Genomic DNA, 228,408 nt, shown 5'->3' on the forward strand with positions numbered 1-228,408 from the left:
CCTCCGGGGAGACCTTGAGGAACGTACGACCGTCGGCTTCGAAGGTGGAGACACCCTCGGAGGTCACCAGACGATACGGCGTGGTGTCCTCTCCCAGGGGGAGCAGATCGGAGTACGCAAACTCTGGCATTACGGCCATTCCTCACTCGGCAGACAGCGGCTGCCCTCCCTTGGGCAGCGCACCCACCAGAGTAGAACGCCGTGCGGACACCGGAGCTGTGAGGTAAGGCTCAGTTCGCCATCCGTGCGGGGGTGCGGGGTGGGGGCGACACGGCGAGGGCGGGGCGGGGGCTAGTCGCGATCTATCGCGTTTGGGTACGCTGGGCCGGTGGACCTCGAAAAGCACCCCCAGCAGCCCGTAGCCCCGGCGGAGCCGGCCGGTATCCGCGCCTCCGACGCGGACCGCGACCGGATCGCGGACATCCTGCGCGAGGCCATGGCCGAGGGCCGGCTCACCGCCGAGGAACACGCCGAGCGGGTCGACGCGGTCTACCGTGCCAAGACCGTCGGTGAGCTCGAACCACTGGTACGGGATCTGCCCGCCCCGTCGGGCTCCTCCCGCCCGGCCGCCGCGCCCGGCGCGCACGGCCAGGAGGGTCCGACGGGCCCCGCCGAGAACCTGGTGGCGATCTTCAGCAGCTCCACCCGAAGGGGCCGTTGGCGGGTCGGCGGCCGCACGAACGCCTTCGCGCTCTTCGGCAGTGTGGAGATCGACCTGACCGAGGCGCTTTTCGGCCAGAGACTCACGGTGGTCAACGCGACCTCCATCTTCGGAAGTGTCGAGATCAAGGTCCCCGAGAACATCTCGCTGCGCGGCAGCGGAACGGGCGTCTTCGGTAATTTCGAAGTCCGCACGCTGGAATCCGCCGACCCCGAGGCGCCAGTGGTCGTCGTCAATGGCTATTCGGTGTTCGGCAGCGTCGAGGCGAAGCCCAAACGCGGGAAGTTCATCGCGGATCTCCAGGACCGGCTGCGTAAATACCTCGGCTAGGTCCTGTCCTGTCGATCTTCGTGGATCAGCCCGGGGCGTCTGGTGCGGTGCATCGCTGGGCGGAGGATCGTCCTCGTACCGGACGTACTCGGGCGACTGACGACAACGCGGCGAGGTGTCGTGCCAGGCGTTCCGGGCCCGCGAAGATCGGCAGGACAGGGCCTGGGAGCGAAGTGGTCCGTCCGTCCCCCCGAACTCCTTCGAAAACAAGCCAAATGCCTGACCGATCGCGATTTCGCGGCCCGGAACCGGGGCCACGCAGTGCATAGGCGCACGCACAGCGGGTAGGGACTGCTGCATCGTCTCTCGCTCGCGAAGCCGTAAGCCGTCGTCAGGAGTAGACCGTGCTGCAACTGCCGCATCACCCCCTGCAGGTCGCCGCCGTCCCTCCCCAGCGCATCGCCGCTCGGGAGGACCAGGCCGGCCCCTGGCACTCGGAGGCGGTGTGCCGCCGGGACGAGGCCGGGCTGTTCTTCGCCCCGTCGAAGGAGCCGACTGCTGCCAGACTCGCGCGCGAGGAGTCCGCGAAGCGGGTCTGCGCGCGCTGTCCGGTGATGGTCGAATGCCAGGAACACGCCCTCATACAGCCGGAACCGTACGGGGTGTGGGGCGGCCTCACCGCCGCCGAACGCCGTGTGGTGCTCGCCCGTCGCAGACGGCGAGAGATGGAGCTCAAGGCATCATCCGCATCCTCCGGCGCGACGGGCCGCATCGCAGCGGCGGGCTGACCGGCGGGCACACGGCGCTCCGGTGGGGCCGGAATGCCGGCGCGCGTGAGTGCCTGAGCATCGGGAGCTGAACCGGACCGAACCGGTCTTTTCTCGCCGCCCGTGTGCGTCCGTACGGGTCCGTGCGCGTCCGTACGCGCGAAGAGGCGCCCCCACCGCACACGGGGGCGCCTCTTCGCGTTCCTCTCCCCGGACTCCGGGGTGGGGGCTACTTCGCGCGGTCGAAGTCGATCGCGCTGTAGGCGCGCAGCTTCGACAGCCGGTGCGTCGAGTCGATCTTCCGGATGGTGCCGGACTTGGACCGCATGACGATCGACTCGGTGGTCGCCGTCTCGGCGCGGTACCGCACACCACGCATCAGTTCACCGTCCGTGATGCCGGTCGCGACGAAGAAGACGTTGTCGCCGCTGACCAGGTCGTCGGTGGACAGCACCCGGTCCAGGTCGTGCCCGGCGTCCAGCGCACGCTGCCGCTCGGCCTCGTCCTTCGGCCAGAGCTTGCCCTGGATCACGCCGCCGAGGCACTTTATGGCGCAGGCCGAGATGATGCCCTCGGGGGTGCCGCCGATGCCCATCAGCAGGTCGACGCCGGTCCCTTCGCGGGCGGCCATGATCGAGCCCGCGACATCGCCGTCGGAGATGAACTTGATCCGGGCGCCGGTCTCGCGGATCTCCTTGACGATGCCGTCGTGACGGGGGCGGTCGAGGACGACGACGGTGACGTCCTCGGGCGTGGAGTTCTTGGCCTTCGCGACACGCCGGATGTTCACGGAGACGGGTGCGTTGATGTCGACGAAGTCGGCGGCCTCGGGGCCGGTGACCAGCTTGTCCATGTAGAAGACCGCGGACGGGTCGAACATGGCGCCTCGGTCGGCGGCGGCCAGCACGGCGATCGCGTTCGGCATGCCCTTGGCGTTCAGGGTCGTACCGTCGATCGGGTCGACGGCGATGTCGACCTCGGGGCCGGTGCCGTCACCGACGCGCTCGCCGTTGAACAGCATGGGAGCTTCGTCCTTCTCGCCCTCGCCGATGACGACGACGCCGTTCATCGAGACGGTGGAGACGAGGGTCCGCATGGCCTTCACGGCGGCGCCGTCGGCGCCGATCTTGTCGCCACGGCCCACCCAGCGCCCGGCCGCCATGGCGGCGGCCTCGGTGACCCGGACCAGTTCCAGGGCGAGGTTGCGGTCGGGGGCCTCCGGGGAGACCTCGAGCTGAGACGGCAGATGATGCTCGGACATCGGAGCGCACCTTTCTGTACGACGACGACCGGAAGAGGGTGCTGTGACTCTATCGTCAGGTCGACAAAATGAGCAGACCGGGTCACTTATGAGCGGGCTGCCCCGGGGTCGGGCCGACCGGGCCTAATGCGACGATGGACCCGTGGCTAGCAAGCGAGGCAAGCAGACGGTGCGGGACATGTTCCTGTCGATGGCGGTGATCTCTGCCGCGGCAGGCGTTGTTTACATCTTCGTTCCGCACGACGAGAACGCCAACCCGGTCAAGGCGGTCGACTACCGGGTGGAGCTTCTGACGGCGCGGCGCGCGGCACCGTACCCGGTGGCCGCCCCGGACGGACTGGCCAAGGAGTGGAAGCCGACCTCGGTCAGTTACGACAGCAAGGCCGGCGACAGCTGGCACCTGGGCTTCCTCGACCCGGAGGGCAAGTACGTCGCGGTGGAGCAGTCCACTTCCCCGGCGAAGAAGTACGTGACCGAGGTCAGCCATGACGCCCGGGACACCGGGCGTACGCAGCAGGTCGCGGGCGAGACGTGGCAGCACTGGAAGGGCGACAAGTACGACGCCCTCGTGCGCCAGGACAAGGGCGCGACCACGGTGGTCACGGGCTCCGCCTCGACGGAGCGGCTGGCGGAGATGGCGGCCGCACTCAAGTCGTCCTGACGCCGAACGCGCGCCTACGGATCCGGCCCTGGAGCAGCACACATGCTGCTCCAGGGCCGGATCCGTACGGAGGGGGCGATCAGACGGTCGTGACGACCTCGTCGTAGGCGAGGCGCGGCAGGCGCGGGAACCAGGCGTCCTCGCCCGGCTTGCCGATGTTGACGACCATCAGCACCTTGTGGTCGCCGTCCAGGAACTCCTTCTCGACACCCGCGGCGTCGTAGCCGGTCATCGGGCCCGCGGCCAGACCGGCGGCGCGGACGCCGATGATGAAGTACGCGGCCTGCAGCGCGCCGTTGAGCGCGGCGGACGACTCGCGGACCGGGCGCTCGGAGAAGAAGGCGTCCTTGGCCTGCGGGAAGTGCGGCATCAGGGCCGGGAGCTCCTCGTGGAACTCGTTGTCGGCGACCAGGATGGCGACCAGCGGGGCGGTCGAGGTCTTCGGCCGGTTGCCCTCGGCCATGTGCTTGACGAGGCGCTCGCGGCCCTCGTCGGAGCGGACCAGGATCACGCGCAGCGGCGACTGGTTGAACGCGGTCGGGCCGTACTTGACCAGGTCGTAGATCGCCTGGACCTGCTCCTCGCTCACCGGCTCGTCGGTGAAGGTGTTGGCGGTGCGGGCCTCGCGGAAGAGGAGATCCTGGGCGGCGGGGTCGAGAACGAGCGACATGGTGCGTATTACCTTCCGGGCGTGCAGGGGGGATCAAGCAACGCCGATCACCGTAACGGAGAGGTACGTTAACTTTCAACTAAAATTGGTGCGGAGTGATCCGTTCCACAGGCCGTTCCACAGGCCCTGTTGCGCCGACGCGCACCCGGCCGGCCCGGGCCGCCGCCACGGGCACCCCGCTCCGGCCGGACGCGTCCAGGGCTGTCTCAGCCGTTGCCGCTGTCGTTGCCGGCTGTTCGTTCGCCGCCGTTCTCCGCGGGCCCCGCCAGGGCCGCGTCCAGCCGTGCCCGCGCGCCTTCGAGCCAGTGCCGGCACACCTTCGCCAGTTCCTCGCCCCGCTCCCACAGTGCGAGGGACTCCTCCAGCGTCGTACCGCCTGCTTCCAGGCGGCGTACCACCTCGATCAGCTCGTCCCGGGCCTGCTCGTAGCCGAGCGTGCCCGTGGCTCCGGCCGCCGTGGTCCCGTCGTCCGTCATGCGCTCCACCCTACGTTCCGCCCCGCCAGGAGCCTTCGGCCTCGTCCGTCATCACCTTCGAGGGCTCCCGCCCCCGAACCCCCGCTCATTCGCTCACCCGCACCGCGAACTCGCCCCCCGATACCCGCGCCCGGAGCACATCGCCCACCGACCCGGCGTCGGCCGGAGCCCGGACCACATGGCCGTCCGCCCGCTGCAGCACCGCGTATCCGCGCTCCAGCGTCGCCGCGGGGGACAACGCGACCACCCGTGCCCGGGTGTGGGCGAGCTCCGAGTCCGCCCGGTCCAGCAGATGCCCCAGCACCCGCCGCCCCCGCCCGATCAGCGCGTCGATCTCCGAGGCCCGCTCGTCCACCATCCGCCGGGGGTGCTCCATCGACGGCCTGCCCAGCGCGTGCGCCAGCCCCCGCTCCTCCCGGTCCAGCAGCCCCCGTACCGTCCGCAGCGCACGGTCCCGCAGCTGCTGCACCCGGTCCAGCTCCTCGCCCACGTCGGGCACGATCTTCTTCGCCGCGTCCGTCGGCGTGGAGGCGCGCAGGTCAGCGACCAGGTCGAGCAGCGGGGAGTCGGGCTCATGGCCGATCGCCGACACCACCGGCGTACGGCACGCGGCGACCGTACGGATCAGCTGCTCGTCCGAGAACGGCAGCAGGTCCTCCACGCTGCCGCCACCCCGCGCCACGACGATCACGTCGACGTCCGGGAGGTCGTCCAGCTCCTTCACGGCCTGCACCACCTGATTCACCGCGTGCACCCCCTGCACCGCGGTGTTGCGCACCTCGAACCGCACCGCGGGCCACCGCCGCCGCGCGTTCTCCAGGACATCGCGCTCGGCCGCCGAGGCCCGCCCGCAGACCAGCCCGATCAGCTGCGGCAGGAACGGCAGCGGCTTCTTCCGGTCGAGCGCGAAGAGCCCCTCCGAGGCCAGCGACTTCTTCAGCCGCTCAAGGCGGACCAGCAGCTCACCGATCCCGACCGGCCGTATCTCCGTGGCCCGCAGGGACAGCTGACCGCGGGGCGCGTACCACTCGGGCTTGGCAAGGACGACGACCCGCGCCCCCTCCGTCACCACGTCCGCGATCCGGTCGAAGACCTGGCGGAAGCACGTCACGCTCACCGAGATGTCCTGCGACGGGTCGCGCAGCGTCAGGAACACCACGCCCGCGCCCGGCCGCCGCGACAACTGGGTGATCTGCCCCTCGACCCACACCGCCCCGAGCCGGTCGATCCACCCGCCGATGAGCCGCGAGACATCACCGACGGGCAGCGGAGCTTCCGCGGACGTTTGGAGAGCCATGCGAGCGAGCGTATCCGCCCCCACCGACAATCAGCCGTCGCCGGAGACAGCGGTCACTCGCGGCCGACCACGGCAGCCATTCCCAGCCGACGACAACAGCCCCCCGCCGACGACAACAGTCACCCCCCATGGGCGGGACACGCCCCCTCAGGCCGCGCGTCGCCCCAATTGCAACGCCAGCACCACCAGCCCCACCCCCAGCCAGCACACCCCCACCACCTGGGCGCTCGTGGTCGCCTCCACGATCACCGCGATCAGCACCCCCGCACCCACCACCGGCACCACCACATGCCGCCACCAGCTCGGCGGCCCCTCCATCCGGCGTACGGCGAACCAGCCGACCACCGACGCGTGCAGCAGCACGAACGCCGTCAGCGCACCGATGTCGACGACCGACACCAGACGGTCGAGACCGTCGGCGCGCCGGGCCGCCCACACCGCCGCCACCAGCGTCACCACCGCGGCCAGCAGGATCGCCACCCGCGGCACCCCGGACCGCGGATCGACCTTCGACAGCAGCGCGGGCAGCCGCCGCTCCCTGGCCATCGCGAACAGCAGCCGCCCCGCGGCCGCCTGCCCGGCCAGCGCCGCGAAGGCCGCCCCGATCGCCTTGCTGACCGCCACCAGATCGTGCAGCCAGGTCCCCACCGCGGAGTCCACCGTGTAGTAGAACGCCGAGCCCTGCGTCGCCGGATCGGCGGCCAGCTCCGCCGACGTCATCGGCTCCAGCAGCGCCGCCAGATACCCCTGCGCCACGAACAGCACACCCGCGAGCACCAGACAGAACAGCACCGCCCGCGCCACCTTCGACGAGCCCCCCGTCACCTCCTCCGCGAACGAGGCGATCGCGTCGAAGCCCAGATACGACAGCACGGCCACCGATACCGCCCCCAGCACCGCCGACAGGGAGAAACCGGAATCACCCGTGAGCGGAGTCAGCCAGCCGCGCTGCGCCCCGTCCCGCACGAGAACCACCACCGCAGACACCAGGAACACCAGCAGCACCACGATCTCCATCGCGAGCACCGCGAAGCCGACCCGGGCGGCGGTCCGCACGCCCCAGAGATTGAGGAGCGTGGTGACCACGACCGCCAGCGCCGTCCACACCCACTGCGACACCGACGGCACCAGCGCGTTCAGCGCGATTCCCGAGAAGAGATACGCGACTGCCGGGATCAGCAGATAGTCGAGCATCGCCATCCACCCGGCGATGAACCCCGGCCCCTCGCCGAGCCCCCTGCGCGCGTACGCGAAGACCGAGCCCGCCAGCGGGGCGACGCGCACCATCTGGGCGTAACTGAAGGCCGTGAACGCCATCACCACGGTCGCCGCGACATAGACCAGCGCGACCGCACCGCCCGATTTCGCGTCGAGCGTGCCGAACACGCCGACGGGCGCCATCGGCGCGATGAAGAGGAGCCCGTAGACCACCAGATCCCGGAAGCCGAGAGTCCGCCGCAGCCTGCCCGCCTCCTGGTGTGCTCCCCTCACCTCCGTGCCCCCGCCGCTGCCCCCGTTGCCGCTGCCGGTCCCCGCCATGAGCCCTCCGTCGATCGCGTACGGATCAGTCTCGCGACCCCGCCGATCTTCCGCGCGCACGACGCGGCCTTACGATGGGCGCATGACTGCTACGACACCCCGCCGCGTCCTGCTCGCCGCTCCCCGTGGCTACTGCGCGGGCGTGGACCGTGCCGTGATCGCCGTGGAGAAGGCCCTGGAGCAGTACGGCTCCCCGGTCTACGTGCGCCACGAGATCGTCCACAACAAGTACGTCGTACAGACCCTGGAGAAGAAGGGCGCGATCTTCGTCGAGGAGACGGCGGAGGTGCCCGAGGGATCGATCGTGATGTTCTCCGCGCACGGCGTCGCGCCGACCGTGCACAAGGAGGCGGCCGAGCGGAAGCTCGCCACGATCGACGCGACGTGCCCCCTGGTCACCAAGGTCCACAAGGAAGCCGTTCGCTTCGCGCAGGAGGACTTCGACATCCTCCTGATCGGCCACGAGGGCCACGAGGAGGTCATCGGCACCTCCGGCGAGGCCCCCGAGCACATCACGCTGGTCGACGGCCCCGAGGACGTCGCGGGTGTCGAGGTGCGCGACCCGTCGAAGGTGGTCTGGCTCTCCCAGACCACACTCTCCGTCGACGAGACGATGGAGACGGTCGGCGCGCTCAAGGAGAAGTTCCCGCTCCTGATCTCGCCGCCCAGCGACGACATCTGCTACGCCACGCAGAACCGCCAGATCGCCGTGAAGCAGATGGGTGCGGACGCCGACCTCGTGATCGTCGTCGGCTCCAAGAACTCCTCCAACTCGGTCCGCCTGGTCGAGGTCGCCCTCGGCGCCGGTGCCGGTGACGCCCATTTGGTCGACTTCGCGGACGAGATCGACGAGGCCTGGCTGGAGGGTGTCTCCACGGTCGGCGTCACCTCGGGCGCATCCGTTCCCGAGGTCCTGGTCGACGGCGTCCTGGCATGGCTCTCGGAGCGCGGTTTTGAGGACGTGGAGATCGTGAAGGCGGCCGAGGAGTCCATCACGTTCTCGCTGCCCAAGGAGCTCCGCCGCGACCTGCGCGCCGAGGCCGCGGCACTCGCCGGGGAGTGACGGCTTCGCGCCGACGGCCTCCCGCTCCGGGAAGTGGGCCGGGCCACCTGCCCGTACCGTGGATTGCATGCAGATCTTCGGCGTGGACATCGGCGGATCCGGGATCAAGGGCGCTCCCGTTGACCTGGACCGCGGAGACCTGGCGCAGGAGCGCCACAAAGTACTGACACCGCACCCGGCCACGCCCAAGGACGTGGCCGGGTGCGTGGCCGAGGTGGTCGGTCATTTCGACTGGTCGGGTCCGGTGGGCATCACCTTCCCGGGCGTCGTCACCAGCGGTTGCACCCGTACCGCGGCCAATGTCGACAAGGGCTGGATCGACGCGGACGCCCGCGGACTGCTCGGCGACAGGCTGGGCCTCCCCGTCACGGTTCTGAACGACGCCGACGCGGCCGGCATCGCGGAGATGACGTTCGGCGCGGGCCGCGGCCGCATGGGGACGGTCATCGTGCTGACGCTCGGTACGGGGATCGGCAGTGCCCTCTTCATCGACGGCAAGCTCGTCCCCAATACCGAGCTGGGCCACCTGGAGCTGAACGGCCACGATGCCGAGACGCATGCCTCCACCAAGGCCAAGGAGGACGAGCAACTGAGCTGGCACCACTGGGCGCACCGGCTGCAGAAGTACCTCGCCCACGTGGAGATGCTGTTCTCGCCCGAACTCTTCATCATCGGCGGCGGAGTCAGCCGCAAGGCCGACAAGTTCCTCCCATTGATCGAGCACGTACGGGCCGAGATGGTGCCGGCGGAGCTGCAGAACAACGCCGGCATCGTGGGAGCGGCGATGGCGGCGATGGCGGCGGCGGACAAGGTGTAGGACGGTGTGGCCCGTCCCGGCCGCCCCCGCTCAGCGCTGCGGGCGACGGGGCGGCTGCGCGTCCCGGGCCGTCTGGGCGGCGAGCAGCATCCGGCGCTGACGTTGCCGCTGCCGCATCAGCCGTACCTTACGCACGGTCGCGATGAGCCCGGCGATGAGCGTCCCGCCGTACAGCCACCCGGCGTGTACGGCGAGCGCGGTGACGAGCGCCATGGTCTGACCGGCGAATCCGCCGGGGCCACCGGAGATCGGAATGACCCCGACGGCGAACGCGATCGGCACGATGATCGGGGCGGTGACCAGGTCCGCGGGCCGCACCCACAGCGCGGTCAGCGCGCTGACCGGCAGGAACAGCACACCGAACACGGCCGATGAACCGTCGAGCAGCAGCTCGTCGAGGCACGCCAGTACGAACATGGAGGCGGCGGCGAAGAGCCCCGCACCGATGCCCGTCAGCCGGGGATTCGGCAGCCTGCGCAGCGCGAGAACGGCGGGCGGCACCGGCCGGGACCGGCCCTCCGACTTCGCGTCCATCACCCGATAGACGGCGGCGGCTTCATCGATGGTGCCTTGCGGGGACAGCGGGGCCTGCTGAGACTGCCTGCGCTGCGGGGGACGTGTCCTGTGCTGCTCCACCGGGACAACGTAGGTCGCAAGGCGGGAGAAAACGGGTGTGGGACACGCGCTTTGGGTGACCTTGGGGGTGAGTTCGATGCCACACGGCCGAACGCCGACCGAAACGGTGCCTGGATCGGTGCCGGGGCGGTGCCCGGAGCCGGAGCCCGAGCGGACCCGTTGGTACCCGGTTGCGCCCGCCCGTAAACTGGAGAATCGGCCCACCCGGGCCGACGCGTCTCCGCCCGTTCCACCATCTCTCCACCCCTCCTCCCCACTCCTCAGGAAGTCGCCAACGTGTCGCTCACGATCGGAATCGTCGGCCTGCCGAATGTCGGCAAGTCGACCCTGTTCAACGCCCTGACCAAGAACGACGTGCTGGCGGCCAACTACCCGTTCGCCACGATCGAGCCGAACGTGGGCGTCGTCGGCGTCCCGGACGCCCGCCTGAACAAGCTGGCGGAGATCTTCGGCTCGCAGCGCCTGCTCCCCGCGACGGTCGACTTCGTCGACATCGCCGGCATCGTGCGAGGCGCTTCGGAGGGTGAGGGCCTGGGCAACAAGTTCCTCGCGAACATCCGCGAGTCCGATGCGATCTGCCAGGTCATCCGTGCCTTCAAGGACGAGAACGTCGTGCACGTCGACGGCAAGGTCTCGCCCAAGGACGACATCGAGACGATCAACACCGAGCTGATCCTCGCCGACCTCCAGTCCGTCGAGAAGGCCGTCCCGCGCCTCACGAAGGAGTCCCGCCTCCAGAAGGAGAAGGTCGCGGTCCTCGCCGCGGTCGAGGAGGCCCAGAAGATCCTCGAGTCCGGTCAGACCCTCTTCTCCGCAGGAATCACCGCGGGCACGGAGAAGGGCAAGCTCCTCCACGAGCTGCACCTCCTCACCACCAAGCCCTTCCTCTACGTCTTCAACGTCGACGAGGACGAGCTGGTCGACGAGGACTTCAAGAACGAGCAGCGCTCCCTGGTCGCCCCCGCCGAGGCGATCTTCCTCAACGCCAAGATCGAGTCCGAGCTGATCGAGCTCGACGACGACGAGGCCCTCGAGCTCCTCCAGTCCATGGGCCAGGAAGAGCCCGGCCTCGCCACCCTCGGCCGCGTCGGCTTCGACACCCTGGGCCTGCAGACCTACCTCACCGCAGGACCGAAGGAAGCCCGAGCCTGGACGATCAAGAAGGGCGCCACGGCCCCCGAGGCGGCCGGTGTCATCCACACCGACTTCCAGAAGGGCTTCATCAAGGCGGAGATCGTCTCCTTCGAGGACCTGGTCGAAACAGGCTCGGTCGTCGAGGCCCGCGCCAAGGGCAAGGCCCGCATGGAGGGCAAGGACTACGTGATGCAGGACGGCGACGTGGTGGAGTTCCGCTTCAACGTGTGAGCAAGACTTCAGAGGCTCCCTGACCTGCGACGACGCAAGTCAGGGAGCCTTGCTGTCCGCAGCAGTCCGCGCGATGCTGCGACCAGTGGGTCTCGGCGCCGACCATCGGATGCGCTTCTGCCATTCCGAGGGGGCGACGTCCATGCCCGTCACCATTGTTCAAGAATGCGGATCGGTAGCTGCTGCCAGGATGGCGGAGGTGGCGAGTACGCACGCGAAGTCGGCTACTGCGGCCTCGTCCGAGCGTGCGAGCACACCGGCTAGCGAGGGCAGCGGGCGATCCTCGGAAGCCGTGACGAGCCGAGGAGCCGATCAAGTGCCGGCACGCCCTCGTGATGGAGCGATGGGCCATGAGAACCAGGCAAAAGTCGGCGCAGGGCACGGGTTGCGACATCGGTCAGTTTTGCTCCGATCTCCGGCCCGAGCGAGAGGTCGAGACTTCCGGCCAGATGCACTTGTCGATCGTCCCACTCATCGATGTGCTCGGTGAGGAAGTCCACAACCACGGATTGCCGCCGACCCAGAAGGAGCAACTCGCAGGCCTGCACGACGTCGCGAAGATCGAAGATGAGCCGGGCGGTTATCCATGAAGGTCCGAGGTCGGGTTCCTCACAGCTGATGACGAGCTCGTCGGCGTCGGGACTTTCGGCGGCGACACCCAGTTGGAGGCCGCCGCGTTTCAGGAAGTCCTCAACCGCCCGCTGTTCGTGCTTATCGTGAACGACTAGGGGCCACCAGGGAATCGCAGCCCATGTGCCATGGTTCATCTTATCTTCTTCGAAGGGTGTGAAGACTTGAGAGCGCTTCAGAAGGTGCTTGCTGAAGGTGGCAAGGCAACCGTCCTGGAAGTGCTCGTCCGCTGTGCGCTCGCGTAGCAAGTCGTACTCGATGGCGCTAATGCTTTCGATGGCTAGTGCAATGTCCTTCAACTGCTCTTCGATGATCTCCGCCGCCCGTACAAAGACTGCACGGGAGTTATGGCCCGCTGGTGCCAGATCGACGTACTGAGCGAGGGCCCGCTGAGCTGCCTTGCACTGGACGAGATCGCCACCAAGCTGAACCAAGTGGCGGGCCTTGAGTGTGCTCCACGGGCGAGTGGACATCCAGTGTTCCCATGCACGGTCGCCCCCACTGCGCTCGCCGAGCATCATTGCCGTGACGGTGCCGACTCGAAGATCCGGCTCGGCCTTCAGCTTCTCCCAAGGGTCGGGATAAGTGACCAGTGGGAGGGACGGCAGCGAGGAGTGCGCGCTCAGGACACGGGTGTCCGCGGTGTCCCAAAGCTCGCTGAGTTCCCGCTCCACGCGCGGACGAGGCATCGTACGGCTTCGCTGGGCAGCCCAGTATTCGCTCAGCAGCATGTACGTACTCTCTGGCGTCCAGGGAAAGAGTCCCAGACCTCCGAGGAATGGAACGCTGCTGGCCAGCCCGTCTGTTTCGCATCCGAATTGGACCTCGGCGATGAGTTCGGAGAGTTCGTCAGTGTTGGGGCACGGAGTGGCGAAGACCCCGCTGGCGGAGAGCATGCCGCTGATGGTCGTCGTGCTTTTGCCCTGGGCGAGTTGGACGGCGATTCGCGCCACCAGCAGGGAGCGGATGAGCGCCGGATCGCCGAACTCGGGGCGGAGCTGGTCTTGGGCGAGTGCGGAGACATCCCTCAAGTGCCCGAGCAGTTCGTGATGAATCTCGCGGAACCATTCCTCCCGCTTTACCGAGAGCGTCGGTTTCTCTGTGGGCGGGCGCCACTTGTTGTGGAACAGTGCGATGTCGTGCCCCAGGCCGCTGGCTCGTTGCTGGGGCAGTGGCATTCCTTGTGATTTGAGTTGACCGTGCACGTACTTGTACAGGGAGCTCATGTCCAGCGGGTCCGGCACTCCAGCTATGCCATTGGCAATCGCTTTGACGAGTTCGCCGGTGAACGCTGTAAGTGGGGCATCCGGGGGAGCCATAGCCGCTTGCGTCGCTGCTGAGGCGGTCATGACGTAGGTGCCTTCGATGGTGGTCCCGTCCGCGACCTCATCGGTGCTCCCCATGAACCCCTCCAGCGCAGCACCGCTGTAGCAACAGTCCAGGATCACGACCTTGTTGGCAGCCGTGCTGTCCAACACTTCGGCACGGAGGTCGTCGAAGGCCACGGACCCGTACTGTTTCCTGCCCCGTTCTGAGTTGCGCACGGCGAGACGGAGGGAGCCATCGGATAGCCGCATACCGTGGCCGGCGAAGTACACCACCAGGGTGTCCGACGCTTCACTCGCCGCCCGGTGTACGGGGTCGAGCGCGCTGTTGATGTCAGTGGGGTTGAGTACCGTCGTGCAATGTCTGTCCGGAAGGCCCCCATCGAGTGGGGACCTGAAGAGCTTGGCCAGCTCGGTGAGGTTGTTGCGCACCGCCGGCAAGGGCGGGAAGTGTTGGTATTCGTCCACCCCGATCAGCACTACACGGGTTCCGTCAGGATCAGGCAGGCGCATCACCGATCTTCGGAGACGGAGGGCGCCGACGCCTGGCTCGTGCCGATGGTCGCTGGCGCTACTTCGGGAGGTGCGGATGTCAGCAGGGCCGCGACGCGACGCAGGGTGTCCTCTGATGTGTCGTGGACTGTCACGGTCATTCCGTCGCGGCCGATGACGACCGGCCCGGGTGGCGATGGGCGGGCTGTTCGCCAGGCAACCACGATGTTCACCAACAGGCTCGCGGCGGCAAGACCGTTGCTGACGAACATGTTGATGGTCTCTCCCGCGTTCATGCGGCCAGAAGCGCTAACAGGCAGTGCCAGCTCGACCTGTGCGTGGCGCCGGAGTTCACGATCCTGCCGGAGCCAGTAGTACAGATCGTGGGCCGCCGTGTCGTCGCCTTGTGTATCGACGGTGATCTGCAGCTCCATGCCGTCTCCCCCTATCGCCTACGGTGCTCGATGCTCATGGCAGGGAACGGATGCACCTTCGTGACTCCTGCCCCAGCTTCCAATCTGGGTGGAAGGATACGTCTCCCAACGGGCTTGGCTCCTCGCGAAGTTCGTCGACCATGCACATCGGTGACCCCCACTTGGCTGCGGCTGATCGGTCAGCTGTCGAGAGCAGGGATCCGCTGGCCGGCGATGGCCTCCCTCAGGAGGCTCTGTGTGCTGGGGTGGCGTCGGTACACCGCGTCGATCTCACGCGATGCGGCCTCGTGGTCGTAGGGCAGCGCGAGCTGACGGGCGACGCCGTACCGGAGCGCGTCCGCGACGTCTTTGCCTATCTCGGCCGTCCGTAGACCCTCGACGATGCCGGTCGAGGCATCGACGAGCACCATGTACGCGGTGAAGGGCTCACCTTGCTGCCCGGGCACGCCGACAGTGCGGTCGCGTTGGCGGTATGCCTCCCATGGCGAGTCGCCCCAACCGAGAGCCCCCTTCGGGGCGCCGGGGCGGGCCGGGGCGTCGAAGCGGTAGCACCACATCAAATGTCTGTCCCCGACGGTGACCGCGACCGTCGCTGAGCCGGTCGTGAAGGCGGCCAGCTCGTCCGACGTGAGGCCGTCGAACGAATGGATGATCTCGACGTAGTTCGCGCTGAGTACCAGGTTGGCAGCGGACTTCGGCCAGTTGACCTGCATCGGGTAGGGCTCACCGACGACCAGCGAGTACGACATGGTGCTTCCTCTCTTGCCGGCCTCGAACCAGAGCTGTTTCATCTGCCAACTATTTCAGAGGAGTTGAGCTGCAGCAGACACAATCGCGACAACAGTGCCCGCGGTGCCGTGGCCGCGCGTCGGCTTGGGCGGGGGAGGTCAGGAGCGGGACCAGCCGTTGGCGAAGTCGCATTGGAGGTCCGTCCAGCGGCGAAGCTCGGCGGGGGTGTAAGAGGGGTGGTCGTGGAGGTGGGTCAGGGCGTTGACCCACTGGTCCCAGAGGCCGCCGGGCAGGGTGAAGCGGTCGGCGTGGTGGGTGCCGAGGTGGGCGTCGAGGCGCAGGAGGGCGCCGAGCGCGGCTGGCTGGTCGTAGCGGAGGTCGGTGCGGGGGAGGTAGTGGTCCAGGTACGAGGCGAGGATCTCGGCGTCCGCGTGGGTGCCGAAGCGGGCCAGGGCGAAGCAGTAGGCGCTGCCGGAGAAGCAGAACTCGCTGGCCAGGAGCAGGTCGCCGATGCGTTCGCGGAACGTGGCGCGCCGGCCTACGCCGATCAGCCAGGCGGCAGTGAGGCGTGAGCGCCACTCGTAGCCGAGGAGGGCTTCCAGCTCGGCGTCGGTGATCGTGGCTGCGTCGTCGATGAGGTGACGGGTGAAGCGTTCGGCGTGTGGCCACCCGGGCCGCAGGACGCGACCGCTTTTGAGCTGTAGGTAGCGCGCGTGCTCCGATTCCTTCCTCGTCACGTAGCGCTCGATCACGTAGCCGTAGCCGATCTCCTCGGGGTGCTGGGACGGCATCGGTCACCTCTCCGGGTACAGGTCGGTACGGTCGATCCAGGTGGGAGCGACGAAGATGTTGTCGCCGACGGGGGCTTCGGAGGCTTCCAGCAGGGACCAGGTGCAGGACTCTTCGACCAGGTGCCCCCAGGACGCACTCCAGTCGAGTTCCCAGTCCAGGCCAGTGCCGGAAACGCCGTATGTGCCGCCGGCGTCCACCCGCCAGAACTGGGAGTAGAGGATCACCTGGGCGTGGTCGGCCAGGTCGTTGATGATCTCGGCGAAGTGGGTCGAGAGCCAGCCGGGGGCGTCATCCGCAGCGGTCGCTCGTAGGCGTGCGGTGAGCGGCGGGACGACAGGGCTGCGTGCGCCGAGTTCGGTCAGGGCCCAGCGGATGCCGACGGGCTCGCTCCAGTCCGGTGGCGTCGCTCGTTCCAGGCAGGCGCTGTAGGCGCGGCGCAGGGGCTCGACCGCGCCGTCGATCTCCAGGCTCGCCAGGGCCATCGCCGCCCATTCCCGGACGGTGAGGTTGTTGCTGCCCAGGAGGACGGTCAGAGCGGGGCCGCAGCGTGGGTCCGCCACCTCTTCGAAGACCTCAATGGCGGTCAGCTGACCGAAGCCGCCGAGGGAGGGCAGACCATCGATGATGGCGGGGATGGCGTCGGAGCCGATGCCGATCAGTTCCGCGCGGGCGTCGTACGACGGGCCGGTCGAGTCATCGAGCTGCTGGATGAGTCTCTCGATGTGGGCGGTCATGGGTGGTCCCGGCGCCAGGAAGTGGGGAGCCACCAGCAGAGCACCGAGCTGTCGTCGGGCCAGGGGGCACGGTCCTCGGCTGCCCAGTCCTCGAAGGAGTCGCGTGTCAGGTCGATGGGGCGCCAGGCGGGGTCGAGCGGCTCGTCCTCGGCCGGAGGGCGGACGTACCGCCGGCCGTGCTGGTCGCAGGCGCCGAAGTCCTGGTAGTTCCGCTGGGCCTCGATCAGGGAGACCTTGTTCGCTCCGCCGCCCATGGTCGGCCAGCGGAACTGGACCCCGTCGTCCTCCCAGAAGCAGACGGGGCAGATCTCGTACGAGCCGGGCATTGCGTCCAGCACGCGGTGTCCGCAGCATGGGCAGGGGTAGGAGTCGCTCACCTGCGCAGTCTCGTTGCAGGTCCCGCCCGGGTGCCATGGATTTCTCGACCTCCGCCTGCCCGGCCAGTCCGCAGCCAGTCCGCAGGACACCCATAAACGGCCGTCGGGAGCCAACGCATGCCAACCAGCAAATCCCAGGTCAGAGCCGTGGAGAGGGCTCCGCCGCAGGTCAGAATCATGCGGTAGACATTCCGCTTCAACGTGTAGTGGGCGCGATACAATACGTCACTGATCTGGCAAAAAAGCAGGTCAGAAGGGGCCCGGCTCTTCTGAGTCGGGCCCCTGGGTTTTCCCCCGTTCGATCCATCAGGTCACGAGGTGGGTGAAGTAAGATTCAATCTACGTAAGAATCTATCTACGTTAATTGTCTCCAGGGGTGCGTCGTGGAGTTTCAAGGTCGGGCCGGAGATCTTGAGCTGCTGGCTGAGCAGTACCGGACAGTGGCAGAGGCGGTTGGAGCCACTCGGGGGCGGGCTGTGATCATGACGGGCCGGCGCCGAGTAGGGAAGTCGCGACTGGTCCAGGAGTTCTGCGACCGCTCGGGAGCGCCGTACGTGGTGTTTCAGGCCACCCGTGGGCGCAACCCTGTGACGGAGCGCGCCGACTTTGCCGCGACGCTCGCGCAGTCGCTACTGCCTGGGGCGGAGCTGGTCGCCGGCCTCCAGGCGCAGGACTGGAACCAGGCCCTGCGCTCTCTGGCGCTCGCGGTACCCGATGACTCGCCCAGCATCGCGGTGATCGACGAGGTGCCCTGGCTGGTCGAGCAGGATCAGGAATTCGAGGGCGCACTCCAGACTGTCTGGGACCGTCACTTGTCCTCCAGGCCCGTGCTTCTGCTGCTGGTTGGCAGCGATACATCGGTGATGGAGGCACTGCAGTCGTACGGACGCCCGTTCTTCGGTCGGGCAGCGAAAATGACCGTCCACCCCCTGAACCTGGCTGACGTACAGGCCATGACCGAACTCGACGCCGCAGGGGCCGTCGACGCCCAGTTGATCACTGGGGGATTCCCCGAGATCGTGCAGTCGTGGCGGCCGGGAATGGGGCGTACAGCCTTCTTGCAGGCGTCGGTCGCCAATCCTCTCTCGCCCCTGCTGGTGGCCGGCGAGCTGTCCCTGCTGGGCGAATTCCCCGAGGCTTCGCACTCACGGGCCGTGCTGGAAGCGGTTGGCAGCGGTGAGCGCACGTTCAGTGCAATCGCAGCCCAGGCCGGCGGCGCCAGCGCTCTGCCGTCCGGTACGCTCTCCCCGCTGCTGGCCATGCTGCAGGCCAAGCGAGTCCTGGCTGCTGATCTCCCCCTGTCGGTCAAGCCGGACAGCAAGAACAAGCGCTACCGCATCGCCGACCCGTATCTGCGGTTCTGGCTGGCGTTCCTGGCACGCGCGATCCCACTCATCGAGCGAGGCCGCGGTGACTTGGCACTGGAACGCATCGAGCGGTCATGGACCAGTTGGCGCGGGCGGGCGGTCGAGCCACTGATCCGCGAGTCCTTGCTGCGTCTGATGCCCAATGATGAGTGGCCCGAGACCGAGGCCATCGGCGGTTGGTGGAACCGTCAGAACAACCCCGAGATCGACCTCATCGGTGCAGACCGCGAGCCGGTGGCCCGGCAGGTGTCCTTCGTCGGGTCGGTCAAGTGGCTGGAGACCCAGCCCTTCGGCCGTCATGAGTACGACGCCTTGGTGCGCGACATGCTCGCCGTCCCCGGTACCGCCCCGGATACTCCACTGGTTGCGGTCTCCCGCTGTGGGGTGACCGATGATCTGCCGCTCACCACGCACTGGGGGCCGGAGGACCTCGTACGGGCGTGGCAGCCCCGATAGCCGCGAAGTCCGGGATCTCTCACGTCGTGAATGATCCGGCGGAGCCCCGCACACGAGCATCGTCAGCAATGCGCTCCGATTCACACCTTGCGAGATGAGCGCAGCGACGAGGTCTACCTCGGCCGGATCGGCCCCACTGCCTCGACACCCGTATCTTGAGGACCGTCGGTACCAGAACGCGCCCTCCATGCGCTCTGGTCACGGCCGGGATCTGAGGTACAAACCCAGGTCTGCCTCCCGCGCCCCCGGTCCCGTGGAAGCGGAGACCGGACGCCCGCAACTCGCGCGGTCAGTTCCTGGTCGCCATGACCCGTGCCCGCGGCCTCCTTCTTGGGGGGTGCGCGTCTGCCCGGGAGGGGGCACACTCGGTGTCGATCCGTCGGCAGGCCGTGGCGTGGCGGGGCGATGCCCGCGGCAGTCCCGGCCGTGGTGGTGGCTACGGCGTGGGGATGATGCCTCCGTCCAGCGCGCCGTGGCGGATGCGCCGTGTCAGGGCGAGCTGTTCGCGCAGCCGCCCCTGCTGTCGACTCGGCCTGCCCCACCAGCTCGTCGAGCAGGCGACGCGTGTCCAGCGCCGCGGGCGGTCGCTCCCGCGCCAGCGCCACGTACAGCCTGGAGTCGAGGGGACATCCGTCGTTCTCCAGGATCTCTCCGTACGGGACCGAGCAGGAGAAGTCGGGATCGTCCGGGGTCGCGTGGGGGGACCGCAGCCATGCGTGAAACCGGCCGATGATGCGCTCCCTGTCCGCCGGGCCGAGCACACGCGTCTGGCGCGGAGCCTGCGTACCGAGTCGGCTTGCGTCGATGAAGAGGACGGAATCGCTTTCGCCGACGGCTACGTGGCGAGATTTGTCGCGGGCGAGCAGCCAGAGATGCACGGGGACGGTTGTGTGGGCGAAGAGATTGGCCGGTAGTGCGACGACGGCGAGCAGCGCGCCTCCGACCAGCATCCCCGGAGACATTGGATGTGACGCAGGTCATAGCCGTCGTGGTGCGTCGGTCGTACCGGGCGCGGCCGACGGCGGCTTCGTGGCTGCCCACAGGGGGGGCGGTTGCTCACCTGCGCAATCTTGTCGACGGCTTGGCCGGTGCGGCTTGGATTTCTGTGCCTCGGCACGGTCTGCGCGAGTCCGCAGGCAGTCCGCAAGACGCTCGTAAATGCCCGTCGGAAGCCAACGCCTCCCAACGGGGAATTGCCTGGTCAGGGCCGCGATCGATGCTCCGCAGCAGGTCAGATCCAGCCCCGATATGTTCCGCTTCAACGTGTGAGCGGATGAAATAACGCGACGTTGACGGCCTGGCAAACATGCGGGTCAGATGGGGTCCGGCTCTTCCGAGCCGGGCCCCTGGTTTTTTTCCCGTGCTGGGATGCTGCTGAGAGGGGATGCCGCCTCCACTCCCATGGCAGATGGTCTGCCGCTCACCGCGCACTGGGGGCCCGAGGACCTTGTACGGGCGTGGCAGCCCCGATAGCCGACGGAGCAGCGACGTTCCCCTTCTCGTGCCGTGAGAGATGAGCACACCGGCGAGGTCCGCCTCGGCCGGAAACGAGGCTGTCGCCGAGTGGCATCTTGCGCGAGCATCCCTCCAGCTCGGGCCCGAGGTCGGTGATCCGGACCCGCTGGGCGGCGCGGCAATGCGAGGTGATCACACGAGAGTACGTCGATCGGCGGGTCAGGAAGGTGCGCCGGCCAGGACTTCCACCTTGCCGGTGTCGAGGGAGTAGTAGGCGCCGACCACGGCAAGGGCGCCCTTTCCTACGAGTGGGGCCAGGTCCTGGTTGGAACGCAGGTCGGCCGCGGTCAGTTCGACCTGGGCGCGGGCCATGGTCTCGACCGGGTCGGCGCCGCCTTCGCGGACTGCCTGCTCGTACGCCGGCCGCAGGGCCCTGGCGATCGCCTCCAGGTTGCCGGGCAGCGGTTTGCCGTCACGGATGGATTTGTGGGCTGCCTCGACGGCGCCGCAGCGCTGATGCCCGAGGACCACGATGAGCGGAGTGCCACTCGTCATGGGCCCGTACTCCACGGACCCCGTGACCACCGGACCGACCGCCTCCCCGCCGGTGCGCATCACGTAGAGGTCACCCAGTCCGGTGTCGAAGAGGAGTTCCGGCGGCACCCGGGAGTCGATGCACGAGAGGACCGCTCCGAAAGGTTCCTGTTTCCGGGCTACGAACTCGCGCCGGTTCGGATCCCGGTCGGGATGTCGAAGGTCTCCGCTCACCCAGCGCTTGTTGCCGTCCATCAGTCTCGCGAACGCCTCGGCGGGTGTGGCCGGCCGTGCTTCCGGCGAAGTGCTGGTCGCCATCGGGGTGGCGCTCGTCGATGAGCACCCCGCCAGTGCGGCCGAGGCGACCATGAGTCCGCCGGCTAGCAGAGTTCTGCGATCCGGACGTTTCGCTCTGTCCATTTCGGTGGTTCCCCTCAGTCCGCTGAGACGCGTCCGTACGTCTTGGGCAAGGCGATTGTTCAGCGCGGTGCGGGAGCCCGACCACAGGCGCGAGCGGGCGCGGGCCGCTTTGCCACCGACGGCCCACAGAACCGGCTCGGGCGGCGGCACGAGCAGCACCACAGCGCTGACCGGGCGATCACGCGGGTCTCAGGGGGCGTCTCTGTCAGGAGACGGCCCCCTCCCCGCTTCCGCGCCGGGTCTGCCGGCACCGCGCCGGGTGTGGTCGTTGCCGGAAACCGGTCAGGTGGGTGCTGGTTTCCGGGGGGCGCGCGTGGTGGGAGAGGCGGCGGATTCGGGTCCCCCCGGCGTGCTGATCGACCCGCCCCCGTGCGCTCGTCCGTTCAGGTGGCGGGCAGTCAGGGCGCTTGTGTCGTATTCCATTTCTATGGGTCACTGGAGTAACCGAACCGGTGGGCCGCCCATCCCTCTCCGGGGGAGCGCGGAACCGTTCTGTTCGCCGACCGTCCACGCATGACGGACCTCGGCATCGTTTGCTCCGGACGGCCGCGATGGGCGCCCCTGTAGAGGACTTGGATCCGACCAGTCGTCCCTGCCGAACAGCGGCAGGGGCTGGTGCGGCAGCCCCCGGCCTCTGCAAGTGAGCGGTGCGCGAACCAACCGCGCACACCGAGTACCTCGCCATCGAGGCCATGAGCGCAGTCGTCGGCCACGGCGTCCGGGGCCGGCGGCCCGCGACATGGCTCATCACGGCTCCATGCACCCTGCGCGGCGACGGCCGCTGACGGTGCCTTCCCCCCCAGCAGGCACCTTTCGGAAGTCGCCCCGCGTGCGCCCGGCGGCGCACCCGCGGGACCGGCCGAGCAGGAGGCGCGCGAGGTCAGCCGGGGTCGGACAGCGGCCCAGTGGTCCAAGTCGTGGCCACGGGTCTTGATCCGGACCCAGTTGGGAGTCAACTCCCGCATTCGGGAGTCCAGTTCACACACACGGAGGACGACCATGCCAATCAGTCCGAACCAGGGCTCCACCGGTGGCGGCACCACCGTCACCATCACGGGCACCAACCTCACAGGCACCACCGCTGTGCACTTCGGCACCCACCCGGCCACCGCCGTCACCAACGTCTCGCCCACCCAGGTCACCGCTGTCTCGCCGTCCGGCTCCGGCACGGTCGGTGTGACGGTGACCACCCCGGGCGGAACCAGCAACCCGCTTCCCTTCTTCTACGTCGGCGCCCCGTTCAAATCCGGTCTGAGCGTGGACTCGGGCCCCACCGCAGGCGGCAACACCATCGTCATCAGCGGCACCGGTCTGTCCACCGCCACGGGGGTGTCCTTCGGCGCCAATACCGTCACGCCGACGGTGCTGTCGGACAGCCAGATCAGTGTCGTCGTGCCCGCGGGTGCGGCAGCCGGGCCGGTGAGCGTCAGTGTGACGACCGCCGGAGGCACCAACAACGGTCTGTCGTACACGTACATCGACGCCCCGACCATCGCCGCGATCACTCCGACTTCCGGATCGACGTCCGGCGGAACGGCGGTGACCATCACGGGCACCAACCTGACCTCGACGAGCCAGGTCACGTTCGCCGGGGTGCCGGCACCGTTCTCGGTCGTCAACTCGACGACGGTGTCCACCGTTACGCCGCCCGGCGCCGTCGGTGCGGTCGACGTCGGTCTCTCCAACCCTGCGGGCACAGCCACGGACGTCGGCGCCTTCACGTACGTGACGGGCCCCGGCATCTGATCCGCCCCGGCTGCGGCACCGACTGCCGACGCGGAACAGCGCGCGGCGCCGATACCGCTCCGGATGCATGACGTCCGCCCCGGTCCGGGACATGCTGTGCCCGGCCGGGCGGACAACCCACTCGGCACCACTCGCTCAGCGCCGCCCGGCCAGGAGGTCCGGGCGGCGCCCCGACCACCACGTTCCGATCTCCGTATCCCGTCCACGACGCCCCGATCACACCCCACAGATCAAATCACCCGACAGGAGAACGGCTTTGGAAATTTCCGGCAGCTCGATGCCCCGAGCTACGCAACCGTCGACGGCCGCGGCGGCCCCCGTAATCACGGTGAGCAGCCCTTTGTCGGGGGGCGCCGGAACGGTCGTCACGCTGACCGGAACCGGCTTCACCGGCGCGACCGCGGTCACCTTCGGCGGTACTACCTCCGCTTCGTTCACCGTGGTGTCCGCGACCCAGATCACCGCGGTCGCCCCGGCCGGCACAGGCACCGTCCAGATCACGGTGACCACGCCCGATGGAACCAGCAACGGCGTTGGCTTCACTTACACGATTGCGACGCCCGCGATCATTTCCGTCGCCCCCAACCAGGGGTCGGTCGAGGGCGGGAACACGGTCACCTTGACCGGAACCGGCTTCACCGGCGCCACCTCGGTTCGCTTCGGTACCCTGGCCGCCGCGTTCATCGGCATCTCCGCGACGCAGGCCACCGCGGTCGCCCCCGCCGCGCCCCCCGGCACGGTCGACGTCACGATCACCACTCCGGGCGGCACCAGCGCCGGAATCCCCTATACGTATGTCGCCGCTCCGGTTCTGGGCAGCCTGACTCCGGCCCAGGGGCCGCTCGTGGGTGGGAACACCACCACCTTGTCCGGGACCGGCTTCACCGGAACGACGTCCGTCCACTTCGGTGCGAACGCGGCGACTTCGTTCGCCGTCGTCTCGCCGACTCAGCTGACTGCGGTTGTCCCCACCGGCGGCCCGGGCCCGGTTGTCGTCACGGTCACCACGCCTGGTGGTACCAGCGGCCAAGCCATCCCCTACTACTATCTCGGCGCACCGGTTCTCACCAGTGTCATCCCCGGGTCCGGTCAGGTGGGCGGTAGCAATGCCGTGACGTTGACCGGGGCGAATCTCCTCCAGGCCACGGCGGTTCGCTTCGGCCTGACGGCGGCCACCGCCTACACCATTGTCTCGGCCACGGAGATCAGAGCGACGGTGCCGCCCGGTGTCAGCGGCACCGTCCCGGTCACCGTCACCACGCCCGGCGGCACGAGCAACAGTGTGGCCTACCTGTATCTGAGTGCCCCGGTAGTCGCTGGTCTGGTACCCAACCAGGGGGCATCGGCAGGCGGGAACACGGTGACTGTCACCGGCTCAGCACTGACGTATACCACCGCAGTGCTGTTCGGGAGCGTGCCCGCCGGCTTCACCGTGGTCTCCGACACCCAGTTGACGACCACGGCGCCGCCCGGCGCGATGGGCGCGGTCACCGTCAGAGTTGTCACCCCTGGTGGCACCAGTGTCGGCGTTCCTTACACCCGAGTCGGCTCACCCGGCATCTGAGCGGTCCGGTCGGCCCGGCGAACCGGTCGGCGGGTATCCCGAGAGGACCCGGACCATGGACAATCGCGGCCATGAGCGAAGAGTCGATACGTAACTACCTGGCCTCCGTCGAGAGCCGGCTGGCGGCCGACGGCTGCGCGCCCCGCTGGGAGGACTGGGCCGGAGTTCCGGTGCTCGTCGGGCGGCGGGCCGACTTCCGGATGCGGTGGGCGGCCACCAACCTGCATCTGTTCACCGTGGCCGCCGCCGTGCCCGAGATCACCGTGCCGGTCATCGACACGTTCACCACGCAGGTGCTCGCGTACGCCAAGAAGAACAAGGGCGGTCTGCCCGTCGGGATGCAGACCGGCGTCGCTTCCTTCCCCGTTCTGGTCAGCGACCGGATCGATCCGGCCGCGATGGCGTGGGCGGAGGAGAAGCAGCGCAATCAGTTCGCCTGCTTCGCGCGGCCGGTCGTCGTCGACAGTGCGCAGGGCTACGTGGGCATGTACCGGGGGAAGCCGGCCCTGGGGCGGGCCTACGCCTCGCACCTGATCGAGAAGGGTGCCCGCTACTTCCAGCCGCAGGGCTGAACCGGCGGGTAACGGGGCGCTGTTGTCAGTGTCCGTGGGGTGCGGTCGGGTAACGGGGTGGGAGCGGGGGCCGGAGAACGATGGCACCAAGGCCGACCCGGGCGAGGTGTCCGGACGGATCAGCGTCTCGCATCTGTCGTTCCGCTACGGACAGGACGGGCCGCTCGTCCTGGACGACGTCTGCCTCACCTATGAACGGCTTCGCGCGGAGATCGAGGGTCTCTTCGCCCGGCTGGGCGCACCTCAGCTGTCCTGACAGGGTCACGCAATTTCCGGGAACGCCCCCCGCAGAGCCGGAATGGGATGCCATGATCGTCCGCGCGTGACCACATCCGGCCCTCCGGCCGACTGACGACTCACGGAGAACTCATGGACCAGCGTCCGGCCGGACTGTCCGGCTTCAACTGGTGGCTGCCCAGCGTGTATGCGGCGGCCATCGTCCTCACCGGGGCCTTCGGCTCGGGCAAGGCGACGGGAGTCGTCGCGGTGGTGGGCGGCATCCTGCTCGGCCTCTACTACGGCTTCGGGAGCAGGTTCCGCGCCCGAAGCTGACCTCCGGTACGCCTTCCTACGGCTGCGCGACCCTCAACTCCCGTACCCCCGCAGGCTTCTGCGCGTCCTCGGACTCGACCGTCAGTCGCACCTGCCGGGCCACCGCTCCCGCCCGGTACGGCTGCCAGTGGGTGCCGTCGGACGAGGTTTCCAGGCGGTACGAGGAGGGGTGCACGTCGGCCCACTCCGGTTCGATCGAGGTCACCGGGGCCGTGCGGCCCAAGTCCACCGTCAGCGCGCCCGTCGCGCCGTCCGGGGACCAGGTCGTGGCCGGGCTGCCGTCCACCGCGGCGGCCGCGTACAGGCCGGGGGTCTCGGAGGTCGCCGTCGCCGGGCGGCAGCGGGCCGCGTCCGTCGTCCGGGCGAGGTCGGGGCGGCGGGTGGCGAGGGCGAGTGTGCCGGTGAGGAGGCGGGGGCCGGTGGGGGTGTGGACGGTGAAGGGGGCGCCGGAGGTCAGCCGGACCGTCGTCGTCAGGGGGCCGATCGCGATGTCGTACGTACGGCCCCGGTAGCGCAGTCCCGCCAGTGTGACGCCCCTGCCCAGCTGCGGTGGCAGCAACGGATCGAGGCGCACCCCGTCCTCCCGCAGCCGAAGGCCCGTCAGCCCGTGCGTGAAGACCTGGAGGAATCCGCCCTTCCCGGTGAGGAAGTCCTGCGCGGGAGTCCCCGACAAGGGGTCCTGTGCGCCCGCCTTCGCGCCCCGGGCCTCACTGAAGAGGGCGTACGGGCCGCGCATGAACGGGCGTACGGCGCGCTGGAGATAGGTGTACGTCGCGCAGCCGGCCTCCCCGATCACGGCCGCGTCGATCGCATGGACCGAGTCCGTCATGGCCGGTCCGTCCGGATCGGTGCGCTCGGCGTAGTAGTCGAGCGTGGCCGCCCGGGCACCCGGCTCCATCGGCCATTCGAGCGGGTAGATCAGCAGCACCGTGTCGGCCTGCTTGATCGTCGAGCCGTTGTAGCCCGCGTACTGGAGGAAGATTTTCCGCTTCGGGTCGTACGGGATGCGCAGGCCGTCCGCGACCCGCGTCCACTCGGCCGGCGCGGCATGCCCGAGCAACCGCGCCGCGCGGGTGGCGTTGCGCAGTGCGGTGGCCGCGACCGCGTTGGTGAAGCCCCCGTCGGTGACGCCGTTGCTGTACTCGTCGGGGCCCGCGACGTCCTTCACCGAGTAGCTGCCGTCCGCGTCGGCGGTGGCTCGAGAGGCCCAGAAGTCGGCGATCCCCTGAAGCAGCGGCCATCCGTGGCCGGCCAGCCAGTCGCGGTCCCCGGTCGCCAGGTAGTACTGCCAGACAGCGAGCGAGACATCGCCCTGGAGGTGGATCTGGGTGAGGCAGTGCGGCGGGTCCCAGCTCTGGCACTCGGACCACAGATCACCCTTGCTCGCGCTCGTCCACGGGTAGAACAGGCCTCGGAATCCCAGCTTCCGAGCGTTGGCGCGGGCGGCTGTGCGCGTGCGGTAGCGGTACTCGACGACCGAACGGGCCAGTTCGGGGCGGGTGGCGAGCAGCCCCGGGTACATCCAGATCTCGGCGTCCCAGAACACCAAGCCCGCATAGTTGTCGCTGGTCAGACCGGCCGGAGCGATGCTGTCGCGGGAGCCGGTACGGGTGGACGCGAGCAGGCCGTACTGCGCCGACCTCAACCATTTCTGCAGTTCGGGACTGTCCGGTACGGAGATGTCGGCCGCCCAGGCCCGCTCCCAGATGGCTGCGTTCCTGGCGAGGACGGCCGGCCAGCCGCGCTCGGCCGCGCGCCGCGATGCCTCGCGGGCGGTGGTGCGTGGGGCGGACGAGGTGAGCGCGGTGTCCACTCCCACGTACTTCTCGAAGGTGTACGTGCGCCCGGCGCGCACCCGGGGCGCGCTGCGGACCTGGTTCGCGTCGGCTACCTGCGGCTCCGATCCGCCGGTGCGCAGCGTCTGGACGATCGCGCCCGCCGTCCCGGTGCCCTGCGTGCGGAAGGTTCCGTCGGCGTTCAGCGTGATCCGGCGTGCGCCCCGCGGGTCGAGGCGGCCGGTGACGGTCGCGGTGCCGCTCCAGTGCGGTGTCATGCGCAGCCGTACGGCGCCGGTGTGCACGTCGGACCGGTCCGCGAGCACCTCGTACGTCAGGTCGGTCGCGCGCCCGTCGGCCGTGGTCCAGCGCAGCGACGTACGCACCAGGCCGCAGCGCAGGAATACGGTTTGGCGGTAGCGCGAGATCCGGCCCGGGGGAGTGCCGGAGCCGTAGGTCTCGTTGCCGACGCGTACGTCGAGCGTCGTCCAGCTCGGCAGTGCGGCGATCACCTCGCGGCCTTCGGCAAGGTCCTTGTCGCGCCCGAACAGGCCGGAGACGAAGGCGCCGTCGTAGCGCGGAGTGAACAGCGGCCAGCCGGTCCTCCTGTCCGACGCGGCGTATCCGGCGCCTGCGGCGGGCACTCGGTGGGCCAGATATCCGTTGCCGACATAGGGGGCGTATCCGTCGGCCCCGCCGAACCGGGTGGAGGTCGGAGCCCAGGCGGGGTCGGTGTCCCCGCCGCAGGATGCGGCGGCGGGCGGGAGCAGAGCGGCCGCGTAGGAGAGGGGTGGCAGCGGCGCGATCAGGGCGCCCGCGACCAGGGACGTCAGGGACGCGAGGAGACAGACGCGCGAGAGGCTCACCGTACGAAGGTATGGACGCGCGTGCCGAGCGGCGGTGCACGGCGCGCGGCGGGCGGGTGAACGGGCGGGCGGGGGCGGCGATGCCCTCGGCGAGGGTGGGTGCGGGCACGCCGGCCGGGGTACCCGGTTCTCTCCGGGGCCAGGCGGCAGGTCATGCATGAGGTCGCGATGAATCATCACTTCGAGTGAAACTCAGGCCTGTGCTTGCGGTGCACAACCGACGGTTGTCAGGCTGTTGCAGACTGTCAACCTGTTGGGAGTGGCCTGTGACTTTCGGTGAGCAGCCCGCCTATCTGCGTGTTGCAAGCGATCTGAGAGAGAAGATCGTCAACGGTTCGCTGCCGCCGCATACTCGCCTGCCCTCGCAGGCGCGTATCCGTGAGGAGTACGGAGTCTCGGACACCGTCGCCCTGGAGGCACGCAAGGTGCTGATGGCCGAGGGTCTGGTCGAGGGGCGCTCCGGATCGGGTACGTATGTGCGCGAGCGCCCGGTCCCGCGCCGGATCGCCCGCTCCGGCTATCGGTCGGGGGCCGGGGCCAGTCCGTTCCGTCAGGAGCAGACGGCGGAGGGGGTGTGCGGGACGTGGGAGTCCCGCAGCGAGCAGGAGGGTGCGAGCGGCGAGATCGCCGAGCGCCTCGGCATCGAACCGGGCGACCGGGTGATGCGTACGCGATACACCTTTCGGGAGGCCGGGGAGCCGATGATGCTCTCCACCTCCTGGGAGCCGCTCGCCGTGACGGGGCGTACGCCGGTGATGCTGCCGGAGGAGGGCCCGTTGGGCGGCTGCGGAGTGGTCGAGCGGATGGCCGCGATCGATGTCGTCGTGGACAATGTGGCCGAGCAGGTCGGCGCGCGGCCGGGGCTGGCGGAGGAGCTCCTGGCGCTCGGCGGTGTTCCGGGCCATGTGGTGATGGTGATCGAGCGGACGTATTACGCGTCGGGTCGCCCGGTCGAGACGGCGGACGTGGTGGTGCCCGCCGATCGCTTCCGGATCGCCTACCACCTTCCGGTCCGGTGACCGACAGCCGCAGGGCGTGGTCCGGCGCCCGTGACGACAGGTCGACCCCCTGCCGGGCCCCGTGATCGATGGGCTGTCGCCCGACCGTCATGACTTGTCATGTCCCGCTCCCAAGGGGGGCGCATCCAGCCGGGTGCGCCCTCTTTTCATGGCCGGATCGGTATCTCTTTGTGTAATTACGTATTCGTTGTGTGAAGGTCAGGCGTAGGCTCGCGCATATGCGTACTGCGGTTTCCTGGGGATCCTTAGAGACGTACATGCCGTTCGAGGGAGGGGCGCAATGCTCGGGAGGGGCGCGATGACCGACAGCGGTGCCGAGCTCCCTTGGCTGGTGATACGGGAGGACGACAACGGCAATCGCTACCGCGTCGGCAGATATGCCACGCAGGGCGAGGCCCGGAAGATCGCCGACAAACTCGATACCCATGGTCACAAGCAGCTCTACTGGGTGGAGCGCATCGGGCAGAGCGCCCGGCCGTAGGGCGCCGGGCCGCGTCCGTCCGGCAGGACAGGGCCTAGAGTCCTGCCTGACGTGGGTTCCAGACGGCGAAGGCGGAGTGATGTCGGTCCTGATCGACACGGTGGCGTGGGTGCGTGTGGAGCGCGGCAGGATTCTCTGCGCACGGCCACGGGGGAAGGACGTCTTCTACATCCCGGGCGGCAAGCGGGAGGGCGCGGAAAGCGATCTCGAAACCCTGCTCCGCGAGATCAAGGAGGAGCTGACGGTGCTCCTCGAACCGCGCACCGCGGTGCACGTGGGTACGTACGAGGCCGGGGCGCCCGATCTGCCGAGCGGCGCTGTGGTGCGCATGAGCTGCTACACGGCGGACTACGAGGGGACGTTGGCGGTGAGCAGCGAGATCGAGGAGATGGCCTGGTTCTCGTACGCGGACCGTCCACTGGTTCCACCGATTGATCAGCTGCTCTTCGACGACCTCAAGGCAGCGGGCGAGTTGAACTGAGCCGGGCCTGACCGTCGTTGTGCCGCGCTGAGGCGTGTCCGTCCGGGGTGCCGCGCTCACGGGGCGCTCCCTCCGGGCCGGGCGCTGCCCGCGCGGGCGGCTGCGGCGCGCGCCGATGGCCCCGTGCGCCCCTCTCTCTGTGTACATCTGTTCGTGTGCGCACCCGTACACCCGTACGCTCCACGTGTCGACCGCGGTGGTAGTTTGCTCCGAATGTCGGGTATGTGCTGATTGACCCCCGTAAAACAGGACACTCTCCGTTGCTGGTCTTGGGAAGTGGTCGGCGTGATCGACACCGAAGGCGATTGCGCCGAGTGGACCTTTCCGGCTGTGCCGGGCGCGGTGCGTTCCGCGCGGCATGCCGTCCATGAGGCGTTGCGCGGCTGGGGGCTCGACGACGCCGTCGGGGACGTGACGGTTCTGCTGGTCAGCGAGTTGGTCACCAATTCCATGCAGTACACGACGGGCCCCATCGGCGTGCGGCTGCAGCGCCCTCATCTCAACGGCGACGCCCCCGCCGCCCACCCCGGACTGCTCGTGGAAGTCTCCGATCCGCTTCCGGATCCGCCCACCGAACGCAGTGCCGGACCGGATGACGAGGGTGGCAGAGGACTGCAGCTGGTGGCCTGTTCCGCACGCCGCTGGGGTACCCGACGGGGAAAGAGCGGCAAGACGGTGTGGTTCGAGCTGTCCCTGCCTGGTTAGGAGTGGGGTGGGGACGCACAGCGATCACCGGAGGTCGGTCCGGAGGCCAGTGCCCCTCCGGGCAAGCTTTGCCCCGTCGCGCCGCCCAGCACGCACGCACCGGACGACGCTCCTCGCGGGGCAAACATTGCCGGTCACGGCACTGGGCAGAACATGGCCGAAAGGGACTGAGACCGTGCTGTGATCGTGAACGCCGTGTCGGTTGGGACCATAGTGCTGAATACTGCGGGCAGGACCGGTCCGGTGTGTGAGCTGGAGGGGACGGTCGCGTGAGCGAAATACCTGGGACAGCGGGCGACATTGTGTGGCAGAGCAGCCCGCCTGGCTCGATCTACGACTACATCAGGGTCGCCTCCTTCTCGATCGGCCCCGATGGCCTGATCGAGCAGTGGAGCCGCCGGGCCGCCGGCCTCTTCGGCATTGCCGCGGACAAAGCGGTGGGCATGGATCCGGTCGACGCGTTCATGCCTGCCGAACTGCGTACGGACGGGCACCGCCGGATCGGCGAGATCCTCGACGGCAAGGAGTGGACGGGCCTCGTCCCCTTCCGGATACCGGGTGACGATCCGGTGCACGGGCTCGCCGAGATCTATGTGATGCCGAGCGAGACCGGGACCGGGGAACGGGCCGCGCTCTGCATCGTCGTGGACGTCCGCGCGCTGCGCCACATCGAGACGGACCTCGCCGCGTCGCAGGCGATATTCGGTCAATCTCCCTTCGGTTTCGTGCTGTTCGGTATGGACCTCACGGTCATCCGCGCCAACGAGCGCTTCGCCACTGTCTTCGGCGGAAGGGCCGCCGACCACCGCGGCCGTACGGTCGACGACTATCTCTCCCGCTCCGAGGCGGACCGGCTCACCGTCACGCTGAAGCGCGTCCTGGAGACCGGCTCGTCCGTCACCGACCTCCAGCTCATCGGCACCGCGCCCGGTGACACCGAGAGCCGCCACTGGTCGATGAACCTCTACCGCGTGCACAGCGGATCGGGCCGGCCCATCGGCATCGCCGGACTGGCCACCGATGTGACCCGACGGCACATCGCCGCCCGCGAGGCCGCCAGCGCCCGCCGCAACCTCGCGCTGCTCAACGAGGCCAGTGCCCGCATCGGCAACTCCCTCGACCTGGAGACCACGGCCCGCGAACTCCTCGACGTCGCGGTGCCCGGCTTCTGCGACGTCGCCTCCGTCGACCTCTACCAGGGGCTGCTCACCGGCGACGACGCGCCGCCCGGCCGCTGGGACTCGCTCCGGCAGGAGTCCGTCGGCGGCTCCGCCGAACTGCGCCGCGTCGCCCTCGCCAGCGCCGTGTCGGACGGCCTGCCCGCCGCCGTCACCGCGACCGCCACGGACGCCGCCGCGTCCGGCACGTGCGGCGGCGAGCCCGCGCTCGGCGCCGTACACCGCTTCTCGTACAACTCGCCCTGTGCCATCGCCCTGCGCACCGGCCGTGTCGAGGATGTGCCCAGCGACGACCGGGGCTTCGTCCAGTCCACGCTCGCCGTACCGATGGTGGCCCACGACGCGGTGGTCGGCCTCGTCCAGTTCGCCCGCACCAAGGGCAGCGAACCCTTCGGCGAGCGGGACCGCGCCCTGGCCACCGAACTCGCCGCCCGAGCCGCGGTCTGCATCGACAACGCCCGCCTCTACCGGCGCGAACACGAACGCGCCCTGATTCTCCAGCGCAGCCTCCTGCCACCCGGCGACCCCGTTGCCGCGGGCCTCGACATCGCCTGCCGCTACCTCCCCGGCAACACGGCCACCGAGGTCGGCGGCGACTGGTTCGACGTGATCGAACTCCCTGGCCACCGCACCGCCCTCGTCGTCGGCGACGTCATGGGCCGCGGACTGCGCGCCGCTGTGGCCATGGGCCAACTGCGCACCGCCGTACGGACCCTGGCCCTGCTCGACCTGGAACCCGCCGAGGTGCTCTCCGCGCTCGACGAGGTCGCCCGCGGGCTCGGCACACCCGGCGGCGGCACCTCCCCCGCCTCCGACGGCTCGGGCGGCGGCACCCAGTGGCCCTCGCGGGCCGCCCACAAGTCCCGCGAGGCGGACCACTCCGAGGTGTACCTGGCGACCTGCGTGTACGCGGTCTACGACCCGGTCACCCGGCGGTGCACCTTCGCCAACGCCGGTCATCTCCCCCCGACCGTCGTCGAGCCCGGCGAACCGGCCATGCTGCTCGACGTCCCGCCCGGGATGCCGCTCGGCGTCGGCGGCGAACCCTTCGAGGAGGTCGAGGTCGAACTGAAGGAGGGAGCCCTGCTCGCCCTCTACACCGACGGCCTCGTCGAGTCCCGCGACCATCCGCTCGACGAGGGACTGGACGCCCTGCGCGGCGCGCTCGTCGAACCGGACCGGCCGCTCGAAGACGTCTGCGACCACGTGCTGAACACCCTCGACACCCGGCACGGCGAGGACGACATCGCCCTGCTCATGGCCCGCATCCGGGGGCTGCCGGTGGACGCCGTCGGGGACTGGCGGCTGCCCCGCGAACCCCGCTCCGTCGGACGCGCCCGCGAACTGGCCCGTGGCCAGCTGCTGGCCTGGGACCTCGACGAGCTGGTGGACACCGCCGAACTACTGGTCAGCGAACTGGTCACCAACGCCCTGCGTTACGGGGACGGCGAGATCCGGCTCAGGCTGCTGCGCGACCGTACGCTCGTCTGCGAGGTATGGGACGCGGGCCTCGTCCAGCCGCGGCGACGGCGGGCGCGCGACACCGATGAGGGCGGGCGCGGGCTCCAACTGGTCGGCCTGCTGAGCGTGGGCTGGGGATCCAGGCGGACACCGCGCGGCAAGACCGTCTGGTTCGAACTGGCGCTGCCCGACGGGGAGCCGGCCGCCGAGCCCACGGTCGAGCAGTTGCTGAGCATGTTCTGAGCGGTTCGGGAGGCCGCCGCCGGGGGCTCTGCCCGCCCTGAAGCCGCCGCGGCGGCGCAACACCACCCGGTGGGACCGGTGCACACCTGCACCGCGTGCGGGGCATTGCGTCTCCTCGCCCGGACAGCGAGCTCCGGCTACGGAGTCGGCGGCTGAGGCGGCCCGCCCGATCCGGACGTGCCCCGTCCCCAGCCGGTCGCACCGGGCGTGGTGCGGGTCGTGGTCCGCTTCCTGCGCCGGGTGTGCGCATAGCCGGCGACCGCTGCCGTCCCGCCGGCGACGACCACCGGAAGAATCAGGTCCCCGGCACTCGTCCCGCGGGAACTCCCGGGGCGGCGGTCGTCGTACAGCCGGTCGAGTGCCGGCGCGACCTGGTCCTTGCGCTCGCCGAGCGCCCCCACCCGGTCGGTGACCTGCCCGTCCCGGGGCAGGGTGACGGGAGCGTCGGCGCGAGCGGTCAGCGCGGCGGGCAGGGCCGGCCAGCACACCGCCAACAGCACGGTGAGAAGGGCCCGGCCCGGTATCGGTATCCGGGTACGGCTCACGAGCGGCATCACGTTTGTGAGGCTATGTCCACCCTCGGTGACCCGCGACCCGGCGAGCGGGCACTTCGACCTGGAGCCGCTGCACTCCGGCGACGGTCACCACCTCTCGCTCCTCGACGACCCGCGCGAGCTCACCCGGCCCCGCGGCGCCCCGCTGTCGATCGCCGCCCACCAGCGACAGGACAGGACCCGGGCGGCGTACCGGAAGGGCTGGAACCGACCTTCCCCCGGGCACGCCGCCACGGGGCCGATCAGATGGAGAAGCGCTCCTTGGCGAGCAGCGGACGCACCTTCGACTGGAATCCGCCGGTCCGGAACGGCCGTTGCAGCAGGCCGGGGCGGATCGCCTGGGCCAGCGCCGCCGCGATCATGCCCTGGTCGAGGGCGAGCATGTAGTCACTGACCCGGCCGGTGCCGACGTTGACGGAGTCCCGGAACCCGTATCCGGCGTGGTAGGCGCCGAAGTCGCGGTCGAGCGCACGCAGGTTGGCGACCGCCTCGTCCGGCGCGTAGGGCAGGGCGAGGAAGGAGGCGTGCGGGGTGACCACACCGTTGGTGAACGCCGAGGCGGGCGGCAGCGGCGCGCCGTCCTTGGTGTACGTCCGGTCGGTGTTGGAGGCGTATCCGTCGACCTGCATGCCGATCGCGTCGACGCCGTACTCCTGGTACCCGCCCTCGGGGACGTTGGCGGGGGAGAAGCCCCAGTACCCGTACTCCGCTTCCTTCATGCCGTGCTCGATCTGGCTGCGGACGTAGCGCCGGTGCGTGAGGCCCCAGGACCGCGGCGACCACTCCGGTTCCGGCACGAACAGCGGCACCATCAGCGCCTCGAACATCGAACCGCCCCAGGTGGGCACGATCTTCCGGCCGCGGTGCGTGTAGTGCCCCTGCCAGACCCGTACACCGTCCATGGCGACGTAACCGCCCCCGGGGTGCTGCTCCTGCTCGTGCTCGGGGAGCATCGTGCGCAGCATGTGCCAGTAGTGGTCGGAGGGCAGCGAGCCGTCCGCGATGCCGAGGTAACTGGCCATGCGCGGCTCGGTGTTGAGTGCCCCGTAGTGGTGGCCGGTGGGCTCCTCGGTGTCGGTCCAGAATCCGCCGCGCAGCTGGCCGGGGCCGGCGACGGGGTCGGCCGGGTCGTACGGCGTGTAGTAGTAGGACCAGTCGGCGGTGGCCAGGATGCGGGCGACGCGTGGGCGAAGCGCCGGTGAGGCGTCGGCGGCGATCCGCAGACCGGTGACCAGCCAGGCGTTGTCGACGGAGGAGAGGAACGGGCGCACCGGGTCGCCGGTGCCGGGCCACTGGGTCAGGACCGAACCGTCGTGTGCGTCGTACCAGTTGAGCCAGAAGCCGTGATGGCGCTCCAGCTTCTCGACGGCCCGGACGGTGTGCTCCAGCCTGCGTTCCATCGTGGTGTCACTGATCACGCCGAGCCCGGCCGCGGCGACCGTCGACCAGAGGCCGCAGCCGATGTTGGTGGGCGAGGTCTGGCGCGACTGGACGGGGGCACCGGGGCCGCTGACGTCGATCTTGTCGGTGGCGAGACCGAAGTCGGTCGTCATCGCCTCGATCGAGCGGTACGTATCGCGGAACCAGCGCATGAGCAGTGGTGTGCCCGAGCCATGCGCGGGCTGCGTGGACTGTGCGGCGCCTGCGGAAGGCACGGCTACGGCTCCGAGGGACAGGGCGGCAGCCCCTGTTCCCGCGGCGGTGAGAAATGTGCGACGGTCCATCAGAACCTCTCGAAGAAGAGCCACCGACTGTGGGCGGTGGGCGGGTTTCGTTCGTCGGTCGTGACTGAGAGGGGCTCGCAGAAGCGAGCGTGCGTGCCAGGCGTCGCGAGCCGGGCGCCCATTTTGCGAGCCCCTCTGAAGGCGCGGGGCGCCGTGCTGCGTACGGCACCCGCGTGGGCGCCGCACGCAGGCGGGGCTGGATACGTGCGGCGCCCACGCGGGCGAAGGGCCTGTCCGGCGGATCAGGGCCGGACAGAGCCCGGCTGTACGGGAACCTGCGTCCGTCAGGTATCGCCGGTTCCCGTACGGGCGGGAGCGGTCAGGTCGCTCCCGGTCGGGGGGCCGACATCAGTCGGCGATGCGCGGCAGCGCGCGCGTGCGGCCCATCTCGCCCAGCCAGACGGCGGACGGCTTGGGCAGGCGCTCGAAGGTCTCCGGGTCCCAGCCGATCAGGCCGAAGGTGGGCTTGTAGGAGCCCCACTCGTAGTTGTCGAGCGCGCTCCAGGCCAGGTAGCCCTGGATGTTCAGGCCGTCCTGGAGCGCGGACGCGACCTCGTTCAGCGCGCCGGTGTAGTAGTCGACGCGGCGACTGTCCTCGTCGGTCGCGATGCCGTTCTCGGTCACGATCAGCGGCACGTCGTTGCCGAGGACCTCGGCGGTGTGACGCAGTGCGTGGCCGACCGCGGAGGGGTAGTACTCCCACTGCGTGAGGGTGCGCTCGACGCCGTCGGCCGTGGGTATGGGGCCCTCGGGGCCGATCTCGGTCCGGGTGTAGGACTGCACGCCGATCCAGTCGTCGCCGCGGGCGGCCTCGATGAAGACGTCCTCGCGGGGGTACCGGTAGGCCGCGGTGACCTCCTCGGCGCCGGGCCGGGCCTGGTAGACCTGGTTGGCGATGGTCCAGCCGACCTGGATGCCGGCGTCGATCGCCCGGACCTCCTTGACGGCCGCGTGGTGCGCGGCGATGACGGCCTGGGTCGTCTCGTCGTCGGGGGTCGGCAGACCGGCGGGCGGGAAGCTGTTGTCGCCGCGCTTGGCCTGGCCGGCCATGACCGCGATCATGTTCGGCTCGTTGATCGTGCAGACGTGGCTGACGCCCTCGGCGATCACCGGTGCGCAGGCGGCGACGTAGCGGGCGAAGAGCTCGGTCGCGCCGTCGGCGGTCCAGCCGCCGCGCGCCTCGAACCACTGCGGCACGGTGAAGTGGTGCAGCGTGATCATGGGGCGCAGGCCGCGCTCGACGGCGCCCTCGACCATGCGGCGGTAGTGCGCGAGCTCGGCGCGTGAGAAGCGGCCCTCGGCCGGCTCGATGCGGGCCCACTCGATGGAGAACCGGTAGTCGGTGAAGCCGAGACCGGCCAGCGTGTCCATGTCCTCGTGCCAGCGGTGGTAGCTGTCGCAGGCGTCCAGGCTCGGCTCCTGGATGTGGGTGCCCGCGGCGTGCTCCTTGACCCACCAGTCGCTGTTGGTGTTGTTGCCCTCGATCTGGTGGGCGGCCGTGGAGGCGCCCCACAGGAAGCCTTCGGGGAACGGAACCTGGGTGTGAGTCATCGCAAACTGTCCTTCTGGTGCGTGAAAGGGGTGTGGCCGGCGGGGGTGTGGGGTGCGGCCTCGTACGTTTCGGGTGGGGCGGCCGGGCGGGTTACTTCATGCCCGCCGTGGCGATGCCCTGGGTGAAGTGCCGCTGGAGCGCGATGAAGACGACCAGTACCGGCAGCACGATCAGGAAGGACCCGGCCATCAGCATGCCGTTGGATCCGCCCGCCTTGTTGGGGTCGGTGGCGAAGGTGGCCAGCGCGACCGGAAGGGTGTACTTGTCGGGGTCGTTGGTCGCGATGAGCGGCCAGACGAAGTTGTTCCAGGAGCCCAGGAACGTGAAGATCGAGAGCGTCGCCAGCGCGGGCTTCACCAGCGGCATGACGATCCGCCAGAAGATGTACCACTCGCCGGCGCCGTCCATCCGGGCGGCTTCCAGCAGCTCGTCCGGGATCGACTGCATGAACTGCCGCATCAGGAAGACGCCGAAGGCTCCGGCGGCGAACGGCAGCACCAGACCCGCGTACGAGTCGATCAGGTGCAACTTGCTCATCAGCACGAACAGCGGCAGCAGCATCAGGTTGCCGGGCACCATCAGGGCGCCGAGGACCAGGCCGAAGATCTTGTTGCGTCCGGCGAAGTTCAGCTTGGCCAGGGCGTACCCGAGCATCGAGCAGAACACCAGGTTCGAGACGGTGACCAGCAGCGCGACGATCACCGAGTTCATGAAGTACAGCGGCAGATCGAGCTTGTCGAGCAGGTTCCGGAAGTTCTCGAGCGTCCACTCGGTCGGGATCCACACCGGCGGGCTCGCGGTCAGCTCCTGCGGCGTCTTGAAGGCCGAGAGGGCCATCCACAGGAACGGCGCCGACATGATCAGCAGACCGAGGGAGAGCAGGACGTAGACGAGGACGCGCTTCGGGTTGCGGGCCTTCTTCGCGCCGGGCCGCGGCGCGTCCTGGGGCTTCTTCGCCGGCGCCGTCGAGACGGCGCCCGGTGCACTGGTGGCGCTCATTTCGTGTTGTCCTTCAGCAGTCGGAGCTGCAGCACCGTGATGCCCATGATCACTACGAAGAGGACATACGCCATGGCACTCGCATAGCCCATGTGGAAGAAGTTGAAGCCCTCGCGGTACATGTTCAGCGAGACGGTGAGCGTGGAGTCCGAGGGACCGCCCTGGGTCATCACGAACGGCTCCTCGAAGACATTGAGATAGCCGATGGTGGTGATCACCGTGGCGTAGAGCAGCGTGGGCCGCAGCAGGGGCACCGTGATGCCCTTGAACTCCTGCCAGACCCCGGCGCCGTCCAGGCGCGCGGCTTCCCGCACTTCGGTGGGAATGGCCTGCAGACCGGCGATGAAGAGCACCATGACCGTGCCGAGGTTGCGCCAGACCGCCATCGCGATCATCGAGGGCATGGCGAGCTTCTCGGAGCCCAGGAAGTCGGGCGAGGTGAGGCCCACTTCGGAGAAGAGCCCCGCGATGAGCCCGTCGCTCGGGTCGAGCACGAACCGCCAGACCACGGCGACCGCGACGATGGTCGTGACCACCGGTGCGTAGAAGCCGACGCGGAAGAAGGTCCGCGCCCGGTCGATGCCGTTGTTCAGCAGTACGGCGACGACCAGCCCGAGGAAGATCGTCAGCGGGACGCCGATCACCACGAAGTACGCCGTGTTGAACAGCGACTTGAGGAACTTGTCGTCGCTGAAGAGATTGACGTAGTTCTCGAAGCCGACGAAGTTCGCGTCCAGCGGGTGCGTGACATTGCGCAGCCCGAAGTCGGTGAAGCTCATCGCCAGCGTCGCGATGATCGGGAACGCCATGAAGACGAGGAAGAGGACGAGGAAGGGAGTGGAGAACAGCCAGCCGGCCAGGTTCTGCACGCCCATCGACGCCTTCTTGCCACCCCGGCGGCCTGCGGGCCCGGTGGCCGGGGACTCGGCGGTCCCCGGCCCGGCCTGCACCGTGGCCGACTCCGCGGCCTTTGAGGTCATGGTGCGCATGACTCCTACTTCACGAGGCCTTCGATTTCGGACTGGGCCGTCTTGAGCGCGTCCTCGGCGGACGCCTTGCCCTGGGTGACCTTGGCGATGGCCTGGTCGACCTTGTCGGTGATCTCGGTCCAGTTGGACAGGGACGGGGAGGCCTTGGCCGTGTCCATCTGCTTCTTGAAGACCTGGAGGTCGGCGTCGGCGGCGAGTTCGCCGGATGTCCAGGCGGCGGTGTTGGCCGGCAGGTCCTTGGTGCGCTTGTACCAGTCGGCCTGGCCCTTGGTGTCCGTCAGGTACTTGATGAACTCGGTGGCGGCGGCCTTGTGCTTGCTGTCCTTGGAGACGACCAGGGAGGAACCGCCCGCCATGGAGACGGAGGCCTTGTCGGCGGGCACATTGGCCACCGCCCACTTGCCCTTGATCTGCGGCTGGCCCTCGTTCAGCAGGGTGACGTGCCAGGGGCCGCCGAAGAACATCGGGACGCGGCCGTTGCCGAAGTCCTTCACCACGTCGTAGCCGGGCTGTACGGACTTGTTGGAGAGCCCCTTGTCGAAGTACGAGCCGTACTCCTTGAGCGCCTTGACGGCCTCGGGGCTGTCGATGACGACCTCGCCCTTGTCGTTGACGATCTCGCCGCCGGCCGAGTACAGGAAGGAGTAGAAGTTCTGCACCGTGTCCAGGCCGCTCGGCTGGATGGACAGGCCCCACTTGGTTCCGGCCTTCTTCTGGTAGGCCGAGGCGAGGTCCTGCATCTCCTTCCAGTTGGTCGGAGCCTTGGTGACGCCGGCCTTCTCGGCCAGGTCGGTGCGGTAGTAGAGGACGCGGGTGTCGACGTACCACGGCACGCCGTACGCCTTCCCGTCCACCTCGCCCTGCTGCCAGCCGGAGTGGAAGAAGTCCTTCTCGTTGAACGTCTTGGTGTCGACCGGCTCCAGAACGCCGAGATCGGCGAACTCGCCCAGGTAGCTGCCGCCCATCTGCGCCACGTCCGGCAGGGTGCCGGCGGCGGCCGCGGAGACCAGCTTCTGGTGGGCGACGTCCCAGCCGACCGGGGTCACCTTCACGGTCACGTTCGGGTTGGCCTTGGTGTACTCCTTGGCCACATCCGTGAGCTTCTCGCCCTCGGCCCCCATGGCCCAGACGGTGAGCGTCTGCTTCTTGTCCGCGGCGACGCTGTCGCCATCGGAACTGCCGCACGCGGTGACACCGAAGGTGAGCGAGGCTGCTACTGCGATACCGACGGAGGCGGTTCTGGCGGTGCGGGGCATGGAGGGCTCCTCCTCGAGCAATCCGAATGTATGCGCTGCCTGTAAGCGCATACATCACTCTGCGACAGGCGTTCGGGAATCCGCAAGAGGGTGCTAGGTCACACTCGTGCAACGTGCTGGACATCTGAATGTTCAACTTGGCACGGTAAGCGCGAAGTTTGAGGAATTGGGAATGATGTGACCGATTTCGCGTAGTTGATCCGCGTGGTCGGTGGTCGGTGGTCGGTGGTCGGTGGTCTGTAGGGCATGGGCGGGGCGCCGCGCGGGCGATATTGTCGTGATCATGGCTTCCTTCGCACACGATTTCCCCTTCGATCCGGCTTACGGGCGCACGCTCGACGACCTGCTGCGCATCCCTGCGCCCGCCGCCCCGGACGACTTCGACGCCTTCTGGCGGGCCAGGTACGAGAAGGCCCGCGAGGTCGCCACGGAGCCGGAGCTCGGCCCGCTGGAGGAGGAGCGCGACGGCGTACGGATTCACGGGGTGACCTTCACCTCGGTGGGCGGGGTCCGGCTCGGGGGCTGGGTCGCGCTGCCCGCCGAGGGGGCCGCGCAGTACGGCTTCGTCATCGGGCACGGCTACGGCGGACGGTCGGAGCCGGGCCCGGATGTGCCGCTGCCGTTGCCCCGGGCGGCGGCGATCCTGCCGTGCGTACGGGGCATGGGGGCGCGGGGATCGCACCCCGGCGTCCCGGACGTGTCCGCCGCGCACGTACTCCACGGCATCGAGTCGCGCGACACCTACGTCATCGGCGACTGCGTGGCGGACCTGTGGTGCGCGGCGTCGGCGCTGCACGAACTGGTACCGGAACTGGCTCCGGGGGCGGGCGCCCCGCTGCTCGGATACCTCGGGGAGAGCTTCGGCGGCGGGCTCGGCGCGCTGGCCCTGCCCTGGGACGACCGGTTCGGGGCCGGACAGCTGACGGTACCGACCTTCGGCAACCATCCGCTGCGGCTCACCCTGCCGAGTGCCGGGAGCGGGGAGGCGGTGCGGGGCCACCACCGGGAGCACCCGGAGGTCACCGAGGTGCTGCGGTACTTCGATGCCGCCACGGCCGCGACGCGGCTGGAGCTGCCCACGCTGGTGGCCGCGGCGCTGTTCGACCCCTCGGTGCCGCCGCCGGGGCAGTTCGCCGTGCACAACGCGCTGGCGGGTGAGCGCGAGCTCCAGGTGCTGAGTGCGGGGCACTTCGAGTACAAGGGGCTGGCGGCGGAGACGGCGGAGCTGCGGGCGGCCCGACGACGGTTCTTCGGGGCGCGGCTGGGGCGGTGAGGCGGGTTCGGGCGGGCAGGCGCCGGGGGGTCCGGAAGGCTCTGAGCGCCTGCCGGCCCGTCAGCCGCAGCCGCAGCTCGCTCGGTGGATCAGGGATACCGGGAGCATCAGCGAGACCGGATCACGTCCGCTGTCGCCCAGCCGCTGTACCAGCAACTCGACTGCCTGCTCGCCGAGTTGGCGGATCGGCTGGCGTACGGTCGTCAGTGACGGGCGCACGATCCGGCTGAGTGGAATCCCGTCGAAGCCGGTCACCGCGATGTCCTCGGGCACCCGCACCCCGCGCCGCTCCAGCGCGCGCAGCGCGCCCACCGCCATCTGGTCGTTGGCGAACAGCACGCCCTCCGGGCGTTCGCCGCCCCGGTCGAGCAGCGCCTCCGCGGCCCGCGCGCCCTCGGCCTGCGTCATCGGCTCGGCCCGCAGGTCGGGCTCGTCCGGCACCGGCAGTCCGGCGTCGCGGCATGCCTCCTGGAAGCCCAGGAACCGCGCCTCGGCGTCCGGCGAGTCGGCTTCGCCCCCGACGAACGCGAGTCTGCGCAGCCCGTGGTCCTCGATCAGATGGCGGGCCAGTTCGCGCTCCCCGTCGGCGTTCGCGACGACGATGTGGTCGAGGTGGTCGATCTCGCGCGGTCCGGCGAGCATCACCACCGGAAGCCGGCGCGATATCACTTCGAGGTCCTCGGTCGGCACGGTCCGCGCCAGCACCGCGAAGCCGTCGACCCGTCCCGCGACCTTCGCCACGCTCTCCGGTCCGCCCTCCAGCGAGGCGGCGATCAGCAGTGCGTAGCCGTGCCGGCGTGCCGCCCGCTCCATGCCGCGGATGATCTGGTCGGAGTAGAGCATCACCGCGTCGTCGGCGTCGCTGTCGGCCTCCGCGTCGGCCTCGGCGTCGGGATCGGCCATGTCGGGGAAGCAGAGGCCGAGCACGCCGGTGGTCCTGCTGGCCAGGCCCCGGGCGTTCCCGCTGGGTACGTAGCCGAGCTGCCGGGCGGCTTCGAGGACCCGCTCACGGGTCTGGGCGCGCACCGAATCGGGGGTGCGGTAGACCCGCGAGACCGTGGCAATGGAGACGCCCGACCGCTCGGCGACGTCGTACACCGTTGGGGCGCTCACTCGACCGACCGTCCGCTTCTTCTTCCGTACCGAAGCACCTGCTGTTGCATGTACCGACCCTCTTTTGAAAGCGCATTCACCCTAGATCGCGGGTTGCGTGGCGGGCAAGACAGCCGGAAAAGCAGACAGGCAACCATGCAAGATGGCCTGTGCATCTTTTACGTTCCGGGGCATGCCGGAACCGACCGGAGCCACGCCCGCCGACCCGCACGCGGTGCGGCGGCTGCGCACCACGTCGTCGGACAGCCCGTTCACGCCCACGCAGCGCTCGGTGCCTGCCCGACCGGACCGTGAGGGCCCCGCCACCATCGCCTCGCGGGCCCGCGCCTCGGCGAGACGGACACCACCGAGGCGATCGTCAAGCTGCTCGGCCGACCACACTCACGCCCGGCCCGACGTCCGGCCTCACGACCGGTCCCCGCGGCGGCCGATCTTGTTTCCCAGCCACACCAGCGGGTCGTACTTGCGGTCCACGGCCCGTTCCTTCAGCGGGATCAGCGCGTTGTCGGTGATCCTTATGTGCTCGGGGCACACCTCCGTACAGCACTTCGTGATGTTGCAGTACCCCAGCCCGTGCTCCTCCTGCGCCGTCGCCTTCCGGTCGAGTCCCGACTCGGCGGCGGCGTCCAGGGGGTGCATGTCCAGCTCGGCGATCCGCATCAGGAAGCGCGGTCCTGCGAACGCCTCCTTGTTCTCCTCGTGGTCGCGCACCACGTGGCAGGTGTCCTGGCACAGGAAGCACTCGATGCACTTGCGGAACTCCTGCGAGCGGTCCACGTCGACCTGCTGCATCCGGTAGTCGCCCGCCTTCACCCCCTTCGGGGGTACGAAGGCGGGCACTTCCCGTGCCTTGGCGTAGTTGAACGTCACGTCCGTCACCAGATCGCGGACGACCGGGAAGGCCCGCAGCGGGGTGACGGTGATCGTCTCCTCGCGGCCGAACACCGACATCCGCGTCATGCACATCAGCCGGGGCCTGCCGTTGATCTCCGCGCTGCACGAACCGCACTTTCCCGCCTTGCAGTTCCAGCGCACCGCGAGATCGCCCGCCTGGGTCGACTGGATCCGGTGGATGATGTCGAGGACGACCTCGCCGTCGTTCACCTCGACCTCGAAGTCCGCCAGACCACCGCCGTCCGGGTCCCCGCGCCACACCCTGAACCGCGCGTTGTAGCCGCTCACTTGTCCAGCTCCTCTTCGGCCAGGTACTTGACCAGCTCCTCCTTCTCGAAGAGGGAGAGCAGATCCGGACGGATGGGTTCGGTCGTCTTCCGCACGAGTGCGATTGGGCCGCCCGACGCGCCTTCGGCGTCCTCGTCGGCCAGCCGGCACAGCAGATTGGCCGGGCGCCAGGAACGTTCCATCGTCGGGCAGTCCTCGCGGGTGTGGCCGCCCCGGCTCTCCGTGCGCTCCAGTGCGGCACGGGCGACGCACTCGCTGACCAGCAGCATGTTCCGCAGATCCAGGGCGAGGTGCCAGCCCGGGTTGAACTGCCGGTGCCCCTCGACGGCGGCGCGCCGTGCCCGTACCCGCAGCGTGGCCAGCTTCTCCAGGGCCTGTTCCATCTCGGGCGCCCGCCGGATGATGCCGACCAGGTCGTTCATCGTCTGCTGGAGTTCCTGGTGGAGGGTGTACGGATTCTCCACGGGCTCCTCGGCCGTGACCGGCCTCTCGGCCGCCCCCGGCTCCCCGGCGCCGAACGGACGCAGGGCCTCCGCCGCCGCCGCGTCGATCTGCTCCTCGGCCACCGCCGGCGGAGTACTGATGGCGTTCGCGTACTCGGCGGCGTGCAGCCCGGCCCGCCGCCCGAAGACCAGCAGGTCGGAGAGGGAGTTCCCGCCCAGCCGGTTGGAGCCGTGCATGCCGCCCGCGACCTCGCCCGCCGCGTACAGACCGGGCACGGCCGCGGCGGCCGCGGTGTCGGAGTCGACGGCGATCCCGCCCATCACGTAGTGACAGGTCGGGCCGACCTCCATCGCCTCCGCCGTGATGTCGACGTCCGCCAGCTCCTTGAACTGGTGGTACATCGAGGGCAGCCGACGCCGGATCGTCTCCGCGGGCATCCGGGTCGACACGTCCAGGAACACCCCGCCGTGCGGCGAGCCCCGGCCCGCCTTCACCTCGGAGTTGATGGCCCGGGCGACCTCGTCGCGTGGCAGCAGCTCGGGCGGGCGGCGGTTGTGGTCCGGGTCCTCGTACCAGCGGTCGCCCTCCTCCTGAGACTGCGCGTACTTCTCCTTGAACACATCGGGGACGTAGTCGAACATGAACCGCTTGCCCTCGGAGTTGCGCAGCACTCCGCCGTCCCCGCGCACCGACTCGGTGACGAGGATGCCTTTCACGGACGGCGGCCAGACCATGCCGGTCGGATGGAACTGCACGAACTCCATGTTCAGCAGCGGTGCGCCGGCCAGCAGGGCGAGGGCGTGGCCGTCGCCGGTGTACTCCCAGGAGTTCGACGTCACCTTGAACGACTTGCCGATGCCGCCGGTGGCGAGGACGACCGCGGGCGCTTCCAGCACGAAGAAGCGGCCGGACTCGCGCTCGTAGCAGAAGGTCCCGCTGACCCGCTCGCCGTCCTTCAGCACGCGGGTCACCGTGCACTCCTGGAAGACCTTCAACCGGGCTTCGTGGTCGCCGTGTTCGCGGTGGTCCTCCTGTTGCAGCGAGACGATCTTCTGCTGGAGGGTGCGGATCAGTTCGAGGCCGGTACGGTCCCCGACGTGTGCCAGTCTCGGGTACTCATGGCCGCCGAAGTTGCGCTGGGAGATCTTCCCCTCGGGCGTACGGTCGAAGAGCGCGCCCCAGGTCTCCAGCTCCCAGACCCGGTCGGGCGCCTCCTTGGCGTGCAGCTCCGCCATCCGCCACTGATTGAGGAACTTCCCGCCGCGCATGGTGTCGCGGAAGTGCACCTGCCAGTTGTCCCCGGAGTTCACATTGCCCATGGAGGCGGCGATTCCGCCCTCCGCCATGACCGTGTGTGCCTTGCCGAAGAGCGATTTGCAGATGACCGCGGTACGGGCCCCGCGCTCCCGCGCCTCGATGGCGGCGCGCAGCCCGGCGCCACCGGCACCGACCACGACGACGTCCCACTGCTGCCGTTCGAGCTCAGTCATTCAGAAAAACCTCGGATCGTCGAAGGCGCCGGAGGCGACGAGAAAGACGTAGAAGTCGGCGAGCGCCACGCTGATCAGCGAGGCCCAGGCGAGCAGCATGTGCCGGGCGTTCAGCCGGCCCACCCAGCCCCACAGCCGGTAGCGCACGGGGTGCTTGGAGAAGTGCCGCAGCCGGCCGCCGATGATGTGCCGGCAGGAGTGGCAGGACAGCGTGTACGCCCAGATCAGGGTGATGTTGGCCAGGAAGATCAGCGAGCCGAGGCCCATGTGGCCCCAGTCGTAGTGCTCGTCGCGGAAGGAGAGCACGGTGTCGTACGTGAGGATCCCGGCGACCGGCACCGCGGCGTAGAAGAAGTACCGGTGGAGGTTCTGCATGATCAGCGGGAAGCGGGTCTCGCCGGTGTACGTGGTGTGCGGCTCGGCGACCGCGCAGGCCGGGGGCGACGCCCAGAAGCCCCGGTAATAGGCCTTGCGGTAGTAGTAGCAGGTCAGCCGGAAGCCCAGCGGGAAGATCAGGATCAGCAGCGAGGGGGAGAGTCCCCACCAGCTGCCGAAGAGTTCCCAGTTCGGGCCGTGCCGCATGGGGGCGCAGTTCTCCGCCAGGCAGGGGGAGTAGAACGGCGACACATAGGGGGCGGCGTAGTAGTCGGCGTTCGAGAAGGCCCGCCACGTCGAGTAGACGATGAAGGCGAGGAGCCCACCGGCGGTCGCCGCGGGCGCCAGCCACCAGCGGTCGGTGCGCAGGTGGCGGGCGGCGATGGCGGCCCGGGAGGCGTGGTGGACGCCTGCCGCGCCCTTCGGGTGAGGTGGTTCCGTACCTGTTCCTGTTTCCGTACCGGTGGCCAAGGAACTCTCCTAGGGGGCGTGCCGGCCCCGGACGCCCAGACCTTCGTCGTCCGAGTCCGTCCACAGGGTGGCGTCGTACGGCGTTTCGCTGATCGTGATGACGCCGTCGACGGGGCCGGCGCGGTCGGCGGCTTCGAGCGGCGCCGGCCCGGCTTCCGTCGCGCGCAGCCGCGCGAGACTCCGCTCCAGCCGGCCGACGGTGCGGACCAGGTCGTCGAGGCAGTGCTGAACGACCGTCAATTCCTCATGCAGTGACATGACTTGCTCTCACTTCCGCAGTCGCGGGTGGTCATGTTCATGCGCCTGAGAGTGTCGCGCGTCACACCTCCGTTGGGAAGGGTGCGGGGCCTTCCGGTCTCCCGGGGTCGCTCCGCCGCGCGGGTGAGGTTCGGGAGGTGCTGCGCCGTGTCTGCGCCGCCTCTCGCGCGAGGGCGCTTTCAGTGGAGGGGCGGAATCAGTGTGATCAACTGCAAATGCCACCAAAAAGCACAATCCGGACCGCCCCGGTGCGGGTGGACCGGGCCGGCCTCGGAGGTATCAGCCATGTCCCACGTCGGCGTCCCGCGGGGGACGGCCCGAAAGCGCCGCTCGCTCGCGCTCCTCACGACGGGTGTGCTGACGCTCCCCGTGCTGGCCGGCTGCACCTCCGACGACGGCGGCACCACTGCGGCCGCAGCCCCTCAGGACATCGCGGTCGCGGCCCGGAACACGGTCGCGGCGGGCGGAACGGCCACCTGGGCGATCGATACCGTGCCCGCCACCCTCAACGCCTTCCAGGCCGACGCCGACGGCTCCACCACCCGCATCACCGGCGCGCTGCTGCCGACGCTCTTCCCGCTGGACGCCCAGGGCAGGCCCCAGCTCGACCCGGACTATCTGAAGTCCGCGAAGGTGGTCGAGCGCGAGCCCAGGCAGGTGGTGCTCTACCGGCTCAACCCACAGGCGGTGTGGAGCGACGGCCGGGCGATCGACGCGTCGGACTTCGTCGCCCAGTGGCGGGCGCTGAACGGCAAGCACTCGGCGTACTGGACCGCCCGCAACGCCGGCTACGAGCGGATCGAGAAGATCGAGCGCGGCGCCGACGCGCAGGAGGTACGGGTCACCTTCGCCAAGCCGTACGCGGACTGGCGCTCGCTCTTCTCCCCGCTGTACCCGAAGGAGGTGACCGGCACTCCGGGCGCCTTCAACGACGGGGCGCGGACCACCCTCAAGGCCACCGCGGGACCGTTCCGGCTGCGCGGCGTGGACCCGAAGACCGGCGAGGTCACCCTGGAGCGCAATCCGCGCTGGTGGGGGCGGTCGGCCAAGCTCGACACGCTGGTCTTCCGGGCCGTCGAACCGCAGGACCGAACGCAGGCGCTGACCGAGGGGAAGGTCGACGTCGCGGACATCGACGCCGCGGCGGCGCACCGCATCGTGCAGGCGGGCCGGGACAAGGGCGGGAACGGGCAACCGCTCGCCCAGGGCCCCGGCTCCGGGACCGGCCCGGCCGCCGCGCTGCGCTCCTGGGCCGAGGCGCACGGCTCGGACGAGAAGGCGGCGGCGGCCGCGCAGGCGGCCAGGGAGAAGAACCGGGCAGCCGCCGAGGCGTACGCGGCCGAGCAGGGCAAGCTGCGTACGTACGTGGTCCGCAAGTCGCTGGCGCCCGCCTACACCCAGCTCGCGCTGAACGGCGAGTCCGGGCCGCTCGCCGACGAGCGGGTGCGCCGGGCGGTCGCCCGGGCCCTGAACCGCCAGGAGCTCGTCGACACCGTACTCAAACCCCTCGGCCTGCCCGCCACACCGCTCGGCAGCCACGTGGCCCTGGCCGGGCAGCCGGCGTACAAGGACAGCAGCGGCGCACTCGGCGGGCACGACACCGACGAGGCGCGGGCGCTGCTGGCCGACGCGGGCTGGACGCGGGAGGGCGCGGTCAAGAAGCCGGACGGCACCAAGGCGGGCAGCGAGGCCGGGAAGAAGGGCGCGAAGGACAAGGACGCCGCCGCCGGGAAGGACGACAAGGCGGCCACGCCCGAGAAGCCGGGCAAGCCCGACGACGACAAGCCGGTCACCGGCACCGACAGCGGGAGCAAGCCCGACGACAACAAGCCCGGTGACCGCAATGGCTCGCGCAACGGCCCCCGGATCCTCGCCCCCGCCTCCGCCGCCGCGTTCCACAGCGCCGCCCTGCTGCGCCAGGCCGGGCGCCTGGCCCGGACCGGCACCTCCGAGGACGCCCCCGCCGAGGTCGCCGGCCAGGGCAAGCGGCCGGGCGGCGCCACCGGTGCGTACGCCCCCGCGGGCACAGCGGCCCCCGCCCAGGCCCCCGACGCGCGACGCGGCCCGCTCGGCAAGGACGGCAAGACGCTGACCCTGCGCTTCGTCCTGCCGTCCGGTCCCGGCTCGGAGCCGCTGCGTGCCGTCGGGAGCAAGATCTCGGCGATGCTCGATTCGATCGGCATCGGTACGTCGATCACCAAGGTCGCCGACGACAGCTACTTCAAGGACCACATCGCCTCCGGCGACTACGACCTGGCCCTGTACTCCTGGCCCGCCACCGCCTACCCGGCGACCGACGACCGCCCGATCTTCGCCAAGCCGGTACCCGCCACCGACGGCTCGCTGCTGGTCGAGCAGAACTACACCCGGGTCGGTACGGACCACATCGACCAGCTCTTCGACCAGGCGGCCGCGGAGCTCGACGAAGGGGCCGCCCGGGATCTGATGAAGCAGGCGGACGCCCGGATCTGGGCCGCCGCCGGATCGATTCCGCTTTACCAGCGCCCGCAGCTCGTGGCGACGAACAGGAAGCTGGCGAACGTCGGCGCCTTCGGCTTCGGGGCACCCCGCTACCAGGACATCGGCATCAAGAAGCCGCAGTCCGCCGGAGCCCCGGCGGGCAAGAAGAAGTAGCAGGTCAGAACGGCACCGGAAGCTCAGAACTGGCTCAAGTCCCTTGCCCGCCGGACTTCCCGGCGGGCAAGGTCGGGTACCACCAGGACCCGAGCCGATTGCCCCCCAAAAGCCCCCCACGGGACCTTGCGGAGCCCCACGGATCCCTCCACGGATCCCTCCGCATCCCCCTTTTTCCCGCCTTCGGCAGCCCTTTTTCACACCCTTCGCAGCCACCCTGCGCAGTCCGGATATCGAGGCCGGTACCGAGGTAAGGACTACCGAATTCCGGTTGAAGAGTGGTTGAAGAGCGGTCTCGCGGATCGGGCCGGGAAGCCCCGGACGCGCCAGCCCCGTACCATGGTGGGTAGCCGTGGCGCGTCCGCCCGGCGGGCGTACGAGGACCCGAGAGCGACTGAGACGCCTGATCCCACGATCCGAGAGAAGCGCAAGCCACCCAATGCCCACGCGCCACGACATCCGTAACGTAGCCATCGTCGCCCACGTCGACCACGGCAAGACCACGCTGGTCGACGCCATGCTGAGGCAGGCCGGCGCCTTCGCCGCGCACGCCGCCGAGAACCTCGACGAACGCATGATGGACTCGAACGACCTGGAGCGTGAGAAGGGCATCACGATCCTCGCCAAGAACACGGCGGTGAAGTATCACCCCAAGGACGGCGGGGACCCGATCACGATCAACATCATCGACACCCCCGGCCACGCCGACTTCGGCGGCGAGGTCGAGCGCGGTCTGTCGATGGTGGACGCGGTCGTGCTGCTCGTCGACGCCTCCGAAGGCCCGCTCCCGCAGACCCGCTTCGTGCTGCGCAAGGCGCTCGCCGCGAAGATGCCGGTCATCCTCTGCATCAACAAGACGGACCGCCCCGACTCCCGGATCGCCGAGGTCGTCGACGAGACGTACGACCTGTTCCTGGACCTGGACGCGGACGAGGACCAGATCGAGTTCCCGATCGTCTACGCCTGCGCCCGTGACGGCGTCGCCTCGCTGACCAAGCCGGAGGACGGCACCGTCCCGGCCGACAGCGAGAACCTGGAGCCGTTCTTCAGCACGATCCTGGCGCACGTCCCGGCCCCCGAGTACGACGACGAGGCCCCGCTGCAGGCCCACGTCACCAACCTGGACGCCGACAACTTCCTCGGCCGTATCGCGCTCTGCCGCGTCGAGCAGGGCGAGCTGCGCAAGGGCCAGTCCGTCACCTGGATCAAGCGCGACGGCACGATGTCCAACGTCCGCATCACCGAGCTGCTGATGACCGAGGCGCTCACCCGCAAGCCGGCCGAGAAGGCGGGCCCGGGCGACATCTGCGCCATCGCCGGTATCCCGGACATCATGATCGGCGAGACCCTGGCCGACCCCGAGAACCCGATCGCACTGCCGCTGATCACGGTCGACGAGCCGGCCATCTCGATGACCATCGGTACGAACACCTCGCCGCTCGTCGGCAAGGGCGGCAAGGGCCACAAGGTCACCGCCCGCCAGGTGAAGGACCGCCTCGACCGCGAGCTGATCGGTAACGTCTCGCTCCGCGTCCTGGACACCGAGCGCCCCGACGCCTGGGAGGTCCAGGGCCGCGGTGAGCTCGCGCTGGCCATCCTCGTCGAGCAGATGCGCCGTGAGGGCTTCGAGCTCACGGTCGGCAAGCCGGAGGTCGTCACCAAGCAGGTCGACGGCAAGACGCACGAGCCGATCGAGCGCATGACGATCGACTCCCCCGAGGAGCACCTCGGTGCCATCACCCAGCTGATGGCGACCCGCAAGGGCCGCATGGAGACCATGACGAACCACGGTTCGGGCTGGGTCCGCATGGAGTGGATCGTCCCGTCCCGCGGTCTCATCGGCTTCCGTACGGAGTTCCTGACGCAGACCCGCGGTACGGGCATCGCGCACTCCATCTTCGAGGGCCACGAGCCGTGGTTCGGCGAGCTGCGCACCCGTCACAACGGCTCGCTGGTCGCCGACCGCGCGGGCTCCGTGACGCCGTTCGCGATGGTCAACCTCCAGGAGCGCGGTGTCATCTTCACCGAGGCCGGCACCGAGGTCTACGAGGGCATGATCATCGGCGAGAACTCCCGCGCCGACGACATGGACGTGAACATCACCAAGGAGAAGAAGCTCACCAACATGCGTGCGGCTTCCGCGGACACCACGGAGAACGTGGTGCCGGCCCGCAAGCTCTCGCTGGAGCAGTCCCTGGAGTTCTGCCGCGAGGACGAGTGCATCGAGGTGACCCCGGAGACGGTCCGCATCCGCAAGGTCGTCCTGGACCAGAAGGAGCGCGGCCGCGCCGCTTCGCGCGCCAAGCGCTGACCCGCGCACCCGCGCCTGTCACCTGAGGCCCGGCCTCCCGCACACCGTGCGGGAGGCCGGGCCTTTGTGGTGATGATCCGTCCGAAATCAGCGGTTCATGCCCGTTCGGACAGGCATGCGTGTGCTGTTGGGAACGTTCACCTGGCTCCATATTTGTGATCGCAACGTTTCTCATGTGGCGCGCAGATAGCTCAAGCATTCCTCAAATCACTGGCGTTGCAGCCCCGTTGAGGTCCATTCTGGTCCTGCCGCACCGAACGGTGGGGGGTGGAGATTGCAATGCGAATGATTGTTGATTCGCGGAAGCGATCGCTTTTGGCGCAGGGGGAGACGGTGTTCGCCGTGCCGTCTGCGCAGGACGAAATGGGGAATCGTGAAGAAGATGCGCATCGCTTCGGCGGCCGCCGGGACCGCACTTGTCGCCTCGGCTCTGGTAGCTGTGCCGGCGACCACGGCAAGCGCCGGGCAGTTGATCTGCGATCCGGGCAGTCGCTCGGTCAGCTGGGTCACCACGAGTCACAGCCGCGTGCTCACGCACGAGCCGAAGGGGCTGGAGAAGGAGTACTCGGGCGGCAAGAAGACGTACAGCCGCACCGTCACCCACGAGAAGACGCTGACCGCCACCTGGGCAGTCAACGGCGGAGCGTCCGCGGGCTTCTCGGTGGGCAAGGTGCTGGCGAGCCTCGACGCGAATGTCGAGGGCAGCTATACGCACGCCAAGGGTCACACCACGACCAAGAGCATCACCGTGACGGATCAGCTCACGAAGAAGGGCCGGTACTGGTTCTACGCGGGTAGGCTCCAGGCGTCGGGGTACTGGCAGGGATACCGGTGCGACCGGGGCACCAAGTGGATCAAGCAGGCGCACGGCACGGCGAAGACTTACGGCGCACTGGTCGAGGGGGCCACTCGCTGCGGTGAGAAGGTGAGCAGGAAGAGCATCGCCGCCCTGGTGCAGAAGAAGTACTGCTGACCTCACCGGCAGGTCGGTGGAGCAGGTGCCCCGCCGTCCGCGCGCACGCGGACGGCGGGGCGCTTGCGTGCTTCCGTGGCTGGTTACGTGAGCGGGCCGCGCCTCGGATGCGCAACCCGAATTTATGAGCTGAGCGTCCGGTTATCGGGCGTCGCTCTCCGGAACATGTATTAACGGTCCGTTTCGGGGGTGTCTGTCTGGGATCGCTTTGTCCGTATTTCGGGTCTACGCGTGCGATTGATGTTGTCAAAACGAGACCCTTTAAGTGTGGTTTACAGCCCGGCCGTACTTAATAGTTGGCTCGATGAGCTCGGGTCAATGGGTCACGCACTGTGGGGAGTGCCGACTCACGAGCACACTCGGGTACTTGGGTGTCATTGCCGTCAGGGGTGTCGGCGAACGGCCAAGGCCCTTCTTGTAGATCAGTGGACTCATGAGGAGGAAACCCATGCGTGGTGCCAAGAGCGCCAAGTGGGTCGCGGGAGCGGCAATCATCGCCCTGGCTGCGACCGCTTGCGGTGGCGGGGGCGGCGACAAGAAGGACAACGCCGGCAAGGGGGGCGGTGGCACGTTCCGTATGGGCATCACCGAGCCGGTCTCCATCGACCCGGTGAACGCCCAGGAGTCCGAGGGCATGGTCGTCGCCCGGTCACTCTTCACCCAGCTGTACGACGTGTCCACGGACGGCAAGCTCATCCCGAAGCTCGCCGAGTCCGGCACGTCCGAGGACGGCAAGTCCTGGACGTTCAAGATCAAGGCCGGCACGAAGTTCACCAACGGTGAGGTCGTCGACGCCGAGTCGTTCATCCGCGGCTGGACCCGTGTCGCCGCCAAGGCCTCGGCCTCCGACGTCTCGTACCACATGTCCGGCATCAAGGGCTACGACGACCTGAAGGGCGGCAAGACCGACAAGTTCGCCGGTCTGTCCGCTCCGGACGCCAACACCCTCAAGGTCGAGCTGACCGAGCCGGACTTCGAGTTCGACAAGAAGACCGCCCACGCGGCCTTCAGCCCGGTCCCGAAGGTCGCCGGCGCCGGTGACAACAAGTCGTTCAACGACGCCCCGATCGGCAACGGCCCCTTCAAGATGCAGGGCTCCTGGCAGCACAACGGGTCGATCACCATCGTCCGCAACGACGACTACGGTCTGACCAAGGCCAAGCTGGACAAGGTCGAGTTCAAGATCCTGAACCCGGCCAACGGTGCCCAGCTCGAGTACACGGGCTTCCAGTCGGGCCAGTTCGACTACGCCCGTATGCCCACCCCGCAGCTCCCGGTCGCCAAGGCCAAGTACGAGCCGCAGGGCCAGTGGTACTCGGCCGAGTTCTCCGGCATCAACTACCTGGTCGCGTTCAACCAGAGCAAGCCGCTGGACAACGCCGACGCGCGCAAGGCGATCTCGTACGCGATCGACCGCGAGGCCATCGCCAAGTCCGTCTTCCAGGGCATGATGAAGCCGGCCACCGCGTTCCTTCCGCCGTCCTTCGCCGACACCTACCAGGCCGATGTCTGCACCTCCTGCATCAAGCAGGACAAGGCCAAGGCCAAGGAGCTCGCCGCGAAGGGTGGCCTGAAGCCGGGTACGACCATCAACTTCGGCTACAACACCGGCGCCGGCCACGAGGAGTGGGTGCAGGCCGTCGCGGCTCAGCTGAAGGACGTCCTCGGCCTCAACGTCAAGCTGGACGGCAAGCCGTTCAAGGAGGCCCTGGCCGCCCAGCAGGAGAAGAGCGCCAGCGGTCTGTGGCGTTCGGCGTGGACCGCCGACTACCCGACCGCGGACAACTTCCTCTCCCCGCTGCTGAGCACCGCCGGCATCGGTGAGGACAAGGCGACCGGCAAGGCGCAGGGCGACAACCGTGGCCGCCACTCGAACCCGGCGTTCGACAAGCTGCTCGACCAGGCCCGCTCCGAGAAGGACGCCACCAAGCGTGCCGACCTGTACAAGCAGGCCGAGAAGATCGCCATCGACACCGACCAGGGTGTCATTCCGCTGTGGCAGCGCAGTGGGTACCGTCTGGTGAACAACAAGAAGTTCAACAACATCAAGATGGACTTCTTCGAGGACCCGACTCTCGCAGAGATCTCTGCCAAGTAAGAGCCTCCTGCAGTAGGTAGGCGAAGGCCGTGGAGTCGGAGTAACTTCTTCGGTTTCACGGCCTTCGCTCCGTCCCGGGCGCACCCCCTACCAGCGCCCGGCAGCGGCCGCTCTCCCGATCGGATGACGCCGCCCACCCCACGCTCAGTATGTGAAGGAGGCATCGTGGGCAGATATGTGATCCGCCGGCTCGGGCAGATGGTCGTCGTCCTCTTCGGTGCGACCGTTGTTCTCTTCTGCTGCCTGTTCATCCTGCCAGGCGACCCCGTGGGTTCGCTCGGTGGTGACAAGGCTCGCGACCCGGCCGTCGTGGCCGAACTCCGGGAGCGCTACGGTCTCAACGACCCGCTGCCGGTGCAGTACGGCCACTTCGTCCAGAACCTGGCCAAGGGCGACCTCGGTGAGGACTTCACCCAGCGCCGCCCGGTGACCGAGATCCTGAAGCCGAAGCTCGCGAACACCGCCGAGCTGGCTGTCACGGCCATCCTCATCGACATCGCGATCGGCGTCTTCGCCGGTCTGATTGCCGCGTTGTTCAGATATTCGTTCTGGGACGTGTTGATCACTCTGCTGACCACGTTGGCCGTCGGATTCCCATCCTTCATCATCGGTATGGTGCTGCAGAAGTTCTTCGTGGTGGACCTCCAGTGGTTCCCGCTGATCTCGGACGGCTCCCTCAACTCCCTGATCCTGCCCGCCTTCACACTGGCGATCCTCGACGCGGCACTGGTGGCGAGACTCATGCGCGGCACCATGCTCGAGGTGCTGCGGGCCGACTACGTCAAGACGGCCGTCGCCAAGGGTCTGCCCCGGCGGACGGTGCTCGTCAAGCATGTGATGCGCAACTCGATCATCCCGGTCGTCACCTACCTGGGCATCTCCTTCGGCGGCCTGCTCGGTGGTGCGCTCATCACCGAGGCGATCTTCAACTGGGACGGCATCGGGCTGGCGCTGGTCCAGGCGGTTCAGCAGCAGAACAACCCGATCATCATCGGCGTGGTGACCTTCGGTGTCGCCGTGTTCGTTCTGCTCAACCTGATCGTCGACCTCTTGTACGCGGTTCTCGACCCGCGCATCCGTCTCGCCTGATACCAGGCAGCCCGTTCTAGGAGTCACACCCATGACTGAGCTCACCAAGAGCGCAGCGGAGGCGGGGACCGCTCAGAAGGCGGCCGCTCCGGCCGAGGCCGAGCCGGCGATCGCTCGCGTCACCCAGTGGGGCGAGATCCGCCACCGCTTCATGGCCAACAAGCTGGCCGTGATCGGCCTGGTGCTGGTCGGCCTGCTGTTCCTGACCGCCGCTTTGGCACCACTGCTCGCGCCGTACGACCCGCTGGCGCAGGACCTCAACAACACTCTGCAGTCGCCGGGCGGCGGGCACCTGCTCGGCACCGACGCGCTCGGCCGCGACCAGCTGTCGCGCATCATCTACGGCGCCCGCATCGCCGTGGTGATCGGTCTCGCCTCGATCTTCCTGGCGTGCCTGATCGGCCTCATCATCGGCTCCCTCGCCGGGTACTTCGGCAAGGCCACCGACTCGGTGCTGATGCGCATCGCGGACGTCTTCTTCGCCTTCCCGCTGCTGATCGGCGCCATCGTCATCATCATCGCGATGGGCCGCGGCGTCGCCCCGGTGATCATCTCGCTGGGAGTCTTCTCCTGGCCGACGGTCTCCCGACTGCTGCGCAGCTCGATCCTGTCGGTCCGCGAGGCCGACTACGTGCTCGCCGCCCGCGCTCTGGGCGCCAGCACCTCGCGGATCATCCTCCGGCACATCATTCCCAACTCCATCGCCGCGGTGATGGCGTACGCCGCCTTCAGTGTCGGCAGTGCGATCGTGGCGGAGGCGTCGCTGTCCTTCCTGGGCGTCGGTGTCAGTCCCGAAGTCGCCGAGTGGGGCAACATGCTGGCCTCGGCCCGCGATTTCCTCGGTGTCAAGGACTACCTGTGGGTCTACCCGTCGATCGCCGTGGTCCTCACGGTCCTTGGTTTCGTTTTCGTCGGCGACGGGCTGCGTGACGCCCTTGACCCGAAGCTGCGCTGAGAGGGCGGCACCACTACATGACTACTTCACACGTCACCGCGGAAGTGCCCAACCAGCGCTCCGGCGACACCGAGACCCCGGTGCTCGAAGTGCGCGACCTGCACGTCGAGTTCAAGACCCGCGAGGGCATCGTCAAGGCCGTCAACGGCGTCAACTACGACGTCAGGGCCGGTGAGACGCTCGCCGTGCTCGGCGAGTCCGGCTCAGGCAAGTCCGTGACCGCACAGGCGATCATGGGCATCCTCGACTCGCCCCCCGGGCGGGTCGCCAAGGGCGAGATCCTCTTCAAGGGGCAGGACATCCTCCAGCTCCCGGAGAGCGAGCGGCGCAAGCTGCGCGGCCCGAAGATGGCGATGATCTTCCAGGACGCGCTCTCCGCGCTGAACCCGGTCTACTCGGTCGGCAACCAGCTGGGCGAGATGTTCCGGGTCCACCAGGGCATGTCCAAGAAGGACGCCAAGGCCAAGGCCATCGAGCTGATGGAACGGGTGAAGATCCCGGCCGCCAAGAGCCGGGTCAACGACTACCCGCACCAGTTCTCCGGCGGCATGCGCCAGCGCATCATGATCGCCATGGCGCTGGCCCTGGAGCCCGACCTGATCATCGCGGACGAGCCCACCACGGCGCTCGACGTGACGGTCCAGGCACAGGTCATGGACCTGCTGGCGGACCTCCAGCGCGAGTACAACATGGGTCTGATCCTGATCACCCACGACCTCGGCGTCGTCGCCGACGTCGCGGACAAGATCGCGGTCATGTACGCGGGCCGGATCGTCGAGCAGTCCCCGATCCACGAGCTGTACAAGCGCCCCGCGCACCCGTACACCCGAGGCCTGCTCGACTCGATCCCGCGGCTCGACCAGAAGGGCCACGAGCTCTTCGCGATCAAGGGTCTGCCGCCCAACCTGCTGAAGGCGCCCTCCGGTTGCGCCTTCAACCCGCGCTGCCCCAAGGCGCAGGACATCTGCCGCACCGACGTCCCGGCCCTGCTGCCGGTGACCGAGGCGGACGGCACCGAGCTGGTCGGCCGCGGCAGCGCCTGCCACTTCTGGAAGGAGCAGATCCATGGCTGAGCCCAGCAAGAAGGACGCCGCCGTGGACGACGCCCTCCCCAACGTCACCGAGGTGGAGACGGTCGACGCCGCCACGGAGGCGGAGGCCGTGGCCGCCCTCGACGCGAAGGTGGACCGCGGCGAGCCGATCCTGCAGGTGCGCAACCTGGTCAAGCACTTCCCGCTGACCCAGGGCATCCTGTTCAAGAAGCAGATCGGCGCCGTCAAGGCCGTCGACGGGATCTCCTTCGACCTGTACCAGGGCGAGACGCTCGGCATCGTGGGTGAGTCCGGCTGTGGCAAGTCCACGGTCGCCAAGCTCCTGATGCTCCTGGAGACCGCCACCTCCGGCGAGGTCTTCTACAAGGGCCAGGACATCACCAAGCTGTCCGGCAAGGCCCTCAAGGCCGTCCGTCGCAACATCCAGATGGTGTTCCAGGACCCGTACACCTCGCTCAACCCCCGTATGACGGTGGGCGACATCATCGGCGAGACGTACGAGATCCACCCCGAGGTGGCGCCGAAGGGCGACCGCCGCAGCAGGGTCCAGGAGCTGCTGGACGTCGTCGGGCTCAACCCGGAGTACATCAACCGGTACCCGCACCAGTTCTCCGGCGGTCAGCGCCAGCGCATCGGCATCGCCCGCGGCCTCGCGCTCAACCCGGAGATCATCATCTGCGACGAGCCGGTCTCCGCGCTCGACGTGTCGGTGCAGGCCCAGGTCATCAACCTGATGGAGAGACTCCAGGACGAGTTCAACCTCTCCTACCTCTTCATCGCGCACGACCTGTCCATCGTCCGGCACATCTCCGACCGGGTCGGTGTCATGTACCTCGGCAAGATGGCCGAGATCGGTACGGACACGGAGATCTACGACCACCCGACGCACCCCTACACCCAGGCGCTGCTGTCGGCGGTCCCGGTCCCCGACCCGGAGGCCCGCGAGGGCCGCGAGCGGATCATCCTCACCGGTGAGGTCCCCTCGCCGGCGAACCCGCCGTCGGGCTGCCGCTTCCGTACGCGGTGCTGGAAGGCCCAGGACAAGTGCTCCACGGAGCTGCCGCTGCTGGCGGTCCCCGAGCGCTTCAGGGGTTCGGACACACCGGCCGCGCACGAGTCGGCATGCCACTTCGCCGAGGAGAAGGACGTCGTCGGCGCGGCGTGACGATGTTCGGCCGGACATGAGCCGGAAGGCCCGGAACCGTTTCGGTTCCGGGCCTTCCGTCGTTCGCGGACTGTCATCCTCCGCGATTATGACAGTCCGTCGTGCTCGGTGCCCGCTGGGCTACCGGTACTGAATACCCCACAGGTTGCTGTTCTTCTTGACCGGCGCCACGTTGTTGCTCTTCTTCCAGACCTGCTGCTTCTTGCAGGTGCCGCCGCTCGAGACCCATCTGTACTTGGTGACGCTGAAGCCCTTCGCCTCGTGCTGCATCATGAGGCGGCCCATGGTCTTGCCCTTCTTCTTCTGGACCGTCGCCGAGTAGGACCAGGTGTCGGACTTCGACCACGACTTGCCGAGGGAAACGCTGAACGAGGACGATGCCTTGGCGAAGATCACGCCCGCCTCCGCGCCGACGGTCGCCGTGCCCGTCGCGGTCCAGGTGCCCGTCCTGTTCTTGGTGTAGCCGAGCGTCACACCCGGCTTGCCCCAGTCGCTGTGGATGTTGGTGTTCACCCAGACGGTCTTCTTGTCGCCGATGGTGTAGAAGGCCGGGGCGTCACAGATGGGGCCCGCGGAGGCGGGTGAGGCGGTCGCGCCGACGACGCCGACGCCGAGCAGGGCGGTGGAAACAAGGGTGGCTATGGCACGCTTCACGCGGTTTCTCCAGGTTGATTGCGGTTCGGTGTGCTGTAGGCCATAGCTTCCCCTCAACTCGCTTGTGTTGTAGGTGATTTGAGCGACCTTTGAGCTTCATGTTTCGAATGTGGGGCGGCGTGTACGCGAGCGGTGGTGACGGTGAGCGGAGCCGATCGGTCCGGTGTCTTTCCGCGCATTCGGGAGCAAGGGTGGGGCCTCGGTGGTCCGTCCGGAGGTGGCCGTCGTGTCGTGGGCGAGTCCGGCTGCCTGACGGTCCCTTCGATGTTTCCTATCGGAAATGCACACGTATGGCCGTAGTTAGTGGGCGTTTTTATTGTTTCGGGGGAATATTGGGCTTTAAGCGTGATGAAGACTCAGAGGAGGCACTCCATGCGCGGAGCCACACAGGCCAAGTGGGCCGCATGTGCGGTGGCCGTCGTCCTGGCGGCGACGGCATGCGGCGGCGGGGGCAGCAGCGGTGGTGGCGGTGGTGGCGGTGGGGTCAACGGAATCGTGAGTTCCTCCTGGGGCGACCCGCAGAACCCGTTGGAGCCCGCGAACACCAACGAGGTGCAGGGCGGCAAGGTCCTCGACATGGTCTTCCGGGGACTCAAGAGGTACGACCCGAAGACCGGCGCGGCCATGAACATGCTCGCCGAGAAGATCGACACCAAGGACAACCAGAACTTCACGATCACCGTGAAGGACGGCTGGACCTTCAGCAACGGCGAGAAGGTCACCGCGAAGTCGTTCGTGGACGCCTGGAATTACGGTGCCCTGCTGAAGAACAATCAGAAGAACGCGTACTTCTTCGGTTACATCGACGGATACGACAAGGTCCACCCGGCGACCGGCAGCGCTTCCGCGAACACGCTCTCCGGCCTCAGGCTCGTCAACGACAGGACCTTCGCGGTCAAGCTGACGCAGAAGTTCTCGCTGTGGCCCGACACCCTCGGCTACCCGGCCTTCGCCCCGCTGCCCACGACCTTCTTCACCGACCACGCCGCCTGGGTGTCCAAGCCGATCGGCAACGGCCCGTACACCATTGCCAAGTACACCAAGGGCTCGTCGATGAACCTGCGCAAGTGGGACCAGTACCCCGGGGCCGACAAGGCGCAGAACGGCGGCATCGACCTCAAGGTCTACACCGACAACAACACCGCCTACACCGACCTGACGGCCGGCAACCTCGACCTCGTCGACGACGTACCCGCCTCGCAGCTGAAGAACGTCAAGGCGGACCTCGGCGACCGGTACATCAACACCCCGGCCGGCATCATCCAGACCATCGCCTTCCCCTTCTACGACAAGAGGTGGGACACCCCCGGCGGCATCAAGGTGCGTCAGGGCCTTTCGATGGCGATCAACCGCGATCAGATCACCAGTCAGATCTTCCAGAAGACCCGCACCCCCGCCTCCGACTGGACCTCTCCGGTCCTCGGCGCGGCCGGCGGCTTCAAGAAGGGGCTGTGCGGCGCGCCCTGCGAGTACAACGCGGCGAACGCCAAGAAGCTGATCCAGGAGGGCGGCGGCATCCCCGGCGGCCAGCTCCAGGTCTCGTACAACGCGGACACCGGCTCCCACAAGGAGTGGGTCGACGCCGTCTGCAACAGCATCAACAAGGTGATGGGCAACAACAAGGCGTGCGTCGGCGGCCCGGTCGGCACCTTCGCCGACTTCCGCAGCCAGGTCTCCCAGCAGAAGCTGACCGGCGCCTGGCGGGCCGGCTGGCAGATGGACTACCCGCTGATCCAGAACTTCCTGCAGCCGGTGTACTACACCGACGCCTCGTCCAACGACGGCAAGTGGAGCAGCAGGAAGTTCGACGACCTCGTCAACAAGGCCAACGCCGAGTCCGACAAGGCCAAGGCCGTCTCGACCTTCCAGGACGCGGAGAAGGTCCTGGTCGAGCAGATGCCCGTCATCCCGCTCTGGTACCAGAACGGCAGTGCCGGTTATTCGGACCGGGTGTCCAATGTGTCGCTGAACCAGTTCAGTGTCCCGGTGTACGAGCAGATCAAGGTCAAGTGACCCGTTGAGGCCGGGTGGCCGGTGCCAGGAACGAACGCACCGGCCACCCGGCTTCCTCGTCCCCTCGACGTGTCACTTCCCAGCCCGAGCCTCCGCCCCCGCGACCCCCGGAGCCCTTCATGGGACGTTATGTGATCCGGCGGCTGCTGCAGATGATCCCGGTCTTCTTCGGCGCCACGCTGTTGATCTTCCTCATGGTGAACGTGATGGGCGACCCCATCGCGGGCCTCTGCGGCGAACGCCAGTGCGACCCGGCGACCGCAGCCCGACTCCGCTCGGAATTCGGCCTCGACAAGCCGGTCTGGCAGCAATACGCCACCTACATGGGCAACGTCTTCACCGGCGACTTCGGCACCGCGTTCAACGGGCAGAAGGTCACCGAGCTGATGGGCAGCGCCTTCCCCGTCACCATCCGGCTCACCGTCGTCGCGATCGTCTTCGAAGTCGTCATCGGCATCAGCCTCGGCGTCGTCACCGGTCTGCGCCGCGGCCGCCCCGTCGACACCACCGTGCTCATCCTCACCCTGGTCGTCATCTCCGTCCCGACCTTCGTCACCGGTCTGCTGCTTCAGCTCCTCCTCGGAGTGGAGTGGGGCGTCATCAAACCGTCCGTCTCCCCTCAGGCGCCGTTCAACGAGCTCCTCATCCCGGGACTCGTCCTCGCGTCGGTCTCCCTGGCGTACGTCACCCGGCTCACCCGGACCTCGATCGCCGAGAACGCCCGCGCCGACTACGTCCGTACCGCCGTCGCCAAGGGACTGCCCAGGCGCCGCGTCGTCATCCGGCATCTGCTGCGCAACTCGCTGATCCCCGTCGTCACCTTCATCGGTACGGACGTGGGCGCTCTGATGGGCGGGGCGATCGTCACGGAGCGGATCTTCAACATCCATGGCGTCGGCTACCAGCTCTACCAGGGCATCCTGCGCCAGAACTCGCAGACCGTCGTCGGGTTCGTCACCGTTCTCGTCCTCGTGTTCCTGGCGGCGAACCTGATCGTCGACCTGCTGTACGCCGTACTCGACCCGAGGATCCGCTATGCCTGAGCAGACACCGGACGAGGTGATCGCACCGGCCGGAGCGGGAGGCACAATGGACCTTGCCCTGGAGGAGGGCGCCACCCTCGAAAAGACGCCGGGCGGCCCCGAGGGCACCGGCCCCGCCGAGAAGCCGCGCAGTCTGTGGTCCGACGCCTGGCGGGACCTGCGCCGCAACCCGGTCTTCGTCATCTCCGCCCTGATCATCCTCTTCCTGGTGATCATCTCGATCTGGCCGTCGCTGATCGCCGACCAGGACCCCCTGAACTGCAACCTGGGCAAGGCCCAGGAGGGCTCCCAGCCCGGCCACCCCTTCGGCTTCGACGGACAGGGCTGCGACGTCTACACCCGTACCGTCTACGGCGCCAGGAACTCCGTCACCGTCGGCGTCTGCGCCACCCTGGGCGTCAGCCTGCTCGGCGGCTTCCTCGGCGGCCTGGCCGGATTCTTCGGCGGCTGGTGGGACTCCGTGCTCTCCCGCCTCACCGATGTCTTCTTCGGTATCCCTGTCGTCCTCGGCGGCCTGGTCTTCCTCTCCGTCGTCACCAGCTCCACCGTCTGGCCGGTGATCGGCTTCATCGTGCTGCTGGGCTGGCCGCAGATCGCCCGCATCGCCCGGGGCTCCGTGATCACCGCCAAACAGAACGACTACGTACAGGCGGCACGCGCGCTCGGCGCCTCCAACACGCGGATGATGCTGCGCCACATCACCCCGAACGCCGTCGCGCCGGTGATCGTCGTCGCGACCATCGCGCTCGGTACGTACATCTCGCTGGAGGCGACCCTCTCGTTCCTCGGCGTCGGCCTGAAACCGCCGGCCGTCTCCTGGGGCATCGACATCTCCGCCGCGTCCCAGTACATCCGCAACGCCCCGCACATGCTGCTCTGGCCCGCCGGAGCGCTGGCGATCACCGTGCTCGCGTTCATCATGCTCGGCGACGCGGTGCGCGACGCCCTCGACCCCAAGCTGCGCTGAGGAGCCCGCCGCGATGTTGCTCGAAGTGCGCGATCTGCACGTGGAGTTCCACACCCGCGACGGGGTGGCCAAAGCCGTCAACGGGGTCAACTACTCGGTGGCCGAGGGCGAGACGCTGGCCGTCCTCGGTGAATCCGGCTCCGGCAAGTCGGTCACCGCACAGGCCGTCATGGGCATCCTCGACATGCCCCCCGGGAAGATCAGCGGCGGCGAGATCCTCTTCAAGGACCGCGACCTGCTGAAGATGAAGAAGGACGAGCGCCGGAAGATCCGCGGCCAGGAGATGGCCATGATCTTCCAGGACGCCCTCTCCTCCCTCAACCCCGTGCTCAGCGTGGGGGAGCAGCTCGGCGAGATGTTCGTCGTCCACCGCGGAATGTCCCACAAGGACGCCAGGCTGAAGGCCGTCGAACTGATGGACCGGGTCCGCATCCCGGCCGCGAAGGAACGCGTCGGGAACTATCCGCACCAGTTCTCCGGCGGCATGCGCCAGCGCATCATGATCGCCATGGCGATGGCGCTGGAACCCTCGCTGATCATCGCCGACGAACCCACCACGGCCCTCGACGTGACCGTCCAGGCCCAGGTGATGGATCTGCTCGCCGAGCTCCGGCGCGAACTGAACATGGGCCTGATCCTGATCACCCACGACCTCGGCGTGGTCGCGGACGTCGCCGACTACATCGCCGTGATGTACGCGGGCCGGATCGTCGAGACCGCCCCCGTCCACGACATCTACCGGGCACCCGCCCACCCGTACACCAAGGGCCTGCTCCAGTCGATCCCGCGCCTGGACCAGAAGGGCCAGGAGCTGTACGCGATCAAGGGCCTGCCGCCGAACCTGCTGCACATCCCGCCCGGCTGCGCCTTCCATCCGCGCTGCCCGATGGCCCAGGAGATCTGCCGGGGCGAGGTACCGCCGCTGTTCGAGGTGGCCGCGAACCGCGAGAGCGCCTGCTACTTCTGGAAGGAGACGCTCGATGCACGCTGAACCGGGGAGCACCCGCGCGGGCGGCGAACCCATTCTGGAGGTATGCGATCTCGTCAAGCACTACCCGCTGACCCAGGGCATCCTGATCAAGAAGCAGATCGGCGCCGTCAAGGCGGTCGACGGGGTCTCCTTCGATCTGGCGGCGGGCGAGACGCTCGGCATCGTGGGGGAGTCGGGCTGCGGCAAGTCGACCTTGGCCAGGATGCTGGTCCATCTGGAACAGCCGACGGCCGGCGCGATCACGTACAAGGGCGAGGACATCACCAAGCTGTCGGGGCGCGCCCTGAAGGCCGTGCGCCGCAACATCCAGATGGTGTTCCAGGACCCGTACACCTCCCTCAACCCCCGGATGACCGTCGGCGACATCATCGGGGAGCCGTACGAGATCCACCCCGAGGTGGCGCCGAAGGGCGACCGGCGCCGCAAGGTCCAGGACCTGCTGGACGTGGTCGGGCTCAACCCGGAGTACCTCAATCGCTATCCGCACCAGTTCTCCGGCGGCCAGCGCCAGCGCATCGGCATCGCCCGCGGGCTGGCCCTGAACCCCGAGATCATCGTCGCCGACGAACCCGTCTCCGCCCTCGACGTCTCCGTGCAGGCGCAGGTCGTCAACCTGCTGGACCGGCTCCAGGCGGAGTTCGGACTGAGTTACGTCTTCATCGCGCACGACCTGTCGATCGTCCGGCACATCTCCGATCGGGTCGGCGTGATGTATCTGGGCCGGATCGTCGAGATCGGCACCGACGAGCAGATCTACGACCACCCCACGCATCCGTACACCCAGGCACTGCTGTCCGCCGTCCCGGTGCCGGACCCGATGGCGCGCGAGCACCGGGAGCGGATCATCCTGCACGGCGACGTCCCGTCGCCCGCCAACCCGCCCTCCGGCTGCCGCTTCCGCACCCGCTGCTGGAAGGCGCAGGAGCGGTGCGAACTCGAGGTGCCGCTGCTGGCGGTTCCGGTGGTCTTCCGGCTGACGGACACCCCGGCCGAGCACGACTCGGCCTGCCACTTCGCGGAGGAGAAGCAGGTGGTGCCGCCGGAGGGGCTGCTGGAGACGCCGGTGGAGCCGCCGGAGGGGGCCGACGCGGCTCAGGAGGAGGGCGAGGCGGACTCCTCGGGCGCTGCGAGGCAGCAGGACGGGCCGTCGCCGTCAGGGAGCAGCCGGGCCGTCTGAGAGCCTGTCGGACGCGTTGACGCGTGGGCAACTCGGCCGTCCCACCTGCGACATACGAACGCGCCACGATGGTCGTCGTACGGCCGTGCGGGTGCCGTGAACCGGCCGGGGTAGTCAAGTCCCCCCGGCCGGTTGCCCGTTCAGGCACCATCCGGGCGACCCTCTTGTCCGGCGGGTGGGGACCGGGGGAGTATCGCTCGCGTGATACTCACGCGCGGAGCAAGGATCACCGGCGCTGTTCTCTGCGCCCTGCTCGCGGTGATCGTCGCGGGCTGGCTCGTACGGGATCTCCAGGCCGTCGACGATCCGGGGCGGTTGTGGAAGTACTGGGCGGGCTACTACGAGATGCGACCGAGCGTGCCGGCCACCACCTCGGCCGACGACGTGATGCTGCTCGTGGCGTATGTGGTCGCCGCCGTCGCGGCCCTGCGGTCCTCGGTGGCCGGAACCGTGCTGGTCGCCACCGGAGTGGTCACCCTCGCCGTGCGGCTCCCCGGACTCTGGAACATCGGTGAGTCCCGGATGGACGCCGCGTACTCCGACGACCTCCGCACGCGCGCCCTCGTCTGTGCTTTCGCGACCCTCGCGGCGGGCATCGCGCTGATCATCACCGCGGGGGCCGGACGCAGGCCGCCGCGCGACTTCTCCGAGGCCACCCCGGGCCGCCCGGGCCAGGGCGCCGGTGTGACCGCCTTTCTGCTGCTGGGCGCCGCCGGAGCCGTCGTGATCGCCTGGGAGATCCGCCAGGCCGTGCGGTTCCCCGAGATCTACCCCGACTGGTACCTGGGCGGGAACCGGGCGCTCCAGGCGCTGACCGACCCTCCGCCGGGCTGGAGCAGTGCGCTCGTCGCGCTGCTCTGTCTGTACGCGGGGACGAGCGCGCTCTGCCGCGCCGTGCACGCGCGGCCGTTCGGCATGATCGCGGCCGGTGCGCTGCTGTCCGCCGGCGTGCTGGGAGTGGCCCGCGCCGTGCACTACGACTTCCTCGATCACTTCGGCGATCTGCCGGTCGAGGAGCAACTCACCGTACTGACCTGGTTCTTCGAAGTCATCGCCGGCGCGGTGGTGCTCATCGTGCTGGCCCGGCGGGGCACCGCGGACGCCCCCGCCCAGCCCCACCAGGGCTATGGGCAGGGGTACGGCTATCCGCAGCCCGGCGGCTTCGGCCCGCCGCCACCTTCCCAGCCGCCGCCGGGCTGGTGACGGACGCGGCAGTCGGTCCGACGACTGCCGCCCGCCGGTCAACGCCTGCCGGGGCGTCCCGATCGGATCACCCGCGCAGCCCCAACGACCGCTTCAGGAAGTCCACCTGGAGCAGCAGCAGGTTCTCCGCCACCTGCTCCTGCGGCGTCATGTGCGTCACCCCGCTGAGCGGCAGAACCTCGTGCGGGCGCCCCGCCGAGAGCAGCGCCGACGACAGCCTGAGCGAGTGCGCGACCACCACGTTGTCGTCCGCCAGACCATGGATGATCATCATCGGCCGGACCTGGTCCGCGGCCTCGGAGAGCCCTTCGTCGGTCAGCACCGAGTTGCGCGCGTACACCTCCGGCTGCTTCGCCGGGTCGCCGAGGTAGCGCTCGGTGTAGTGGGTGTCGTACAGCCGCTGGTCGGTCACCGGAGCGCCCACCACCGCCGCGTGGAAGACATCCGGCCGCCGCAGCACGGCCAGCGCCGCCAGATATCCGCCGAACGACCAGCCGCGGATGGCCACCTTGCCGAGATCCAGCGGGAACCGCCCGGCCAGCGCGTGCAGCGCCTCGATCTGGTCGTCCACGGTGAGGGCGAGATTGTCCTTGACCGACTTCTCCCAGCCCGGTGAACGCCCCGGCGCGCCACGGCCGTCCGCGACGACCACCGCGAAGCCCTGATCGGCGAACCACTGTGATGTCAGATGCGGATTGTGGGCGGCGAGCACCCGCCGGCCGTGCGGTCCGCCGTACGGATCCATGAGGACCGGAAGAGGACCGTCCGATTCCTTGTGCCCGTCGGGGAGCAGCACGGCGCACGGAATTCGCCGTGCGCCCCCTTCGGTGAGGAGCACCCGTGCCGACAGGACCGGCTCCTCGGCGAAGCTCGCCACGGTGGCGATCCGCTTGCCGCCCCGGAGCACCTCGGCGCGGGCCCCCGGCCGTTCCAGCGATTGGGAGACCAGCACCGTCACCCCGCCCGCGCGGACCGCCGAATGCACCCCCGCCCCTGCGGAGATCCGCTCGATGCCCAGTTCGTTGACCCGGTACACATGGTTCTCGCCGATCTCCGGCTCCGCGGCCTCCTCGCCCGCCGAAGCCGACACCAGGACATCCGAATCACCGATGTCCAGGACCGCCTGGAGCTGCAACTGCGCCCCGGTCAGCAGCCGGTCGCCGACCGCGAGCACCCGCGCCCCGCCCTCGTCCGCGATCCGCACGAGCCGCCCGTCCGGCGCCCAGGCGGGCACGCCGGGGAAGATTTCCAGCCAGACCGGGTCCTCGTCGACATGCACCGTCCGCGTCGTACCGGTCTCCGTGTCCACCGCGAGGAACAGCTGGCTCTGCTGGTCACGAGCCTGTACGAGGAGCAGCGGAGCGCCGTTTGACGACCAGTGCACCTGAGCCAGATACGGATGACGTGCCCGGTCCCAGACCACTTCGGTGCGGCTGCCGTCCAGGCCCATCACGAAGAGCCGCACCTCGGCGTTGGGCGTCCCCGCCGCCGGGTAGGCGACCTCGGCGGGCCTGCGGTCCGGGTGCGCGGGATCCGCGATCCACCACCGCTTCACGGGACTGTCGTCGACCCGGGCGACCAGCAGCCGGTCCGACTCCGGCGACCACCAGAAGCCCCGCGAGCGCTGCATCTCCTCGGCCGCGATGAACTCCGCCAGACCGTACGAGACGTTCTCCCCCTCGGGCTCCGCGAGCGCCCGGTCCCCGTCGCCGTCGGCGCCCACGACGCGCAGCGCGCCCTTGGACACGTACGCGATGTGCCGGCCGTCCGGCGAGGGCCGTGGGTCGATCACCGGGCCGGGCACCGGCAGCGCCCGCGCCGTACCCGCCCGCAACTCCGCGACGTACACCTTCCCGGAGAGCGCGAACGCGGCCAACTCGGCCGCCGCGTCGACCGCGTAGCCGACGATCCCCGACGAGCCCTCACGGCTGCGCTCGCGCCGGGCCCGCTCCTGGGCCGACAGCCGCTCCGCCGAACCGCCCAGCAGCGTCCCGGGATCGGCGACGACGCGCTCCTTCGGTGCCCCGCCCGTCGGCAGGTCCAGCACCCACAGCCGGCCCGCCCGGTCCGTGCCCGAGCCCGTCCTCAGGAAGATCACCCGCTCCCCGTCGGGTGAAACGGTGAACGCGCGGGGAGCGCCGAGGGTGAACCGCATCGTCCTGGCGTGCTGACGCGGAAAAGAGATCTTCTGCGAAGTCATGAGCAGAACCTAGTCCCCGACCGCCCGGTCGTGCGCCCCTCGTGCTGCTGTGCCCCGATCAATGCGGTGCGACGGATAGTTATGATCCGTAGCGCTCGGTGGGTATCAACCTGCTGGCTCCGTGTGTGCTGACCGATCCGACCGTACTGATGGACTGATGGAGGTGAACCGCCGTGGCACTCTCGATTTCGGCGGTGGTGCTGCTGGCGATCGTCGTCTTCCTGCTGATCCGGAAATCCGGACTGAAGGGCGGACATGCGGTGGTCTGCGCGCTGCTCGGTTTCTATCTCGCCAGCTCGTCCATTGCGCCCACCATCGCCGACCTGACCACGAATGTGGCGGGAATGATCGGAAGCATCAAGTTCTGAGCCCCGGTTCCGCGACCCCGTTCCGTGCCCCCGTTCCGTGCCCCGGCCCGTCGTCGGCCGGTGTGCGGTCAGGGCCCGGGGTGCTCGGCTCGTAGGGTGGTCCCTATGACGGACCATCCCGCCCGGCGTCTGCTTCTGGTGCACGCGCACCCCGACGACGAGTCGATCAACAACGGCGCCACCATGGCCAGGTACGCGGCCGAGGGCGCCCAGGTGACCCTGGTGACCTGCACACTCGGCGAGGAGGGCGAGATCATCCCGCCCGCCCTCGCCCATCTCGCGGCGGACCGGGACGACGTCCTGGGCCCCTACCGCCGGGGTGAACTCGCCGCGGCGATGAAGGAGCTCGGCGTCACCGACCACCGCCTCCTCGGCGGCCCCGGCCGCTTCCGCGACTCCGGAATGATGGGCGCCGAGCAGAACCACCGCCCCGGCGCCTTCTGGGACGCGGACGTGGACGACGCCGCCGGGTACCTGGTGGAGGTGATCCGCTCGGTGCGCCCGCAGGTCCTCGTGACGTACGACCCCGACGGCGGCTACGGGCACCCCGACCACATCCAGGCGCACCGCGTCGCGATGCGGGCGGCGGAGCTGGCCGCCGACCCGGCGTACCGACCCGGACCGGACGCCCCGCACACCATCGCCAAGATCTACTGGAACCGGGTGCCGCGCTCGGTCGCCGAAGAGGGCTTCGCGCGCCTGCGGGAGACGGCGCCGGACGCCTTCCCGGGGATCGCCACCCTCGGCGACGTACCCGGTGTGGTCGACGACACGAGGATCACCGCACGGATCGACGGCTCGGCCCACGTGGCCGCCAAGAGCGCCGCGATGCGGGCCCATGCCACCCAGATCGTCGTGCACGGGCCGTTCTTCGCCCTTTCCAACGACCTCGGCCAGCCCGTCTTCGCCACCGAATACTACGAGTTGGTACACGGCACCTCGCGGGCCCCTCAAGGGGCTCGCGAGGACGACCTGTTCGCCGGGCTGCCGGAAGCGGACGCGGCAGGAGCGGGCGTGGCAGGAGCCGACGTACCGGGAGCGGGCGTACCGGGAGCCGACGTATCGGGAGCCGAGCGATGAGCGACGGCAAGCAGCGCGCACCGCGCACCGGCACGCCCGCCAGGGACACCGCGGCCACCGGCCTCGCCGCGCCCCTCAAACCCGGGCGGATCGCCGCCTATGTGGGCCTCGCCGTCCTCGGTGCGCTCGTCGGCATCGCCGGGGCACTGGTCCAAGCAGCCTGGTTCCCCGCCGGATTGCTGCTCGCGCTGGCCGCGTGCGCCGGACTGTTCTACGGGGGGCGCTGCGTCTTCGGCACCCAGCTCGGCGCCCTGGCCCCGGCCGCGGGCTGGCTGATTTCGGTCATTGTGCTGCTCGGCGGACGGCCGGAAGGCGACTACGTTTTCGGCGATGAACTGGGCCTCATCCTCTTCATGCTGGGCGGGATGGCCGTCGCTGTGATCTGTGCCACGATGTCGCGGTCGCCTCGAACGGACGCCGACAGCGGCCGACCTGGCAAGTAATGTGCCACGTCCGATCCCGTAATGCCCCTTGTCCGTCCGGCGGTCGCGCAGTCGTTTCCCCCGGTGGCGGGGTGTCTGCCGACGGCGGCCAGTAAGGTGGTTCGCGCGCCGAGCCGTCCCCTGGCCTGCGGCATGGGGGAAGTACGGGCGGCGGAGCCAATCGGGAGAACCTGCTTTGAGTCGTGAAACTGACAGTTCGTCGTCCGGGCCTCAGGGGCGTGGAGGAGCCGCGTACCCCTCGGGGACGCCGCCGTACGGATCCCGCCAGTATCCGTCGCTGCACCCTTCGCAGGACGCCCCGGAGGGGGCCCCGGAGCCTGCGGATCCGCCTCAGTCCGAAGAGCCGAGGACCGAGACGACGCTGACGACGCGCATCCGGATCAACATCCCGGGCTCGCGTCCCATCCCGCCCGTCGTCATGCGTACGCCCATGGGCGACGCCGACGCCACCGAAGCCGAGCGCACGAGCAGCATCCCGCGCCCCGCGCCGAGCGCGTCGGACGCGGCCGACACGGCACCGGGCGCCGAGACGCGGCCCGGTTCGGCGAGCGCGGAACCGGCTGCCGAGAAGCCGGCCAGGGAGAAGGGCGGCGGCGACTGGTTCGCCCCGCGCAAAGCACCCACCAACACCTCGGTCGTCGGCTCCGGCACACCCGGTGGCGCCGACGGCCCCAAGGGCGCCGCGCCCACCCCGCCCCGCGCCGACCTGCCGTACTTCTCGGACGGTCCGCAGCGCACCGGGGAGCAGGACGCGCCCCGTCCCAGCAGCGCCCTCGACGACCTCAGCCCCCGCGAGTCCGGCGGCGCGCGTCCCACGCCCAACCTCGGCGTGCGTACGCCCGGCCCCTCCGGACCGACCACGGGCGTCACCGGCACGTCGCCCCTGACCCCGAACCTCGACGGGGCGGCCGGCTTCGGCACGGCGGGCCCCCGGGGTTCCGCGGGCCCGCAGGGTCCCGGCGCCCCCGGTGGCGTGCCTCCGCGGATGTCCGACGACACTGCGGTGCTGACGCCCCAGTCGCCGGCCCCGGCCTCCGCCGGCCGGGGCGGCAACGTCTCCGGTGACACGCTCACCAGCGGCATCCCCGTCGTCCCGCCGGAGCACCGCTCGCCGTTCCCGCCCCCGTCCCCGTTCGTGGGCGCGGGCGGCCCCGGCGGTGGACATCCCGACCTGACGCCCGGTCTCGCGGACGACGCGATGGGCACCGGTCCCGCCGGGCCCGGCGGTCCCGCCACCCCGTCGCCCACCCCCGCCGCGCGCCCCGTCCCGGCGGCCCCGCCCGCGAAGAAGGGCCGCTCCAAGCTGGTCCTCCTCTGCGCCGGTGTCGTCGGCCTGCTCGGTGTCGCGTACGGCGCCGGGCTGCTGATGAACCACTCCGACGTCCCCAAGGGCACCACGGTCCTCGGCGTCGACATCGGCGGCGGCACGAAGGAGGAGGGCGTCACGAAGCTGGACGCCGCCCTCGGCAAGCGCGCCGAGGCCCCCCTTCAGCTGTCCGTGGACGGCAAGAAGACCGAGCTCGCACCGGACAAGGCGGGGCTCGGCCTGGACAGCCAGGAGACCGTGCGCTCGGCCGCGGGCAGCGACTACAACCCGCTCTCCGTCATCGGCTCCCTCTTCGGCAGCAAGCGCGTCGTCGACCCGGTGATCCCGGTGGACGAGGAGAAGCTCGGGGTCGCGCTGACGGACCTGGCGGGCGTCTCCGGCTCGGCCAACGACGGCACCATCCGCTTCGAGCCGGGCAAGGCCGTCGCCGTACCCGGCAAGGCCGGCAAGGCGCTGGACGTCGACCAGTCGCTGATCTCGGTGCGTGACGCGTACCGGGCCCAGGTGGAGACCGGCCGGACGGACACCGTCCAACTGCCCGTCACCAGCCGCGAACCCACCATCAGCCAGGCCGAACTGGACCGGGCGATGAAGGAATTCGCGCAGCCCGCGATGTCCGGCCTGATCACCATCAAGGCCGGTCCCAAGCAGATCCAGTTCGGCCCGGCCAAGTCGCTGCCGAAGATCCTGACGATGGTGCCGGTCGAGGGCCGACTGGTCCAGCACTACGACAAGAAGGCCATCGACACCCTCTGTGAAGGCGTCTTCGACGGCATCATGATCACCAAGGGTGACGGCAAGAAGCACCAGCTCAGCGCGGACGACGTGGCGGCCGCCATGCAGACCGCGCTTGTGGGCAAGTCCCCCGTCGAGCGGACCGTCACGATCGACCTCGCCGGCAACGGATAGCCGCACCCGCGTACCCGTACACCGACCCGCCCCCGTCCGGACCTCCGGCCGGGGGCGGCGCCGTGCTCGGCGGGCGTACGGCCCACAAGGGACCTCGGACGTCGGCCCGCCCCGCCCAGCACCCCGGCGTCCGGTGTCACGCGCTCCGCATGACATCTGTCATCCCGTTTCCACGACCCGCGGCCCTGCCGGGCCCACCCCCCTCTCGGTCACGCTGGACGCATGACAACGACAGCCCCCGAGACCACCGGAGCCAGGACCGCCGTGGTCCGCTTCGACCGGGTCAGCAAGGCGTACGGAGCGGTGCGCGCCGTCGACGGACTGACTCTCGATCTGCACCCCGGCGAGACCGTGGCGCTCCTCGGCCCCAACGGCGCCGGAAAGTCCTCCACCCTGGATCTGCTGCTCGGCCTGCGCACCGCGGACTCCGGTTCGGTCCGGGTCTTCGACACCACCCCGCAGGGCGCCATCGCCGCGGGCCGCGTCGGCGCGATGCTGCAGAGCGGCGGTCTGATGGAGGACGTCACCGTCGAGGAACTCGTCCGCCTCGCCTGCGATCTGCATCCCAGGCCCTACCCGGTGGGCGAGGTGCTGTCCCGCGCCGGTATCGCACAGATCGCAGACCGCATGGTCAACAAGCTCTCCGGCGGCCAGGAGCAGCGCGTACGGTTCGCGCTCGCCACCGCCGGGGCCAACGACCTGATCGTCCTCGACGAGCCGACCACCGGCATGGACGTCACGGCCCGACAGGCCTTCTGGGCCACCATGCGCGAGCAGGCCGAGCAGGGCCGCACCGTCCTGTTCGCCACCCACTACCTCGAAGAGGCCGACGCGATCGCCGACCGCGTCCTCGTCCTCCACAAGGGCCGGCTGCTGGCCGACGGTACCGCCGCCGAGATCAAGGCGAAGGCCGGTGCCCGCCGGATCTCCTTCGAGCTGGAGGGCCCGGTCGACGAGGCGGCCCTGCGCGGACTGCCGTTCCTCGCCACGCTCGACATCACCGGCAACCGGGTCCGTATCCAGTCGCACGACGCCGACGCGACCGTCCACGCGGTCTACGGGCTCGGCCTCTACCCGCGCGAACTCGAAGTCGCGGGACTCGGCCTGGAGCAGGCCTTCGTCGCCATCACCGAGGCCGAGGAGGCCAGGACCCCGTGCTGAGTTTCTTCTCGTGGGCCCTCATCCGGCTCGAAGTCACCCGCACCCTGCGGAACAAGAAGTTCATGTTCTTCTCGGTCATCTACCCGTCGGTGATCTACCTGCTGATCTCCGGCACCCGGAACACCACGGACAAGGTCCCGAACAGCGACCTCACCCTCCAGGCCTTCTTCATGGTCTCGATGGCCTCCTTCGGCGCGCTGACCGCCGTCCTCATGGGCAACAGCGAACGCATCGCCAAGGAGCGCGAGAAGGGCTGGGTCCGCCAGCTCCGGCTCACCGCACTGCCCAGTCGCGGCTACGTCCTGGCGAAGATCGCCAGCGCGGCGATGGTCACCCTGCCCTGCATCGTGGTCGTGTTCCTGGTCGCCGCCACCGTCAAACACGTACGGCTGGACACCTGGCAGTGGTTCGCGCTGGCCGGGGTCATCTGGGCCGGTTCGCTGGTCTTCGCCGCGCTCGGGGTCGCCATCGGCTACATCGCCAGCGGCGACGCGGTCCGCCCGATCACGATGATCATCTACTTCGGGCTCTCCATCCTCGGCGGCCTGTGGATGCCCAGCGCGACCTTCCCGCGGTGGCTCCAGAACATTTCGGAATGGCTGCCCACACACGCGTACGCTTCTCTCGGTCAGGCGATCGAAATGGGTGGGTCTCCGCACGGCAAGGACGTCGCCATCCTCTGCTTCTACTTCCTGATCTTCGCGGGCGGAGCGGCCTGGCTCTACCGGAAGGACACCCTGAAGGCGTGAACGACGAGGAGGAGCACGTGGGTGTCGGGCGCCCGCCGACGGGCCGCCGACAGGTCTGGATCAAGCTGCTCTGGATCGGTGTCTGGCTCGCGTTCATGAGCGCCCCGGTCAAGGACCTGGCCGACGGCCACCACACCCACTGGGGCACCGCGCTGGGCGTACTCGGTCTGCTGGCCTTCGTCGGCGCCTATCTGGTGCTGGTCTTCCGCCACACGTCGAAGGCCCTCGACCGGCACGTCGTCCGGTCCTCGATCGCCTTCCTCGGCGTCCTCGCCGTCACCCTCTCCCTGACGCTCGGCACCGCGTGGCTGGTCCTCTTCGTGTACGTGGCGGTCTCCGTCGGCGCCACACTGCCGCTGCGGACCGCCCGCTGGCTGATCCCCGCGGTCGTCGCCGTCCTGGTCCTCGTCGGCCTCACCGACGACCACCCCCGCGAGATCATCACCGCCCTGGTCTTCCCCGCACTGCTCGGCGGCTTCGCGATGACCGGCGTACGGCAGATGATCCGTACGACGATCCAGCTCCGCGAGGCCCGCGCGACCGTCGCCCAGCTCGCCGCCAACGAGGAGCGGCTGCGGCTCGCCCGCGATCTGCACGACCTGCTCGGCCACTCGCTCTCGCTCATCACGCTCAAGAGCGAACTGGCCGGGCGGATGCTGCCCGACCACCCGGAGCAGGCCGCCGCACAGGTCGCGGACATCGAACGGGTCAGCCGTCAGGCCCTGGTCGACGTACGCAGCGCCGTCACCGGCTACCGCCGGCCGACTCTCCCCGGCGAACTGGCCGGAGCCCGCACCGCCCTCGCCGCCGCGGGCATCACGGCCGACGTCCCCGCCGAGGCCCCCGACGACCTCCCCGAGAAGCCGGAGGAGGTGCTCGCCTGGGCACTGCGCGAAGCCGTCACCAATGTCGTACGTCACAGCGGCGCCCGGCACTGCACGGTCACCCTCGTCCCGCGCCAGACCCTCGACGGCCGGCTCCTCGAACTCACCGTCGCGGACGACGGTGTCGGCGCATCGGGCATGGAACCGGGCAACGGCCTCACGGGCATCACCGAACGCCTCGCCACGGTCGACGGGACGCTGATCGCCCCGGCCGGCAACTCCCGCTCCGGATCCGGTAGAGGCTTCACCCTGACCCTGACCGTTCCACTCGGATCCGGCCTAGGATCCACGGAATGAGCATGATCAGACTCCTCCTCGCCGAGGACCAGTCCATGGTGCGCGAGGCCCTCGCCGCACTCCTCGGCCTGGAACCCGACATCGAGGTGGTGGCCCAGGTCGCCCGCGGGGACGAGGTGTTGGCCGCGGCTCACGAGCACCGCATCGATGTGGCACTCCTGGACATCGAGATGCCGGGCATGACGGGAATCGATGCGGCGGCGGCCCTGCGGCGCGAACTCCCGGCCGTGAAGGTCGTCGTCGTCACCACCTTCGGCCGCCCCGGCTATCTGCGCCGCGCCATGGAGTCGGGCGCCGCCGCCTTCCTGGTGAAGGACGCCCCGGCCGCCCAACTGGCTTCGGCAGTACGGAAGGTGCTCGCCGGGGAGCGTGTCATCGACCCCACCCTCGCGGCCGCCGCGCTCGCCGACGGGGCGAACCCGCTCACCGACCGCGAACGCGATGTGCTGCGCACGGCGGCGGACGGCTCCACGAACGCGGAGATAGCGGCCGCGCTCCACCTCTCACAGGGCACGGTCCGCAACTACCTCTCGACGGCGATCCAGAAGCTGGCCGTCCGCAACCGGGCGGAGGCGGTCCGCATCGCCCGCGAGAAGGGCTGGCTTTAGGCCGACCGGCAAGCGGCTCCGTCCGATTGGTCTTGTCCGGAATGACGTTGCCCTCGTTGCGGTCGGTGGTCGGCAGGTAGTTCAACGGGTGCAGCGGATCACGACCGACGTTGGCGGGCGTCTTCTGCTGGAGCAGCCAGGCGTGGGCAGCGGCGGCGAGTGCCTGGAGGTCAGTGAGGCGTACGCGGCCTGGCGCAAGTCCTCGTACAGCGGTGGTGAAAGCGGTGACTGTCTTGAGGCGAACGACGACTGCACCGCCTGCGTCCCTGTCCGTGACAGCAGGAACCCGCACGGACCGGCCGTCGTCTTCGCGGTCTCGGCCTGGACGCCGTTCGTCACGGCGGTCAAGGATGACGGCCTGCGGCGCTGAGGAAGAAGCAAGTGCGGGGGCGGCACGGACTCGGGGTTCGTGCCGCCCCGTACGGGTTTCGGCCCGGCGGGTGGTCGTATCGCGGCGTCGTCGGCCGCCCGTCGGCCATCAGCCATTCCTGGGGGAGTCGAGGTGGGCGAAGGCCACCACGTTGTCCTCGTAGTCCTTGACGGTCTTGTTGTACGGGCCGCCGCAGGTGATCAGGCGGAGTTGCGCCGATGGGGTGTCGGAGTAGACGCGCTTGTCCGGGAACTTCGCCTTGCTGAACGTCTCGACGGTGTCGACCTTGAACCTGGCCACCGAGCCGTCGGCGCGGGTGATGTTGACCGTGGCACCCGGCTTGAGGAACTGAAGCTGCAGGAATACGGCCGGACCGGTCTTCGTGTCGACGTGGCCCGCGACGATCGCGGCGCCGCGCTCGCCGGGGGTGACGCCGTCCTTGAACCAGCCCACCAGGTTCGCGTCGTTGGCGGGCGGCGGGGTCAGTCGGCCGTCGGCGCCGACGGCCAGGTCGGTGAACGGTGCGTTGATGCCGAGGGACGGAATCGTCAGGCGCGTCGGTACGGAACGCAGCATCGCCGGGCCGACGGGCGCTTCCGACGGGGGGACGGGAGGGGGTGCGGCGTGGGAGCCGAGGACCTCGGGCACGGCGGGCGCGACTGCGGCGGCGGGCGGGGTCGGGGGCTTGTCGTCGGCCGTGGTGCCGATGGAGTTGTAGATGAGGAGCATGCCGATCCCGGCTGTCACGGCGGGCCACATCAAGGCGCGGCCTAGTGTGGATCCGGGGGCAGTCCGGGAGGGGGCGGAGCCGGGCGACTGCGAGGCGGCCATGGGAAGGTGCCTTTCACTTGCACTTGCATGGTGTCGAGGGGGATCTGCTGGGGCTCGACCGATGGGGGCCGGGTGGGCTGTGGCGCCGGATGGGCTGGTGGGACCGGTGAAACGAAGGCGCCGCGGCCGCCGCCCGGAGGGACGACGGCCGCGACAACGTAACGACCGGCTGAGTGCTGGGCCCGGTCAGGCGATCGCGCCACCCGAGGACTGACGGCGGCGCAGCTTGTACGCGCCGGCGCCGATGCCGCCGAGCAGCAGCACCGAACCGGCGGCCAGGCTGCTACCGGTCATTGCCATCCCGCCGCCGCCGGTGTGCATACCACCGCGCGGCTTGCCCTCGTCGCCGCCGCGGCCTCCCTCGTCGCCACCACGACCGCCTTCGTCGCCGCCGCGGCCACCTTCGTCGCCGCCACGACCGCCTTCGTCGTCACCGCGGCCACCTTCGTCGCCGCCACGACCGCCTTCGTCGTCACCGCGGCCGCCCTCGTCCCGGCCGCCCTCGTCCCCGTGGTCGCTGGTGAGGGTCGTGGCCATGAAGCCGCCGCCGGTGTGCATTCCACCGCGCGGCTTGCCCTCGTCGCCGCCACGGCCGCCTTCGTCGCCACCGCGGCCGCCTTCGTCGCCGCCGCGGCCGCCTTCGTCGCCGCCGCGGCCGCCTTCGTCGCCGCCGCGGCCGCCTTCGTCGCCGCCGCGGCCGCCTTCGTCGCCGCCACGGCCGCCTTCGTCGCCGCCACGGCCGCCCTCGTCGCCGCCACGGCCGCCCTCGTCGTCACCGCGGCCGCCCTTGTCGCGTCCGTGGTCGCTACCGCGGCCACCCTCGTCGCCTGCGACGACCCGGGCCATGAAGCCGCCGCCGGTGTGCATACCACCGCGCGGCTGGCCCTCGTCACGGCCGCCGCGGCCGCCTTCGTCGCTGCCACGGCCTCCCTCGTCGCCGCCGCGACCGCCTTCGTCGCTGCCACGGCCTCCCTCGTCGCCGCCGCGACCGCCTTCGTCGCCGCCGCGACCGCCTTCGTCGCCACCGCGGTCGCCGCCGCGGTCGCCATGGTCGTTTCTTCCGTGCTCGTCGCCGCGCGACGACGAGGAGCCGTGCTCATGTCCCGAGTCCGCCGCCGTGACCATGGCGTAGGCGGAGGGACCGGTGATGGCGAGGACCGCTGTGACAGCGGCCGAAGCGAACAGTGTGCGGGCAGAGCGCATCTGAACACATTCCTTCCGCCGCAACTGCGCAGAGTGACTGGGTGCCGACTCAGTGTGGAGCAGTGGCGACGTGATCCACCGTCAGCCGGAATGGCGGCCCGCGCCAACGGGGAGCGCCGTATTGGGGCTATGTCGTGGGCCCTTCGAGTGGCGAATCGTCGATAATCACCCGTTGGACTGCATGCGGGGCGGGGTGGAGGTTTGGGCGGCGACGGTCCACTCGTTTGCCGAGCTTTCCGCCCTGCGGCCCGACCGTCTTTGCCGTCCTCGATGGGCCTCTTGGTGAGCGCGAATGCCCCGTGAAAGCAAGGGCGTTGAGGCACGGTCCGCAGTGCGCCGAGTGCGCGACGGGGCTCCGCCCGGAACCTCCCGCGGGAATCCGTGCAGTGGCGTAGGGGATCCGGTGATGCTCCGCGTGATCACTATCGGTCGACCCGTCGTCGGGCGCTTCGGCTCTCCGGGGCGGACCTCTGGCCCAGCTGACCGCTCCGACCGGCCCGGATCTCCCGGACGACGCGGGCCGGTGCGCAATAAATCGGTTGTCGCACGGGGCGGCCCCTGCTGTAATCCCCGCAGCACTCGATCGACCGAGGAGAAGACCATGCGCGGAACTCTCATGTTCATTCAGACGGGAATTGCCACCGATCTCGAAAGCATGGAGTTTTGTGCACACGCTGAATCTGGGAATTCTGGCGCATGTCGACGCCGGTAAGACGAGCCTGACCGAGCGGCTGCTCCACACCGTCGGTGTCATCGATGAGATCGGCAGCGTCGACGACGGGAACACCCAGACCGATTCTCTGGCGCTGGAACGGCAACGCGGCATCACGATCAAGTCCGCCGTCGTCTCGTTTCCCATCGACGACATCACGGTCAATCTGATCGACACACCCGGCCACCCGGATTTCATCGCCGAGGTGGAACGGGTACTCAACGTGCTCGACGGTGCCGTGCTGGTGATCTCCGCGGTGGAGGGCGTACAGGCGCAGACCCGTGTTCTGATGCGGACGCTGCGACGCCTGCGCATTCCGACGCTCATTTTCGTGAACAAGGTCGATCGCGGCGGCGCGCAGGAGGAGTCCCTTTTGCGGAGCATTTCGGAAAAACTCACCCCGGCCGTGATCGCCATGGGATCGGTCGACGGGCGGGGCTGCCGGGACGCCCGCTGTACGCCGTACACCGGGGGCGACCCGGGCTTCACGGACCGGCTGGCCGAGCTTCTCACCGACCATGACGACGCACTGCTGACCGCGTACGTCGAGAACACGGCGCCGCTCCCGTACCGCAGGCTGCGCGATGAGCTGGCGGTACAGACCGGGCAGGCGCTGGTGCATCCGGTGTTCTTCGGGTCGGCGATCACCGGAGCAGGTGTGGATGCCCTGATCAGCGGGGTCAGGGAGTTGCTGCCCGCGAGCGCGGGCGACGCCGACGGGCCGGTCTCGGGCAACGCCTTCAAGGTCGAGCGGGGGCCGGGCGGCGAGAAGATCGCGTACGTCCGGATGTTCTCCGGCACGGTACGGATCCGCGACCGGCTGCCGTTCGGCCGGGGCGACGGACACGCGGGCAGGAGCGGGGGCGGTCGCCGGGAGGGGAAAGTGACCGCGATCAGTGTCTTCGACCGCGGTTCGGCCCTACGCGAGGCGGCGGTCGGAGCCGGCCGGATCGCCAAGCTCCGGGGACTCGGCGACATCCGGGTCGGCGATACGGTCGGCGCGCAGGACACGACCGGGCCAGGGAATTCGTTCGCCCCGCCGACGCTGGAATCGGTCGTAATCCCCTGTGCTCCGGCGAGCAGGGGCGCACTGCATTTCGCTCTCGCGCAACTCGCCGAGCAGGACCCATTGATCAATCTGCGTCAGGACGGCATCCGGAAAGAAATTTCCGTCTCGCTCTACGGCGAGGTGCAGAAGGAAGTGATCCAGGCGACGCTCGCCGATGAATTCGGGATCGACGTCACCTTCCGCGAGACCACGACCATTTGCCTGGAACGGCCGAACGGCACTGGTGCGGCATGCGAGGTCATCGACCAGGACCCCAATCCCTTTCTGGCGACCGTCGGTCTTCGGATCGATCCGGCGCCGATCGGCAGCGGTATCGAATACCGGCTGGAGGTGGAACTCGGATCGATGCCGTACTCGCTGATGAGAGCGGTGGAGGAGACCGTCGGGGAGACTTTGCGGCAGGGAATTCACGGCTGGCAGGTCACCGATTGCGTCGTCACCATGACGCATTCCGGCTACTGGCCCCGGCAGAGCCATTCCCATGCCGTCTTCGACAAGAGCATGTCGAGCACCGCCGGGGATTTCCGCAATCTGACCCCGCTGGTCCTGATGAGCGCGCTGAAGCAGGCCGGGACCACGGTCTACGAACCGATGCACCGCTTCCGCCTGGAACTCCCCACGGACCTGCTCGGCCCGGTCCTGCCCGTACTCGCACATCTGCGTGCCGTTCCCGGGAAACCGGCCCCGCACGGTGCCGTATGCGTGCTGGAGGGAGAGATTCCGGCGGCCCGGGTCCACGGACTGCAACAGCAGCTCCCGGCCCTGACGCGCGGCGAAGGGGTCCTGGAATCCGAATTCGAATCCTATCGGGCGGTCATGGGCACGCCTCCGGACCGGCCGCGCACCGACCGCAATCCCCTCAACCGCAAGGAGTACCTGCTGCACACGGTGCGCAGGATCGCCGGACGAGGAGAAACCCGCTGACCCGGACCGCTCCCGCCCGACCCCATCCGTACGCATGGCACCGGACCCCGCTCCCTGATCCGGCCCGATCCGAACGAAAAATCCTAGTTAAGCAGCGCCCGCGCCGCGCGCGCCTTTTGCCGGATCGCTTCCGCCGTCTCGGGCTCGACCCTGTCGACCACCTCCGCGTACTCCTCCATCTCCGCCGCTCCGCGCAGGAACTGTCCGCTCTGTACGAGCAGTTGCGCCCGCTCGTACCGCAGCCGGGCCGGGTGCGAGGGCAGCAGCAGCGAAAGGTCCACCGCCCAGAGCGCCACGTCCGTCCGTTCCGGGCGGGTCGCCGCCCACGCCCTGATGTTGTTCAGGATCCGCAGCACGATCTCCAGCGGTCGCGCGGGCACCAGCATCGACTCGTCGAGGGGCTCCCCGGTCGCCCCCGCCACCAGCAGCTCCGCGTCCTGCCCGGTCATCGGGCGGCCGCCGTCGAACGGATCGGCCAGCACCCGCTCGGCCGGATCGCCGAACCCGACGACGAAATGGCCGGGCAGCGCCACCCCGTACACCGGAGCGCCCGCCCGCCGCGCCACCTCGATCCACACCACGGACAGCAGGATCGGCAGCCCGCGCCGCCGCCGCAGCACCTGGTGCAGCAGCGACGACTCCAGCCGCTGGTAGTCCGCCGACGAGCCCGCGAAACCGCACCGCTCGCCGAGCAGTTCCGCCAGAGCCGAGGCCCAGGCCCGGCCGCCCCGCACCCCGTACGGGAGCCGGCCCGCCAGCTCGTCCAGTTCGATCTGTGCGGCGTCGGTCCCGTTCGCGTCCAGCGCCGGGTCGGCCACCGCGCCCAGCAGCAGGCAGAGCAGCGCGAGGTCCGGCCGCTCGGCGCGTGCCTCCTCGGCGAACCACCGGTACAGCTCGTCCCGGCCGGGGCGTCCCGGCCGGTCGGGCTCGTGAGGACTCATCGCGCCTCCCGCCCCGTCACGCCGACCGGAAGTGGTGATACCGGTGATGGACCACGAACCCCATGCCTTCGTACAGCGCCCGCGCCCCGTCGTTGTCCGTCTCGACCTGGAGCCACGCCGCCGAGGCGCCCTCGTCCAGGGCCTTGCTGGCGAGCGCGGTCATCACGGCGGAGGCGAGCCCGCGCCGCCGGTGCGCCGGGTCCACCTCGACGGCCATGAACCCGGCCCACCGCCCGTCCACCACGCACCGTCCGATCGCACGGGCCGCCGCGCCCTCGACGTCACCGGGCACGGTGGCGAACCACACCGACGGGCCGCCGCGCAGCACCTGAAGGACGTGCGGTCCCGGGGTCTCGAAGCGCTGGTAGCGGGAGAGCCACGCCTCGTCGAGGTCCCGGCTCAGCCGCACCCGGGAGACATCGGCGTCCAGATCACCGATGGGCGCCAGCGCGGCGACCCGTACCTCGGCCGTCACCTCGCGCCGCCACCCGCGCTCCTCCAACTCGGCGCAGAGCAGCTCCTGGGTGCCCTCCGCGCCGGTCGCGGTCTGGATGTACGCGGGCAGTTCCCGCTCCCCGTACCACCGCCGGACGCGCCCGAGCGCCTCGTCGAGCGGCATGCCCGGATCGCCGAGCGGCAGTACGGAGTTGGCGCGCCGGGTGAAACCTCGGGCGGCGCGCAGCCGCCAGTCGCCCAGCGGCTCGCTCTCCACCGGCGGCCAGGCGCGGGCACAGACGGGCGCGAGCTCGTCGAAGGAGGCCGCGGGACCGCGTCGCCGGGCCGGGGCTGCGGGCACGACCTTGCCCGCCACCAGCGTCGATTCCGAGATGCGGACGGAATCCCCACTCTTCGTTGTGATCGACAGCACACCGTTGTCCCACGATGTGAGAACGCCAACCGTGTCAGTGAACTTCGCCCCTTGCGGGCCGTCCTTCGACGTACGCCGGACTGATACCCGTTTGCCCACGTCAGCCGGTGTAATTCGGACTTCGAGTTGTCCGCCGATGGTGAATTCCACAGCTCTCCCCGCCCCTCCTGTTCGGTTCGTGCCCGCGAACGGAGATACTAGGGGTGGGCATCGACGACGCCGCGCTCCCGCGCGAGAGCCAACGCCCTACCGAGGAGGAACGACAGCGTGACCTACGTCATCGCGCAGCCTTGTGTCGACGTGAAGGACAAGGCCTGCATCGAAGAGTGCCCCGTCGACTGCATCTATGAGGGCCAGCGGTCCTTGTACATCCACCCGGACGAATGCGTCGACTGTGGAGCCTGTGAGCCGGTGTGCCCGGTCGAGGCGATCTTCTACGAGGACGACACCCCGGAGGAGTGGAAGGACTACTACAAGGCGAACGTCGAGTTCTTCGACGACCTCGGGTCGCCCGGTGGTGCCTCCAAGCTGGGCCTCATCGAACGCGACCACCCGTTCATCGCCGCGCTGCCGCCGCAGAACCAGTAGTCAACGGCAGGCAGGTGCGCCGCCCCGGTCCCGTACGGCTCGTCACCGTACGGGACCGAGGCGTTTTTGCCGCCGGAGCGGTCCGAGCAGCCCTCGGAAACCCCGTACGAGAAAGCAGAGATCCGTGTCCGCAGTCTCCTCCCGTCTCCCGGTCTTCCCCTGGGACAAGCTCGCGCCCTACAAGTCGACGGCCGCCGCCCACCCGGACGGCATCGTGGACCTGTCCGTCGGTACGCCCGTCGACCCGGTGCCCGAGCTGATCCAACGGGCGCTCGTCGCCGCCGCGGACAGCCCCGGCTATCCGACGGTGTGGGGGACCCCCGAGCTGCGCGACGCGATCACCGGCTGGGTGGAGCGGCGGCTCGGCGCGGTCGGCGTGGCGCACGAGAACGTCCTGCCGGTCGTCGGCTCCAAGGAACTGGTGGCGTGGCTGCCGACCCAGCTGGGTCTCGGCGCGGGCGACAAGGTGGCGTACCCGCGCCTGGCCTACCCGACGTACGAGGTGGGCGCCCGGCTCTGCGGCGCCGAGCCCGTCGTCTACGACGACCCCACGGAGCTGGACCCGGCCGGCCTGAAGCTGCTCTGGCTCAACTCGCCGTCCAACCCGACCGGCCGTGTCCTGTCCAAGGAGGAGCTGACCCGGATCGTCGCCTGGGCGCGCGAGCACGACGTGCTGGTCTTCAGCGACGAGTGCTACCTGGAGCTGGGCTGGGAGGCCGAACCCGTCTCCGTACTGCACCCGGACGTCTGCGGCGGTACGTACGAGGGCGTCGTCGCCGTCCACTCGCTCTCCAAGCGCTCCAACCTGGCCGGATACCGCGCGGCCTTCATCGCGGGTGACGCGGCCGTGCTCGGCGAGCTGCTGCTGATCCGCAAGCACGGCGGCATGATGACGCCGGCCCCGGTCCAGGCGGCCACGGTCGTGGCGCTCGGCGACGACGAGCACGTCGCCGAGCAGCGGACGCGGTACGCGGAGCGGCGCGCGGCCCTGCGCGCGGCACTGGAGGCGCACGGCTTCCGCATCGAGCACAGCGAGGCGAGCCTGTACCTGTGGGCGACGCGCGACGAGCCGTGCTGGGAGACCGTGGCGTATCTGGCGGAACTCGGCATTCTGGTGGCGCCGGGCGACTTCTACGGGCCGGCCGGTGACCGCTTCGTACGCGTGGCGTTCACGGCGACGGACGAGCGCGTGGCCGCCGCGGTCAAGCGACTGGCCTGATAGTCGGCATCACATGCGAGGGGCCTCGGGAGTGCGCCGCACTCCCGAGGCCCCTCGCATGTGATGCGCCGGCCGGTGGCCGGTGCGGGTCAGCCGATCGGCAGCCCCTGGGTGGGCAGGCCCTGGGTGGGCAGGCCGCCCTGGGGCGCGACACCGGCGGCGCCGCCGAGGACCTCGCCCGCGTTGCCCGCGGCACCGCCGGCGGCGTTCTGCACGGCGGGAGCGGCCTTGCCGACGGTCTTGCCCGCGACCGGGAGGGTCGTCCCGACGACCTTGCCGCCGGTCTCGCCCGCCGCCTCGGTGCCCTGCTGCGACGCGCCGTCGACCGTCTTGCCGAGGCCGGCGCCGTCGAGGGTGGTCAGACCGCCGAGCTCCGGGGTCCGCGGGAGCTCCGCGGCACCTGCGGCTCCGGCCGCACCGACCACGGGGGCTGCACCCGCGGCGATCAGCAGCGCGGCACGGGCGATCCGGCGGGTCAGGGGGAGGGACATGATGCTCCTTCGACGGAATGAGGAAGATGAGGAACGGGCCTGTCCGTTGATCGGACGCAATGACAACCGTCGTAAGGGCGGGGGAGGTTGCGGTACGTCGAGGTAAAGAGTCGGCAATGCGTCACATAATCGGCAATGGACGAACCCGGGCGGACGCCGCATTCCCGGAGTGGACGATGAATCGTCACTTCTCTTTGCCCGTAAGGAAAATGGGGGGCGGGGGAGGGGTTTCGGGAGGTGCTGCGGGCATGGGTGTTCCGGAGGGGCCGGACAACACCTCCGGGTGACTCTTCGTGCTGCTGAACGACTGCCGCGCGGGACGGCTGCCGCGCCGGCCGACTAAGGCGCGAGCCCCATGCGGACCTCGGTGGTGCCCGAACCCTTGCCGTCCGTACCGTCCGTACCCACTGTCCGCCAGCCCTCCCCGGCCTTCCACACCCGGCCCGCGTACGCGACCTCGTCCAGGCGTAGTGCCTCGGACCGCGCGACCGCCCAGTGCGCGAGCTCCCAGCCGCGCCGCGTCGCGTCGTCGGCCCCGGAGGCGCGGGCCGCCCGCACCGGAACCGAGACCGTGCGCGCCGCCGTCGCAGACGCACCGGCCGCACCCTTCCCGTCCGGCCGCGCCGACGGCCGCTCCGCGGGCAGCACATCCTTGCCGAAGGCGCGCACCAGCTCCGCCCGCACCTTCGCCGCGTCGGCCTTCGCGGCCGTCGTCCGCGGCGGCGTGCAGTTCAGCGCGGCGGGCGTACGGCCGGTCAGCGCGGCCGCCAGCAACGCCGCGTCCGGCTCGTGCTTCGCGTACGCCTGCGGAAAACCACTGCGCTGGACCCGCTGCGCGGCGACCGTCAGCGGCAGCCGCGAATAGCCGGGAACCTCGGCCAGATGCCGGTAGAACTCCCCGGCGGAGTAGACCGGGTCCAGGATCTGCTTCTCGGTGCCCCAGCCCTGCGAGGGACGCTGCTGGAACAGCCCCAGCGAGTCCCGGTCGCCGTGCTCGATGTTGCGCAGCCCCGACTCCTGCAACGCGGTCGCCAGCGCGATCGTCACCGCGCGCTCCGGCATCCCGCGCGAGGTGCCGACCGCGGAGATCGTCGCGGCGTTCGAAGCCTGCTCCGGGCTCAGCCGGTACGTACGGCCCTGGCCGTCCGAACCGTCGGCGGACGCCACGGTGCACCCTTCGGTGACCCGGCTGCCGGATACGTACTGCACGGTCAGATAGCCGCCCAGCGCGGCGAGCACGCCAAAGGCAGCCGCGACGCGGAAGAGACGGGAGCGGCCGGTGTGTCGGCGGGTGGGGGAGACGTTCCGGGGCACGGGGCCACCGTACTGGAGTGTCCGGCCGGGGCCGAGGGCCCAGCCCCTCAGGGCCGGTTCCGTTCGTCTAGGGTCGGTTCCATGCCCGAAAGCACGCTTGATCTCACCCTGGACGGCCCCGCGCTCACCGCCCGGCTCGTCGACTTCCCGTCGGTCAGCGGTCAGGAGAAGGACCTCGCCGACGCGATCGAGTCGGCGCTGCGCACCCTGCCGCACCTGACCGTCGACCGGTACGGCAACAACGTCGTCGCACGTACGAACCTGGGCCGGGCCGAGCGGATCGTACTCGCCGGACACATCGACACCGTGCCGATCGCCGACAACGTGCCGTCCCGGCTCGACGACGACGGCGTGCTGTGGGGCTGCGGCACCTCCGACATGAAGTCGGGCGTCGCCGTGCAGCTGAGGATCGCCGCGACCGTGCCCGAGCCCAACCGCGACCTCACCTTCGTCTTCTACGACAACGAAGAGGTCGCCGCGCACCTCAACGGACTCGGCCACGTCGCCGCCGCCCACCCCGACTGGCTGGCGGGTGACTTCGCCGTACTCCTGGAGGGCTCCGACGCCCAGGTCGAGGGCGGCTGTCAGGGCACCCTGCGGGTCTTCCTCCGCACCGAGGGGGAGCGGGCCCACTCCGCGCGCGGCTGGATGGGGTCCAACGCCATCCACGCCGCCGCCCCGATCCTGGCCCGCCTCGCCGCGTACGAGCCGCGCCGCCCGGTCATCGACGGGCTCGAATACCACGAGGGCCTCAACGCGGTACGGATCGAGGGCGGCGTCGCCAACAACGTCATCCCCGACGCCTGCACCGTCGTCGTCAACTACCGGTACGCCCCCGACCGCACCGCCGAAGAGGCGCTCGCCCACGTCCACGACGTCTTCGCGGACTGCGGCGTCGCCGAATTCACCGTCGACGACCACTCGGGCGCGGCCATGCCCGGCCTCTCCCACCCGGCGGCCAAGGCGTTCATGGCGGCGGTCGGCGGCACCGCCCGGCCCAAGTTCGGCTGGACCGACGTCTCCCGCTTCAGCTCCCTCGGTGTCCCCGCGGTGAACTACGGGCCCGGCGACCCGCTCCTCGCGCACAAGCGCAACGAGCACGTCGCGGTCGACCGGATCACCCACTGCGAGGAACGGCTCCGCTCCTGGCTCACCAGCTGACCCACGGCATTACCCTCTTCGTAACCTCGGTGGATCTACCCTGACCTGACACAGGTGGTCATCGGTGATGGTCATCGATCGTCGTCGGAGGGAGCAGGTCATGGGCAACCCCGAGGGAGCGCACGTCCCCGAGGAGCAGCGGCAGGGGCCGGTGCTCCGCCGCAGGGACCAGGTGCAGCCCGGCACCACCGACCAGCGGCTGCTGGACACCGAGGGCGATTCCGAGTGGGTGCACACCGACCCATGGCGGGTGATGCGCATCCAGTCGGAGTTCGTCGAAGGGTTCGGCGCCCTCGCCGAGCTGCCGAGTGCCATCAGCGTCTTCGGCTCGGCCCGCACCCCGGCCGGCGGGCCGGACTACGAGGCGGGCGTACGGATCGGCAAGGCCCTGGTCGAGGCCGGCTTCGCGGTGATCACCGGAGGCGGCCCCGGAGCCATGGAGGCGGCGAACAAGGGGGCGCGGGAGGCGAAGGGCATCTCGGTCGGACTCGGCATCGAGCTGCCCTTCGAGTCCGGCCTCAACCCGCACGTCGACATCGGCGTCAACTTCCGCTACTTCTTCGTCCGAAAGACGATGTTCGTGAAGTACGCACAGGGCTTCGTCGTCCTGCCGGGCGGCCTCGGCACCCTGGACGAACTCTTCGAGGCCCTCACCCTCGTCCAGACCGGCAAGGTCACCCGCTTCCCGATCGTGCTGTTCGGCACCGCGTACTGGAGCGGGCTCGTGGACTGGCTGCGGGACACGGTGGTGGCACAGGGGAAGGCGTCCCAGCACGACCTGCTGCTGTTCCACGTCACGGATGACGTGGACGAGGCGGTCAACCTCGTCACGAAGGAGGTCGGCCGGGTGGGCCGCTAGCGCCCCTCCCGGCAAGCTTTGCCCCGTCGCGCCGCCCAGCACGCACTCCCCCAAGGCCTCAAGGGCCAGGGGGACCCCCTTCCGCGTTGGCCAAAAGCCCTGGTAGCTCCTTCCCCAAGCTCTCAACTTCGTTCGAGCAGGGGAGACCCCATCCAAGGACTTCCGGCCGCCTTGCGATCGCACGCACCGGACGATCTCCGCCTTGCGATGCACCGCACCAGACCCCCGGGCTGATCCACGAGGATCGACAGGACAGGACCTACTAGGGCCGCTCGTCGTTCAGGCCAGTCCGCGCCGTGCGACCGCCGGCTCGCGGTGGCCGGCGATGGACGCGACCATGTCCAGCACCTGCCGCGTCTCCGCCACCTCGTGCACCCGGTACACCCGCGCCCCCAGCCACGCCGACACGGCCGTCGTCGCGAGCGTCCCGAGCACGCGTTCCTTCACCGGCCGGTCGAGCGTCTCGCCGACGAAGTCCTTGTTGGACAGCGATACGAGGACGGGCCAGCCGGTCTCCGCCATCTCGTCGAGCCGGCGCGTCGCCTCCAGGGAATGCCGGGTGTTCTTCCCGAAGTCGTGACCGGGGTCGATCATGATGCCGTCCGGCCGCACCCCGAGCGCGACCGCCCGCTCGGCCAGCCCCGCCGTCACGCGCAGGATGTCCGCCATCACGTCGTCGTACGCGACCCGGTGCGGCCGGGTCCGCGGCTCGGCGCCGCCCGCGTGCGTACACACCAGACCTGCGCCGTACCGCGCGGCGACCTCCGCGAGCTTCGGGTCGACGCCGCCCCACGCGTCGTTCAGCACGTCCGCGCCGGCCTCGCAGACCGCCTCGCCGACATCGTGGCGCCAGGTGTCGACGCTGATCACCACATCCGGGTGGCGGCGCCGCACCTCCGCGACGAACCCCACCGTGCGACGGGCCTCCTCCTCGGCGGTCACCTCCTCACCGGGGCCCGCCTTCACACCCCCGATGTCGACGATCGCCGCGCCGTCCGCGATCGCCTGCTCGACCCGGGCGAGCGCGGGCTCGTCCCGGAAGGTCGCGCCCTGGTCGTAGAAGGAGTCCGGGGTACGGTTCACGATCGCCATGATCACCGGCTCGTGCGCACCGAATTCACGCCGCCCAAGCCTGAGCGCACCGCTTCGCATCCCGTCTGTCTCCTCTGGTAGATCGCCCGTGGGTCGCTTGCGACCCTAACGGCCTGACCCACGATTGGCAGCGGCGTCCCGGCGCCTGGGACCCTCGCCTCCGGCGTTGTCGTCAGTCGCGATGTTCCCCGAGCTCTCGGCTTCGCTCGAGCAGGGGAGGCCCCACCCGCCATCGCTCCCTCCTCCGACTTGGATTCGAAGGCCCCAGGCACTGCTCCTTCTCCCACTGCCAATCGTGGGTCAGGCCGTAACTGTCGGTACCGCATGGCACGATCGGAGTCGGACAGGTTTCCGCCCTTGGGGAGATGCGCGTGTTCTGGTTCTTGCTGCTGGCGATGGTGGTGGTCGTGGCCGCGGTCACCCTCGCGGTGGTCGGCGGAGGGAAGAGTGCCGTCCTGCAGGACGTGGCGCCCGAGCAGCTGACCGACCCGCTGCCCGCGACGCGTCCGGTCGGTCGCGCGGATGTCGAGGCGGTGCGACTGCCGGTGACCTTGCGCGGCTACCGCATGACGGATGTCGACGAGGTGCTCGGCAGGCTCGGCGCCGAGCTCGCCGAGCGGGACGCGCGGATCGCGGAGCTGGAGTCGGCGCTGGCCGGGGTGCAGGCGACCGCGGTCGGCGGCCCCGATCTCCTCGAGCGGCCGGAGGACCGGCCGCAGCCGACCACGGAGCGCCCCGAGGACCGCCCGAAGGCACCGTGGGAGGCACCGGGCCAGGACCCGCGGCAGGAACCCGGACAGGAACCCCGGCAGGAACCCGGACAGGAACCCCGGCAGGAACCCCGGCAGGAACCCGGACAGGAACCCCGGCAGGAACCCGGACAGGGCCCCTGGCAGGACATCCGGCCTGATCCGCAGCGGGACCCCTGGCAGGCGCCGCAGCGGGACCCCTGGCAGGCCCCCCGGCCCGATCTGCGGCAAACCCGGACCCAGCGACCCGGAGAGGAGCCCCGGCGATGAGCGGCGGCGCACAAACGGCCCCGGACGGCGGACTGCGCTGCCCATGGGGGCTCTCCACCGAGGACTACCTCGCGTACCACGACACCGAATGGGGCAAGCCCGTCCACGGCGACGACGCCCTGTTCGAACGGCTCTGCCTGGAGGCGTTCCAGTCCGGCCTCTCCTGGCTGACGATCCTGCGCCGCCGCGAGGGCTTCCGGTCCGCCTTCGCCGGGTTCAAGATCCCCGCCGTGGCGGAGTTCACCGACGCCGACAAGGAGCGGCTCCTCGCCGACGCCGGGATCATCCGCAACCGGGCGAAGATCGAGGCGACCCTCGCCAACGCCAAGGTCCTGGCCGACTGGCGCCCGGACGAGCTGGACGACCTGATCTGGTCCCACGCCCCCGACCCGGCCGGCCGGCCGGCCCCGCGAACCGTCGAGGACGTCGCCGCGGTCACTCCGGAGTCCACGGCGCTGGCCAAGGAACTCAAGAAGCGCGGGCTGCGGTTCGTCGGACCCACGACGGCCTACGCCCTGATGCAGGCCTGCGGCCTGGTCGATGACCACCTGGCCGACTGCGTGGCGCGCGGGGCGGGGGCGTAGACGCGGTCGGGAGCGGCTACCGCCCGAGGTACTTCGGCTTCTCCTTGTTCAGGAACGCCTGCACCGCGATCGCGTGGTCCTCGGACGCGCCCGCCTTCGTCTGGAGTTCTTCCTCCTTCTCCAGCGCCTCGCCCAGTGTGTGAGCGGCGCCGTAGGCCAGGGACTCCTTGAGCGCGGCGTATGCGACCGTGGGACCGGACGCCAGGGCGCGGGCCACGTCGGCGGCCTCGGCGGCCAGGTCGGCGGCGGGCACCAGCTTGTTCACGATGCCCAGATCGTGCGCGTCCCGCGCGGAGATCGACCGGGGGAAGAGCAGCAGATCGGCGGCGCGACTCTGCCCGATCAGGCGGGGCAGCGTCCAGGAGACGCCCGAGTCGGCGGTCAGGGCAACCCCGGCGAAGGACGTGTTGAACGAGGCGGTGTCGGCGACCACCCGGTAGTCGCAGGCCAGCGCGAACCCGAAACCGGCACCGGCCGCGACACCGTTCACCCCGGCGACGACCGGCTTGGGCATCTCGGTGATGGTGCGCACGATCGGGTTGTAGTGCTCCTGTACGGTGCTCAGCGCATTGCCGCCGCCGGACTCACGGGCCTCGGCGAGCTTGCCGACGTGCTCCTTCAGATCCTGGCCGACGCAGAAGGCGCGCCCGGTCGCGGTGAGCAGAACGGCCCGTACGGCGGTGTCGGCCGCCGCGGACTTCAGCGCGTCACGGAGCGCCACCTTGGCCTCGGTGTTCATGGCGTTCATCGCGTCGGGACGGTTGATCGTGATCGTCGCGAGTCCGTCGCTCACTTCATAGAGCACGCTGTCCGCCATCTGGTCGGCCATTTCGCTGTCCCCTCTGCACCTCGGGCAATGCCTGTCGAGGCAAGCATGGCCGACTCGGGCCGGAGCGAACATGTGACCTGCGTCTAACAATTGCGCTCCGATGGAGGGGCGCGGGGGGCGGAGTATCGCAGCTCGATCGCCGAATTGGGTGGTTTTGAGAGAGCGCGTTGCGCAAGCGATGCCGACCGATGTTGGTCATCGGGGTCTGTGATGCGGGATAATGGCCATGAAGCAATGTGTTCGATGCCGGTGACACAGCGCCTGTCATGGGGCCGCCGGTTGCGATGAGCTGGTTTCAGGAAGGGGAACGAGCATGGCGGCCATGAAGCCGCGGACGGGCGACGGCCCGCTCGAGGTGACAAAGGAGGGGCGGGGCATCGTCATGCGCGTTCCGCTCGAAGGCGGCGGTCGGCTTGTCGTGGAGCTGACTCCGGACGAGGCCGATGCACTCGGCGATGCCCTCAAGAAGGTCGTCGGCTGAGCAGAGGCGCCCACACTTCTCGCTGCCCCGACACGGTGCCCGTGCCGGGGCAGTGATGCGTCCGCAGCCGGTGCGCCCGGGGAACCGGACCCGTGGATCAAGCCCGTCCGGCGGTTGAGGACACCGCCGGTGCCGCCCGGACAGGGGCACGCCCCCGACCCCGTTCCCGGGAGCGTCAGCCCCTCCGCACCGCACACAGCAAGCCGTCGCCCACCGGCAGCAGCGTCGACATCAGCTCCTGGCTCTCCCGTACCGCCCGCAGCAGCTCCCGCAGCCGCAGCACCTCCGCGGGCTGCGCCGCGGAGTCGACCGTACGGCCGTCCGCGAAGACCCCCTCGAAGCAGACCAGACCGCCGGGCCGCAGCAGGCGCAACGATTCAGCGAGACAGTCAAGGCTCTCCAGCCGGTCGCCGTCGCAGAACACGAGGTCGTATCCGCCGTCCGCGAGCCGCGGCAGTACGTCCAGGGCGCGGCCGGGAATGAAGCGGGCCCGATTGGCGGCGAACCCCGCGGCCCGGAACGCCTCCCGGGCGAACTGCTGGCGTTCGGGCTCGGGGTCGACCGTGGTCAGTACCCCGTCGGGCCGCATGCCGTGCAGTAGGTGGAGCCCGGACACGCCGGTCCCCGTGCCGATTTCGGCCACCGCTTTGGCGTCCGTCGTGGCAGCGAGCAAGCGCAGCGCGGCGCCGGTACCTGGCGACACCGAGCGAAGCCCTGCCTCCCGGGCCCGGTCCCGGGCCCAGCGCAATGCTTCGTCCTCGGCGACAAAGGCGTCGGCGAACGCCCAGCTCGTCTGCCGGTTGGCGGTAATGACCCTCTCCTGTCCCCGTAGTTGGCGCAACGGTGACTGTATCCGCTGCACCCGGGAACCCGCAGATGGGACCGGGCGTTATGCAAGGGCAGGGGAAAGCGCATGGAATCGGCCCGCGGATCGGGTCCGGGGGCCATGGGCCGGAGGTTCCGGGGTGATCCCCGGCCCCAGCAGGAAAAAGGCTTATCCGGAGCTAACGGGCGAGGTGGCTATGGTAGGGGCTCCGCTGGACACCACCAGAGCCGATAGGGGAGGTGCGGCTGCGCCTGTGGATCGGAGAGGAGTGCTGTGGCGCTTCCTCAGGTCGGCGGGTGAGCCGAAATCCGTGACCAACATCGCTGACCGTTCTTCCAACGCACTGACCGCGACCTTCGCCTCTGATGCGGACTCCCAGGCGTGGACGCCGCCCTCATGGGGAGAGATCGTCAGCACGCACAGCGGCCGTGTCTACCGCCTCGCCTACCGGCTGACGGGCAACCAGCACGATGCGGAGGACCTCACGCAGGAGGTCTTCGTCCGCGTGTTCCGGTCGCTGTCCACCTATACGCCGGGCACCTTCGAGGGCTGGCTGCACCGCATCACGACCAACCTGTTCCTGGACATGGTCCGTCGTAAGCAGCGGATCCGCTTCGACTCCCTCGGCGACGACGCCGCCGAGCGGCTGCCGAGCCGTGAGCCGTCCCCGCAGCAGGTCTTCAACGACACGCACTTCGACGCGGACGTGCAGCAGGCGCTGGACACCCTCGCGCCCGAATTCCGTGCCGCCGTCGTGCTCTGTGACATCGAGGGCCTCTCGTACGAGGAGATCGCCGCGACGCTGGGCGTGAAGCTCGGCACCGTGCGCAGCCGTATCCACCGCGGTCGCTCGCACCTGCGCAAGGCGCTGCAGCACCGTTCGCCCGAGGCCCGTGCCGAGCAGCGCTCGCTGGCGGGCGCGATCCTGGCAGGGGAGGGCGGAACGGCGTGAGTGGCAAATGCCCGACCCCCGCGGAGCAGCACTTGGGGGACCGGCTCGCCGCGCTTGTCGACGGCGAGTTGAAACACGACGCCCGTGAGCGGGTGCTCGCCCACCTCGCGACCTGCGCCAAGTGCAAGGCCGAGGCAGCCGCACAGCGGCGCCTGAAGAGCGTCTTCGCGCAGTCCGCCCCGCCTTCGCCGTCCGAGGGGTTCCTCGCCCGGCTGCAGGGCCTTCCCGGGGGGCCGGGGAGTGACGACGACAGCGAGGGAAGACCATTCGGCGGCTCCGGGCGTTTCGCCGACGGGCTCTTCCCGGTGATTCAGCAGCCCGGCAGCCGCACCGATTCGCCGGGGAGTTCACCGCTGGGGAGTTTCGGCTTCACCCCGGCCCCGCACGGCTCGACCGCCGTACTGCCGGGTGGGCCGTCCTCCCGGTCGGGCTTCCGGATCCATGAGGTGGGCCGCGAGCCGGACCGGTCGCCGTGGCGCGGCCGGAGATTCGCCTTCGCCGCGGCCAGCGCCGTTTCGCTGGCGGCCATCGCCCTGGGCGGTGCGCTGCCGACGGGCGCGGGTTCCAACACGTCGGCCGGCGCCGCGGGCGCCGGAAACGCGGTGACTCCGCTCGACGCCGCTTCGCGCGGGGAGAGCAACGGCTCGGTGAGCCGTCGCAACGGTGGCAGTCAGGGCGCGCTCGCCGCGACGGAGGCGGGCGACCGCTCGATCGCCGCCGCCCCGCCGTCCGTGCCGGAGGTCACACCGGTGGCGCCGTCCACGGCACCCATGCTCCTCTCCTCCGGAAACCTTGCGTCCGGAAACCTCGCGTCCGGGACCCTCGCGCCGGGAACCCTGGCATCCGGAACCCTCGCGGGGAACACCTTCGGCGTCCCGGTCCTGACCAATATGTCCGCGCCACCGCTGATACGCCCGACCGGCACGTCCCCGCTCTTCGCACGGGTGCTCGGGCAGCTCGCCTCGCAGCCCCCCGCCCCGTCCGCGCCGCCGTCCTGGGCGCCGCCGCCGGCCTCGGCCCTCCCCACCCCCGCCGACCGTGGTCTGCCGCTTTCCTCCCGGCGCTGACCTCAGGTCTGCGCAGACATTCGCAAACCTGGTTGAATTCCGGGAGCAGTTCCGGGAGTGACGCCCCTGCGGGGGCGTGCAGAGGCCAGTTGCGGCAGTTGCGGGGAGAACATGGAAGACGGGAAGTCCACCGGGCCGAAGGCGAAATGGTGGAGCCGGCCCGCGCCGGGACGCACCACCCGCTCAGCGCCGGACGAGCCGTCCCCCGCAGAGGACGTGGCACCCACGGCCGATACGACGGACAAGACGGCCGTGACAGACATGACGGAAGCGCCTACGCCCGAGCCCACGGCGCCCGTACCGGCCGCGCGGCCACCGGCGCCGCTGCACCAGCCCGACGAGTACAGCACCCCGCCCTACGGCGGACCCGGCCCCTGGGCACCAGCACCACCCGTGCAGCGACCGGTCCCGACCCCCGCGCACGGCACCCCCGTACCCGCGCAGTACACCGGGACGAATGGCGCAGGCATCCCCACCGGCCCCACCGCGCCCGACGCACCCACCCACCCCGCCGCCCCCGGCTTCACACCCATGCCTACGTCCACGCCCTCTCCCTCGCTCCCGCAGCCCCGGTCGACGCAGTGGCTCCAGTACGACCCCTGGGGGGCGCCCCGGCAGCCGCTGACGAACCCCGGCCCGCCGCTCGGGGCCGACACCGGCCATAAGAAGAACCGCCGCGGTTCCCTCCTCATCGGCGCCGTGCTGCTCGCACTGGTGGCGGGAGGTATCGGCGGCGGCATCGGCGCCTACATCGAGCGCAACGGCGGCCTCACTCAGGTCGAGCTTCCGCAGACCAGCCGGAACAGCGGGGGCCGCGCCCCCGACAGCGTCGCGGGCATCGCCGCCAGCGCGCTGCCCAGCGTGGTCACCCTCCATGTCAGCGGCACCACGGAATCCGGCACCGGTACCGGCTTCGTGCTGGACAACTCCGGCCACATCCTCACCAACAACCACGTCGTCGCCCCGGCCGGATCCTCCGGCGAGATCACCGTGACGTTCAGCGGTGGCGAGACCGCGCGCGCCGAGGTCATCGGCAAGGACAGTGGCTACGACCTGGCCGTGGTCAGGGTCACCGGCGTCTCCGGCCTCAAGCCGCTGCCGCTGGGCAACTCCGACAATGTGCGGGTCGGTGACCCCGTGGTGGCCATCGGCGCCCCCTTCGACCTGTCCAACACCGTGACCTCCGGCATCATCAGCGCCAAGGACCGGCCGATCACCGCGGGTGGCGAGAAGGGCGACGGCAGCGACGTCAGCTACGTCGACGCGCTGCAGACCGATGCCCCGATCAACCCGGGCAACTCCGGCGGACCGCTCGTCGACACCGATGCCCATGTCATAGGCATCAACAGCGCCATCCGTGCCGCCGACAGCGGTTCGAGCGCCGAGGGCGGGCAGGCGGGGTCCATCGGTCTCGGCTTCGCCATCCCGATCAACCAGGGCAAGCGGGTCGCCGAGGAGCTGATCAACACCGGGAAGGCCACCCACCCGGTGATCGGCGTCACGCTCGACATGAAGTACACGGGGGACGGTGCCAAGGTCGGCACACAGGGGGCGGCCGGCAAGCCCGCGGTGACTCCGGACGGACCCGGGGCCAAGGCCGGGATCAAGCCCGGCGACATCATCACCGAGGTCGACGGTCAGCGGGTGCACAGCGGTGAGGAGCTGATCGTGAAGATCCGCGCGCACCGGCCCGGCGACCGGCTGGACCTCGGTCTGACCCGAGGTGGTAAAGACCTGTCCATCTCTTTGACCCTCGGGTCGGCAACCGGCACGTGACGGTCACGGGACGCTACCGCGCGGACAGTTTCGACGGGTACCGTGGGCCGGGTCCGGACCTCGACCGACACGGTCTCGGAGAACACGAGGAGCAACAGGGTGTTCAATGACATAGGCGCACTCGAGCTGGTGACGCTCGCGATCCTGGGTGTGCTGATCTTCGGCCCGGACAAGCTGCCCAAGGTCATCCAGGACGCCTCGCGCTTCATCCGCAAGATCCGCGAGTTCTCGGAGAGCGCCAAGGAGGACATCCGTACGGAGCTCGGTCCGGAGTTCAAGGACTTCGAGTTCGAGGACCTCAACCCCAAGACGTTCGTCCGCAAGCAGCTCATGGACGGCAACGACGATCTGGGGTTGAAGGAGATCCGCGAGAGCTTCGATCTGCGCAAGGACCTGGCCGAGGTCACCGACGCGGTGAACGGCCGGGAGAGCGCGGCCGTGGAGTCCGCGGACTCCGGCGGCGGCGTGTCGAGCGGCTCGGCGATCACTGCCGCCAACGGCTCCGGCGGTACTCCGGACCTGCTGAAGAAGGGTGCACAGCCCGCGAAGGACGACCACCCGCCGTTCGACGCAGACGCCACCTGAGGGCAGTCAATCCCGAGTCGTCCGGGCGGTATGGCTATTCTCCATCTGTCCGGTTGTGAGGACGCCCGTGGGGGGCGGGCCGCTCCGGACCCAACGGATCGAGGAGGCGGGCCGGGCATATGGAGACGACCAGTCGGGTGGGCGCGGAAGACGCGCCGGGCACAGTCGCCGCAGAAGGGGTGTCGGCGGCCCGGACTGTCGTCGACGGTTATCTGGCAGCTCCGTTTCCCTGGTACGCACTGGACGAGGCCTTCACCGGACCCCGTTGGCTGATGCAGGTGGGCACTGCTGCGGACGGCACCGTGCAGCACGGTTCCCTCGGGCACGGTGACGAGCCGTCGGTACGGGCCGACGCGGGGACCGAGAAGCAACGATTCGCCGTCGTCGTGACGGTGGGCAGCAGTCCGGTGCGGCGCAGCGGTGACGGTACGGGGGTGCTGGACGCGATCACGGTCTCCTCGGCGGCCTGGCTGGCCGGGTCCGGTCTGCTCGCCTGTACATGGCCCCCGCAGTTGGACCACTCGCTGCGCGACGACTGGCTGGACCAGCAGACGGAGACGGCGTTCGAACTCGCCGACGATCTGGACGGCCCCGCGTGGTCGGCGCTGTCACTGCCCGTGGACGGCGTCCCCGTGCCGTTCCACTACCGCGAGTCCGAGTTCGGCTGGGTGTTGGCGGGGTCGGCGGACGGCGGGGTGCACATCGGGGCGTACGGGCGGGGGATGAGCGCGTACGGGCTGGGGTTCTCTGTCGTCGGCGACATCGCGACGTACGCGTAGCCGAGGGGGACGGCGGTGACCGGCCGAGGCTGGTTGCCGCGTCGACCTCGGTCGCCGACCGGGCTTGAAGGCGACCTCGATCGCCGACCGGGCCCGGTTGCGCCGGACGAGCCCGACACGTCACGCCCGTCCGGCGATCGAGAGCAGTCCCCGCCTCAGAACTTGTTGCGCGGGGTGATTCCCAGCGACATGCCCGACAGGCCGCGCTGACGGCCCCCCAGCTTGTCCGCGATGGTGCGCAGCGCCTTGCCGGCCGGGGAGTCGGGGTCGGACAGGACGACCGGCTTGCCCTCGTCGCCGCCCTCGCGCAGCCGTACGTCGATCGGGATGGAGCCGAGCACCGGCACCTCCGCGCCGACCGTCCTCGTCAGGCCCTCGGCGACCTTCTTGCCACCACCGGTACCGAACACGTCGACCATCTCGTCGCAGTGCGGGCACGGCAGGCCCGACATGTTCTCGACGACGCCGACGATCTTCTGGTGGGTCTGCACGGCGATCGCACCGGCCCGCTCGGCCACCTCGGCCGCCGCCTGCTGCGGGGTCGTGACGACCAGGATCTCGGCGTTCGGTACAAGCTGCGCCACCGAGATCGCGATGTCACCGGTGCCCGGGGGCAGGTCGAGCAGCAGGACATCCAGATCGCCCCAGTACACATCGGCGAGGAACTGCTGCAGCGCTCGGTGCAGCATCGGTCCGCGCCACACCACCGGGGTGTTGCCCGGGGTGAACATGCCGATGGAGATGACCTTCACGCCGTGCGCCGACGGCGGCATGATCATGTTCTCGACCTGGGTCGGCTTGCCGTCCGCGCCGAGCATCCGGGGCACGCTGTGCCCATAGATGTCCGCGTCCACGACACCGACCTTGAGGCCGTCGGCCGCCATCGCGGCCGCCAGGTTCACCGTCACCGACGACTTGCCGACGCCGCCCTTGCCGGACGCCACCGCGTACACCCGGGTCAGCGAGCCGGGCTTGGCGAACGGCACCTCGCGCTCCGCCGTACCGCCGCGCAGCGACGACGTGAGCTCCTTGCGCTGTTCGTCGCTCATCACGTCGAGCGTGACGTCGACGCGGCTGACGCCTTCGACCTTCGCCACCGCTTCGGTCACGTTCTTGGTGATCGTCTCGCGCATCGGGCAGCCGGAGACCGTGAGATAGACCGTGACAGCGACTGCACCGTCAGCGTCGATCTCGACCGACTTCACCATGCCGAGTTCGGTGATCGGACGGTGGATCTCGGGGTCGTTCACTGTCGCCAGTGCTTCGCGCACCGCGTCTTCGGTAGCCATACTGTCGATAGTACGGGTGCGCGCAGCGCTCGTTGCAAGGGTGGTGGCGGGCGGCGGGAGGGCGTTACGGCGCCTGGTGCTACGCGCGAGTAGCACCCGTCAGCGGTCTTCGTCACTCTCGGGCGGGTACAGGGCCCGCCGGTCGTGCAGGTCCCTCGCGAGGTCCTCCAGTTCGGAGCGGATCCAGTCGCGAGTGGCGACCTCGCCGAGACCCATTCGCAGCGACGCGATCTCCCGGGTGAGGTACTCGGTGTCCGCGATGGAGCGCTCGTTCTGCTTGCGGTCCTGCTCGTAGGTGACCCGGTCGCGGTCGGCCTGCCGGTTCTGCGCGAGCAGGATGAGCGGGGCCGCGTACGAGGCCTGGAGCGACAGCATCAGCGTCAGGAAGATGAACGGGTACCCGTCGAACCGCCACCCCACGGGCGCGGAGATGTTCCACGCCAGCCAGGTGATGATGAACAGTGTCATCCAGAGGATGAAGCGCCAGGTGCCCAGGAACCGGGCGATCCGCTCGGAGAGCCGACCGAACGACTCGGGGTCGTAATGGGGCAGCAGCCGCCGCCGCGGGGCCTTCGGCTGGTCCAGCCGGTAACGGGGCGGGCGTGCGATGCCCGAGGCACCCGCCGGCGCCCCCTTCGAGCGGTCCTCACCGGCCACGCGCGATCTCCTCCTCACCGTGGAAGTCGGTCTCCCGCCAGTCCTCGGGCAGCAGGTGGTCGAGCACGTCGTCGACGGTCACCGCGCCGAGCAGTGATCCGCTCTCGTCCACGACCGGCACGGATACCAGGTTGTACGCGGCCAGATAGCTCGTCACGTCCGGCAGCGGAGTGTCCGGTGTGAGGGGGACGAGATCGCTGTCGACGATCGAGCTGACCAGGGCGTACGGCGGATCCCGCAGCAGTCGCTGGAAGTGCACGGTGCCCAGGTACTTGCCGGTCGGTGTCTCGTCGGGGGAGCGGCACACGTACACCTGGGCGGCGAGCGCCGGGGACAGGTCCGCCTGCCGGACCCGCGCGAGCGCGTCGGCGACCGTCGCGTCCGGCCGCAGAATGATCGGCTCGGTGGTCATCAGACCGCCCGCGGTCCGTTCCTCGTACGACATGAGGCGCCGCACATCCGCCGCGTCGTCCGGCCGCATCAGCGTCAGCAGCCGCTCCTTGTCCTCCTCGGGGAGTCCGGACAGCAGATCGGCGGCGTCGTCCGGGTCCATGGCCTCCAGGACATCGGCGGCGCGCTCCTCCTTGAGCTTGCCGATGATCTCCACCTGGTCGTCCTCGGGGAGCTCCTCCAGGACATCGGCGAGCCGGTCGTCGTCGAGCGCGGCGGCGACCTCGGCCCGCCGCTTCGGCGACAGATGGTGCAGCGCGTTGGCCACGTCCGTCGGGCGCAGCCGCTCGAACGTGGCGACCAGGGACTCGGCGCCCTGCCCGCCCTCCTCCAGCGAGAACCCGCTGACCGCCGACCACTCCACCGTCAGCGTCTCGCCCTTGCGCCGGAGCGCACCGCCCTTGCCCCTGCGTACAAAGTACTTGTCGATCTCCCAGTCGCGGCGGGCCGGGAGCTGCTGGATGGCGACATCGAGGACGGTGACCTCCTCGCCGGTCTCCACGAGGCGTACGCGCCGGTCGAGGAACTCGCCGAGCACCAGGCGTTCGGTCGGCCGCTGTTCGAAGCGCCTCATGTTGACCACACCGGTGGTGATGACCTGACCGGACTCGATCCCCGTGACCCGGGTGATCGGGAGGAAGATCCGGCGGCGGCTGAGCACTTCGACGACCAGGCCGAGCAGCCGGGGCGGCCGGCCGCCGACCCGCAACATTGCCACCAGGTCGCGGAGGCGGCCCACCTGATCGCCGTTGGGGTCGAAGACCGGGGCGCCGGCGAGATGCGAGACGAAGACCCGGGGGGCGCCTGCAGCCATGGTGCGCCTCCTTCTTCCGGGTACGACTTTTCTGTCCGGTCCGTTTGACAGCTAATTAACCGTTATGACGGGATCAGGCTAGCCCGTACCGCTCCGGGCTGCCCCGGTGGACCCGTCCGTACGGCTCTCTGCCGGACGGCGTGCACGGCACAGGTACGCTGCCGTCTGCCACCCCCGCCCCGCAGACGAGAGGCAGTGCGCCCGTGACCTCTTCCGCCCCGCCCGTCCGGTTCCGTCGCCGCCGGACCGCCCTCGCCGTTGTGCTCTGCGCGGGGCTGACCGCCACCCTCACGGCGTGCGGAGGCGAGGATCCGGACCAGGGGACCAACGGCGTCGGCAAGCTCGCCGCCACGGAGATCGAGAAGAAGGCGCAGGCCGCCGCAGCCTCTGCCGACGCGGTCCACCTGGCCGGGACGCTGGTCAGCAAGGGCGGCACGTACAAGCTCAATATGCAGCTCAGGGAGAAGGGCGGCACCGGCTCCGTCACCTCGAAGGACAGCACCTTCGAGCTGCTGCGCATCGGTGACGAGCTCTATCTGAAGGCGGACGCCGGGTTCTGGAGCCACGACGAGACGTCCGGCGAGAAGTCCGAGGCCGACAGCGACGCGGGCGGAGCGGCCGCGGACAAGCTCGAGGACAAGTACGTGAAGGTGCCCGAGGACGACCCCACGTACAAGCAGCTGCGCGGCTTCACGGACAAGAAGACCCTGCTCGACGGGCTGCTCGCCCTGCACGGCACCCTCAACAAGGGCGACCGGGAGAAGGTCGGAGCGACCCGGACCGTGCAGATCACGGGCGGCAAGGGCGAGGGCGGCACGCTCGACGTCTCGCTGGAGGGCACACCGTATCCCCTGCGCTTCGCGCGCGGCGGCGGCGGCGGGATCGTGACGCTGTCGGACTGGGGCAGGGAGTTCCCGCTGGAGGCCCCGGCGAAGGGCGACACGGTCGACTACGGACAACAGCTGCCCAAGACGTCCTCCTGAGAGCAGCCCGCACGAGCCGCGGACCGCACGGCCCGGGGCGTCGCCCGGCGGATCGCGGGCGGCAGGTTTCGCCCCGTCAGCCCTTGCGGCCCCGCTTCAGCAGTCGCGGCAGCCCGGCCGGCACCGGCCGCCGTGTGGTCGCGGATGTCGGGAGCGGCGGTGCCGCCAGTGAGCCGTCCGGCAGCTCCGTACGGAATTCGCCGGGGGTCAGCCGCAGCACCCGGCACTCGCGCGCCCACCGCTCCGTCATCTGCTCGGCGTCCGGCGCGTTCAGCCGCTTGCCCTTGAGCTCGGCGACCGCGGCCTCCCACTCCTCGGAGTGCGGCGCGAGCTCCGACACGGCAGCCGTCCAGGCGATCAGCCGGCCCCCCTTGTCCTTGCTGCGCACGGTCACCTCGGCGGCGGACCCGTCGGCGAGACCGGCCGGCAGCGGCTGCTCACCGGGGCCGTCGCCGACCAGATGCGCCGCGCCCTCGTGCCATACGTGCCACAGGGCCCGCGCGGGGCCGGCACCCCGCACCCAGATGAGGCCGGACTTCTTCGTGGCCTCCTCGACCAGGGCCCGGCCCAGCGGCACGTCAGCGGCAGCAGCAGTCATACCTGAACTCTATTAGAGCCAGCCGTTGCGCTTGAGCGTGCGGTGGATGGAGAAGCAGACCACTCCGATGACGCCCAACACCATCGGGTAGCCGTACCGCCAGCCCAGCTCGGGCATGTGCTTGAAGTTCATGCCGTAGACGCCGCAGATCATCGTCGGTACGGCGACGATGGCCGCCCAGGACGTGATCTTGCGCATGTCCTCGTTCTGCGCGACGGTCGCCTGCGCCAGGTTGGCCTGGAGGATCGAGTTCAGCAGTTCGTCGAAGCCGATGACCTCTTCGTGCACCCGCGCCAGGTGGTCGGCGACGTCACGGAAGTACTTCTGGATGTCGGGGTCGATCAGTCGCATCGGCCGCTCGCTCAGCAGCTGCATCGGCCGCAGCAGCGGTGATACGGCCCGCTTGAACTCCAGGACCTCACGCTTGAGCTGGTAGATCCGGCCCGCGTCCGAGCCGCGCGGGCTGCCCTTCGCGGGAGTGGAGAAGACCTCGATCTCCACCTCGTCGATGTCGTCCTGGACGGCGCCCGCCACCGCGATGTAACCGTCGACCACATGGTCGGCGATGGAGTGCAGCACCGCGGAGGGCCCCTTGGCCAGCAGCTCGGGGTCGTCCTGCAGCCGGTGCCGCAGCGCGCGCAGCGAGCCGTGGCCGCCGTGCCGCACGGTGATGACGAAGTCCCGGCCGGTGAAGCACATCACCTCGCCGGTCTCCACGACCTCGCTGGTCGCGGTGAGTTCGGCGTGCTCGACGTAGTGGATGGTCTTGAAGACGGTGAACAGCGTGTCGTCGTACCGCTCCAGCTTCGGCCGCTGGTGGGCGTGGACGGCGTCCTCGACGGCGAGCGGGTGGAGACCGAACTCCCGGGCGATACCGGCGAATTCCTCCTCGGTCGGCTCGTGCAGGCCGATCCAGGCGAAGCCGCCCTCCTCCCGCACCTCGAGCATCGCCTCGTGCGGCGTGCGGCAGGAGCCGCTCTCCACGCGCCGTCCGTCGCGGTAGACCGCGCAGTCGACTACCGCGCTGGAGGCGGACGGGTCACGGGTGGTGTCGTAACTGTTGTGCAGGGCGTTGCTCTTGCGCAGGGACGGGCGCACGGCGGCGCGCAGGTCGCGGATCATCGACATGGCTGGCTCCTTCACGGAGGGCCGTCGTCGGGCACGTGGAACAGCCCGGAATGGGGACGTGTGCTCACGTCCGCAAAGCGGGCGGCACCGCAGCGGCACGATGACGGCGTTCGCTACAGACAGGCAAATTCGCTACAGACAGGCAAAGGGGGGGGGGTGCTCTTCCGCCGTGCGCAATGCCTTGGGCCTTGACCGAGAAGGCTTCAGATCACCGAAGAGAGGTGAGATACGGAAGAGCGGTTGGTACTGCACGGTCGACTTCGATCCATGGCAGCCCCACCTCCTCCAGCCGGTCCCCCGTGGGGGATGACGTGTCGTCGGGGCTGAGAGCGACGCTTCTGCGTGCTGCCCCGACCAGCGGCCAAGACTATCAGCCGACTGAGGGCCAATCCCTTACTTTGCCCGTTCCATACGCGTCCTATGCTCGCGGGATGGGAGAAATTCTTGCTCTGGTCGAGGCCCGGCTGCTCACGGCCCTCGGTGAACCCGACGCGCGCGCGGCGGTGACGTTCCTCGGAACGGACCGCATCGAGGTGCTCCGCTTCGTCGATGGTGACGTGGTGCGCTACGCCACGCTCGGCATGTCCGCACAGCCGATGGCCGACCCGACCGCGACCCTCGCGGACCCGGTGAAGGGGCCGCGCGCCGAGCTGATCCTCTCCTTGCGCGCCGGACTCGCGGACACCGACAAGGTGCTGCGCCCGCTGGCCGTGCTGGCGGCCTCCCCGCAGGTCGAGGGGGTGATCGTGGCCCCCGGCGCCTCGCTGGAGGTGGGCGAACCGCTGTGGCCCGGGGCTCCGTTCAGCTCCGTACTGGTCGCCGAGCCGGGCGGACTGGTCGAGGACCTGGAGCTGAATGAGCCTGCGCCGCGCAGCGGCTCCGTGAGCGGCGGTGGCCGGGAGACGGGCGGGCCCATGGAGCCGGTGCGGTTCCTGCCGCTGCTGCCGATGACGCGCAACGAGGCCGCGTGGAAGCGGGTCCGGGGCGCGCAGGAGCTCCAGGAGCGGTGGCTGTCGCACGGCACGGATCTGCGAGATCCGCTGCGCGGCTCCGTGGACCTGGACTGAGAGCCTGTCGGGTGACGTCCGCTCTCCGATCGAAGGTCACCCGACAGGCTCTGAGACGCACCTCATCGCGGGTCGGGCATACGGGAAGCCCCGCCGCGCGGCCAGGAGGGGGAGCCGCGGGCGGGGCAGAACCGGGTTGGGGCGGTGGTCAGTTGGCGAAGACGGTGACACCGTCCTCGGTGGCGTGCTTCGGCTGCAGCTCCTCCGCCTCGTGGCTCAGCGCCGTACGCCGGATCCAGACGACGACCGCACCGACCACGGCCGCGATCGCGGCGACCACGAACGGGATGTGGATGTTGCTCCACTCCTCGATCTTCGGGGCGAGGTACGGAGCGGCGGCGGCGGCGAACCAGCGGACGAAGTTGTAGCCGGCACTCGCCACCGGGCGCGGCGCGTCCGACACCCCGAGCGCCAGCTCCGTGTAGACGGTGTTGTTCATGCCGATGAAGGCGCCGGAGACGATCGTGCAGATGATGGCGGCGGTGTGGTTGCCGTATCCCAGGATCACCAGGTCGGCGGCGAGCAGCACCAGCGAGGCGCCGAGCACCTTCAGCGATCCGAAGCGCTTCTGCAGCCGCGGGGCGACGAGCACCGAGAAGACCGCGAGCAGCAGGCCCCAGGCGAAGAAGACCGCGCCCGACTTGTACGGCGTCATGTTCAGCACGAACGGCGTGAACGCCAGGATCGTGAAGAACGCGTAGTTGTAGAAGAACGCCGATGTCGCGACGGAGGCCAGGCCACCGTGGCCGAGCGCCTTGATCGGGTCGAGCAGCGAGGTCTTCTTGGCGGGCTTGGGCTGTTCCTTCAGGAACAGCGTGATGCAGATGAAGCCGATCGCCATCAGCGCGGCCGTGCCGAAGAACGGGTAGCGCCAGCTGGCGTCGCCGAGCAGGGCGCCGAGCAGCGGTCCGCAGGCCATGCCGAGGCCGAGCGCCGACTCGTACAGCAGGATCGCCGCCGCGCTGCCACCGGCCGCCGCACCGACGATCACGGCGAGTGCGGTCGATACGAAGAGCGCGTTGCCCAGACCCCAGCCGGCCCGGAAGCCGACGAGTTCGGCGACGGACGACGAGGTGCCGGAGAGCGCGGCGAAGACGACGACGAGCGCGAGGCCGGTCAGCAGCGTCTTGCGGCCGCCGATCCGGCTGGACACGAAGCCGGTGACGAGCATCGCGACGGCGGTGATCAGGAAGTACGAGGTGAAGAGCAGCGACACCTGGCTCGGCGTCGCCTCCAGGCCCTTGGCGATGGACGGCAGAATCGGGTCCACCAGACCGATTCCCATGAACGCGACAACAGAGGCGCCCGCCGTGGCCCAGACGGCCTTCGGCTGGCGCAGGATGCTGCCCGCTCCCTGATCGAACGGATCCTCTCCTTGCATGCGCTTCTCGCTCTCCACTAGATCGTTGCGGTGTACACAGAATAAGTTAGAGGGTCTAATGAATGCAAGTTACATCTAAATGGGCAGGTGGGGGCCACACTGCGGACGGGTGATCATCCTTGACGCGGCGACGGTCGAGGAGGACCGTTGGTCGCTATGAGGGGCGAACCCAGTTGCCCGAAGTGTGGAGGCCGGGTGAGGGCGCCCGGTCTCTTTGCCGACACCTGGCAGTGCTCCGTGCACGGCAGCGTGCAACCGTTGCAGCCGGCCATCCCGCCCAGCGTCGAGGCGCTGGGGGCGGTGGTGCGCCGGGCCGAGGTGCCGGTGTGGATGCCCTGGCCGCTGCCGGTGGGCTGGCTGTTCACCGGTGTGGCGAGCGCGGGTGACGACCGCAGCGGCGGTCGCGCCACCGTCGTCGCCTGCTCCGGTCCCGGTCCGGTCGGCGGCATCGGCGAGCTGCTGCTCGTCACCGAGGAACTCGGCGTCGGACTCGGGGCGCGCTACGCGGGCATCGACGGCCCCGACCCCGGCCCGCATCTGGACGTCGACGGCCCGCCGGACGTCAAGATGCTCGCCGCCGGACGCCCTACCCCGCTCTGGCACGTCAAGGGGGCGCCGGAGGACCGTGCGGTCTTCGCGGGTGAGGCGCGCGGGCTGTGGCTCTGGGCGATCGTCTGGCCCGAGCAGTCCGGACTCCTGATGTACGACGAGCTGGTGCTCGCCGATCTGCGCGAGGCCGGGGGAGAGATGGACCTGGTGCCGTGCGGGGCGCTCACCCCGCGCCTGATCAACTGAGACCGACCGGATCGGGGCGCTGCGCGGGACCTGGCGCCGAGGGTCATCGGGCCCGTCCGGGTACCGCTCGAATGCCGGTTATCCTGGAACGTCCCCCCTGTCCGGCCCCGAGCACTGGAGTACGCGTCGTGCGCATCGACCTGCACACCCACTCCACCGCTTCGGACGGCACGGACAGCCCCGCCGAGCTGGTGCGCAAGGCCGCGGCCGAGGGCCTCGACGTCGTCGCCCTCACCGATCACGACACCGTGCGCGGGCACGCCGAGGCGATCGCCGCACTACCCGAGGGGCTCACCCTCGTCACCGGCGCGGAGCTCTCCTGCCGGATCGACGGTGTGAGCCTGCACATGCTGGCGTACCTCTTCGACCCCTACGAGCCCGAGCTGGCCCGCGAACGCGAGCTGGTACGGGACGACCGGGTGCCGCGCGCCCGGACGATGGTGGGCAAGCTCCGGGCGCTCGGCGTTCCGATCGAGTGGGAGCAGGTCGCGAGGATCGCCGGGGACGGATCGGTCGGCCGGCCGCACATCGCCGCCGCGCTCGTCGAGCTCGGCGTCGTCGGGACGGTGTCCGATGCCTTCACGCCCGCATGGCTCGCCAACGGCGGACGCGCGTACGCCGAGAAGCACGAACTCGACCCCTTCGACGCGATCCGGCTGGTCAAGGCCGCCGGTGGCGTCACCGTCTTCGCCCACCCGCTCGCCGTCAAGCGCGGTGAGGTGGTGCCGGAGTCGTCGATCGCCCGGCTCGCCGCCGCGGGCCTCGACGGCATCGAGGTGGACCACATGGACCATGACGAGGTGACCAGGGCCAGGCTGCGCGGGCTCGCCCGGGAGCTGGGGTTGCTGACGACCGGGTCCAGCGACTACCACGGCAGCCACAAGACCGTCGGGCTCGGCGAGTACACCACCGACCCCGAGATCTACGGCGAGATCACCCGGCGCGCCACGGGAGCCTTCCCGGTGCCGGGCGCCGGTGGATCCTGCCCCGTGTAACGACGACGCAGGCGTGACCACGCACACATGACCACGCACGCGTAGGTCCGCGTCGGGGCCGGGGCGTGAGGCCCTGGACCGCCCCGCCCCGCGGTCGGACCGCGTAGCACCACCCGTTCCATCCGCGCGTCCCGCGCCCCCACCTCCACGTTCCACTTCCGCGCACCCGGCCGTCAGGCCGCCGTCATGGCTTCGGGGCGCGCTCCTTCAGGCCGTAACCCGCTCTCTTCTCGCAAGGCTCACTGTGTTCGACGTCGCTGTCTTCGGATCCCTTTTTCTCACGCTTTTTGTGATTATGGATCCGCCCGGGATCACCCCGATCTTTCTCGCCCTCACCGCCGGCCGACCCGCCAAGATGCAGCGCAGGATGGCGCTGCAGGCCGTGGCCGTCGCCTTCGGTGTGATCGCCGTCTTCGGCGTGCTCGGCCAGCAGATCCTCGACTATCTGCATGTCTCCGTGCCCGCCCTGATGATCGCGGGCGGACTCCTGCTGCTGCTGATCGCGCTCGATCTGCTCACCGGCAAGACCGACGAGCCGACGCAGACGAAGGACGTCAATGTGGCGCTCGTACCGCTCGGCATGCCGCTGCTCGCCGGGCCCGGTGCGATCGTGTCGGTGATCCTCGCGGTGCAGCATGCCGACAGCGTGGGAAGCCAGCTCGCGGTCTGGACGGCGATCATCGCCATGCACATCGTGCTCTGGCTGGCCATGCGCTACTCGCTGCTGATCATCCGGGTCATCAAGGACGGCGGTGTGGTACTGGTGACCAGGCTCGCCGGAATGATGCTCTCCGCCATCGCCGTACAGCAGATCATCAACGGCGTCACCCAGGTCATCCAGAACACCTGACGGCGCTCGCGGACATCACAGCGCCCCCGTACGGAAGAATTCCGTGCGGGGGCGCTTCGTCTTTGAGCGTCGTTATGCGTTACGAAGCCGAGGTTTCGGCCGGGCGGATATAGATGCGCTGGCCTATGGCTGCGGCCTGCTGCACGATCCGGTTGACGGAGGCGGCGTCCACGACGGTGCTGTCCACGGCGGTACCGTCGACATCGTCGAGTCGCATGATCTCGAAGCGCACAAGGCTTCCCTTCGTCTGATCCTCCTGCTGGAGAACTACTGGGAGGACGGGTGACCCGTCCACAAGGACGAGAGCGCCCGACACCGCTGTCCTGCGCTCCACGAGATGTACAACGGCTTGCCAACCGCAAACATTCCCTACGCTAAGGAAATTTTTTGGATGTCTAAGTATCAGCTCACCGAGCATGCGCCGACGAGGTCCACGATGAGGCCTACGACGAGGCCCGAATGAACGAGGCAGAGATCCGCGAGCGCCTGGACCGCACCAACGAGCTGCTCCAGCGCGTGCTCGCCGAGGTGTCGAAGACGCCCTCGACCCATGCGATCTTCGTGGACGCGGGCTATGTGTACGCCGCGGCCGGACTGCTCGTCACCGGCACCGAGGACCGCCGCTCCTTCGACCTCGACGCGGAGGGACTGATCGAGGCCTTCATCGACAAGGCCCGCACGATCTTCGCGGACAGCAGGCTGCTGCGCGTCTACTGGTACGACGGAGCCAGGCGGCGCATCCATACCGTCGAGCAGCAGTCCATCGCCGAACTCCCCGACGTCAAGGTCAGACTCGGCAACCTCAATGCCAACAACCAGCAGAAGGGCGTCGATTCGCTGATCCGCACCGACCTCGAATCGCTCGCCCGGCACCGCGCCATCAGCGACGCGGCACTGGTCGGCGGCGACGAGGACCTGGTGTCCGCGGTCGAGGCGGCGCAGGGGTACGGGGCCCGGGTTCACCTGTGGGGCATCGAGGCGGGGGAGGGGCGCAACCAGGCCGAACCGCTGCTCTGGGAGGTCGACAGCCAGCGCACCTTCGACCTGGACTTCTGCCGCCCGTATGTCACCAGACGCCCCGTCACCACCTACGAGGAGGACACCCCCGCGCCCTCGCGCGAAGATGTCCGCTTCGTCGGTGCGCAGATCGCCGCGGCCTGGCTGGCCGCCCGGGGCCGGGACTCCCTCGCCGATCTGCTGCCCGGACATCCGTACCTGCCGGGCTCGGTCGACCAGGACCTGCTGGTCGAGGCCGAGCGGCTGTTGCAGCACTCGCTGCGCGGCCACGCGCATCTGCGGCGGGCCCTGCGCGACGGCTTCTGGCAGCACCTCCAGGCGCAGTACTGAGCCCGCTCGCGCTTGTCGGCTACAGGCTGTTCCAGAAGGCGACGAGCGCGGCCGCCGTCTCCCCGGGGCGGTCCGTGTTGGGGGAGTGCTCGGCGCCCGCGATCCGGGTACGGCGCGCACCCAGCCGCTGTGCCATCTCGTCGAGGAGCGGTACCGGCCAGGTGTCGTCGCGTTCGCCGGAGAGCACATGGACCGGAAGTGGTACGGCGGCGAGTTCGGCCACCCGGTCCGGCTCGGTCGCCAACTGGCGGCCGGTGGCGATCAGCTGGGCGGGCCGGTGGCGCAGCCAGCGCCGGCGCAGGGCCTCGCCGTCGGTCGCCGCTTCCTCGGGCGGGTCGAGCGCGCGCATCGCCTCCCACACCTCGGCCATGGTCAGCGCCGTGAGCGCATCGCTGAGCACCTTCACCTTGAGCTGCTGGGCCTCGGCGACCTGGGCGGGTCCGGACGACATGAGGGTCAGTGAACGGAACGGTGCGGCGTCGAGCAGCACGGCGGCGCGGGCGATCTGCCCGCCGAGCGAGTGCCCGACCAGATGTACGGTGCCGTCGTCGGGGGCGCCGAGTGCGGCGGCCTGCGCGAGCACGTCGCGGGCCAACTCGCCCTGTGCGTAAGTCTCCTGACGGTCCGTCCCATCGGTTTCGTACTGCCCGCGACCGTCCACGGCGACGGTGCGGTACCCGGCCGCCGAGAGTGGTTCGAGGAGTGCGATGAAGTCCTCCTTGCTGCCTGTGTACCCGGGTAGCAGGAGGGCGGTGCCACGCGACACGGTGCTCGGCGAGGCGTCCAGTACGGCGAAGTCCCCGCGCGCGGTGCGGAGCTGGTGGGCTTGGGCGCAGGGGGGCGGAGTGAAGGTGTGCGGCCGACTCATGGGACGAGGTTAAGCCGTGAAACGCCGGACGGGCTTGAGGATGTCCTCAAGCCCGTCCCGCGAAATCAAGCGCACTCAGCCCTCGGTCTTGACGGCAGTCGCACGCGGTGCCCGCCGCCTTCGCGGCTTCGCCTCGCCCTCGGCGGCCGGGGCCTGCGCCGCGGTCTCCGTCTTCGGCTTGGCAGCCGCACGGGTGCGGCGGCGCGGCTTGGTCTCCGGGGTGGGCTCGGAGATCGGCGCGATCTGGAAGTCGACCTCGTCCTCGACCGGCTTGACGACGCGGGTGCGGCGACGCGGCTTCGTCACCGTCTTCGCCTCGGGCACCGGATCGGCGATGGGGGCGATCTGGAAGTCGACCTCCTCCGCGACCGGCGTCGCCACGGTGCTCCGGGCGCGGCGGCGACGCGGCTTGGCCTCGGTCGCGGGCTCGGCCTTGATCTCGGCCTCGGCCTTGACCTCGGTCTTCGTCGCCACGGCGGCGGCCGGAGCCTCCACCGTGCTCACCGCGGCCTCGGCCGTGACGTCCGCGGCACCGACGCGGGTGCGGCGACGGCGGCGCGGCGTACGCGGCTCCGGCGCGGTGTCCTCGGCCACCTCGGTGGACGGTGCGGGAACCGTGGCGGTGGTCTCCTCGACGGTGGAGACGGCGGAGCCGCCCCGCGTACGACGGCGCTGACGCGGCGTTCGCGGCGCACGCTCCTCGCGGACGGCGGGCGCCGACGATGCGGCGGACTTGCGGCCGCGGCCGCCCGTCTCGCCGAGGTCCTCGACCTCCTCGGCGCGCAGACCCGCACGGGTCCGCTCGGAACGCGGCAGGACACCCTTGGTGCCGGCCGGGATGTCGAGCTCCTCGAAGAGGTGCGGCGACGTGGAGTACGTCTCGACCGGGTCGTTGAACTTCAGGTCGAGCGCCTTGTTGATGAGCTGCCAGCGCGGGATGTCGTCCCAGTCGACCAGCGTGATCGCGATGCCCTTGGCGCCGGCACGGCCGGTGCGGCCGATGCGGTGGAGGTACGTCTTCTCGTCCTCCGGCGACTGGTAGTTGATGACGTGGGTCACACCCTCGACATCGATACCGCGGGCCGCGACGTCGGTGCAGACGAGCACATCCACCTTGCCGTTACGGAACGCGCGCAGCGCCTGCTCACGCGCGCCCTGGCCCAGGTCGCCGTGGACCGCGCCGGACGCGAAGCCGCGCTTCTCCAGCTGCTCGGCGATGTCGGCGGCGGTGCGCTTCGTACGGCAGAAGATCATCGCGAGACCGCGGCCGTTGGCCTGCAGTATGCGGGAGACCATCTCGGGCTTGTCCATCGAGTGGGCCCGGAAGACGTGCTGCGAGATGTTCGCGACGGTCGCGCCCTCACCATCGGGCGAGGTGGCGCGGATGTGCGTCGGCTGCGACATGTAGCGGCGCGCGAGGCCGATGACGGCGCCCGGCATGGTTGCCGAGAACAGCATCGTCTGGCGCTTCGGCGGAAGCATGGTGATGATCTTCTCGACGTCGGGCAGGAAGCCCAGGTCGAGCATCTCGTCGGCCTCGTCGAGGACGAGGGCACGCACGTGCGAGAGGTCGAGCTTGCGCTGGCCGGCCAGGTCGAGCAGGCGGCCCGGGGTGCCGACGATCACGTCGACACCCTTCTTCAGGGCCTCGACCTGTGGTTCGTAAGCACGGCCGCCGTAGATGGCGAGAACGCGGACGTTTCGCACCTTGCCGGCGGTCAGCAGGTCGTTGGTGACCTGCTGACACAGCTCACGCGTGGGGACGACGACCAGCGCCTGCGGCGCCTCGGTCAGCTGCTCGGGCTTGGCCCGGCCCGCCTCGACGTCCGCGGGGACGGTGACGCGCTCCAGCAGCGGAAGACCGAAACCGAGCGTCTTGCCGGTACCGGTCTTGGCCTGGCCGATGACATCGGAGCCGGAGAGTGCGACGGGGAGCGTCATCTCCTGGATGGGAAAGGGGGACACAATGCCGACGGCCTCAAGGGCCTCGGCCGTCTCGGGAAGAATCCCGAGTTCTCGGAACGTAGTCAGGGTGCTGCCTCTTCTGTGAGACGCGGTCCGAGGCGAACGCTGGGGGTCGTACCGTGCCGGGGTTGGTCATCCGGCCGTGGATGGGCCGGGTGGCGCGGGACCACTGCCGTCGCTCGAGCGCTCGTGCCGCTGAGGGGGCCCCTCATCTGCGGTCGTACGTGGCGTACGCCTCGCGTGGAGGGCTGTCGGGTCGGAGCCGATCGGGCCACCGACCGGGCATCCTCATTCAATTTCGCGTCACCGGTACATCCAAAATACTCAGTAGACGCAATACCACTGTACCCCGGATTCGCGCATCCGTGCTGGGTGCATCGCAAAGGACCCCGCCCAGCAGCGCTGGACGGGGGCTTTCCTGGTGCCAAGCGCGGGCTATTCTGCGCTTCGTGACTCCTCCCCGAGGGGCTTCTCACTCGACTGCGAAGCAGTCTCATGACGGACAAGCCCTGCCCGGCGCATCATGCGTGGCAGGAAAGTATCAGCCGCATGCGATGCTCCGCTGAAATATAGGAAAGGTTGCGCCGTGGCAGAGAGCGAGCACACGGGTATCGCCGCGCAGGACTGGGTCACCGCATCCGTGGAGCCGCAGTACCGGGCAGCGGTGGTGGACCTGCTGGGAGCACTCGCGTACGGAGAGCTGGCGGCCTTCGAGCGGCTCGCCGAGGACGCCAAACTCGCGCCGACGCTGGCCGACAAGGCGGAGCTGGCAAAGATGGCCTCCGCCGAATTCCATCACTTCGAGCGGCTGACGGACCGGCTGACCGCGATCGATGTGGAACCGACGGGCGCGATGGAGCCGTTCGCCAAGGCGCTCGACGACTTCCACCGCCAGACCGCGCCGTCGGACTGGCTGGAGGGTCTGGTCAAGGCGTACGTGGGCGACTCGATCGCCAGTGACTTCTACCGCGAGGTCGCCGCCCGGCTCGACTCGGACACCCGCTTCCTCGTCCTTGCCGTGCTCGACGACACCGGACACGGCAACTTCGCCGTGGAGAAGGTGCGCGCGGCGATCGAGGCCGACCCGCGGGTCGGCGGCCGGCTCGCGCTGTGGGCGCGGCGGCTGATGGGCGAGGCGCTCTCGCAGGCCCAGCGGGTGGTGGCCGACCGCGACGCGCTGTCGACGATGCTCGTCGGGGGTGTGGCGGACGGGTTCGACCTGGCGGAGGTCGGGCGGATGTTCTCGCGGATCACCGAGGCGCACACCAAGCGAATGGCCGCGCTGGGACTGGCGGCGTAGCCGGTCCACCCGGGCCGTCCGGTCGTCCACCCGGGCCGTCCGGTCGTCCGCCCCCACGGGCGGGCCCCGGACGGTCTCAGGCCGCCGCTGAGCGGCTCAGGTGACGATCGCGGGGGCGGACCAGCAACGAGAGCGTCACGACGCCGATCAGCGCCGCGCCGATCAGCGTGGCCACGAGGTGGCCCGGGCCCAGCACCGAGTGCATGAGAAAGGCGCCGAACAGGGCTCCCAGAGCGCCGGTGGTGAGGACGGCACGGCGGGACGGAAGCCGGTCCGCCAGCGAGCGGAGCGCCACCCAGGCGAGGGCGAGTCCGAGCACGACGGAGCCGAGAGGTTCCAAGATCACAGATGATCACCTCGCGTGTTGCGGGGCGGGTAGATCGGTCGATAGCGGTACTACCCGAGGGATGCGGAATGCAACCCTCCTCCGACCGGCTTTGCACGGGAATCGCCCGGCCGACGCATACCCGCCCGACGGAGGCGGCCGACGGGACCCGGCCGACGCAACCCACCGGAACGGAAAGCGGCCCGGTGGGGGTTTCCCACCGGGCCGCTCACACGATCACTGCGTCGAGCGTGTCGCCTACAGCGCGCCGAAGCCCACGCGCCGCGTGCTGGGCTCGCCGATCTCCACGTACGCGATCCGGTCGGCCGGCACCAGAACCTTGCGGCCCTTCTCGTCCGTGAGGCTGAGCAGCGGCGCCTTACCGGTGAGCGCCTCGGCGACCGTGCTCTCGACCTCTTCGGCGGAAAGCCCGCTCTCCAGAACGATCTCCCGGGGCGTGTGCTGCACCCCGATCTTGACCTCCACGGCTATGTCCCTCCGACGGTCAGTCCCTGCGCGGTGAGCCGCGCCGTACGCAGCACACATTAGCCCGCTGAGGGGAGCCGTCAGGGGCCGGTGGGCAACGCCCGCAGCGAACACGGGTGCCCGGCCGGCTCCGTCAGTGCTGATCGATGCCGTGCAGCGGGAAGCCCGCGATGCCCCGCCAGGCCAGCGAGGTGAGCAGCTGCACCGCCGTGTCGCGCGGGATCGCGGACCGGCTGGACAGCCAGTAGCGCGCGACGACCTGGGAGACACCGCCCAGACCGACCGCGAGCAGCATGGACTCGTCCTTGGACAGTCCCGTGTCACCGGCGATGACGTCGGAGATGGCCTCCGCGCACTGGAGCGAGACCCGGTCGACGCGCTCGCGCACCGCGGGCTCGTTGGTCAGGTCCGACTCGAAGACCAGCCGGAAGGCGCCGCCCTCGTCCTCGACGTACGCGAAGTACGCGTCCATCGTCGCGGCGACGCGCAGCTTGTTGTCGGTCGTCGACGCCAGTGCCGTACGAACCGCCTGGAGCAGCGACTCGCAGTGCTGGTCGAGCAGAGCCAGATAGAGCTCCAGCTTGCCCGGGAAGTGCTGGTAGAGCACCGGCTTGCTGACCCCGGCGCGTTCCGCGATGTCGTCCATCGCGGCCGAGTGGTACCCCTGCGCCACGAATACTTCCTGCGCGGCGCCCAGCAGCTGGTTGCGTCGGGCGCGGCGAGGCAGTCGAGTGCCTCGCGGGCGCGCCGCCTCGGTCTGCTCGATGGCTGTCACGCCGCCTCCCAAATTTGTGATCGGACACAGCCTTTCCGTGCACGCTGCGCCACACAGCCATCGTACTTTCGGGTAACCCGGGTGCGCGCGGCGCGGACGCAGAATTTCACGTACCGGACGGCTGCGGTAGCCACAGATTCGTCGACCGGTGGGGCAAAGTGGGGCGTACTAGCGGTAATCGTCTTCATCCTGTGTGACAACACGAGCCTGCTCGGCCGCATCCGCCACATTGGCACGGTCGCGGTCGATGTGGGTGAGCGGTTCGTCGCGTCGCTGCTGGAGATCGGTCCGCTGCTCGGCGGCGTCCACCCTGGGCGTCTCCTCGTCCGGTTCGTCCGGCTGGATGTCCTCGAAGGTCTCCGGGTCACTGGGGTCGACCGACATCGTGACTCCCTTCCTTGCTTCGAGCCTAGGAGCTGGGCCCTCAAGCCGCTATGCGGTCTGTGACCGCGAACACATGAACCGCGGTGTGATCGTCTCGTAACATTGCCGCATGTCTTCGACCGAGCTGCCGGGAGTCCGTGCCGCCGCCGCAGTGGGCCCGACGGTGAGCACCGTGAGGGTCGCGGAGGGGGAGGAGCTGCGCTCCGTCGCGCTGCCCGGGCTGACGCTGACCGTCCGGGGCCGGCCGCCGGAGCGTACCGGGCTGCCGCCCACTCTCTACGTCCACGGGCTCGGCGGCTCCTCGCGCAACTGGTCGGCGCTGATGCCGCTGCTCCAGGACGTGGTGGACGGCGAGGCGGTGGACCTGCCCGGTTTTGGTGATTCGCCGCCGCCGGACGACGGCAACTACTCGGTCACCGGCCACGCCCGCGCCGTGATCCGGTTCCTCGACGCGGCGGAGCGCGGGCCCGTCCATCTGTTCGGCAATTCGCTGGGCGGTGCCGTGGCCACCCGCGTCGCCGCGGTCCGTCCCGACCTGGTGCGCACCCTCACCCTCATCTCACCCGCGCTCCCCGAGATCCGGGTGCAGCGGTCGGCCGCCCCGACCGCACTGCTCGCCGTTCCGGGCGTCGCGTCGCTGTTCGCCCGGATGACCAGGGACTGGACCGCGGAGGAGCGCACGCGTGGCGTCATGGCACTCTGTTACGGCGATCCGGCGCGCGTCTCCGAGTCCGGCTTCCGTGAAGCGGTGGCCGAAATGGAGCACCGGCTGGAACTGCCGTACTTCTGGGACGCGATGGCCCGCTCGGCACGTGGCATCGTCGACGCGTACACGCTCGGCGGTCAGCACGGACTGTGGCGCCAGGCCGAGCGGGTGCTCGCACCGACCCAGCTCGTGTACGGCGGACGGGACCAGCTCGTCTCGTACCGGATGGCACGCAGGGCGTCCGCGGCGTTCCGTGACTCGCGGCTGCTGACACTGCCCGACGCGGGGCACGTGGCGATGATGGAGTACCCGGAGGCGGTCGCCCAGGCGTTCCGGGAACTGCTCGACGAACGCGGCAGGAGCTGATCCGGGGCGTGGGACGACATAGCCGGAAAGGCCCCGAACCCGCGGGCCCCGATATCGAGGCCGCTCTCGCGAACGAGGGCGGCGGCCGCGAGAGCGTCCACCCGGGGCCCGGCAGCGGGCGACGCCGACGGGCGACCGACGCACCGGCCGGCGCCGACGGGCACATCTCGTTCCAGCAGACGGGCCACGTCCGCGGCGGCCACCCCGAGCAGCGTGAGCCCGGCGGCGGCTGGGGGACCGGGCCGCAGCAGATGGTGTCCCGGCGTCAACCACCGGTCGGCACCCGGCCGCTGATACCCGGGCCGCGGCGCGAGTTCGTCGAGGCGTTCGACGCGCCACCCGCTCCGCCCGCGCCTCGTGGGCCTGCCGTCCCGCCGGCCCGGCCGGCCGATCCGAACAGCTCGGTCGGCGAGTGGGCCGAGCAGCCGCGCGGCGGCGCCGCCGCGCCGACGCCCACCGAGAACGGCCGGGAGGGCAAGGGCACCCGGGGCCGTACGTTCACGGGCATCGCGGCCGCCGCGGTGACCACCGTGCTTGCGGTGGTCGTGGCCGGGCAGGTCGCCCACGACGGCGGCGGGACCAGCGCCGCACAGCCCACGGGCGTCGACCGGGACGGCATCGACGGCGCCTCCCGCTCGGACGGCCGGCCGGACCCGAAGGCGGCGCAGACCCAGCCCCTGTCGTACGCGGAGAAGATGGCCAAGGCCTACCCGCTCTCCCCGGAACTCCATGGCTCCGGAAAGTTCGAGGCGGTTCCGGGGGCGGCGAAGGCACCCGGCAAGGGGCACAAGTACCGCTACCGGATCGATGTCGAGAAGGGCCTCGGCCTCGACGCCGCGCTCTTCGCCCGGGCCGTCCAGGAGACGCTCAACGACGACCGCAGCTGGGCGCACGACGGCGCCATGACGTTCGAGCGCATCTCCTCCGGCGCCCCCGATTTCGTGATCACCCTGGCCAGTCCCGGGACCACCGGCGACTGGTGCCGGAAGTCGGGTCTGGACACGACCGAGGACAACGTCTCGTGCGACTCCGCGGCGACCGAGCGCGTGATGATCAACGCCTACCGCTGGGCGCAGGGGTCGTCGACGTTCGGCCCGGACGAACTCTTCGCCTACCGCCAGATGCTGATCAACCATGAGGTCGGTCACCGGCTGGGTCACAACCATGTGAGTTGCCGCACGCCGGGAGCGCTCGCTCCGGTGATGCAGCAGCAGACGAAGTCCCTGGACATCGACGGGATCAAGTGCCGCCCCAACGCCTGGGTGCACCCCGGTAGTTGAATCGAAAGGGAAGGGCTCGCGGGGTGCCGGGCCGTCTCCTGAATCGGGACGGGCTCTGCCGGTGGCTTCCGGACCAGGACGATCGCGCCCGCAGGATGTCCACATAGTGAGATCGGTGTCTCATTGCGTGTCGAACACCCCTGGGCGCTGATCCATTCGTGATCCAGTGAGGGGGCGCCTCGGGGAATCGCTTCTTTGGATCGCTCTGACATCAACTGTCTCCACGGATCCGCGCTGTTGAGCTGAGTTGGGGCGCCGTGGACCAGGTGTGCGGAGACCCCCAGAACCCGTACGCCAGGCAGCTCCTGGCGGCCGTACCCGCGCTCGATCCGGCACTCGCGGCGGTGCGCCGCGCAGCCTGCAAGGAGCTGGCCGCTGTCTGACGCTGCGTGACGGGCCGCTCCCATAGCGCGACAGAACGCCATCGGGGCGGGAAAGTTACGACGGTTCACCCCTTTCGGTGGTGCGACGGACAACCGTCCGTCGCACCACCGGCGTATCCGCTTACGGTCGTCCCGCTGCGAGTCGCCATTCCGACGGCGGCCGCCCACAAGGGAGATCGGGGGTGCACTCAATGCGGATCGGACTCCTCACCGACGATGGTTATCCGTATGCGACCGGTGAGTCCAGGCTCTGGTGCGACCGTCTGGTGCGTGGACTCGCGCAGCACGAGTTCGATCTCTTCGCGCTCAGCCGCTCCGCCGAGCAGGAAGAGCAGGGCTGGGTCCCGCTCCCCACACAGGTCAGCCGGGTGCGGACGGTGCCGCTGTGGACGGCCGCCGAGGGCATCCCGGGCATTCGCGCCCCCAAGGGCCTGCTCGCCCGCATGATGACGGGCGGCGGCGGACGCTCGTACGGGCGGCGCGAACGACGGCGCTTCACGGCGCACTTCACGGCTCTCGCGACCTCGGTCTGTGTGGCGGGTGCGACGGGCGCGACGGGTGAGGCGCGTGTGCTGGGGGCGGTGCCCGCGACGCACGATGACGAAGGCGCGAGCAGGGGCGCGGTTCCCTGCGAATCGAGTGGAGAAGGGCGTGCGGGGCTCACGGCCGCCGGTACTGCGGCGGACGCGCAGTTCACGGAGGGGCTGTACGGGCTCGCCGAACTGGCCCGCGAACACGGGGGACTTCCCGCGGCGCTCCGCTCCGAAACCGCCGTACGGGTACTCGAAGCCGCTTGCCGCGCCCCGGGCGCCAGGGGCACCGTCCAGACCGCCACCGTCCCCGACCTGCTCGCCTTCGCCGGGGAGCTCGACCGGGTGCTGCGCCCGCTCTCCCTCGACTGGTACGACGAGGAGAGCCTCGGCGCGGTCGACCTGTGCCACGCCGCATCCGGCGGCGCCGCCGCTCTGCCGGGTCTGCTGGCCAAACGCTTCCTCGGGGTCCCGCTGCTGGTCACCGAGCACGACGTGCGACTGCGGGCGCACTACCTCGCCGCCACCGACACGCCTCTGAGTGCGCCGGTACGCGCCCTGCTCGCCGGCTTCCACGGACGGCTCGCCACCGAGGTGTACCGGCAGGCCGCGATCCTCGCCCCCGGTGACACGCACGCCCGCCGCTGGCAGGAACGGTGCGGTGCCGAGCGCGAGAAGCTGCGCACCATCCACCCCGGCATGGAATCGGACCGGTTCACGGTGCTGGGGGAGAGCGGCGACAGCGGTCCCGACGACACCCTGGTCTGGGTCGGCCGGGTCGAGCCCGACAAGGACCTGATCGCGCTGCTGCACGCCTTCGCGGCGGTACGGAAGGCCGAACCGGACGCCCGGCTGCGGATCATCGGCGCGGCGGCGCAGGGTCCGGAGGGGGCCACGTATCTCGCGCACTGCCAGGCGCTCGCCACCCAGCTGTTCCCCGATGAGGCCACGGACGCGCATGCCGTCGGCGACAACCCGGTCTCCTTCGAAGAGATCGGCGGGGCCGAGGTGCCGGGTCTGCCGGAGGCGTATGGGGCGGGCGGGGTCGTCGTCCTGTCCAGCGTGGTCGAGGGTTTCCCCACCGGTCTCGTCGAGGCGATGTTCTGCGGACGGGCCACGGTGTCGACGGACGTCGGCGCGGTGGTCGAAGTCATCGGCGGCACCGGGCTCGTGGTGCCCCCGCGCAATCCGAAGGCGCTCGCCGACGCCTGCCTCGCGCTGCTGCGCGATCCCGAGCGCCGGGCGCGGCTCGGAGCGGCGGCGCGCGCACGCGCGCTCGAACTTTTCACCGTCGAACAGAACCTCGCGGCATATCGCGGCATCTACCTGGAGCTGATCTCGCACGCCCCGGTGCGCAGGGAGGCCGACGCGGTGGACGCCGACGGCGAACCGCGCCCCTTCGCCACCCCGCCGGAGGCGCATGTCCTGGGCCCGTGGACGGCCTTGGGCGCCGGCGCGGCACGGCTGGTCGACCGCACATCCGACTGGGCCGCCGAGCCCCCGGCCGTCTGCGCGGGAGCGCCGGGAGCGGGGGGCGGCGATGCGTGAACAGGGAACGGACCGGCCGGGCCGCGGTGGCGGAGCGGGACGGTCCGACGCAGTCGGCGACGATCAAGGAGGAGAGGCGATGGGCAGCCCGGCCGAGGTGTCCGACGCGCCCACCCCACCGTCCAACGGCGGGAGCTGGGACCTTCGCTCCCGGGCCCTGGTCTCCGGGAGCTTCCCCTCCGGGACCGTAGTAGAGGACACCGCCGCAGAGGAAGTCGCCACGGAACAGGCCGAGCCCGCCACCACGGAACGGACCGGAACGGGCCGAGCCCCCGAGGAGAGGGCCGTCGAGGAGCGCGCCGCCAAGGACGAAGCCTCCAAGGAGCGGGCCGCCACAGGGAGCGCCGCCGAAGCGCGGACGGCCGCGCCCCGGGCCCCCGAGATCGCGCGCGCCGCTCCGGCGCACAAACTCAACGCCTCGCGCCGCGGTCCCGCCGACCCCGTGAGATCGCTGATGCACCGCCACCGCGAGCTGTGCGAGCGCGCCGTCGATCCCCTGGAGATCGCCGCCGGGCTCGAAGCCCATGGCGTCACCGACCGCGCCGCCGCCCGCTATCGGCACCGCGATGTCTTCTCGCTCGCCGAGGAACTCTTCGCCCGGGTGCCCGCCGTGGCGGGGGAGCCCGATACAGGTCTCCGCGCGCCGGACCACGACACCGGGACACGCGCCGCCTGGTCGCTCCGCGCACTGGTGCCGGGCGCCGCCTGTATCGCGACCGCAGGTGCTCTGAGACTCACCGAGGGGACTCTCGACGGTCAGGGACGGCTCGCGATCGCCCTCACCGGAGCGCTTGTCGCGCTAGGCGGCCTCATCCTCAGCCTGCGCAGCGGCCCCCTGCACGCCGTGGGCGGCTCCTCGGGGACAGCCCATGTGTACGGCTGCTGGCTCCTCGGTTATGTCCTGTACGGCGACGCGCTCCTCGACCAGGTGCTCAGCGGAGGCCCCGAAGGCTCCTGGACGGTCACCCCCGCACCGCTGCTGGGGCTGGCGCTCTCCGTCGCCCCGGCCGCCTGGTGCGCGCACTTCTTCTCCGTACACGCACACCGCAAACTGATCGGAAGCCGCGCGCTGGAGGAGTTCGCCGCAGGTGTGCGCCCGCTGCTGTTCGGAGCCGTCGCGCTCCACCTGTGTGCGCTCGCCGGACTGCTCTACCTCGCGCACCTGGGATACGGGGGCGGCGGCCCTTTCGTGGGGGCGGCCGCGCTCGGTGTGCTGCTCCTGCTGGCCCGGCTGCTGACCGTGCACGGCTTCCCCGAACCCGCGACCGTCGGACTCGCCGCCGCCTGCGCCGTCGAAGCACTGGCACCCGCCCTGGTCCTGACCGGGCGGCTGCCCGGCCTGCACTTCCTCGCCCGCCCCGTCGACGCCCTGGTCATGGCGGAAGGCACCGGAGCCGTACCAGCCCTCGCCTGTGGCGCGGCCGCGCTCGGCCTGCTGATCACCGCCGCCGTCGTCCTGTCCAGGGCATCCGCCCACGCCCGAGCCCAGCCCGACGACGAACCCGTAGCAACGGGTGACCGAAGCCGCTCCACCGCTCCCCTGTAAGCCCCCCGCATAAGAACCCCCCCACATAAGAACCCCCCATAAGAGCGACCCCGCACAAGAACCACCCACATGCCCCGCGGAGCCGGCCCGCGGGTCCCTTCCCTGTACCGCACCACACGTCACTTCCTCAAGGAGATACCGGACATGACCCCCCAATCCCCCGCACCGGCAGCCCGCCGTCGGCACCGAGGGGGCGCGCGATGAGGGTGCTGCTGCTCGGAGCCAATGGATTCCTCGGCCGGTTCGTGGCCGACCGCCTGCTCGCCGACCCCGCCGTGCATCTCACGGCGCTCGGCCGTGGCGACGACGCCGACGTGCGGTTCGACCTCGCCGGCGGCAGCCCCGGCGCGCTGACCCGCTTCCTGGACGCCGTCCACCCCGGCGTCGTCGTCAACTGCGCGGGCGCCACCCGCGGCGGAGCCCGCGATCTGACCCGCCACAACACCGTTGCCGTCGCCACCGTCTGCGAGGCGATGCGACGCAGCGGCTGCACGGCCCGGCTCGTCCAGGTCGGCTGTTCGTCGGAGTACGGGCCCTCGCAGCCCGGCTCATCGACCGCGGAGGACGCGATTCCGCGCCCCGGCGGCCCGTACGGCGTCAGCAAGCTCGCCGCTACCGAACTCGTCCTCGGCTCCGGCCTCGACGCGGTCGTGCTGCGCGTCTTCTCGCCGGTCGGCCCCGGCACCCCGGCCGGTTCCCCGCTCGGCAGGCTCGCCGAGGCGATGCGCAGGGCCATGCAGTCCGGTGACGGCGAACTGAAGCTCAGCGGCCTCGGCGTGCAGCGCGACTTCGTCGACGTACGCGATGTCGCGCGCGCCGTGCACGCCGCCTCGCTGTCCGCGGCGCAGGGCGTCGTCAACATCGGCACCGGCCGCGCCGTGCGGCTCCGGGACGCGGCCGCCGTCCTCGCCAGGGTCGCCGGATACGCGGGCGCACTCCACGAACTCGACGCGCCCCCGCCCCGGCTGCCCATCGGCGCCCCGCGGTCCTCGACCGAGTCGGTCATCGAGCACCTCTCGGCGACCCCGTCCCCCTACCCGGACGGCTGCGGCGCCTGGCAGCAGGCCGATGTGCGCACCGCCAGGGACCGGCTCGGCTGGCGCCCCCGGATCAATCTGGAGGAGTCCCTGGCCGACATCTGGATGGAGGCGGCGTGCCGTATCTGACCTCCACCGGCACCGCCCGCCGGACCGGCGGCGCCGAACGACTCGGCTTCGGCGTCCCCGGTTACGCGCATCCGCTGCTCGCCCGCACCGAGTGGGCCGAGCTCACCCGCCCCGGCACCCTGCTGCACTGGGCGGTCCTCAACATCGACGACGGGCCGGGTGCCTGCCCCGACCCGCACTGTCTGGAGGCCGCGGGCCGGCTCCGCAATGCCCGGGAACGGGCCCTGCACGGCGGGACCCCGCAGGACTCCGCCCGGGCCGCGGGCGGCCGACTGCTCGGCCATCTCGATCTGGCCTTCGGCAGCCGCCCCTTCGGAGAGCTGATCGCCGACGCGCAGTCCTTCCTCGACTGGTACCGCGTCGACGGCTTCTATCTCGGCCGGTGTCCGGCCGGCCGTGCCGAACTCCCGGCCGTTCGCCGTCTCACCAGCACACTCGCCGCGCTCCTCGAACACGACGAAGGCGGGGAGGGGCACGGTCCGCTGGTGCTGGGGCTGGGCACCCATCCGCATCCGGGCTATGCCGAGGCCGCCGACCAGCTGGTCACCTTCTCCGGCCCCTGGACCGACTACCGCTGGTCACAGGTGGCGGAGTGGACCGCCGCCTATCCGCCGGAGCGGTTCGCGCACTTCGTCCACGGCGTTCCGCGCACCCATCTCGAAGAGGCCATGCGCATCGCCCGCTGGCAGGGCGCGGGCACGATCTTCTTCACGGACCGGGACGGACAGCACGGGCGGGACGGACGGCACGGACAGACCGATCCTTTCGCGGCGCTGCCCGGGTACTGGGACGAAATCGTCTCGCGGATCGGACCGGGTATCTCGGAATGAGAAGGGGCGTGGCAGTGTTACGGCAAGAACAACCGTACGTAGCTGAAGTACGTAGAAACCGACCACCTGCATTGTTGAGGTTCCTGTGTCGCTGCCACCCCTGGTCGAGCCAGCTGCTGAGCTCACCGTCGACGAGGTCCGCAGGTACTCCCGCCACCTGATCATCCCGGATGTGGGGATGGACGGGCAGAAGCGGCTGAAGAACGCGAAGGTGCTCTGTGTCGGCGCGGGCGGTCTCGGTTCGCCGGCCCTGATGTACCTGGCCGCCGCCGGTGTCGGCACGCTCGGCATCGTGGAGTTCGACGAGGTCGACGAGTCGAACCTGCAGCGCCAGATCATCCACAGTCAGGCCGACATCGGCCGTTCCAAGGCCGAGTCCGCCAAGGACTCGGTGCTGGGCATCAACCCGTACGTGAACGTGGTCCTCCACGAGGAGCGGCTCGAAGCCGACAACGTGATGGACATCTTTGCCCAGTACGACCTGATCGTGGACGGCACGGACAACTTCGCCACCCGCTATCTGGTCAACGACGCAGCCGTACTGCTGAACAAGCCGTACATCTGGGGCTCGATCTACCGGTTCGACGGCCAGGCGTCCGTCTTCTGGTCCGAGCACGGCCCCTGCTACCGCTGCCTCTACCCGGAACCGCCCCCGCCGGGCATGGTTCCCTCGTGCGCCGAGGGCGGCGTGCTCGGGGTGCTCTGCGCCTCCGTCGGCTCCATCCAGGTCACCGAGGCCATCAAGCTGCTCGCCGGTATCGGCGACCCGCTGGTCGGCCGGCTGATGATCTACGACGCCCTGGAGATGCAGTACCGCCAGGTCAAGGTCCGCAAGGACCCCGACTGCGCGGTCTGCGGCGAGAACCCGACCGTCACCGAGCTCATCGACTACGAGGCCTTCTGCGGCGTGGTGTCCGAGGAGGCCCAGGAGGCGGCGCTCGGCTCCACGATCACTCCCAAGCAGCTCAAGGAGTGGATCGACGCGGACGAGAAGATCGAGATCATCGACGTCCGTGAGCCGAACGAGTTCGAGATCGTCTCGATCCCCGGCGCCCGGCTGATCCCGAAGAACGAGTTCCTGATGGGCAACGCCCTCCAGGACCTCCCGCAGGACAAGCGCATCGTCCTGCACTGCAAGACCGGTGTCCGCAGCGCCGAGGTCCTCGCGGTCCTCAAGTCGGCGGGCTTCGCCGACGCGGTGCACGTGGGCGGCGGCGTGATCGGCTGGGTCAACCAGATCGAGCCCGAGAAGCCGGTGTACTGAACGGTGTACTGAGCCGTTGGTGTACCGAGTGCGAACGCTTCGAAGGGGCCGGTCCGCGTGCTGCGGACCGGCCCCTTCGGCGTCCCCCGGGGTCCCAGACCCCCGGGGTCCGCCCGGATCCGCGTTACGAGCAGGTCTTGCCGTCCGCCGGGACCTTTCCGTCGAGGAAGTACGCGTCCACCGTCGACGTCACGCACGCGCCCTCGCCGTACGAGCCGTGCCCCTCGCCCTTGTTGGTGAGCATGACGCCGACGCCCTTGCCCAGTTCGTCCGCCATCTTCCGCGCACCCTCGTAGGGCGTCGCCGGGTCGCCGGTCGTACCGATGACCAGGATCGGACCGGCGCCCGGAGCGCTCGCCTCCGGGTTGTCGTGCTCGCCCTTCACCGGCCACTGCGCACACCAGCCGGCCGTGTCCCATGCCAGGAACGGTCCGAACACCGGGGACAGCTGCCGGAACTCGGGCAGCATGGCCCGGGCCTCGGCCGCCGTCGGCCGGAGCTTGCTGTCCGCGCAGGAGATGGCGCGCTGCGAGTGGTTCTGGGTGTCGTAGTGGCCCTTCTCGTCCCGGCCGTTGTACGCGTCGGCCATCTGCAGCAGCATCGTGCCGGTGCCCCTCTTCTCGGCCTCGTCCAGCGCCTGGGTCAGATACGGCCAGCTGCTCTTGGAGTAGAGCGGCATGACGATGCCGGTGATGGCCAGCGACTGGTTGAGCTCACGGCCCGAGGCGGTCGGCAACGGCTTCTTGTCGATCCGCTCCAGCAGCCGGACGATGCGTTCCGTGCCCGCCTTCGGGTCCTGGCCGCGGTCCTTGAGGTAGTTCTCCAGCGCCCGCTGGAATCCGGTCGCCTGGTTGCGGGCGTGCCCGATCGCGTCCGCGGTCGGGTCGACGACGGCATCCAGGACGGTGCGGCCCGCCTTCTTCGGGAAGAGGTGCGCATAGGTGCCGCCCAGCTCCGTGCCGTACGACATGCCGAAATAGGTGAGTTTCTTGTCGCCGAGCACCTCGCGGATCAGGTCCATGTCCCGGGCGGCGTTCGTCGTACCGACGTACGGCAGGAGCTTGCCGGAGCGGCGCTCGCAGCCGGCACCGAAGTCCGCGCCGTCCTTCATGAACGCGGCCTCCTCCGCCGCTGTGTCCGGAGTCATGTCGACCTTCCGGTAGGCGTCCTCCGCCTCCTTGTCGGTGCGGCAGTGCACCCCCGCGCTGGCCGCGACCCCGCGCGGGTCGAAGCTCACCAGGTCGTACCGGGTGTTGAGCTTTTCGTACGAACCGGCGGCGCGCGGCAGTATCGAGACCCCCGAACCGCCGGGGCCGCCGAAGTTGAACAGCATCGAGCCGAGCCGCCGGCCCTTGTCCCGGGCCTCCTTGCGGATCAGCGCGATCCGGATGGTGTCGCCGTCCGGCTTCGCGTAGTCCAGCGGTACCTCGACGGTCGCGCACCGCCAGCCGGCACCGGGAGCGCTGCCGCCCGCGGGGGCCTTGCAACTGTTCCAGTCCGGCCGCTGGGAGGTGAGCGCGGAGGGCTGGGCGGGTGTGCCGGGCTGCCCGCCCGTCGTGGCGGACTTGCCGGGCGAGGACGCGGCACCGCGGTCCGTCCTGTCGGCCGGTTTGTCGTCCGTACCACTGTCACAGCCGGCGAGCAGCCCCGTCAGCAGTAGTGCGGCGCCGGCCAGTGCCCCGGCGCGTGCGTTTCCTACCACGTGTACGTCCTCCCCATGTACCTGTACGTACTACGACGTACAGAAAGTGCGCCCATGCTAGGGCCTCCGTGGGCGGTCTCTACTTGCAGACGGTTCCGGCCGCCGGAACCTTGCCGTCCAGCAGATAGCCGCCCACGGCCTTCTGTACACAGGCGTTGCCACTGTTGTACGCGCCATGCCCCTGCCCCTCGTACGTCATCTGCACACCGACGCCCTTGCCCAGCGCGTCGGCCATCGCCTTCGCGCCCGCGTACGGGGTCGCCGGGTCGCCGGTGTTGCCGATGACGAGGACGGGGGCCGCGCCCGGGGCGCTGACGTCCGGGGTCTTCCAGGCGCCCGCCACCGGCCAGCCGGTGCAGGTCATCAGGCCCCAGCCCAGATAGTCACCGAAGACCTTGGAGGCGGACCGGAACTCCGGGAGTTTCGCCCGGGTCTGGTCGACAGTGAACCGCTCCTTGGAGTCGGCGCAGTTGATGGCGATGTTGGCGGCCATGAGGTTGTTGTAGCGGCCGTCTTCGGAACGGCCGTTCAGTGAGTCCGCGAGGGCGAGGAGCAGCGCGCCGTTCCCGCCGTCGGCCTCGTCCACTCCCTGCTCCAGCAGAGGCCAGGTTTCCTTGGAGTAGAGGGCGGCCGCGATGCCGGTGGTGGCCAGGGTCTGCGTCAGCTGCCGGGTCCCGAGCCCAGGGATCGCCTTCTTCTCCAGCCGGGCGAGAAGGCCGGAGATCCCCTGTTCGACCTCCTTCCCGGTGGAACCGGGAAGCTTGCAGGCGGCGCCGCGGTTCGCGCAGTCCTTGGTGAAGTTGTCCAGCGCGAGCTGGAACCCCCTGGCCTGGCCGAGCGAGGAGTGTTCGGCGTCCAGGGTCGGGTCGACGACCGCGTCCAGCACCGACCTGCCGACGTTCTTCGGGAACAGATGGGCGTAGACGCCGCCCAGCGCGGTGCCGTACGAGATGCCGAAGTAGTACAGCTTCTCGTCGCCGAGCACCTGACGCATCAGGTCCATGTCGCGGGCGGCGTTGGTGGTGCCGAGGTGGGGGAGTTCCTTGCCGGAGCTCTTCTTGCAGGCCAGTGCGAACGTCTTGGTGTTTTTGACGAAGGCGTTCACCTCGGCGCTGGTGTCCGGGGTGCCGTCGGTCTCGTAGCGGGCGTCGAGCTGACGGTCGGTCTCGCACTCCACGCCCGCGCTGCGGCCGACCCCGCGCGGATCGAAGCTGACCAGGTCGTAGCGGGTGCGGAGCTTGTCGTAGTCGGTGCCGAAGGCGGGCAGGGTGGCGACGCCGGAGGCGCCGGGACCGCCGAAGTTGAAGATGAGGGAGCCAATCCGTTTGTCCAGGTTTCTGGCTCTGGCCCGGATGAGCGCCAGCTCGATCGTCTCGCCGCCGGGCTTCGCGTAGTCGAGCGGGGCCTTCATGAAGGAGCACTCCCAGGGCGTGCCACCGGGCAGGGGCGACGGCGCCTTACCGCTGCCCTGCTCGGGCGACGGGGCGGGGCAGGGCTTCCACGTCAGCTTCTGGGAGGCGAGGCCGCCGGAGCTGCTGCTCGCCTCGGCGGCGTTCGCGGCGAGCGGGGAGCTCCGCGGCCCGTCCTTGTCGCTGCTCTCCGAGCAGGCGGTGAGGGGAAGGAGCACGGTGACGGTGGCGGCGAGAGCGGCGGCACGCAGGGCGGGGGAGGTCCTCATGGCCCCATCGTGCGGCGGGAACCGGACCGCTGCACGGGTACCGGTCCAAGTGGGTGGCCGGGGGTCGCCCGGTTCGCCCGACCGGCCTTGCGTTCGGGTGACCGGTCTCACGGGCGGCCGGCCCGAGGACGAGCTCGCAGGACGGCTGAGGACCCGTCAGGACTCGCCCGCGGCCGTACGTGCGTCGGAGTCCGTCTTCGTCCTGTGTGTCAGAGCTCGCCTTTGCGGGTCAGATGGTTGAAGCAGAGCCAGCCGGGAAGCACCGGCAGCCACAGCGTCAGCAGCCGGTAGAGCAGAACGGCCGGTGCCGCGACCTCCTTCGGCAGGCCGACCGCGATCAGCCCGAGTGTCAGCGCGCCCTCGACCGCACCCATTCCGCCCGGTGTGGGCGCCGCCGACCCCAGCGCGTTACCGGCCAGGAAGACCACCGCGATGCTCGCGTAACTGAGATGCGGCACATCCGGGCCGCTGAACGCCCGGACCGACGCGTCCAGACACATCACGAACACGCCGGTCAGCAGCAGCATCCCGCCGATGCCCGTCAGCAGCTTCTGCGGTCGCTGCACGACGTCGAGCATGCGCGGTACGACTCCGGCGAACAGCGACCGCACCCGTGTCACCACGAACTTCCGCAGGAACGGAACCGCCGTCACCACCAGCACCAGCACGGCGACCGTCAGCAGCCCGGCGATCACGGTCCTGGAAGGCGTGAGCGAGGACGGGGTCTTCTCGGTACCGGTCAGATAGCCGAACGCCGCCAGCAGCAGGATGTGGCAGCCGAGACCGAACAGCTGCGAGGCGCCGACACTCGCCACGGCGAGCCCCGGGCGTACGCCGGCACGTTGGAGGAAGCGAGTGTTCAGCGCGACACCGCCGACCGCGGCCGGGGCGACGATCTTCACGAAGGACCCGGCGACCTGCGCCAGCACGGTCTTGCCGAACGGCACCCGCTCCGGTACGAAGCCCAACAGGCTCATCGCCGCCGCGACATAGCTGAGGGCCGAGAAGCCGACCGCGGCCGCAACCCAGCCCCACTCCGCCTGCTCGACGACCGCACCGAAGTCTGCCTGGGTGAACTGCGAGATGAGGAAGTACGCGGCGATCGCGCCGGCGATGCAGCTGACCAGGGTGCGCGCCTTGATCCGCTCCAGCCGGACCGGTTCGACCGGTGCCTGCGGCCGGATCAGCAGCACCTGCTGCCGCATCTGGGAGAGCAGATCCTCCTCGCGCGCCTCTTCCAGCGCGTCCTCCATGGCCCGCTTCTCGGCCTGCTTCTGGATGCGGAGCGACTTGCGGGCGGCCTTGTGGTCGGTACCCGCGGCGGCGGTGGCGGGCTCCTGAGCCGCCGCCCCGTGTTCGAGTGCCCTGGCCCGCTTGGCCGCGTCCGATGCATCGAGCACCGCCTCGCGCTCGCGCTGCGAGCGTTCCCGGGCGAGCCGGCGCAGGGTCGCCCGGGTGGAGCGGCTCAGCGCGATCGGCTGGAGCAACGGCAGACAGTCCGCTACGACATCGGGCCCCAGCACCTCCAGCGCACCGGCCACGGCCCGCTCGGCGCCCACCCGCAGACCCGTGGTGGTCAGCAGCTGGGCGACGTCCATCCGCAGGACCAGATCCCCGGCCGCGATCTCGCCGCCGCGCAGATCGGTGACGAACACCTTGCCGGAACCATCCACCAGGATGGCGTCACCGGTGAGCCTGCGGTGCGCGATCCGCCGCGACTGGAGTGCCTTCACCTGACGCCAGGCGCCGCGCACCAGCTCGTCGGTGATCTCCGAGTCCTCCAGTGCGTCCAGGGAACGGCCGCCGATGTGCTCGTACACGAGCATCACGGCGTCGGGCCCGAGTTCGGAGGTGGCGATCAGCTTGGGTGCGTTGGCTCCGGCGGCGATCGCCGCGTACGCGAGCAGCGCTTCCTGCTCCAGCGCCTGGCGCAGCGACTGGATGGATCGGCGCTGGGTGATGCCGCGCAACGTGAGCCTGCGCCACAACCGGTAGAAGAAGCCCTGGGCCTGCTGCTCGCGGTCGACGACCGTCACGTCGAGCGGTGGCCCGTCCTCCAGGGTGGCCAGATAGCGGCGCCCCCGGTCGTTCTGGTCGCCTGAGTCGGGCGCGTCCTCGGCGCGCATCGCGGTGACCGGGTGGAAGCCGACATGGCGCAGACCGGCCATCAGGTGCTGACCGGTGGGCCGTACGTTGGGCGAGCCGACCGTGTACAACGTGCCGTACGCCACGGTCCAGCCGATCAGCACGGTGAGGACGATCGAGAACGGGGTCGTGTAGCCGCCGACCAGCATGGCGAACGCGTCGAGCAGCAGCACCACCCACAGCACGACCCGCCAGCGCGGCCGTCTCGCCATCCCTACGGCCGTCATATAGGCGATCACGGGGGCGAGATAGCCGTGTACGGGATCGGTGAGCGCGTCACCGGGCTGCGGCTGGGTCAGGGCGTCCTGGATGGTGCCGGGGGCGGACTTGGCCACCCAGAGGTCGGCGGCGAGCGTGACACCGTGCGCCAGTACGGCGGCGAGCACGCCGTCCGCGATCCGTAGCCCGTCGCGTTTGATCAGCCGCTCGATGGCGAAGGCGACCGGTACGAGCAGCACGGCGATGCTGGATACCAGTCCGGCCATCTTGATCAGCATGTCGGGCGCCTGCCCGGTGCCCTTGTTGATGTCCTGTTCGAGGCCGGTGGTCGTGCCGTGGGCGAACGCGGCGATCGAGAGCAGGATGACGATCGCCAGGACGCCGATGAGGAGCCGCATGAGATCGGAGGGGCGGTGCACCCGGGCGGGGAGCAGCGGCTCGTCACCCGAGACGCGCTCGGCCTGTTCCGCGGCGGCGGTGGAGAGCGTCGAGCCGGTCAGGTGCTCAGGGACGTCCTGCCGCCCGGCAGCGGGCGTTGTCTGCTGCGCGCCGGATGCGTCTCGCTCAGCTTGCTCGGTGCCGGGCTTTGCCTGCTCCGCACCTGGCGTACCTTGCTCCGCGCCGGGCTCTCCTTGTTCCGCACCGGGCTTTTCGGCGGGCCCGTCCGACACGTCCGAGTACGGCTCGGCGGCAGGGGCGTCCGCCGCCTTCGGTGGCTGCACGCCCTGCTCCTTCGTCGCCTCTGGCTGTTCTTCGTGTTCTCGTATCACCGGTCACCGCCCGCACGATGGTGGCACGGCCCGGCGACAGAGGAGGGCATCAGGGTGCACTGCGCGGACACGCGAAGCGCAAGATACGCTCCTTTGCTTCCGCACGCACGCCCCATGGACGGGCGCCCGCGGACCGGGCCGGGCTGTCGGTGGTGTACGGCAGGATGGGTCGGATGAGTCAACACCGGACGAGTGGCAACGGGACGAGCGACGACCGGGCGATCGACGAGTTGCCGGAGTACGCGGAGCGGGTCCTCGATGTCGCCGAGCTGATCCCGCCCGGCCGTGTCATGACGTACGGAGATGTCGCCGAGTGGCTCGGTGACGGCGGCCCGCGCCAGGTCGGCCGGGTCATGGCGCTGTACGGGGCCGCGGTGCCGTGGTGGCGTGTGGTGCGCGCCGACGGGGCGCTGCTGCCCGGCCACGAACTGCGGGCGCTGGACCATTACCGCGAGGAGAGCACCCCGCTGCGCGAGGCGTCGCGCAGTGCGGAGGGCCATCTGCCGCGCCTCGACATGAAGCGGGCGCGGTGGGACGGCGTCACCGGTCGCGCGGTCGCGGACGTCGACGCGGACAGGGACAGGGGCGGAGGTGCGCATATCTGACAGCTTCGGCCATTCGGGTGCCCAATGCGCGGCGCCGGGCCCGGGGCGTGATGCGGAACACGACGCGTTGCGCGACGGCACCCCCGAGACGGGTGGTACCAGCGAGACGTGTGGCACCTGCGACGCGTGTGGCACCTGCGATATCCGTGGCACCTGCGACACCCGTGAGCCGGAACGTGACGAGGCACGCAGCGGACTCGCCCCGTACCGCGCTCCCGCTGCCGTAGCGTCGTCAGTCCCCAGCACGCACCGCACTCTCATCACCAGTACACCCAGTACACGCACGCACAACCCACGTACATCCAGTACACCCGACACGTACACCCAGTACACCCACCAGGACCGGCGACCCACGTGAGCTCCTCCTCCACCACCCGGCACAGTCCGCACCGTCAGGCACGGCAGCGGACCGCGGGCGCGTACCGACTGGTGCGCACCCCGCCGGGCTCCGTGGACCCCCCTCTCCTGGACGCGGCGCAACGCGCGGTGGTTGATCACCCCGGTGGCCCGCTCCTGGTGCTCGCCGGACCCGGCACCGGCAAGACGACCACGCTCGTCGAGGCGGTCGCCACACGTGTGAGCTCGGGCGCCGACCCGGCCCGCATCCTGGTCCTCACGTTCAGCCGCAAGGCCGCCGTGGAGCTGCGCGACCGGATGGCCGCCCGGCTCGGTGCCGCCCGCGGTCCGCAGGCCACCACGTTCCACTCCTTCTGTTACGCGCTGGTCCGCGCCCATCAGGACGCCGACCTCTTCGCCGAACCGACGCGGCTGCTCTCCGGGCCGGAGCAGGACGTCACCGTCCGCGAGCTGCTCGCCGGCCAGCTCGAACTGGAACGGGACGGCTTCCCGCACATCCGCTGGCCCGACGAGTTGCGGGCCTGCCTGACCACGCGCGGTTTCGCCGACGAGGTACGGGCGGTGCTCGCCCGCAGCCGCGAGCTGGGCCTGGGCCCGGACGCGCTGGCCGACTTCGCTCGCCGCACCGGCCGGCCGGACTGGGCCGCCGCCGCCGCATTCCTCGCCGAGTACCTGGATGTGCTGGACGCGCAGGGGGTGCTGGACTACGCGGAGCTGGTGCACCGGGCCGTCCTGCTCGCGGAGCGCCCCGAGGTGTCGGAGCTGCTGGCCGGGCGGTACGACGCGGTGTTCGTGGACGAGTACCAGGACACGGACCCGGCGCAGGTACGGCTGCTGCGTGCGCTGGCCGGCAACCGGGGGAGCGCTGCGGGCGCCGGGGGCGGCCGGGATCTGATCGCCTTCGGTGACCCGGACCAGTCGATCTACGCGTTCCGGGGCGCCGATGTGAACGGCATCCTCGACTTCCCGGACATGTTCCGGCGGGCGGACGGCGCCCCGGCCCCGGTCGGCGTCCTCACCACCTCGCGCCGTTCCGGCGGACAGCTGCTGGCCGCCACCCGACTGCTCACCCGCCGGATGCCGTTGACCCGGCTGCCCTCCGCGAAGGTCCGCGCCCACCGGGAGCTCGCCGCGGTCCGCGAGGTCGGCAGCGTGGAGGCGTACACCTATCCGACCGCCTCCGCCGAGCTGGAAAACATCGCCGATCTGCTGCGCCGGGCGCATCTGGAGGACGGCGTCCCGTGGCACGAGATGGCGGTGCTCGTACGGGCCGGAGGCCGCGTGATCCCCTCCGTGCGCCGGGCCCTGACGTCGGCGGGCGTCCCCCTGGAGGTCGACGGCGACGACCTTCCCCTGCGGCATGAACCGGCGGTGGCCCCGCTCCTTACAGCCCTTCGCGCGGTCGCCACGGCGGCCCTGTGCCGGAGTGCACCGGGCACGGAGGCTCCCGTTCCCGACCAGGAACCGGACCAGGAACCCGACCGCGATCTCGACGAGGAACCCGACCGGGAACCCGGCAGGCCCACCGAGGAACCGCCCGCCCCCGAAGCGTTCTCCTGGCTGGACACCGAGACCGCCCTGACCCTCCTCACCTCCCCTCTCGGCTCCATGGACGCGGCCGACCTGCGCCGGCTCGGTCGGGCCCTGCGTGACGAGGAGCGGGCCGCCGGGAATCGCGTACCGGCGCCCTCCGGCGACCTGCTGGCGCGTGCGCTTGCCGAGCCCGAACGGCTCGTCGCGCACGATCCGGCGTACGCCCGCGGTGCCCAGCGCCTCGGCGCGCTCCTGCGCAAGGCGCGCGAGCTCCTCGAAGGCGGCGGCACCGCGGAGGAGGCTCTGTGGGAGCTGTGGGCCGGCACCCCGTGGCCGGGGCGGCTGGAGCGTGCCGCACTGCGCGGGGGCGCGGGCGGCCGCAACGCCGACCGCGACCTCGACGCCGTCTGCGCGCTCTTCGACACCGCGGCCCGCGCCGAGGAACGTACCGGCGGACGCGGCGCGCTCAACTTCCTGGAGGAGGTCGACGCCCAGGACATCGCCGCCGACACCCTGTCCAGGCGCGCGGTGCGCCCCGAGGCCGTACGGCTGATGACCGCGCACCGTTCCAAGGGCCTGGAATGGCGCCTCGTCGTCGTCGCAGGCGTGCAGGAGGGGCTCTGGCCGGACCTGCGCCGCCGCGGTTCGCTGCTCGAAGCGGACCGGATCGGCCGCGACGGCCTGGCCGAACCGCTCACCCCGGGTGCCCTCCTCGCCGAGGAACGCCGCCTCTTCTACGTCGCGGCGACCCGGGCCCGCGAACGTCTCGTCGTCACCGCGGTCAAGGCACCCGCCGACGACGGCGATCAGCCGTCCCGCTTCCTCACGGAGCTCGGCGTCGAACCGCGCGACGTCACCGGCCGGCCGCGCCGCCCGCTCGCCGTCGCCGCGCTCGTCGCCGAACTCCGCGCCACCACCGTCGACCCCGACGCCTCCGACGCCCTGCGCGAGGAAGCCGCCCACCGCCTCGCCCGCCTCGCCGCGCTCACCGACGACGAGGGCCAGCCGCTCGTGCCCGCGGCCCACCCCTACCGCTGGTGGGGCCTGTACGAGCCGACCCGCTCCACTGTCCCGCTCCGCGACCGGGACCAGCCCGTGGCCCTGTCCGGCAGCGCGCTCGACCAGCTCGCCAACACCTGCGCGCTCCAGTGGTTCCTCGGCCGCGAAGTGAAGGCGGACGCCCCGGCGACGGCCGCCCAGGGCTTCGGCAACGTCGTCCACGTCCTGGCCGACGAGGTGGCATCCGGACGCACCCCCGCCGATCTGGCCGTCCTGATGGAGCGGCTCGACTCGGTCTGGGACGGCCTCGTCTTCGACGCCCCCTGGAAGTCCCAGCAGGAGAAGGAACAGGCCAGGATCGCCCTCGAACGTTTCCTGCGCTGGCACGTCATGGACCGCTCCGGGCGCACCCCGGCCGCCAGTGAGCACGACTTCGACGTGACGCTGGAGGCGGGGGAGTACGAGGTACGCATCCGGGGCTCCATGGACCGCGTCGAACAGGACGCCGATGGCCGCGCGTACGTCGTCGACTTCAAGACCGGCAAACAGTCCCCGACCAAGGACGAGGTCACCCGCCATCCCCAGCTCGCCGTGTACCAGTTGGCCGTACGGGAAGGGGCGGTCGACGAGATCTTCGACGGGCGACGCCCCGTGCCCGGCGGCGCCGAACTCGTACAGCTGCGCCAGCCCGCCCCCAAGAAGGAGGGCGGCGACACCCTTCCCAAGGTGCAGGCCCAGGAGCCTCTCTCCGGTGAGTGGGTCCCCGACCTGCTGGCCACGGCCGCCGGACGGGTCCTGGACGAACGGTTCACGCCCACGACCGGCCAGCACTGCACGCACTGCGCCTTCCGTGCCTCGTGCAGCGCACAGCCGGAGGGTCGGCACATCCTGGAGTGAGACATTCGCTGCGGCTCGTCTTCGGCGGTGACGTCGCCGGTGGCCGTGCCGTCCGCCCCGTCGGGTTGTCAGTGCGTCCGGTTAGCCTCGGTCGGGTGTCCTCACGTATCACCGATCCCGAGCAGCTGAAGGAGCTCCTCGGGATCCCGTTCACCCCGGAGCAGACGGCCTGCATCACAGCGCCGCCCGCCCCGCAGGTGATCGTGGCCGGAGCCGGGTCGGGGAAGACCACGGTGATGGCGGCGCGCGTGGTGTGGCTGGTGGGGACGGGGCAGGTGGCCCCCGAGCAGGTCCTCGGACTCACCTTCACCAACAAGGCGGCGGGCGAGCTCGCCGAGCGCGTCCGCAAGGCCCTGGTCGCGGCCGGGGTCGCCGATCCGGACGCCATCGACCCGGACAACCCGCCGGGCGAGCCCGGCATCTCCACGTACCACGCCTTCGCCGGCCGGCTCCTCACCGAGCACGGACTGCGCATCGGCCTCGAACCCACCACCCGCCTCCTCGCCGACGCCACCCGCTACCAGCTCGCCGCCCGGGTACTGCGCGAGGCGCCCGGCCCCTACCCTGCCCTGACCAGGTCATTCCCCACCCTGGTCAGCGATCTGCTGGCCCTCGACGCCGAGCTGGCCGAACATCTCGTACGCCCCGAACAGCTCGCGGAGTACGACAGTGACCTGCTCCGTACGCTCGAATCGGCCCGGCTCACCAACGCCGAGCTGCGCAAGATCCCCGAGACGGCCCAGGCCCGCCGAGAGCTGCTGCAACTGACCCGCCGCTACCGCGAGGCCAAGAAGAGCCGCGACCTCCTCGACTTCGGCGACCAGATCGCGCTCTCCGCCGAGCTGGCCCTCACCCGCCCGGAGGTCGGCGCGATCCTGCGCGACGAGTTCCGCGTCGTGCTGCTCGACGAGTACCAGGACACCTCGGTCGCCCAACGCCTGCTGCTCTCCGCACTCTTCGGCCGCGGGCCGGAAGACACCGGTCCGGAAGGCGGTGGCTCCGAAGGCGCGGCGGCCACCGGGCACGCCGTCACCGCCGTCGGCGACCCCTGTCAGGCGATCTACGGCTGGCGTGGCGCCTCCGTGGCCAACCTCGACGACTTCCCGCGCCACTTCCCGCACGCCGACGGCACCCCAGCCACCCGCTACTCCCTCAGCGAGAACCGCCGCAGCGGCGGCCGGCTCCTTCACCTCGCCAATGGCCTCGCGGCACCCCTGCGCGCCATGCACGAGGGCGTCGAGGCCCTGCGCCACGGCCCTGGTGCCGAGCGCGACGGCATCGTCCGCTGTGCCCTGCTGCGTACCCACACCGAAGAGATCGACTGGCTGGCCGACTCGATCGCCCACCTCGTCACGACCGGCATGGCGCCTGGCGAGATCGCCGTCCTGTGCCGCACCGCGGGCGACTTCCCGGAGATCCAGGCGGCGCTGGTGGCCCGTGACATCCCGGTCGAGGTCGTCGGCCTGTCCGGGCTGCTGCACCTGCCCGAGGTCGCCGACCTCGTCGCGGTCTGCGAGGTCCTCCAGGACCCCGGTGCCAACGCCTCCCTGGTCCGGCTGCTCACCGGCCCCCGCTGGCGGATCGGCCCCCGTGACCTGGCGCTCCTCGGCCGCCGCGCCCGCCTTCTCGTACACCGTGCGGCTCACGGCGACGCGGACGACGCCGACCCGGACCGCCGCCTCGCCGAGGCCGTCGAGGGCATCGACCCGGCCGAGGTGATCTCGCTCGCCGACGCGCTGGACACCTTCCTCGAATCGGGCGGCGGCGTGGACGACGGGCTTCCGTTCTCCGCCGAGGCCCGCATCCGCTTCGCCCGCCTGGCCGCCGAACTGCGCGACCTGCGCCGTTCACTGGCCGACCCCCTGATGGACGTGCTGCACCGCGTCCTCGCCACCACCGGCCTTGAGGTCGAGCTCTCCGCGTCGCCGCACGCCCTGGCCGCACGCCGCCGCGAGACCCTCGCCAACTTCCTCGATGTCGCGGCCCGCTTCGCCGCCGTCGAGGGCGAGGCCACCCTCCTCGCCTTCCTGGGCTTCCTGCGGACGGCCGTCCAGTACGAGAAGGGCCTGGACAACGCCCTGCCCGGCGGCGAGAACACCGTCAAGGTCCTCACCGCGCACAAGTCCAAGGGCCTGGAGTGGGATGTCGTCGCGGTGCCCGGCCTGGTCACCGGCCAGTTCCCCAGCAGCCAGTCCCGCGACGCCTGGACGTCCCAGTCCAAGGTCCTCCCGCACGCCCTGCGCGGGGACACGGCCACCCTCCCCGTCATCCACTCCTGGGACGCCAAGGGGCTCAAGGGCTTCAAGGAGGAGATGAAGGAGCACCAGCACACCGAGGAACTCCGCCTTGGATACGTCACCTTCACCCGGCCCCGCACCCTGCTGCTCGGCTCCGGCCACTGGTGGGGCCCGAGCCAGAAGAAGCCGCGCGGCCCGTCCGACTTCCTGCACGCGCTGTACGAGCACTGCGCGGCCGGACACGGCGAGATCGAGGCCTGGGCGGACGAACCGGCCGAGGACGAGGAGAACCCGGCGCTCGCCGAGAAGGAGGCCGACCGGGCGTGGCCGCTTCCGCTGGACGGCATCGCGCTGACCCGGCGGCGGTCCGCCGCAGACACGGTGATGGAGCATTTGGAGGCCCTGGCCGCGTCAGGGGGTGTGTCGGATGCGTACGAAGCGCCCTCCGGCGCCCCGGATCCGTATGACGGCCCGTACGACGACGAGCTGTTCTCCGACGACGCTCCGTTCCCCGACAACGAGGCGTTCCCCGACGACGCCGACGACTGGGACGCACTGTCGACGGAGCCCCCACGGAGTCCTGTCCCGGTCCCCGACCCTGCTCATCTCCCCATTCCCGCCCCCGCTCAGCCCCCCGCCCCCGCACCACACGTCCCGGCCGCCCGCGCCCCCGAGTCCCCCGGGGACGGCCTCACCCCCGAGGAGTCCCGCACGCTCGCCTCCTGGGACCGTGATCTCGACGCCCTCACCGGCGAACTGCGCCGCGCCCGCGCCACCGTGCGCGACGTTCTCGTACCCGCCTCGCTCTCCGCCACCCAGTTGCTGCGTCTCGCCGACGATCCCGACGGCTTCGCCCAGGAGCTGGCCCGCCCGATGCCGCGGCCCCCGCAGCCCGCGGCCCGAAGAGGCACCCGTTTCCACGCCTGGGTGGAGTCCCGTTTCGAGGAGCTGCCGCTGCCCATGCTCGGGCCGGACGAACTGCCGGGCGGGGACGAGAGCGATGCCGAGATCGCCGACGAGCGCGACCTCGCCGCACTCAAGGAGGCCTTCGAGCGCACCCCCTACGCCCGCCGCACCCCGTACCGCGTGGAGACGCCGTTCCAGATCACGCTGGCCGGCCGGGTGATCCGGGGCCGTATCGACGCGGTGTACCGCACCGGGGACACGTACGAGATCGTCGACTGGAAGACCACCCGCACCAACACTGCCGACCCCCTCCAGCTCGCCGTGTACCGCCTGGCCTGGGCCGAGCTGCACGACCTGCCGCTCAGCGCCGTCACCGCCACGTTCCTGTACGTACGCAGCGGAGAGACCGTCCACCCCACCCGCCTCCCGGGCCGGGCGGAGCTGGAGCGGCTCCTGCTGGACGAGCCACCTCCCACGGGGCACTAGGCTCAAGGCCATGAGCGAGACCCCGGACAGCGCCGTCCGTACGTACACCGAACAGCACCGCGCAGCCTTCCTCGACGACCTCGCCGACTGGCTGCGCATCCCGTCCGTATCCGCCCAGCCGGTCCACGACGGGGACGTACGACGCAGCGCCGAGTGGCTGTCCGCCAAGCTCAAGGAGACCGGATTCCCGGTCACCGAGATCTGGGAGACGCCCGGCGCTCCCGCGGTCTTCGCCGAGTGGCCGTCCGACGACCCGGACGCCCCGACCGTCCTCGTCTACGGGCACCACGACGTGCAGCCCGCCGCCCGCGAGGACGGCTGGGACACCGACCCGTTCGAGCCGGTGATCCGCGACGGCCGCATGTACGGGCGGGGCGCCGCAGACGACAAGGGGCAGGTGTTCTTCCACACCCTCGGCGTCCGGGCCCACCTCGCCGCCACCGGCCGCACCGCCCCCGCCGTCAACCTCAAGCTGCTGATCGAGGGTGAGGAGGAGTCAGGTTCCCCGAACTTCCGCGCCCTGGTCGAGGAGCGGGCCGCCCGGCTCACCGCCGACGCCGTGATCGTCTCCGACACCGGCATGTGGGACGAGACGACCCCCACGGTCTGCACGGGCATGCGCGGTCTCGCCGAGTGCGAGATCGAGTTGCACGGCCCCGAACAGGACATCCACTCCGGATCGTTCGGAGGTGCGGTCCCCAACCCGGCGACGGCCGTGGCCCGACTCGTCGCCGCACTGCACGACGCGGACGGCCGGGTCTCGATCCCCGGTTTCTACGACGGCGTGACCGAACTCACCGACACCGAGCGCGCGCTCTTCGCCGAACTGCCCTTCGACGAGGCGACCTGGCTGCGTACCGCCAAGTCCCGAGCGGCGTCGGGCGAGGCCGGCTACTCCACGCTGGAACGCATCTGGGCCCGCCCGACCGCGGAGGTCAACGGCATCGGCGGCGGCTACCAGGGCGCCGGCAGCAAGACGATCATCCCGTCCTCCGCCCTGGTGAAGATCAGCTTCCGGCTGGTCGCGGGCCAGGACCCCGACCAAGTCCAGCAGGCCGTCCGGGCCTGGGCCGAGGCGCAGGTTCCGGCCGGTGTCCGGCACCGGATCACCTTCGCGCCCGCCACCCGCCCCTGCCTGACGCCGCTGGACCACCCCGCCCTGCAGGCCGTGGCCCGCGCCATGGGACGGGCCTTCGGCCAGAAGATCCTCTTCACCCGCGAAGGAGGCTCGGGGCCCGCCGCCGACCTGCAGGACGTGCTCGGCGCACCGGTCCTCTTCCTGGGCATCTCCGTTCCGTCCGACGGCTGGCACGCGCCCAATGAGAAGGTCGAACTCGGCCTTCTGTTCAAGGGCGTGGAGACAGCGGCCCACCTCTGGGGCGAACTGGCCGCCGCACTCCGCTGAATCCTCTGAACACCCGATCCATCCGGGGGAGTAGGAAGCACCTGTGAGCACCTTCGACAACGCGACCACAGACCGGCCCATCGGTCTCACGGCGCCCAGCGGCATCGACCGGGCGGCGCACCACCGCCTCGACGAGGCCTGGCTGTCCGCCGCGTGGAGCCACCCGACCACCCGTGTGTTCGTCGTCTCCGGCGGACAGGTGCTGATCGACGACACGGCCGACGGCGGTACGGAGATCGTCATGACCCCGGCCTTCGAGGCCCCGGTCACCGAGACCCACCGCTACTTCCTCGGTACGGACGAGGACGGCATCAGCTACTTCGCGCTCCAGAAGGACTCCCTGCCCGGCCGCATGGACCAGCCGGCCCGTCCGGCCGGCCTGCGCGAGGCCGGGCTGCTGCTCGGCCCCCGCGACGCCGGCCTGATGGTGCACGCGGTGGCCCTGGAGAACTGGCAGCGCCTGCACCGCTTCTGCTCGCGCTGCGGCGAACGCACTGTCATCGCGGCGGCCGGCCACATCCGCCGCTGCCCGGCCTGCGGCGCCGAGCACTACCCGCGTACCGACCCGGCAGTCATCATGCTGGTGACGGACGACCAGGACCGCGCGCTGCTGGGCCGCCAGGTGCACTGGCCCGAGGGCCGCTTCTCGACGCTCGCCGGTTTCGTCGAACCGGGGGAGTCGATCGAGCAGTCCGTGGCCCGCGAGGTCTTCGAGGAGGCGGGCATCACGGTCGGCGAGGTCGAGTACATCGCCAGCCAGCCCTGGCCGTTCCCGTCCAGCCTGATGCTCGGCTTCATGGCACGCGCGACCTCGTCGGAGATCGACGTGGACGGTGAGGAGATCGAGGAGGCCCGCTGGTTCTCCCGCGAGGACCTGACGGCGGCCTTCGAGTCGGGCGAGGTCATGCCGCCGTTCGGCATCTCGATCGCTTCCCGCCTGATCGAGCTCTGGTACGGCAAGCCGCTCCCGAAGCCGGGCACGGTCGGCTGACCCCTCACGGCATACGGCCCACGCCGTACGCGAACGCCCTCTCCGGTCGAGTACCGGAGAGGGCGTTCGCGTACCGCGGGAGCTGCCGGATCAGACGGCGAGCGCCTGCTTCACCTGGGCCAGGGACGGGTTCGTCATGACGGCCTCGACACCCGTGGAGCCGACCACCAGGACGGTGGGAACGGTCTGGTTGCCCCCGTTGGCCTTCTCGACGAAGGCTGCGGACTCCGGGTCCTGCTCGATGTTGATCTCGTTGTACGCGATGCCCTCGCGGTCCATCTGGCCCTTGAGCCGACGGCAGTAGCCGCACCAGGTGGTGCTGTACATCGTCACAGTGCCCGGCATGTCTTCGCGCTCCTCTGTCTCGTCAGTCTGTCTCATCCGTCTCATCCGTCATGCGGAGAAGCTGGAAAGTGCGTCACCGCACGGAATGGGAACGTACGTGAGGCAAGCACCATTCCCGCGACCACCCCCGTATCGGGCGGCAGGCCGCCACCCCCGCATCGGACCGCCACCCCCGCATCAGAGGCCGCCCCACCTATGTGCGCGGCCTCTTACGACCTCCCCCACGATAGGGAACGGGCTCCCGGGAGGTCGTTAGTACGACAGATGCGGCCCCCCTGTGGACAACCTCCGCACCGACCTCCTCCGACCTGGCAGCATGGCGGGGTGACAGCAGCAACGCATTCCTCCCTATTCCCGCAGGTCCCCGAGTCGGCCGACGCCGTGCTCGACGGCCTGGACCCCGAGCAGCGCGAGGTCGCCACGGCCCTGCACGGCCCGGTGTGTGTGCTGGCCGGAGCCGGTACGGGCAAGACGCGCGCGATCACGCATCGCATCGCCTACGGGGTGCGCGCCGGAATACTCCAGCCGACGAGCGTGCTCGCCGTCACCTTCACCAACCGGGCCGCCGGCGAGATGCGGGGACGGCTGCGCCAGCTCGGCGCGGGCGGGGTGCAGGCGCGGACGTTCCACTCCGCCGCCCTGCGCCAGCTCCAGTACTTCTGGCCGAAAGCGGTCGGCGGTGACCTGCCGAGGCTGGTCGAGCGCAAGGTCCAGCTGGTCGCCGAGGCCGCGGCCCGCTGCCGCATCCGCCTCGACCGCAACGAGTTGCGCGATGTCACCAGCGAGATCGAGTGGTCCAAGGTCACCCAGACCGTGCCCGCCGACTACCCGGCCGTGGTCGCCAAGACCCAGCGCGACGCCCCGCGCGACCCGGCCGAGATCTCCCAGATCTATGCGATGTACGAGCAGCTGAAGCGCGACCGCTCGTTGATCGACTTCGAGGATGTGCTGCTTCTCACCGTCGCCATCCTTCAGGACCGCCATGACATCGCCGACCATGTCCGCCGCCAGTACCAGCACTTCGTCGTCGACGAGTACCAGGACGTCAGCCCGCTCCAGCAGCGGCTGCTCGATCTCTGGCTCGGAGACCGGGACACCCTGTGCGTCGTCGGCGACGCCGGCCAGACGATCTACTCCTTCACCGGAGCCACCCCCGACCACCTGCTGAACTTCCGCACCCGCCACCCCAACGCGACGGTGGTCAAGCTGGTCCGGGACTACCGCTCCACTCCCCAGGTCGTCCATCTGGCCAACGGGCTGCTCGGCCAGGCCCGCGGCCGCGCCGCCGAGCACCGGCTCGAACTGGTCTCGCAGCGCGAGCCCGGCCCCGAGCCCGTCCATACGGAGTACGCGGACGAGCCCGCGGAGGCCGAGGGCACCGCCCGCCGCATCCGCGATCTGATCAGCGCGGGCGTCCCGGCCGGCGAGATCGCCGTGCTCTACCGGGTCAACTCCCAGTCCGAGGTCTACGAACAGGCCCTGGCCGACGCGGGCGTGCCCTACCAGCTGCGCGGCGCCGAGCGCTTCTTCGAACGGGCAGAGGTACGGGAGGCGGGCGTCGCCCTGCGCGGCGCGGCCCGCGCGGGGGGCAACGACTCCCTGCTCGACGACGCGGAGGGGCTGTCGGCGGAGGTGCGTGCGGTGCTCTCCACCAAGGGGTGGACCACGGAACCGCCCGCGGGCTCCGGTGCGGTGCGCGACCGCTGGGAATCCCTGGCCGCCCTGGTCCGGCTCGCCGAGGACTTCGAACAAGCCAAGCCGGGCGCGACGCTCTCCGACCTGGTGGCGGAGCTCGACGAGCGGGCCGCCGCCCAGCACGCCCCCACCGTCCAGGGGGTCACTCTTGCCTCGCTGCACTCGGCGAAGGGCCTTGAGTGGGACGCCGTGTTCCTGGTCGGTCTCACCGAGGGCATGATGCCGATCACCTACGCCAAGACCGACGAGCAGATCGAGGAGGAGCGCCGGCTGCTGTACGTCGGTGTCACCCGGGCGCGCCTCCACCTCTCGCTGTCGTGGTCGCTGTCCCGCTCGCCCGGTGGCCGCGCCGGACGCCGTCCGAGCCGGTTCCTGAACGGACTGCGTCCCGGCTCGGTGGCCCTCGGCGTGCGTAGCGCGACTGGTGGCGGCGGCGGGATCGAGCGGGGCCTCGGGCCGGTCGCCAGACGCGGCATGCGCGGCCCTGCCCGGTGCCGGGTCTGCGGCAAGACTCTCACCGATGCGGGCGAGATGAAGCTGATGCGCTGTGACGACTGTCCCTCAGACATGGACGAGGCGCTGTACGAGCGGCTGCGCGACTGGCGGGCGGTCCGGGCGAAGGAGATCGGTCAGCCCGCGTTCTGCGTCTTCACGGACAAGACGCTGATGGCGATCGCCGAGGCGGTGCCGGGCAGCGCGGGCGAGTTGGCCGGGATCTCCGGGGTCGGCGCGCGGAAGCTGGACCGGTTCGGGACCGCGGTACTTGCCATTTGTGCAGGTGAGACGGTGGGGGAAGGGGGCGGGGGCGCTGTTGACGAGGTGTGAGAAAAACTCGTCGAAAAAATAGTTTGCGCCCGCCCCAGTCATCACCATAGGTTCTTAACCACGGGAACAGCGACTTCTCTGAAGCCCTCGCCCTGTGCTGTACTTATCCGAATACTAAGGACCGGTTCGCCGGTCCCCCCGAGACGCCGAGAGGAGGCGATTGAAGTGATCAGCATCATCAAGACCAACAAAGTGACCGATCTCTCGGTCGTCTCCGCCTGCTCGCTCGGCCTCGCCTGCTCTTCCGAGTCCTCGCTCCGTGGCACCGGTATGTCCGGCATTTCCGCCGTCAGCCCGCTGTCCCTGGCGAGCCTCCCCGTGCAGGAGCGCAATGAGCGACCGACCCAGGCACCGGCAGCAGCAGTAGCGAAGGGACAGGCCCAGGCCTATGCCTTTGCGGCCGTCGGTGCGGGAGCGGAATCCGGCGCCAAGAAGCAGATGACGCACCATCACACGATGTGGGCCTTCCGTGGGCCTGAACCCTGGAGTGATCCAGCCTGATTCACCATCAGGCCGGCGCCTTCAGGGCCGCGGAACCCCACTCGGGATCCGCGGCCCTTTTGTTTTGTCCAAACGGACGAGACACCCGAAGGAGCCTCGGGACAAGCAGCACCCGGTACCAGCCGCCCCCCGGCCAACAGGCCGGAACGACCAGACGAGGACACCACCCACCGTGCAACTCGAAGCGCACGCCCCGTCCGTACCGCCTTCCGACACGATCCCGCCGCCCGGCCTCACGGAGGACTCCGCCTTGATCCCCCTCACCGCGCTCACCGCGCTCGACGACGCCATCGAGAACCTCGGCGTGCCCGTCCCCTGCCGCTCCTATGACCCGGAGGTCTTCTTCGCCGAGTCGCCGGCCGATGTCGAGTACGCCAAGTCCCTCTGCCGCACCTGCCCGCTCGTGGAGGCCTGCCTCGCCGGCGCCAAGGAGCGGCGCGAGCCGTGGGGTGTCTGGGGCGGTGAGCTCTTCATCCAGGGCGTCGTCGTGGCTCGCAAGCGGCCGCGTGGTCGTCCGCGCAAGAACCCGGTCGCGGCGTGACCGCCGTGCTGGGGGTCACGGCCCCCAAACCCATGAAGCGCCCCGGAACCATCGACCGTCCCCACACCCACGATCCCCGAAATCAGGCTCCAATGACCGTCCCCACGAATGAGCCCGTCGGCTCCGCAACACCGAACGTCACGATCATCGGCGCGAACGACTCGCGTCAGAACAGGACCCGCGAGATGCAACTCATCCCAGAAGCCCTGGCTCGTGCGCATATGCACGACCGCCTGAGGGAAGCCGACATGCAACGCCAGGCCGTCCGCCTGGTCAGCGCGCGCCGGATGCAGCGCCGGGCCGAGCGCGCCTCGATGCGCGCTCGCCGTGCGCTGGCCATGGCGGTCATGCACTAGTCAGGCCGGACACCAGCAGCACCCGCTGCCGGGCAGCCGCTCTGCCCGGGAGTAATCAGTACGCATGGCGAGTACCCCTTCCGCGGGGCCGGTCCGAACGGACCGGCCCCGCGGTCGTGCTGTGCGGTCGTGTCGTGTGGTGCCGCGCGGCACGGCAGCGACGGAGTTATCGTCACAAGGTGAACGAGGAGACTCATCACCGGATTCAGCAACCCCCGCAGAGGGACGCCGCAGTGGTCGCGTGTGCCCTGTGCGGCACCTCCGCCGACAGTGAGACCGCACCGCCGACCTGGATCTGTTCCGTGGAGAACGGCAGACACCAGTACTTCTGCGAAGAGTGCGCCCGCACCCATATCAGGGCGATCGAGAGCCGTCTCGACTCCGCCTGGTGGTGAGGCCCCGGGTGTGACGTCCGGGTGTGACGGCCCGCGACGTAACGGCCCGGGACGTAACCCGGGGTATGAGGGTTTGGGCGTGACGGGTACCGAGGCCTGAAGGCCGGCTGCCTATGCGCCGGTGGCCGCGTCGCCCGCCAACTCCTGTACCACGGGTTCCTGCTCATGCGCCGAAAGGAACCCCGGTACCCAGGATTCGAGTTCGTCGCGAAGCCGCACCGTCGCACCCAACTGGCACAGCACCCCGATCGTGCTCAGCGTTACCCGGTGTATCAGCAGATAGGCGGGCGGCAGATTCAACTGCTTGCCCAGCTGATGAGCAGGCGAGCGGGGATCCGCGATCCGCGCCGCCTGATTGCGCATCCAACTCCGAGTGAAGGTGAACTTCTCCACCTGCGCCGGTTCGATGATCGGGAGGAGATAGTCGAGCACCGCATCAGGGTCGAGGTCGATCGATTCCTTGACGAACCCCTCCTCGCGCAGCAGCTCGTACACTGCCTCCGCGTCACCTGCCAGCGCCATCCGCAAGGAATCACCGATGGTCTGCGGCAGACCACCCGGCAGCCGGTCCACCGTGCCGAAGTCCAGCACCCCGAGCCGCCACTGCCCGGCCTCGCCGGCCTCGTCGGTCACGCCCGTCTCACCGATTTCGCCGGTCTCGTCGTCCGGGGACAGCAGCCGGAAGTTGCCCGGATGCGGGTCCGCGTGCAGCAACCCGGTGCGCACCGGCCCCGAGAAAAGGAAACGCGCCAGCAACTGACCGGCCCGGTCACGCTGTTCCGGCGTGCCCTCCGCAATCACATCGGCCAGCGGAACACCATCCATCCACTCCGTCACCAGCACCTGGTCGGACTGGTGCACGACACCGGGGATCACGACATCCGGATCTGCCGCGAACTCCTCCGCATGGACCCGCTGCGACCGTGCCTCCTGTTCGTAGTCCAGCTCCTCCGAGACCCGGTCACGCAGCTCCGTGATGAGCGGCTTGATGTCCATTCCCGGGATCAACGGGCCGAGCAGCCGGGCGAACCTGCTGAGCTGGGTCAGATCCGAGAGCAGCGCCTCTCCGGCGCCCGGGTACTGCACCTTCACCGCGACGTCCCGCCCGTCGTGCCACACCGCCCGGTGGACCTGACCGATCGAGGCAGCGGCCGACGGCTTGTCATCGAATTCGATGAACAGCTCCCGCCAGTCCTCGCCGAGCCGCTCCTCCAGCACCGCGTGCACCGTGCCGCTGGGCAGGGGAGGCGCCGCTTCCTGCAGTTTGGTGAGCGCCGCCCGGTACGGTCCGGCGACCTCCTCGGGCAGTGCCGACTCGAAGACGGACAGGGCCTGACCCAGTTTCATCGCCCCGCCCTTCAACTCCCCCAGGACCTTGAAAAGCTGATCCGCGGTGCGCTGCTGGACCTCCCGGGCGACCAATTCCGCGGACTTCCCGCCGATCCGCTTGCCCAGGCCCCACGTGGCGCGGCCTGCGAAACCCAGTGGCAGGGCAGCCAACTTGGCGGTACGGGTGACCGCTTTCCGGGGTAGATCAGACATGAGCCCCTCCAAATCCCAGACTGCGTACCGCGTGCGACGGTTACCCGGCCATTGTGTCGTGTACCGCGTCGGCCACGGAGGCGCGCTCACCCTCAGTGTGCCCAGCCGCTCCGCAGTAGCAGCCGAGATGCGCCCAGAGCCGCTCGGACCGCCAGTCCAACAGCGGCAGCGCGGTCTCCCAGCGGGTCCCCGTACTGGCCGGCAGCTCCCCGTCCAGAAAGGACAGCGCGTGGGCGGCCGCCAGACCGGCCACCGCCGTCGCCAGCGCCAGGTCGCAGGCCTGGACGACGGTGCGCCGCCCGGACTGCCACTGCGAGAGCATTCTGGACCAGTCCTTGTCCCGCTCCGCACGCTTCAGCGCCAGACACCCCGCGCACGCCGTGCCCCCGGGCAAAACCAGGGGCCCGACCACTCCAGTCGCCTCCATCACTCCGGCATAGAGGTGGGGAGTCCCCGAAGCGATCCACGGTTCCGCCGGGCGCGGGTCGGGGGCGTACACCGCGAGACCGTCACGAGGGGCGACCACGATCAGCGAGAGCCCCGGCTCGCCACCCGCAGAGGCCTCCGCCGTCTCCGCCGTCCGAGGAGCCGAACCGGCAGCGGATCTGCGCACCAACTGCCGGGCCGCGGTGGCCCTGCGCTCCCCTACGGCTGCCGGTGGAAGCCCACCGGGTGAGACGTCCCACGGCTCGGTGCACCCGCCGTCCAGGACCTCCACCCGGCCCACCCCGGATCCGGACAGCACCGCCGCGATCGTGGCCCCGACCCGCCCGGCGCCCCGTACCTGTACCCGCATCGCCCGGCGGGCCGCCAACCGCCGCATCCCGCCACCCGGCTCTGGATGGACGACTGAGAGCGACGCCAGATCAGGGCGGTGCCGCTCCATGGCATCGGGCCGGTTCCGTAACACATCGGCCTCCGGGCCGGCGGCCCGCACATCGTCGATCAGGCCGGCGTCCATCAACCGGGCGAGCAGTGTGTCCACTTGATGGTCCGACAGATCCAGCGCCCGGGCCTCTTCACGGAGCAGCGGCAGGCCGCGCGTACCGTCGAGCAGTTCCAGAAAACAGCCCATGGCGATATCCATCGGGCCGAGCTTCACCGCATGAGCGGCAGTCACCCCGAATTGCACGGTGCCCTGTCCGCACCACGCGCGGCGCAGTGCGGGCTTCAACATCGGATACACGTCTTCCCCCGGTCTGTGTTCCTTGATCTCTGTGCGTGGGCTGTGGCCCGGATCTCCGCGAGATCCGTTGTCAGAATGCAGGTCGGCGGCGAAGCGTGCAGAAAGTTATCCACAGGCATGGGGTATTAGTCGTTCAAATAGTGCATGGCGTGGAGTGGATCGCGCGCGAACCGTCCCGGAGGCGGGACTTCCCGCACTGACACCGGGTAACGTCATGGCGTGCCCGCCGACCCGTCACCCGGACTTGCCGGGGAGACCCCCGCGCGCAGTGCCGGAACCCCTCAGCGCAGCGCGGTGGACCGTTCGCCCCGCGCCTCGGCAACGAGCGCGGTCGAGGTCCGCAGGAGCACCCGCCGCAGCAGAACGGTCTCCGCGTACCGGGAGGGTGACCGCACTATCGTGCTCATCCCCGCCCGGATGTCCGAGGCCGAGGAGCAGCGTTGGGTGACCGTGATGCTCGACAAGCTCGCGGCCCAGGAGAGCAAGCGCATCCTCGGCGACAGCGAACTGACCGAGCGTGCCGAGCGGTTGTCCGCGCAGTATTTCGAGGGCCGGGCCAGACCCGCGTCCGTGCGATGGGTGACCAATCAGAACACCCGATGGGGGTCCTGCACCCCGGCGGAGGGCAGCATTCGCCTGTCGCACCGGCTCCAGGGCATGCCCGAGTACGTCGTCGATTACGTACTGGTCCATGAGCTGGCCCATCTGCTCGTCCCCGGCCACGGTCCGCGTTTCTGGCGGCTGCTGGAGGCATATCCCCGCACCGAACGGGCCAGGGGATACCTGGAGGGTGTGGTGGCGGCCGACCGGCTGCCGCATCTGCCCGCCGCGCGCGGTGAGTGACGGTCAGCGGTTCTGTACCGGGTCTGTACCGACTTAGCTCGATGTCGGAGTTTGCGGTTAGCCTGGCGCGACGCATTCACATTCGGGATGGGGGACGGTCGTTACGCATGGCCAGGGAATTCCAACGCGGCCACAAGGCCAAGATCAGCGATCTCACACCGGGGACGGACCTGTACGTAGGTGTGCAGATCGCCGGCCCGGGACTGACCTTTGACATCAGCTGCTTCGGCCTCGATGCCAATGAGCAGCTTTCCGACGACCGGTATTTCGTCTTCTTCAATCAGCCTAAATCGCCCGAGGAGTCCATTCAGCTCCTCGGTGCCCAGGCCGGTGACACCGAGTCGTTCCGCGTCACGCTGGACCGCATTCCGGCGAACATTCACAAGCTGTCGTTCACCGCGACGGTCGACGGCGCCGGGCAGATGTCCCAGGTCGGCCCCGGCTACATCCGGATTGTCGCGGGTGGCGAAGAAGTCGTCAGGTACGCCTTCGACGGTTCGGAGTTCACCACCGAGCGTGCGGTGATGCTGGGTGACTTCTATCTGAAGGACGTCTGGCGCTTCGCCGCCGTGGGGCAGGGTTTCGACGGTGGTCTGGAAGCGCTGCTGAAGAACTTCGGCGGTGAGGTCGCCGAGGAGGAGCCGGCCACACCTCAGCCGCAGGCCGCCATCCCGTCGTTCGCGCCGCCCACGCAGACCGCCGCACCGGCGCCGGCCCCGTCCTTCGGCGCCCCGGCCGCGCCGCAGGCGCCCCAAGCCCCGCAGCCGGCCCCGTCCTTCGGCGCCCCGGCCGCGCCGCAGGCGCCCCAAGCCCCGCAGCCGGCCCCGTCCTTCGGCGCCCCCGCCCCGCAGCAGCAGATCCACAACGCGCCGACGATTGCGGCGCCGATGGCCCCCATGGCACCGCAGGGCGGCACCGTTCCGCCACCCGCGCCCGCGCCGTACGGACAACCGGGCCAGCAGCCGCAGTTCGGTCAGATCCCCGGCCAGCCCGCGCCCGCAGCCCCCTATGGCCAGCAGGCTCCCGCCCCGTACGGTCAGCCCGCGCCCTACGGACAGCAGGCTCCGGCTCCCTACGGGCAGCAGCCTCCCGGCATGGCCCCGGGGGTTCCGCAAGGTGTGCCGCAGTCCGGTGGTGGACTTCAGGCGGCCGTCAACCTCTACAAGGAGGTGCCGACGGGCCGGCGCTGGACCGCGCAGAACAAGCAACTGGTGCGTGTCGACCTAGGGGAGGACGGTGCCCCCGTCCTGGCCCGTCAGGGCAGCATGGTCATGTACCAGGGCAAGGTCGACTTCGGCTACAAGGGGGCGGGCTTCGCCGGCCGGATCGTGGGGAACGCCACGGGCCAGGAGATGCAGCTGATGCGCTGCACCGGCCGCGGCCAGATCTTCCTCGCGGAGGACAGCGCCCATCTGCACCCCATCGAGTTGCAGGGCGACAGCATCTGTGTCTCCGCCGAGCGTGTCCTCGCCTTCGACGAGTCCCTTCAGTACGAGGTACGGAGGATCGAAGGGCACGGCATCCCGGGCGGCGCGCTGTTCACGATGCTCTTCCAGGGAACCGGCACGGTCGTGGTGATGACGCACGGCACTCCGGTCGTCCTGCCCGTGACGCCCACGACCTTCGCCGACAGCGACGCGATCGTGGCCTGGTCCGCCGCATCGCAGGTCATCGTCTCCAGCCAGGTGCGGCTGCGCTACAACGCCTACCCGGGGCACAGCGGGGAGTCGGTGAACCTTCAGTTCCGGGGCGCCCCGGGCAACTTCATCGTCGTCCAGCCGTACGAGGTCTGAGGAAGCCGAGGAATGAACCAGCAGCTCGCGGGGTACGCCCCCGCACCCGTCACAGCCCGTATGGAGAACCACGGCAGCGCCATGCTGAAGGTGGCGATGGCCACGGGGCAGGACCTCCTCGCGCGGGTGGGCTCGATGGTCGCGTACGAGGGATTCATCCAGTACGAACCGAATCCGCCCGCCGTACGCCAGATCGCCCGTGACTGGATCACTGGTGAAGGCGCCCCGCTCATGAAGTGCAGCGGGGACGGACTGCTGTACTTGGCCGACTACGGTGCCCATGTCGTCGTCGTTCACCTCAACAATGAGGCGCTCTCGGTCAACGGCACGAACGTCCTCGCCTTCGACGCTCAGCTCCAGTGGGGCGTCGAGCGTGTCAAAGGGATGGCCAAGTTCGCCGGCCAGGGCCTGTGGAACGTGTCCGTCTCGGGCACCGGCTGGGTCGCCCTGACCTCGCGCGGAACGCCTGTTGTCGTCAACTGTGGAAGCGGCGAGGACGAGACGTATGTCGACCCAGACGCTCTCGTGGCCTGGTCCCCGAACCTCAAGGTGAAGGGAAAGCGCAGCTTCAAGGCGGCCTCCTTGATCGGCCGCGGCAGCGGCGAGGCATATCAGATGGCCTTTTCCGGTCAGGGCATCGTCGTCGTACAACCGAGCGAGGACAGCACCGACCGCCTGCGGGCCCGGGGCTGAGGGGAGCGAGAAGACACCATGCAGAGTCCGCTTTTCCACCACACCGAACAGCAGTCCGCGGACCGCTACGTCCTGCAGAACGCGCAGATGCTCCGGGTGACGCTGGGCGGTCACGACGACATCCTGGCCCGCAAGGGCAGCATGGTCGCGTACCAGGGACTGGTCGAGTTCGACGGCGAGTACCAGTCGCGGGGCCAGGGCCGCTCCCGCGCCCACACCGGTGAAGGCCTCGACCTCATGCGGTGCTCCGGCCAGGGCACCGTCTTCCTCGCCAATCTCGCGCAGTACGTGCACGTGGTGGATGTCGACCACGACGGGCTGACCGTCGACAGCGCCTATGTGCTCGCACTGGACTCCGGGCTGCATCACGAGGTCATCGCGGTGGACAGCCAGTACGGCATCTCCGGCACCGGCAAGTACCAGCTCAACATCTCCGGCACCGGCAAGGTCGCCCTGATGACTTCCGGTCAGCCGCTGATGATGCAGGTCACGCCGGACAAGTACGTCAACGCCGACGCCGACGCGATCGTCGCCTGGTCCAGCTCGCTGCGCGTGCAGATGCAGGCCCAGACGCACTCCTCGGGCGTCTGGCGGCGGCGTGGCGACACCGGCGAGGGCTGGGAGCTCAGCTTCCTCGGCCAGGGCTTCGCCCTGGTCCAGCCGAGCGAGGTGCTGCCGCCGCAGAACGCCCAGATCGGCCAGGGAATCCGTGCGCAGTACGGGATGGGCCAGCAGGGCGCCCACGGTCAGAACCAGAACAACGCCTGGAACTGACCACGACGCACCGGCACGGGCGAGGGGCGGTCTCCACGCAGACCGCCCCTCGCCCATGCCTCATGTCGTGCCTACCGGCGCTGTTCCAGCGCGGCGCGGGCGCGCGTCATCAGGTGTACGACCGATGTGTCGGCCACCGACGCGACCTCGTCGTACGCGAACCAGCGCAGGTCCAGCGACTCGTCACTGATCTGCTCCGTCGCGCCCGACGGCGCCAGCGCCGCGTACTGCACGTCCAGGTGCCAGTGACAGGGCGCGGGGATCCGGTGGCGGTCCAGCGTCACCGGTCCGCCCGCGAGCAGGGTCAGGCCGCTGATGCCGGACTCCTCGGTGGCCTCCCGCAGGGCAGCGGCGGCCAGCGTCGGGTCCTGCGGTTCGCAGTGGCCGCCCATCTGCAGCCACATCTGCAGCTTGCGGTGCAGGGTGAGCAGAACCCGGCCCCGATCCGGATCGATGACCAGCGCGCTGGCCGTCAGGTGTCCGGCTTCGCAGGCCTTCCACATGCCGTCGGAATGCTGAGCCAGATGATCCAGATAGACCTGGCGCAGTTCCTCCTGGGCCGGGTCCACCGGGTTCTCGTACCCCTTCAGTACGAGAACGGCGTCGTCGTACACGCTCACTGGTCGGTGTCGCCCTTGCCGTCGCCGTCGCTCTTTCTGTCGTCCGTTCCTCCGGACCCCGGCTCGCTCGTGCCGCCCGCTGTGGCCTCGGGCTTCTGCGGACCCTTCGCGGCCTCGCCGAGCATCTTGTCCAGCTCGGAGAAGTCCAGCTGCTCGTGGTGCACGAAGCCGTCCGGATCGTCCAGGTCCTGGGCGGTCGGCAGCATGTCGGGGTGCTCCCACAGGGCGTCGCGGCCGTCGAGACCGCGGGCGTCCGTGAGCAACGCCCACAGGCGCGAGGCGTCCCGCAGCCGCCGCGGACGCAACTGGAGGCCGATGAGCGTGGCGAACGTCTGCTCGGCCGGCCCGCCGGAGGCGCGGCGCCTGCGCATGGTCTCGCGCAGCGCGTCGGCCGAGGTCAGACGGGACTTCGCGGCCTCGTGCACCACGGCGTCCACCCAGCCCTCGACCAGTGCGAGCGCCGTCTCCAGCCTGGCCAGGGCGGCCTTCTGCTCCGGGGTGTCCTCCGGCTGGAACATGCCCTGCTGAAGTGCGTCCTGCAGCTGCTCGGGCTGCGACGGGTCGAACTGGCCGACCACGTCCTCCAGCTTGCTGGTGTCGACCTTGATGCCGCGCGCATACCCCTCGACGGCGCCGAACAGATGCGAGCGCAGCCACGGAACATGGGCGAAGAGCCGCTGGTGGGCGGCCTCGCGCAGGGCGAGATAAAGCCGCACCTCCTCCTGCGGCACGCTCAGGTCCTTGCCGAACATCTCGACGTTCAGCGGAAGGAGCGCGGCCTTGCCCGCCGGGCCGAGCGGCAGCCCGATATCGGTCGAACCGACCACCTCGCCCGCCAGCACACCGACGGCCTGCCCGATCTGCTGGCCGAACATCGCGCCGCCCATCGACCGCATCATGCCGATCAGCGGGCCCGCCATCGCCTGCATCTCCTCGGGCAGCACGTCACCCATGGCCAGACCGACGCGCTCGGCCACCGGGTCGACCAGCTTCTGCCAGGCGGGGAGGGACGCCTCGACCCACTCCGCACGGCTCCACGCCACGGTCGAGACCGAACCGGAAGGCAGCGACGTCACCCCGTCCAGCCAGAGATCGGCCAGCCGCAGCGCCTCGTCGACCGCGGACCGCTCGGACGGGCCGACGCTCGCGTCCTTGGTGCCGTCCGGCGTGCCCTGTGAGACCGTCTGGCGGGCGATCTGCTTGGCCATGTCCCAGTTCACAGGACCGCCCTCATAGCTCAGCATCTGGCCGAGCTGCTGGAAGGCCGCCCCCAGGTCGTTGGGGTTCATCGTGCCGAACATCGCCGCGAACGGGTTGTCCCCGCCTGCGCCGGGCCCGAAGCCGAACGGGTTCGCCGGCCCGCCCGAACCCTGCCCACCTCCGGTGGGGTCCTTCTTCTTGCCCTCGTCGCCGTTCTCCGGCTCCTCCGGCGGAAGGCCGAATCCGAATGGGGTGTCACTCACGGGTTTCCTCGGCTCGTAGGGCCGCCGGCTCGAACCGACGGCGACTGCCCGACATCACCATCCAGCGTAGACACCAAAAGTCCGCTTGGGCCTCAGTGCTCCGCCGGCTCCCGGCCTGCGGCAGGATGGACGCCACCTGGTACGTACGCGTCATTCGGGTACGTACTGAAGACAACCGCTGGAGACGCCCGGTGAGTTCCCCAGATCCTCAGGTTCGCGCAGCGCGAAACCTGTCCGACCCCTCGACCGAGAACAAGCCCGCAAAAAACCGCTCCAGGAGCCGTGGCCCCGTCGTCGCGGTCACCGGAGCCGCGGGGGGCGTCGGTGAGCTGCTCACCGCACGCCTCGCGGCATCCGAGGAGATCAAGCAGGTCATCGCCATCGATGAGCGCCGCGGAGAGGTCTCCGAGGCGACCTGGCGCATCCTCGACGTCCGGGACCCCGCCATCGCGGAGAAACTGCGCGGCGCGGATGTCGTCGTGCACCTGGCACTCGATCTCGACCTGGAGACCGACCCCGCAGCCCGCACCGCCTACAACGTGCGCGGTACCCAGACCGTGCTGACGGCTGCCGCGGCCGTGGGGGTCCACCGGGTCGTCCTGTGCACCTCGGCCATGGTCTACGGGGCGCTGCCCGACAACGACATCCCGCTCGCCGAGGACGCCGAGCTGCGCGCCACGGCCGAGGCCACCGGCGTCGGCGACCTCCTGGAGATCGAGCGGCTCGGCCGCCGCGCGCCCCGCGCTCACCCCGGACTCAACGTGACCGTGGTCCGGCCGACCGTTCTGGTCGGCGGTACGGACACCGCGCTGACCCGCTACTTCGAGTCGCCGCGCCTCCTGGTCGTCGCCGGATCGCGCCCCGCCTGGCAGTTCTGCCATGTCGAGGACCTGGTCACGGCCCTGGAGTACGCCGCACTGGAGAAGATCGACGGCGAGTTCGCGGTCGGCTGCGACGGCTGGCTGGAACAGGAGGAGGTCGAGGAGCTCAGCGGCGTCCGCCGGATGGAGCTGCCCTCCGCCGTGGCCCTCGGTGCCGCCGCCCGGCTCCACCGGATCGGCCTCACCCCGTCCCCGGCGGGTGATCTCGCGTACACGATGCACCCCTGGGTGGTCAGTGTGAGCCGGCTGCACGACGCGGGCTGGCGCCCGGGCTGGACCAACGAGGAGGTGCTCGCGGCGCTCCTCGAAGAGGTGGAAGGCCGGCACACCGTCGCCGGACGCCGTCTCGGCCGCAAGGACGCGACCGCGGCAGGTGCCGCCGGTGCGACCGTGGCGCTGCTCGGCACCGCCGCCCTGGTCCGCCGGGCCCGCAAGGCCCGCCGCCGCATCTAGTGCCCCTCCCGGCAAGCTTTGCCGGTCACGGCACTAGTGCCCCTCCCGGCAAGCTTTGCCCCGTCGCGCCGCCCAGCACGCACGCTCGCCGCGTTGGCCAAAAGCCCTGGTAGCTCCGCTACAAGGACTTCCGGCCGCCTTGCGATCGCACGCACCGGACGACGCTCCTTACGGGGCAAACATTGCCGGTCACGGCACTAGCTAGGGTCCAGGCGAACCGCGGACGTCCGCGGATCGCGGGACGTCTGTAGGAGGCTCCAAGAGCAGGGGCGGTGCGCCGGTGGAAAACGCTATTCCACGATGTCGGTGCCGTACGGCACCATGGGCCCATGGCTCCCACCCACGACCACCCCGGCGAGCGGGCGGCGACCGATCCCATCCGACTGCTGGCGATTCGAGAGACGCCGCTGTCGGTCGACGAGATCTTCCGGGCCGTCGGGGACGACGCCGCGGGCGGCACGGCGCTCTTCGTCGGCACGGTGCGCAACCACGACGGCGGTCAGGACGTCGGTGCGCTCGGGTACTCCTGCCACCCCTCGGCGCAGGACGAATTGCGCCGGGTGGCCGAGAAGGTCGCCGCGGACTTCCCGGTGCGGGCACTGGCCGCCGTCCATCGTGTGGGTGACCTCCGAGTGGGCGACCTCGCCGTCGTCGTCGCCGTCTCCTGCCCGCACCGTGCGGAGGCGTTCGAGGCATGCCGCAAGCTCATCGACGACCTCAAGCACGAGGTTCCGATCTGGAAGCACCAGCGGTTCTCGGACGGCACCGAGGAGTGGGTCGGCGCCTGCTGAGTGCAAGCCGATCGGGTGGTCGTCGGCCCCGATTTGCGTAACCGCACCCCTGCCGTGAGCGTTGGTCGTGCAGATGGTTAATCTGCTGATAGGTAAGTTGCGGTCGCTCACGGGGTAGGGAGGTCGTGATGGCAGCACTCGCCTGGTTGTTGATTCCGCTTTTTGCTGCGTTCGGCGCTGCGATATGGGGAAGCTGGGCCACCCGTAATCGTACGGCCGGTGATGTTTCAACACTGGCCGGATACGCCCGGTTCCGTGAGGCGATGGAGAAGTCGCACTCCGGTTCCGATGTCCTCTGACTTTTCAGCGAACGTACGCAGTCGCCAATCCGCATCGCGGCGCCGACTGCCGACGCCTTCCGGCACGGCGCCATCCCCCATTTCCCGCCCCGCACGGACCGGCCCCGACGGTGCACTGACAGACCCTTCCCGTACTGTCGTTCCATGCCACGCCGCACCGCGACGCTGCTCGCCTCCACGCTGATCCTCATCGCGCTGCTCTGCGCAGGCGTGCTGATTCCAGTGCCGTATTCGAAGATGTCTCCCGGGCCGACCGTGAACACCCTCGGCAAGGTCGAAGGCGAGCCGGTCCTGCAGGTTTCCGGACACAAGACGTACCCGACATCCGGCAACCTCAATATGACGACGGTCAGGGTCACCGGCGCCGACTACAGGATGAACCTCGTCGAGGCCGTCTACGGCTGGCTGGATCACGACAGCGTGGTCGTACCGCACGACACCCTCTACCCCGGGGGCAAGACCGAGCAGCAGTCGACGCAGGAGAACGCCGAGGAGTTCAGCCAGTCCCAGGAGAGCGCCAAGGTCGCCGCCCTGACCGAGCTGGGCATCCCGGTGTCGTCGCGCGTCGTGGTCTCCACGGTCATCAAGGGCAGCCCCGCCCAGGGCAAGCTGCACGCCGGCGATGTGATCAAGCAGGTCGACGGCACGGCGGTCAAGCAGCCCGAGGACGTCGCGAAGCTCGTCACTCGCCACAAGCCCGGCGAGGACGTCACGTTCACGATCATCCCGGCGAAGACGGCACAGGAGGCAGAGAAGGCCGGCAAGGAGCCCGAGGGCACCCGGAAGATCGTCATCACCACCGCGAAGGCCCCCAAGGAGAACCGCGCGATCGTCGGCATCCAGGCCGGGACGGACCACACGTTCCCGTTCCGGATCGACATCAAGCTCGCCGACGTCGGCGGCCCGAGCGCCGGTCTCATGTTCTCCCTGGGCATCATCGACAAGCTGACACCCACCGACCTCACCGGCGGGAAGTTCGTCGCGGGCACCGGCACGATCGACGACAAGGGCAAGGTCGGCCCGATCGGCGGCATCAACATGAAGCTGGTCGGCGCGCGCGACGCGGGCGCCCGGTACTTCCTGACGCCGGACGAGAACTGCAAGGCCGCAGCCTCCGACACCCCGAGCGGACTCACGCTGGTGAAGGTGAAGACGATCGACGACGCGAAGAAGTCGCTGGAGAAGATCCGGGCAGGGGACACGGCCGGCCTGCCGAGCTGCTCGACGGGCTGACCGTGCGCGTCAGGGCCTGTCCGGCCGATCAAGGCCGGACAGGCCCTCGGTGGGGCGCGGCGGAGTCAGGCCTCGAAGGTCGCGGCCAGTGCGTCGGCCAGTCCGGGCACCAGGCCGGCGCCGGTCCGCACCTCGCTCGGGGAGTCCTTCTCGCGCAGCCGTACGGCGGCCTCGCGCGTGCCGTCCCTGAGGGCGGCCACCGTCATCCGCACCTCCTGGCGCTCCGGGTGCTTGGCGACCCACTTGGTCAGCTGGGCATCGCTGAGCCCCTCCGGTACGGAGGCCTCGGCGGACGGCGGCAGCATCAGCCGCTCCACCGTCATAGCGCATCCGATCACCGCGTCGGGCCAGGCGATCGTGGCGAGGAATTCGTCCAGGGCGGTGCCGGGCGGGAGCTCCTCCTGCTCGATGGGGGTGAGTGAGGCGGTCGGGGAGTCGGAGGCGTCGAGACCGAGCTGGGCGGCGAGGCCGGGCTCCTGGGCCCGCAGCCGGGCGGTGTCGACGAGAGCGAAGAGCCGGGCCGGCTGGTCCCAGCCGAGGCCGGAGATGTACTCGTCGATTTCGAGCACGGCGACGGTGAGGGGGCTCGCGGCCATCGGGGGGCCTGAGGGGGAAACGTTGGGCATGGCCAACATCCTGCCTCCTTCCGCCCCGGTATCGGGAACTAGGTAAAGCGTCAGTAAGTTGCATAGGTGGGCTCTACGATCGCTGGGCCCGCTTCACACGACCCGCGAACTTCGAGGTGCGCACGTTGGCTTTCCAGATGCCGGACCGCGGCGGAGGCCCGACCGGGCCACGGATCAGAGTTGGCCGCCCGTCCCGGCGCGCCCGTACCCTGCTCATGACACTTGGCGTCCTGGCGGTTCTCGCCATGGCGTTCGTCATGTTCGCCGGGTTCTGGACGGACTGGCTCTGGTACCGATCGGTCGATTATTCGTCCGTCTTCACCACCACCCTGTGGACCAAGATCGGGCTGTTCCTCGTCTTCGGACTACTGATGGCGATCGTCGTCGGTCTGAACATCTGGCTCGCACACCGGCTCCGGCCGCCGCTGAGCGCGATGTCCCTGGAACAGCAGAGCCTGGACCGCTACCGGATGAGCCTCGCCCCGTACAAGAAGTGGGTGCTGCTCGCGGTCACCGCGCTCGTCGGACTGATCGCCGGAGCGTCCGCCTCCGGCCAGTGGCGTACCTGGCTGATGTATGTGAACGGCGTGGCGTTCCACCAGAAGGACCCCCAGTTCCATCTGGACGTCTCCTTCTATGCCTTCGACCTGCCCTGGTACCGCTTCCTGCTGGGCTTCGGTTTCGCGGCCACGGTGCTCTCGCTGATCGCCGCCGCGCTGACCCACTACCTGTACGGCGGGCTCCGCATCACCAGCCCCGGCGCGCGGGCGACCGGCGCGGCCACCGGCCATCTGTCGGTGCTGCTCGGCGTCTTCGTCTCACTGAAGGCCGTGGCGTACTGGCTCGACCGATACGGCCTGGCCGTGAAGACCAGTGACTTCAAGGCCACGGACAACTGGACGGGGCTGCGGTACGTCGACGCCAACGCCTACCTTCCGGCGAAGACCATCCTGTTCTGCATCGCCGCGATCTGCGCCGTGCTCTTCTTCGCGACGCTCTGGCGCCGCACCTGGCAGCTCCCGATGATCGGCTTCGGTCTGATGGTGCTCTCGGCGATCCTGATCGGCGGTCTGTACCCGGCGATCGTGCAGAAGTTCCAGGTCCAGCCGAACGAGCAGGCCAAGGAAGCCCCGTTCATCCGGAAGAACATCGAAGCGACGCGTGACGCGTACGACATCGACAACGCTCAGGTCGACGACTACTCGGGCAAGAGCACGACGAACGACGACGCCAAACTGCGCGCGAGCGCGGATACCGCCGCCAGTTACCGGGTGATGGACCCCAACGTCGTCTCCCCGGCCTTCCAGCAGCTCCAGCAGAAGAGGAACTACTACCAGTTCCCCAAGACGCTGGACGTGGACCGCTACAAGGACGCCGCCGGCAAGGACCAGGACACGGTCATCGGTCTGCGCGAGCTCAACCTCGACGGCATCCCCAAGCGCAACTGGATCAACGACCACTTCACCTACACCCATGGCTACGGCGCCATCGCGGCCAAGGGCACGACGACCGGCAAGAACCCGAAGGGGTCACCGGACTTCACCGAGTCCGGTCTGCCGACCTCGGGTGAGCTCGGCAAGTACGAGCAGCAGATCTACTACGGCGAGAAGACCGAGCAGTACTCCATCGTCGGCGGGCCCCAGAAGGAGCTCGACTACGAGGAGGACGGCGAGAAGACCACCAGCTACCAGGGCAACAGCGGAGTCAGTCTCTCCAACGCCTTCAACCGTGCCGCGTACGCGGTGGCGTTCAGCGAGCCGCAGATCCTCTACTCGGGGGCCATCGGCGACGGTTCGCGGATCCTCTACAACCGCACGCCCAAGGAGCGCGTCGAGGCGGTCGCCCCGTGGCTGACCATCGACGGCGACGCCTACCCGGCCGTGGTGAACGGCCGCATACAGTGGGTCGTCGACGCGTACACCACCACCAACGGCTACCCGTACGCCTCGCGTACGACGCTCGGTGACACCACGGCCGACTCGCTGACCACCAACCAGCGCGCGGTCGTCGCCCAGCAGAACCAGGTCAACTACATCCGCAACTCGGTGAAGGCCACCGTCGACGCGTACGACGGCAAGGTCAAGCTCTACGAATGGGACACCGAGGACCCGGTCCTCAAGACCTGGAGCAAGGCGTTCCCCGGGACCGTCCAGCCCAAGGCGGACATCCCGCAGGAGCTCAGGGAACATCTGCGGTACCCGCAGGACCTGTTCAAGGTGCAGCGCGAGCTGCTCACCCGCTACCACGTCACCAACCCCGCACAGTTCTACAGCGGCAGTGACGCGTGGCAGGTCCCGGACGACCCGACCAACAAGGATTCCGGCGCCGTCCCGCCGTACTACCTGAGCATAAAAATGCCGGATCAATCGGCCCAGAAGTTCTCGCTGACGACGACGTTCACCCCGAAGGGGCGGCCCGACCTCGGGGCGTTCATGGCGGTGGACGCCGACGCGGCCAGCAAGGACTACGGCAAGATAAGGCTGTTGAGAGTCACCACCACGGTGAAGGGCCCCGGCCAGGTACAGAGCGAGCTCAACGGCAACGACGACGTCGCCGAGTTCGTGAGAAACCTCAAGGGAACCGACTCCGACATCGAGTACGGCAACCTGCTGACCGTGCCGCTCGAAGGGGGCTTCCTCTACATCGAGCCGGTGTACACGCGCGGTGGCACGCAGAACTACCCGCTGCTGCGCAAGGTCGCCGCCTCGTACGGGTCGAAGACCGTCTTCGAGAACAGCCTCGGGGAAGCGCTCAACGCGGTCTTCGGGGTGACGGGCCCCGGCACCACCCAGCCGCCCGCGGAGACCACCCGGCCACCGGGCGAGACCACGCAGCCGCCGGCCACCGGAGACGCGGCGCTGAAGAAGGCGATCGCGGACGCGCAGAAGGCCTATGCGGAAGGCGAGGCAGCCCTGAAGAAGCAGGACTGGAGCGCCTACGGCAAGGCCCAGGCGGATCTGCAGGATGCCCTGCAGCGTGCGGCGGCCGCCCAGCCCAAGTCGGGCAGTGCGAACAGCGCCGACGGAGCGAACGGTTCGAGTAATGCGAACGGTTCGAACCATTCGGACAAAACGTCCGAAGCCAGTAGTGGTGGCTGAGTGACTCGGTAAGGGCTCACCCTTGCGTCGTGGTACGGTTTGAACACAACGGCGCGGGGTGGAGCAGCTCGGTAGCTCGCTGGGCTCATAACCCAGAGGTCGCAGGTTCAAATCCTGTCCCCGCTACTGAAAGACGAAGGCCCGGATCCTTTCAAGGATCCGGGCCTTCGTCGTGTCGCGGCGACATTCTTGTGCGGTGTGTGTGAAGGGCGGTTCGCGGGGCGCGAGTTGGGCCCGGACGTGTTTGACTTATCTCTCTGTGGGCATGTCGACAAAACGCTGAAGTGACCTCACTGGCCGCGATATACCAGGTGTACGCGGGTTGCAGGTGGTGCGACGATGGTATTTATGGGGGACAGGGCAACTCTGTTGGAGACAGGGCGGTTTGTGCAGCGCCGCGCTCATCGGCCGGATAGCATGATGAATGCGGCATTTGGTGTAGCCGCCGCGGAGAACGACGAGACCGCTGAGAACACTGGGGCCTCCGGGCACACCAAGACCTCTGGGACTATTGGGACGACCGAGACCGCCGAGACTGCGGGGTGTGCCGCGACCGTCGAGAGCGCAGAGAACACAGAGAGCACGGCGAGCGCCGGGGCCGGCAGGAGCGCCGGGGCCGTGGAGGCTGCCGAAGGCCCCGGGGCCCAGGAAGTCTCGGAGACCCGGGAGAGTCCGGAGAGTGCCGAGAGCGAGGCACGCCACCGTCGCGCCGCCGACGCCGGGGACACCACGTCGATGAGCGTTCTCGGAGCCCTGCTGCTGCGCCGCGGTGATCTGGTCGGTGCCGAGCCCTATCTGCGTGCGGCCACCGCCGACGGCGACCGGGCCGCGGCCAACAACCTCGGCGTCCTCCTCCACCAGCGCGGATACGTCGACGACGCGGCCGGCTGGTGGCGTATCGCGGCCGTCGCGGGCTCCGCCGCCGCCGCACACGCCCTCGGCCGCCACTACCGGGAGCGCGGCGACGAGCCCGGTGCCGAGTACTGGCTGCGACAGTCCGCCGAGCAGGGCCACGCGCTGGGGGCGTACGCCCTCGCCGACCTGCTGGAACACCGCAGCGACGTCGGCGCCGAGCGCTGGCTGCGCGCTGCCGCCGAGCAGGGACACCGGGAGGCCGCGTACCGCCTCGCGCGCATGCTGGACCGCAACGCCGCCGACGACCCGCACGACGCCTTCGGCCGCCCGGGGCTGGGCCTCGGCTCCGGTGCAGGCACGGGCGCGGCCGACCGTCCGGGTGTCACCGGCCGCTCCGCGGCGCGCAGGGACGACGGCCCCGTGGCTGGTCCGGCCACCGGGCGAGTGGGCGAGGCCGAACAGTGGTACCGGCAGGCCGCCGCGCGCGGTCACCGGCGTGCCGCCCTGCACCTCGGCGCCATCCTCGAGCAGCGCGGCGAGCCCAGGGAGGCCGGCCGCTGGTACCTCATGTCCGCGAAGGCGGGCGAGGCGCGGGCTGCCTGCGCGCTCGGCTTTCTGCTCCGCGACGCGGGCGACGAGGAGAGTGCCGCCGTGTGGTGGCTGCGTGCCGCCCAGGACGGCGACGGGAATGCTGCCAATGCCCTGGGCGCGCTGCACGCGGCCCGTGGCGAGCAGCAGACCGCCGAGCGCTGGTACCGCGCCGCCATGGACGCGGGCGATGTCAACGGCGCCTACAACCTGGGGCTGCTCTGCGCGGCGCAGGACCGTACGCCGCAGGCCGAGCAGTGGTACCGCCGCGCCGCGTACGCGGGCCACCGCGAGGCCGCCAACGCGCTGGCCGTACTCCTGCTCCAGGCGGGAGACGCGACCGGCGCCGAGCCGTGGTTCTCCAAGGCCGCCGAGGCGGGCAGCGTGGACGCGGCCTTCAACCTCGGCATCCTGCATGCCGGACGCGACGAGGACCGTGCGGCACTGGTCTGGTACGAGCGCGCCGCAGCGGCCGGCCACACCGAGGCCGCTCTCCAGGTGGGCATGGCCCTGCTGCACCACGGCGAGGAGCAGGAGGCCGAGCGCCATCTGCGCTGCGCGGCGGGCGGCGGCAGCGCCGAGGCGGCCTTCCGGCTGGCCGGGGTGCTGGACTCGCGGCAGCCGCCGCCCGGCCCTCCCGCGCTCGGTGAGCCTATGCCGGAGAAGACCGAGTGCGAGGAGTGGTACGAGCGGGCCGCCGAACAGGGGCACCGCCGTGCGCAGGTGCGGGTCGGCATGCTCGCGGCGGCCCGTGGCGACGTGGACAGCGCGGCCCGTTGGTACCGCGAGGCCGCCGAGTCGGGCAGCCGCAACGGCGCTTTCAACCTCGGGCTGCTGCTCGCCCGAGAGGGCAGCGAGCGCGAGGCCGCGCAGTGGTGGAGACGCGCCGCTCACGACGGGCATGGGCGGGCCGCCTTGCGCCTGGCTCTGCTGGCCGCCCGCCGGGGCGAACTCGCCGAGGGGCAGCGCTGGTGCGCGCGGGCGGTCGAGTTGGGTCCGGCAGAGGTCGCCGAGCGCGCCGCCCGGCTGCGCGAAGCGCTGCACCAGGAGCTCACCGCGTAACGACCTCACCCACGATTGGCAGCGGCGTCGCAGCGCCTGGGACCTCCGCCTCCCGCGTTGTCGTCAGTCGCGATGGCTCCGCCATCACTCCCTCCTCCGCCTTGGATTCGAAGGCCCCAGACGCCGCTCCTTCTCCCACTGCCAATCGTGGGCGAGGTCGTAAGACCGAGCGGCAAGGCCGGGTGAAGCGGGCCGGTGCGGCCGGGTGGGGTGAGCGGCAGGACCCGCGCGGGGCGTCGTGGAAGCGGCGGTTCCGGTACCTCCCCACTCGGCGCCGGACCGCCTCCCCGCCAGGCGCCGGAAGTGATTTGCGCTGGTCCGGAGCGGTGACGTACTGTGGGGATCACAACGACGCGGGGTGGAGCAGCTCGGTAGCTCGCTGGGCTCATAACCCAGAGGTCGCAGGTTCAAATCCTGTCCCCGCTACTGAACGCAGAAGGACGGATCCTCCAGAGGATCCGTCCTTCTGCGTATGCCCGTGCGTGCCAGTCAGCGCGAGTGGCCCACCGCCTCCGCGTACATCGCCCGGTCCACGGCCTTCGCCTCCGGCACCGGGGCACCCTTCGAGACGCCCGCATCCGCGTACGCCTGCTGCAGCCGGTCCGTCGTGCCCTTCCGTATCTCCCAGTCCATCCGCATCGACGGGGTCGACCGCAGCGTGGCCTCGTCGGTCTTCATCAGCTTCGCCAGTTCGGCGACGAACGCGGGGTCGGCCTTGTAGTCGCCGGCGAAGTAGGTGTTCACGGTCCGGATGTAAGCGCGGAGGAAGCCGACGCCGGCGTCCGGGTCCTTGTTCAGCAGCGTCGGTCCGAAGAGCAGGCCGCCGAGCGGTTCGCCGAGCGGCTGGCCGCCCAGGAACGCGTACCTCTTGTCGCCGTCCACCTTGCGCCAGACCGGGTCGAGCAGCCAGGCGGAGTCCACGCCACCGTTCTCCAGCGCGGTCAGCACGTCCGCGGAACCGAGCTGCTGGAAGCCGATCTTGTCGAGGCCGCCGCCATGCTTCTTCAGGGAGGTGTCCATCGGGTAGGCGATGACCGAGCCCTTGCCTATCATCGTGCCCATCTTCCGGCCTGCCATATCGACGTGATCGGTGCTCTCGCCGTCCTTGAGGCGTACCCACAGGCCGCTCTTGGAGGCGGGGTCGGGCGAGAAGTTCCCGGCCACCCACCTGATGTCGAAACCGCCGTTGATGCCGTTCATCACGGCCGCCTCGGGAGCCGCCCACTGGGCGTCCACATCGCCCTTGGCGAGCAGCGGCAGGGCGTCCGGGGTGGGCAGCACCTTCAGCTGGACGTCCAGCCCTTCCTTCGTGAACTCGCCCTTCGCCACGGCGACCTGGAGCGGAGCGACGTACTCCGCGCTCAGGGTGCCGGTGGCGACGGTGATCTTCCGCTTCTTCGCCAGGGGCCGGGCCGCCGGGGCACCCTTGTCGCAGCGGGCCGGTTTCCGGTCGGGGGCGAGGTCGGCAGGGTCGCTCCAGCTGCTGGCGCCGCAGCCCGCGACGGGTGTGACGGTGCGCGGCGCTGCGGCGGCGCCGTCGTCGGCGGAGTCCTTTCCGGCGCAGCCTGCCGCGCCGAGCAAGGACGCCGTGATGAGTACGACGGTGCAGGTCAAGGGGGTACGTGTACGCACAGTGCCTCCGTACGAAGAACGTGGGGTGAGCTGTTCAGGACTGGCCGCGGCCGCGGTCGCGGGGGGCCCACGGGGTGAGCAGTCGCCCCGCGATCCGCACCACTTCGGAGAAGACGACGCCAAGAACCGCCACGCAGACGATGCCGACGAACATCACGTCGTTCTGGAACAGCGCCCGGGAGTCGAAGATCAGATGGCCCAGCCCGTCGGCCGCCGCGATCTGTTCGGAGGCGACGATGACCAGTACGGCCACCCCCGCCGCGATCCGCGCCCCGACCAGGACCGCGGGCAGCGACGCGGGGAGCAGCACGTGCCGGAACATCTGCCAGGGTGAGGCGCCGAAGACCTGACCGGCGTCACGGTGGCCGACCGGGACGGCCAGCACGGCCGCCATGGTGGAGATCCAGACGAAGAAGAAGACCGTCGCGGCGACCAGAGCGATCTGCGGCCCCTCACCGAGGCCGAACATATTGAGGAAGACCGGCAGCAGGGCCAGCTTCGGTACGACGTACAGGGCGTCGAGCAACGGCTCCAGCGCCGCCCGCACGAGGGAGAGCGACCCCATCAGCAGCCCGAGCGCGTATCCCGCGACGGTGCCGATCGCATAGCCGCCGAGGACCCGCTTGAGCGTGGCCCACACATCCGGCCACAGTTCACCGGCCCCCGCCCGGTCCCAGCCGTCCGCCAGGATGGTCGAGGGGGCGGGGTAGACCCGTTCGTCGATCCAGGACTGTGCCGCGGCCAGCTGCCAGAGCAGCACGAGCAGCAGCGGTACGGCGACGGCGAGCGCGATCTCCAGCGCGCGGCGCCTGCGGTGGGTGCGCACCGGACGCAGCTCCTGCGGGCCCGGCCTGCGGATCAGCACCCCGTCGTCGGATTTCGCGGCGTGCACAGTGGTGCTCATGCCGGAACCGCCTCCCTCCGCACCTCGCCGCGCAGCAGCTCCCACAACTCGCTCTTCAACGCGGTGAACTCGGGCGTCGACCGGACCTCGCCGGTGCGTGGCCGGCCGAACGGCGGGCGGCGCTCGGCGATGATCCGCCCCGGTCTGGCGGACATCACCAGCACCCGGTCCCCGAGCACGATCGCCTCTTCGAGGCTGTGGGTGATGAAGAGGGTGGTGGTACGGGTGGTCTGGGTGAGGTCGAGCAGCTCGTCCTGGAGGATGGTGCGCAGCTGGGCGTCGAGCGCCGCGAACGGCTCGTCCATCAGCAGCATCTCGGGTTCGACGGCGAGGGCGCGGGCGATCGCGACCCGTTGCCGCATTCCACCGGAGAGGGTGGCCGGATACGCCCCGGCGAAGTCGGAGAGCCCCATCCGGGCGAGCCAGTCGCGTGCCCTGGCATCGGCCTCCTTGCGCGGTACGCGTTGGATGTCGAGGCCGAACCGGACGTTGGCCAGTACGGTCTTCCAGTCGTAGATCCCGTAGTCCTGGAAGATCATCGCCGCCGGGCGGGGCGATGCCGTACGGATGGACAGCTCGCCGGAACTGGGGCGGAGCAGTCCGGCGGCGATCCTGAGCAGCGTGGACTTGCCGCAGCCGGACGGGCCGACGAGGCAGGTGAACTCGCCCGGTGCGACGGAGAGATCGACGGGGCCGAGGGCGGGCCGGGCCTTGGCGCCGCGCCCGAAGGAGCGGGTGAGCGCGTCGGCGCGGAGTTTGGGACGGGTGGCCGAGGCGGGCGCCGGGACCGGAGCCGGAGCAGGAGTCCGGCCAGGGGCCGGGGCCGGGGCTGTGGGCGGGGTCGGGTGCGGATCTCCCACGGGTCTCTCCTCGCGCGTATCGAGGTGCGGATCCGCCGCGGGGCGGACGTGATCGCCGTCGACGATATGACGACCCATCAGATTCGGGAAGGGGGTGCGCGCGTGGTGGGCCAGGGGGTGGGTGTCACCTCCTGTGGGTGTTCATGCGGAAGGCCCCGGTGCTCGCACCGGGGCCTTCCGTGGCAGGACTCAGCTCGTCGCGGCGCAGTTCGGGCAGATGCCGCGGTAGGTCACCTCGACATTGGAGACCGTGAATCCGAACCGCTCGTCGCTCGGCAGATCCGCCAGCGGGTCGCCGGCCGGGTGTACGTCGCGGATGGTGCCGCAGCGTGCGCAGACGAGGTGGTGGTGGGGGCGGTGCGCGTTCGGGTCGTACCGCTTGGCCCGGCGATCCGTGGAGACCTCGATGACCTCACCGAGCGTCACCATCTCGCCCAGGGTGTTGTAGACGGTGGCGCGGGAGATCTCGGGCAGCTTGGCAACGGCGCGGGCATGGACCTCGTCCGCCGTCAGGTGCACATGGTCCCCGTCGAGGACCTCGGCCACGACGCGCCGCTGGGCGGTCATGCGCCAGCCGCGTCCGCGAAGTCGTTCCAGCAGGTCACTCATAAGCACAAGCCTAACAGTGGGGGGACCAGGTCCCGAACCGATGTGACTTTGGATGGTCACTTGACTTGGACAATGTCCATTGTAGGATCGGGATCGGCATAGGCCAAGGGACAGGCTGTGCAGGACATGACGAATGTGCAGGAATGACGCAGGAGGCGCACGTGACGCAGGGACCGCTCACCACGGAGGCCGGCGCGCCGGTCGCCGACAACCAGAACAGTCAGACCGCTGGCGTCGGCGGTCCCGTGCTGGTGCAGGACCAGTCGCTGCTGGAGAAGCTCGCGCACTTCAACCGTGAGCGCATTCCGGAGCGCATCGTGCACGCCCGTGGCGCCGGCGCGTACGGCACGTTCACGCTGACCCGCGACGTCTCGCAGTGGACGCGGGCGAAGTTCCTCTCCGAGGTCGGCAAGCAGACCGAGACGTTCCTCCGCTTCTCGACCGTCGCGGGCAACCTCGGCTCGGCCGACGCGGTGCGTGACCCCCGCGGCTTCGCGCTGAAGTTCTACACCGAAGAGGGCAACTACGACCTCGTCGGCAACAACACCCCGGTGTTCTTCATCAAGGACGCCATCAAGTTCCCGGACTTCATCCACACCCAGAAGCGCGACCCGTACACCGGCTCGCAGGAGGCGGACAACGTCTGGGACTTCTGGGGTCTGTCCCCCGAGTCCACCCACCAGGTGACCTGGCTCTTCGGCGACCGCGGCATTCCGGCCACGCTGCGTCACATGAACGGGTACGGCTCGCACACGTACCAGTGGAACAACGAGGCCGGCGAGGTCTTCTGGGTCAAGTACCACTTCAAGACCGACCAGGGCATCAAGAACCTCACCCAGGACGAGGCCAACAAGCTCGCCGGCGAGGACCCCGACAGCCACCAGCGCGACCTGCGCGAGGCGATCGAGCGCGGCGACTTCCCGTCCTGGACGGTGCAGGTCCAGATCATGCCGGCGGCCGAGGCGGCCACGTACCGCTTCAACCCGTTCGACCTCACCAAGGTGTGGCCGCACGCGGACTACCCGCCGATCGAGATCGGGAAGCTGGAGCTCAACCGCAACCCGGAGAACATCTTCGCCGAGGTCGAGCAGTCGATCTTCAGCCCCGCGCACTTCGTGCCGGGCATCGGTCCGTCGCCCGACAAGATGCTCCAGGGCCGCCTCTTCGCTTACGGTGACGCCCACCGCTACCGCGTCGGCATCAACGCCGACCACCTGCCGGTGAACCGTCCGCACGCCACCGAGGCGCGCACCAACAGCCGTGACGGCTACCTGTACGACGGCCGTCACAAGGGTGCGAAGAACTACGAGCCGAACAGCTTCGGCGGCCCGGCCCAGACGGACCGGCCGCTGTGGGGGCCCACCCCGGTCGCGGGCGAGATCGGTACGCACGAGGCCCCGAGCCACGCGGAGGACAACGACTTCGTGCAGGCCGGAAACCTCTACCGGCTCTACTCCGAGGACGAGAAGGCCCGGCTGATCGACAACCTCGCCGGATTCATCGCCAAGGTGTCGCGCGATGACATCGCCGAGCGCGCGATCAACAACTTCCGCCAGGCGGACGGCGACTTCGGCAAGCGTCTGGAGGCCGCGGTCCAGGCCCTGCGCGGCTGACAAGGACGCCTGTCGTCGGTGGTGGGCCGGTTCCCTCTTCGGAGGGGCCGGCCCACCGGTCGTTCACGGGTCAGCCGACAAGTTCCGAGTGAGGGCGGCGCTTGGCGGGCGTCCAGCAGCGCAGGATGTCACGGACCGAGACGATGCCGACGGGCCCGTGGTCGTCCAGCACGATCAGGTGGCGGAACCCGCCGTGCGTCATGGCCTCCGCGGCCTCTGTCAGGGTCCAGGTGGGCGCGGCGAAGACCACGTCGGTGGTGGTGTGGGCGGAGGCGGTCTCGACGTCGGGATTCCGGCCCGAGCCGACCGCGTTGAGAATGTCGCGCTCGGTGAGAATGCCGAGCCCGCTGGTGTCCCGGTCGAGAACGACCGCGGCTCCGACGTGCCGGACCGACATCAGCCTGGCGGCCTCGCGGAGCGTATGGGTGGGTCCGATGGTGAGGACCAGCGTGCTCATGGCGTCACGGACGAGCATGAAGAGAGACACCTCCTTCGTGAAACGACCGTGTGAGTCGATTCACAAATTCACAAGCAGGGGGACTCTCAGAGTCGCATCGATGGTGGACGGGAACAAGGGGGGACGAGAGTGTCCGAGGGGCGTGCGGTGGTGCGCGACGCCCCTCGGGGGCGCGTTCCCGATCAGTAGCGCTGGTTCAGATAGCCCAGCAGTTCATGGTGGAGCAGCCCGTTCGAAGCTGCCGCATTGCCGCCACCGGGGCCGGACACCCCGTCCAGGCTGGTGAACTTCCCGCCCGCCTCCTGGACGATGATCGCGTTGGCGGCCATGTCCCAGAGCGAGAGCTCCGGCTCCGCGCAGATGTCGACCGATCCCTCGGCGACCATCATGTACGGCCAGAAATCCCCGTACCCGCGGGTGCGCCAGCAGGCCCTGGTCAGATCGAGGAACCCGTCGAGCCGGCCCTGCTCTTCCCAGCCGCTCAGCGACGCGTACGCGAACGAGGCGTCCGTGATCCGCTCCACCTTCGACGCCCGCAACCGGGTCGCGGAGGTCAGGCTGCGGCCGGAGAACGCGCCCGCGCCCTTCGCCGCCCACCAGCGCCGGTTCAGCGCGGGGGCCGAGACCACGCCCACCACCGGCTGGAACCCCTCCTCACCGGCTTCCATCAGTGAGATCAGCGTCGCCCAGACCGGCACTCCGCGCACGTAGTTCTTGGTGCCGTCGATCGGGTCGATGACCCAGCGCCGCGGGCCGGTGCCCTCGATCCCGAACTCCTCGCCCAGGATCGCGTCGCGTGGGCGGGCCCGATGGAGGTGACCGCGGATCAGTTCCTCGGCGGCCTTGTCGGCCTCGCTCACCGGCGTCATGTCCGGCTTGGTCTCGACCTTGAGGTCCAGAGCCTTGAACCGGTCCATCGTCGCCGCGTCGGCGGCGTCCGCCAGCACATGGGCGAGGCGCAGATCATCGTGGTAATCGGGCATGCCGTCACAGTATCGACCGCGGGTGAACAGAGCCACAGGACCTCGCGGCGGCCCGGACCATTGACAGTCCCCGGCGCCACGTCAACCCTGGAACGCAGGCCCCTTGGCGCGGGAGGCGACGATGCCCACGGCGCGAGACGCATTGCTGGACGCCGCCCTCACGGCGCTTGCCACCGTGCCCTGGCCGGCGGTGCGCATGGTCGATGTCGCGTCCGCCGCCGGGGTTTCCCGACAGACCCTCTACAACGAGTTCGGCAGCAAGGACGGTCTGGCCCGCGCCCTCGTCCGGAGCGCGGCCGACGGCTATCTGACCGGTGTCGAACGGGCACTGGGGTCAGCGGGCGGTACGGGGGACAGGCTGGCTGCCACCGCCGCCTGGACCGTCCGCGCCATCCGCACGAACGCCCTGGTCAGGGGATTGCTCACGGGCTGCTGGGGCGAGCGATTACCCCGTCTCGTACGCCCAGCCATGCCGGCCGCCTCGCGCGTGCCCGCTCAGCGGCGCGCCGACGCCGGGACGCCGACGCCCGCCGAACTGCTCGGCGAGGTCCGGGAACGCGCGGTGGCCGCCCTCGACGAGGGACGGCCCCCACCCGACCTCGAGTCACTGGCCGCGACCTGCGAGATCGCGCTCCGGCTGGCACTCAGCTACGCGATGGTGCCGGCCCTCCCGGAGGCGGAGGCCGGGACGGGGGCGGAGGGGGAGACGGCGCCTCTGGTGCGCGAGCTGGTGGATCGGCTGGCCGCCGGGTGAACGCCGGTCGGGCCCAGGGCCTGAGACCGAGGTCAGTGGGACGAGCCCGAGAGCTGCAGCCCGATCACACCGACGATCACCAGGGAGATCGAGACCAGCTTGAGGGTGGAGACCACGTCGTCGAGGAAGACCATGCCGTAGATCGCGGTACCCGCGGCGCCGATGCCCGTCCACACGGCGTAGGCGGGCCCCACGTCGAGTTTCTTCAGCGACAGCGTCAGCAGACCGAAGCTGCCGAGGGCGAAGACGCAGAACGCGATGGTCGGCCAGAGCCGGGTGAACCCGTGCGAGAGCTTCAGACAGACGGCGAAGCCGGTCTCCAGCAGCCCCGCGACCACGACCAGCAGCCACGCCATCGTCAGTGCCCTCCCACGTCGGTGACTGCCTTGCCTCGCTGGCTGTGATTATGCACTTACCAGTGGCAGCGGATGGCAAACGTGCCCGGGTCAGTCGCCTTCGCGTCGCTCCCGGGTGGAGAGCAGCCGCCGCAGCGAGTCCAGCCGCGCCGGATCGGCGTGGCCGTCCGCCACCCAGGCGTCCAGGGCGCATTCCGGTTCCTGGCCGTCGTGGGTGCAGCCGCGCGGGCACTCCTCGGTGCCGGGCTCCAGGTCCGGGAACGCGTGGATCACCCGGGACGGGTCGATGTGGTTGAGCCCGAAGGAGCGCACACCGGGGGTGTCGATCACCCAGCCGCGGTAGTCGGGCAGGGGGAGCGCCAGCGCCGATGTGGTGGTGTGCCGGCCCCGGCCGGTGACCGCGTTGACGACGCCCGTCGTACGCCGTCGGTCCTTCGGCACGAGCGCGTTGACCAGCGTCGTCTTTCCGACGCCGGAGTGCCCGACGAAGGCGGTGACCCGGTCGTTCAGTTGCTCGCGGACCCGCGCCGCTGCGTCGCCGTTCTCCAGCTCCTCGCGGCTGGTGACGATGAACGGGACGCCCAGCGGGGTGTACGCCTCCAGCAGCTTGTCCGGGGAGGCGAGGTCGGACTTGGTGAGCACGAGAAGCGGGGAGAGTCCGCCGTCGTACGCGGCGACCAGACAGCGGTCGATCATCCGCGGGCGGGGTTCCGGATCGGCCAGCGCGGTGACGATCGCCAGCTGGTCGGCGTTGGCGACGACCACCCGCTCGAACGGATCGTCGTCGTCCGCGGTCCGACGCAGCACCGACCGGCGCTCACCGATGCGGACGATGCGGGCGAGGGTGTCCTTGGCGCCGGACAGATCGCCGACGAGGGAGACGCTGTCACCCACCACGGCGGCCTTCCGGCCCAGCTCGCGGGCCTTCATCGCCATGACCGTACGACCGTCGACGAGGCAGGTGAGGCGGCCGCGGTCGACGGTGAGGACCATGCCTTCCTCGGCGTCCTCGTGCTTCGGGCGGGTGCGCGTACGAGGACGGTTGCCCTTCGGGTTGGGGCGGGTCCGGATGTCGTCCTCGTCGGGGTTCTTGCCGTAGCGGCGCATCTCAGGCCCCGAGCATTCCGGTCCACATCTGCGGGAAGTCCGGCAGGGTCTTGGCAGTTGTCGCCACGTTCTCGATCTCCACTCCGGGGACGGCAAGGCCGATGATCGACCCCGCGGTGGCCATCCGGTGGTCGTCGTACGTATGGAAGGTACCGCCGTGCAGCGGTCGCGGGCGGATGTGGAGGCCGTCGGCGGTCTCGGTGACGTCGCCGCCGAGATCGTTGATCTCCTTGGTGAGCGCGGCGAGCCGGTCGGTCTCGTGCAGCCGCAGGTGGGCGACGCCGCTCAGGGTGGACGGGCCGTCGGCGAGGGCCGCGACCGCCGCGATGCCCGGAGTGAGCTCGCCGACCTCGCCGAGGTCGACGTCGATGCCGTGGACCCGGCCCGAACCGGTGAAGGTGAGCCCGTGCTCGGTCAGCTCGCAGCTGCCACCCATCGCGGTGAAGATCTCCCGCAGCGCGTCGCCCGGCTGGGTGGTGCGCTCGGGCCAGTCGGGGATGGTGACCCGGCCGCCGGTGACCAGCGCGGCCGCGAGGAACGGCTGGGCGTTGGAGAGATCGGGCTCGACGGTCAGATCACGGCCGAGCAGGGCGGAGTGGGAGACCCGCCAGACGTTCGGCTCGCCGCCCGTCTCCGGCTCGTCGACCTGGGCGCCGACGGCCCGCAGCATGTCGACGGTCATCCGGATGTGCGGCATGGAGGGGAGCCTGGCGCCGGTGTGGCGCACCTCCACGCCCTGGTTGTAGCGCGGCGCCGACAGGAGCAGCGCCGAGACGAACTGGGAGGACGAGGAGGCGTCGATCGCCACTGCTCCGCCGTCCAGCGCACCGCCGCCGTGCACGGTCATCGGGAGCGAGCCGCGTCCGTCGTCGTCGATCCGGGCGCCGAGCACCCGCAGCGCGTCGATCACACCGGTCAGCGGGCGCTCGTACGAACGGGGGTCGCCGTCGAAGTGGACCGGGCCGTCGGCGAGGGCCGCGACCGGCGGCAGGAAGCGCATGACCGTCCCGGCGTTGCCGACATCGATCGTGGTGGGGCCGTGCAGTCCCGCCGGGATGACCCGCCATGCTTCGCCGGAGCTGTCCGGGGCGCCCGCGACGGAGGAGCTGGACGACACCGTCTCCTCGATGCCGACGCCCATTGCGCGGAGCGCCTCGGCCATCAGCAGGGTGTCGCGGGAGCGCAGCGGGCGGCGCAGCCAGCCGGGCTCGGCGGCGAGAGCGGCGAGGACGAGCGCGCGATTGGTGACCGATTTCGATCCGGGCACGATGACGGTCGCGTCGACGGCTCCACTCGCATAAGGGGCGGGCCAGAGGGCGGGGTGCACGGAACTTTCGGTCATGGACCTCACTTTAGTGGTTCACCGCAAACCCGAATCTCGATCAGATGGGATGAAATCGGGGTGTAACGCAAGCGTGGTATGGCTTGCCGGGCCGCACCGGCCCCCGCAACCGGCGCTCACATGCCCAGCAGCCAGCGCCCGCCGCCGATCAGCGAGCAGAGCGACACCGCGTGGAAGAGGAACAGCCAGAGCGCGGCCGGTACGTCCGTCAGCCGCGACAGCTGGTCCGCGTCCGAGTCCGGCGCACCGCCGTGCCGCCGTTTCGACTGGAGCTCGAAGGCCGGGCGTACGCCGCCGAGCAGCAGGAACCACACCACGGTGTACGCGAACAGCGACTGCACGGCCGGCGAGGCCAGCCAGGACACCAGCAGGAAGGCCGATCCGGTGAAGATCACCGCCAGCGCCCCGTACACATTGCGGATCATCACCAGCATCACCGCGAGCAGCGCGGTGGCCAGCCACAGGAACAGCGTGATCCTGCCGTTGACCAGCAGCCACGCCCCGCCCAGGCCCAGCAGCGGCGGGGCGGTGTAGCCCGCCGCCGCGGTCAGGATCATCCCGATGCCGGTCGGCCTGCCGCGGCTGACCGTCAGCCCGCTGGTGTCCGAGTGCAGCCGGATGCCGGACAGCTGCCGCCCGGTGCACAGCGCGATCAGCCCGTGGCCCCCCTCGTGCGCGATGGTGATCGTGTTGCGGGTCAGCCGCCATATGAAATTCGGTACGACGGCGATCAGTGCGAGCGTGCCGGTCACCACCACCAGCCATTGTTCGGGGAGGGGCTGGGTGCCGAAGACGCGGTCCCACAGGTTGCCCAGATCGGTGCTGTCCATGGTGGGGGCGGCTCCTTGCGGTATCGGCGTGCTGCTGTCGTGACGGTCGTGGCAGTCTGGCACTTATGTGCGGACGGTATGCAGCGAGTCGGCGGCCCGAGGACCTGACCGGACTCTTCCAGGTCGAGAAGTGGGAACCGGCGGAGACTCTGGCGCCCGATTGGAACGTGGCGCCGACCAAGGAGGTCTACGCCGTACTGGAACGTCCATTGAAAGACGCAGACGATCAGCGTCCGGTTCGCCAGTTGCGTGCCCTGAAATGGGGGCTCGTGCCGTCCTGGGCGAAGTCTCCCGAGGGCGCCGCACGCATGATCAACGCCCGTGCGGAGACCGTCCACGAGAAGCCGTCCTTCCGGCGCCCCTTCGTCTCCCGGCGCTGCATCCTGCCCGCCGACGGCTACTACGAGTGGGTCACCGGCGCCGATGAGCGGCAGTTGGAGGAGAAAAGGAAGAAGAAGCGGCCCCGTAAGCAGCCCTACTTCGTGACACCCGCCGACGGATCCGTCTTCGCGATGGCCGGGCTGTACGAGTTCTGGCGCGACCGGACCCTGCCGGACGACCACCCGATGGCCTGGTGGGTGACCTGCTCGGTGATCACGACCGAGGCGGAGACCACCCCGCTCGCCGTCGCCCCCGCCGAGGGTCCGGCCACGCTCGCCGACATCCACCCCCGGATGCCGCTGATGCTGACCCCGGACCGGTGGGACGCCTGGCTCGACCCGTCGCGCACCGACATCGAGGAGCTGAAGGGGCTGCTCGCGCCGCCGCCGGGCGGGCTGATGCGGGCCTACCCGGTCGCCACGGCCGTCAGCAACGTCCGCAACAACGGCCCCGAACTGCTGGAGGAGCTGGCCGCGCCGGAGGCGAGCACGCTCTTCTGACCGCTCACCGGGAAGGATGGGGCTCGTGAGTACCACAGAGACAGACCGTGAGCGTGAGACCGAGACGGTCGACACCGAGGCCGGGCCGGCCAGGATCACCTGGCTGCCCGCGAAGACGTCGAACAGTGCCACGTCCGCCGAATACACGAGTGCCCGGCTGGTGCTCGCCGTCAGCCACGGCGCGGGCGGCGGCGTCGAGACCCGTGACCTCCGGGCCCTGGCCGCCGCGCTGCCCGCCCACGCGGTGACCGTCGCCCTGGTGGAGCAGCCGTGGCGGGTCGCCGGCAAGAAGGTCGCGCCCGCCCCGAAGACCCTGGACGCCGGGTGGCGGGGCCTGTGGCCCGCGCTGACCGCCGTGGGGCTGCCCGTCGTCGCGGGAGGGCGCAGCGCCGGGGCGCGGGTGGCCTGCCGGACGGCGACGGAGCTCGGCGCCCACGCCGTCCTCGCGCTCAGCTTCCCGCTGCACCCACCGGGAAAGCCGGAGAAGTCCCGCAAGGACGAGCTCCTCGGGTCCGGCGTACCCACGCTCGTCGTCCAGGGTGGCAACGACCCGTTCGGTCGGCCCGCCGAATTCCCTCCGGGGGAGTACGAGCTCACCGAGGTGCCATACGCCGACCACGGGTTCGCCGTACCGAAGAAGTCCGGCCTGACCGAGGACCGGGCCATGGAGATCCTGACCACCGCCGTGACCGGATGGCTGTCCGCCCTCGCGTGACGCACCTCTGACGCCCCCCGGGAATGTTGGGCCAGGGGCCACTGTTGTGGGTGTCATCGGTACATCAACGTCGTATGTGGAGAGGGAGTCCGTCGCATGGGTTCGACCATCTGCCCGCGTCGCTCGAACGCCGCTGACCTGGAGTGGACGGTCCTGCATGCGGCCAAGACCACTTCCGAGCGGGCACTGAGCGGATCGGATCGACAGCCCGCCTCGAAGCAAGGTCGACTATTCTCCGATTCGAGCGGGTCCGGTTTCGGCTCCGCCACAGCGTTGGAGGAGGTGGGTCCGGTCACTGGGACCGACACAGGGACCGACGACGGCCGCGCGCAGGAGACGACCGCCCAGCGCAACGCGCGCTTCGAGCGGGACGCTCTCGGTTTCCTCGACCAGATGTACTCGGCGGCGCTGCGCATGACGCGCAACCCCGCGGACGCCGAGGACCTGGTCCAGGAGACCTATGCCAAGGCGTACGGCTCCTTCCACCAGTTCCGCGAGGGCACGAACCTCAAGGCGTGGATGTACCGCATCCTCACCAACACGTTCATCAACTCGTACCGCAAGAAGCAGCGCGAACCCCAGCGCAGCGCCGCCGAGGAGATCGAGGACTGGCAGCTGGCGCGTGCCGAGTCGCACATGTCGACCGGTCTGCGCTCCGCCGAGTCGCAGGCGCTCGACCACCTGCCCGACTCGGATGTGAAGTCCGCTCTGCAGGCGATCCCCGAAGAGTTCCGCATCGCCGTGTATCTCGCCGACGTAGAGGGCTTTGCGTACAAGGAGATCGCGGACATCATGGGGACTCCTATCGGTACGGTGATGTCCCGACTGCACCGGGGCCGCCGCCAACTGCGCGGCATGCTGGAGGACTACGCCCGTGAGCGCGGGCTCGTCCCGGCCGGTGCCGGAGAGTCGGACGATCGGAAAGGCTCGGGCTCATGAGCTGCGGAGAGCCGCACGAGACGGACTGCTCAGAGGTCCTCGATCATCTGTATGAGTTTCTCGACCACGAGATGCCCGACAGCGACTGCACCAAGTTCGAGGTGCACTTCGAGGAGTGCTCCCCGTGCCTGGAGAAGTACGGTCTGGAACAGGCCGTGAAGAAGCTGGTGAAGCGCTGCTGCGGCCAGGACGACGTGCCGAGTGATCTGCGTTCCAAGGTGATGGGCCGGATCGACCTGATCCGCTCGGGGCAGGCGGTGCCCGAGCAGGACGTGACGGCGTCGGAGTCCGGTCAGCCGACCGCCGCCAAGGAGTGATGCCCGGCGGGCGCCACGCGTAGTGGCGCCCCCGTATCAACCGCTCTCCGCCACATCACCCGAAGGTGCTAATCGGGCTCGTTGACCGCCGGTCGGACGCCCAACTCGCTAGCGTGGCGCCTCCATTGAGCACGTGGGGAGGCGGGCGGGGCGGGTGAGAGCCACACGGGGGGCGGCGCGCGCGTACATCCTGGCGGCCGCGGTCGGTGCCCTGTTCTGTGTGCTCCCCGCGCTGCGCCCCGGCGCCGGGACCCCGTGGGCCACCGTCACACTGCTCGCCGGCCTCTATCTGGTCTGCGAACTCCCCGGGCGCTGCCCCTTCTTCGGCAGCTCCGTGCCGATCCGTGCCGGTTCGTTCTTTCCGCTGCTGCTGGCCGCCGCCTTTCTGCTGCCGCCCGCCGCGGCCGCCCTGGTCGCGATACCCGGCTCGCTGGCCGGCCGGGTGGAGACCTCGCCCGCGACCGCACGGCGTGTCTGGCGGGCGGCGCAGCTCGCCGTCACCGTCCGGGCGGCTTCGTCCGTCCACGGTCTGCTCGGCGGGACCGCCACGCTCGGCGTCGCAGGCAGTGGATCCGGGCGGCTCCCCGACCTCCCGTACGCCGTGCTGCCCGCCTGCGCCGCCGCCCTGGCGTTCAGCCTCGTCCTGACCGCGCTGGACGGCTCGATCCTGGTCGCCGCCGAACGGCTGCCCGTCCGGCGCGCCTGGAGCGGACTGCCGACCCGCTCGCTGGGACCGCATCTGGTGCACGGACTCGCCGGGCTGATGATGGCCGTCCTGTGGCGCGGCCCGTACGGGCCGCTGTCCGCGCTCATCGTCCTGCTGCCGATGTACATCTCCTGCTGGGTCTTCGCCCAGTACCACCGCGAGCACGCCGCCCACCGCGCCACCATCAGGGCCCTGGTACAGGCTGTCGACATCAAGGACACGTACACCCGCGGTCACAGCGAACGGGTCGGTCAGGCCTCCGTCCTCATCGCCCGCGAACTGGGCATGGACCAGGGTCGCCTGGAGGTCCTCCGGTTCGCCGGGATCCTGCACGACGTCGGCAAGCTCGGCGTCCCGACCCGGGTGCTCCGCAAGGACGGACCGCTCACCCCGGAGGAACGGCGGGTGATCGAACTGCATCCGGAGTACGGGCACGAGATCGTCCGGGGCATCGGCTTCCTCGGCGAGGCACGGGCCGCGATCCTGCACCACCACGAACGGCTCGACGGCAGCGGCTACCCGTACGGGCTCAGCGGGCAGGAGATCCCCGAGTACGCCCGGGTCGTCGCGGTGGCGGACGCCTTCGACGCGATGACGTCGACCCGGTCGTACCGGCGGGGGCGGCCGGTGCCCGTGGCGCTGGAGGAGCTGAAGCGGTGCGCGGGCACGCAGTTCGATCCGCGGATGGTGCGGGCGCTGGTGCGGGCGCTGGACCGGCACGGCTGGTCGGCGGCGACGACGGTGGTCACGGCGGACGAGGCGATTTTGCGGCCCCGGCGGGAGGGGGCGCCCGGCCGCGCGGCTCCGGCCGATGGGCTCGACCAGGTCGCCCCGGGCCCGCAGCCGTCCGCGGACCGTCTCCGATGACCCGGGCCGCCCGAGGACGGCGGACGGCGCTGCCCCCCGCCGCCCTCGCCGTCCATGGCGCCGCCGCCGTGCTCGCCGCCGCCGGGCTCGGCCACACTCTCTGGGACGGCGTCCACGAACCCGGCCACGCCCTCGCCTTCGGGGCGCTGATCACCATCGGTGAACTGGCCCGCTGGGGCGCGCTGCCCGGCGAGCGCGAGCCCGCACCCCTCGGGGCCGCCGGCGCACTCGCGTACGCCCTTCTCGGCCGCAGCGGCGGCGTGCCCACCAGCCACGGCGTCCTCCAGGTGATCGCCGTCCTGGCCGCGGCGCAGCTCGTCGCCTGCGTCCCCCAGGTGGCGCGTGGCAGCGGACCCGCGCCCGACCGGGTGGCCCGCCGCATCCTGACCGTCACCTTCGCCGCCGCGTGCTTCCAGCCGCTGTACAACTCCGGCCGCATTCCGGACCGGATCGGCGAAGGCCCGTACTACGTGGTCTTCATGCTCCTGCTCCTCGCCCTGACCGCGCTGTGCGACGCCGTGCTCGCCGCCCTGCTGCTGCGCTCGCGCACCGGCCATCCGTACGGGCCGCTGCTCCGCGACGAACTGCGCGCGCTCATCGGCATCGGCTCGGCGGTCTGCGCGACCGGGGTCGTGATGGCCCTCGGGGTCGCCGTCGCCGGCCTGTGGGCGCTGCCCGTGCTGTGCGTACCGCTTTTGCTGACCCAGGTCTCGTTCCGCCGGTTCGTCGCCGTGCGCACCACCTACCGGCAGACGATCACCTCGCTCGCCCGGTCCACCGAGATCGCCGGGTACACCCCGCCCGGGCACGCCCGCAGGGTCGCGACGCTCTGCACCGCCGTCGGCCGTGAACTGGGACTTTCCGGGAGCGAGCTGACCGTGCTGGAGTACGCGGCCCTGATGCACGACATCGGCCAGCTCTCCCTCGTCGACCCGGTCCAGGACGGTGCGACGGCCGCTCTCCCCGCCGCCGAGCAACGCCGGATCGCGCTGCTCGGCGGGGCCGTGGTGCGGCAGACCGGGGTGGACGCCGAGGTCGCGGTCGTGGTGGAGCGGCAGGCCGACCCCTACCGTGAGCAGCCGCTGTCCGCCAGGATCGTCAGGGCCGTCAACGCATACGACGACCTCTGCGGGGAAGGTCTCATCGGGCCGCTGGGTGCGCTGGAACAACTCAGGCTCGGGACCGGTCACGACTACCAGCCCGAAGTCGTGGAATCACTGGCCCGAGTCCTGGCCCGGGGCGGTCCGACCCCCGTCCTGCCCGGGTAACCCATGGGTAATGAGCGGGCGTCCGGCCCGGCATGGTTGGATGCGAAGAAGAGCGGAAAACGAGGGTGTCCAGTCGGGACAGGCGGGAATCGTGAGGATCTTCGGGAAGGTACGGCATCGGCCCTCCGCCTCTTGGCGGCAGGCCACGGACCGCGCGTTCACGCTGATCGGCGACGGCCGGTACGAGGACGCGGGCGCGCTGCTGACACGTGCGGCGGACCTGGAACCCTGGCTCTCCGAGTCATGGTTCAACCTTGCGCTGCTGCACAAATTCCGGCATGACTGGGAACAGGCGAGAGCCGCCGGCCTCAGAGCCGTCGCGCTGCTCGACAAGGAATCCGGCGCGCCCGACTGGTGGAACGTCGGGATCGCCGCCACCGCACTGCAGGACTGGCCGCTGGCGCGCCGCGCCTGGCAGGCGTACGGCCTGAAGGTGCCGGGCACCGGCCAGCACATCTCGGCGGCCAACAGCGAGCCCGTCGGCATGGAGCTGGGCAGCGCCGCGGTACGGCTGTCGCCGGAGGGCGAGGCCGAGGTGGTCTGGGGGCGCAGGCTCGATCCGGCCCGGATGGAAGTGCTCTCCATCCCGCTGCCGTCGTCCGGCCGCCGCTGGGGCGAGGTCGTCCTGCACGACGGGGTGCCGCACGGTGAGCGGGTCACCGCGGCCGGTCCCTCGTACCCCGTCTTCGACGAGATCGAACTGTGGGCGCCGTCCCCCGTACCCACCTGGGTGGTGCTGCTCGAAGCGGCGACCGAGGCGGACCGGGACGCGCTGGAGCAGCTGGCGTCCGATGCCGGGTTCGCCGCCGAGGACTGGTCGTCCTCCGTGCGGTTGCTCTGCCGGGCCTGCTCGGAGAGCCGGATGGAGAGCGACGAGGGCGACGGCGAGCACCTCGATCCGCACGACCACAGCGAGCCGGGGCATCCGGGCCCGCTGGGTCACCGCACCGCCGGTGAGCTGTGGGTGCCCGAGCGCGAGTGCGGGATAGCGGCACCGGCCGGGCTGGTGCGCGGACTGCTGGACGGCTGGGTCGCGGACAGCCCGGAGAGCCGTGAGTGGCGGGATCTCGAAGAAGTCTGCTGACCGGTGCCCGTAGGCTGTACGGGCACCGATCGCGGTGCACGGGTGCCCGGGACCCGGACCTTCGGATGCCCCGGGTTTCAGGTTTGAGGAAGGCGTACGGCGGACATGGCGCAGCAGGAGACGGACGAGCAGATCAGGGTCGACGACGAGGGTTTCGTCGTGGACACGGAGGACTGTGAGGCGCGCGAGGCGGCGTATCGCGAGCGCGGCACCTCCCGTCCGATCACGGTCGTGGGCAACCCGGTGCTGCACAAGGAGTGCAAGGACGTCACCGAGTTCGACGACGAGTTGGGCCGGCTGATCGACGACATGTTCGCGAGCCAGCGGACGGCGGAGGGCGTGGGCCTGGCCGCCAACCAGATCGGCGTCGACCTGAAGGTCTTCGTCTACGACTGCCCGGACGACGACGGTGTGCGGCACGTGGGCGCCGTCTGCAACCCCGTGCTGGAGGAGCTGGCCCCGGAGGACCGGGTCCTGGACGACTCCAACGAGGGCTGTCTCTCCGTCCCGACTGCGTACGCCTCGCTGGCCCGCCCGGACTACGCCGTGGTCCGCGGCCAGGACGCCAAGGGCAACCCGGTCAAGGTGCGGGGCAACGGCTACTTCGCCCGCTGCCTCCAGCACGAGACGGACCACCTGTACGGATACCTGTACATCGACCGGCTCTCGAAGCGGGACCGCAAGGACGCGCTGCGGCAGATGGCGGAGAACACGCCGCGCTACGAGATCGTGCCGAACGACTGAGCATTCGGCCGCTGCCGCCGCCGCTGGGTGGGCCCGGGGGACGCGCCCCGGAAACGGCGGGCGCCGCACAGCCGGTGACGGCTGCGCGGCGCCTCTGCCTCAGAAGCCGGGCCAGGATCTAGAAGTCGTCGTCGAAGGCGACCGAGCCTTCCACCGCCACCTGGTACGCCGACGGCCGGCGTTCGAAGAAGTTCGTCAGCTCCTGCACGCCCTGCAACTCCATGAACGAGAACGGGTTCTCGGAGCCGTAGACCGCCGGGAAGCCCAGCCGGGTGAGCCGCTGGTCGGCCACGCACTCCAGGTACTGCCGCATCGACTCCGTGTTCATGCCCGGCAGACCGTCACCGCACAGATCGCGGCCGAATTGCAGCTCGGCCGCCACGGCCTCCTTCAGCATGTCGGCGACCTGCTGCTGGAGCTCGTCGTCGAAGAGGTCCGGCTCCTCCTTGCGGACGGTGTCCACGACCTCGAACGCGAAGTTCATGTGCATCGTCTCGTCACGGAACACCCAGTTGGTGCCCGTGGCGAGACCGTGCAGCAGACCCCGCGAGCGGAACCAGTAGACGTACGCGAACGCGCCGTAGAAGAACAGCCCCTCGATGCACGCCGCGAAGCAGATCAGGTTCAGCAGGAAGCGACGGCGGTCCGCCTTCGTCTCAAGGCGCTCGATCTTCTCGACCGAATCCATCCACTTGAAGCAGAACCGCGCCTTCTCGCGGATGGACGGAATCTCCTCGACCGCGTCGAACGCGGCGGCACGGTCGTCCGGATCGGGCAGATAGGTGTCCAGCAGCGTCAGATAGAACTGGACGTGCACGGCCTCCTCGAAGAGCTGCCGGGAGAGATACAGCCGCGCCTCGGGGGAGTTGATGTGCTTGTACAGCGTCAGCACGAGGTTGTTGGAGACGATCGAGTCACCCGTCGCGAAGAACGCGACGAGCCGGCCGATCATGTGCTGTTCGCCGGGGGACAGCTTGGCCAAATCGGCGACGTCGGAGTGCAGATCGACCTCCTCCACCGTCCAGGTGTTCTTGATCGCGTCGCGGTAGCGCTCGTAGAAGTCCGGGTAGCGCATGGGCCGCAGCGTCAGTTCGAAGCCCGGGTCGAGCAGGTTCTTGTCACGCGCGGTCTTCTCGGAGTCGGTGGAGCTCATTACTGACAGGCCTCGCAGGACTCGGGGTTTTCGAGGGAGCAGGCGATCGCGTCGGCGTCGGGCGCCGATGCCTGCTGTACGGGAATGGGAGCCGCGGCCGCGGTCCGGCCGGAGGCGGCGCGGGCGATCCGGGTCGCCGGACGCGAGCGCAGGTAGTACGTCGTCTTCAGCCCCCGCTTCCATGCATACGCGTACATCGAGGAGAGCTTGCCGATCGTCGGCGTCTCCATGAACAGGTTCAGCGACTGGCTCTGATCGAGGAACGGGGTACGGGCCGCCGCCATGTCGATCAGTCCGCGCTGCGGGATCTCCCACGCCGTGCGGTACAGCGCCCGCACGTCCGCCGGGATCCAGGCGAAGCCCTGCACGGACCCGCTCGCCTCGCGCAGCGCCTCACGGGTCCGCGCGTCCCACACGCCGAGCTGTTTCAGCTCCTCCACCAGATACGCGTTGACCTGGAGGAACTCACCGCTGAGCGTCTCGCGCTTGAAGAGGTTGGAGACCTGCGGCTCGATGCACTCGTACACACCCGCGATCGAGGCGATCGTCGCCGTCGGCGCGATGGCGAGCAGCAGCGAGTTGCGCATCCCCGTCTTCGCGACCCGGGCGCGCAGCGCGTCCCAGCGCTCCGGCCAGTGCAGCTCGGTGTCGTAGTGGTCGGGGTGCAGCACACCGCGCGCGGCCCGGGTCTCGGACCAGGCCGGCAGCGGGCCCGACCGCTCGGCGAGATCGCAGGACGCCTCGTACGCCGCGAGCATGATCCGCTCGGAGATCTGCGTGGAGAGCGCGCGGGCCTCGGGGGAGTCGAACGGCAGCCGCAGCTGGAAGAAGACGTCCTGCAGACCCATGGCCCCGAGGCCGACGGGGCGCCACTTCGCGTTGGAGCGGCCGGCCTGCTCGGTCGGGTAGAAGTTGATGTCGACGACCCGGTCGAGGAAGGTCACGGCGGTACGGACGGTGGCGTCCAGCCGCTCCCAGTCGATGGAGCCGTCGGCGACGAACGCGCCGAGGTTGACCGAACCCAGGTTGCAGACGGCCGTCTCGCCGTCGTCGGTGACTTCGAGGATCTCGGTGCACAGATTTGACGAGTGGACGACGCGGCCCGGCTCGGCGGTCTGGTTCGCGGTGCGGTTGGAGGCGTCCTTGAACGTCATCCAGCCCTGGCCGGTCTGCGCCAGGGTCCGCATCATCCGGCCGTACAGCTCACGGGCCGGCATCGACTTGCGGGCCAGCCCCTTGGCCTCGGCGGCCCGGTACGCGGCGTCGAACTCGTCGCCCCACAGGTCGACCAGCTCGGGCACGTCCGCGGGCGAGAACAGCGACCAGTCACCGTCCGCGTCGACCCGGCGCATGAACTCGTCCGGGATCCAGTGCGCCAGGTTGAGGTTGTGCGTACGCCGCTGGTCCTCGCCCGTGTTGTCGCGCAGCTCCAGGAACTCCTCGATGTCCGCGTGCCAGGTCTCCAGATAGACGGCGGCGGCGCCCTTGCGACGGCCGCCCTGGTTGACCGCGGCGACGGAGGCGTCGAGCGTCTTCAGGAACGGCACGATGCCGTTGGAGTGCCCGTTGGTGCCACGGATCAGCGAACCGCGGGCGCGGATGCGGGAGTACGAGAGACCGATGCCGCCCGCGTGCTTCGAGAGCCGCGCCACCTGGTGGTAGCGGTCGTAGATCGAGTCGAGCTCGTCGAGCGGGGAGTCCAGCAGGTAGCAGGAGGACATCTGCGGGTGCCGGGTGCCGGAGTTGAACAGGGTCGGCGAGGACGGCAGATAGTCGAGCCGGCTCATCAGCCCGTACAGCGCCGCGACTTCGTCCAGGGCCCGTTCCGAGTCGTTCTCGGCGAGCCCGGAGGCGACCCGCAGCATGAAGTGCTGGGGCGTCTCGATGACCTGGCGGGTGTGCGGGTGGCGGAGCAGATAGCGGCTGTGCAGGGTCCGCAGCCCGAAGTAGCCGAAGCGGTCGTCGGCGCCGTCGGCGAGCGAACGCTCCACCAGCGCGTCGAGGGCGGCCGCGTGCAGCGCGACGAACTCGGCGGTGCGGTCCGCGATCAGGCCCTCGCGGTGCCCGACGGCGACCGAGGCGGAGAAGGAGACTGCGCCCTGGCCGGCCGCCTCGTCGGCGATGGCGAGGGTCAACAGCCGGGCGGCGAGCCGGGAGTAGGCAGGGTCCTCGGAGATCAGCCCCGCGGCGGCCTCGGTGGCCAGCGCGCGCAGCTCGGCCTCGTCCGCCCGGGCGCTGCGGCCGCGCAGCGCGGCGGCGGCGACCCGACCGGGGTCGGTGTCGGGCAGATCGACGGTGAGGTCGGTCAGGGTCCGCAGCAGTGCGGTCCTCGGTCCGTCGTGTGCGGTTGCCTCGGACTCGGCCACTTCGGACACGGCGGCTGAAGCCGGATCGGCTGGCGCGATGGTCACGTGGTGCTCTCCCTCGCTCGGCTCGGGGCCGGCGGGGAACGGGGCAGCCGGGCAGAGGCGGGCCCGGGCCGGGGCAGCACTCCGTACGGCGTCCACCGGCCCAACCGCGAGGCCCGGACGTCTGGCATCCGGTTCGGTCGAGCCGGATGCACTGTCGGCAGGTCCTCGGACTTACTCGGGGGTGCGCAAAAGCGCACCGAACACACCGTTGCGGGACAGTTCCGGATTCGCACCGGATTCCCCTGCGGCGACAGCGAGCATGAGCATACATGTGGGGGCCGCCGGATGAGACAGCCCCCACATGTTGTGTCGCGTAACGGAACTCGGGACGCGCGTACGGCCCGTTGCTGAGCGCACGGACGGCCCGTCGCGCCCCGTTGGAAGGGGCTCGACGGGCCGTCGTACGGCTGTGGGAGCGGCCGTCAGTGGCCGCCGCCCGGTGCCCCAGCCGTGGCCGGCGGGAGTTCCACCTGGACGCCACGGTCGCCCGCGTCGGCCGTGTAGTCGGCCGGCGAGGTCTCGTCGACCCCGGCGGGCGCCTTCACGGCGTTCAGGACGAAGGTGAGCACCACCGTCACCACCGCGTTCAGCACGAACGCGGTCAGGCCGATGTAGCCGATCTCGCCGATGCCCGGGATCTCCTTGGACGACCCGCCGAAGTGCGCCTGGGTCGGGCTGGCGACGCCGTACGCGGCCACCGTCCCGTACACCATGCCGACCGCCCAGCCCGCGAGCAGCGCCCAGCGGTGGAACCAGCGGGTGAACAGGCCGCCGACCAGGGCCGGCATCGTCTGGAGGATCCAGATCCCGCCGAGCAGCTGGAAGTTGATCGCGACCGTCTTGTCCATGGTGAGGACGAAAGCGAGCGCGCCGACCTTCACCAGCAGCGACACCAGCTTGGAGACCTTGGTCTCCTGCTCCGGGGTCGCGTCCGGCTTCAGGAAGTCCTTATAGATGTTGCGGGTGAAGAGGTTCGCCGCGGCGATCGACATGATCGCTGCGGGCACCAGCGCGCCGATGCCGATGGCCGCGAACGCGACGCCCGCGAACCAGTCCGGGAACATGTTCTCGAACAACTGCGGGATGGCCAACTGCCCGTTGTCGACCTTGATTCCGGCGGCGATCGCCATGAAGCCGAGCAGCGCCAGCAGGCCGAGCATCAGAGAGTACAGCGGCAGGATCGTGGTGTTGCGCCGGATCACATTGCGGCTGCGGCTGGAGAGCGTCGCGGTGATCGAGTGCGGATACATGAACAGCGCCAGCGCCGAGCCCAACGCCAGGGTGGCGTATCCCCATTGACCCGCCTCGCCCGGCGCCAGCGCGCCGCGCGGCTTGCCGGTCGCCGGGTTGGTCTGCGAGAACGCCTCGCCCGCCTTGGCGAAGATGTCGTGGAATCCGCCCAGCTTGATCGGGATGTAGATGATCGCCACCGCGATGACCAGATAGATCAGCCCGTCCTTGACGAACGCGATCAGCGCGGGCGCCCGCAGACCGGACGAGTAGGTGTACGCGGCGAGCACCGCGAACGCGATCAGCAGCGGCAGGTCCTTGATGAACCAGTGGGTGTTCTCGCCACCGCCGACGCCCATCACGTCCAGCACCGCCTGGATGCCGACGAGTTGGAGCGCGATGTACGGCATCGTGGCGAGGATGCCCGTGATGGCGACCGCCAGCGACAGCCCCTTCGAGCCGAAGCGCCCGCGGACGAAGTCCGAGGTGGTCACGTAGCCGTGCTTGTGCGAGACCGACCAGAGCCGCGGCAGGAAGGTGAAGATCAGCGGGTACACGAGGATCGTGTACGGCACGGCGAAGAAGCCGGCCGCGCCCGCCGCGTAGATCGCCGCGGGCACGGCGACAAAGGTGTACGCGGTGTACAGGTCGCCGCCGAGCAGGAACCAGGTGACCCAGGTGCCGAACGACCGTCCGCCCAGGCCCCATTCGTCGAGACTGGCGTCGTTCTCGGCCTTCCGCCAGCGCGCGGCCAGGAAGCCCATGACCGTGACGGCCAGGAAGAAGAAGATGAAGACGCCGAGCGCGACGCCGTTCACGCCGTCCTTCATGCCGACGCACCCCCCTTGCGGGCGCGCTGGTCACGCTGCCACAGCTTGTACGCGATCATGGTGAGCGCGGTGGAGATCAGCACCCAGAGCATCTGGTACCAGTAGAAGAACGGGATGCCGATGAAGGTGGGGTCCACCTTCGCGTACGAACTCACCCAGAGCATCGCCACGAACGGCGCGATGAGACAGAGGGCGATGACCACCCGCACCGGTGTGACGGTCGGTGGTTTTCCTTCTGGGCCTGCTGGCATGCGGCGACTCCGTCCCCTCGCTGTTCACCTGGTGTAATGCGCAGGAAATCTAGGGGAGGCTTCCGGTCACCGTCACCCCCCGTCCGCATTGCGGTCTGGCAACAGTCTCGTAAGCGGGCTCAAATGTTCGGAATGTTGTCAAACGTACGAGAATTGGTCCGGAACAAGTTGCGAACGGCCCCCGTGGAGTGGCGGATTCCACGGGGGCCGACGCGGCTGTGCGTACGGGGTGCGGTGACCGGAAGCAGCCGGTCGTCGTGGCGGGTTCAGTCCGTCGGCCGCTTCAGGCGGGCCACGAACTTGTACCGGTCGCCGCGGTAGACCGAGCGCACCCACTCCACCGGCTCGCCCCGCCCGTCCAGCGAATGCCGCGAAAGCATCAGCATCGGAAGGCCGACATCCGTACCGAGCAGCCCGGCCTCGCGCGGTGTGGCGAGCGACGTCTCGATGGTCTCCTCGGCCTCGGCCAGCCTGACGTCGTACACCTCGGCGAGCGCGGTGTAGAGAGACGTGTACTTCACCAGCGAACGGCGCAGCGCCGGGAAGCGTTTGGCCGACAGGTGCGTGGTCTCGATCGCCATCGGCTCACCGCTGGCGAGCCGGAGGCGCTCGATCCGCAGTACGCGGCCGCCGGTCGTGATGTCGAGCAGCCCGGCGAGCGTGTCGTCGGCCGTGACGTAGCCGATGTCCAGCAGCTGGGAGGTCGGCTCGAGTCCCTGGGCGCGCATGTCCTCGGTGTACGAGGTGAGCTGGAGGGCCTGGGAGACCTTCGGCTTGGCGACGAAGGTCCCCTTGCCCTGGATGCGCTCCAGCCGGCCCTCGACGACCAGTTCCTGGAGTGCCTGGCGCACGGTGGTGCGTGAGGTGTCGAACTCGGCCGCCAGGGTCCGTTCGGGCGGTACGGGAGTGCCTGGCGGCATGGTGTCCGTCATCTCCAGGAGATGACGCTTCAGCCGGTAGTACTTCGGGACGCGCGCCGTCCGTGTGGTCGCGCCCGTCTCGTTCTCCGTACTGCCCCCGTCGGCACTCATGGCCCGCCTTCCCGACTGCTGCGTTGCTGCCGTCACCGGCTCCTCCGTCTGTCGCGGCTCACATGGTGGCACGGTCCGGTCACGGGTCGTCGCCCTCCCTTAGGTGTCGGTCCTATAACGGACACGAGTGCACTTCTTATACACCCTTGACACCCATAAAGGTCTAGGCCAAGCTCCCGGTGCTGGTCTAAACCATTAAAGACCAGGTCCAGCCCCAGCAGTACTCGTCGAATGTCTTCGCGGTGGGCGGGGTTGCAGTATCCCTGAGGAGGGTTTGGCGTGAAGCGCAAGCTCATCGCGGCGATCGGCGTCGCGGGCATGATGATCGGCCTGGTGGCGTGCGGGTCCGACGACGGCGGCAGCGACAGCGGTAAGAAGGCCGGTCCGGACAGCTACAAGGGTGAGACCCTCACCGTCTGGGCCATGGACGGCTCCACGCCTCCCGGCTGGACCAAGGACCTGACCGCGGCCTTCGAGAAGAAGACCGGCGCCACGCTGAAGTTCGAGACCCAGAAGTGGAACGGCATTCAGCAGCGGATCACCACGGCGCTCTCCGAGTCGACCCCGCCGGACGTCATCGAGGTCGGCAACACCCAGACCCCCGCCTACGCGGCCACCGGTGGCCTCGCCGACCTCAGCGACCTCAAGAAGGAGATCGGCGGCGACTGGACCGAGTCCCTCAACAAGTCCTCCGTCTTCGACGGCAAGCAGTACGCAGCTCCCTGGTACTTCGCCAACCGCGTCGTCATCTACAACAAGAAGGTCTGGGCCGACGCCGGCATCAAGGACACCCCGAAGACGCGTGACGAGTTCTTCAAGGACCTCGACGCCATCAAGAAGAAGGGCAAGGCCGAGCCGATCTACCTGCCCGGTCAGAACTGGTACTTCTTCGACGGCCTGACCATCGGTCAGGGCGCGGACCTGGTGAAGAAGGAAGGCGACAAGTACGTCTCCAACCTCTCCGACCCCAAGGTCACCGCGGCCATGGACCTCTACAAGAAGTACCAGTCCTACTCCAAGGCCCCCAAGGACAAGGACGAGGCCACCCCGCAGCAGGCCGAGGTCTTCGCCAAGGGCAACGTCGGCGCCTTCATCGGCATGGGCTGGGAGGCCGGTACGGCCATTGCCGCCAACAAGAAGATCGAGAGCGACATCGGCTACTTCACCATCCCGGGTGAGACCGCCGACAAGCCCGAGGGCGTCTTCCTCGGCGGCTCCAACTTCGCGGTCGCCGCGGGCAGCAAGAAGCAGGACCTCGCCAAGGAGTTCCTGAAGCTCGCCCTGTCCGACCAGTTCGAGGGCCAGCTGGCCAAGGAGAACGGCGTCATTCCGAACAAGGAGTCGCTCAACTCCAACCTGACCGGCAACGGCGCCGCCGAGGCCGCGGCCCCGGCCGCCGCCGTCGGTGGCACCACCCCGCTCATCCCCGAGTGGGCCGCTGTCGAGAACGATCCGAATCCGATCAAGAGCTACATGACCGCGGTTCTGAACGGCAAGAGCACCGAGGACGCCGCCAAGGCGGTCGAGGCCGAGATCAACAAGCGTCTCTCGCAGAAGAGCTGATCGCACGCGCCGGGGGCGGGGACCGACCGCCCCCGGCGCGCCCGCGTGTCTGGAACGTACGGCCCAAGAAGAGATGGCGAGCATGTCAGTGCAGACCGAACAAGTGGAATCGGTCCCGGCAGCCGGTGTCCGCAAGGATGACGCGCCTTCCGGCGGCCCAGCCGCTTTGCGAAAGAAGCGGGGCGGGGGCTCGGCCCCGTACCTGCTCCTCCTGCCCGCGCTGCTCGCCACGGCGCTGCTGCTGGGCTATCCGCTGGTCAAGAACGGCATGCTGTCGTTCCAGAACCTCAACCCGCGCCAGCTGATCCAACACCTGACCGAGTGGAACGGTGTCGACAACTACAAGGAAGTCCTCGGCAGTTCGGACTTCTGGAAGGTCGTCGAGCGTTCGGTCTTCTTCACCGCCGCCAACGTCGTCCTGATCATGCTGCTCGGGACCCTGGTCGGCCTGCTGCTCGCCCGCCTCGGCAAGAGGATGCGCCTGCTGCTCATGCTGGGCCTCGTCCTTGCGTGGGCCATGCCGATCATCGCCGCGACCACGGTGTACCAGTGGCTGTTCGCCCAGCGCTTCGGAGTCGTCAACTACGTGCTCGACAGTCTCGGCTGGCACTCCATGGCCGACTACAACTGGACGAGCAGCCAGTTCTCCACCTTCTCGCTGGTCACTCTGGTGATCGTCTGGCAGTCCATCCCGTTCGTGGCGATCAACCTGTATGCCGCGTCCACGACGATTCCCAAGGAGCTGTACGAGGCCGCCTCTCTCGACGGCGCCGGAACCTGGAAGAGCTTCACCTCCGTGACGCTCCCGTTCCTGAAGCCGTTCCTGCTGGCCACGACATTCCTCGAAGTCATCTGGGTCTTCAAGTCCTTCGCCCAGCTCTTCGCGATCAACGGCGGCGGCCCCGACCGGCTCACCGAGACCCTGCCCGTCTACGCCTTCGTGGAAGGTGTCGGCAACCAGCACTTCGGCATGGGCGCCGCCATCTCGTTCCTGACCATCATCGTCCTGCTGGCGTTGACCGGTTACTACCTGCGCACGGTACTGAAGCAAGAGGAGGACGAGCTGTGAGGCGCTCACTGTTCGGCCGGATCTGGCCCAACGCGACGGCTGTCGTCCTCTTCATAGGCTTCGCCTTCCCGGTCTACTGGATGTTCAGCACGGCGTTCAAGCCGACCGGCGACATCATCACCGACACCCCGGTATGGTTCCCGACCGACGTCACCTTCGAGCACTTCAAGAAGGCTGTCCGGGCGGACCACTTCTGGACCCTGGTCGGCAACTCGTTCACCGTCACTCTGATCTCCGTGGCCGCCTCGCTGGTGATCGCGCTGCTGGCGTCCTTCGCGATGGCGCGCATGCGCTTCAAGGGCCGGCGAGGCATCCTGCTGACCTTCATGGTCGCGCAGATGGCGCCCTGGGAAGTCATGGTCATCGCGGTCTACATGCTCGTCCGCGACGCAGAGATGCTGAACAGCCTGGTCCCGCTGACGGCCTTCTACATGATGATGGTCCTGCCCTTCACCATCCTGACGCTGCGCGGCTATGTTGCCGCCGTGCCCAAGGAACTGGAGGAGTCGGCCATGGTCGACGGCTGCACCCGTCCCCAGGCCTTCATGAAGGTGATCCTTCCGCTGCTCGGCCCCGGCCTGATGGCGACCTCGCTCTTCGGCTTCATCACCGCCTGGAACGAATTCCCGCTCGTCCTCATCCTCAACAAGGACATCGAGTCGCAGACCCTGCCGCTCTGGCTCTCCCAGTTCCAGACCGCGTTCGGTGACGACTGGGGGGCGACCATGGCCGCTTCGTCGCTCTTCGCGATCCCGATTCTCATCCTCTTCATCTACCTGCAGCGCAAGGCCGTCAGCGGCCTCACCGACGGCGCCGTGAAGGGATAACGCACCTCCATGACCACCCTGATATCCACCACGGACACCGTCACCCGCGACGCCCTCGCGGTCCTGCAGCCCGGCTTCACCGGCACCACCGCCCCCGACTGGCTGCTGCGCCGCGTCGGCGAAGGCCTCTCCTCCGTCGGCCTGTTCGGCCGCAACATCGAGACGCCGGAACAACTCGCCTCGCTCACCGCCCAGCTGAGGGCCGAGCGGGACGACGTGCTCGTCGCGATCGACGAGGAGGGTGGTGACGTCACCCGACTGGAGGCGCGTCATGGTTCGTCCTTCCCCGGCAACCTCGCCCTCGGCGCCGTCGACGACCCGGACGTGACCCGTGCGGTCGCCCAGGAGCTCGGCCGCCGGCTCGCCGAGTGCGGCGTCAACCTCAACTGGGCGCCGTCCGCCGATGTCAACTCGAACCCGGGCAACCCGGTCATCGGCGTACGATCCTTCGGAACCGACCCGCACCTTGTCGCCCGGCACACCGCCGCGTACATCGAGGGCCTCCAGGCCGCCGGGGTCGCCGCCTGCACCAAGCACTTCCCGGGTCATGGCGACACCGCCGTCGACTCGCACCATGCGCTGCCCCGCATCGACGTGGACCTCGACACCCTGCACGCTCGTGAGCTGGTGCCTTTCCGGGCGGCGGTCGCTGCGGGTTCCAAATCAGTGATGAGCGCGCACATCCTGCTGCCCGCGCTCGACCCGGACCGCCCGGCGACCCTGAGCCCGCAGATCCTCACAGGTCTGCTGCGCGAGGAGCTGGGCTACGACGGCCTGATCGTCACCGACGGCATGGAGATGCAGGCCATCTCCGCGACGTACGGCATCGAGCGCGGCTCCGTCCTCGCTATCGCCGCGGGCGCCGACGCGATCTGTGTCGGCGGCGGGCTGGAGGACGAGGCCACCGTGCTGCGGCTGCGCGACGCGCTGGTCGCCGCGGTACGGACCGGCGAACTGCCCGAGGAGCGGCTGGTCGACGCGGCGGCACGGGTACGCGCCCTCGCGTCCTGGACGCAGGCGGCCAAGGGGGCCGGTTCGGCGCCGGGTGCGGCAGCGCCGGAGGGAACCTCTGCCGGCATCGGAGTGGGTTGTGACGTCGGCCTGGTCGCCGCCCGCCGCGCGGTGAAGGTGACCGGCTCCGCCGAGCCGCTGACCGAGTCCGCCTACGTCGCCGCGTTCACGTCCGCGCCGAACATCGCGGTCGGCAACGAGACCCCGTGGGGCGTCGCGGCGGAGCTGGGCCGACTGGTGCCGGGCACGGAGACCGACACGTACAGCGGTGAGACCGAGGCACCCGTGGCCGCGGTGCTGCGGGCCGCGGGGGAGCGGCGCATCGTCGTGGTCGTCCGCGACGCCCACCGCCACGCCTGGATGGCCGGGGTCATCGATGCCCTGGTGACGGAGCGCCCCGACACGGTCGTGGTCGAAATGGGCGTCCCGCAGGCACCCCCCAGGGGCGCCCTGCACATCGCCACCCATGGCGCGGCCCGCGTCTGCGGCCTGGCGGCAGCGGAGATCATCGCCAGGGGTACGGAAGCCCGCGGGGCCTGAGCGTCAGGCGTGATGCGGAACGAGCGGCCGCATCACGCCTGCCCGGCCCGCGCCGATTCAAGTCCGTCGGCGGGTGAGGACACCGTGTCCGCCCGGGCACGTCTCCTCGGGGCTCGGGGTGAATCAAGCCCGTCCGGCGATTGAGGACAAGCGCGTCCGCACGACGCGCAACGTCATACGAGAGGGCCGGGGCACCCACCACGGGTGCCCCGGCCCTCTCGCCGCGCCCGGGACGGCTACAGCCCCTGCCACAGCGGCTTCGCCGCATACGTGGCGCGGAAGTAGTCCGCCAGCCTCAGCTTCGACGCCGCGGCCTCGTCCACCACCACCGTCGCGTGCGGATGCAGCTGCAGCGCGGACGCGGGCACGATCGAGGCCACCGGCCCCTCCACCGTCTGCGCCACGGCGTCCGCCTTGCCCTCGCCGGTGGCGAGCAGGATCGGGTGGCGGGACTCCAGGATGGTGCCGATGCCCTGGGTGATCACGTGGTGCGGCACCTGCGTGATGTCGTTGTCGAAGAAGCGCGCGTTGTCGATCCGGGTCTGCTCGGTGAGCGTCTTGATCCGGGTACGGGACGCGAGCGAGGAGCACGGCTCGTTGAAGCCGATGTGCCCGTCGGTGCCGATGCCGAGGAGCTGCAGGTCCACGCCGCCGGCCTCGGCGAGCGCCTTGTCGTACGCCTGGCAGGCGGCCAGGACGTCCTCGGCGGAGCCGTCGGGGCCCATGAAGGACGCCTCGGTCAGGCCGAGCGGTTCGACGACCTCGCGCAGCACCACGGAGCGGTAGGACTCGGGGTGGCCCGCCGGCAGCCCGACGTACTCGTCGAGCTGGCAGATGCGGGCGCGCGAGGCGTCCACGGCGCCGGAGCGGACCTTGGCCGCCAGCGCCTGGTAGATGGGCAGCGGGGTAGAGCCGGTGGCAACGCCGAGAAGGGCGTCGGGCTTGCGGCTCAGCAGTGCGCCGATGGCCTCTGCGATGAGTTCGCCGCCTGCCTTGGCGTCCGGGACGATGACAACTTCCACGCGGGGCCTGCCGATCTGAGGAGTCGAGTCAATCATGTGGTATAGACCAATCGCGGTCCAATTTAGCAGAACCAGGTAACGCGGACATGGCAGCCTTGCCCGTCCCGGCCGCGCCCCGCCGGCGGTGGCTGTCCGTCATGTTCTTGCCGGCGGAAGCGAGCGGCCGGGACGGATCATGTCCGGCGAGATACCCGAACAGGATGCGGCGCTGCGCCGCATCCTCGGCCGGGGCGCGCCCGGGCTCCATGAGGAGGTCGCCGGGATTGTGCAGGGCGTCGAACCGGACCTCCGGGACGCCCTGGCCGGCAACTCCGGCCTCGGCCCTGCCCGACCCGTGGAAACACCCGCGGGCCGCGGCGCCGGGACGGGACCCTCGGCCCGTTCGGCACCGCAGCCCGGAGTAGGACCGACCACCGCCTGGGCGCCGGACGGTCCGCTCGGCCGGCGGTGTGCGGTGCCCCCGGCCGGGGAGAGGCACCTGCGCGGTCAGGGCAGAGAGCGCGGGTACCTCGATCCACTCTCCTGTGCGGGGAGAGCGGAAGCTCTGTCTTGAGCATTGTGGACTAGACCATTCTCCCGTGTCCATCCATAGGAGCACCGCAATTTCCCGTGCTCATACTCCTTGCACGTACGGCCGGGCCGCTCCGTTCGGAACCCGTACCCATCCGCGGGTACGCTCGCACACGTGCCCTCCATGAACGACCTCGTCCGCCAGCACACAGCCCTCAGTGACACCGATCTGGAGTGGCTGCATCTGCTGGTCTCGGAGTGGCAGCTGCTCTCCGACCTCTCCTTCGCCGACCTCGTGCTGTGGGTCCCCACCCGCGACGGCACCCGCTACGTCTCCGTGGCCCAGATGCGGCCCAACACCGGCCCCACCTCCTATCAGAACGACATGGTCGGCCACTTGGTGCCGCGCGGCCGCCGTCCGCTGCTCGACGCGGCGCTGGACGAGGGCCGGATCGTGCGCGAGGGCGACCCGGAGTGGCGCGAGGAGGTTCCGGTACGCGTCGAGTCGATCCCCGTACGCCGTGAGGGCCGGGTCCTCGGCGTCATCGCCCGCAACACCAACCTCCTGACCGTACGCACGCCGTCGCGGCTGGAGCTCACCTACCTCCAGTCGGCCTCCGACCTGGCCCAGATGATCGCCGCCGGGACCTTTCCGTTCCCCGGCCAGCAGGTCGACATGGACGCGTCGCCGCGCGTCGGCGACGGACTGGTCAGGCTCGACGCCGAAGGGATCGTCCAGTACGCCAGTCCCAACGGCCTTTCCGCGTACCACCGCCTCGGCCTCGCCTCCGACCTGGTCGGCCAGCACCTCGGCGGGATCACCGCCGAACTGGCCCCGTCCCGCGGCCCGGTCGACGAAGCCCTGGTCAAACTCGCGAGCGGTTACGCGCCCCGCGAGTTCGAGGTCGAGTGCGCGGGCGGGGTGATCCAGCTCCGGGCGATCCCGCTCAAGCCCAAGGGGGTCCGGATCGGTTCCCTGGTCCTCCTCCGGGACGTCACCGAACTGCGTCGCCGCGAGCGGGAGTTGATCACCAAGGACGCCACCATCCGGGAGATCCACCACCGGGTGAAGAACAACCTCCAGACCGTCGCGGCCCTGTTGCGGCTTCAGGCCCGCCGGATGGACTCGGCGCAGGGCCGCGAGGCGCTCAACGAGGCAGTACGGAGGGTCGGTTCGATCGCCATCGTCCATGAGACGCTGTCCCAGAATCTGGACGAGCGGGTGGAGTTCGACGAGATCGCCGACCGGGTCATCGCGATGGTCGCCGAGATCTCCCCGGGCAAGGTCACCTGCCGGCGTACGGGCCGCTTCGGCATACTCGACGCCGAGGTGGCCACGCCGCTCGCGATGGTGCTCACCGAAGTTCTGCAGAACGCACTGGAACACGCGTTCACGCTCGCCGAGTCCGGCACGGTGGAGGTGTCGGCGGTACGCGGAGGTTCCTCTGCCGAGGCGCGGCTGCTGATCACCGTTCAGGACGACGGCTGCGGTCTGCCCGAGGGTTTCGACCCGCAGCGCGCCGGCAATCTGGGGCTCCAGATCGTCAGGACGCTGGTGGAAGGCGAGTTGGGCGGGACCTTCGGGATGGTTCCGGCCCCCGAGCGCGGCACCCAGGTCGTCCTCGACATCCCGGTCCGCGCCGAGAAATAGCCCCGCCGGCCGGTCGACCGGCCGACGCGAACACAGCAGTGAGCCCGGACCGTCGATCACGGTCCGGGCTCACTGTTCATGCATGCGCTTCGGGGGTACTGCGCGCTGCGACTCGGGGGCGGGGTTGTGCGTACGCTCTGTACGCGCCGCCTGGCTGAGGCTCGTAGCGGTGGCGTCGGATCAGGCGCTGGCGTTACGCGCCCGGTTGCGAGCCGCACGGCGCTTCATCGCGCGGCGCTCGTCCTCACTGAGGCCACCCCAGACGCCGGAGTCCTGGCCGGACTCGAGCGCCCACTGCAGGCACTGCTCCATGACGGGGCAGCGACGGCAGACGGCCTTGGCTTCCTCGATCTGCAGCAGCGCAGGACCGGTGTTGCCGATGGGGAAGAACAGCTCGGGGTCTTCCTCACGACAAACGGCGTTGTGACGCCAGTCCATGGCTGCTACCTCTCCTTGGTATTACATCATTGCTTGTGAATGTGAACGCTTTCACGAATCCCCCCGCAGGTGAAGGTCCGACGCCCAGATGAACTGGTTGTGGTCCTGTGAAGTGAGGAGGGGTTCTGGCTCTCAGTGGAGGCTGTTGTTGCGGGCCGTCCCGATCGCCATGTAGAGATTCGCAAACCTCAGCGGCGGATACAACCCCTTCTGGAAAGTTTTTTTTGATTCCTCGGTGTCGACTAGGTCACAGCCGTACTTCTATGGGGTGGAGTCCAGCCCAAACGTTCGAGTTAAAGGACTTTGGTCTCTTCTACTCACACAATCACACGCAGTGCACGGCGTACGCCTGTGAACGTCACGCTGGTACGCACTCCCAGGTGGTCGCCGTCCATCTGGAAGGGCAGTGGCGCCTTTGAATGCAAGGTGAAGTCCGTGAGGTCATGAAGTGAAACGGCATGCTTGCCGCGCGGGCCCTTGTCGGGGGTCGAAGTCAGCAGCTGGGTGCCGTAGCGGGCGACCGCCGAAGTGGACAGCCGCTTCAGCCCGAGCACGTCCAGGCCGGTGTCGAAGGTGGCCCTCGGTGACGCGTACACGGGGCGATTCCCCAGGTAGGTCCACGGGGCCGTGTTGGAGATTATGGACAGGGCGAGGTCCGTGACCGGTTCCTGTCCGGGCGTCTCCAGTGTCATCAGCCCGTGCCGCCGGTGCGGCTCCTCCAGGAATTGCCGGACCACCTGGCGTACGTACAGCCCGTGTGTCGAGCGCTTGCCGCGTTCGCGCTGCTGTTCGACCCGGCCGACCACGCCCGCGTCGAATCCGAGCCCGGCGCAGAAGGTGAACCAGCGCTCGGGTACCGACTCGTCCTCCGTGCCGGGGGTGCCGGCGGCCAGCCCGAGGCCGACCGTGCGTTCGGTGCGGTTGGCGAGCGCGTCCAGGATCGCGCCGGTCGCCTCCACGGCGTCGTTGGGCAGGCCCAGGGCGCGTGCGAAGACATTGGTGGAGCCGCCGGGAACCACTGCGAGGCTCGGCAGGTTGTCCAGGTCGGGGCCGTTGTGGAGCAGACCGTTGACCACCTCGTTGACCGTGCCGTCGCCGCCGAGGGCGACCACCAGGTCGATCTCGGCGGAGTCCGCGGCCTGCCGCCCCAGGTCCCGGGCATGGCCCCGGTACTCCGTGGTCACGGCCTCCAGCTTCATCTCGCTGGCCAGCGCGTGGATGAGCACGTCACGCGTCCGCGCACTGGTGGTGGTAGCAGCTGGATTGACCACAAGGAGTGCGCGCATGACGGCCAGACTACCTACCGCGCGGTATCGCTCTGAAGTCTCGCCCCATGACCTTCACGCTCGGTGACGACCCGGGTACGTTCCCACCCCGGCTTCGCTTCCGCGGCGCCGGGATGCCAACCTGCAAGGGTGAGTACACAGCAGAACACGCCCTCCTCCTCGTCGTCGCCTTTGCCGTCGGTCGAACCGGCGAAGCGGAGCAGGATCACGCTCGTGGCCGGACTCACCGCCCTGGAGGGGGCGGCGCTCGTCCTCGGCGGGATCTACATGCTGGTCATGGGGCTGCTCGGTCATCCCGAAAGCCCGCAGCAGGCGGAGATGGGCGGCCTCACGCTGATCGCGCTCGGCCTGATCCCGCTGATCGCCGCGCGTGGCCTGCTGCGGCGGCGCAGCTGGAGCCGCGGCCCCGCGCTCATCACGCAGATCATCGCGCTCCCGGTGGCCTGGACGCTGCTGAGGTCACACGGTGCGCTGATCCCGGCCGGGATCGTCCTTGCCGCGATTGTCCTGACGGCGCTCTACCAGCTGGTCAGGCCGACGACGATCGAGGCACTCGGCATCCGCCGCCCCGGCACCTCGTCGGAGGCCACGTCCGGCGGCACCACACCGGACGCCTGAGAGCCTGTCGGACGAGGCGGCCCTCAGACGCCGCCGACCGCCCGGGGGCACGCGGGCCGCACGAGCGTCGACGCTCCCGTTCTCCCGCGCGCCCGCATCGGCCCTTCGCGCTACTCCTCGACGAGCAGCCGTTCACGTAGCTGCGCCAGTGTGCGGGCCAGCAGCCGCGAGACGTGCATCTGCGAGATGCCGACCTCCTGCGCGATCTGCGACTGGGTCATGTTGCCGAAGAAGCGCAGCAGCAGAATCCGCTTCTCGCGCGGGGGCAGGTCCTCCAGCAGCGGCTTGAGCGACTCCCGGTACTCGACGCCCTCCAGCGCCTCGTCCTCGGAGCCAAGCGTGTCCGCGACCGCCGGGGACTCGTCGTCCGTGTCCGGCACGTCCAACGAGAGCGTGCTGTACGCATTGGCCGATTCCAGGCCCTCCAGGACCTCTTCCTCGGAGATGCCCAGCCGCTCCGCCAGTTCGTGCACCGTCGGCGAGCGACCGTGCTGCTGGGAGAGCTCGGCGGTCGCCGTGGTGAGCGAGAGCCGCAGCTCCTGGAGCCGGCGCGGCACCCGGACCGCCCAGCCCTTGTCGCGGAAGTGGCGCTTGATCTCGCCGACGACCGTGGGCGTCGCGTACGTGGAGAACTCGACGCCGCGGTCCGGGTCGAACCGGTCGACCGACTTGATCAGGCCGATCGTCGCGACCTGGGTCAGATCGTCCAGCGGCTCGCCGCGGTTGCGGAACCGGCGGGCCAGATGCTCCACGAGCGGCAGATGCATCCGCACCAGCTGATTGCGCAGCTCCGCCTTCTCGGCCGACCCGTCGGGAAGCTCGCGCAGTTCGATGAACAGCGCCCGCGCCCCGCTGCGGTCGTGTGGATCGTGGTGCCCGTGCTCGCTCATCTGGCCTGCCCGCTCCGCCTGCGACTGCTCCACCGCGATCGTACGGCCCGCAGGCCCGTCCGCCCCGTCCTCCGGATGGGGCAGGGCCTGCTGCTCCGGGATGCCTGCTGCGCGCACCACCCCTGGTCGCATCGTCTCGTCCCGCACAGGACCGTCCCCGTTCCCGTTGCTCACGCCGGCCCGGGTCCCGCGCCGCGCTGTTTGTACAGACTGATGCTGACCGTACGGTCGTCGGCCACCGAGGAGTCGACCTTTCCGGCCAGTGCGGAGAGCACCGTCCAGGCAAAGGTGTCGCGCTCCGGCGCCCGGCCGTCCGTCGTCGGCGCCGACACCGTCACCTCGAGAGAATCCTCGACGAGCCGGAAGACGCAGCTGAGTACGGAGCCCGGCACGGCCTGCTGAAGCAGGATCGCGCAGGCCTCGTCGACCGCGATGCGAAGATCCTCGATCTCGTCGAGAGTGAAGTCCAAGCGCGCTGCGAGACCGGCCGTGGCCGTACGCAGCACCGACAGGTAGGCACCCGCAGCGGGCAGCCGGACCTCTACGAAGTCCTGATTCCCGGGCTCGCCTGCGATCTGGGACACCCTCACCTCCAAGGTGGCACAAACTCTTTCGAGGTTCCGGGAAGGGCGCCCCGGAGCCATGCGGTACGTCTTCGGTTCTGGCCCGGCGACGCTATCGCGATCCATGATGCCGTGTCGCCGGGCCCCAACCCATGACTGTCACTCATGGTAAGTCTATGAGCACACACGGTGGGTAGGGGTCTGCGGCGGTCAATTACGAACAACCGGCGCCGGTTTGACGTACCCAGACGTCAGACGATCGAACCGTCTTCGAAGCACCAGCGCCAGCTTTCACCCGGTTCGAAGCTCCGCATCACCGGATGACCGGTCTCCTTGAAGTGCGTGGTGGCGTGCTGCAGTGGCGACGAATCGCAGCACCCGACATGGCCGCAGAGCAGACAGAGTCGTAGCTGCACCGGGTGGGTGCCCGCTTCGAGGCATCCGAGACAGGTCTCGCTGAGCGGGGCCGGTTCGGGGTGCGGCAGTTCGGACACGTGCGGGCAATCACTCATGATTGCCAGATTACGACGGATGCGAGGACCGTGAAATGGACGCATTGCCGCTGGTGGCACTGGTCGCTGCCAGTGCGGCTGTGGCGGGGGTCGCCCGCCGCACCCCCGTACCGGCCCCCCTGCTGCTGGTCGCGGCGGGGCTGATCGCCTCGTATCTGCCCGGGGTGCCGACGTACACCCTGAACGCGCACGTCGTGCTGCCGCTGGTGCTGCCGCCGTTGCTGTACACGGCGGCCGTCGACAGCTCGTACCTCGATCTGCGGGCCAATGTCCGGCCGGTCGCGCTGCTCTCCGTCGGCTACGTCCTGTTCGCGACCGTTGCGGTCGGGTGGCTGGCGTACCGCCTCGTGCCCGGCCTGCCGCTCACGGCAGCGCTGGTGCTGGGCGCGGTCATCGCCCCGCCCGACGCGGTCACGGCTGCCGCGATCGCCCGCCGGGTCGGGCTGCCCGGCCGCGTCACGACGATCCTGCAGGGCGAGTCCCTGGTGAACGACGCCACCGCGATCACCGCCTACAAGGTGGCGCTCGCCGCCGCCGTCGGCGAGGGCATGAGCTGGGGCGCCGGGATCGGCGAATTCCTCCTCGCCGCGGTCGGCGGTGTCGTGGTCGGCCTGGCACTGATGGTGCCGCTGCACTGGCTCCGTACGCACCTCAAGGAAGCCCTGCTGCAGAACACGCTGTCGCTGCTCATCCCCTTCGTGGCGTACGCGGCGGCCGAACGCGTGCACGCATCCGGGGTGCTCGCCGTAGTCGTCGTCGCGCTCTATCTGGGCCACCGGTCCTGGCAGGTCGACTTCGCGACCCGGCTCCAGGAGGCGGCCGTCTGGAAGATGGTCGCGTTCATCCTGGAGTCCGCGGTTTTCGCGCTGATCGGACTCCAGCTGCCCTTCGTACTGAAGGGGCTCGGGACGTACGCGGTGGCGGACGCTCTCTGGTACGCGGTGGCCGTGTTCCTCGCCGTCGTCGTGGTCCGCTTCATCTGGGTCTATCCGGCGACGTACCTGCCCCGGTGGCTGTCGCAACGGATCAGGAAGCGCGAGCCGGGGACGAACTGGAAGGCGCCGCTGATCGTCGGCTGGGCCGGCATGCGCGGGGTCGTCTCGCTCGCCATCGCCTTCTCCATCCCGTTCGTCACGGCCGACGGGCACGCCTTCCCGGCCCGCAACCTGGTGCTGTTCCTGACCTTCACCACCGTCATCGGCACTCTCGTCGTCCAGGGGCTCAGCCTGCCGCTGCTGGTGCGCGTCCTGAAGCTTCCGGGGCGCGACGCGACGGCGGAGACGCTGGCCGAGGCGCAGGCGCAGAGCGAGGCGTCCACGGCCGCGGAGACGCGCCTGGAGGAGCTGCTCACCGATCGGCGCAACTCTCTGCCGGGACCGCTCACCGACCGGCTCCGCACCGTCCTGGAGCGCCGCCGCAACGCCGTGTGGGAGCGGCTGGGCGCGCCCAATCCGGTGACCGGGGAGTCGGCGGACGACACGTACCGGCGCCTGGCCGGCGAAATGATCGCAGCCGAGCGCGAGGTCTTCGTGCGGCTGCGGGACGAGCGGCAGATCGACGACGAGATGCTTCGCACCCTGCTCAGACGGCTCGACCTGGAGGAGGCGGCGGCCTACCGGGAGGAGTCGAACGCGCCTTAGAGGAGCTCACAAAATGGGCGTCCGGCTCGCGACGCCTGGCACGCACGCTCGCTGCGTTGCCGAAACGCCCTAGTAGCTCCTTCCCCAAGCTCTTGAAGAGCAGGGGAGACCCCATCCAAGGACCTTCCAGCGCCTTGCGATCGCACGCACCAGACGCCGCGAGCTGATCGGACTCCCATTTTGTGAGCTCCTCTTAGGGATGTGTCTTCGGTTCAGCGCACGTGCTCATGAGGGGGTGACTACGGCCGGCCCGTGATGACGGCCGCGACCGTGGTTCCCGCAGGGAACGCGCCCTCCTCGGCCAGAGCGGTGAGCGCGTAGAGCAGCTTGGCGACGTAGAGCCGCTCGACGGGCAGCCCGTGCCGCTGCTCGAAGTCGTCCGCGAACGCGTGCAGCTGCGGGGTCGTACGGGCGTAACCGCCGAAGTGGAAGCGCTCGTCCAGGGACCACGAGCCGGCCGGTCCGCCGAACGCCTCGTGCTGCAGTTCCCGTACCGCGTCGCCGAGGAAGTCGCCGCGCAGCACCGGGATGCCGAGGGCACGCTGCCCGGGTGCGAGACCGGCGGCGAGACCGGCGAGTGTGCCCCCGGTGCCGCAGGCCACCGCCACCACATCGGCGCGGCCGCGCAGTTCGTGGCCGAGCTCCGTACAGCCCTGTGCGGCCAGGGTGTTGCTTCCGCCCTCCGGGATGACGCAGCACTCCCCGAAGGCGCTCAGCAGCCCCGCCAGGACCTCTGGATCGGCCTTCGCGCGGTACGTCGTGCGGTCCACGAAACGCAGGGTCATCCCGTCGGCGGCGCATCGGGCGAGCGAGGGATTGAGGGGGCGGTCGGCCAGTTCGTCACCGCGCACGACCCCGACGGTGGGGAACCCGAGCAGCCGGCCGGCGGCTGCGGTGGCCCGCAGATGGTTGGAGTACGCGCCGCCGAAGGTCAGCACGGTGCGCCCGGCGGCGGCCCGAAGGTTGGGGGAGAGTTTGCGCCACTTGTTGCCCGGAAGATCGGGGTGGATCAGATCGTCGCGCTTGAGCAGCAGCCGTACGCCGTGGCGCGCGAAGCGGTCGTCCTCGACCGGTTGCAGGGGCGAGGGGAGGGCCGGCTGCAGGCGGGAGAGGTCGAGCGCTTCGGAAGGGGGCATGCCGCAATTGTCGCCGTGCGGTGGCGTGCCGTGCTGCGGGGAGGTGCGGATGACGGCGCGAGCGGGAGGTCCAGCCGTGGTGGCGGCAGATCGCGGCGGCGGCCTCGACGGCTTCGAGCCGGGCGGCGGGCCAGGGCTCCTCGCCGTCGCCGAGATTTTCGCACTCGAAGCCGTAGAAGTGTCTGCTCCCGTCGGGATCGGCCTCGTTGTCGGACGGGAGGCGTTTCTCGGCGACGACGGCGCGCAGTATGTCGTCGTCGCCGAGCCCGGCGGGGTCGGCCCTGCCGTGGCCGACCGGATGGCGACGCTCAGTCCTGGGCGAGCCACAGGTCGGGGCCGAACACCTCGTAGTGGATGTCGGCTGCGGGGACGCCCTGGGCCAGCAGTTGGGTGCGTACGGCACGCATGAAGGGCAGCGGACCACAGAGGTAGGCGTGGGTGCCGGGGGCGACCGTGAGGCCGCTCAGGTCGACCCGTCCGGTGCGGTCGGCGGGGTGGCCGGGCTCCGGGTCCTCGTACCAGAAGTGGGCGGTGGCGTCGGGGAGCTTGCCGGTGAGCTGGGCGTGGTCGGTGCGCATCGCGTGGTCGGCGGGGGAGCGGTCGCCGTGCACGACGGTGACCGGGGCGCGGTGTCCGGTCGCCGCGAGGTGTTCCAGCATCGAGAGCATCGGGGTGCAGCCGATGCCCGCGGAGGCGAGCAGGAGCGGGGCGTCCGCGGAGTGGAGCACGAGATCGCCGTACGGGGCGGAGACCCGCAGCCGGTCACCCGCCGCGACCTCGGTGTGCAGGTGACGGGAGACCTCGCCGTCGGGCGAGCCACCGCCGTGCACCCGCTTGACGGTGATCGAGCGCAGCGGCGAGCCGGGGGCGCTGGAGAGGCTGTACTGGCGTATCTGGCGGGCCCCGTCGGGGAGTTCCACCTGTACGGAGACGTACTGACCGGGGCGGAAGTCGGGGGCCGGGGCGCCGTCGGCCGGGCGGAGCTGGAAGGTGGCGACATCGGCTGTCTCCTCGATCCGGGCGGTCACCTCCCACTCGCGCCACACATCGCCGGCGACGACGCCCTGCTGTGCGTACAGTCGCTCCTCGATCGAGATCAGGGCACCCGCCATCAGCCAGTAGACCTCGTCCCAGGCGGCGGCGACATCCGGGGTGACCGCGTCGCCGAGCACCTCGGCGATGGCGGCGAACAGATGGGTGTGCACGATGTCGTACTGCGCGGCGGTGACGCCGAGCGAGGCGTGCTTGTGGGCGATCCGGCCGAGCATCACGTCGGGCCGTGTGTCCGGGTGCTCGACCAGCTGGGTCGCGAAGGCTGCGATGGAGCCCGCCAGGGCCTGACGCTGGGCGCCGGACGCCTGGTTGCCGCGGTTGAAGAGGTCGCGCAGCAGCTCGGGGTGGGCGTCGAAGAGCTTGCGGTAGAAGAGATCGGCGATGTCTCCGATGGCCGCTCCCACGGCGGGGAGGGTGGCACGGACGGTGGCGGTCGACGACTCGGAGAGCATCGGTGACTCCTGTTCCTTGAATTGGTATGTGAGATTCGTATTTTTGGGCAGGGGGAAACAGTGCGGTGGCGCCCGTGGTGCGGGCGTGGACGCGGTGTGGGTGGGGGTGTGCGGTGGTTGCGTCTCGACTCAGTCGGCGGCCGGGCGGCCCCTGGTGATGCCGATCAGCAACGGTCCGGTGGGGGAAGTGACGAGTCCGGCGACGGTGATCGGATCGAGCGAGGCGTAGAAGGCCTCCTCCGCCTGGCGCAGGGCGCCGCGCAGCCGGCAGGCCGAGCGCAGGGGGCAGGGGGTGGTGCCCTCGCAGTCGACGACGTCGCCGGGCCCCTCCAGCTCCCGGACGAGTCCGCCGATCGAGGCGGACCGGCCCGCCCCGGTGAGACTGAGCCCGCCGCCGCGGCCCCGGCGTGCCTCGACGAGGCCGAGATGCTGGAGCCTGGCGACGACCTTCGCGGCGTGGGTGTACGGCACCTGCATGGTCGCCGCCACCTCCCGGGTGGTCGGCGGGTCCTCGTTCTCCACGACGGCGAGGCGCATCAGTACGCGCAGCGCCACGTCGGTGAATCTCGTCAGCCGCATGACGGTCACGCTAGATAATTTGCATCGGGGATGCAAATTAACGGCGCCCGCTGGCGCCGGGCGGGCATTGCTGAGCGTCGTGCCCAGCCCAAAGCCCGAATAGTCACACTCTTTTGTGTAATGGCGTGCCCACTCTCCGTGCTGAAAAGCTTCTTCGTGCAGGTCAGCCGATGATCGAGAGGACGTCAGATGTCCGTTGGTGAAGAGGTTCAGAACGCGCCGGTGCCGCCGCAGCAGAGTCTGGGCACGGCGGCGGCGCGGAACCTCGCGACGACCACCAAGTCCGCTCCGCAGATGCAGGAGATCACCTCACGGTGGCTGCTGAAGATGCTGCCATGGGTGCAGGTGCAGGGCGGCACATACCGGGTGAACCGCAGGCTGAGCTACTCGGTGGGGGACGGCCGGGTGACTTTCGTGCAGACCGGCGACCGGGTCTCGGTCATCCCTGCCGAGCTCGGAGAGCTTCCCGCCCTGCGGGAGTTCGGCGACGAGGAGGTGCTCGGTGAGCTGGCCCGCCGGTGTGAGCAGCGCGACATCGCCGCCGGCCAGGTGCTGGCCGACTCCGGGGACGCGGCGGACCGCGTCTTCCTGCTGGCACACGGCAAGGTCGCGAAGGTCGGCACCGGTCCGTACGGGGACGAGACGGTGCTCGGGGTCCACGCCGACGGGGCCTACTTCGGCGACCACGCCCTGATCGACGGCGACGCCGTCTGGGAGTACACGGCCCGGGCCGTCACCGCCTGTACGGTGCTGACGCTGCGCCGGGCCGATGTTCTGAACCTTGCCGAGCGCGCGGATTCGCTCCGCACCCATCTCGCCGGGCTGCTCAGTGTCCCGCAGCAACGCACCAACAAGTACGGCGAGGCGGAGATCGACCTCTCCGCCGGTCATGTCGGCGAAGCCGTCGTCCCGCACACATACGTCGACTACGAGGCGGCGCCGCGCGAGTACGAACTGAGCGTCGCCCAGACCGTGCTGAAGGTCCACAGCAGGGTCGCCGACCTCTACAACCAGCCGATGAACCAGACCGAGCAGCAGTTGCGGCTCACGGTCGAGGCGCTGCGCGAGCGCCAGGAGCACGAGCTGATCAACAACCGGGAGTTCGGCCTGCTCAACAACTGCGACTACGGGCAGCGCATCCAGCCGCACGACGGGGTGCCCAGCCCCGACGACATGGACGAACTGCTCTCCCGCCGCCGTGGCTCCAAGCTCTTCCTCGCCCACCCGCGGGCCATCGCCGCGTTCGGCCGCGAATGCAACAGGCGCGGTCTGGTTCCGGAGAGCGTGGACGTCGGGGGACACCATGTGCCGGCCTGGCGGGGCGTACCGATCTTCCCGTCCAACAAGATCCCGGTCACCGACGCCCGGACCACATCGATCATCTGCATGAGGACGGGTGAGGCCGAGCAAGGCGTCATCGGGCTCCAGCAGACCGGCATCCCCGACGAGATCGAGCCCAGCCTGTCGGTCCGCTTCATGGGCATCGACGAACAAGCGATCATCTCCTACCTGGTGACGGCCTACTACTCCGCGGCCATCCTCGTACCGGACGCCCTCGGCGTACTGGAAAACGTCGAGGTCAGCCGCTGGCGGTAGCCGCTCGGGGGCCCGGACGGCAGGGTCCGGGCCCCCAGTCAACCTCCGCCGCCGGGCAGCCCTGCCCGGGGCGGCATCGGGAGGACGCCCCAGTGAAGACCCACCACGCACTCCAATCACCGACACCCCGGGCCCCGGGTGACGACGACCCGGCCGCCCTCGCGACCCAGGGCAATGAGGCCCCGGCCCTCCTGGAACAGACCCGGACCCTCGTCGATCCCGAACTGCGCGCCGCCGTCGACTCCTTGCCTGGATCGATCCGCCGCGTCGCGATGTACCACTTCGGCTGGCAGCAGGCCGACGGCACCCCGTCGTCGGGCCAGGCGGGCAAGGCGATCAGGCCCGCCCTCGTCCTCGCCGCCGCCCGCGCGCTGGGCGGCGACCCGCAACGGGCGGTACGGGCGGCCGCGGCTGTGGAGCTGGTCCACAATTTCACCCTGCTGCACGACGACGTCATCGACGAGGACCGGACCCGTCGGCACCGGCCCACGGCCTGGGCGGTCTTCGGCATCCCGGACGCGGTCATCGCCGGCGACGCCATGCTCGCCCTCGCCCAGCGACTGCTGACCGAGGACACCGGCCCGGCCTCGGCCCGCGCTTCGGCACGGCTCTCGACCTGTGTCATCGAGCTCTGCGCGGGCCAGCAGGCGGACTGCGCCTTCGAGGACCGCGATCCGGCCGAGGTCTCGCTCGACGAGTGCCTGACCATGGCCACCGCCAAGACGGGCGCCCTGCTCGGCTGCGCCTGCGCGCTGGGAGCGCTGTACGCCGGCGCGGGGGAGCGGACGGTCGGCGCGATGGACGGATTCGGCCGGGAGGCGGGCCTCGCCTTCCAGCTCATCGACGATCTGATCGGTATCTGGGGGGATCCGGCACAGACCGGGAAGCCGGTCGGGGCGGATCTCGTCGCCCACAAGAAGTCCCTGCCCGTGGTCGCCGCACTGACCTCCGGCACCCCGGCGGCGGCCGAACTCGCCGCGCTCTACCGGGGAGCCATGAACACCCCCGGCGAGGTGAGCCGCGCCGCCGATGCCGTCGACCGGTCCGGCGGCCGGGACTGGGCACAGGTCTGCGCGGCGGACCGGATGGCACGCGCCGTCCACCACCTGTCCCGGGCGGTCCCCGACCTGGCCCCGGCAGGCGACCTCCTGACCCTGGCGGAGTTCGTCACCCGCCGGACGCACTGAGCCAGGAGGGGAGGGAGCGGTAGCGGCGGCAGCGGGATCGGAGGGGCGCGGAGAAGGGGGGCGAGAGCCCGGAGCCGAGAACGGTGAAGGGGGTGGAGGAAGGGAACGGCGGAAGAGCAGCCGAGCACGGGGAACGGGAAAGGGGCAAGGGCAACGGAGCAGGAAGAGCGGAGGAAGAGGAACCGGGCAGAGAGAACGAAGGCAGCGCAACGGGGCAAGGTGGCGAGGTCACAAGGCTCGTGAGGCGAAAAGGAGGGCGGCAGAGCGACTGTCATGGGCACGGGCTACAGTCCGTGCCCATGACAGATGAGTCATGGGCAGGGTGGTACCGGGACCGACAGGGTTCCGACGCCGTCATCCTCACCACCGATGGACAGCAACTCCGCCTCCGGATCAGGGGCATCGACTTCGAGGGCGAAAGCTTCGACGGTCTCGCCCCGGTGGCCGGCACACCGCCGGCCGACGGCCTGTTCGCCCTGGTGGACGGCGTGTTGGGCGACTGCGTCCTGGAGTGGGACCTGCCGCTCCCGGTCCTCTGGGACGGAGCCGTCCATCAGGCCACGCTCAGCTGCCTGTTGTCGTTGCGCCGCCCTGATCCGTATCTCCACCTGGAGCTGCAGTTCGGTGGGGCCGCGTACGGATCCCACCGCGCCGAGAGCGACTTCGCCTCCGCGCTCGCCACGATCCAGCGCGTCCTGCCGCCGAGGGTGCGCCTCCAGACCTGCATCGCCTGCGCCTTCTCCGACTACTTCCCGGCCCCCGGCCGCGGCCTATCCGGCGGCCTCGCGTGCTTCCGGGGCGCCAAGGACGCCTACCGCGGGGCGGCCGGTGAGGGCGACGTCCTGGACCTGTGGGACCGGCGGACCGGATTCGTCCAGGAGGTCTGGAGCTGCCGCGAGTACGAACCCCGCCCGGACCGGGGTGCCGGTACGGGGCATCGGGGTGCGTTCCCGCTGGAACTGGCCTGAACTTCCCGGCCCGGCCGACCGGTTGGCAGGCACCAGCATGCCGACAAAGCTTTGCCGTAACTCCATTGTTCTACTAGCATGCGAACAATGGAGGTTTTCATGATGCGTAAGAACCTGGGCAGAGCCGCGATCGCCGCCCTGCCGTTCCTGCTCGTGCTCGTCGCCGATCTGGTGCTGCTCGCCGTCTTCCGGGACCGGCTTCCCGAACAACTGGCCAGCCACTTCCAGGTCGATGGCCGGGCGAACGGGCACATGGGGCAGGTGTGGTACGCCGTGGCCAACGTCCTGCTGTTCACCGTGACCGGCGCTCTGTGGGCCCTCACGGTGATGCGGGGAAAGTTCTATGGGCGGGCCTACCGCTGGCTGATCGCCGGTGGGTATGCCTTCGCCGGATTCCTCGGCTGGGTGATGGCCGCCGTGCTGCTGGCCAACGTGGATGCCGGTGACGGCGTGAAGGGGGCGGCGCAAGGTGCGTCGCTCCCGATGTGGCAGCTCGCCGTCGCCCTGGGCGTCGCCGTGCTCGCCGGCGCGCTCGGGCTGGTCCTGGCCGCGCTCGCTCCTGTGCCGGAGCAGCCGGCTGTGACCGGGCAGGCCGGGGACGGAGCGCGGATCTCGCTCGCCGACGGGGAGGTCGCCGGATGGGCGCGCAGCGCCGGGGGCTGGTGGCGGCCGCTGATCGCCCTCGTGCTCGTGGCCGCCGGGGTGGTGCTGCTGTTCGGCTCGGGCTGGGTGGCCGCGTTGCCTCCGCTGATCCTCGGTGTGCTGCTGGCCGTGTTCGCCCGGCCGTACGTGGTGGTGGACCGGCGCGGCATCACCATCTCGGGAATGCTCCCCTGGCCGCGCCTCAGGGTGCCGCTCGACCGGATCGAGACCGTGACCAGCCGCGACATCAACCCCCTTGCGGAGTACGGCGGCTGGGGTTACCGGATCCGCCCGGGACGGAGCGGTCTCATGATCCGCTCCGGTGAGGGAATCGTGGCGACGCTGGCCGGCGGCCGGGTGTTCGCTGTGACCGTCGACGACTCGGCGACCGGGGCCGCGCTCCTCAACACCCTGATCGACCGGCGACAGGCGGAGCGCTGACCATGCTCTTCCGGGTCGATCCCACCTCCACCGTGCCGCTCGGTGATCAGATCGCGGCGTCCGTGCGCCGCGCTGTCGCCGAGGGGACGGTGGTGCCGGGCGAGCGTCTGCCCGCCGCCCGCATGCTTGCCGAGTCCCTCGGGGTCAACGTCCATACGGTGCTGCGCGGTTACCAGCAGCTCCGCGAGGAGGGGCTGATCGAGCTGCGCCGGGGGCGCGGCGCGGTCGTCACCGGCGGCGCGTCCCCGCATCGGGCCCGGCTGCAGGAGCGCGTGCGTGAGGTGGTCGCGGACGCACGCGAGTTGGGGCTGACGGAGGACGAACTGCTGGCCCTCGTCCGTACCGCACTGGGCAGCTCGTAGGCCGACGCGAGGCGTCCCGGCCCCGGTGCGGCGGGCGTTCAGCCACCTGCTGCACGGACCGGAGCAGTGGTCCGGAGGGCAGAGAGAAGAGCAGGGGAGACCCCGTCCGAGGACCTTTCAGCGCCTTGCGATCGCACGCACCGGACGCCGCGAGCTGATCGGACTCCCATTCTGGGAGCTCCTCTTACGCCGAGAGCGAGGACCGGTACCTGCCAGGTCGCCCTCGGGCAGAGTCGGTCTCATGAGGCTTCTGATGCTGGGTGGTACGGAATTCGTCGGTCGCGCCGTCACCGAGGCGGCGCTCGCGCGCGGCTGGGAGGTCACGGTGTTCCACCGCGGCCGCCACGCGCCCCCGCCGGGCGTGACGGAACTCCTTGGCGACCGCACCACCGGCGAAGGCCTTGCCACGCTGGCCGCAGCCGCCGGCCGCCGCGCGGGTGCGTATGCCTGGGACCTGGTCGTCGACACGTGGAGCGGCGCCCCCACGGCCGTACGCGACGCGGCCCGTCTGCTGGTCGGCCGGGCCGGGCGGTACACGTACGTCTCCAGCCGCTCGGTGTACGACCACCCGGCCCCGGCCGGCCTGGCCGAGGACAGCCCGCTGGTGGCCGGTGCCTCGCCCGGCGCGGGCGGGGACGTCCCGTACCCTCTCGCCAAACGCGGCGGCGAACTGGCCGCACTCGACGCCTTCGGCGACCGGGCACTCCTCGCCCGCGCGGGACTGATCCTGGGCCCCTGGGAGAACATCGGCAGGTTGCCCTGGTGGCTCTCGCGCATCGCCCGCGGAGGGACTGTACTGGCCCCGGGCACACCGGATCTGAAACTCCAGTACATCGACGCCCGTGACCTGGCCAACTGGCTCCTGGACGCGGCCCGCGGCGGACTGAACGGGCCGTACAACCTGGTCAGCCGTCCGGGCCACGCCACGATGGGGCAGCTGCTCGATGCCTGCGTACGTGTCACCGGCTCAGACGCCGCGCTCCGCTGGATCCCCGCGGAGGTGATCCTCGCGGCAGGTGTGGAGCCCTGGAGCGATCTGCCGGTCTGGCTGCCGCCGGGCGAGCTGTACGACGCCGTGCACCAGGGTGACGTCGGCAAGGCGTACGCGGCCGGGCTGTACTGCCGGCCGGTGGGGGAGACGGTCGCGGACACCTGGAAATGGCTGGAGGGACTGGGCGGCGAAGCGCCACACCGGCCCGACCGGCCCGCGGTCGGCCTGGACCCACGGGTGGAGGCCGGCCTGCTCGCCGAAACGGCCTGACGCGCGCCCCGATCCACACCTGGCCGCACAAGCCCAACCCCGGCGGAGAGCCACCGAACGCGGGTTCCCATGGCGGTGAATGGATTCTCGACGGTATCGCGGCGGTTCTGCTCGCCCGCCGGATCGGCGGCCACGCTGATGGCCCGTAGGACGCGTCGACGCGGCTAGCGTTGGCTCATGGCAGAACTGTTGCTGCACCTCACCGAAGGCCCCCTGTGGGAGGCGGCCCGCGGGATCGGGACGTACGAGATGTCCACCCGCGGCCGCACCCTGCACGAAGAGGGCTTCATCCACTGCTCGCTGCCGCACCAGCTCGACGGCGTGGCCGAGATGCTGTACGGCGCCGGGAGCCGGGCCGGGGCGCCTGACCAGGATTTGGTGGTCCTCGTCATCGATCCCGCCCGGCTCCGGGTACCCGTACGGTACGAGCCCGGCACGCCCGGCGGCGAAGATTTCCCCCACATCTACGGACCCGTCCCGGTGGACGCGGTCGTGGAGGTACGCCCCTGGCCGCGCAAGGAAGGCGACCCCGCATGAATCCCGCACCCCCCACAGGCCACACGGACCCGGCCGCCCCGATCGTCGCCGTCACCGGCGCCGGTGGTGCGGTCGGCGGCCGTGTGGCACAGCGCCTCGTGCGCGCCGGAGTACCCGTGCGACTCCTGGGCCGCGACCCGTCCCGGCTGCCGGAACTGCCCGGCGCCGTCGCCGCACCGCCCGCCCCCTACGGCGACGGGGAGGCCATGCGCCGCGCCCTCGCCGGGGCGCACACCCTGTTCCTCGTCTCGGCGCACGAGAGCCCCGACCGGGTGCGCCAGCACACGACGGCTGTGGACGCGGCGGTCGCCGCGGGCGTCGAGCGGATCGTGTACCTCTCCTTCCTCGGAGCCGCGCCGGAGGCCACGTTCACCTTCGCCCGGGACCACTGGTACACCGAGGCGCACATCCGGGTCGCCGAGGTCCGCTACACCTTCCTGCGCGACAGTCTGTACCTCGCGGGGATCCCGGCGATGACCGGCACCGACGGGGTGCTGCGCGGTCCCGGCGGCGACGGCCGGGTGGCGGCGGTGGCGCACGAGGACATCGCGGACGCCGCGACCGCCGTGCTGCTGGCCGACACCGAGACCGACACCATGCGCCACGACGGGGTCACGTACGACCTCACGGGCCCCGAGGCGTTCACCCTCGCGGAAGCGGCCGAGGAGCTCGGCAGGGCCACCGGCCGGACCGTCACCTACGTACCGGAGACCCGCGAGGAGGCCTACGCCTCACGGGCGCACTACGGGGCGGAGGACTGGGAGGTGGCCGGCTGGGTGACGTCGTACGAGGCCATCGCCACCGGCGAGATGTCCACGGTCTCGGACGCCGTACCGAACCTCACCGGGCATCCGGCGATGAGCCTGGCCGCCTATCTGAGGGAGCACCCGGAGAGCTACCGCCATCTGCTCAGGACGGACTGACCTCCCGACGGGCGATCCCGGAGGAGGAGGGACGAGGTGAGAAAGGGAGCCGGCAAACCGATGCGTACGCAGACCCCCTGGGGCCCCTGGGACCCACCCCCGCTCGAAGAGGCAGCCCGTCTCTTCGCCCCGCTGCGCGTCCCCTGGTGGATCGCGGGCGGATACGCGGTCGAACTCGCGGTGGGCCACCACTTCCGGGACCACGGCGACATCGACGTGCTCCTGCTCCGTCGCGATCAGCTCACCGCCCAGGAGATCCTGGCGGGCTGGGAGTGGTGGGCCGCCGATCCGCCCGGCACCTTGCGCCCCTGGGCCCCCGGCGAGGTCCTGCCGTCGTACGTCCACGACATCTGGTGCCGACCCGGTCCCGCCGACCCCTGGCGCATCCAGCTCATGCTGGACGACGCGGAGGGCGCCGACTGGCTGTTCCGCCGCGATTCCCGCATCCGCCTCCCGCTCGACCGGCTCGGCCGGGTCTCCGAGGACGGCGTCCCGTACGTCTCTCCCGAGGTGCAGTTCCTGTACAAGGCCAAGTCCCCTCGACCCAAGGACGAGCAGGACTTCACAACGGCGCTGCCGACCCTCACCGCGGACCAGCGCGCCTGGCTGACCGAGACGATCACCCTGGCCCAGGGTGCCGACCACCCGTGGGTGGCACGGCTGCGTGCCCGTCCGGCCGGCTGACGCGGCGAAGAGCGCGGGACGAGGCCGGCTGACCGCCCCTCACCTCACATACGCACCCGCCCGTGCCGCCGCGGCCGCGGCCTCGGCGGCACGGTCCGCCGCCGCCTCGTCGAGCGGACCGCCGCTGGCCAGCAGCCGGTAGTAGAGGGGGGCCGATACGGCACGGATCACCTCGTCCGCGTCGGTGCCCGCGGGCAGCTCGCCGCGCTCGACTGCTTCGGTGACGCAGCCGGACCACTCCTTGATGCGGATCGCGTAGAAGCGGTGCAGGGCCTCGGCCGTGCGCGGGTCGCAGGTTGCCGCGGCGATCACGGACTTGAAGAGAGCGCCCTGCCGCGGATCGGTGAGGGTGGCGACCACCAGCCGGGCATTCGCCCTGAGGTCCTCGGCCAGGGAGCCGGTGTCCGTACGGGGCGAGGACTGCTCGGCCATGTCGTCGAGCAGGTCGGCGATCAGGCCGGTGGGGGTGGACCAGCGCCGGTAGACGGTCGTCTTGCCGACTTCCGCGCGGCGCGCGACATCGGCGAGGTCCAGACGGTCGAAGCCGTGCTCGGCCAGGGCGTCGCCCGCGGCCCGCAGGACCGATTCACGGACCCGGGCGGTACGGCCACCGGGCCGGACGGTGCCGGGCTCCACGCCCTCAGAAGTCATAACGGGTCTCCAGTTCCATTAATGCGCCCTTCTCTGCTACGGTGGCTCCACCTTAACGGAACCATGGCCCCGTTAGAACCTCTCCTTGAGGAAGGCAATCATGTCCGCACCCAGCCGGGCCCAGTCTCCCGACACCGCCGACGCCGCTCCCTGTGCGCCGTTCTCGGAAATCCGCATGACCGGACGGCAGAAGCTGGTCCTCGCTCTCCTCCTCGGCGCCCAGTTCATGATCGCTGTTGACTTCTCGATCCTGAACGTCGCGCTGCCGGTCGTCGGCGAGGGCCTCGGCTTCCCCCTCTCCCACCTGCAATGGATCGCCACCGCATTCGCGCTCGCCGCCGCCGGCTTCACGCTGCTGTTCGGGCGCGTCGCCGATCTCGTGGGCCGCAAACGGCTGTTTCTGGCCGGCATGGTCGTCCTCGGTCTCTCTTCAGCCCTGGGTGGCCTCGCCACCTCGCCCGAAGTCCTGCTCACGGCAAGGGTGTTGCAGGGGCTTGCCACGGCGGCGGTCACCCCGGCCGGACTCGCGCTGCTGACCACGGCCTTCAGGGAGGGCCCGCTGCGGGAACGCGCCCTGGGCCTCAACGGCGCACTGATGTCCGCCGGATTCACCGCCGGAGCCATCCTCGGCGGCCTGCTCACCGATCTGCTCTCCTGGCGCTGGGCCTTCTTCGTCAACGTGCCCGTGGCCGCCCTCGTGGTGGCCCTCGCCCCGGCCGTCATCACCGACTCGCGCCCCGCCCGGCATCCCCGGCTCGATGTCCCCGGGGCGGTGACCGTCACCAGCGGACTGCTCCTGCTGGTCTACGGACTGACCCGGGCCGGCGAGTCCGGCTGGACCACGCCCACCACCCTGACCGCACTCCTCGCAGGTCTCGCACTCCTCGTCGGCTTCCGGTCCGTCGAGAAGAGGGCTGCGGCGCCGCTGGTCCCCCTGCACATCCTGAAGCGACGCAGCGTCGTCTGGGGCAACACCGCCGGCCTGATCGCCTTCGTCACGGAGACCTCGCTGGTCTTCCTGCTCACCCTTTACCTGCAGGAGGTCCTCGGCTACTCACCACTCGCCACCGGTCTCGCCTTCGGCGTCCTGGGCCTCGGTACCGTGCTCGGCGGCGCGTTCGGCGGTCGTACGGTCGGCCGCCTCGGCAGCCGTACGACCATCGTCACCGGCGGGGCCATCCAGGCCGCCGCCACCCTCTCGCTGGTGGCACTCGGCATGTCGGGGGCCTGGATATGGCTCCTGCTGGTGGCCACCTTCATCGGCGGCATCGGCAACATGCTGATGATCGTCGGCTTCATGGTCACCGCGACCTCCGGACTCCCGGACGAGGAACAGGGCCTGGCCACCGGCCTCGCCACCATGACCCAGCAGATCGGCATCACCATGGGCATTCCGGTCGTGAGCGCCATCGCCACCGCCCGGATGTCCGCTCTCGGTGACGCCGGCCCGGAGGGCGTTCTCTCGGGTGTCTCGGTCGCGATCCTGGTCAACTCCGCACTGGTCCTGACCGGCGCCCTGCTCGGCGGTGCCTTCCTGGGCCCGCGTCGCGCAGGGGGCGGCGCGCGGCGGTGAGAACGGGCCATCATCCGGCGGACAGGGCGTAGATGCCGGACGGGCCCGAATCGGACCCGTCCGGCATCTACGCCCTGTCCGCCCTGTTCCTGTCAGCCCTCGTCGTGCGCTTTCCGCAGCGTGGCGATGTCCAGCTTCTTCATGGTCATCATCGCGGCGGTGGTCCGCGCGGCCTTCTCCGCGTCCTGGTCACCGATCAGATCGATCAGTACCTCCGGAACGACCTGCCAGGAGACGCCGTATCTGTCCTTCAGCCAGCCGCAGGGCCCCTCTTCGCCCCCGTCGGTCAGCTTGCCCCAGTAGTAGTCCACCTCGTCCTGCTCGGAGCAGTGGATCTGGAACGAGATGGATTCGTTGAAGGTGAACTGCGGCCCGCCGTTCACCCCGACGAACTTCTGGCCGTTGATCTCGAACTCGACCGCCATCGCCGATCCGGCAGGCCCGGGACCTGCTTCGGTGTAGCGGCCGATCCTGCCGAGGCGGGAGTTCTCGAAGACCGAGAGGTAGTACTCCGCCGCCTCCTCGGCCTGCCCGTCGAACCACAGACATGTGGTGAAGCCCTCGGTGGTCATCGCTGTCTCCTGTCGTGAGCGCATGTCCCGTCGTGTGCGCATGTCCACCCATACCGACTGATCCCGTCCCGGAAACTCATCGCTCGCATTTTGGGTGGGCATCGGCAGTGCCCTGTCAACAGACATCCGGACTCACCGAGCACCAGCGGGGTCATGGCGGTGCCGGAGATGCTGTCGGGCAGTACGGTCTTGTGCCGGGTGAACGCGCGGCCCATGCCGGGCGTCGACCCTACGCCGACCGCATCGGAATCGCGCAGTCCGCCGACTCCGCAGCCGCTCCCCGGACAACCTCCCGGGCATGTCCCGACCCGTCACGGGAACGCGGAAGGGGCCGACCGCTGGCAGCGGTCGGCCCCTTCCGCGGCCGCTCAGGGGCCGACGTATTCGTATACGCCTCCGTGGGGGTGGCGCAGTACCGCGCGGTGGCCGTTGGGGGTGGGCTGGACCGGCATCACCACGGTGGCACCGGCCTTCGTCGCCGACTCGACTGCGGCGGCCAGATCCGCGACCGCGAGAGTGGCGCCCACTCCGGCGACCCTTTGCACCGCCTCGTCAGGACCGCAGAACAGGAGGAAGGGCCCGACGCCCGCCAGGGTCACACCGGCGAAGGCGAAGCGGGCGGCCGGCAGACCGGTCAGCCTCTCGTAGAAGGGAATGGCCGCTTCCAGGTCGTCGACGCGCTGTCGTGCGATCACCGAGTCGATCTTCATGGCCATGCTGCAACACCTCATCGGGTTCGGGCTGGGTTCGGGCCGGGTTCGGGTGCGCGTCCGTGTTCAGCTGCTGCTCGCGAGGAGCTGCCGTGCGTACCCGCCACGAAGGTCCTCGGTGATCCGGCGTCGCCAGGGGCGGCTGATCAGCGCGTGCGTGAGGCGGCGGGAGGTACGGGGCGTGGTCATGATCGTTGCCGCGATCCGGCGGGCGCGGTCCAGCAGTTGGTCCGCCGGGAGCACTTCGTTCACCAGCCCCCACTGCAGCGCTGTCCCGGCATCCACCCCCTCGCCCGTGTACGCGAGACGAGCAGCCCGCTTGGGCCCGAGGACCTCCTCCAGGACGAGATGCATGCCGTCGCCGGGCACCGAACCCGCGGCGAAGTTCCCATCGGCGATCACCACGTCATCGGCGCACAAGGTGATGTCGCACATCAGGGCCAGTTCCTGGCGGGGGCCAGGCCCGTTCAACACGCCGATGGTCGGGATGTCGACGCCGAAGGCGAGGCCCTCGAGCAGTCGCACCCCGTCCAGATACTGCTCGTACAGGACATCGCTGTGCCACTGCGACACCGGTTCCGCGAACGACCGCGGATCGAAGCCCGCGATCCACTTCTGCCCGGTCCCGGTGATGACGAGGACCTCGTTGTCCCGGTCGGCGCCGGCCTCGGCGAGTACCCGACCCCAGGCGTTGAGCAGCGCACGCGAGAAGACCGCGGGGCCACCGCCGGTGTGCATCCGGATCTCGATGATTCCCGCGTCCCTGCGGATGTCGAAGTGCTCGGCGTACGCGGCCCTGTACCGATCGAGCGTCGGGCGCTCGACGAAGCCGCCCAGCAGTCGGTCGCGATCATTCAGCGCATCGGACATCGGGCATCGAAACCTTTCGGCCGCCGGGAGCCTGTCGGCGGCCACTCTGCCACACTAGATGGGGTCAGACCCCGTTTCGTGGAAAGAGGGACAGTCGGTGAACGAGGACCACCTCGGTGCAGGCCGGCCCGTGCGTGCCGATGCCCGCCTCAGCCGCGAGCGCATCGTGGGCTCCGCGGGTCAATTGTTCGCGGCGGAGGGGGTGTTGGTATCCCTGGAACGGATCGCCCAGCACGCCGGGGTGGGTTCGGCGACCTTGCACCGCCACTTCCGGGGGCGACGGGCGCTGGCCGTGGCCGTGATGGACGAGCGGGTCCTGACCCTGTGCGCCAAGGCGCGCCGGTTGTCGGCCGAGCTCGAACCCGGCCCGGCCCTCGCGGCATGGCTGCGGGCAGCCGTGGAACACAACAGCACCTTCCGAGGCCTCGCCGCGCTGCTGTCCGAGGAACTCGCCGAGCCCGGACATCACGTCGAAGCGCGCCACGGCGAAGTGCGCGCGGCGGGCGGAGAACTCCTGCGCCGGGCCCAGCGCGTAGGCGCGGCCCGGGACGACATCACGGTCTCCGACCTGCTCAACCTGGCCAATGGGATCGCGGTCGCCACCGAGCACGCACAGGACCGCGCACGGCAGGCCGACCACCTGCTCAACCTCGTGGTCACCGGCGTGCGCCCCCGTGCTGCCGCAGACACGGAGCCGCCGGTCGGCGGATTTCCTCCCGAGGCTTCCACGCACTGAACAGCCCCACACCGCGACCGGACGCTCAGGCGCGGGCCGAGGACTCCGCGTCCCGTCCGGGCGCGATACCCCGGACGAAGTCCGACAGCGGCAGCTCGGCATTCTTCCCCTGCGGGCCGCGCACGGCGATGCGATTGCTGGTCAGATCGGCCACCACGTGCACAGGGTCATCAGCGGGTCGCCGTCGGCGGCCGTGCGGTGGACTCCGTGCGGCAGAGGGGCGCAGGTGAGGGCGGTCAGGAACCATGCGCCCGACGGCTCAGGCCCATCGGGGCGCAGCTTCTCCAACGCGCGGCCCCGGGCGACGCTCTCCTCGTACCCGCCGAGGGAGTCGGTGGAGGATGCGCCGCCGTCGTCCCGGTAGGACCGGCTTTCGGGCGGGTGAAAGGCGTCGGCGCACCGGCCAGAATGGAGCGCATGCCAATTGGACCAGGCGATTTCGAGCTGACCATGTGCGAACTGCGGGTCGTGGCCCGCTACGCAGTCGAGAGCGCACAGGAAGTCCTTGCGATCTTCGAGGATGCTCATCCCGAAGACGCGCGGCCTCGCGCTGCCGTCGAAGCTGCATGGACGTTCGCGAACGGCGCTCCACGAACAAAGCTGCAGCGCGTTGCCTCGCTGGATGCGCACCGCGCGGCAAAAGCTGCCGCCGGCGAAGCCGCCAGGCATGCTGCGCGTGCTGCGGGCGACGCGGCATCCGCTGCTTACCTGCACCCTCTTGCGAAGGCGACCCAGGTTGGCCACATCCTGCGCGCGACTGCAAACTCGGCGCGGGCAGCCGAGCTTTGCGCAGGCGATGACCCCGCCGTGGGAGACGCGCTGATCCAGCAAGCGCGTCAGCGCGCTACGCCTGTGCTGATCGACGTTCTGGGTCGATACCCCCTCGCCCCCATCGGAAAGAGCCGCGTCGCGCACCTGATGAAGGCCTTGGACAGCTCACTTCGGAACTCGTCCGGACAGAGCAGGTCAACGCGTTTGTAGCGGGCCAGGCGCTGTCCGATGGGTCGGGATGCGTCCGGCGGGTGCAATCGGCACCGGCAACGGCGACGGCTTCCGTCCCGTGACGCCTCAGCCGACCTACCCTGGCCAACGTGGGATCACTCGGCGGGACCGCCGGGGAGCGAGGTGCTGTGACGGTCGGCCCGTTGGCGTCAGTCAGCCTCTGCCAGCCGGGACGTCACCGAAAACCAGAGGCTGGGTCGGTGATCATTACGATCCGGATCACGAGTACTCATCTTGCCGGTCCTACGTTCGTCCTGGTGCACGGGTCCGGCACCAGTTCGTTCATGTGGGCGCCCGTCCAGCGGGAGCTGGCGTTGCGCGGGCACCGCAGCTTCGCCGTCGACCTGCCGGGCCACGGGTTCGACGCCCAGTACCCGACGGCCTATCAGGCCCCGCAGGACCTCGACGCCTGGGCGGACGAGCCTTCGATGTTGGCCAAGGTCACCTTGCAGGACAACGTGGACATGGTGGTCGACACCGTCCGCCGAGTGGCCCGGTACGGGCCCGTGGTGCTCGTGGGCGCCAGTCTTGGCGGGACCACCATCACGCAGGTGGGCAACACGATCCCCGAACTGGTGGACAGACTCGTCTACATCTCCGCGTGGTCGTGCGTACAGCGGTCCAGCCCGGTCGAGTACATGCAGGAGCCCGAGTTCGCCGACAACCTGCTGGCCCCGCTGTACGCGTTGAACGTGGGCGACCCGGCCGGACTCGGCGTCGGGCGGGCCAACTACCGTACGGCCGATCCCGCCCTGCTCACGGCCCTCAAGGGAGCGATCATGGCGGATGGCACCGACGAGCAGTTCCGCGCCTTTCTCAACATCCTGCAGCCCGACGAGTCCCTTGCCGTGATGACGGCCGACGCTCGCGGGCAGGCCGACACCTGGGGAACGATCGCCCGCACGTACATCCGGCTCACCGATGACCGCACACTTCCGGTCGCGATGCAGGACCGCCTGATCGCCGAGGCGGACGCGCTGACCCCGGACAACCCTTACGACGTGCATTCCCTGGACACCAGTCACACCGGCTTCCTCTTGCGACCGGCGGACGTGGCGGGAATCCTTGACCAGCTGATCGCCTAGCTAGGTCCTGTCCTGTCGATCTTCGTGGATCAGCACGGGGCGTCTGGTGCGGTGCATCGCAAGGCGGAGGATCGTCCTCGTACTGGACGTGCTCGGGCGACTCCGACAACGCGGCGAGGTGCCGTGCCAGTCGTTCCGGGCCCGCGAAGATCGGCAGGACAAGGAGCTGCGGCGCTTTGTCGCCGCAGACGTGGTCGGGGCGTGTCCTCGGATGCCCGCCGGCCGGGCGCGGGACACGGACGAGGAGGGCCTTGGGTCCTCGGCCACGCGTCCGCCGGCATCACACTGCGGATCCACGCCCGCCTCTGGCCGGGTGAAGAAGACCGCACCCGGTCCGCCATGGACGCCGTGCTCGGCGGCCTGCGGACCGGGTGCGGACAGGAAGGCGATGTGACCCGCGAAAACGCAGGCCAGACGACCTAACCAGAGATCAAGCCTTCTTGGTCTCCCAGAAGATCTTGTCGATCT

Annotated in this window: 207 protein-coding genes, 2 tRNA genes, 4 pseudogenes and 1 riboswitch (2 of these 214 only partly in view); of the genes and pseudogenes, 123 read left to right on the plus strand and 90 right to left on the minus strand. The window is 69.9% G+C overall.

Features of this window, described 5'->3' with window-relative positions; translation table 11 throughout:
* A protein-coding gene (locus tag ACZ7L9_RS06380; protein ID WP_471413051.1) for a fumarate hydratase crosses the window boundary here: on the minus strand, positions 1-139 show its 5' portion. 1,538 nt of this gene lie to the left of the window's left edge; 139 of the gene's 1,677 nt are visible here — the first part of the coding sequence; it begins with the start codon at positions 137-139; its stop codon lies off the left edge, out of view.
* A 189-nt stretch (positions 140-328) separates the two neighbouring features.
* Between ACZ7L9_RS06380 and ACZ7L9_RS06385 the strand changes: the two genes are divergently transcribed.
* Positions 329-991, plus strand: coding sequence for a DUF1707 SHOCT-like domain-containing protein (locus ACZ7L9_RS06385; protein WP_471413052.1), 663 nt, complete (start codon positions 329-331; stop codon positions 989-991).
* Between the two features lie 344 nt (positions 992-1,335).
* Positions 1,336-1,719, plus strand: coding sequence for a WhiB family transcriptional regulator (locus ACZ7L9_RS06390; protein ID WP_471413054.1), 384 nt, complete (start codon positions 1,336-1,338; stop codon positions 1,717-1,719).
* 208 nt (positions 1,720-1,927) lie between these two features.
* On the opposite strand, the gene glpX is transcribed toward ACZ7L9_RS06390, so the two are convergent.
* On the minus strand, positions 1,928-2,959 hold the full coding sequence (gene glpX, locus ACZ7L9_RS06395; RefSeq protein WP_471413055.1) for a class II fructose-bisphosphatase: 1,032 nt from the start codon (positions 2,957-2,959) through the stop codon (positions 1,928-1,930).
* 142 nt (positions 2,960-3,101) lie between these two features.
* Here glpX and ACZ7L9_RS06400 point away from each other — a divergent pair, with 142 nt between their 5' ends.
* Positions 3,102-3,620, plus strand: a complete 519-nt coding sequence (locus ACZ7L9_RS06400) for a DUF4245 domain-containing protein (RefSeq protein ID WP_471413057.1) — start codon at positions 3,102-3,104, stop codon at positions 3,618-3,620.
* A 79-nt stretch (positions 3,621-3,699) separates the two neighbouring features.
* Here ACZ7L9_RS06400 and ACZ7L9_RS06405 read toward each other — a convergent pair whose 3' ends face one another.
* The 4 genes from ACZ7L9_RS06405 to ACZ7L9_RS06420 form a co-directional block, all read right to left on the minus strand.
* The gene (locus tag ACZ7L9_RS06405; protein ID WP_471413058.1) at positions 3,700-4,290 is read right to left on the minus strand and encodes a malonic semialdehyde reductase; all 591 of its coding nucleotides are present in this window, start codon (positions 4,288-4,290) and stop codon (positions 3,700-3,702) included.
* Positions 4,291-4,496: 206 nt separating this feature from the next.
* On the minus strand, positions 4,497-4,766 hold the full coding sequence (locus ACZ7L9_RS06410; protein WP_471413060.1) for an exodeoxyribonuclease VII small subunit: 270 nt from the start codon (positions 4,764-4,766) through the stop codon (positions 4,497-4,499).
* Between the two features lie 85 nt (positions 4,767-4,851).
* Positions 4,852-6,063: an exodeoxyribonuclease VII large subunit gene (xseA, locus tag ACZ7L9_RS06415; protein WP_471413061.1), complete on the minus strand. Its 1,212-nt coding sequence runs from the start codon at positions 6,061-6,063 to the stop codon at positions 4,852-4,854.
* Positions 6,064-6,210: 147 nt separating this feature from the next.
* On the minus strand, positions 6,211-7,602 hold the full coding sequence (locus ACZ7L9_RS06420) for an APC family permease (RefSeq protein WP_471413063.1): 1,392 nt from the start codon (positions 7,600-7,602) through the stop codon (positions 6,211-6,213).
* Between the two features lie 82 nt (positions 7,603-7,684).
* Here ACZ7L9_RS06420 and ACZ7L9_RS06425 point away from each other — a divergent pair, with 82 nt between their 5' ends.
* Positions 7,685-8,665 carry a 4-hydroxy-3-methylbut-2-enyl diphosphate reductase gene (locus ACZ7L9_RS06425; RefSeq protein ID WP_471413065.1) on the plus strand — a complete coding sequence of 327 codons (981 nt, stop codon included), beginning with the start codon at positions 7,685-7,687 and terminating at the stop codon, positions 8,663-8,665.
* 67 nt (positions 8,666-8,732) lie between these two features.
* Positions 8,733-9,482 carry a polyphosphate--glucose phosphotransferase gene (gene ppgK / locus ACZ7L9_RS06430; RefSeq protein WP_471413066.1) on the plus strand — a complete coding sequence of 250 codons (750 nt, stop codon included), beginning with the start codon at positions 8,733-8,735 and terminating at the stop codon, positions 9,480-9,482.
* 30 nt (positions 9,483-9,512) lie between these two features.
* Here the strand turns inward: ppgK and ACZ7L9_RS06435 are convergent, their stop codons facing one another.
* Positions 9,513-10,118 (minus strand): DUF6542 domain-containing protein, encoded by a 606-nt coding sequence (locus tag ACZ7L9_RS06435; RefSeq protein ID WP_471413068.1) that lies wholly within the window; start codon positions 10,116-10,118, stop codon positions 9,513-9,515.
* Positions 10,119-10,394: 276 nt separating this feature from the next.
* On the opposite strand from ACZ7L9_RS06435, the gene ychF reads away from it, so the two are divergent.
* Positions 10,395-11,483 carry a redox-regulated ATPase YchF gene (ychF, locus tag ACZ7L9_RS06440; RefSeq protein WP_384452098.1) on the plus strand — a complete coding sequence of 363 codons (1,089 nt, stop codon included), beginning with the start codon at positions 10,395-10,397 and terminating at the stop codon, positions 11,481-11,483.
* Positions 11,484-11,743: 260 nt separating this feature from the next.
* Here the strand turns inward: ychF and ACZ7L9_RS06445 are convergent, their stop codons facing one another.
* The 6 genes from ACZ7L9_RS06445 to ACZ7L9_RS06470 all read right to left on the minus strand — a co-directional run bounded on the left by ACZ7L9_RS06445 (position 11,744) and on the right by ACZ7L9_RS06470 (position 16,996).
* On the minus strand, positions 11,744-13,918 hold the full coding sequence (locus ACZ7L9_RS06445; RefSeq protein WP_471413071.1) for a caspase family protein: 2,175 nt from the start codon (positions 13,916-13,918) through the stop codon (positions 11,744-11,746).
* A gap of 32 nt (positions 13,919-13,950) precedes the next feature.
* The gene (locus ACZ7L9_RS06450; RefSeq protein WP_471413073.1) at positions 13,951-14,364 is read right to left on the minus strand and encodes an effector-associated constant component EACC1; all 414 of its coding nucleotides are present in this window, start codon (positions 14,362-14,364) and stop codon (positions 13,951-13,953) included.
* A gap of 179 nt (positions 14,365-14,543) precedes the next feature.
* Complete coding sequence (locus tag ACZ7L9_RS06455) at positions 14,544-15,155, minus strand: hypothetical protein (protein WP_471413074.1); 612 nt, start codon at positions 15,153-15,155, stop codon at positions 14,544-14,546.
* Positions 15,156-15,251: 96 nt separating this feature from the next.
* A complete protein-coding gene (locus ACZ7L9_RS06460) occupies positions 15,252-15,884 on the minus strand; it encodes a DUF6000 family protein (protein ID WP_471413076.1) in 633 nt (210 codons plus the stop codon).
* 3 nt (positions 15,885-15,887) lie between these two features.
* Complete coding sequence (locus ACZ7L9_RS06465) at positions 15,888-16,619, minus strand: HEAT repeat domain-containing protein (protein WP_471413077.1); 732 nt, start codon at positions 16,617-16,619, stop codon at positions 15,888-15,890.
* Complete coding sequence (locus tag ACZ7L9_RS06470) at positions 16,616-16,996, minus strand: CPCC family cysteine-rich protein (protein WP_471413078.1); 381 nt, start codon at positions 16,994-16,996, stop codon at positions 16,616-16,618. The genes ACZ7L9_RS06465 and ACZ7L9_RS06470 overlap by 4 nt, the downstream gene beginning before the upstream one ends.
* A gap of 383 nt (positions 16,997-17,379) precedes the next feature.
* Between ACZ7L9_RS06470 and ACZ7L9_RS06475 the strand changes: the two genes are divergently transcribed.
* The gene (locus ACZ7L9_RS06475) at positions 17,380-18,819 is read left to right on the plus strand and encodes an ATP-binding protein (RefSeq protein WP_471413080.1); all 1,440 of its coding nucleotides are present in this window, start codon (positions 17,380-17,382) and stop codon (positions 18,817-18,819) included.
* 113 nt (positions 18,820-18,932) lie between these two features.
* Here ACZ7L9_RS06475 and ACZ7L9_RS06480 read toward each other — a convergent pair whose 3' ends face one another.
* A complete protein-coding gene (locus ACZ7L9_RS06480) occupies positions 18,933-19,781 on the minus strand; it encodes an N-6 DNA methylase (RefSeq protein ID WP_471413081.1) in 849 nt (282 codons plus the stop codon).
* Positions 19,782-20,493: 712 nt separating this feature from the next.
* Positions 20,494-21,126 carry a carbonic anhydrase gene (locus ACZ7L9_RS06485; protein WP_471413083.1) on the minus strand — a complete coding sequence of 211 codons (633 nt, stop codon included), beginning with the start codon at positions 21,124-21,126 and terminating at the stop codon, positions 20,494-20,496.
* Positions 21,127-21,875: 749 nt separating this feature from the next.
* Between ACZ7L9_RS06485 and ACZ7L9_RS06490 the strand changes: the two genes are divergently transcribed.
* The 6 genes from ACZ7L9_RS06490 (at position 21,876) to ACZ7L9_RS06515 (ending at position 25,662) form a co-directional block, all read left to right on the plus strand.
* The gene (locus ACZ7L9_RS06490) at positions 21,876-22,013 is read left to right on the plus strand and encodes a hypothetical protein (protein WP_471413084.1); all 138 of its coding nucleotides are present in this window, start codon (positions 21,876-21,878) and stop codon (positions 22,011-22,013) included.
* A 214-nt stretch (positions 22,014-22,227) separates the two neighbouring features.
* Positions 22,228-22,974: an IPT/TIG domain-containing protein gene (locus ACZ7L9_RS06495; RefSeq protein ID WP_471413085.1), complete on the plus strand. Its 747-nt coding sequence runs from the start codon at positions 22,228-22,230 to the stop codon at positions 22,972-22,974.
* A 328-nt stretch (positions 22,975-23,302) separates the two neighbouring features.
* On the plus strand, positions 23,303-24,538 hold the full coding sequence (locus tag ACZ7L9_RS06500; RefSeq protein WP_471413087.1) for an IPT/TIG domain-containing protein: 1,236 nt from the start codon (positions 23,303-23,305) through the stop codon (positions 24,536-24,538).
* A gap of 71 nt (positions 24,539-24,609) precedes the next feature.
* Positions 24,610-25,110: a levansucrase gene (locus ACZ7L9_RS06505; RefSeq protein WP_471413088.1), complete on the plus strand. Its 501-nt coding sequence runs from the start codon at positions 24,610-24,612 to the stop codon at positions 25,108-25,110.
* 106 nt (positions 25,111-25,216) lie between these two features.
* Positions 25,217-25,366 (plus strand): hypothetical protein, encoded by a 150-nt coding sequence (locus ACZ7L9_RS06510; protein WP_471413089.1) that lies wholly within the window; start codon positions 25,217-25,219, stop codon positions 25,364-25,366.
* A gap of 113 nt (positions 25,367-25,479) precedes the next feature.
* Positions 25,480-25,662: a hypothetical protein gene (locus ACZ7L9_RS06515; protein WP_471413090.1), complete on the plus strand. Its 183-nt coding sequence runs from the start codon at positions 25,480-25,482 to the stop codon at positions 25,660-25,662.
* A gap of 16 nt (positions 25,663-25,678) precedes the next feature.
* Here the strand turns inward: ACZ7L9_RS06515 and ACZ7L9_RS06520 are convergent, their stop codons facing one another.
* The gene (locus ACZ7L9_RS06520; protein ID WP_471413092.1) at positions 25,679-28,303 is read right to left on the minus strand and encodes a discoidin domain-containing protein; all 2,625 of its coding nucleotides are present in this window, start codon (positions 28,301-28,303) and stop codon (positions 25,679-25,681) included.
* Between the two features lie 266 nt (positions 28,304-28,569).
* Between ACZ7L9_RS06520 and ACZ7L9_RS06525 the strand changes: the two genes are divergently transcribed.
* The 5 genes from ACZ7L9_RS06525 (at position 28,570) to ACZ7L9_RS06545 (ending at position 33,871) form a co-directional block, all read left to right on the plus strand.
* Positions 28,570-29,322, plus strand: coding sequence for a GntR family transcriptional regulator (locus tag ACZ7L9_RS06525; RefSeq protein ID WP_471413094.1), 753 nt, complete (start codon positions 28,570-28,572; stop codon positions 29,320-29,322).
* Between the two features lie 298 nt (positions 29,323-29,620).
* Positions 29,621-29,803, plus strand: coding sequence for an SPOR domain-containing protein (locus ACZ7L9_RS06530; protein WP_471413095.1), 183 nt, complete (start codon positions 29,621-29,623; stop codon positions 29,801-29,803).
* 79 nt (positions 29,804-29,882) lie between these two features.
* The gene (locus ACZ7L9_RS06535) at positions 29,883-30,284 is read left to right on the plus strand and encodes an NUDIX hydrolase (RefSeq protein ID WP_471413096.1); all 402 of its coding nucleotides are present in this window, start codon (positions 29,883-29,885) and stop codon (positions 30,282-30,284) included.
* Positions 30,285-30,560: 276 nt separating this feature from the next.
* Positions 30,561-30,989 carry an ATP-binding protein gene (locus tag ACZ7L9_RS06540; RefSeq protein ID WP_389982783.1) on the plus strand — a complete coding sequence of 143 codons (429 nt, stop codon included), beginning with the start codon at positions 30,561-30,563 and terminating at the stop codon, positions 30,987-30,989.
* A gap of 302 nt (positions 30,990-31,291) precedes the next feature.
* On the plus strand, positions 31,292-33,871 hold the full coding sequence (locus tag ACZ7L9_RS06545; protein ID WP_471413480.1) for a SpoIIE family protein phosphatase: 2,580 nt from the start codon (positions 31,292-31,294) through the stop codon (positions 33,869-33,871).
* Between the two features lie 140 nt (positions 33,872-34,011).
* Here ACZ7L9_RS06545 and ACZ7L9_RS06550 read toward each other — a convergent pair.
* From ACZ7L9_RS06550 to ACZ7L9_RS06575, 6 genes and pseudogenes are all read right to left on the minus strand, one after another.
* Positions 34,012-34,425, minus strand: a pseudogene (locus tag ACZ7L9_RS06550) (hypothetical protein); the annotation flags it as partial.
* 242 nt (positions 34,426-34,667) lie between these two features.
* Positions 34,668-36,149: a glucoamylase family protein gene (locus ACZ7L9_RS06555; protein ID WP_471413099.1), complete on the minus strand. Its 1,482-nt coding sequence runs from the start codon at positions 36,147-36,149 to the stop codon at positions 34,668-34,670.
* A gap of 348 nt (positions 36,150-36,497) precedes the next feature.
* Entirely contained in the window at positions 36,498-37,700 is a 1,203-nt protein-coding gene (locus ACZ7L9_RS06560) for a glycoside hydrolase family 1 protein (protein ID WP_471413100.1), read from the minus strand.
* 91 nt (positions 37,701-37,791) lie between these two features.
* Entirely contained in the window at positions 37,792-38,700 is a 909-nt protein-coding gene (locus ACZ7L9_RS06565) for a carbohydrate ABC transporter permease (protein WP_471413101.1), read from the minus strand.
* On the minus strand, positions 38,697-39,689 hold the full coding sequence (locus tag ACZ7L9_RS06570) for a carbohydrate ABC transporter permease (protein ID WP_471413103.1): 993 nt from the start codon (positions 39,687-39,689) through the stop codon (positions 38,697-38,699). The genes ACZ7L9_RS06565 and ACZ7L9_RS06570 overlap by 4 nt, the downstream gene beginning before the upstream one ends.
* Positions 39,690-39,694: 5 nt before the next feature.
* Entirely contained in the window at positions 39,695-40,945 is a 1,251-nt protein-coding gene (locus tag ACZ7L9_RS06575) for a sugar ABC transporter substrate-binding protein (protein ID WP_471413105.1), read from the minus strand.
* Between the two features lie 283 nt (positions 40,946-41,228).
* Here ACZ7L9_RS06575 and ACZ7L9_RS06580 point away from each other — a divergent pair, with 283 nt between their 5' ends.
* Positions 41,229-42,218 (plus strand): acetylxylan esterase, encoded by a 990-nt coding sequence (locus tag ACZ7L9_RS06580; RefSeq protein WP_471413106.1) that lies wholly within the window; start codon positions 41,229-41,231, stop codon positions 42,216-42,218.
* A 60-nt stretch (positions 42,219-42,278) separates the two neighbouring features.
* On the opposite strand, the gene ACZ7L9_RS06585 is transcribed toward ACZ7L9_RS06580, so the two are convergent.
* From ACZ7L9_RS06585 to ACZ7L9_RS06605, 5 genes are all read right to left on the minus strand, one after another.
* Positions 42,279-43,331: a LacI family DNA-binding transcriptional regulator gene (locus tag ACZ7L9_RS06585; protein WP_471413108.1), complete on the minus strand. Its 1,053-nt coding sequence runs from the start codon at positions 43,329-43,331 to the stop codon at positions 42,279-42,281.
* A 405-nt stretch (positions 43,332-43,736) separates the two neighbouring features.
* On the minus strand, positions 43,737-44,513 hold the full coding sequence (locus ACZ7L9_RS06590) for a succinate dehydrogenase/fumarate reductase iron-sulfur subunit (protein ID WP_471413109.1): 777 nt from the start codon (positions 44,511-44,513) through the stop codon (positions 43,737-43,739).
* Complete coding sequence (locus tag ACZ7L9_RS06595; RefSeq protein WP_471413110.1) at positions 44,510-46,447, minus strand: fumarate reductase/succinate dehydrogenase flavoprotein subunit; 1,938 nt, start codon at positions 46,445-46,447, stop codon at positions 44,510-44,512. The genes ACZ7L9_RS06590 and ACZ7L9_RS06595 overlap by 4 nt, the downstream gene beginning before the upstream one ends.
* Positions 46,448-47,293 carry a hypothetical protein gene (locus ACZ7L9_RS06600; protein WP_471413112.1) on the minus strand — a complete coding sequence of 282 codons (846 nt, stop codon included), beginning with the start codon at positions 47,291-47,293 and terminating at the stop codon, positions 46,448-46,450.
* A gap of 9 nt (positions 47,294-47,302) precedes the next feature.
* On the minus strand, positions 47,303-47,551 hold the full coding sequence (locus ACZ7L9_RS06605) for a hypothetical protein (protein WP_471413113.1): 249 nt from the start codon (positions 47,549-47,551) through the stop codon (positions 47,303-47,305).
* A gap of 285 nt (positions 47,552-47,836) precedes the next feature.
* Here ACZ7L9_RS06605 and ACZ7L9_RS06610 point away from each other — a divergent pair, with 285 nt between their 5' ends.
* The 8 genes from ACZ7L9_RS06610 to ACZ7L9_RS06645 all read left to right on the plus strand — a co-directional run bounded on the left by ACZ7L9_RS06610 (position 47,837) and on the right by ACZ7L9_RS06645 (position 59,828).
* Complete coding sequence (locus ACZ7L9_RS06610) at positions 47,837-50,185, plus strand: ABC transporter family substrate-binding protein (RefSeq protein ID WP_471413115.1); 2,349 nt, start codon at positions 47,837-47,839, stop codon at positions 50,183-50,185.
* A gap of 439 nt (positions 50,186-50,624) precedes the next feature.
* A complete protein-coding gene (gene typA / locus ACZ7L9_RS06615) occupies positions 50,625-52,496 on the plus strand; it encodes a translational GTPase TypA (RefSeq protein WP_471413116.1) in 1,872 nt (623 codons plus the stop codon).
* A 382-nt stretch (positions 52,497-52,878) separates the two neighbouring features.
* On the plus strand, positions 52,879-53,469 hold the full coding sequence (locus tag ACZ7L9_RS06620) for a hypothetical protein (protein WP_471413118.1): 591 nt from the start codon (positions 52,879-52,881) through the stop codon (positions 53,467-53,469).
* A 448-nt stretch (positions 53,470-53,917) separates the two neighbouring features.
* Positions 53,918-55,567, plus strand: a complete 1,650-nt coding sequence (locus ACZ7L9_RS06625; protein ID WP_471413119.1) for a peptide ABC transporter substrate-binding protein — start codon at positions 53,918-53,920, stop codon at positions 55,565-55,567.
* Between the two features lie 165 nt (positions 55,568-55,732).
* Positions 55,733-56,656, plus strand: a complete 924-nt coding sequence (locus tag ACZ7L9_RS06630) for an ABC transporter permease (protein ID WP_471413120.1) — start codon at positions 55,733-55,735, stop codon at positions 56,654-56,656.
* Between the two features lie 31 nt (positions 56,657-56,687).
* Positions 56,688-57,611 carry an ABC transporter permease gene (locus ACZ7L9_RS06635; protein ID WP_471413121.1) on the plus strand — a complete coding sequence of 308 codons (924 nt, stop codon included), beginning with the start codon at positions 56,688-56,690 and terminating at the stop codon, positions 57,609-57,611.
* A gap of 17 nt (positions 57,612-57,628) precedes the next feature.
* Positions 57,629-58,684 (plus strand): ABC transporter ATP-binding protein, encoded by a 1,056-nt coding sequence (locus ACZ7L9_RS06640; protein ID WP_471413123.1) that lies wholly within the window; start codon positions 57,629-57,631, stop codon positions 58,682-58,684.
* The gene (locus ACZ7L9_RS06645) at positions 58,677-59,828 is read left to right on the plus strand and encodes an ABC transporter ATP-binding protein (RefSeq protein ID WP_471413124.1); all 1,152 of its coding nucleotides are present in this window, start codon (positions 58,677-58,679) and stop codon (positions 59,826-59,828) included. The genes ACZ7L9_RS06640 and ACZ7L9_RS06645 overlap by 8 nt, the downstream gene beginning before the upstream one ends.
* A gap of 120 nt (positions 59,829-59,948) precedes the next feature.
* Here the strand turns inward: ACZ7L9_RS06645 and ACZ7L9_RS06650 are convergent, their stop codons facing one another.
* Positions 59,949-60,482 carry a hypothetical protein gene (locus ACZ7L9_RS06650; protein WP_471413125.1) on the minus strand — a complete coding sequence of 178 codons (534 nt, stop codon included), beginning with the start codon at positions 60,480-60,482 and terminating at the stop codon, positions 59,949-59,951.
* A 372-nt stretch (positions 60,483-60,854) separates the two neighbouring features.
* Here ACZ7L9_RS06650 and ACZ7L9_RS06655 point away from each other — a divergent pair, with 372 nt between their 5' ends.
* From ACZ7L9_RS06655 to ACZ7L9_RS06680, 6 genes are all read left to right on the plus strand, one after another.
* Positions 60,855-62,495, plus strand: a complete 1,641-nt coding sequence (locus ACZ7L9_RS06655) for a peptide ABC transporter substrate-binding protein (RefSeq protein WP_471413127.1) — start codon at positions 60,855-60,857, stop codon at positions 62,493-62,495.
* A gap of 119 nt (positions 62,496-62,614) precedes the next feature.
* On the plus strand, positions 62,615-63,538 hold the full coding sequence (locus tag ACZ7L9_RS06660) for an ABC transporter permease (protein WP_471413129.1): 924 nt from the start codon (positions 62,615-62,617) through the stop codon (positions 63,536-63,538).
* Complete coding sequence (locus ACZ7L9_RS06665) at positions 63,531-64,505, plus strand: ABC transporter permease (protein WP_471413131.1); 975 nt, start codon at positions 63,531-63,533, stop codon at positions 64,503-64,505. The genes ACZ7L9_RS06660 and ACZ7L9_RS06665 overlap by 8 nt, the downstream gene beginning before the upstream one ends.
* 13 nt (positions 64,506-64,518) lie before the next feature.
* The gene (locus tag ACZ7L9_RS06670; protein ID WP_471413133.1) at positions 64,519-65,496 is read left to right on the plus strand and encodes an ABC transporter ATP-binding protein; all 978 of its coding nucleotides are present in this window, start codon (positions 64,519-64,521) and stop codon (positions 65,494-65,496) included.
* The gene (locus ACZ7L9_RS06675; RefSeq protein ID WP_471413134.1) at positions 65,486-66,673 is read left to right on the plus strand and encodes an ABC transporter ATP-binding protein; all 1,188 of its coding nucleotides are present in this window, start codon (positions 65,486-65,488) and stop codon (positions 66,671-66,673) included. The genes ACZ7L9_RS06670 and ACZ7L9_RS06675 overlap by 11 nt, the downstream gene beginning before the upstream one ends.
* 201 nt (positions 66,674-66,874) lie before the next feature.
* The gene (locus ACZ7L9_RS06680; RefSeq protein ID WP_471413136.1) at positions 66,875-67,876 is read left to right on the plus strand and encodes a hypothetical protein; all 1,002 of its coding nucleotides are present in this window, start codon (positions 66,875-66,877) and stop codon (positions 67,874-67,876) included.
* Between the two features lie 67 nt (positions 67,877-67,943).
* Here ACZ7L9_RS06680 and ACZ7L9_RS06685 read toward each other — a convergent pair whose 3' ends face one another.
* On the minus strand, positions 67,944-70,076 hold the full coding sequence (locus ACZ7L9_RS06685; RefSeq protein WP_471413138.1) for a S9 family peptidase: 2,133 nt from the start codon (positions 70,074-70,076) through the stop codon (positions 67,944-67,946).
* A 173-nt stretch (positions 70,077-70,249) separates the two neighbouring features.
* Between ACZ7L9_RS06685 and ACZ7L9_RS06690 the strand changes: the two genes are divergently transcribed.
* The 9 genes from ACZ7L9_RS06690 (at position 70,250) to ACZ7L9_RS06730 (ending at position 78,272) form a co-directional block, all read left to right on the plus strand.
* On the plus strand, positions 70,250-70,444 hold the full coding sequence (locus ACZ7L9_RS06690) for a hypothetical protein (protein ID WP_383975845.1): 195 nt from the start codon (positions 70,250-70,252) through the stop codon (positions 70,442-70,444).
* A gap of 105 nt (positions 70,445-70,549) precedes the next feature.
* Positions 70,550-71,524, plus strand: a complete 975-nt coding sequence (mshB, locus tag ACZ7L9_RS06695; RefSeq protein WP_471413140.1) for an N-acetyl-1-D-myo-inositol-2-amino-2-deoxy-alpha-D-glucopyranoside deacetylase — start codon at positions 70,550-70,552, stop codon at positions 71,522-71,524.
* Positions 71,521-71,967: a DUF6113 family protein gene (locus ACZ7L9_RS06700; protein WP_471413141.1), complete on the plus strand. Its 447-nt coding sequence runs from the start codon at positions 71,521-71,523 to the stop codon at positions 71,965-71,967. Before mshB ends, ACZ7L9_RS06700 begins: the two co-directional genes overlap by 4 nt.
* 175 nt (positions 71,968-72,142) lie before the next feature.
* Complete coding sequence (locus ACZ7L9_RS06705; protein WP_471413143.1) at positions 72,143-74,203, plus strand: peptidoglycan binding domain-containing protein; 2,061 nt, start codon at positions 72,143-72,145, stop codon at positions 74,201-74,203.
* A gap of 222 nt (positions 74,204-74,425) precedes the next feature.
* On the plus strand, positions 74,426-75,364 hold the full coding sequence (locus tag ACZ7L9_RS06710; protein WP_471413145.1) for an ABC transporter ATP-binding protein: 939 nt from the start codon (positions 74,426-74,428) through the stop codon (positions 75,362-75,364).
* Positions 75,365-75,426: 62 nt separating this feature from the next.
* Positions 75,427-76,113 (plus strand): ABC transporter permease, encoded by a 687-nt coding sequence (locus tag ACZ7L9_RS06715; RefSeq protein WP_471413482.1) that lies wholly within the window; start codon positions 75,427-75,429, stop codon positions 76,111-76,113.
* A complete protein-coding gene (locus ACZ7L9_RS06720; RefSeq protein WP_471413146.1) occupies positions 76,110-77,294 on the plus strand; it encodes a sensor histidine kinase in 1,185 nt (394 codons plus the stop codon). The genes ACZ7L9_RS06715 and ACZ7L9_RS06720 overlap by 4 nt, the downstream gene beginning before the upstream one ends.
* Positions 77,291-77,902: a response regulator gene (locus ACZ7L9_RS06725; RefSeq protein ID WP_471413147.1), complete on the plus strand. Its 612-nt coding sequence runs from the start codon at positions 77,291-77,293 to the stop codon at positions 77,900-77,902. The genes ACZ7L9_RS06720 and ACZ7L9_RS06725 overlap by 4 nt, the downstream gene beginning before the upstream one ends.
* Positions 77,903-77,999: 97 nt before the next feature.
* A complete protein-coding gene (locus tag ACZ7L9_RS06730; protein ID WP_471413484.1) occupies positions 78,000-78,272 on the plus strand; it encodes a DUF397 domain-containing protein in 273 nt (90 codons plus the stop codon).
* A 108-nt stretch (positions 78,273-78,380) separates the two neighbouring features.
* Here ACZ7L9_RS06730 and ACZ7L9_RS06735 read toward each other — a convergent pair whose 3' ends face one another.
* Positions 78,381-79,103, minus strand: coding sequence for a class F sortase (locus ACZ7L9_RS06735; RefSeq protein ID WP_471413148.1), 723 nt, complete (start codon positions 79,101-79,103; stop codon positions 78,381-78,383).
* A 315-nt stretch (positions 79,104-79,418) separates the two neighbouring features.
* On the opposite strand from ACZ7L9_RS06735, the gene ACZ7L9_RS06740 reads away from it, so the two are divergent.
* Positions 79,419-80,471, plus strand: a complete 1,053-nt coding sequence (locus ACZ7L9_RS06740; RefSeq protein WP_471413149.1) for a hypothetical protein — start codon at positions 79,419-79,421, stop codon at positions 80,469-80,471.
* A 500-nt stretch (positions 80,472-80,971) separates the two neighbouring features.
* Positions 80,972-83,011, plus strand: a complete 2,040-nt coding sequence (locus ACZ7L9_RS06745; protein ID WP_471413151.1) for a GTP-binding protein — start codon at positions 80,972-80,974, stop codon at positions 83,009-83,011.
* Positions 83,012-83,094: 83 nt separating this feature from the next.
* Here the strand turns inward: ACZ7L9_RS06745 and ACZ7L9_RS06750 are convergent, their stop codons facing one another.
* The gene (locus ACZ7L9_RS06750; protein WP_471413152.1) at positions 83,095-83,952 is read right to left on the minus strand and encodes a transglutaminase family protein; all 858 of its coding nucleotides are present in this window, start codon (positions 83,950-83,952) and stop codon (positions 83,095-83,097) included.
* Positions 83,953-83,968: 16 nt separating this feature from the next.
* Complete coding sequence (locus ACZ7L9_RS06755) at positions 83,969-84,970, minus strand: GNAT family N-acetyltransferase (protein WP_471413154.1); 1,002 nt, start codon at positions 84,968-84,970, stop codon at positions 83,969-83,971.
* A gap of 117 nt (positions 84,971-85,087) precedes the next feature.
* Between ACZ7L9_RS06755 and fdxA the strand changes: the two genes are divergently transcribed.
* Together fdxA and ACZ7L9_RS06765 are read left to right on the plus strand one after the other, a co-directional pair.
* The gene (gene fdxA, locus ACZ7L9_RS06760; RefSeq protein WP_037688837.1) at positions 85,088-85,408 is read left to right on the plus strand and encodes a ferredoxin; all 321 of its coding nucleotides are present in this window, start codon (positions 85,088-85,090) and stop codon (positions 85,406-85,408) included.
* Between the two features lie 124 nt (positions 85,409-85,532).
* On the plus strand, positions 85,533-86,627 hold the full coding sequence (locus ACZ7L9_RS06765; RefSeq protein WP_471413156.1) for a bifunctional succinyldiaminopimelate transaminase/glutamate-prephenate aminotransferase: 1,095 nt from the start codon (positions 85,533-85,535) through the stop codon (positions 86,625-86,627).
* A gap of 89 nt (positions 86,628-86,716) precedes the next feature.
* On the opposite strand, the gene ACZ7L9_RS06770 is transcribed toward ACZ7L9_RS06765, so the two are convergent.
* Both ACZ7L9_RS06770 and ACZ7L9_RS06775 read right to left on the minus strand, forming a co-directional pair.
* Positions 86,717-87,118, minus strand: a complete 402-nt coding sequence (locus tag ACZ7L9_RS06770; RefSeq protein ID WP_471413157.1) for an ATP-binding protein — start codon at positions 87,116-87,118, stop codon at positions 86,717-86,719.
* A gap of 339 nt (positions 87,119-87,457) precedes the next feature.
* A complete protein-coding gene (locus ACZ7L9_RS06775) occupies positions 87,458-88,432 on the minus strand; it encodes a hypothetical protein (protein ID WP_471413159.1) in 975 nt (324 codons plus the stop codon).
* A gap of 81 nt (positions 88,433-88,513) precedes the next feature.
* On the opposite strand from ACZ7L9_RS06775, the gene dapE reads away from it, so the two are divergent.
* The gene (gene dapE, locus ACZ7L9_RS06780; RefSeq protein ID WP_471413161.1) at positions 88,514-89,593 is read left to right on the plus strand and encodes a succinyl-diaminopimelate desuccinylase; all 1,080 of its coding nucleotides are present in this window, start codon (positions 88,514-88,516) and stop codon (positions 89,591-89,593) included.
* A 100-nt stretch (positions 89,594-89,693) separates the two neighbouring features.
* Entirely contained in the window at positions 89,694-90,452 is a 759-nt protein-coding gene (locus ACZ7L9_RS06785) for an LOG family protein (protein ID WP_471413162.1), read from the plus strand.
* A 279-nt stretch (positions 90,453-90,731) separates the two neighbouring features.
* On the opposite strand, the gene folP is transcribed toward ACZ7L9_RS06785, so the two are convergent.
* The gene (folP, locus tag ACZ7L9_RS06790) at positions 90,732-91,604 is read right to left on the minus strand and encodes a dihydropteroate synthase (RefSeq protein WP_471413164.1); all 873 of its coding nucleotides are present in this window, start codon (positions 91,602-91,604) and stop codon (positions 90,732-90,734) included.
* Positions 91,605-91,915: 311 nt separating this feature from the next.
* Between folP and ACZ7L9_RS06795 the strand changes: the two are divergent.
* Both ACZ7L9_RS06795 and ACZ7L9_RS06800 read left to right on the plus strand, forming a co-directional pair.
* Positions 91,916-92,281: pseudogene (locus ACZ7L9_RS06795) on the plus strand (DivIVA domain-containing protein); the annotation flags it as partial.
* Positions 92,282-92,559: 278 nt separating this feature from the next.
* Positions 92,560-93,147, plus strand: a complete 588-nt coding sequence (locus ACZ7L9_RS06800) for a DNA-3-methyladenine glycosylase I (RefSeq protein WP_471413165.1) — start codon at positions 92,560-92,562, stop codon at positions 93,145-93,147.
* 16 nt (positions 93,148-93,163) lie between these two features.
* Here ACZ7L9_RS06800 and chcB read toward each other — a convergent pair whose 3' ends face one another.
* The gene (gene chcB / locus ACZ7L9_RS06805; protein ID WP_471413167.1) at positions 93,164-93,976 is read right to left on the minus strand and encodes a 2-cyclohexenylcarbonyl CoA isomerase; all 813 of its coding nucleotides are present in this window, start codon (positions 93,974-93,976) and stop codon (positions 93,164-93,166) included.
* Positions 93,977-94,289: 313 nt separating this feature from the next.
* Here chcB and ACZ7L9_RS06810 point away from each other — a divergent pair, with 313 nt between their 5' ends.
* The gene (locus ACZ7L9_RS06810) at positions 94,290-94,457 is read left to right on the plus strand and encodes a DUF3117 domain-containing protein (protein ID WP_003966491.1); all 168 of its coding nucleotides are present in this window, start codon (positions 94,290-94,292) and stop codon (positions 94,455-94,457) included.
* A gap of 175 nt (positions 94,458-94,632) precedes the next feature.
* On the opposite strand, the gene ACZ7L9_RS06815 is transcribed toward ACZ7L9_RS06810, so the two are convergent.
* Positions 94,633-95,298 (minus strand): O-methyltransferase, encoded by a 666-nt coding sequence (locus ACZ7L9_RS06815; RefSeq protein ID WP_471413169.1) that lies wholly within the window; start codon positions 95,296-95,298, stop codon positions 94,633-94,635.
* A 181-nt stretch (positions 95,299-95,479) separates the two neighbouring features.
* Between ACZ7L9_RS06815 and sigE the strand changes: the two genes are divergently transcribed.
* From sigE to ACZ7L9_RS06840, 5 genes are all read left to right on the plus strand, one after another.
* The gene (gene sigE / locus ACZ7L9_RS06820) at positions 95,480-96,235 is read left to right on the plus strand and encodes an RNA polymerase sigma factor SigE (RefSeq protein WP_471413171.1); all 756 of its coding nucleotides are present in this window, start codon (positions 95,480-95,482) and stop codon (positions 96,233-96,235) included.
* Entirely contained in the window at positions 96,232-97,302 is a 1,071-nt protein-coding gene (locus ACZ7L9_RS06825; RefSeq protein WP_471413173.1) for a zf-HC2 domain-containing protein, read from the plus strand. Before sigE ends, ACZ7L9_RS06825 begins: the two co-directional genes overlap by 4 nt.
* Positions 97,303-97,413: 111 nt before the next feature.
* Entirely contained in the window at positions 97,414-99,078 is a 1,665-nt protein-coding gene (locus ACZ7L9_RS06830) for a S1C family serine protease (protein ID WP_471413174.1), read from the plus strand.
* Between the two features lie 99 nt (positions 99,079-99,177).
* Positions 99,178-99,663, plus strand: a complete 486-nt coding sequence (locus tag ACZ7L9_RS06835; RefSeq protein ID WP_471413176.1) for a sec-independent translocase — start codon at positions 99,178-99,180, stop codon at positions 99,661-99,663.
* A 119-nt stretch (positions 99,664-99,782) separates the two neighbouring features.
* On the plus strand, positions 99,783-100,442 hold the full coding sequence (locus tag ACZ7L9_RS06840; RefSeq protein ID WP_471413177.1) for a hypothetical protein: 660 nt from the start codon (positions 99,783-99,785) through the stop codon (positions 100,440-100,442).
* Between the two features lie 155 nt (positions 100,443-100,597).
* Here the strand turns inward: ACZ7L9_RS06840 and ACZ7L9_RS06845 are convergent, their stop codons facing one another.
* From ACZ7L9_RS06845 to ACZ7L9_RS06855, 3 genes are all read right to left on the minus strand, one after another.
* Positions 100,598-101,731 carry an Mrp/NBP35 family ATP-binding protein gene (locus ACZ7L9_RS06845; RefSeq protein WP_471413179.1) on the minus strand — a complete coding sequence of 378 codons (1,134 nt, stop codon included), beginning with the start codon at positions 101,729-101,731 and terminating at the stop codon, positions 100,598-100,600.
* 99 nt (positions 101,732-101,830) lie between these two features.
* Positions 101,831-102,388 carry a DUF1003 domain-containing protein gene (locus ACZ7L9_RS06850; RefSeq protein ID WP_471413181.1) on the minus strand — a complete coding sequence of 186 codons (558 nt, stop codon included), beginning with the start codon at positions 102,386-102,388 and terminating at the stop codon, positions 101,831-101,833.
* Positions 102,378-103,652, minus strand: a complete 1,275-nt coding sequence (locus ACZ7L9_RS06855) for a magnesium transporter MgtE N-terminal domain-containing protein (protein WP_471413183.1) — start codon at positions 103,650-103,652, stop codon at positions 102,378-102,380. Before ACZ7L9_RS06855 ends, ACZ7L9_RS06850 begins: the two co-directional genes overlap by 11 nt.
* A gap of 203 nt (positions 103,653-103,855) precedes the next feature.
* Here ACZ7L9_RS06855 and ACZ7L9_RS06860 point away from each other — a divergent pair, with 203 nt between their 5' ends.
* On the plus strand, positions 103,856-104,635 hold the full coding sequence (locus tag ACZ7L9_RS06860; protein WP_471413185.1) for a hypothetical protein: 780 nt from the start codon (positions 103,856-103,858) through the stop codon (positions 104,633-104,635).
* A gap of 76 nt (positions 104,636-104,711) precedes the next feature.
* On the opposite strand, the gene ACZ7L9_RS06865 is transcribed toward ACZ7L9_RS06860, so the two are convergent.
* Together ACZ7L9_RS06865 and ACZ7L9_RS06870 are read right to left on the minus strand one after the other, a co-directional pair.
* On the minus strand, positions 104,712-105,233 hold the full coding sequence (locus tag ACZ7L9_RS06865) for a hypothetical protein (protein ID WP_471413187.1): 522 nt from the start codon (positions 105,231-105,233) through the stop codon (positions 104,712-104,714).
* 12 nt (positions 105,234-105,245) lie between these two features.
* Positions 105,246-106,361, minus strand: coding sequence for a magnesium and cobalt transport protein CorA (locus ACZ7L9_RS06870; RefSeq protein ID WP_471413189.1), 1,116 nt, complete (start codon positions 106,359-106,361; stop codon positions 105,246-105,248).
* 431 nt (positions 106,362-106,792) lie between these two features.
* Between ACZ7L9_RS06870 and ACZ7L9_RS06875 the strand changes: the two genes are divergently transcribed.
* Positions 106,793-107,428 (plus strand): suppressor of fused domain protein, encoded by a 636-nt coding sequence (locus ACZ7L9_RS06875; protein ID WP_471413191.1) that lies wholly within the window; start codon positions 106,793-106,795, stop codon positions 107,426-107,428.
* 148 nt (positions 107,429-107,576) lie between these two features.
* Here the strand turns inward: ACZ7L9_RS06875 and ACZ7L9_RS06880 are convergent, their stop codons facing one another.
* Positions 107,577-108,809, minus strand: a complete 1,233-nt coding sequence (locus ACZ7L9_RS06880) for an MFS transporter (protein ID WP_471413194.1) — start codon at positions 108,807-108,809, stop codon at positions 107,577-107,579.
* A gap of 156 nt (positions 108,810-108,965) precedes the next feature.
* Here ACZ7L9_RS06880 and ACZ7L9_RS06885 point away from each other — a divergent pair, with 156 nt between their 5' ends.
* The 3 genes from ACZ7L9_RS06885 to ACZ7L9_RS06895 all read left to right on the plus strand — a co-directional run bounded on the left by ACZ7L9_RS06885 (position 108,966) and on the right by ACZ7L9_RS06895 (position 111,449).
* Positions 108,966-109,604, plus strand: a complete 639-nt coding sequence (locus ACZ7L9_RS06885; RefSeq protein WP_471413196.1) for a DUF6758 family protein — start codon at positions 108,966-108,968, stop codon at positions 109,602-109,604.
* A 128-nt stretch (positions 109,605-109,732) separates the two neighbouring features.
* Entirely contained in the window at positions 109,733-110,599 is an 867-nt protein-coding gene (locus ACZ7L9_RS06890; protein WP_471413198.1) for a PHP domain-containing protein, read from the plus strand.
* A gap of 244 nt (positions 110,600-110,843) precedes the next feature.
* On the plus strand, positions 110,844-111,449 hold the full coding sequence (locus ACZ7L9_RS06895; protein ID WP_471413200.1) for a MarC family protein: 606 nt from the start codon (positions 110,844-110,846) through the stop codon (positions 111,447-111,449).
* A gap of 79 nt (positions 111,450-111,528) precedes the next feature.
* Here ACZ7L9_RS06895 and ACZ7L9_RS06900 read toward each other — a convergent pair whose 3' ends face one another.
* Positions 111,529-111,681, minus strand: coding sequence for a hypothetical protein (locus ACZ7L9_RS06900; protein ID WP_177328023.1), 153 nt, complete (start codon positions 111,679-111,681; stop codon positions 111,529-111,531).
* Between the two features lie 227 nt (positions 111,682-111,908).
* Between ACZ7L9_RS06900 and ACZ7L9_RS06905 the strand changes: the two genes are divergently transcribed.
* The gene (locus ACZ7L9_RS06905; protein WP_389982985.1) at positions 111,909-112,796 is read left to right on the plus strand and encodes an NYN domain-containing protein; all 888 of its coding nucleotides are present in this window, start codon (positions 111,909-111,911) and stop codon (positions 112,794-112,796) included.
* 19 nt (positions 112,797-112,815) lie between these two features.
* Here ACZ7L9_RS06905 and ACZ7L9_RS06910 read toward each other — a convergent pair whose 3' ends face one another.
* Positions 112,816-113,664: an alpha/beta fold hydrolase gene (locus tag ACZ7L9_RS06910; protein WP_471413203.1), complete on the minus strand. Its 849-nt coding sequence runs from the start codon at positions 113,662-113,664 to the stop codon at positions 112,816-112,818.
* 75 nt (positions 113,665-113,739) lie between these two features.
* Entirely contained in the window at positions 113,740-115,605 is a 1,866-nt protein-coding gene (locus ACZ7L9_RS06915) for a DEAD/DEAH box helicase (protein WP_471413205.1), read from the minus strand.
* Between the two features lie 547 nt (positions 115,606-116,152).
* On the opposite strand from ACZ7L9_RS06915, the gene ACZ7L9_RS06920 reads away from it, so the two are divergent.
* Positions 116,153-116,929, plus strand: a complete 777-nt coding sequence (locus ACZ7L9_RS06920; RefSeq protein WP_471413206.1) for a ferritin-like fold-containing protein — start codon at positions 116,153-116,155, stop codon at positions 116,927-116,929.
* A gap of 76 nt (positions 116,930-117,005) precedes the next feature.
* Here the strand turns inward: ACZ7L9_RS06920 and ACZ7L9_RS06925 are convergent, their stop codons facing one another.
* The 4 genes from ACZ7L9_RS06925 to ACZ7L9_RS06940 form a co-directional block, all read right to left on the minus strand.
* Positions 117,006-117,275 (minus strand): hypothetical protein, encoded by a 270-nt coding sequence (locus tag ACZ7L9_RS06925; protein WP_471413208.1) that lies wholly within the window; start codon positions 117,273-117,275, stop codon positions 117,006-117,008.
* Between the two features lie 237 nt (positions 117,276-117,512).
* Positions 117,513-117,740, minus strand: coding sequence for a DUF3107 domain-containing protein (locus ACZ7L9_RS06930; RefSeq protein ID WP_406383747.1), 228 nt, complete (start codon positions 117,738-117,740; stop codon positions 117,513-117,515).
* A gap of 133 nt (positions 117,741-117,873) precedes the next feature.
* Positions 117,874-118,515, minus strand: a complete 642-nt coding sequence (locus ACZ7L9_RS06935) for a TetR/AcrR family transcriptional regulator (RefSeq protein ID WP_018105511.1) — start codon at positions 118,513-118,515, stop codon at positions 117,874-117,876.
* Between the two features lie 168 nt (positions 118,516-118,683).
* On the minus strand, positions 118,684-118,899 hold the full coding sequence (locus tag ACZ7L9_RS06940; protein ID WP_471413210.1) for a hypothetical protein: 216 nt from the start codon (positions 118,897-118,899) through the stop codon (positions 118,684-118,686).
* 109 nt (positions 118,900-119,008) lie between these two features.
* On the opposite strand from ACZ7L9_RS06940, the gene ACZ7L9_RS06945 reads away from it, so the two are divergent.
* From ACZ7L9_RS06945 to moeZ, 7 genes are all read left to right on the plus strand, one after another.
* On the plus strand, positions 119,009-119,971 hold the full coding sequence (locus tag ACZ7L9_RS06945; RefSeq protein ID WP_471413211.1) for an alpha/beta fold hydrolase: 963 nt from the start codon (positions 119,009-119,011) through the stop codon (positions 119,969-119,971).
* An 8-nt stretch (positions 119,972-119,979) separates the two neighbouring features.
* Entirely contained in the window at positions 119,980-121,251 is a 1,272-nt protein-coding gene (locus tag ACZ7L9_RS06950) for a DUF3152 domain-containing protein (protein WP_471413213.1), read from the plus strand.
* 574 nt (positions 121,252-121,825) lie between these two features.
* On the plus strand, positions 121,826-123,712 hold the full coding sequence (locus tag ACZ7L9_RS06955) for a glycosyltransferase (protein ID WP_471413214.1): 1,887 nt from the start codon (positions 121,826-121,828) through the stop codon (positions 123,710-123,712).
* Positions 123,713-123,791: 79 nt separating this feature from the next.
* Positions 123,792-125,258, plus strand: coding sequence for a hypothetical protein (locus ACZ7L9_RS06960; protein ID WP_471413216.1), 1,467 nt, complete (start codon positions 123,792-123,794; stop codon positions 125,256-125,258).
* Positions 125,259-125,458: 200 nt separating this feature from the next.
* Positions 125,459-126,424 (plus strand): NAD-dependent epimerase/dehydratase family protein, encoded by a 966-nt coding sequence (locus ACZ7L9_RS06965; RefSeq protein ID WP_471413217.1) that lies wholly within the window; start codon positions 125,459-125,461, stop codon positions 126,422-126,424.
* Positions 126,412-127,254 (plus strand): spherulation-specific family 4 protein, encoded by an 843-nt coding sequence (locus ACZ7L9_RS06970; protein ID WP_471413219.1) that lies wholly within the window; start codon positions 126,412-126,414, stop codon positions 127,252-127,254. Before ACZ7L9_RS06965 ends, ACZ7L9_RS06970 begins: the two co-directional genes overlap by 13 nt.
* Before the next feature lie 85 nt (positions 127,255-127,339).
* Positions 127,340-128,518 carry an adenylyltransferase/sulfurtransferase MoeZ gene (gene moeZ, locus ACZ7L9_RS06975; RefSeq protein WP_114246509.1) on the plus strand — a complete coding sequence of 393 codons (1,179 nt, stop codon included), beginning with the start codon at positions 127,340-127,342 and terminating at the stop codon, positions 128,516-128,518.
* 124 nt (positions 128,519-128,642) lie between these two features.
* Here moeZ and ACZ7L9_RS06980 read toward each other — a convergent pair whose 3' ends face one another.
* The 3 genes from ACZ7L9_RS06980 to ACZ7L9_RS06990 all read right to left on the minus strand — a co-directional run bounded on the left by ACZ7L9_RS06980 (position 128,643) and on the right by ACZ7L9_RS06990 (position 134,984).
* On the minus strand, positions 128,643-130,220 hold the full coding sequence (locus tag ACZ7L9_RS06980) for an alpha/beta hydrolase (RefSeq protein ID WP_471413221.1): 1,578 nt from the start codon (positions 130,218-130,220) through the stop codon (positions 128,643-128,645).
* Between the two features lie 79 nt (positions 130,221-130,299).
* Complete coding sequence (locus tag ACZ7L9_RS06985; protein WP_471413223.1) at positions 130,300-131,898, minus strand: alpha/beta hydrolase; 1,599 nt, start codon at positions 131,896-131,898, stop codon at positions 130,300-130,302.
* A 209-nt stretch (positions 131,899-132,107) separates the two neighbouring features.
* On the minus strand, positions 132,108-134,984 hold the full coding sequence (locus ACZ7L9_RS06990; protein ID WP_471413225.1) for a lysylphosphatidylglycerol synthase transmembrane domain-containing protein: 2,877 nt from the start codon (positions 134,982-134,984) through the stop codon (positions 132,108-132,110).
* Between the two features lie 221 nt (positions 134,985-135,205).
* On the opposite strand from ACZ7L9_RS06990, the gene ACZ7L9_RS06995 reads away from it, so the two are divergent.
* From ACZ7L9_RS06995 to nudC, 5 genes are all read left to right on the plus strand, one after another.
* Complete coding sequence (locus tag ACZ7L9_RS06995; RefSeq protein ID WP_471413227.1) at positions 135,206-135,637, plus strand: MGMT family protein; 432 nt, start codon at positions 135,206-135,208, stop codon at positions 135,635-135,637.
* Positions 135,638-135,991: 354 nt separating this feature from the next.
* Positions 135,992-139,423 (plus strand): ATP-dependent helicase, encoded by a 3,432-nt coding sequence (locus tag ACZ7L9_RS07000; RefSeq protein ID WP_471413228.1) that lies wholly within the window; start codon positions 135,992-135,994, stop codon positions 139,421-139,423.
* Positions 139,424-139,518: 95 nt separating this feature from the next.
* A complete protein-coding gene (locus tag ACZ7L9_RS07005; RefSeq protein WP_471413230.1) occupies positions 139,519-143,052 on the plus strand; it encodes a UvrD-helicase domain-containing protein in 3,534 nt (1,177 codons plus the stop codon).
* Between the two features lie 10 nt (positions 143,053-143,062).
* Complete coding sequence (locus ACZ7L9_RS07010) at positions 143,063-144,457, plus strand: dipeptidase (RefSeq protein ID WP_471413232.1); 1,395 nt, start codon at positions 143,063-143,065, stop codon at positions 144,455-144,457.
* A 43-nt stretch (positions 144,458-144,500) separates the two neighbouring features.
* Positions 144,501-145,448: an NAD(+) diphosphatase gene (nudC, locus tag ACZ7L9_RS07015; protein ID WP_471413234.1), complete on the plus strand. Its 948-nt coding sequence runs from the start codon at positions 144,501-144,503 to the stop codon at positions 145,446-145,448.
* A gap of 90 nt (positions 145,449-145,538) precedes the next feature.
* Here the strand turns inward: nudC and ACZ7L9_RS07020 are convergent, their stop codons facing one another.
* Positions 145,539-145,793 (minus strand): mycoredoxin, encoded by a 255-nt coding sequence (locus ACZ7L9_RS07020; protein ID WP_266748401.1) that lies wholly within the window; start codon positions 145,791-145,793, stop codon positions 145,539-145,541.
* A 264-nt stretch (positions 145,794-146,057) separates the two neighbouring features.
* Between ACZ7L9_RS07020 and ACZ7L9_RS07025 the strand changes: the two genes are divergently transcribed.
* The 5 genes from ACZ7L9_RS07025 to ACZ7L9_RS07045 all read left to right on the plus strand — a co-directional run bounded on the left by ACZ7L9_RS07025 (position 146,058) and on the right by ACZ7L9_RS07045 (position 150,106).
* Positions 146,058-148,313 (plus strand): ATP-dependent DNA helicase UvrD2, encoded by a 2,256-nt coding sequence (locus ACZ7L9_RS07025; protein ID WP_471413235.1) that lies wholly within the window; start codon positions 146,058-146,060, stop codon positions 148,311-148,313.
* A gap of 165 nt (positions 148,314-148,478) precedes the next feature.
* Positions 148,479-148,814, plus strand: coding sequence for a hypothetical protein (locus ACZ7L9_RS07030; RefSeq protein ID WP_471413237.1), 336 nt, complete (start codon positions 148,479-148,481; stop codon positions 148,812-148,814).
* A 172-nt stretch (positions 148,815-148,986) separates the two neighbouring features.
* On the plus strand, positions 148,987-149,355 hold the full coding sequence (locus ACZ7L9_RS07035; RefSeq protein ID WP_389983063.1) for a WhiB family transcriptional regulator: 369 nt from the start codon (positions 148,987-148,989) through the stop codon (positions 149,353-149,355).
* A gap of 32 nt (positions 149,356-149,387) precedes the next feature.
* Entirely contained in the window at positions 149,388-149,711 is a 324-nt protein-coding gene (locus ACZ7L9_RS07040; RefSeq protein ID WP_471413486.1) for a hypothetical protein, read from the plus strand.
* 179 nt (positions 149,712-149,890) lie between these two features.
* Positions 149,891-150,106, plus strand: a complete 216-nt coding sequence (locus ACZ7L9_RS07045; protein WP_471413239.1) for a hypothetical protein — start codon at positions 149,891-149,893, stop codon at positions 150,104-150,106.
* Between the two features lie 111 nt (positions 150,107-150,217).
* On the opposite strand, the gene ACZ7L9_RS07050 is transcribed toward ACZ7L9_RS07045, so the two are convergent.
* Positions 150,218-151,648 (minus strand): ABC1 kinase family protein, encoded by a 1,431-nt coding sequence (locus ACZ7L9_RS07050; RefSeq protein WP_471413241.1) that lies wholly within the window; start codon positions 151,646-151,648, stop codon positions 150,218-150,220.
* Between the two features lie 40 nt (positions 151,649-151,688).
* Positions 151,689-152,834, minus strand: coding sequence for a ThiF family adenylyltransferase (locus ACZ7L9_RS07055; protein ID WP_471413243.1), 1,146 nt, complete (start codon positions 152,832-152,834; stop codon positions 151,689-151,691).
* Between the two features lie 219 nt (positions 152,835-153,053).
* Here ACZ7L9_RS07055 and ACZ7L9_RS07060 point away from each other — a divergent pair, with 219 nt between their 5' ends.
* The 4 genes from ACZ7L9_RS07060 (at position 153,054) to ACZ7L9_RS07075 (ending at position 156,937) form a co-directional block, all read left to right on the plus strand.
* A complete protein-coding gene (locus tag ACZ7L9_RS07060) occupies positions 153,054-153,677 on the plus strand; it encodes a M48 metallopeptidase family protein (protein ID WP_471413245.1) in 624 nt (207 codons plus the stop codon).
* 107 nt (positions 153,678-153,784) lie between these two features.
* A complete protein-coding gene (locus ACZ7L9_RS07065; protein ID WP_471413247.1) occupies positions 153,785-155,470 on the plus strand; it encodes a TerD family protein in 1,686 nt (561 codons plus the stop codon).
* Between the two features lie 12 nt (positions 155,471-155,482).
* Positions 155,483-156,163, plus strand: a complete 681-nt coding sequence (locus ACZ7L9_RS07070) for an AIM24 family protein (protein WP_469574638.1) — start codon at positions 155,483-155,485, stop codon at positions 156,161-156,163.
* Positions 156,164-156,181: 18 nt separating this feature from the next.
* Positions 156,182-156,937, plus strand: a complete 756-nt coding sequence (locus ACZ7L9_RS07075) for an AIM24 family protein (RefSeq protein WP_471413249.1) — start codon at positions 156,182-156,184, stop codon at positions 156,935-156,937.
* 71 nt (positions 156,938-157,008) lie between these two features.
* Here ACZ7L9_RS07075 and ACZ7L9_RS07080 read toward each other — a convergent pair whose 3' ends face one another.
* Positions 157,009-157,557: an NUDIX hydrolase gene (locus tag ACZ7L9_RS07080; RefSeq protein WP_471413251.1), complete on the minus strand. Its 549-nt coding sequence runs from the start codon at positions 157,555-157,557 to the stop codon at positions 157,009-157,011.
* Positions 157,554-159,020 (minus strand): zinc-dependent metalloprotease, encoded by a 1,467-nt coding sequence (locus ACZ7L9_RS07085; protein ID WP_471413253.1) that lies wholly within the window; start codon positions 159,018-159,020, stop codon positions 157,554-157,556. Before ACZ7L9_RS07085 ends, ACZ7L9_RS07080 begins: the two co-directional genes overlap by 4 nt.
* A 191-nt stretch (positions 159,021-159,211) precedes the next feature.
* Here ACZ7L9_RS07085 and ACZ7L9_RS07090 point away from each other — a divergent pair, with 191 nt between their 5' ends.
* The 4 genes from ACZ7L9_RS07090 to ACZ7L9_RS07105 all read left to right on the plus strand — a co-directional run bounded on the left by ACZ7L9_RS07090 (position 159,212) and on the right by ACZ7L9_RS07105 (position 162,677).
* Positions 159,212-160,354, plus strand: a complete 1,143-nt coding sequence (locus ACZ7L9_RS07090) for an SDR family oxidoreductase (RefSeq protein ID WP_471413254.1) — start codon at positions 159,212-159,214, stop codon at positions 160,352-160,354.
* A gap of 329 nt (positions 160,355-160,683) precedes the next feature.
* Positions 160,684-161,145 (plus strand): molybdenum cofactor biosynthesis protein MoaE, encoded by a 462-nt coding sequence (locus ACZ7L9_RS07095; protein ID WP_471413256.1) that lies wholly within the window; start codon positions 160,684-160,686, stop codon positions 161,143-161,145.
* A gap of 128 nt (positions 161,146-161,273) precedes the next feature.
* Positions 161,274-161,444: a hypothetical protein gene (locus tag ACZ7L9_RS07100; RefSeq protein ID WP_471413257.1), complete on the plus strand. Its 171-nt coding sequence runs from the start codon at positions 161,274-161,276 to the stop codon at positions 161,442-161,444.
* A gap of 144 nt (positions 161,445-161,588) precedes the next feature.
* Positions 161,589-162,677, plus strand: a complete 1,089-nt coding sequence (locus ACZ7L9_RS07105) for a YlbL family protein (RefSeq protein WP_471413259.1) — start codon at positions 161,589-161,591, stop codon at positions 162,675-162,677.
* A 65-nt stretch (positions 162,678-162,742) separates the two neighbouring features.
* On the opposite strand, the gene ACZ7L9_RS07110 is transcribed toward ACZ7L9_RS07105, so the two are convergent.
* Positions 162,743-163,312: a PPA1309 family protein gene (locus ACZ7L9_RS07110; RefSeq protein ID WP_471413260.1), complete on the minus strand. Its 570-nt coding sequence runs from the start codon at positions 163,310-163,312 to the stop codon at positions 162,743-162,745.
* A 128-nt stretch (positions 163,313-163,440) separates the two neighbouring features.
* On the opposite strand from ACZ7L9_RS07110, the gene ACZ7L9_RS07115 reads away from it, so the two are divergent.
* The 4 genes from ACZ7L9_RS07115 (at position 163,441) to ACZ7L9_RS07130 (ending at position 169,332) form a co-directional block, all read left to right on the plus strand.
* A complete protein-coding gene (locus ACZ7L9_RS07115; protein ID WP_471413487.1) occupies positions 163,441-166,401 on the plus strand; it encodes a UPF0182 family membrane protein in 2,961 nt (986 codons plus the stop codon).
* 52 nt (positions 166,402-166,453) lie between these two features.
* Positions 166,454-166,527: transfer RNA gene (locus ACZ7L9_RS07120), tRNA-Met, on the plus strand.
* 213 nt (positions 166,528-166,740) lie between these two features.
* Entirely contained in the window at positions 166,741-168,906 is a 2,166-nt protein-coding gene (locus tag ACZ7L9_RS07125) for a tetratricopeptide repeat protein (RefSeq protein WP_471413262.1), read from the plus strand.
* A 352-nt stretch (positions 168,907-169,258) separates the two neighbouring features.
* Positions 169,259-169,332, plus strand: a tRNA-Met gene (locus tag ACZ7L9_RS07130).
* Positions 169,333-169,395: 63 nt separating this feature from the next.
* Here ACZ7L9_RS07130 and ACZ7L9_RS07135 read toward each other — a convergent pair.
* From ACZ7L9_RS07135 to ACZ7L9_RS07150, 4 genes are all read right to left on the minus strand, one after another.
* Positions 169,396-170,538, minus strand: a complete 1,143-nt coding sequence (locus ACZ7L9_RS07135; protein ID WP_471413263.1) for an ABC transporter substrate-binding protein — start codon at positions 170,536-170,538, stop codon at positions 169,396-169,398.
* Positions 170,539-170,572: 34 nt separating this feature from the next.
* Positions 170,573-171,442, minus strand: a complete 870-nt coding sequence (locus ACZ7L9_RS07140) for an ABC transporter permease (protein WP_471413265.1) — start codon at positions 171,440-171,442, stop codon at positions 170,573-170,575.
* Positions 171,439-172,302 (minus strand): ABC transporter ATP-binding protein, encoded by an 864-nt coding sequence (locus ACZ7L9_RS07145; RefSeq protein WP_471413267.1) that lies wholly within the window; start codon positions 172,300-172,302, stop codon positions 171,439-171,441. Before ACZ7L9_RS07145 ends, ACZ7L9_RS07140 begins: the two co-directional genes overlap by 4 nt.
* 189 nt (positions 172,303-172,491) lie before the next feature.
* A complete protein-coding gene (locus ACZ7L9_RS07150; RefSeq protein WP_266748423.1) occupies positions 172,492-172,911 on the minus strand; it encodes a Fur family transcriptional regulator in 420 nt (139 codons plus the stop codon).
* Between the two features lie 143 nt (positions 172,912-173,054).
* Here ACZ7L9_RS07150 and ACZ7L9_RS07155 point away from each other — a divergent pair, with 143 nt between their 5' ends.
* The gene (locus tag ACZ7L9_RS07155) at positions 173,055-174,524 is read left to right on the plus strand and encodes a catalase (RefSeq protein WP_471413269.1); all 1,470 of its coding nucleotides are present in this window, start codon (positions 173,055-173,057) and stop codon (positions 174,522-174,524) included.
* 70 nt (positions 174,525-174,594) lie between these two features.
* Here the strand turns inward: ACZ7L9_RS07155 and ACZ7L9_RS07160 are convergent, their stop codons facing one another.
* Positions 174,595-174,999, minus strand: coding sequence for a CBS domain-containing protein (locus ACZ7L9_RS07160; protein ID WP_471413271.1), 405 nt, complete (start codon positions 174,997-174,999; stop codon positions 174,595-174,597).
* A 164-nt stretch (positions 175,000-175,163) separates the two neighbouring features.
* The gene (gene hisN, locus ACZ7L9_RS07165; RefSeq protein ID WP_471413273.1) at positions 175,164-175,964 is read right to left on the minus strand and encodes a histidinol-phosphatase; all 801 of its coding nucleotides are present in this window, start codon (positions 175,962-175,964) and stop codon (positions 175,164-175,166) included.
* Between the two features lie 121 nt (positions 175,965-176,085).
* Here hisN and ACZ7L9_RS07170 point away from each other — a divergent pair, with 121 nt between their 5' ends.
* Entirely contained in the window at positions 176,086-176,718 is a 633-nt protein-coding gene (locus ACZ7L9_RS07170; protein ID WP_471413274.1) for a TetR/AcrR family transcriptional regulator, read from the plus strand.
* A 32-nt stretch (positions 176,719-176,750) separates the two neighbouring features.
* On the opposite strand, the gene ACZ7L9_RS07175 is transcribed toward ACZ7L9_RS07170, so the two are convergent.
* The 4 genes from ACZ7L9_RS07175 to ACZ7L9_RS07190 all read right to left on the minus strand — a co-directional run bounded on the left by ACZ7L9_RS07175 (position 176,751) and on the right by ACZ7L9_RS07190 (position 180,353).
* Entirely contained in the window at positions 176,751-177,074 is a 324-nt protein-coding gene (locus tag ACZ7L9_RS07175) for a DMT family transporter (protein WP_145803350.1), read from the minus strand.
* A 90-nt stretch (positions 177,075-177,164) separates the two neighbouring features.
* On the minus strand, positions 177,165-178,181 hold the full coding sequence (rsgA, locus tag ACZ7L9_RS07180) for a ribosome small subunit-dependent GTPase A (protein WP_471413276.1): 1,017 nt from the start codon (positions 178,179-178,181) through the stop codon (positions 177,165-177,167).
* 1 nt (position 178,182) lies between these two features.
* Positions 178,183-179,523, minus strand: a complete 1,341-nt coding sequence (gene aroA, locus ACZ7L9_RS07185; RefSeq protein WP_471413277.1) for a 3-phosphoshikimate 1-carboxyvinyltransferase — start codon at positions 179,521-179,523, stop codon at positions 178,183-178,185.
* 116 nt (positions 179,524-179,639) lie between these two features.
* Complete coding sequence (locus ACZ7L9_RS07190; protein WP_389983132.1) at positions 179,640-180,353, minus strand: M50 family metallopeptidase; 714 nt, start codon at positions 180,351-180,353, stop codon at positions 179,640-179,642.
* Positions 180,354-180,418: 65 nt separating this feature from the next.
* Between ACZ7L9_RS07190 and ACZ7L9_RS07195 the strand changes: the two genes are divergently transcribed.
* From ACZ7L9_RS07195 to def, 8 genes are all read left to right on the plus strand, one after another.
* The gene (locus ACZ7L9_RS07195) at positions 180,419-181,234 is read left to right on the plus strand and encodes an SOS response-associated peptidase (protein ID WP_471413279.1); all 816 of its coding nucleotides are present in this window, start codon (positions 180,419-180,421) and stop codon (positions 181,232-181,234) included.
* A gap of 16 nt (positions 181,235-181,250) precedes the next feature.
* The gene (locus tag ACZ7L9_RS07200; protein ID WP_471413281.1) at positions 181,251-181,949 is read left to right on the plus strand and encodes an alpha/beta hydrolase family protein; all 699 of its coding nucleotides are present in this window, start codon (positions 181,251-181,253) and stop codon (positions 181,947-181,949) included.
* Positions 181,950-182,231: 282 nt separating this feature from the next.
* Positions 182,232-182,888, plus strand: coding sequence for a sigma-70 family RNA polymerase sigma factor (locus ACZ7L9_RS07205; protein ID WP_471413283.1), 657 nt, complete (start codon positions 182,232-182,234; stop codon positions 182,886-182,888).
* Positions 182,885-183,205 carry a mycothiol system anti-sigma-R factor gene (gene rsrA, locus ACZ7L9_RS07210; protein ID WP_362200685.1) on the plus strand — a complete coding sequence of 107 codons (321 nt, stop codon included), beginning with the start codon at positions 182,885-182,887 and terminating at the stop codon, positions 183,203-183,205. Before ACZ7L9_RS07205 ends, rsrA begins: the two co-directional genes overlap by 4 nt.
* 154 nt (positions 183,206-183,359) lie before the next feature.
* Positions 183,360-184,778 (plus strand): HD-GYP domain-containing protein, encoded by a 1,419-nt coding sequence (locus ACZ7L9_RS07215; RefSeq protein ID WP_471413285.1) that lies wholly within the window; start codon positions 183,360-183,362, stop codon positions 184,776-184,778.
* Entirely contained in the window at positions 184,775-186,046 is a 1,272-nt protein-coding gene (locus tag ACZ7L9_RS07220; RefSeq protein ID WP_471413287.1) for an HD-GYP domain-containing protein, read from the plus strand. Before ACZ7L9_RS07215 ends, ACZ7L9_RS07220 begins: the two co-directional genes overlap by 4 nt.
* Before the next feature lie 91 nt (positions 186,047-186,137).
* Positions 186,138-187,130 carry a tetratricopeptide repeat protein gene (locus ACZ7L9_RS07225; protein ID WP_471413289.1) on the plus strand — a complete coding sequence of 331 codons (993 nt, stop codon included), beginning with the start codon at positions 186,138-186,140 and terminating at the stop codon, positions 187,128-187,130.
* A 105-nt stretch (positions 187,131-187,235) separates the two neighbouring features.
* Complete coding sequence (def, locus tag ACZ7L9_RS07230; RefSeq protein WP_471413291.1) at positions 187,236-187,874, plus strand: peptide deformylase; 639 nt, start codon at positions 187,236-187,238, stop codon at positions 187,872-187,874.
* 118 nt (positions 187,875-187,992) lie between these two features.
* Here the strand turns inward: def and ACZ7L9_RS07235 are convergent, their stop codons facing one another.
* The 5 genes from ACZ7L9_RS07235 to ACZ7L9_RS07255 form a co-directional block, all read right to left on the minus strand.
* Positions 187,993-189,027, minus strand: coding sequence for a ribonucleotide-diphosphate reductase subunit beta (locus ACZ7L9_RS07235; protein ID WP_471413292.1), 1,035 nt, complete (start codon positions 189,025-189,027; stop codon positions 187,993-187,995).
* Positions 189,027-191,438, minus strand: a complete 2,412-nt coding sequence (locus ACZ7L9_RS07240; protein WP_471413294.1) for a ribonucleoside-diphosphate reductase subunit alpha — start codon at positions 191,436-191,438, stop codon at positions 189,027-189,029. Before ACZ7L9_RS07240 ends, ACZ7L9_RS07235 begins: the two co-directional genes overlap by 1 nt.
* 139 nt (positions 191,439-191,577) lie before the next feature.
* A riboswitch (cobalamin riboswitch) is annotated at positions 191,578-191,705 on the minus strand.
* 155 nt (positions 191,706-191,860) lie between these two features.
* Positions 191,861-193,498, minus strand: coding sequence for a monocarboxylate uptake permease MctP (gene mctP / locus ACZ7L9_RS07245; RefSeq protein WP_471413295.1), 1,638 nt, complete (start codon positions 193,496-193,498; stop codon positions 191,861-191,863).
* Positions 193,495-193,749 (minus strand): DUF3311 domain-containing protein, encoded by a 255-nt coding sequence (locus tag ACZ7L9_RS07250; RefSeq protein ID WP_093900524.1) that lies wholly within the window; start codon positions 193,747-193,749, stop codon positions 193,495-193,497. Before ACZ7L9_RS07250 ends, mctP begins: the two co-directional genes overlap by 4 nt.
* Before the next feature lie 266 nt (positions 193,750-194,015).
* Positions 194,016-194,780, minus strand: coding sequence for a GntR family transcriptional regulator (locus ACZ7L9_RS07255; protein ID WP_471413298.1), 765 nt, complete (start codon positions 194,778-194,780; stop codon positions 194,016-194,018).
* Between the two features lie 279 nt (positions 194,781-195,059).
* On the opposite strand from ACZ7L9_RS07255, the gene ACZ7L9_RS07260 reads away from it, so the two are divergent.
* From ACZ7L9_RS07260 to ACZ7L9_RS07275, 4 genes are all read left to right on the plus strand, one after another.
* Positions 195,060-196,343: an extracellular solute-binding protein gene (locus ACZ7L9_RS07260; RefSeq protein ID WP_471413299.1), complete on the plus strand. Its 1,284-nt coding sequence runs from the start codon at positions 195,060-195,062 to the stop codon at positions 196,341-196,343.
* Between the two features lie 82 nt (positions 196,344-196,425).
* Positions 196,426-197,412, plus strand: coding sequence for a carbohydrate ABC transporter permease (locus tag ACZ7L9_RS07265; protein WP_471413300.1), 987 nt, complete (start codon positions 196,426-196,428; stop codon positions 197,410-197,412).
* The gene (locus ACZ7L9_RS07270) at positions 197,409-198,239 is read left to right on the plus strand and encodes a carbohydrate ABC transporter permease (RefSeq protein ID WP_471413301.1); all 831 of its coding nucleotides are present in this window, start codon (positions 197,409-197,411) and stop codon (positions 198,237-198,239) included. Before ACZ7L9_RS07265 ends, ACZ7L9_RS07270 begins: the two co-directional genes overlap by 4 nt.
* A gap of 9 nt (positions 198,240-198,248) precedes the next feature.
* Positions 198,249-199,790 (plus strand): glycoside hydrolase family 3 protein, encoded by a 1,542-nt coding sequence (locus ACZ7L9_RS07275; RefSeq protein WP_471413303.1) that lies wholly within the window; start codon positions 198,249-198,251, stop codon positions 199,788-199,790.
* Positions 199,791-200,026: 236 nt separating this feature from the next.
* Here ACZ7L9_RS07275 and nagB read toward each other — a convergent pair whose 3' ends face one another.
* Positions 200,027-200,812, minus strand: a complete 786-nt coding sequence (gene nagB, locus ACZ7L9_RS07280) for a glucosamine-6-phosphate deaminase (RefSeq protein ID WP_471413488.1) — start codon at positions 200,810-200,812, stop codon at positions 200,027-200,029.
* Between the two features lie 694 nt (positions 200,813-201,506).
* On the opposite strand from nagB, the gene ACZ7L9_RS07285 reads away from it, so the two are divergent.
* Positions 201,507-202,973: a histidine kinase N-terminal domain-containing protein gene (locus ACZ7L9_RS07285; protein ID WP_471413490.1), complete on the plus strand. Its 1,467-nt coding sequence runs from the start codon at positions 201,507-201,509 to the stop codon at positions 202,971-202,973.
* A 180-nt stretch (positions 202,974-203,153) separates the two neighbouring features.
* Here the strand turns inward: ACZ7L9_RS07285 and ACZ7L9_RS07290 are convergent, their stop codons facing one another.
* The gene (locus ACZ7L9_RS07290) at positions 203,154-203,411 is read right to left on the minus strand and encodes a WhiB family transcriptional regulator (protein ID WP_003953983.1); all 258 of its coding nucleotides are present in this window, start codon (positions 203,409-203,411) and stop codon (positions 203,154-203,156) included.
* A 317-nt stretch (positions 203,412-203,728) separates the two neighbouring features.
* Positions 203,729-204,697 carry a diacylglycerol/lipid kinase family protein gene (locus tag ACZ7L9_RS07295; RefSeq protein WP_471413305.1) on the minus strand — a complete coding sequence of 323 codons (969 nt, stop codon included), beginning with the start codon at positions 204,695-204,697 and terminating at the stop codon, positions 203,729-203,731.
* Between the two features lie 213 nt (positions 204,698-204,910).
* Here ACZ7L9_RS07295 and ACZ7L9_RS07300 point away from each other — a divergent pair, with 213 nt between their 5' ends.
* The gene (locus ACZ7L9_RS07300; RefSeq protein WP_471413491.1) at positions 204,911-205,315 is read left to right on the plus strand and encodes a hypothetical protein; all 405 of its coding nucleotides are present in this window, start codon (positions 204,911-204,913) and stop codon (positions 205,313-205,315) included.
* A 110-nt stretch (positions 205,316-205,425) separates the two neighbouring features.
* Here the strand turns inward: ACZ7L9_RS07300 and ACZ7L9_RS07305 are convergent, their stop codons facing one another.
* From ACZ7L9_RS07305 to ACZ7L9_RS07315, 3 genes are all read right to left on the minus strand, one after another.
* Complete coding sequence (locus ACZ7L9_RS07305) at positions 205,426-206,379, minus strand: RNA polymerase sigma factor SigF (protein WP_471413307.1); 954 nt, start codon at positions 206,377-206,379, stop codon at positions 205,426-205,428.
* On the minus strand, positions 206,376-206,789 hold the full coding sequence (locus tag ACZ7L9_RS07310; protein WP_148839137.1) for an ATP-binding protein: 414 nt from the start codon (positions 206,787-206,789) through the stop codon (positions 206,376-206,378). The genes ACZ7L9_RS07305 and ACZ7L9_RS07310 overlap by 4 nt, the downstream gene beginning before the upstream one ends.
* A 230-nt stretch (positions 206,790-207,019) precedes the next feature.
* The gene (locus ACZ7L9_RS07315) at positions 207,020-207,280 is read right to left on the minus strand and encodes a UBP-type zinc finger domain-containing protein (protein ID WP_471413309.1); all 261 of its coding nucleotides are present in this window, start codon (positions 207,278-207,280) and stop codon (positions 207,020-207,022) included.
* 35 nt (positions 207,281-207,315) lie between these two features.
* Between ACZ7L9_RS07315 and ACZ7L9_RS07320 the strand changes: the two genes are divergently transcribed.
* Complete coding sequence (locus ACZ7L9_RS07320) at positions 207,316-208,920, plus strand: Na+/H+ antiporter (protein ID WP_471413311.1); 1,605 nt, start codon at positions 207,316-207,318, stop codon at positions 208,918-208,920.
* A 239-nt stretch (positions 208,921-209,159) separates the two neighbouring features.
* Here ACZ7L9_RS07320 and ACZ7L9_RS07325 read toward each other — a convergent pair whose 3' ends face one another.
* From ACZ7L9_RS07325 to ACZ7L9_RS07340, 4 genes and pseudogenes are all read right to left on the minus strand, one after another.
* Entirely contained in the window at positions 209,160-210,056 is an 897-nt protein-coding gene (locus tag ACZ7L9_RS07325; protein ID WP_471413313.1) for a 1-aminocyclopropane-1-carboxylate deaminase/D-cysteine desulfhydrase, read from the minus strand.
* Positions 210,057-210,114: 58 nt separating this feature from the next.
* A pseudogene (locus ACZ7L9_RS07330) lies at positions 210,115-210,363 on the minus strand (N-acetylmuramoyl-L-alanine amidase); the annotation flags it as partial.
* Between the two features lies 1 nt (position 210,364).
* Positions 210,365-211,561, minus strand: a complete 1,197-nt coding sequence (locus ACZ7L9_RS07335) for a globin domain-containing protein (protein WP_471413315.1) — start codon at positions 211,559-211,561, stop codon at positions 210,365-210,367.
* Between the two features lie 129 nt (positions 211,562-211,690).
* On the minus strand, positions 211,691-212,140 hold the full coding sequence (locus ACZ7L9_RS07340) for an RrF2 family transcriptional regulator (RefSeq protein WP_471413317.1): 450 nt from the start codon (positions 212,138-212,140) through the stop codon (positions 211,691-211,693).
* A gap of 189 nt (positions 212,141-212,329) precedes the next feature.
* On the opposite strand from ACZ7L9_RS07340, the gene ACZ7L9_RS07345 reads away from it, so the two are divergent.
* From ACZ7L9_RS07345 to ACZ7L9_RS07385, 9 genes are all read left to right on the plus strand, one after another.
* Complete coding sequence (locus tag ACZ7L9_RS07345) at positions 212,330-213,736, plus strand: family 2B encapsulin nanocompartment shell protein (RefSeq protein WP_471413318.1); 1,407 nt, start codon at positions 212,330-212,332, stop codon at positions 213,734-213,736.
* 191 nt (positions 213,737-213,927) lie between these two features.
* Positions 213,928-214,923, plus strand: a complete 996-nt coding sequence (locus ACZ7L9_RS07350) for a family 2 encapsulin nanocompartment cargo protein polyprenyl transferase (protein WP_471413492.1) — start codon at positions 213,928-213,930, stop codon at positions 214,921-214,923.
* A gap of 299 nt (positions 214,924-215,222) precedes the next feature.
* Positions 215,223-215,891 carry a DUF6304 family protein gene (locus ACZ7L9_RS07355; protein WP_471413320.1) on the plus strand — a complete coding sequence of 223 codons (669 nt, stop codon included), beginning with the start codon at positions 215,223-215,225 and terminating at the stop codon, positions 215,889-215,891.
* A 99-nt stretch (positions 215,892-215,990) separates the two neighbouring features.
* Positions 215,991-216,974: an SdpI family protein gene (locus tag ACZ7L9_RS07360; protein WP_471413321.1), complete on the plus strand. Its 984-nt coding sequence runs from the start codon at positions 215,991-215,993 to the stop codon at positions 216,972-216,974.
* A gap of 2 nt (positions 216,975-216,976) precedes the next feature.
* Complete coding sequence (locus ACZ7L9_RS07365; protein ID WP_389983200.1) at positions 216,977-217,336, plus strand: GntR family transcriptional regulator; 360 nt, start codon at positions 216,977-216,979, stop codon at positions 217,334-217,336.
* A 253-nt stretch (positions 217,337-217,589) separates the two neighbouring features.
* Positions 217,590-218,597, plus strand: a complete 1,008-nt coding sequence (locus ACZ7L9_RS07370) for an NAD-dependent epimerase/dehydratase family protein (protein WP_471413494.1) — start codon at positions 217,590-217,592, stop codon at positions 218,595-218,597.
* Between the two features lie 177 nt (positions 218,598-218,774).
* A complete protein-coding gene (locus ACZ7L9_RS07375) occupies positions 218,775-219,134 on the plus strand; it encodes a DUF952 domain-containing protein (RefSeq protein ID WP_471413323.1) in 360 nt (119 codons plus the stop codon).
* Positions 219,131-220,057, plus strand: a complete 927-nt coding sequence (locus ACZ7L9_RS07380) for an NAD(P)H-binding protein (protein WP_471413324.1) — start codon at positions 219,131-219,133, stop codon at positions 220,055-220,057. The genes ACZ7L9_RS07375 and ACZ7L9_RS07380 overlap by 4 nt, the downstream gene beginning before the upstream one ends.
* Positions 220,058-220,117: 60 nt before the next feature.
* Complete coding sequence (locus ACZ7L9_RS07385) at positions 220,118-220,741, plus strand: nucleotidyltransferase domain-containing protein (RefSeq protein ID WP_471413325.1); 624 nt, start codon at positions 220,118-220,120, stop codon at positions 220,739-220,741.
* Positions 220,742-220,780: 39 nt separating this feature from the next.
* Here ACZ7L9_RS07385 and ACZ7L9_RS07390 read toward each other — a convergent pair whose 3' ends face one another.
* Complete coding sequence (locus ACZ7L9_RS07390; protein ID WP_471413327.1) at positions 220,781-221,392, minus strand: TetR/AcrR family transcriptional regulator; 612 nt, start codon at positions 221,390-221,392, stop codon at positions 220,781-220,783.
* Positions 221,393-221,492: 100 nt separating this feature from the next.
* Between ACZ7L9_RS07390 and ACZ7L9_RS07395 the strand changes: the two genes are divergently transcribed.
* Complete coding sequence (locus ACZ7L9_RS07395) at positions 221,493-222,965, plus strand: MFS transporter (RefSeq protein ID WP_471413328.1); 1,473 nt, start codon at positions 221,493-221,495, stop codon at positions 222,963-222,965.
* A gap of 92 nt (positions 222,966-223,057) precedes the next feature.
* On the opposite strand, the gene ACZ7L9_RS07400 is transcribed toward ACZ7L9_RS07395, so the two are convergent.
* The 3 genes from ACZ7L9_RS07400 to ACZ7L9_RS07410 form a co-directional block, all read right to left on the minus strand.
* Entirely contained in the window at positions 223,058-223,537 is a 480-nt protein-coding gene (locus ACZ7L9_RS07400; RefSeq protein WP_471413329.1) for a VOC family protein, read from the minus strand.
* Positions 223,538-223,905: 368 nt separating this feature from the next.
* Entirely contained in the window at positions 223,906-224,253 is a 348-nt protein-coding gene (locus ACZ7L9_RS07405) for a VOC family protein (RefSeq protein WP_471413331.1), read from the minus strand.
* A 60-nt stretch (positions 224,254-224,313) separates the two neighbouring features.
* Positions 224,314-225,117 carry an enoyl-CoA hydratase/isomerase family protein gene (locus tag ACZ7L9_RS07410; protein ID WP_471413332.1) on the minus strand — a complete coding sequence of 268 codons (804 nt, stop codon included), beginning with the start codon at positions 225,115-225,117 and terminating at the stop codon, positions 224,314-224,316.
* A gap of 97 nt (positions 225,118-225,214) precedes the next feature.
* Here ACZ7L9_RS07410 and ACZ7L9_RS07415 point away from each other — a divergent pair, with 97 nt between their 5' ends.
* A complete protein-coding gene (locus ACZ7L9_RS07415) occupies positions 225,215-225,853 on the plus strand; it encodes a TetR/AcrR family transcriptional regulator (protein WP_471413334.1) in 639 nt (212 codons plus the stop codon).
* Positions 225,854-225,878: 25 nt separating this feature from the next.
* On the opposite strand, the gene ACZ7L9_RS07420 is transcribed toward ACZ7L9_RS07415, so the two are convergent.
* On the minus strand, positions 225,879-226,010 hold the full coding sequence (locus ACZ7L9_RS07420; protein WP_471413335.1) for a hypothetical protein: 132 nt from the start codon (positions 226,008-226,010) through the stop codon (positions 225,879-225,881).
* A 293-nt stretch (positions 226,011-226,303) separates the two neighbouring features.
* Here ACZ7L9_RS07420 and ACZ7L9_RS07425 point away from each other — a divergent pair, with 293 nt between their 5' ends.
* The 3 genes and pseudogenes from ACZ7L9_RS07425 to ACZ7L9_RS07435 all read left to right on the plus strand — a co-directional run.
* Entirely contained in the window at positions 226,304-226,834 is a 531-nt protein-coding gene (locus ACZ7L9_RS07425; RefSeq protein ID WP_471413496.1) for a putative immunity protein, read from the plus strand.
* A 221-nt stretch (positions 226,835-227,055) separates the two neighbouring features.
* Complete coding sequence (locus tag ACZ7L9_RS07430) at positions 227,056-227,940, plus strand: alpha/beta hydrolase (protein WP_471413336.1); 885 nt, start codon at positions 227,056-227,058, stop codon at positions 227,938-227,940.
* A gap of 255 nt (positions 227,941-228,195) precedes the next feature.
* Positions 228,196-228,363 (plus strand): annotated as a pseudogene (locus ACZ7L9_RS07435) (tyrosine-type recombinase/integrase); the annotation flags it as partial.
* Positions 228,364-228,370: 7 nt separating this feature from the next.
* Here ACZ7L9_RS07435 and sodN read toward each other — a convergent pair.
* Positions 228,371-228,408 carry the end of a superoxide dismutase, Ni gene (gene sodN / locus ACZ7L9_RS07440; protein WP_072483792.1) on the minus strand. It continues 358 nt past the right edge of the window, so only the last 38 of its 396 coding nucleotides appear in the window; the start codon falls outside the window, past its right edge — the gene reads right to left on this strand; its stop codon occupies positions 228,371-228,373.

This window comes from Streptomyces sp. NPDC111516 (genome assembly GCF_055635345.1).

Bases quoted from the DNA above. Each gene is read 5' to 3' on its own strand.
- glpX (WP_471413055.1), bottom strand. From the start codon at position 2,959: ATGTCCGAGCATCATCTGCCGTCTCAGCTCGAGGTCTCCCCGGAGGCC.
- ACZ7L9_RS06405 (WP_471413058.1), bottom strand. From the start codon at position 4,290: ATGTCGCTCGTTCTCGACCCCGCCGCCCAGGATCTCCTCTTCCGCGAG.
- ACZ7L9_RS06410 (WP_471413060.1), bottom strand. From the start codon at position 4,766: ATGACGGACGACGGGACCACGGCGGCCGGAGCCACGGGCACGCTCGGC.
- xseA (WP_471413061.1), bottom strand. From the start codon at position 6,063: ATGGCTCTCCAAACGTCCGCGGAAGCTCCGCTGCCCGTCGGTGATGTC.
- ACZ7L9_RS06420 (WP_471413063.1), bottom strand. From the start codon at position 7,602: ATGGCGGGGACCGGCAGCGGCAACGGGGGCAGCGGCGGGGGCACGGAG.
- ACZ7L9_RS06425 (WP_471413065.1), top strand. From the start codon at position 7,685: ATGACTGCTACGACACCCCGCCGCGTCCTGCTCGCCGCTCCCCGTGGC.
- ppgK (WP_471413066.1), top strand. From the start codon at position 8,733: ATGCAGATCTTCGGCGTGGACATCGGCGGATCCGGGATCAAGGGCGCT.
- ACZ7L9_RS06450 (WP_471413073.1), bottom strand. From the start codon at position 14,364: ATGGAGCTGCAGATCACCGTCGATACACAAGGCGACGACACGGCGGCC.
- ACZ7L9_RS06455 (WP_471413074.1), bottom strand. From the start codon at position 15,155: ATGAAACAGCTCTGGTTCGAGGCCGGCAAGAGAGGAAGCACCATGTCG.
- ACZ7L9_RS06460 (WP_471413076.1), bottom strand. From the start codon at position 15,884: ATGCCGTCCCAGCACCCCGAGGAGATCGGCTACGGCTACGTGATCGAG.
- ACZ7L9_RS06465 (WP_471413077.1), bottom strand. From the start codon at position 16,619: ATGACCGCCCACATCGAGAGACTCATCCAGCAGCTCGATGACTCGACC.
- ACZ7L9_RS06480 (WP_471413081.1), bottom strand. From the start codon at position 19,781: ATGTCTCCGGGGATGCTGGTCGGAGGCGCGCTGCTCGCCGTCGTCGCA.
- ACZ7L9_RS06485 (WP_471413083.1), bottom strand. From the start codon at position 21,126: ATGGCGACCAGCACTTCGCCGGAAGCACGGCCGGCCACACCCGCCGAG.
- ACZ7L9_RS06495 (WP_471413085.1), top strand. From the start codon at position 22,228: ATGCCAATCAGTCCGAACCAGGGCTCCACCGGTGGCGGCACCACCGTC.
- ACZ7L9_RS06505 (WP_471413088.1), top strand. From the start codon at position 24,610: ATGAGCGAAGAGTCGATACGTAACTACCTGGCCTCCGTCGAGAGCCGG.
- ACZ7L9_RS06515 (WP_471413090.1), top strand. From the start codon at position 25,480: ATGGACCAGCGTCCGGCCGGACTGTCCGGCTTCAACTGGTGGCTGCCC.
- ACZ7L9_RS06530 (WP_471413095.1), top strand. From the start codon at position 29,621: ATGACCGACAGCGGTGCCGAGCTCCCTTGGCTGGTGATACGGGAGGAC.
- ACZ7L9_RS06535 (WP_471413096.1), top strand. From the start codon at position 29,883: ATGTCGGTCCTGATCGACACGGTGGCGTGGGTGCGTGTGGAGCGCGGC.
- ACZ7L9_RS06555 (WP_471413099.1), bottom strand. From the start codon at position 36,149: ATGGACCGTCGCACATTTCTCACCGCCGCGGGAACAGGGGCTGCCGCC.
- ACZ7L9_RS06560 (WP_471413100.1), bottom strand. From the start codon at position 37,700: ATGACTCACACCCAGGTTCCGTTCCCCGAAGGCTTCCTGTGGGGCGCC.
- ACZ7L9_RS06565 (WP_471413101.1), bottom strand. From the start codon at position 38,700: ATGAGCGCCACCAGTGCACCGGGCGCCGTCTCGACGGCGCCGGCGAAG.
- ACZ7L9_RS06570 (WP_471413103.1), bottom strand. From the start codon at position 39,689: ATGCGCACCATGACCTCAAAGGCCGCGGAGTCGGCCACGGTGCAGGCC.
- ACZ7L9_RS06575 (WP_471413105.1), bottom strand. From the start codon at position 40,945: ATGCCCCGCACCGCCAGAACCGCCTCCGTCGGTATCGCAGTAGCAGCC.
- ACZ7L9_RS06580 (WP_471413106.1), top strand. From the start codon at position 41,229: ATGGCTTCCTTCGCACACGATTTCCCCTTCGATCCGGCTTACGGGCGC.
- ACZ7L9_RS06595 (WP_471413110.1), bottom strand. From the start codon at position 46,447: ATGACTGAGCTCGAACGGCAGCAGTGGGACGTCGTCGTGGTCGGTGCC.
- ACZ7L9_RS06605 (WP_471413113.1), bottom strand. From the start codon at position 47,551: ATGTCACTGCATGAGGAATTGACGGTCGTTCAGCACTGCCTCGACGAC.
- ACZ7L9_RS06610 (WP_471413115.1), top strand. From the start codon at position 47,837: ATGTCCCACGTCGGCGTCCCGCGGGGGACGGCCCGAAAGCGCCGCTCG.
- typA (WP_471413116.1), top strand. From the start codon at position 50,625: ATGCCCACGCGCCACGACATCCGTAACGTAGCCATCGTCGCCCACGTC.
- ACZ7L9_RS06620 (WP_471413118.1), top strand. From the start codon at position 52,879: ATGCGCATCGCTTCGGCGGCCGCCGGGACCGCACTTGTCGCCTCGGCT.
- ACZ7L9_RS06625 (WP_471413119.1), top strand. From the start codon at position 53,918: ATGCGTGGTGCCAAGAGCGCCAAGTGGGTCGCGGGAGCGGCAATCATC.
- ACZ7L9_RS06635 (WP_471413121.1), top strand. From the start codon at position 56,688: ATGACTGAGCTCACCAAGAGCGCAGCGGAGGCGGGGACCGCTCAGAAG.
- ACZ7L9_RS06640 (WP_471413123.1), top strand. From the start codon at position 57,629: ATGACTACTTCACACGTCACCGCGGAAGTGCCCAACCAGCGCTCCGGC.
- ACZ7L9_RS06645 (WP_471413124.1), top strand. From the start codon at position 58,677: ATGGCTGAGCCCAGCAAGAAGGACGCCGCCGTGGACGACGCCCTCCCC.
- ACZ7L9_RS06655 (WP_471413127.1), top strand. From the start codon at position 60,855: ATGCGCGGAGCCACACAGGCCAAGTGGGCCGCATGTGCGGTGGCCGTC.
- ACZ7L9_RS06660 (WP_471413129.1), top strand. From the start codon at position 62,615: ATGGGACGTTATGTGATCCGGCGGCTGCTGCAGATGATCCCGGTCTTC.
- ACZ7L9_RS06665 (WP_471413131.1), top strand. From the start codon at position 63,531: ATGCCTGAGCAGACACCGGACGAGGTGATCGCACCGGCCGGAGCGGGA.
- ACZ7L9_RS06670 (WP_471413133.1), top strand. From the start codon at position 64,519: ATGTTGCTCGAAGTGCGCGATCTGCACGTGGAGTTCCACACCCGCGAC.
- ACZ7L9_RS06675 (WP_471413134.1), top strand. From the start codon at position 65,486: ATGCACGCTGAACCGGGGAGCACCCGCGCGGGCGGCGAACCCATTCTG.
- ACZ7L9_RS06685 (WP_471413138.1), bottom strand. From the start codon at position 70,076: ATGACTTCGCAGAAGATCTCTTTTCCGCGTCAGCACGCCAGGACGATG.
- mshB (WP_471413140.1), top strand. From the start codon at position 70,550: ATGACGGACCATCCCGCCCGGCGTCTGCTTCTGGTGCACGCGCACCCC.
- ACZ7L9_RS06700 (WP_471413141.1), top strand. From the start codon at position 71,521: ATGAGCGACGGCAAGCAGCGCGCACCGCGCACCGGCACGCCCGCCAGG.
- ACZ7L9_RS06710 (WP_471413145.1), top strand. From the start codon at position 74,426: ATGACAACGACAGCCCCCGAGACCACCGGAGCCAGGACCGCCGTGGTC.
- ACZ7L9_RS06715 (WP_471413482.1), top strand. From the start codon at position 75,427: ATGTTCTTCTCGGTCATCTACCCGTCGGTGATCTACCTGCTGATCTCC.
- ACZ7L9_RS06725 (WP_471413147.1), top strand. From the start codon at position 77,291: ATGAGCATGATCAGACTCCTCCTCGCCGAGGACCAGTCCATGGTGCGC.
- ACZ7L9_RS06735 (WP_471413148.1), bottom strand. From the start codon at position 79,103: ATGGCCGCCTCGCAGTCGCCCGGCTCCGCCCCCTCCCGGACTGCCCCC.
- ACZ7L9_RS06750 (WP_471413152.1), bottom strand. From the start codon at position 83,952: ATGAGTCCTCACGAGCCCGACCGGCCGGGACGCCCCGGCCGGGACGAG.
- ACZ7L9_RS06770 (WP_471413157.1), bottom strand. From the start codon at position 87,118: ATGTCCCTCCCCCTGACCCGCCGGATCGCCCGTGCCGCGCTGCTGATC.
- dapE (WP_471413161.1), top strand. From the start codon at position 88,514: ATGCCCGAAAGCACGCTTGATCTCACCCTGGACGGCCCCGCGCTCACC.
- ACZ7L9_RS06785 (WP_471413162.1), top strand. From the start codon at position 89,694: ATGGGCAACCCCGAGGGAGCGCACGTCCCCGAGGAGCAGCGGCAGGGG.
- folP (WP_471413164.1), bottom strand. From the start codon at position 91,604: ATGCGAAGCGGTGCGCTCAGGCTTGGGCGGCGTGAATTCGGTGCGCAC.
- ACZ7L9_RS06800 (WP_471413165.1), top strand. From the start codon at position 92,560: ATGAGCGGCGGCGCACAAACGGCCCCGGACGGCGGACTGCGCTGCCCA.
- chcB (WP_471413167.1), bottom strand. From the start codon at position 93,976: ATGGCCGACCAGATGGCGGACAGCGTGCTCTATGAAGTGAGCGACGGA.
- ACZ7L9_RS06810 (WP_003966491.1), top strand. From the start codon at position 94,290: ATGGCGGCCATGAAGCCGCGGACGGGCGACGGCCCGCTCGAGGTGACA.
- sigE (WP_471413171.1), top strand. From the start codon at position 95,480: ATGGTAGGGGCTCCGCTGGACACCACCAGAGCCGATAGGGGAGGTGCG.
- ACZ7L9_RS06830 (WP_471413174.1), top strand. From the start codon at position 97,414: ATGGAAGACGGGAAGTCCACCGGGCCGAAGGCGAAATGGTGGAGCCGG.
- ACZ7L9_RS06840 (WP_471413177.1), top strand. From the start codon at position 99,783: ATGGAGACGACCAGTCGGGTGGGCGCGGAAGACGCGCCGGGCACAGTC.
- ACZ7L9_RS06845 (WP_471413179.1), bottom strand. From the start codon at position 101,731: ATGGCTACCGAAGACGCGGTGCGCGAAGCACTGGCGACAGTGAACGAC.
- ACZ7L9_RS06855 (WP_471413183.1), bottom strand. From the start codon at position 103,652: ATGGCTGCAGGCGCCCCCCGGGTCTTCGTCTCGCATCTCGCCGGCGCC.
- ACZ7L9_RS06865 (WP_471413187.1), bottom strand. From the start codon at position 105,233: ATGACTGCTGCTGCCGCTGACGTGCCGCTGGGCCGGGCCCTGGTCGAG.
- ACZ7L9_RS06870 (WP_471413189.1), bottom strand. From the start codon at position 106,361: ATGTCGATGATCCGCGACCTGCGCGCCGCCGTGCGCCCGTCCCTGCGC.
- ACZ7L9_RS06875 (WP_471413191.1), top strand. From the start codon at position 106,793: ATGGGAGAAATTCTTGCTCTGGTCGAGGCCCGGCTGCTCACGGCCCTC.
- ACZ7L9_RS06880 (WP_471413194.1), bottom strand. From the start codon at position 108,809: ATGCAAGGAGAGGATCCGTTCGATCAGGGAGCGGGCAGCATCCTGCGC.
- ACZ7L9_RS06885 (WP_471413196.1), top strand. From the start codon at position 108,966: ATGAGGGGCGAACCCAGTTGCCCGAAGTGTGGAGGCCGGGTGAGGGCG.
- ACZ7L9_RS06905 (WP_389982985.1), top strand. From the start codon at position 111,909: ATGAACGAGGCAGAGATCCGCGAGCGCCTGGACCGCACCAACGAGCTG.
- ACZ7L9_RS06910 (WP_471413203.1), bottom strand. From the start codon at position 113,664: ATGAGTCGGCCGCACACCTTCACTCCGCCCCCCTGCGCCCAAGCCCAC.
- ACZ7L9_RS06915 (WP_471413205.1), bottom strand. From the start codon at position 115,605: ATGACGCTCCCCGTCGCACTCTCCGGCTCCGATGTCATCGGCCAGGCC.
- ACZ7L9_RS06920 (WP_471413206.1), top strand. From the start codon at position 116,153: ATGCGTGGCAGGAAAGTATCAGCCGCATGCGATGCTCCGCTGAAATAT.
- ACZ7L9_RS06940 (WP_471413210.1), bottom strand. From the start codon at position 118,899: ATGTCGGTCGACCCCAGTGACCCGGAGACCTTCGAGGACATCCAGCCG.
- ACZ7L9_RS06945 (WP_471413211.1), top strand. From the start codon at position 119,009: ATGTCTTCGACCGAGCTGCCGGGAGTCCGTGCCGCCGCCGCAGTGGGC.
- ACZ7L9_RS06955 (WP_471413214.1), top strand. From the start codon at position 121,826: ATGCGGATCGGACTCCTCACCGACGATGGTTATCCGTATGCGACCGGT.
- ACZ7L9_RS06960 (WP_471413216.1), top strand. From the start codon at position 123,792: ATGGGCAGCCCGGCCGAGGTGTCCGACGCGCCCACCCCACCGTCCAAC.
- ACZ7L9_RS06965 (WP_471413217.1), top strand. From the start codon at position 125,459: ATGAGGGTGCTGCTGCTCGGAGCCAATGGATTCCTCGGCCGGTTCGTG.
- ACZ7L9_RS06985 (WP_471413223.1), bottom strand. From the start codon at position 131,898: ATGAGGACCTCCCCCGCCCTGCGTGCCGCCGCTCTCGCCGCCACCGTC.
- ACZ7L9_RS06995 (WP_471413227.1), top strand. From the start codon at position 135,206: ATGAGTCAACACCGGACGAGTGGCAACGGGACGAGCGACGACCGGGCG.
- ACZ7L9_RS07010 (WP_471413232.1), top strand. From the start codon at position 143,063: ATGAGCGAGACCCCGGACAGCGCCGTCCGTACGTACACCGAACAGCAC.
- ACZ7L9_RS07020 (WP_266748401.1), bottom strand. From the start codon at position 145,793: ATGCCGGGCACTGTGACGATGTACAGCACCACCTGGTGCGGCTACTGC.
- ACZ7L9_RS07025 (WP_471413235.1), top strand. From the start codon at position 146,058: ATGCGGCCCCCCTGTGGACAACCTCCGCACCGACCTCCTCCGACCTGG.
- ACZ7L9_RS07040 (WP_471413486.1), top strand. From the start codon at position 149,388: ATGAAGCGCCCCGGAACCATCGACCGTCCCCACACCCACGATCCCCGA.
- ACZ7L9_RS07050 (WP_471413241.1), bottom strand. From the start codon at position 151,648: ATGTCTGATCTACCCCGGAAAGCGGTCACCCGTACCGCCAAGTTGGCT.
- ACZ7L9_RS07065 (WP_471413247.1), top strand. From the start codon at position 153,785: ATGGCCAGGGAATTCCAACGCGGCCACAAGGCCAAGATCAGCGATCTC.
- ACZ7L9_RS07070 (WP_469574638.1), top strand. From the start codon at position 155,483: ATGAACCAGCAGCTCGCGGGGTACGCCCCCGCACCCGTCACAGCCCGT.
- ACZ7L9_RS07075 (WP_471413249.1), top strand. From the start codon at position 156,182: ATGCAGAGTCCGCTTTTCCACCACACCGAACAGCAGTCCGCGGACCGC.
- ACZ7L9_RS07095 (WP_471413256.1), top strand. From the start codon at position 160,684: ATGGCTCCCACCCACGACCACCCCGGCGAGCGGGCGGCGACCGATCCC.
- ACZ7L9_RS07100 (WP_471413257.1), top strand. From the start codon at position 161,274: ATGGCAGCACTCGCCTGGTTGTTGATTCCGCTTTTTGCTGCGTTCGGC.
- ACZ7L9_RS07105 (WP_471413259.1), top strand. From the start codon at position 161,589: ATGCCACGCCGCACCGCGACGCTGCTCGCCTCCACGCTGATCCTCATC.
- ACZ7L9_RS07110 (WP_471413260.1), bottom strand. From the start codon at position 163,312: ATGTTGGCCATGCCCAACGTTTCCCCCTCAGGCCCCCCGATGGCCGCG.
- ACZ7L9_RS07115 (WP_471413487.1), top strand. From the start codon at position 163,441: ATGCCGGACCGCGGCGGAGGCCCGACCGGGCCACGGATCAGAGTTGGC.
- ACZ7L9_RS07125 (WP_471413262.1), top strand. From the start codon at position 166,741: ATGGTATTTATGGGGGACAGGGCAACTCTGTTGGAGACAGGGCGGTTT.
- ACZ7L9_RS07140 (WP_471413265.1), bottom strand. From the start codon at position 171,442: ATGAGCACCACTGTGCACGCCGCGAAATCCGACGACGGGGTGCTGATC.
- ACZ7L9_RS07150 (WP_266748423.1), bottom strand. From the start codon at position 172,911: ATGAGTGACCTGCTGGAACGACTTCGCGGACGCGGCTGGCGCATGACC.
- ACZ7L9_RS07155 (WP_471413269.1), top strand. From the start codon at position 173,055: ATGACGCAGGAGGCGCACGTGACGCAGGGACCGCTCACCACGGAGGCC.
- ACZ7L9_RS07160 (WP_471413271.1), bottom strand. From the start codon at position 174,999: ATGCTCGTCCGTGACGCCATGAGCACGCTGGTCCTCACCATCGGACCC.
- hisN (WP_471413273.1), bottom strand. From the start codon at position 175,964: ATGCCCGATTACCACGATGATCTGCGCCTCGCCCATGTGCTGGCGGAC.
- ACZ7L9_RS07170 (WP_471413274.1), top strand. From the start codon at position 176,086: ATGCCCACGGCGCGAGACGCATTGCTGGACGCCGCCCTCACGGCGCTT.
- ACZ7L9_RS07175 (WP_145803350.1), bottom strand. From the start codon at position 177,074: ATGGCGTGGCTGCTGGTCGTGGTCGCGGGGCTGCTGGAGACCGGCTTC.
- rsgA (WP_471413276.1), bottom strand. From the start codon at position 178,181: ATGCGCCGCTACGGCAAGAACCCCGACGAGGACGACATCCGGACCCGC.
- aroA (WP_471413277.1), bottom strand. From the start codon at position 179,523: ATGACCGAAAGTTCCGTGCACCCCGCCCTCTGGCCCGCCCCTTATGCG.
- ACZ7L9_RS07190 (WP_389983132.1), bottom strand. From the start codon at position 180,353: ATGGACAGCACCGATCTGGGCAACCTGTGGGACCGCGTCTTCGGCACC.
- ACZ7L9_RS07195 (WP_471413279.1), top strand. From the start codon at position 180,419: ATGTGCGGACGGTATGCAGCGAGTCGGCGGCCCGAGGACCTGACCGGA.
- ACZ7L9_RS07200 (WP_471413281.1), top strand. From the start codon at position 181,251: ATGGGGCTCGTGAGTACCACAGAGACAGACCGTGAGCGTGAGACCGAG.
- rsrA (WP_362200685.1), top strand. From the start codon at position 182,885: ATGAGCTGCGGAGAGCCGCACGAGACGGACTGCTCAGAGGTCCTCGAT.
- ACZ7L9_RS07220 (WP_471413287.1), top strand. From the start codon at position 184,775: ATGACCCGGGCCGCCCGAGGACGGCGGACGGCGCTGCCCCCCGCCGCC.
- def (WP_471413291.1), top strand. From the start codon at position 187,236: ATGGCGCAGCAGGAGACGGACGAGCAGATCAGGGTCGACGACGAGGGT.
- ACZ7L9_RS07235 (WP_471413292.1), bottom strand. From the start codon at position 189,027: ATGAGCTCCACCGACTCCGAGAAGACCGCGCGTGACAAGAACCTGCTC.
- mctP (WP_471413295.1), bottom strand. From the start codon at position 193,498: ATGAAGGACGGCGTGAACGGCGTCGCGCTCGGCGTCTTCATCTTCTTC.
- ACZ7L9_RS07250 (WP_093900524.1), bottom strand. From the start codon at position 193,749: ATGCCAGCAGGCCCAGAAGGAAAACCACCGACCGTCACACCGGTGCGG.
- ACZ7L9_RS07255 (WP_471413298.1), bottom strand. From the start codon at position 194,780: ATGAGTGCCGACGGGGGCAGTACGGAGAACGAGACGGGCGCGACCACA.
- ACZ7L9_RS07265 (WP_471413300.1), top strand. From the start codon at position 196,426: ATGTCAGTGCAGACCGAACAAGTGGAATCGGTCCCGGCAGCCGGTGTC.
- ACZ7L9_RS07275 (WP_471413303.1), top strand. From the start codon at position 198,249: ATGACCACCCTGATATCCACCACGGACACCGTCACCCGCGACGCCCTC.
- ACZ7L9_RS07285 (WP_471413490.1), top strand. From the start codon at position 201,507: ATGAACGACCTCGTCCGCCAGCACACAGCCCTCAGTGACACCGATCTG.
- ACZ7L9_RS07290 (WP_003953983.1), bottom strand. From the start codon at position 203,411: ATGGACTGGCGTCACAACGCCGTTTGTCGTGAGGAAGACCCCGAGCTG.
- ACZ7L9_RS07295 (WP_471413305.1), bottom strand. From the start codon at position 204,697: ATGCGCGCACTCCTTGTGGTCAATCCAGCTGCTACCACCACCAGTGCG.
- ACZ7L9_RS07315 (WP_471413309.1), bottom strand. From the start codon at position 207,280: ATGAGTGATTGCCCGCACGTGTCCGAACTGCCGCACCCCGAACCGGCC.
- ACZ7L9_RS07320 (WP_471413311.1), top strand. From the start codon at position 207,316: ATGGACGCATTGCCGCTGGTGGCACTGGTCGCTGCCAGTGCGGCTGTG.
- ACZ7L9_RS07325 (WP_471413313.1), bottom strand. From the start codon at position 210,056: ATGCCCCCTTCCGAAGCGCTCGACCTCTCCCGCCTGCAGCCGGCCCTC.
- ACZ7L9_RS07335 (WP_471413315.1), bottom strand. From the start codon at position 211,561: ATGCTCTCCGAGTCGTCGACCGCCACCGTCCGTGCCACCCTCCCCGCC.
- ACZ7L9_RS07340 (WP_471413317.1), bottom strand. From the start codon at position 212,140: ATGCGGCTGACGAGATTCACCGACGTGGCGCTGCGCGTACTGATGCGC.
- ACZ7L9_RS07345 (WP_471413318.1), top strand. From the start codon at position 212,330: ATGTCCGTTGGTGAAGAGGTTCAGAACGCGCCGGTGCCGCCGCAGCAG.
- ACZ7L9_RS07355 (WP_471413320.1), top strand. From the start codon at position 215,223: ATGACAGATGAGTCATGGGCAGGGTGGTACCGGGACCGACAGGGTTCC.
- ACZ7L9_RS07360 (WP_471413321.1), top strand. From the start codon at position 215,991: ATGATGCGTAAGAACCTGGGCAGAGCCGCGATCGCCGCCCTGCCGTTC.
- ACZ7L9_RS07365 (WP_389983200.1), top strand. From the start codon at position 216,977: ATGCTCTTCCGGGTCGATCCCACCTCCACCGTGCCGCTCGGTGATCAG.
- ACZ7L9_RS07370 (WP_471413494.1), top strand. From the start codon at position 217,590: ATGCTGGGTGGTACGGAATTCGTCGGTCGCGCCGTCACCGAGGCGGCG.
- ACZ7L9_RS07375 (WP_471413323.1), top strand. From the start codon at position 218,775: ATGGCAGAACTGTTGCTGCACCTCACCGAAGGCCCCCTGTGGGAGGCG.
- ACZ7L9_RS07380 (WP_471413324.1), top strand. From the start codon at position 219,131: ATGAATCCCGCACCCCCCACAGGCCACACGGACCCGGCCGCCCCGATC.
- ACZ7L9_RS07385 (WP_471413325.1), top strand. From the start codon at position 220,118: ATGCGTACGCAGACCCCCTGGGGCCCCTGGGACCCACCCCCGCTCGAA.
- ACZ7L9_RS07390 (WP_471413327.1), bottom strand. From the start codon at position 221,392: ATGACTTCTGAGGGCGTGGAGCCCGGCACCGTCCGGCCCGGTGGCCGT.
- ACZ7L9_RS07395 (WP_471413328.1), top strand. From the start codon at position 221,493: ATGTCCGCACCCAGCCGGGCCCAGTCTCCCGACACCGCCGACGCCGCT.
- ACZ7L9_RS07400 (WP_471413329.1), bottom strand. From the start codon at position 223,537: ATGACCACCGAGGGCTTCACCACATGTCTGTGGTTCGACGGGCAGGCC.
- ACZ7L9_RS07405 (WP_471413331.1), bottom strand. From the start codon at position 224,253: ATGGCCATGAAGATCGACTCGGTGATCGCACGACAGCGCGTCGACGAC.
- ACZ7L9_RS07410 (WP_471413332.1), bottom strand. From the start codon at position 225,117: ATGTCCGATGCGCTGAATGATCGCGACCGACTGCTGGGCGGCTTCGTC.
- ACZ7L9_RS07425 (WP_471413496.1), top strand. From the start codon at position 226,304: ATGTGCGAACTGCGGGTCGTGGCCCGCTACGCAGTCGAGAGCGCACAG.